Annotated in this window: 221 protein-coding genes, 9 tRNA genes, 3 pseudogenes and 1 riboswitch (1 of these 234 cut by a window edge); of the genes and pseudogenes, 137 read left to right on the forward strand and 96 right to left on the reverse strand. The window is 65.7% G+C overall.

The genetic code is table 11. From position 1 onward, the window contains the following. Together D7325_RS00005 and D7325_RS00010 are read right to left on the reverse strand one after the other, a co-directional pair. Positions 1–175 (reverse strand): leucine zipper domain-containing protein (locus D7325_RS00005; protein ID WP_162987973.1); only part of this gene is annotated, 175 nt, incomplete at its 3' end. An 83-nt stretch (positions 176–258) separates the two neighbouring features. Beyond that, a complete protein-coding gene (locus D7325_RS00010) occupies positions 259–936 on the reverse strand; it encodes a Crp/Fnr family transcriptional regulator (protein ID WP_120992968.1) in 678 nt (225 codons plus the stop codon). A gap of 227 nt (positions 937–1,163) precedes the next feature. On the opposite strand from D7325_RS00010, the gene D7325_RS00015 reads away from it, so the two are divergent. The 3 genes from D7325_RS00015 to D7325_RS00025 all read left to right on the forward strand — a co-directional run bounded on the left by D7325_RS00015 (position 1,164) and on the right by D7325_RS00025 (position 4,119). Next, positions 1,164–3,182: a ribonucleoside triphosphate reductase gene (locus D7325_RS00015; protein WP_120992969.1), complete on the forward strand. Its 2,019-nt coding sequence runs from the start codon at positions 1,164–1,166 to the stop codon at positions 3,180–3,182. Positions 3,183–3,259: 77 nt separating this feature from the next. Next, complete coding sequence (nrdD, locus tag D7325_RS00020; protein ID WP_120992970.1) at positions 3,260–3,427, forward strand: anaerobic ribonucleoside-triphosphate reductase; 168 nt, start codon at positions 3,260–3,262, stop codon at positions 3,425–3,427. Beyond that, a complete protein-coding gene (locus D7325_RS00025; protein ID WP_120992971.1) occupies positions 3,424–4,119 on the forward strand; it encodes an anaerobic ribonucleoside-triphosphate reductase activating protein in 696 nt (231 codons plus the stop codon). Before nrdD ends, D7325_RS00025 begins: the two co-directional genes overlap by 4 nt. Before the next feature lie 101 nt (positions 4,120–4,220). Here the strand turns inward: D7325_RS00025 and D7325_RS00030 are convergent, their stop codons facing one another. The 3 genes from D7325_RS00030 to D7325_RS00040 all read right to left on the reverse strand — a co-directional run bounded on the left by D7325_RS00030 (position 4,221) and on the right by D7325_RS00040 (position 6,626). Continuing rightward, positions 4,221–4,898: an SDR family oxidoreductase gene (locus tag D7325_RS00030; protein ID WP_120992972.1), complete on the reverse strand. Its 678-nt coding sequence runs from the start codon at positions 4,896–4,898 to the stop codon at positions 4,221–4,223. Between the two features lie 125 nt (positions 4,899–5,023). After that, complete coding sequence (locus D7325_RS00035) at positions 5,024–5,692, reverse strand: TetR/AcrR family transcriptional regulator (RefSeq protein WP_120992973.1); 669 nt, start codon at positions 5,690–5,692, stop codon at positions 5,024–5,026. Between the two features lie 139 nt (positions 5,693–5,831). After that, positions 5,832–6,626, reverse strand: coding sequence for an outer membrane protein OmpK (locus D7325_RS00040; protein ID WP_120992974.1), 795 nt, complete (start codon positions 6,624–6,626; stop codon positions 5,832–5,834). 261 nt (positions 6,627–6,887) lie between these two features. On the opposite strand from D7325_RS00040, the gene D7325_RS00045 reads away from it, so the two are divergent. Next, entirely contained in the window at positions 6,888–8,474 is a 1,587-nt protein-coding gene (locus D7325_RS00045; protein ID WP_245961977.1) for a DNA recombination protein RmuC, read from the forward strand. Positions 8,475–9,224: 750 nt separating this feature from the next. On the opposite strand, the gene nfsB is transcribed toward D7325_RS00045, so the two are convergent. Together nfsB and D7325_RS00055 are read right to left on the reverse strand one after the other, a co-directional pair. Further along, complete coding sequence (gene nfsB / locus D7325_RS00050) at positions 9,225–9,878, reverse strand: oxygen-insensitive NAD(P)H nitroreductase (RefSeq protein WP_120992975.1); 654 nt, start codon at positions 9,876–9,878, stop codon at positions 9,225–9,227. Positions 9,879–9,928: 50 nt separating this feature from the next. Next, on the reverse strand, positions 9,929–10,936 hold the full coding sequence (locus D7325_RS00055) for a zinc-binding alcohol dehydrogenase family protein (protein ID WP_120992976.1): 1,008 nt from the start codon (positions 10,934–10,936) through the stop codon (positions 9,929–9,931). Positions 10,937–11,034: 98 nt separating this feature from the next. On the opposite strand from D7325_RS00055, the gene D7325_RS00060 reads away from it, so the two are divergent. From D7325_RS00060 to D7325_RS00070, 3 genes are all read left to right on the forward strand, one after another. Next, complete coding sequence (locus D7325_RS00060; protein ID WP_120992977.1) at positions 11,035–11,952, forward strand: LysR family transcriptional regulator; 918 nt, start codon at positions 11,035–11,037, stop codon at positions 11,950–11,952. Between the two features lie 151 nt (positions 11,953–12,103). Further along, the gene (locus tag D7325_RS00065) at positions 12,104–13,024 is read left to right on the forward strand and encodes an MBL fold metallo-hydrolase (RefSeq protein WP_218565171.1); all 921 of its coding nucleotides are present in this window, start codon (positions 12,104–12,106) and stop codon (positions 13,022–13,024) included. Between the two features lie 130 nt (positions 13,025–13,154). Further along, positions 13,155–15,362, forward strand: coding sequence for an ATP-binding protein (locus D7325_RS00070; RefSeq protein ID WP_120992979.1), 2,208 nt, complete (start codon positions 13,155–13,157; stop codon positions 15,360–15,362). Here the strand turns inward: D7325_RS00070 and D7325_RS00075 are convergent. Further along, complete coding sequence (locus tag D7325_RS00075; protein ID WP_120992980.1) at positions 15,359–16,453, reverse strand: DNA topoisomerase IB; 1,095 nt, start codon at positions 16,451–16,453, stop codon at positions 15,359–15,361. The two genes, D7325_RS00070 and D7325_RS00075, sit on opposite strands and share 4 nt — an antisense overlap. 212 nt (positions 16,454–16,665) lie before the next feature. Between D7325_RS00075 and D7325_RS00080 the strand changes: the two genes are divergently transcribed. After that, complete coding sequence (locus tag D7325_RS00080) at positions 16,666–17,583, forward strand: AraC family transcriptional regulator (protein ID WP_120992981.1); 918 nt, start codon at positions 16,666–16,668, stop codon at positions 17,581–17,583. On the opposite strand, the gene D7325_RS00085 is transcribed toward D7325_RS00080, so the two are convergent. Then, positions 17,584–18,243 carry a TIGR04211 family SH3 domain-containing protein gene (locus D7325_RS00085; protein WP_120992982.1) on the reverse strand — a complete coding sequence of 220 codons (660 nt, stop codon included), beginning with the start codon at positions 18,241–18,243 and terminating at the stop codon, positions 17,584–17,586. A gap of 478 nt (positions 18,244–18,721) precedes the next feature. Between D7325_RS00085 and D7325_RS00090 the strand changes: the two genes are divergently transcribed. After that, positions 18,722–20,311: an ABC-F family ATPase gene (locus D7325_RS00090; RefSeq protein ID WP_120992983.1), complete on the forward strand. Its 1,590-nt coding sequence runs from the start codon at positions 18,722–18,724 to the stop codon at positions 20,309–20,311. A gap of 4 nt (positions 20,312–20,315) precedes the next feature. Here the strand turns inward: D7325_RS00090 and D7325_RS00095 are convergent, their stop codons facing one another. From D7325_RS00095 to D7325_RS19390, 4 genes are all read right to left on the reverse strand, one after another. Next, complete coding sequence (locus tag D7325_RS00095; protein ID WP_120992984.1) at positions 20,316–21,518, reverse strand: MFS transporter; 1,203 nt, start codon at positions 21,516–21,518, stop codon at positions 20,316–20,318. A gap of 214 nt (positions 21,519–21,732) precedes the next feature. Continuing rightward, positions 21,733–21,806, reverse strand: a tRNA-Gly gene (locus D7325_RS00100). A gap of 55 nt (positions 21,807–21,861) precedes the next feature. Continuing rightward, positions 21,862–22,554 carry a pseudouridine synthase gene (locus D7325_RS00105; RefSeq protein WP_120992985.1) on the reverse strand — a complete coding sequence of 231 codons (693 nt, stop codon included), beginning with the start codon at positions 22,552–22,554 and terminating at the stop codon, positions 21,862–21,864. Continuing rightward, the gene (locus D7325_RS19390; protein WP_342769567.1) at positions 22,544–22,909 is read right to left on the reverse strand and encodes a cysteine-rich CWC family protein; all 366 of its coding nucleotides are present in this window, start codon (positions 22,907–22,909) and stop codon (positions 22,544–22,546) included. The genes D7325_RS00105 and D7325_RS19390 overlap by 11 nt, the downstream gene beginning before the upstream one ends. On the opposite strand from D7325_RS19390, the gene D7325_RS00115 reads away from it, so the two are divergent. Then, positions 22,908–23,384 (forward strand): hypothetical protein, encoded by a 477-nt coding sequence (locus tag D7325_RS00115; protein WP_120992987.1) that lies wholly within the window; start codon positions 22,908–22,910, stop codon positions 23,382–23,384. The genes D7325_RS19390 and D7325_RS00115 overlap by 2 nt on opposite strands. Before the next feature lie 5 nt (positions 23,385–23,389). Here the strand turns inward: D7325_RS00115 and D7325_RS00120 are convergent, their stop codons facing one another. Genes D7325_RS00120 through D7325_RS00130 form a run of 3 tightly spaced genes read right to left on the reverse strand, consistent with a single transcriptional unit; the run spans position 23,390 to position 25,709 of the window. Continuing rightward, positions 23,390–24,493 carry an enoyl-CoA hydratase/isomerase family protein gene (locus tag D7325_RS00120; RefSeq protein WP_120992988.1) on the reverse strand — a complete coding sequence of 368 codons (1,104 nt, stop codon included), beginning with the start codon at positions 24,491–24,493 and terminating at the stop codon, positions 23,390–23,392. Between the two features lie 25 nt (positions 24,494–24,518). Further along, a complete protein-coding gene (locus D7325_RS00125) occupies positions 24,519–25,337 on the reverse strand; it encodes an enoyl-CoA hydratase (protein WP_120992989.1) in 819 nt (272 codons plus the stop codon). A 54-nt stretch (positions 25,338–25,391) separates the two neighbouring features. Continuing rightward, the gene (locus D7325_RS00130; RefSeq protein WP_120992990.1) at positions 25,392–25,709 is read right to left on the reverse strand and encodes a hypothetical protein; all 318 of its coding nucleotides are present in this window, start codon (positions 25,707–25,709) and stop codon (positions 25,392–25,394) included. Positions 25,710–25,838: 129 nt separating this feature from the next. Between D7325_RS00130 and D7325_RS00135 the strand changes: the two genes are divergently transcribed. Continuing rightward, positions 25,839–26,468, forward strand: coding sequence for a DsbA family oxidoreductase (locus D7325_RS00135; RefSeq protein WP_120992991.1), 630 nt, complete (start codon positions 25,839–25,841; stop codon positions 26,466–26,468). Between the two features lie 19 nt (positions 26,469–26,487). Here the strand turns inward: D7325_RS00135 and D7325_RS00140 are convergent, their stop codons facing one another. Next, positions 26,488–27,735 (reverse strand): ABC transporter substrate-binding protein, encoded by a 1,248-nt coding sequence (locus D7325_RS00140; RefSeq protein WP_120992992.1) that lies wholly within the window; start codon positions 27,733–27,735, stop codon positions 26,488–26,490. Between the two features lie 195 nt (positions 27,736–27,930). Here D7325_RS00140 and ung point away from each other — a divergent pair, with 195 nt between their 5' ends. Then, complete coding sequence (gene ung, locus D7325_RS00145; RefSeq protein ID WP_120992993.1) at positions 27,931–28,626, forward strand: uracil-DNA glycosylase; 696 nt, start codon at positions 27,931–27,933, stop codon at positions 28,624–28,626. 22 nt (positions 28,627–28,648) lie between these two features. Here ung and D7325_RS00150 read toward each other — a convergent pair whose 3' ends face one another. The 3 genes from D7325_RS00150 to ygfZ all read right to left on the reverse strand — a co-directional run bounded on the left by D7325_RS00150 (position 28,649) and on the right by ygfZ (position 31,110). Next, complete coding sequence (locus tag D7325_RS00150) at positions 28,649–29,161, reverse strand: DUF4142 domain-containing protein (RefSeq protein WP_120992994.1); 513 nt, start codon at positions 29,159–29,161, stop codon at positions 28,649–28,651. A 145-nt stretch (positions 29,162–29,306) separates the two neighbouring features. Continuing rightward, positions 29,307–30,143 carry an HDOD domain-containing protein gene (locus D7325_RS00155; protein WP_120992995.1) on the reverse strand — a complete coding sequence of 279 codons (837 nt, stop codon included), beginning with the start codon at positions 30,141–30,143 and terminating at the stop codon, positions 29,307–29,309. Positions 30,144–30,165: 22 nt separating this feature from the next. Beyond that, positions 30,166–31,110, reverse strand: a complete 945-nt coding sequence (ygfZ, locus tag D7325_RS00160) for a CAF17-like 4Fe-4S cluster assembly/insertion protein YgfZ (RefSeq protein ID WP_120992996.1) — start codon at positions 31,108–31,110, stop codon at positions 30,166–30,168. Positions 31,111–31,247: 137 nt separating this feature from the next. Between ygfZ and D7325_RS00165 the strand changes: the two genes are divergently transcribed. Both D7325_RS00165 and D7325_RS00170 read left to right on the forward strand, forming a co-directional pair. After that, positions 31,248–31,502: an FAD assembly factor SdhE gene (locus tag D7325_RS00165; protein WP_120992997.1), complete on the forward strand. Its 255-nt coding sequence runs from the start codon at positions 31,248–31,250 to the stop codon at positions 31,500–31,502. Beyond that, the gene (locus tag D7325_RS00170) at positions 31,486–31,941 is read left to right on the forward strand and encodes a protein YgfX (RefSeq protein ID WP_120992998.1); all 456 of its coding nucleotides are present in this window, start codon (positions 31,486–31,488) and stop codon (positions 31,939–31,941) included. The genes D7325_RS00165 and D7325_RS00170 overlap by 17 nt, the downstream gene beginning before the upstream one ends. Here the strand turns inward: D7325_RS00170 and nadB are convergent. Continuing rightward, positions 31,910–33,526, reverse strand: a complete 1,617-nt coding sequence (nadB, locus tag D7325_RS00175) for an L-aspartate oxidase (RefSeq protein WP_120992999.1) — start codon at positions 33,524–33,526, stop codon at positions 31,910–31,912. The genes D7325_RS00170 and nadB overlap by 32 nt on opposite strands. A 329-nt stretch (positions 33,527–33,855) precedes the next feature. On the opposite strand from nadB, the gene rpoE reads away from it, so the two are divergent. From rpoE to D7325_RS00195, 4 genes are all read left to right on the forward strand, one after another. After that, on the forward strand, positions 33,856–34,437 hold the full coding sequence (gene rpoE, locus D7325_RS00180) for an RNA polymerase sigma factor RpoE/AlgU (protein ID WP_120993000.1): 582 nt from the start codon (positions 33,856–33,858) through the stop codon (positions 34,435–34,437). Positions 34,438–34,468: 31 nt separating this feature from the next. Then, the gene (locus D7325_RS00185) at positions 34,469–35,071 is read left to right on the forward strand and encodes a sigma-E factor negative regulatory protein (protein WP_120993001.1); all 603 of its coding nucleotides are present in this window, start codon (positions 34,469–34,471) and stop codon (positions 35,069–35,071) included. Positions 35,072–35,079: 8 nt separating this feature from the next. Then, the gene (locus tag D7325_RS00190) at positions 35,080–36,027 is read left to right on the forward strand and encodes a MucB/RseB C-terminal domain-containing protein (RefSeq protein ID WP_120993002.1); all 948 of its coding nucleotides are present in this window, start codon (positions 35,080–35,082) and stop codon (positions 36,025–36,027) included. 471 nt (positions 36,028–36,498) lie between these two features. After that, entirely contained in the window at positions 36,499–36,726 is a 228-nt protein-coding gene (locus D7325_RS00195; RefSeq protein ID WP_245962002.1) for a hypothetical protein, read from the forward strand. A 198-nt stretch (positions 36,727–36,924) separates the two neighbouring features. Here the strand turns inward: D7325_RS00195 and D7325_RS00200 are convergent, their stop codons facing one another. From D7325_RS00200 to D7325_RS00215, 4 genes are all read right to left on the reverse strand, one after another. Beyond that, positions 36,925–38,265 (reverse strand): ATP-binding protein, encoded by a 1,341-nt coding sequence (locus D7325_RS00200; RefSeq protein WP_120993004.1) that lies wholly within the window; start codon positions 38,263–38,265, stop codon positions 36,925–36,927. Then, complete coding sequence (locus D7325_RS00205; protein ID WP_120993005.1) at positions 38,262–38,927, reverse strand: response regulator transcription factor; 666 nt, start codon at positions 38,925–38,927, stop codon at positions 38,262–38,264. Before D7325_RS00205 ends, D7325_RS00200 begins: the two co-directional genes overlap by 4 nt. After that, positions 38,927–39,238 (reverse strand): PepSY domain-containing protein, encoded by a 312-nt coding sequence (locus tag D7325_RS00210; protein WP_120993006.1) that lies wholly within the window; start codon positions 39,236–39,238, stop codon positions 38,927–38,929. Before D7325_RS00210 ends, D7325_RS00205 begins: the two co-directional genes overlap by 1 nt. 97 nt (positions 39,239–39,335) lie before the next feature. After that, positions 39,336–39,644 (reverse strand): PepSY domain-containing protein, encoded by a 309-nt coding sequence (locus D7325_RS00215; protein WP_120993007.1) that lies wholly within the window; start codon positions 39,642–39,644, stop codon positions 39,336–39,338. Between the two features lie 134 nt (positions 39,645–39,778). Here D7325_RS00215 and D7325_RS00220 point away from each other — a divergent pair, with 134 nt between their 5' ends. Continuing rightward, positions 39,779–40,129, forward strand: a complete 351-nt coding sequence (locus D7325_RS00220; protein ID WP_120993008.1) for a copper-binding protein — start codon at positions 39,779–39,781, stop codon at positions 40,127–40,129. Here the strand turns inward: D7325_RS00220 and malE are convergent. Next, positions 40,126–41,553 carry a maltose/maltodextrin ABC transporter substrate-binding protein MalE gene (malE, locus tag D7325_RS00225; protein WP_218565165.1) on the reverse strand — a complete coding sequence of 476 codons (1,428 nt, stop codon included), beginning with the start codon at positions 41,551–41,553 and terminating at the stop codon, positions 40,126–40,128. The two genes, D7325_RS00220 and malE, sit on opposite strands and share 4 nt — an antisense overlap. 12 nt (positions 41,554–41,565) lie before the next feature. Further along, on the reverse strand, positions 41,566–43,182 hold the full coding sequence (locus D7325_RS00230; RefSeq protein ID WP_120993009.1) for a methyl-accepting chemotaxis protein: 1,617 nt from the start codon (positions 43,180–43,182) through the stop codon (positions 41,566–41,568). Between the two features lie 171 nt (positions 43,183–43,353). Between D7325_RS00230 and D7325_RS00235 the strand changes: the two genes are divergently transcribed. The 3 genes from D7325_RS00235 to D7325_RS00245 all read left to right on the forward strand — a co-directional run bounded on the left by D7325_RS00235 (position 43,354) and on the right by D7325_RS00245 (position 46,588). Beyond that, entirely contained in the window at positions 43,354–44,244 is an 891-nt protein-coding gene (locus tag D7325_RS00235) for a pseudouridine synthase (RefSeq protein WP_120993010.1), read from the forward strand. A gap of 290 nt (positions 44,245–44,534) precedes the next feature. Continuing rightward, entirely contained in the window at positions 44,535–45,314 is a 780-nt protein-coding gene (locus D7325_RS00240) for a DNA-formamidopyrimidine glycosylase family protein (protein ID WP_120993011.1), read from the forward strand. A 2-nt stretch (positions 45,315–45,316) separates the two neighbouring features. Continuing rightward, on the forward strand, positions 45,317–46,588 hold the full coding sequence (locus tag D7325_RS00245) for a cation:proton antiporter (RefSeq protein WP_120993012.1): 1,272 nt from the start codon (positions 45,317–45,319) through the stop codon (positions 46,586–46,588). Between the two features lie 3 nt (positions 46,589–46,591). Here D7325_RS00245 and D7325_RS00250 read toward each other — a convergent pair whose 3' ends face one another. The 5 genes from D7325_RS00250 to D7325_RS00270 all read right to left on the reverse strand — a co-directional run bounded on the left by D7325_RS00250 (position 46,592) and on the right by D7325_RS00270 (position 53,889). After that, positions 46,592–47,776 (reverse strand): acetyl-CoA C-acyltransferase, encoded by a 1,185-nt coding sequence (locus D7325_RS00250; protein ID WP_120993013.1) that lies wholly within the window; start codon positions 47,774–47,776, stop codon positions 46,592–46,594. Positions 47,777–47,818: 42 nt separating this feature from the next. Further along, a complete protein-coding gene (locus D7325_RS00255) occupies positions 47,819–49,774 on the reverse strand; it encodes an acetoacetate--CoA ligase (protein ID WP_120993014.1) in 1,956 nt (651 codons plus the stop codon). A gap of 100 nt (positions 49,775–49,874) precedes the next feature. Next, positions 49,875–50,645 (reverse strand): 3-hydroxybutyrate dehydrogenase, encoded by a 771-nt coding sequence (locus tag D7325_RS00260; protein ID WP_120993015.1) that lies wholly within the window; start codon positions 50,643–50,645, stop codon positions 49,875–49,877. A 98-nt stretch (positions 50,646–50,743) separates the two neighbouring features. Next, a complete protein-coding gene (locus tag D7325_RS00265; RefSeq protein ID WP_120993016.1) occupies positions 50,744–52,135 on the reverse strand; it encodes a GntP family permease in 1,392 nt (463 codons plus the stop codon). 329 nt (positions 52,136–52,464) lie between these two features. Next, positions 52,465–53,889, reverse strand: coding sequence for a sigma-54 interaction domain-containing protein (locus D7325_RS00270; RefSeq protein ID WP_120993017.1), 1,425 nt, complete (start codon positions 53,887–53,889; stop codon positions 52,465–52,467). A 131-nt stretch (positions 53,890–54,020) separates the two neighbouring features. Between D7325_RS00270 and D7325_RS00275 the strand changes: the two genes are divergently transcribed. From D7325_RS00275 to D7325_RS00315, 9 genes and pseudogenes are all read left to right on the forward strand, one after another. Further along, on the forward strand, positions 54,021–54,458 hold the full coding sequence (locus D7325_RS00275; protein WP_120993018.1) for a DUF192 domain-containing protein: 438 nt from the start codon (positions 54,021–54,023) through the stop codon (positions 54,456–54,458). A 411-nt stretch (positions 54,459–54,869) separates the two neighbouring features. Further along, positions 54,870–55,136 (forward strand): annotated as a pseudogene (locus tag D7325_RS00280) (carbon-phosphorus lyase complex subunit PhnI); the annotation flags it as partial. 89 nt (positions 55,137–55,225) lie between these two features. Beyond that, a complete protein-coding gene (locus tag D7325_RS00285; protein ID WP_120993019.1) occupies positions 55,226–56,095 on the forward strand; it encodes an alpha-D-ribose 1-methylphosphonate 5-phosphate C-P-lyase PhnJ in 870 nt (289 codons plus the stop codon). Beyond that, positions 56,092–56,904 (forward strand): phosphonate C-P lyase system protein PhnK, encoded by an 813-nt coding sequence (gene phnK, locus D7325_RS00290; RefSeq protein WP_120993020.1) that lies wholly within the window; start codon positions 56,092–56,094, stop codon positions 56,902–56,904. The genes D7325_RS00285 and phnK overlap by 4 nt, the downstream gene beginning before the upstream one ends. A gap of 376 nt (positions 56,905–57,280) precedes the next feature. Then, entirely contained in the window at positions 57,281–57,982 is a 702-nt protein-coding gene (gene phnL, locus D7325_RS00295) for a phosphonate C-P lyase system protein PhnL (protein ID WP_120993021.1), read from the forward strand. After that, positions 57,972–59,117 (forward strand): alpha-D-ribose 1-methylphosphonate 5-triphosphate diphosphatase, encoded by a 1,146-nt coding sequence (locus tag D7325_RS00300; RefSeq protein WP_120993022.1) that lies wholly within the window; start codon positions 57,972–57,974, stop codon positions 59,115–59,117. Before phnL ends, D7325_RS00300 begins: the two co-directional genes overlap by 11 nt. Beyond that, positions 59,117–59,683 (forward strand): phosphonate metabolism protein/1,5-bisphosphokinase (PRPP-forming) PhnN, encoded by a 567-nt coding sequence (gene phnN / locus D7325_RS00305; RefSeq protein WP_120993023.1) that lies wholly within the window; start codon positions 59,117–59,119, stop codon positions 59,681–59,683. Before D7325_RS00300 ends, phnN begins: the two co-directional genes overlap by 1 nt. Continuing rightward, positions 59,674–60,420 carry a phosphonate metabolism protein PhnP gene (gene phnP / locus D7325_RS00310; protein ID WP_120993024.1) on the forward strand — a complete coding sequence of 249 codons (747 nt, stop codon included), beginning with the start codon at positions 59,674–59,676 and terminating at the stop codon, positions 60,418–60,420. The genes phnN and phnP overlap by 10 nt, the downstream gene beginning before the upstream one ends. Then, a complete protein-coding gene (locus D7325_RS00315) occupies positions 60,417–61,628 on the forward strand; it encodes an MFS transporter (protein ID WP_120993025.1) in 1,212 nt (403 codons plus the stop codon). Before phnP ends, D7325_RS00315 begins: the two co-directional genes overlap by 4 nt. Before the next feature lie 63 nt (positions 61,629–61,691). Here D7325_RS00315 and D7325_RS00320 read toward each other — a convergent pair whose 3' ends face one another. Next, entirely contained in the window at positions 61,692–62,159 is a 468-nt protein-coding gene (locus tag D7325_RS00320; RefSeq protein ID WP_120993026.1) for an Lrp/AsnC family transcriptional regulator, read from the reverse strand. A gap of 198 nt (positions 62,160–62,357) precedes the next feature. Here D7325_RS00320 and D7325_RS00325 point away from each other — a divergent pair, with 198 nt between their 5' ends. From D7325_RS00325 to D7325_RS00345, 5 genes are all read left to right on the forward strand, one after another. Further along, positions 62,358–65,834 carry an indolepyruvate ferredoxin oxidoreductase family protein gene (locus D7325_RS00325; RefSeq protein WP_120993027.1) on the forward strand — a complete coding sequence of 1,159 codons (3,477 nt, stop codon included), beginning with the start codon at positions 62,358–62,360 and terminating at the stop codon, positions 65,832–65,834. Positions 65,835–65,998: 164 nt separating this feature from the next. Further along, complete coding sequence (locus tag D7325_RS00330) at positions 65,999–67,063, forward strand: Glu/Leu/Phe/Val dehydrogenase dimerization domain-containing protein (RefSeq protein WP_120993028.1); 1,065 nt, start codon at positions 65,999–66,001, stop codon at positions 67,061–67,063. A 124-nt stretch (positions 67,064–67,187) separates the two neighbouring features. Next, entirely contained in the window at positions 67,188–68,591 is a 1,404-nt protein-coding gene (locus D7325_RS00335) for a sodium-dependent transporter (protein ID WP_120993029.1), read from the forward strand. A 276-nt stretch (positions 68,592–68,867) separates the two neighbouring features. Continuing rightward, positions 68,868–70,328 carry a sodium-dependent transporter gene (locus D7325_RS00340; protein WP_120994078.1) on the forward strand — a complete coding sequence of 487 codons (1,461 nt, stop codon included), beginning with the start codon at positions 68,868–68,870 and terminating at the stop codon, positions 70,326–70,328. A 192-nt stretch (positions 70,329–70,520) separates the two neighbouring features. Further along, positions 70,521–70,829 carry a hypothetical protein gene (locus D7325_RS00345; RefSeq protein ID WP_120993030.1) on the forward strand — a complete coding sequence of 103 codons (309 nt, stop codon included), beginning with the start codon at positions 70,521–70,523 and terminating at the stop codon, positions 70,827–70,829. 4 nt (positions 70,830–70,833) lie between these two features. Here D7325_RS00345 and D7325_RS00350 read toward each other — a convergent pair whose 3' ends face one another. From D7325_RS00350 to D7325_RS00370, 5 genes are all read right to left on the reverse strand, one after another. Beyond that, positions 70,834–72,702 carry a polysaccharide deacetylase family protein gene (locus tag D7325_RS00350; protein ID WP_162987974.1) on the reverse strand — a complete coding sequence of 623 codons (1,869 nt, stop codon included), beginning with the start codon at positions 72,700–72,702 and terminating at the stop codon, positions 70,834–70,836. 122 nt (positions 72,703–72,824) lie between these two features. Beyond that, positions 72,825–73,466: an acetoacetate decarboxylase family protein gene (locus D7325_RS00355; RefSeq protein ID WP_120993032.1), complete on the reverse strand. Its 642-nt coding sequence runs from the start codon at positions 73,464–73,466 to the stop codon at positions 72,825–72,827. A 57-nt stretch (positions 73,467–73,523) separates the two neighbouring features. Continuing rightward, complete coding sequence (locus D7325_RS00360) at positions 73,524–74,501, reverse strand: alpha/beta hydrolase (protein ID WP_245961978.1); 978 nt, start codon at positions 74,499–74,501, stop codon at positions 73,524–73,526. Beyond that, the gene (locus D7325_RS00365; RefSeq protein ID WP_120993033.1) at positions 74,498–74,824 is read right to left on the reverse strand and encodes a DUF2218 domain-containing protein; all 327 of its coding nucleotides are present in this window, start codon (positions 74,822–74,824) and stop codon (positions 74,498–74,500) included. Before D7325_RS00365 ends, D7325_RS00360 begins: the two co-directional genes overlap by 4 nt. A gap of 64 nt (positions 74,825–74,888) precedes the next feature. Continuing rightward, positions 74,889–77,036 carry a TonB-dependent siderophore receptor gene (locus D7325_RS00370; protein ID WP_120993034.1) on the reverse strand — a complete coding sequence of 716 codons (2,148 nt, stop codon included), beginning with the start codon at positions 77,034–77,036 and terminating at the stop codon, positions 74,889–74,891. Positions 77,037–77,209: 173 nt separating this feature from the next. Here D7325_RS00370 and D7325_RS00375 point away from each other — a divergent pair, with 173 nt between their 5' ends. The 7 genes from D7325_RS00375 (at position 77,210) to D7325_RS00405 (ending at position 81,058) form a co-directional block, all read left to right on the forward strand. After that, positions 77,210–78,172, forward strand: coding sequence for a helix-turn-helix transcriptional regulator (locus D7325_RS00375; RefSeq protein ID WP_120993035.1), 963 nt, complete (start codon positions 77,210–77,212; stop codon positions 78,170–78,172). A gap of 177 nt (positions 78,173–78,349) precedes the next feature. After that, positions 78,350–79,831, forward strand: coding sequence for a glutamate--tRNA ligase (gltX, locus tag D7325_RS00380; protein ID WP_120993036.1), 1,482 nt, complete (start codon positions 78,350–78,352; stop codon positions 79,829–79,831). Between the two features lie 130 nt (positions 79,832–79,961). Next, positions 79,962–80,037: transfer RNA gene (locus D7325_RS00385), tRNA-Ala, on the forward strand. Positions 80,038–80,090: 53 nt separating this feature from the next. Next, positions 80,091–80,166, forward strand: a tRNA-Glu gene (locus tag D7325_RS00390). A 49-nt stretch (positions 80,167–80,215) separates the two neighbouring features. Further along, positions 80,216–80,291 (forward strand) — tRNA-Ala (locus D7325_RS00395). A 45-nt stretch (positions 80,292–80,336) separates the two neighbouring features. Further along, positions 80,337–80,412, forward strand: a tRNA-Glu gene (locus D7325_RS00400). Positions 80,413–80,608: 196 nt separating this feature from the next. After that, a complete protein-coding gene (locus D7325_RS00405; protein WP_120993037.1) occupies positions 80,609–81,058 on the forward strand; it encodes an acyl-CoA thioesterase in 450 nt (149 codons plus the stop codon). 4 nt (positions 81,059–81,062) lie between these two features. Here D7325_RS00405 and D7325_RS00410 read toward each other — a convergent pair whose 3' ends face one another. Continuing rightward, positions 81,063–81,320, reverse strand: a complete 258-nt coding sequence (locus tag D7325_RS00410) for a hypothetical protein (protein WP_120993038.1) — start codon at positions 81,318–81,320, stop codon at positions 81,063–81,065. A 98-nt stretch (positions 81,321–81,418) separates the two neighbouring features. On the opposite strand from D7325_RS00410, the gene dinB reads away from it, so the two are divergent. The 18 genes from dinB (at position 81,419) to D7325_RS00500 (ending at position 100,598) form a co-directional block, all read left to right on the forward strand. Then, entirely contained in the window at positions 81,419–82,474 is a 1,056-nt protein-coding gene (gene dinB, locus D7325_RS00415) for a DNA polymerase IV (RefSeq protein ID WP_120993039.1), read from the forward strand. Between the two features lie 311 nt (positions 82,475–82,785). Next, a complete protein-coding gene (locus D7325_RS00420) occupies positions 82,786–83,643 on the forward strand; it encodes a type IV pilus biogenesis protein PilM (RefSeq protein WP_245961979.1) in 858 nt (285 codons plus the stop codon). Next, a complete protein-coding gene (locus D7325_RS00425; RefSeq protein ID WP_120993041.1) occupies positions 83,643–84,251 on the forward strand; it encodes a PilN domain-containing protein in 609 nt (202 codons plus the stop codon). Before D7325_RS00420 ends, D7325_RS00425 begins: the two co-directional genes overlap by 1 nt. After that, a complete protein-coding gene (gspM, locus tag D7325_RS00430; RefSeq protein ID WP_120993042.1) occupies positions 84,244–84,912 on the forward strand; it encodes a type II secretion system protein GspM in 669 nt (222 codons plus the stop codon). The genes D7325_RS00425 and gspM overlap by 8 nt, the downstream gene beginning before the upstream one ends. Positions 84,913–84,922: 10 nt before the next feature. Further along, positions 84,923–85,243 (forward strand): Type II secretory pathway component, encoded by a 321-nt coding sequence (locus D7325_RS00435; RefSeq protein WP_245961980.1) that lies wholly within the window; start codon positions 84,923–84,925, stop codon positions 85,241–85,243. Continuing rightward, the gene (mshL, locus tag D7325_RS00440; protein ID WP_120993043.1) at positions 85,240–86,844 is read left to right on the forward strand and encodes a pilus (MSHA type) biogenesis protein MshL; all 1,605 of its coding nucleotides are present in this window, start codon (positions 85,240–85,242) and stop codon (positions 86,842–86,844) included. The genes D7325_RS00435 and mshL overlap by 4 nt, the downstream gene beginning before the upstream one ends. Before the next feature lies 1 nt (position 86,845). Beyond that, complete coding sequence (locus tag D7325_RS00445; protein WP_120993044.1) at positions 86,846–87,769, forward strand: ExeA family protein; 924 nt, start codon at positions 86,846–86,848, stop codon at positions 87,767–87,769. After that, positions 87,766–89,193, forward strand: coding sequence for a tetratricopeptide repeat protein (locus tag D7325_RS00450; RefSeq protein ID WP_120993045.1), 1,428 nt, complete (start codon positions 87,766–87,768; stop codon positions 89,191–89,193). Before D7325_RS00445 ends, D7325_RS00450 begins: the two co-directional genes overlap by 4 nt. Then, the gene (locus D7325_RS00455) at positions 89,190–90,917 is read left to right on the forward strand and encodes a GspE/PulE family protein (RefSeq protein ID WP_120993046.1); all 1,728 of its coding nucleotides are present in this window, start codon (positions 89,190–89,192) and stop codon (positions 90,915–90,917) included. Before D7325_RS00450 ends, D7325_RS00455 begins: the two co-directional genes overlap by 4 nt. A gap of 160 nt (positions 90,918–91,077) precedes the next feature. Further along, positions 91,078–92,313, forward strand: coding sequence for a type II secretion system F family protein (locus D7325_RS00460; protein ID WP_120993047.1), 1,236 nt, complete (start codon positions 91,078–91,080; stop codon positions 92,311–92,313). Next, complete coding sequence (locus D7325_RS00465; protein WP_120993048.1) at positions 92,310–92,849, forward strand: hypothetical protein; 540 nt, start codon at positions 92,310–92,312, stop codon at positions 92,847–92,849. The genes D7325_RS00460 and D7325_RS00465 overlap by 4 nt, the downstream gene beginning before the upstream one ends. Beyond that, complete coding sequence (locus D7325_RS19335) at positions 92,846–93,331, forward strand: type II secretion system protein (RefSeq protein WP_120993049.1); 486 nt, start codon at positions 92,846–92,848, stop codon at positions 93,329–93,331. The genes D7325_RS00465 and D7325_RS19335 overlap by 4 nt, the downstream gene beginning before the upstream one ends. Before the next feature lie 19 nt (positions 93,332–93,350). Then, complete coding sequence (locus tag D7325_RS00475) at positions 93,351–93,797, forward strand: pilin (RefSeq protein ID WP_120993050.1); 447 nt, start codon at positions 93,351–93,353, stop codon at positions 93,795–93,797. Positions 93,798–93,902: 105 nt separating this feature from the next. After that, the gene (locus D7325_RS00480; RefSeq protein WP_120993051.1) at positions 93,903–94,352 is read left to right on the forward strand and encodes a type II secretion system protein; all 450 of its coding nucleotides are present in this window, start codon (positions 93,903–93,905) and stop codon (positions 94,350–94,352) included. An 88-nt stretch (positions 94,353–94,440) separates the two neighbouring features. Beyond that, positions 94,441–94,935 carry a type II secretion system protein gene (locus D7325_RS00485; protein WP_245961981.1) on the forward strand — a complete coding sequence of 165 codons (495 nt, stop codon included), beginning with the start codon at positions 94,441–94,443 and terminating at the stop codon, positions 94,933–94,935. After that, on the forward strand, positions 94,932–95,813 hold the full coding sequence (locus D7325_RS00490) for a PilW family protein (protein WP_245961982.1): 882 nt from the start codon (positions 94,932–94,934) through the stop codon (positions 95,811–95,813). The genes D7325_RS00485 and D7325_RS00490 overlap by 4 nt, the downstream gene beginning before the upstream one ends. Positions 95,814–95,859: 46 nt before the next feature. Further along, on the forward strand, positions 95,860–96,231 hold the full coding sequence (locus tag D7325_RS00495) for a hypothetical protein (RefSeq protein ID WP_245961983.1): 372 nt from the start codon (positions 95,860–95,862) through the stop codon (positions 96,229–96,231). Continuing rightward, complete coding sequence (locus D7325_RS00500; protein ID WP_120993054.1) at positions 96,231–100,598, forward strand: DUF6701 domain-containing protein; 4,368 nt, start codon at positions 96,231–96,233, stop codon at positions 100,596–100,598. Before D7325_RS00495 ends, D7325_RS00500 begins: the two co-directional genes overlap by 1 nt. 480 nt (positions 100,599–101,078) lie before the next feature. Here the strand turns inward: D7325_RS00500 and D7325_RS00505 are convergent, their stop codons facing one another. The 3 genes from D7325_RS00505 to D7325_RS00515 all read right to left on the reverse strand — a co-directional run bounded on the left by D7325_RS00505 (position 101,079) and on the right by D7325_RS00515 (position 102,939). Next, on the reverse strand, positions 101,079–101,483 hold the full coding sequence (locus D7325_RS00505; protein WP_120993055.1) for an META domain-containing protein: 405 nt from the start codon (positions 101,481–101,483) through the stop codon (positions 101,079–101,081). Beyond that, positions 101,480–101,917, reverse strand: a complete 438-nt coding sequence (locus tag D7325_RS00510; RefSeq protein WP_120993056.1) for a hypothetical protein — start codon at positions 101,915–101,917, stop codon at positions 101,480–101,482. The genes D7325_RS00505 and D7325_RS00510 overlap by 4 nt, the downstream gene beginning before the upstream one ends. 110 nt (positions 101,918–102,027) lie before the next feature. Continuing rightward, on the reverse strand, positions 102,028–102,939 hold the full coding sequence (locus tag D7325_RS00515) for a dienelactone hydrolase family protein (RefSeq protein WP_120993057.1): 912 nt from the start codon (positions 102,937–102,939) through the stop codon (positions 102,028–102,030). Positions 102,940–103,109: 170 nt separating this feature from the next. Here D7325_RS00515 and D7325_RS00520 point away from each other — a divergent pair, with 170 nt between their 5' ends. Then, the gene (locus D7325_RS00520; protein ID WP_120993058.1) at positions 103,110–104,297 is read left to right on the forward strand and encodes an MFS transporter; all 1,188 of its coding nucleotides are present in this window, start codon (positions 103,110–103,112) and stop codon (positions 104,295–104,297) included. Here D7325_RS00520 and D7325_RS00525 read toward each other — a convergent pair whose 3' ends face one another. The 4 genes from D7325_RS00525 to D7325_RS00540 form a co-directional block, all read right to left on the reverse strand. After that, a complete protein-coding gene (locus D7325_RS00525) occupies positions 104,298–104,792 on the reverse strand; it encodes a SprT family zinc-dependent metalloprotease (protein ID WP_120993059.1) in 495 nt (164 codons plus the stop codon). Positions 104,793–104,864: 72 nt separating this feature from the next. Then, the gene (locus D7325_RS00530; RefSeq protein WP_120993060.1) at positions 104,865–105,548 is read right to left on the reverse strand and encodes a Yip1 family protein; all 684 of its coding nucleotides are present in this window, start codon (positions 105,546–105,548) and stop codon (positions 104,865–104,867) included. A gap of 184 nt (positions 105,549–105,732) precedes the next feature. Beyond that, complete coding sequence (locus D7325_RS00535; protein ID WP_120993061.1) at positions 105,733–106,332, reverse strand: Yip1 family protein; 600 nt, start codon at positions 106,330–106,332, stop codon at positions 105,733–105,735. Positions 106,333–106,450: 118 nt separating this feature from the next. Next, entirely contained in the window at positions 106,451–107,122 is a 672-nt protein-coding gene (locus D7325_RS00540) for a DNA-J related domain-containing protein (protein ID WP_120993062.1), read from the reverse strand. A gap of 88 nt (positions 107,123–107,210) precedes the next feature. On the opposite strand from D7325_RS00540, the gene ttcA reads away from it, so the two are divergent. The 4 genes from ttcA (at position 107,211) to D7325_RS00560 (ending at position 110,177) form a co-directional block, all read left to right on the forward strand. After that, positions 107,211–108,035 carry a tRNA 2-thiocytidine(32) synthetase TtcA gene (gene ttcA / locus D7325_RS00545; RefSeq protein WP_120993063.1) on the forward strand — a complete coding sequence of 275 codons (825 nt, stop codon included), beginning with the start codon at positions 107,211–107,213 and terminating at the stop codon, positions 108,033–108,035. 94 nt (positions 108,036–108,129) lie between these two features. Then, the gene (locus D7325_RS00550) at positions 108,130–108,801 is read left to right on the forward strand and encodes a DNA-3-methyladenine glycosylase I (RefSeq protein ID WP_120993064.1); all 672 of its coding nucleotides are present in this window, start codon (positions 108,130–108,132) and stop codon (positions 108,799–108,801) included. Positions 108,802–108,937: 136 nt separating this feature from the next. Next, on the forward strand, positions 108,938–109,561 hold the full coding sequence (locus tag D7325_RS00555; protein ID WP_120993065.1) for a C40 family peptidase: 624 nt from the start codon (positions 108,938–108,940) through the stop codon (positions 109,559–109,561). An 88-nt stretch (positions 109,562–109,649) separates the two neighbouring features. Next, positions 109,650–110,177 carry a C40 family peptidase gene (locus D7325_RS00560; RefSeq protein ID WP_120993066.1) on the forward strand — a complete coding sequence of 176 codons (528 nt, stop codon included), beginning with the start codon at positions 109,650–109,652 and terminating at the stop codon, positions 110,175–110,177. Positions 110,178–110,215: 38 nt separating this feature from the next. On the opposite strand, the gene D7325_RS00565 is transcribed toward D7325_RS00560, so the two are convergent. Further along, positions 110,216–111,613: an alpha/beta hydrolase family protein gene (locus D7325_RS00565; RefSeq protein WP_120993067.1), complete on the reverse strand. Its 1,398-nt coding sequence runs from the start codon at positions 111,611–111,613 to the stop codon at positions 110,216–110,218. Between the two features lie 254 nt (positions 111,614–111,867). Between D7325_RS00565 and D7325_RS00570 the strand changes: the two genes are divergently transcribed. Beyond that, positions 111,868–112,188 (forward strand): hypothetical protein, encoded by a 321-nt coding sequence (locus tag D7325_RS00570; protein WP_120993068.1) that lies wholly within the window; start codon positions 111,868–111,870, stop codon positions 112,186–112,188. An 11-nt stretch (positions 112,189–112,199) separates the two neighbouring features. Here the strand turns inward: D7325_RS00570 and D7325_RS00575 are convergent, their stop codons facing one another. Beyond that, positions 112,200–113,003, reverse strand: coding sequence for a metallophosphoesterase family protein (locus D7325_RS00575; protein WP_120993069.1), 804 nt, complete (start codon positions 113,001–113,003; stop codon positions 112,200–112,202). 141 nt (positions 113,004–113,144) lie between these two features. After that, positions 113,145–113,365: riboswitch (cobalamin riboswitch) on the forward strand. A 106-nt stretch (positions 113,366–113,471) separates the two neighbouring features. Between D7325_RS00575 and btuB the strand changes: the two genes are divergently transcribed. The 14 genes from btuB (at position 113,472) to D7325_RS00645 (ending at position 126,670) form a co-directional block, all read left to right on the forward strand. Beyond that, entirely contained in the window at positions 113,472–115,304 is a 1,833-nt protein-coding gene (gene btuB / locus D7325_RS00580) for a TonB-dependent vitamin B12 receptor (protein ID WP_120993070.1), read from the forward strand. Positions 115,305–115,326: 22 nt separating this feature from the next. After that, on the forward strand, positions 115,327–115,908 hold the full coding sequence (locus D7325_RS00585; protein ID WP_120993071.1) for a hypothetical protein: 582 nt from the start codon (positions 115,327–115,329) through the stop codon (positions 115,906–115,908). Next, a complete protein-coding gene (cobO, locus tag D7325_RS00590; RefSeq protein WP_120993072.1) occupies positions 115,905–116,516 on the forward strand; it encodes a cob(I)yrinic acid a,c-diamide adenosyltransferase in 612 nt (203 codons plus the stop codon). The genes D7325_RS00585 and cobO overlap by 4 nt, the downstream gene beginning before the upstream one ends. Then, entirely contained in the window at positions 116,516–117,823 is a 1,308-nt protein-coding gene (locus D7325_RS00595) for a cobyrinic acid a,c-diamide synthase CobB (protein WP_120993074.1), read from the forward strand. The genes cobO and D7325_RS00595 overlap by 1 nt, the downstream gene beginning before the upstream one ends. After that, on the forward strand, positions 117,820–118,464 hold the full coding sequence (gene bluB / locus D7325_RS00600) for a 5,6-dimethylbenzimidazole synthase (protein ID WP_120993076.1): 645 nt from the start codon (positions 117,820–117,822) through the stop codon (positions 118,462–118,464). Before D7325_RS00595 ends, bluB begins: the two co-directional genes overlap by 4 nt. 16 nt (positions 118,465–118,480) lie before the next feature. Then, complete coding sequence (cbiB, locus tag D7325_RS00605; protein ID WP_120993078.1) at positions 118,481–119,392, forward strand: adenosylcobinamide-phosphate synthase CbiB; 912 nt, start codon at positions 118,481–118,483, stop codon at positions 119,390–119,392. Then, positions 119,385–120,377, forward strand: a complete 993-nt coding sequence (cobD, locus tag D7325_RS00610) for a threonine-phosphate decarboxylase CobD (protein WP_120993080.1) — start codon at positions 119,385–119,387, stop codon at positions 120,375–120,377. The genes cbiB and cobD overlap by 8 nt, the downstream gene beginning before the upstream one ends. Beyond that, a complete protein-coding gene (locus tag D7325_RS00615) occupies positions 120,374–121,852 on the forward strand; it encodes a cobyric acid synthase (RefSeq protein ID WP_120993082.1) in 1,479 nt (492 codons plus the stop codon). Before cobD ends, D7325_RS00615 begins: the two co-directional genes overlap by 4 nt. Next, positions 121,849–122,370, forward strand: coding sequence for a bifunctional adenosylcobinamide kinase/adenosylcobinamide-phosphate guanylyltransferase (gene cobU, locus D7325_RS00620; protein WP_120993083.1), 522 nt, complete (start codon positions 121,849–121,851; stop codon positions 122,368–122,370). Before D7325_RS00615 ends, cobU begins: the two co-directional genes overlap by 4 nt. Continuing rightward, positions 122,367–123,419, forward strand: coding sequence for a nicotinate-nucleotide--dimethylbenzimidazole phosphoribosyltransferase (cobT, locus tag D7325_RS00625; protein ID WP_120993085.1), 1,053 nt, complete (start codon positions 122,367–122,369; stop codon positions 123,417–123,419). The genes cobU and cobT overlap by 4 nt, the downstream gene beginning before the upstream one ends. Then, the gene (cobC, locus tag D7325_RS00630; protein ID WP_120993087.1) at positions 123,416–123,991 is read left to right on the forward strand and encodes an alpha-ribazole phosphatase family protein; all 576 of its coding nucleotides are present in this window, start codon (positions 123,416–123,418) and stop codon (positions 123,989–123,991) included. Before cobT ends, cobC begins: the two co-directional genes overlap by 4 nt. Continuing rightward, positions 123,988–124,719: an adenosylcobinamide-GDP ribazoletransferase gene (locus tag D7325_RS00635; protein ID WP_120993089.1), complete on the forward strand. Its 732-nt coding sequence runs from the start codon at positions 123,988–123,990 to the stop codon at positions 124,717–124,719. Before cobC ends, D7325_RS00635 begins: the two co-directional genes overlap by 4 nt. Positions 124,720–124,786: 67 nt before the next feature. Further along, on the forward strand, positions 124,787–125,992 hold the full coding sequence (locus tag D7325_RS00640; protein ID WP_120993091.1) for an MFS transporter: 1,206 nt from the start codon (positions 124,787–124,789) through the stop codon (positions 125,990–125,992). A 138-nt stretch (positions 125,993–126,130) separates the two neighbouring features. Continuing rightward, positions 126,131–126,670 (forward strand): glutathione peroxidase, encoded by a 540-nt coding sequence (locus tag D7325_RS00645; protein ID WP_120993093.1) that lies wholly within the window; start codon positions 126,131–126,133, stop codon positions 126,668–126,670. A 52-nt stretch (positions 126,671–126,722) separates the two neighbouring features. On the opposite strand, the gene D7325_RS00650 is transcribed toward D7325_RS00645, so the two are convergent. After that, positions 126,723–127,979: an OmpP1/FadL family transporter gene (locus D7325_RS00650; protein ID WP_120993095.1), complete on the reverse strand. Its 1,257-nt coding sequence runs from the start codon at positions 127,977–127,979 to the stop codon at positions 126,723–126,725. A gap of 147 nt (positions 127,980–128,126) precedes the next feature. After that, positions 128,127–128,978: a sulfurtransferase gene (locus tag D7325_RS00655; protein WP_120993096.1), complete on the reverse strand. Its 852-nt coding sequence runs from the start codon at positions 128,976–128,978 to the stop codon at positions 128,127–128,129. Between the two features lie 112 nt (positions 128,979–129,090). On the opposite strand from D7325_RS00655, the gene rnd reads away from it, so the two are divergent. The 10 genes from rnd to D7325_RS00705 all read left to right on the forward strand — a co-directional run bounded on the left by rnd (position 129,091) and on the right by D7325_RS00705 (position 137,410). Further along, positions 129,091–130,209, forward strand: coding sequence for a ribonuclease D (gene rnd, locus D7325_RS00660; protein ID WP_177431763.1), 1,119 nt, complete (start codon positions 129,091–129,093; stop codon positions 130,207–130,209). A gap of 1 nt (position 130,210) precedes the next feature. After that, positions 130,211–130,504, forward strand: coding sequence for a YcgL domain-containing protein (locus D7325_RS00665; RefSeq protein ID WP_120993100.1), 294 nt, complete (start codon positions 130,211–130,213; stop codon positions 130,502–130,504). A gap of 65 nt (positions 130,505–130,569) precedes the next feature. Next, complete coding sequence (locus D7325_RS00670) at positions 130,570–131,019, forward strand: YcgN family cysteine cluster protein (protein WP_120993102.1); 450 nt, start codon at positions 130,570–130,572, stop codon at positions 131,017–131,019. 56 nt (positions 131,020–131,075) lie between these two features. After that, on the forward strand, positions 131,076–132,299 hold the full coding sequence (locus D7325_RS00675) for a M61 metallopeptidase family protein (protein WP_120993104.1): 1,224 nt from the start codon (positions 131,076–131,078) through the stop codon (positions 132,297–132,299). 379 nt (positions 132,300–132,678) lie between these two features. After that, positions 132,679–135,303, forward strand: coding sequence for an alanine--tRNA ligase (gene alaS / locus D7325_RS00680; RefSeq protein ID WP_120993106.1), 2,625 nt, complete (start codon positions 132,679–132,681; stop codon positions 135,301–135,303). A 78-nt stretch (positions 135,304–135,381) separates the two neighbouring features. Then, entirely contained in the window at positions 135,382–136,617 is a 1,236-nt protein-coding gene (locus tag D7325_RS00685; RefSeq protein ID WP_120993108.1) for an aspartate kinase, read from the forward strand. A 171-nt stretch (positions 136,618–136,788) separates the two neighbouring features. Continuing rightward, the gene (gene csrA / locus D7325_RS00690; protein ID WP_095939205.1) at positions 136,789–136,974 is read left to right on the forward strand and encodes a carbon storage regulator CsrA; all 186 of its coding nucleotides are present in this window, start codon (positions 136,789–136,791) and stop codon (positions 136,972–136,974) included. A gap of 62 nt (positions 136,975–137,036) precedes the next feature. Continuing rightward, positions 137,037–137,127, forward strand: a tRNA-Ser gene (locus D7325_RS00695). A gap of 68 nt (positions 137,128–137,195) precedes the next feature. Continuing rightward, positions 137,196–137,272: transfer RNA gene (locus tag D7325_RS00700), tRNA-Arg, on the forward strand. A gap of 61 nt (positions 137,273–137,333) precedes the next feature. Continuing rightward, positions 137,334–137,410: transfer RNA gene (locus D7325_RS00705), tRNA-Arg, on the forward strand. A 41-nt stretch (positions 137,411–137,451) separates the two neighbouring features. On the opposite strand, the gene D7325_RS00710 is transcribed toward D7325_RS00705, so the two are convergent. After that, a complete protein-coding gene (locus D7325_RS00710) occupies positions 137,452–137,955 on the reverse strand; it encodes a DUF4124 domain-containing protein (RefSeq protein ID WP_120993110.1) in 504 nt (167 codons plus the stop codon). 295 nt (positions 137,956–138,250) lie between these two features. Here D7325_RS00710 and mgtE point away from each other — a divergent pair, with 295 nt between their 5' ends. Continuing rightward, positions 138,251–139,693 carry a magnesium transporter gene (gene mgtE / locus D7325_RS00715; RefSeq protein ID WP_120993112.1) on the forward strand — a complete coding sequence of 481 codons (1,443 nt, stop codon included), beginning with the start codon at positions 138,251–138,253 and terminating at the stop codon, positions 139,691–139,693. Between the two features lie 92 nt (positions 139,694–139,785). Here the strand turns inward: mgtE and D7325_RS00720 are convergent, their stop codons facing one another. Beyond that, the gene (locus tag D7325_RS00720) at positions 139,786–140,118 is read right to left on the reverse strand and encodes an Arc family DNA-binding protein (RefSeq protein ID WP_120993114.1); all 333 of its coding nucleotides are present in this window, start codon (positions 140,116–140,118) and stop codon (positions 139,786–139,788) included. 213 nt (positions 140,119–140,331) lie between these two features. Beyond that, positions 140,332–140,511, reverse strand: a complete 180-nt coding sequence (locus D7325_RS00725; protein WP_120993116.1) for a PA3371 family protein — start codon at positions 140,509–140,511, stop codon at positions 140,332–140,334. A gap of 463 nt (positions 140,512–140,974) precedes the next feature. Between D7325_RS00725 and D7325_RS00735 the strand changes: the two genes are divergently transcribed. The 3 genes from D7325_RS00735 to D7325_RS00745 all read left to right on the forward strand — a co-directional run bounded on the left by D7325_RS00735 (position 140,975) and on the right by D7325_RS00745 (position 142,518). Then, positions 140,975–141,051: transfer RNA gene (locus tag D7325_RS00735), tRNA-Arg, on the forward strand. Between the two features lie 340 nt (positions 141,052–141,391). Continuing rightward, positions 141,392–141,655, forward strand: a complete 264-nt coding sequence (locus D7325_RS00740; protein ID WP_218565166.1) for a hypothetical protein — start codon at positions 141,392–141,394, stop codon at positions 141,653–141,655. Between the two features lie 437 nt (positions 141,656–142,092). Next, a complete protein-coding gene (locus D7325_RS00745; RefSeq protein WP_120993120.1) occupies positions 142,093–142,518 on the forward strand; it encodes a type II toxin-antitoxin system HicB family antitoxin in 426 nt (141 codons plus the stop codon). Between the two features lie 250 nt (positions 142,519–142,768). Here the strand turns inward: D7325_RS00745 and D7325_RS18990 are convergent, their stop codons facing one another. The 10 genes from D7325_RS18990 to D7325_RS18995 form a co-directional block, all read right to left on the reverse strand. After that, positions 142,769–143,011, reverse strand: a complete 243-nt coding sequence (locus D7325_RS18990; protein ID WP_162987975.1) for a hypothetical protein — start codon at positions 143,009–143,011, stop codon at positions 142,769–142,771. Between the two features lie 407 nt (positions 143,012–143,418). Next, a complete protein-coding gene (locus D7325_RS00750) occupies positions 143,419–144,120 on the reverse strand; it encodes a hypothetical protein (RefSeq protein WP_120993121.1) in 702 nt (233 codons plus the stop codon). Continuing rightward, positions 144,117–145,034: a S49 family peptidase gene (locus D7325_RS00755; protein ID WP_120993123.1), complete on the reverse strand. Its 918-nt coding sequence runs from the start codon at positions 145,032–145,034 to the stop codon at positions 144,117–144,119. Before D7325_RS00755 ends, D7325_RS00750 begins: the two co-directional genes overlap by 4 nt. Before the next feature lie 2 nt (positions 145,035–145,036). After that, positions 145,037–147,106: a tape measure protein gene (locus D7325_RS00760; protein WP_120993125.1), complete on the reverse strand. Its 2,070-nt coding sequence runs from the start codon at positions 147,104–147,106 to the stop codon at positions 145,037–145,039. After that, positions 147,103–147,441 carry a hypothetical protein gene (locus D7325_RS00765; protein WP_120993127.1) on the reverse strand — a complete coding sequence of 113 codons (339 nt, stop codon included), beginning with the start codon at positions 147,439–147,441 and terminating at the stop codon, positions 147,103–147,105. Before D7325_RS00765 ends, D7325_RS00760 begins: the two co-directional genes overlap by 4 nt. Further along, complete coding sequence (locus D7325_RS00770; protein ID WP_120993129.1) at positions 147,417–147,617, reverse strand: hypothetical protein; 201 nt, start codon at positions 147,615–147,617, stop codon at positions 147,417–147,419. The genes D7325_RS00765 and D7325_RS00770 overlap by 25 nt, the downstream gene beginning before the upstream one ends. A 163-nt stretch (positions 147,618–147,780) precedes the next feature. After that, complete coding sequence (locus tag D7325_RS00775; RefSeq protein WP_120993131.1) at positions 147,781–148,650, reverse strand: hypothetical protein; 870 nt, start codon at positions 148,648–148,650, stop codon at positions 147,781–147,783. 16 nt (positions 148,651–148,666) lie between these two features. Next, positions 148,667–148,876 (reverse strand): hypothetical protein, encoded by a 210-nt coding sequence (locus D7325_RS00780; RefSeq protein ID WP_120993133.1) that lies wholly within the window; start codon positions 148,874–148,876, stop codon positions 148,667–148,669. Further along, complete coding sequence (locus D7325_RS00785; RefSeq protein ID WP_120993135.1) at positions 148,873–149,058, reverse strand: hypothetical protein; 186 nt, start codon at positions 149,056–149,058, stop codon at positions 148,873–148,875. Before D7325_RS00785 ends, D7325_RS00780 begins: the two co-directional genes overlap by 4 nt. After that, positions 149,055–149,231, reverse strand: a complete 177-nt coding sequence (locus D7325_RS18995) for a hypothetical protein (RefSeq protein ID WP_162987976.1) — start codon at positions 149,229–149,231, stop codon at positions 149,055–149,057. The genes D7325_RS00785 and D7325_RS18995 overlap by 4 nt, the downstream gene beginning before the upstream one ends. A gap of 267 nt (positions 149,232–149,498) precedes the next feature. Between D7325_RS18995 and D7325_RS00790 the strand changes: the two genes are divergently transcribed. Further along, entirely contained in the window at positions 149,499–149,855 is a 357-nt protein-coding gene (locus D7325_RS00790; protein ID WP_120993137.1) for a hypothetical protein, read from the forward strand. A 49-nt stretch (positions 149,856–149,904) separates the two neighbouring features. Here the strand turns inward: D7325_RS00790 and D7325_RS00795 are convergent, their stop codons facing one another. After that, on the reverse strand, positions 149,905–150,621 hold the full coding sequence (locus D7325_RS00795) for an SOS response-associated peptidase family protein (protein ID WP_120993140.1): 717 nt from the start codon (positions 150,619–150,621) through the stop codon (positions 149,905–149,907). A 91-nt stretch (positions 150,622–150,712) separates the two neighbouring features. Between D7325_RS00795 and D7325_RS00800 the strand changes: the two genes are divergently transcribed. Both D7325_RS00800 and umuC read left to right on the forward strand, forming a co-directional pair. Next, on the forward strand, positions 150,713–151,138 hold the full coding sequence (locus D7325_RS00800; protein WP_120993142.1) for a LexA family protein: 426 nt from the start codon (positions 150,713–150,715) through the stop codon (positions 151,136–151,138). Further along, positions 151,126–152,382, forward strand: a complete 1,257-nt coding sequence (gene umuC, locus D7325_RS00805; protein ID WP_120993144.1) for a translesion error-prone DNA polymerase V subunit UmuC — start codon at positions 151,126–151,128, stop codon at positions 152,380–152,382. Before D7325_RS00800 ends, umuC begins: the two co-directional genes overlap by 13 nt. Before the next feature lie 38 nt (positions 152,383–152,420). On the opposite strand, the gene D7325_RS19410 is transcribed toward umuC, so the two are convergent. The 10 genes from D7325_RS19410 to D7325_RS00860 all read right to left on the reverse strand — a co-directional run bounded on the left by D7325_RS19410 (position 152,421) and on the right by D7325_RS00860 (position 157,795). Continuing rightward, positions 152,421–152,723: a carbon storage regulator gene (locus tag D7325_RS19410; RefSeq protein WP_120993146.1), complete on the reverse strand. Its 303-nt coding sequence runs from the start codon at positions 152,721–152,723 to the stop codon at positions 152,421–152,423. After that, complete coding sequence (locus D7325_RS00815) at positions 152,680–153,345, reverse strand: thermonuclease family protein (protein WP_245961984.1); 666 nt, start codon at positions 153,343–153,345, stop codon at positions 152,680–152,682. The genes D7325_RS19410 and D7325_RS00815 overlap by 44 nt, the downstream gene beginning before the upstream one ends. Next, positions 153,342–153,608 carry a hypothetical protein gene (locus D7325_RS00820; RefSeq protein ID WP_120993148.1) on the reverse strand — a complete coding sequence of 89 codons (267 nt, stop codon included), beginning with the start codon at positions 153,606–153,608 and terminating at the stop codon, positions 153,342–153,344. The genes D7325_RS00815 and D7325_RS00820 overlap by 4 nt, the downstream gene beginning before the upstream one ends. A gap of 45 nt (positions 153,609–153,653) precedes the next feature. Continuing rightward, positions 153,654–154,169 carry a YecR family lipoprotein gene (gene yecR, locus D7325_RS00825; RefSeq protein ID WP_120993150.1) on the reverse strand — a complete coding sequence of 172 codons (516 nt, stop codon included), beginning with the start codon at positions 154,167–154,169 and terminating at the stop codon, positions 153,654–153,656. 1,628 nt (positions 154,170–155,797) lie between these two features. Continuing rightward, positions 155,798–156,055 carry a hypothetical protein gene (locus tag D7325_RS00835; protein ID WP_120993154.1) on the reverse strand — a complete coding sequence of 86 codons (258 nt, stop codon included), beginning with the start codon at positions 156,053–156,055 and terminating at the stop codon, positions 155,798–155,800. Next, positions 156,052–156,288 carry a hypothetical protein gene (locus D7325_RS00840; protein WP_120993156.1) on the reverse strand — a complete coding sequence of 79 codons (237 nt, stop codon included), beginning with the start codon at positions 156,286–156,288 and terminating at the stop codon, positions 156,052–156,054. The genes D7325_RS00835 and D7325_RS00840 overlap by 4 nt, the downstream gene beginning before the upstream one ends. A 326-nt stretch (positions 156,289–156,614) precedes the next feature. Continuing rightward, the gene (locus D7325_RS00845; RefSeq protein WP_120993158.1) at positions 156,615–157,016 is read right to left on the reverse strand and encodes a MarR family transcriptional regulator; all 402 of its coding nucleotides are present in this window, start codon (positions 157,014–157,016) and stop codon (positions 156,615–156,617) included. Between the two features lie 49 nt (positions 157,017–157,065). Continuing rightward, complete coding sequence (locus tag D7325_RS00850) at positions 157,066–157,320, reverse strand: helix-turn-helix domain-containing protein (protein ID WP_281273478.1); 255 nt, start codon at positions 157,318–157,320, stop codon at positions 157,066–157,068. Continuing rightward, entirely contained in the window at positions 157,317–157,595 is a 279-nt protein-coding gene (locus tag D7325_RS00855; protein ID WP_120993160.1) for a hypothetical protein, read from the reverse strand. The genes D7325_RS00850 and D7325_RS00855 overlap by 4 nt, the downstream gene beginning before the upstream one ends. Further along, positions 157,592–157,795 carry a helix-turn-helix domain-containing protein gene (locus D7325_RS00860; protein ID WP_120993161.1) on the reverse strand — a complete coding sequence of 68 codons (204 nt, stop codon included), beginning with the start codon at positions 157,793–157,795 and terminating at the stop codon, positions 157,592–157,594. Before D7325_RS00860 ends, D7325_RS00855 begins: the two co-directional genes overlap by 4 nt. Positions 157,796–157,930: 135 nt before the next feature. On the opposite strand from D7325_RS00860, the gene D7325_RS00865 reads away from it, so the two are divergent. Next, positions 157,931–158,503, forward strand: coding sequence for a hypothetical protein (locus tag D7325_RS00865; protein WP_120993163.1), 573 nt, complete (start codon positions 157,931–157,933; stop codon positions 158,501–158,503). On the opposite strand, the gene D7325_RS00870 is transcribed toward D7325_RS00865, so the two are convergent. From D7325_RS00870 to flgA, 5 genes are all read right to left on the reverse strand, one after another. Continuing rightward, complete coding sequence (locus tag D7325_RS00870) at positions 158,504–159,715, reverse strand: site-specific integrase (protein ID WP_120993165.1); 1,212 nt, start codon at positions 159,713–159,715, stop codon at positions 158,504–158,506. It lies immediately after the preceding gene. 184 nt (positions 159,716–159,899) lie between these two features. Beyond that, entirely contained in the window at positions 159,900–160,652 is a 753-nt protein-coding gene (locus D7325_RS00875) for a flagellar brake protein (RefSeq protein WP_120993167.1), read from the reverse strand. 65 nt (positions 160,653–160,717) lie between these two features. Then, positions 160,718–161,185: a flagella synthesis protein FlgN gene (locus D7325_RS00880; RefSeq protein WP_120993170.1), complete on the reverse strand. Its 468-nt coding sequence runs from the start codon at positions 161,183–161,185 to the stop codon at positions 160,718–160,720. 22 nt (positions 161,186–161,207) lie between these two features. Then, the gene (gene flgM, locus D7325_RS00885) at positions 161,208–161,540 is read right to left on the reverse strand and encodes a flagellar biosynthesis anti-sigma factor FlgM (protein WP_120993172.1); all 333 of its coding nucleotides are present in this window, start codon (positions 161,538–161,540) and stop codon (positions 161,208–161,210) included. A gap of 121 nt (positions 161,541–161,661) precedes the next feature. Then, a complete protein-coding gene (gene flgA, locus D7325_RS00890; protein ID WP_120993174.1) occupies positions 161,662–162,414 on the reverse strand; it encodes a flagellar basal body P-ring formation chaperone FlgA in 753 nt (250 codons plus the stop codon). An 80-nt stretch (positions 162,415–162,494) separates the two neighbouring features. Here flgA and D7325_RS00895 point away from each other — a divergent pair, with 80 nt between their 5' ends. The 24 genes and pseudogenes from D7325_RS00895 to D7325_RS01010 all read left to right on the forward strand — a co-directional run bounded on the left by D7325_RS00895 (position 162,495) and on the right by D7325_RS01010 (position 184,827). Then, positions 162,495–163,427, forward strand: a complete 933-nt coding sequence (locus tag D7325_RS00895; RefSeq protein WP_120993175.1) for a chemotaxis protein CheV — start codon at positions 162,495–162,497, stop codon at positions 163,425–163,427. Positions 163,428–163,462: 35 nt separating this feature from the next. Beyond that, positions 163,463–164,287, forward strand: coding sequence for a protein-glutamate O-methyltransferase CheR (cheR, locus tag D7325_RS00900; RefSeq protein ID WP_120993177.1), 825 nt, complete (start codon positions 163,463–163,465; stop codon positions 164,285–164,287). A gap of 183 nt (positions 164,288–164,470) precedes the next feature. After that, positions 164,471–164,875, forward strand: a complete 405-nt coding sequence (gene flgB, locus D7325_RS00905) for a flagellar basal body rod protein FlgB (RefSeq protein WP_120993179.1) — start codon at positions 164,471–164,473, stop codon at positions 164,873–164,875. Positions 164,876–164,888: 13 nt separating this feature from the next. Next, positions 164,889–165,332, forward strand: coding sequence for a flagellar basal body rod protein FlgC (flgC, locus tag D7325_RS00910; protein ID WP_120993181.1), 444 nt, complete (start codon positions 164,889–164,891; stop codon positions 165,330–165,332). 12 nt (positions 165,333–165,344) lie between these two features. After that, a complete protein-coding gene (gene flgD, locus D7325_RS00915) occupies positions 165,345–166,025 on the forward strand; it encodes a flagellar hook assembly protein FlgD (protein WP_120993183.1) in 681 nt (226 codons plus the stop codon). Positions 166,026–166,049: 24 nt separating this feature from the next. Beyond that, positions 166,050–167,390: a flagellar hook protein FlgE gene (gene flgE, locus D7325_RS00920; protein ID WP_120993185.1), complete on the forward strand. Its 1,341-nt coding sequence runs from the start codon at positions 166,050–166,052 to the stop codon at positions 167,388–167,390. A 423-nt stretch (positions 167,391–167,813) separates the two neighbouring features. Continuing rightward, a complete protein-coding gene (gene flgF, locus D7325_RS00925) occupies positions 167,814–168,554 on the forward strand; it encodes a flagellar basal-body rod protein FlgF (protein WP_120993187.1) in 741 nt (246 codons plus the stop codon). 43 nt (positions 168,555–168,597) lie between these two features. Next, the gene (gene flgG / locus D7325_RS00930) at positions 168,598–169,383 is read left to right on the forward strand and encodes a flagellar basal-body rod protein FlgG (RefSeq protein ID WP_120993189.1); all 786 of its coding nucleotides are present in this window, start codon (positions 168,598–168,600) and stop codon (positions 169,381–169,383) included. A 39-nt stretch (positions 169,384–169,422) separates the two neighbouring features. Then, complete coding sequence (gene flgH, locus D7325_RS00935) at positions 169,423–170,118, forward strand: flagellar basal body L-ring protein FlgH (protein WP_120993191.1); 696 nt, start codon at positions 169,423–169,425, stop codon at positions 170,116–170,118. Between the two features lie 13 nt (positions 170,119–170,131). After that, complete coding sequence (locus D7325_RS00940; RefSeq protein WP_120993193.1) at positions 170,132–171,232, forward strand: flagellar basal body P-ring protein FlgI; 1,101 nt, start codon at positions 170,132–170,134, stop codon at positions 171,230–171,232. 11 nt (positions 171,233–171,243) lie between these two features. Beyond that, positions 171,244–172,431, forward strand: coding sequence for a flagellar assembly peptidoglycan hydrolase FlgJ (flgJ, locus tag D7325_RS00945; protein ID WP_120993195.1), 1,188 nt, complete (start codon positions 171,244–171,246; stop codon positions 172,429–172,431). Positions 172,432–172,434: 3 nt separating this feature from the next. Next, the gene (flgK, locus tag D7325_RS00950) at positions 172,435–174,585 is read left to right on the forward strand and encodes a flagellar hook-associated protein FlgK (protein ID WP_120993197.1); all 2,151 of its coding nucleotides are present in this window, start codon (positions 172,435–172,437) and stop codon (positions 174,583–174,585) included. Positions 174,586–174,601: 16 nt separating this feature from the next. Then, positions 174,602–176,143: a flagellar hook-associated protein FlgL gene (flgL, locus tag D7325_RS19220; RefSeq protein WP_245961985.1), complete on the forward strand. Its 1,542-nt coding sequence runs from the start codon at positions 174,602–174,604 to the stop codon at positions 176,141–176,143. A 1,405-nt stretch (positions 176,144–177,548) separates the two neighbouring features. Beyond that, a pseudogene (locus tag D7325_RS19415) lies at positions 177,549–178,487 on the forward strand (flagellin N-terminal helical domain-containing protein); the annotation flags it as partial. 636 nt (positions 178,488–179,123) lie between these two features. After that, positions 179,124–179,447: pseudogene (locus D7325_RS19420) on the forward strand (flagellin); the annotation flags it as partial. 72 nt (positions 179,448–179,519) lie between these two features. Then, positions 179,520–179,870 (forward strand): flagellar protein FlaG, encoded by a 351-nt coding sequence (locus tag D7325_RS00970; protein WP_120993200.1) that lies wholly within the window; start codon positions 179,520–179,522, stop codon positions 179,868–179,870. 67 nt (positions 179,871–179,937) lie between these two features. Next, complete coding sequence (gene fliD, locus D7325_RS00975; protein WP_120993202.1) at positions 179,938–181,407, forward strand: flagellar filament capping protein FliD; 1,470 nt, start codon at positions 179,938–179,940, stop codon at positions 181,405–181,407. Positions 181,408–181,484: 77 nt separating this feature from the next. Continuing rightward, the gene (fliS, locus tag D7325_RS00980; protein ID WP_120993204.1) at positions 181,485–181,871 is read left to right on the forward strand and encodes a flagellar export chaperone FliS; all 387 of its coding nucleotides are present in this window, start codon (positions 181,485–181,487) and stop codon (positions 181,869–181,871) included. Positions 181,872–181,881: 10 nt separating this feature from the next. After that, complete coding sequence (gene fliT / locus D7325_RS00985) at positions 181,882–182,175, forward strand: flagellar protein FliT (RefSeq protein WP_120993206.1); 294 nt, start codon at positions 181,882–181,884, stop codon at positions 182,173–182,175. A gap of 90 nt (positions 182,176–182,265) precedes the next feature. Next, on the forward strand, positions 182,266–182,577 hold the full coding sequence (locus tag D7325_RS00990; protein ID WP_120993208.1) for a ComEA family DNA-binding protein: 312 nt from the start codon (positions 182,266–182,268) through the stop codon (positions 182,575–182,577). Between the two features lie 526 nt (positions 182,578–183,103). Continuing rightward, positions 183,104–183,538, forward strand: coding sequence for a YkvA family protein (locus D7325_RS00995; RefSeq protein ID WP_120993210.1), 435 nt, complete (start codon positions 183,104–183,106; stop codon positions 183,536–183,538). Between the two features lie 121 nt (positions 183,539–183,659). Continuing rightward, positions 183,660–183,983 (forward strand): helix-turn-helix domain-containing protein, encoded by a 324-nt coding sequence (locus D7325_RS01000; RefSeq protein ID WP_120993212.1) that lies wholly within the window; start codon positions 183,660–183,662, stop codon positions 183,981–183,983. Further along, a complete protein-coding gene (locus tag D7325_RS01005) occupies positions 183,980–184,360 on the forward strand; it encodes a hypothetical protein (RefSeq protein WP_120993214.1) in 381 nt (126 codons plus the stop codon). The genes D7325_RS01000 and D7325_RS01005 overlap by 4 nt, the downstream gene beginning before the upstream one ends. Beyond that, positions 184,360–184,827 (forward strand): SEL1-like repeat protein, encoded by a 468-nt coding sequence (locus D7325_RS01010; protein ID WP_120994091.1) that lies wholly within the window; start codon positions 184,360–184,362, stop codon positions 184,825–184,827. The genes D7325_RS01005 and D7325_RS01010 overlap by 1 nt, the downstream gene beginning before the upstream one ends. On the opposite strand, the gene D7325_RS01015 is transcribed toward D7325_RS01010, so the two are convergent. Then, positions 184,794–186,563 (reverse strand): bifunctional diguanylate cyclase/phosphodiesterase, encoded by a 1,770-nt coding sequence (locus tag D7325_RS01015; RefSeq protein ID WP_120993216.1) that lies wholly within the window; start codon positions 186,561–186,563, stop codon positions 184,794–184,796. The two genes, D7325_RS01010 and D7325_RS01015, sit on opposite strands and share 34 nt — an antisense overlap. Positions 186,564–186,645: 82 nt before the next feature. Continuing rightward, positions 186,646–188,754 carry a carboxy terminal-processing peptidase gene (locus tag D7325_RS01020; RefSeq protein ID WP_120993218.1) on the reverse strand — a complete coding sequence of 703 codons (2,109 nt, stop codon included), beginning with the start codon at positions 188,752–188,754 and terminating at the stop codon, positions 186,646–186,648. A 235-nt stretch (positions 188,755–188,989) separates the two neighbouring features. Between D7325_RS01020 and D7325_RS01025 the strand changes: the two genes are divergently transcribed. Next, positions 188,990–189,952 carry an NAD(P)H-quinone oxidoreductase gene (locus D7325_RS01025; RefSeq protein WP_120993220.1) on the forward strand — a complete coding sequence of 321 codons (963 nt, stop codon included), beginning with the start codon at positions 188,990–188,992 and terminating at the stop codon, positions 189,950–189,952. Between the two features lie 7 nt (positions 189,953–189,959). Here the strand turns inward: D7325_RS01025 and D7325_RS01030 are convergent, their stop codons facing one another. The 5 genes from D7325_RS01030 to minC form a co-directional block, all read right to left on the reverse strand. Continuing rightward, a complete protein-coding gene (locus D7325_RS01030) occupies positions 189,960–191,249 on the reverse strand; it encodes a M18 family aminopeptidase (RefSeq protein WP_120993222.1) in 1,290 nt (429 codons plus the stop codon). Between the two features lie 72 nt (positions 191,250–191,321). Further along, positions 191,322–191,957: an RluA family pseudouridine synthase gene (locus tag D7325_RS01035; RefSeq protein WP_120993224.1), complete on the reverse strand. Its 636-nt coding sequence runs from the start codon at positions 191,955–191,957 to the stop codon at positions 191,322–191,324. 61 nt (positions 191,958–192,018) lie between these two features. Then, entirely contained in the window at positions 192,019–192,273 is a 255-nt protein-coding gene (minE, locus tag D7325_RS01040; protein WP_120993225.1) for a cell division topological specificity factor MinE, read from the reverse strand. Beyond that, on the reverse strand, positions 192,270–193,085 hold the full coding sequence (minD, locus tag D7325_RS01045; protein ID WP_120993227.1) for a septum site-determining protein MinD: 816 nt from the start codon (positions 193,083–193,085) through the stop codon (positions 192,270–192,272). Before minD ends, minE begins: the two co-directional genes overlap by 4 nt. 95 nt (positions 193,086–193,180) lie before the next feature. Next, positions 193,181–193,915, reverse strand: coding sequence for a septum site-determining protein MinC (gene minC, locus D7325_RS01050; protein WP_120993229.1), 735 nt, complete (start codon positions 193,913–193,915; stop codon positions 193,181–193,183). Positions 193,916–194,054: 139 nt separating this feature from the next. On the opposite strand from minC, the gene D7325_RS01055 reads away from it, so the two are divergent. Beyond that, a complete protein-coding gene (locus D7325_RS01055) occupies positions 194,055–194,978 on the forward strand; it encodes a lipid A biosynthesis lauroyl acyltransferase (protein ID WP_120993231.1) in 924 nt (307 codons plus the stop codon). Here the strand turns inward: D7325_RS01055 and D7325_RS01060 are convergent. The 3 genes from D7325_RS01060 to D7325_RS01070 form a co-directional block, all read right to left on the reverse strand. Continuing rightward, on the reverse strand, positions 194,975–195,838 hold the full coding sequence (locus tag D7325_RS01060; protein WP_120993233.1) for a pirin family protein: 864 nt from the start codon (positions 195,836–195,838) through the stop codon (positions 194,975–194,977). The genes D7325_RS01055 and D7325_RS01060 overlap by 4 nt on opposite strands. A gap of 98 nt (positions 195,839–195,936) precedes the next feature. Then, positions 195,937–196,692, reverse strand: coding sequence for an MlaA family lipoprotein (locus D7325_RS01065; protein WP_120994093.1), 756 nt, complete (start codon positions 196,690–196,692; stop codon positions 195,937–195,939). Between the two features lie 118 nt (positions 196,693–196,810). Beyond that, positions 196,811–198,109 (reverse strand): alpha/beta fold hydrolase family protein, encoded by a 1,299-nt coding sequence (locus D7325_RS01070; RefSeq protein ID WP_120993236.1) that lies wholly within the window; start codon positions 198,107–198,109, stop codon positions 196,811–196,813. 191 nt (positions 198,110–198,300) lie between these two features. Here D7325_RS01070 and D7325_RS01075 point away from each other — a divergent pair, with 191 nt between their 5' ends. From D7325_RS01075 to D7325_RS01085, 3 genes are all read left to right on the forward strand, one after another. Beyond that, on the forward strand, positions 198,301–199,110 hold the full coding sequence (locus D7325_RS01075) for an SDR family oxidoreductase (RefSeq protein WP_120993238.1): 810 nt from the start codon (positions 198,301–198,303) through the stop codon (positions 199,108–199,110). A gap of 106 nt (positions 199,111–199,216) precedes the next feature. Then, complete coding sequence (locus D7325_RS01080) at positions 199,217–200,350, forward strand: MFS transporter (protein WP_425452240.1); 1,134 nt, start codon at positions 199,217–199,219, stop codon at positions 200,348–200,350. Positions 200,351–200,402: 52 nt separating this feature from the next. Further along, the gene (locus D7325_RS01085) at positions 200,403–200,831 is read left to right on the forward strand and encodes a hypothetical protein (protein WP_120993242.1); all 429 of its coding nucleotides are present in this window, start codon (positions 200,403–200,405) and stop codon (positions 200,829–200,831) included. A gap of 3 nt (positions 200,832–200,834) precedes the next feature. On the opposite strand, the gene D7325_RS01090 is transcribed toward D7325_RS01085, so the two are convergent. The 5 genes from D7325_RS01090 to D7325_RS01110 all read right to left on the reverse strand — a co-directional run bounded on the left by D7325_RS01090 (position 200,835) and on the right by D7325_RS01110 (position 208,704). Beyond that, the gene (locus D7325_RS01090) at positions 200,835–201,065 is read right to left on the reverse strand and encodes a YheU family protein (RefSeq protein ID WP_120993243.1); all 231 of its coding nucleotides are present in this window, start codon (positions 201,063–201,065) and stop codon (positions 200,835–200,837) included. Positions 201,066–201,080: 15 nt separating this feature from the next. Then, positions 201,081–203,828, reverse strand: coding sequence for a hybrid sensor histidine kinase/response regulator (locus D7325_RS01095; protein WP_120994095.1), 2,748 nt, complete (start codon positions 203,826–203,828; stop codon positions 201,081–201,083). Between the two features lie 89 nt (positions 203,829–203,917). Continuing rightward, the gene (locus D7325_RS01100) at positions 203,918–205,117 is read right to left on the reverse strand and encodes an osmoprotectant NAGGN system M42 family peptidase (RefSeq protein ID WP_120993245.1); all 1,200 of its coding nucleotides are present in this window, start codon (positions 205,115–205,117) and stop codon (positions 203,918–203,920) included. A gap of 61 nt (positions 205,118–205,178) precedes the next feature. Beyond that, on the reverse strand, positions 205,179–206,921 hold the full coding sequence (ngg, locus tag D7325_RS01105) for an N-acetylglutaminylglutamine synthetase (RefSeq protein WP_120993247.1): 1,743 nt from the start codon (positions 206,919–206,921) through the stop codon (positions 205,179–205,181). Positions 206,922–206,931: 10 nt separating this feature from the next. Further along, on the reverse strand, positions 206,932–208,704 hold the full coding sequence (locus D7325_RS01110) for an N-acetylglutaminylglutamine amidotransferase (RefSeq protein ID WP_120993248.1): 1,773 nt from the start codon (positions 208,702–208,704) through the stop codon (positions 206,932–206,934). 200 nt (positions 208,705–208,904) lie between these two features. On the opposite strand from D7325_RS01110, the gene D7325_RS01115 reads away from it, so the two are divergent. Next, complete coding sequence (locus D7325_RS01115; RefSeq protein WP_120993250.1) at positions 208,905–209,378, forward strand: MarR family winged helix-turn-helix transcriptional regulator; 474 nt, start codon at positions 208,905–208,907, stop codon at positions 209,376–209,378. Between the two features lie 905 nt (positions 209,379–210,283). Further along, complete coding sequence (locus tag D7325_RS01120; RefSeq protein WP_120993252.1) at positions 210,284–211,240, forward strand: DMT family transporter; 957 nt, start codon at positions 210,284–210,286, stop codon at positions 211,238–211,240. 49 nt (positions 211,241–211,289) lie between these two features. Here the strand turns inward: D7325_RS01120 and D7325_RS01125 are convergent, their stop codons facing one another. Then, a complete protein-coding gene (locus D7325_RS01125; protein WP_120993254.1) occupies positions 211,290–212,684 on the reverse strand; it encodes a class II fumarate hydratase in 1,395 nt (464 codons plus the stop codon). Positions 212,685–212,836: 152 nt separating this feature from the next. Here D7325_RS01125 and D7325_RS01130 point away from each other — a divergent pair, with 152 nt between their 5' ends. From D7325_RS01130 to D7325_RS01160, 7 genes are all read left to right on the forward strand, one after another. Continuing rightward, positions 212,837–213,361 (forward strand): DUF2059 domain-containing protein, encoded by a 525-nt coding sequence (locus D7325_RS01130; protein WP_120993256.1) that lies wholly within the window; start codon positions 212,837–212,839, stop codon positions 213,359–213,361. 11 nt (positions 213,362–213,372) lie between these two features. Continuing rightward, on the forward strand, positions 213,373–213,678 hold the full coding sequence (locus D7325_RS01135; RefSeq protein ID WP_120993258.1) for a BolA family protein: 306 nt from the start codon (positions 213,373–213,375) through the stop codon (positions 213,676–213,678). A 259-nt stretch (positions 213,679–213,937) separates the two neighbouring features. After that, complete coding sequence (trhO, locus tag D7325_RS01140; RefSeq protein ID WP_120993260.1) at positions 213,938–214,873, forward strand: oxygen-dependent tRNA uridine(34) hydroxylase TrhO; 936 nt, start codon at positions 213,938–213,940, stop codon at positions 214,871–214,873. Between the two features lie 48 nt (positions 214,874–214,921). Beyond that, on the forward strand, positions 214,922–215,554 hold the full coding sequence (locus D7325_RS01145) for a DsbA family protein (protein WP_120993262.1): 633 nt from the start codon (positions 214,922–214,924) through the stop codon (positions 215,552–215,554). Beyond that, positions 215,547–217,325 (forward strand): ABC transporter ATP-binding protein, encoded by a 1,779-nt coding sequence (locus D7325_RS01150; protein WP_120993264.1) that lies wholly within the window; start codon positions 215,547–215,549, stop codon positions 217,323–217,325. The genes D7325_RS01145 and D7325_RS01150 overlap by 8 nt, the downstream gene beginning before the upstream one ends. A 198-nt stretch (positions 217,326–217,523) precedes the next feature. Then, positions 217,524–219,479, forward strand: coding sequence for a HAMP domain-containing methyl-accepting chemotaxis protein (locus D7325_RS01155; RefSeq protein WP_120993266.1), 1,956 nt, complete (start codon positions 217,524–217,526; stop codon positions 219,477–219,479). Positions 219,480–219,715: 236 nt separating this feature from the next. Then, positions 219,716–221,044 carry an APC family permease gene (locus D7325_RS01160; protein ID WP_120993268.1) on the forward strand — a complete coding sequence of 443 codons (1,329 nt, stop codon included), beginning with the start codon at positions 219,716–219,718 and terminating at the stop codon, positions 221,042–221,044. On the opposite strand, the gene D7325_RS01165 is transcribed toward D7325_RS01160, so the two are convergent. Continuing rightward, a protein-coding gene (locus tag D7325_RS01165; RefSeq protein ID WP_120993271.1) for a metal-dependent hydrolase crosses the window boundary here: on the reverse strand, positions 221,031–221,266 show its end. Its footprint extends 805 nt past the window's final position; 236 of the gene's 1,041 nt are visible here — the last part of the coding sequence; the start codon falls outside the window, past its right edge; it ends in the stop codon at positions 221,031–221,033. The two genes, D7325_RS01160 and D7325_RS01165, sit on opposite strands and share 14 nt — an antisense overlap.

Here is a 221,266-nt window from a genome sequence, read left to right on the forward strand (position 1 = left end):
GATCCATCAGACCGGCCTCGCCCTCCTCACGAAAGCGCCTGAGCCACTTGTAGGCTGTGCGGACACTGACTCCTGCGGCTTGTGCTGCATCCTCGACACGTAGCCCATTGAGCATGCGTTGTACGAGAAGGGCTCGACCTCGCGGGGTAAGACGGGCATGTTTATGCAGGTTCATCCGGGGCTCCTGGAAGGCTGTGTTGGTCGCGCTTCCAGAATTCCGGGAACGCCCCGGATGAACAACCTACTGAGAAATCACAGCTAGTCCTGGAAGCCCACCAGCGCCTTGCGATCCAGGATCTCGATGCGCCGACGCTGTACGGCGATCACGCCCGAATCCATCAGACGATGCAGGATGCGCGAAAACGTCTCGGGCTGGATGCCGAGCTTGGAGGCGATCAGGCGCTTGGGTACGTCCAGCGTCAGCACGCCGGTGGTTTCGTCGCAGGTCTGGGTCAGGAAGCGCACCACCCGATGGCTGGCGTTGGCGAGCGTGAGGGTGTCGATCTCGTTCATGCGCTGGTGCAGCCGCACGCTGACGGTCGCCAGGATGTCCAGGCAGACGCTCGGGTGCTCTTCCAGCAGGCGACGATAGCCGGCGCCGTGCAGGCTCGCGACGAGGCTGGGCTTGAGCGCAGTGGCGCACACCGGGTAGGTGCTGGTGCCGGTGAACAGCAGCGCCTCGGCGAAGGCGTCGCCGGGCCGCATCACCTCCACGAGCTTTTCCTGCCCATCGCTGACCACGCGGTGCAGCTTCACCTGGCCGCTGAACAGGAAGTAGAAGCGGTCGGCCCGGTCGCCCTGGTGGAACAGCGGAGCGCCGGTCGGCAGCTTGCGTACGTTGGCGGCCATGCACACCTCGTGCAGCGCCGCCTCGGGCAGGCGGCCGAACAGGTGGTGACGGCGCAGCTGGGCGACGAGTGAGGGTTCGGTCAGCATGCTGGCCTCCGGGAGTCGATGGATTGCCGGCATCCTAGTGAGGTGGGCGAAGCGTTTTCCTTGACCTCCGACAACTCCGCCGCGGTTAGCGGGGCGGTGCCGCCGATCGTCGGGCTCCATGCCGCCGGACAGCCTTGACGCCCGTCAATTCCGTTTCGCCCATTCGCCACTAGAGTCGCTCCCCATCATCTTGTGTTCATTTATGGGTCAAGGGGCTAGATATGGTGATGGAGCAGGGGGCGGGCATCAGGACAACCGAGTCGCCGGTGTCGATACGCAAGCGTGACGGGCGTCTGCTGGCCTTCGAGCTGGACAAGATTCTCCATGCCATCACGGTTGCCGGGGAAGCCACTGGCGAGTTCGATGCGGCCATCGCCACGACGCTGGCCGACGCCGTCCGGCTGCGTCTGGCCGGTCGTCGGGTGGTCGAGGTCGAGCAGGTGCAGGACAGCGTCGAGCGCGTCCTGATGGAGGCCGGCTACTACGACACGGCGCGCGCCTACATCGTCTACCGCGAGCGCCATGCCCGGTTGCGCCGGGACCACAAGGCCGTGGTCGACGTCGCCGCCTCGATGAACGAATACCTGTCCCGTGAAGACTGGCGCGTGCGTGCCAACGCCAACCAGGGCTATTCGCTGGGCGGCCTGATCCTCAACGTGTCGGGCAAGGTCACCGCCAACTACTGGCTGGACGAGGTCTACAGCCCCGAGATCGGCGCCGCGCACCGCGAGGGCGACCTGCACATCCATGACCTCGACATGCTCGCCGGCTACTGCGCCGGCTGGTCGCTGCGCAGCCTGCTCAACGAGGGCTTCAACGGCATCGCCGGTCGCGTCGAGGCCGGCCCGCCCAAGCACCTGTCCAGCGCGCTGGGGCAGATGGTCAACTTTCTCGGCACGCTGCAGAACGAATGGGCCGGCGCCCAGGCGTTCAGCTCGTTCGATACCTACCTCGCGCCGTTCGTGCGCAAGGACGGCCTGAGCTACGCCCAGATCCGCCAGGCCATGCAGGAATTCATCTACAACCTCAACGTGCCGTCACGCTGGGGTACGCAGACGCCCTTCACCAACCTGACGTTCGACTGGGTGTGCCCGGAAGACCTGCGCGAGCAGATTCCGTACATCGGCGGCGAGGAAATGCCCTTCGCCTACGGCGACCTGCAGGCGGAGATGGAGCTGATCAACCGCGCCTACATCGAGGTGATGCAGGCCGGCGACGGGCATGGCCGGGTGTTCACCTTCCCGATCCCGACCTACAACATCACCCATGATTTCCCGTGGGACAGCGAGAACGCCGACCGGCTGTTCGACATGACGGCCCGCTACGGGCTGCCGTATTTCCAGAACTTCCTCAACTCGGACATGAAGCCCAACCAGGTGCGCTCCATGTGCTGCCGCCTGCAACTGGACGTGCGCGAGCTGCTCAAGCGGGGCGGCGGGTTGTTCGGCTCGGCCGAGCAGACCGGCTCGCTGGGCGTGGTCACCATCAACTGCGCACGGCTCGGCTACCTGCACCAGGGCGACAAGGCGGCGCTGTACGCGCATCTGGATGCGCTGATGGAGCTGGGCCGGCAGAGCCTGGAGGTCAAGCGCAAGGTCATCCAGCACCACATGGACGCCGGCCTGTACCCCTACACCAAGCGTTACCTCGGCACGCTGCGCAATCACTTCTCCACGATCGGCGTGAACGGCCTGCACGAGATGGTGCGCAACTTCACCGACGATCAGGACGGTATCCACACCCCGGCCGGCCGTGCCTTCGCGCTCGAGCTGCTCGACCACGTGCGGGCCACGCTGGTGCGCTTCCAGGAACAGACCGGTCACCTCTACAACCTGGAGGCGACGCCCGCCGAAGGCACCACCTACCGGTTCGCCAAGGAAGACCGCAAGCGCTTCCCGGACATCCTCCAGGCCGGTAGCGACGAGGCGCCGTACTACACCAACTCCTCGCAATTGCCGGTCGGCTTCACCGACGACCCGTTCGAGGCGTTGCAGCTGCAGGACGAGCTGCAATGCAAGTACACCGGCGGCACCGTGCTGCACCTCTACATGGCCGAGCGGATTTCCTCGGCGCAGGCCTGCAAGACGCTGGTCCGCAACGCCCTCGGCCGCTTCCGCCTGCCGTACCTGACCGTGACGCCGACCTTCTCGATCTGCCCGGTGCACGGCTACCTGGCTGGCGAGCACGAGTTCTGTCCGAAGTGCGACGAGGTGCTGCTGGCCAGGCAGGCCGAGTGCTGCGCCTGACCACCAGCGGCCACCGATTTTCGCGAGCAAGCTCGCTCCTACGGTTATCCCTACCCAGCAAGCAAGGAGTAATACCCATGACCCAAGCCACCCAACTGCCCGAAGCCCAGCGCCAGCGTTGCGAAGTCTGGACCCGCGTGATGGGCTACCACCGCCCGGTCACCGCGTTCAACCCGGGCAAGCAGTCCGAGCACCGCGAACGCCGTCACTTCACCGAGCGCGCCGCCGGGCTCGCCTGCGCATGAGCGAAGCGCTTCGGGTCGGGGGGCTGGTCCCCCTGACCACGCTCGATTTCCCCGGCCGGCTGGCGTGTGTGCTGTTTTGCCAGGGCTGCGGCTGGAAGTGCCGCTACTGCCACAACCCGCAGCTCATCCCCAGTCGTGGCGACAGCGAGCTGGCGTGGGCGGACATCCGCGCCTTCCTCGAACAGCGCGTCGGCCTGCTCGAGGCGGTGGTCTTCAGCGGCGGCGAGCCGACCCTGCAAGCGGCGCTGGCCGACGCGATCGACGAGGTTCGCGCGCTGGGTTTCAAGGTCGGCCTGCACAGTGCGGGCATCAAGCCCAAGCTGCTGGCCAAGGTGTTGCCGCGGGTGGATTGGATCGGTTTCGACGTCAAGGCGCTGCCCGAGGACAGCGCGCTGATCACCGGCGTGCAGGGCAGTGGCGAGGCCAACTGGCGTAGCCTCGAGCTGTTGCTCGACAGCGGCGTCGACCACGAATGTCGCACCACCGTGCACTGGCATCTGTTCGATGCCGCCAAGCTCTGGCGCCTGGCCGAACGGCTGCGGGCGACCGGCGTGGAGCGCTTTGCCGTGCAACTGGTGCGTACCGCCCGAATGCTCGACGAGCACCTGCCGGAGGCGCGCGCTCCCTACGACCAGCAGACGCTCTGGGACCGGCTGGATCGACTCTTCCCGTCCTTCGTGCTGCGCGGTTGACGGGCGCACACCTGATCCGCAGACGTGCGCCCGCTCATCACAGCCACCCGCCTGAGGTCGTCTCGGCGCGAGAGAACATCCATGCCTCGACTGCCGCGCGGTTACCAGGGCAGGGTCGAACCTTCGTAGTCGACGTAGCGGATACCGCCCTGGCCGGCAGCGGCGATGACCTGCTTCAGCATGCCCTGGCAACTGGTCTCGATATCCAGCGGCGCCTGCTCGCCGCCCATGTCGGTGCGCACCCAGCCGGGGTGCATCAGCAGCACGGTCGGCGCGCCCGCCTCGAGCCCTAGTGCGAAGCTGCGCACCAGATGATTGAGCGCCGCCTTGCTCGCGCCGTAGAGCGGCATGCCCATGCCGGGCCCGGCTTCGACGCTGCCCATGATCGAACTCATGAACACCAGCACGCCAGCCGGCGCGACGTTGGGCAACAGCCGTTCCGCGAGGCGAACCGGCGCCACCGTGTTGGTCAGGAACAGCTCGGCGACCGCGCTCGGCTCCGCCTCGCCGGCATGATTCACGCGCGGACCGGAGACGCCGGCGTTGACGAACACCACGTCGAACACCCGGCCTTGCAGCCGTTCGGCCAACGCAGCGACGCTGGCGGTATCGGTCATGTCCAGGGTCTCGACCTCTGCCTGCGGCAGGGTGGCCAGCGCAGGGGCATTGTGCTGGTCGCGCACCGTCGCGGTGACGGCCCAGCCCTCGCGGCTGAAAGCATGGGCAAGGCCGAGGCCGAGCCCGCGGGAGGCGCCGATGATCAGGATCGATTGGGTCATGCTGTGGGTTCCTTGAGGTTGGACGTCCGGGAATTGTGCCGGCTGGCCGCGGCCGGGACGAATCGATCGCTTCGAATGGCCTTATCGCCTGCGTCGATGCGTTGCGAGCGGACGGCGCATGGCTGTCAGGTCGCCGCCGGTTGCAGACCGCAGCCCTTGAGGATGACGCGCGTCACGTCCTGCGTGGCGGCGGCGAAGTCGTCGCGTGTCAGGCGCTTGCGACCGGTGATGCGGCGGATCTGGTCGGAGAAGTCGGCGTAGTGCTGGGTGGCGCTCCAGATCAGGAAGATCAGGTGCATCGGCTCGACCGGGTCCATGCGTCCGGCCTCGATCCAGCCCTGGATCACTGCGGCGCGACCGAGAAACCAGCGCCGGTAATCGTCGTTGAAATACGACGACAGGCAGGCGCAGCCACCGATCACTTCCATCGCGAAGATCTTCGAGGCCTGCGGGTGGCGGCGGGAGAACTCCATCTTCTGCCGGATGTAGCCGGCAAGCGCCGTGGCCGGATCGTCATCCACGTCCAGATGATCGAAGGCCTCGTCCCACAAGGCGAGGATGTGTCGGATGACCTCGACATACAGCCCCTGCTTGCTGGCGAAGTAGTAATGCAGGTTGGCCTTGGGCAAGCCGGCGCGCTGGGCGATGGCATTCATGCTGGTGCCCTTGTAGCCGTGACAGGCGAACGCCTGCGCCGCGGCGGCGAGAATCAGCTCCTCGTTGCGCAGGCGGATGCGACCGGCGGGCCGGGCGGTGGCCGTGTCGAGGGCGAGCGTTGCGTCGAAGGTGTTCATGCGTGGGGTCTCTGCCATCGCGGGAGCCGCCCCGCATCGGCGGGACGGTCCATCAGGTCTAGCAGAAGAACCGGGCGGGTGCCGCCGGGCGGCCCGCCGCGCGTCGCCTGGCGGGGCGAGGCGGCGCGCCGTCAAGGGTTCAGAAGTGCGCCTTGACCAACAGGCTGGCGGTGTTCTGGTCGGTGCCGCCGAGGATTTCGTCACCGACGAAGCTATCGTCGTCGACGCCGTACTTGTCCTTCCAGTAGTCGTATTCGATGCCGACGTAAAGCTGCTTCTCGCCCCAGTTCAACGCCTTGCCCAGGTCGTACTTGATCTGTGGGTTGAAGTGCAGGTTGGCGTGGTAGCTGTCGTCGTTGTCGACCACCCAATCCATGAAGCCGTCGATCAGCAGGTCCGAGCGGCCGACCGGAAGAGTGAAGGCCCACACCGGGGTGACCTGCCAGACGCCGTCCCCATCGCGGTCGCCGTCGGCTTCGCGGCGGTAGAGGTTGAGGTTCAGGTAATCGAACCCCGGCACCGCCAGGTCGATGGCCGGGCCGATCAGGTAGGACTCGACGTCGCCTTCGCCGAATTCGTAGGTCGCGGCCAGCAGCACATCCTTGACCGGGCCGACGCCGATGTCGGTGCCGGTCAGCTTGCCCAGCGACAGGCGCGGCGAGAGTTCGCCGTAGAAGCTGCTGTCATCGTGGCCGTCGTCGTTGCCCTTGCCGTTGTAGTGGATGCTGTCGAGGAACAGGAACAGATCGCCCGCCGTCCAGCCGCTGACGTGCTCGAAGGTGAAGGTCTGCTGGATCGGTGCGTCGATCGTGAAGTCCTGGCCGTAGAGGTAGGTCAGGCTGTTGCTGTGCCAGAGCATCGGGCTCTCGGCCAGCGCCGGGCCGGCCAGCAGCAGGCCGGACGCCAGGGCGGCGGTTTTCAGTCGAAGGGTCATCGGAGGCTCCTGTGTGTGGGCTTCACCGTGCGAGGGCGACGGTGACGCGCAGGTCTGTGCCTGCGGCGGGCGGCGATTCTGAGGCATTCGCGGCGGCAAGGGCAGTCGTTTCCTCGGGGGCATGCGGTGCGGCGGACCGGCGCGGCCACCGCATGACCTGTGCGTTTTGTTTACAGACGCATCCAGCCGGCTCTCGACCTGTCGCCTGCGTTTACATAGGGTGGCGGCCATTGGCGAACGGGATTGCCCGAGGAGGTGCGTGTGTTGCTTTCGATGCTGGATTGGCGATGGCTGGCCGGCGCGGTGTCGCTGCTGGTCGCGGGGGCGTTCGTGCTGCTGCGCCAGCATTGGCGGGTCGGCGAGCTGCGAAGCGCGTTGGACATGGCGCTGGCGCAGGTCGAGGCGCAGCGGCAGTCGCTCGAGCGGCACATCGGCGAGAGCCGCGAGCTGCATTCGGCGGTACGCGCCGAGCGGGCGCATGTCGAGCAGCTGGAGCGGCAGCTGGATATCGCACGCGACGAAACCGCCATGCTGCGCCATGACGCGGCCCAGCGCGGCGAGCAGCTCGCCGACACCCGCAGCCAGGCCGAAGCCGCCAAGGCGCAGCGCCTGCAACTGGCCGAGCAGCACGAGCAATTGCGCCAGGCGCATCAACGGCTGGTCGAGCAGCACGAGGCGCTGCAGGATCGCTTCGCCCAGCAGGCCCGCGAGCACGCGACCCTCGCCAGCACGCTGGAGCAGAAGGAGCAGCACTTCGCCGAACAGCAGCAGCTGCTCAAGGAGAGCCGCGACCAGCTCAAACTGGAGTTCGAACAGCTCGCCGGGCAGATCTTCGAGGCCAAGGGGCAGGCTTTTTCGCAGCACAGCCAGCAGTCGCTCGACGCCTTGCTCAAGCCCTTCCGCGAACAGATCGAGGGCTTTCGAAGCAAGGTCGAGGACATTCACCACAAGGATGCCCAGCAGCAGGCCGCGCTGATTAATGAGCTGGCGCATCTGAAGGAACTCAATCGCCAGATCACCCAGGAAGCCCATGACCTCAGCACGGCCTTGCGGGGCCAGAAAAAGGCGCAAGGCAACTGGGGCGAACTCATCCTGGAAAACGTGCTGGAACGCTCCGGGCTGATGGCCGGGCGCGATTTCAAGCGCGAGGTCAGCATCGATACCGACGACGGGCGCAAGCGGCCGGACGCGATCGTCTACCTGCCGCAGGGCAAGCACCTCGTTATCGACGCCAAGGTCTCGCTCAACGCCTACACCCGCTACATCAATGCCGAGGATGACGCCGAGCGCCGCATCGCGCTGGGCGAGCACGTCAGTGCCGTGGCGCAACGCATCCGCGAACTGGCGGACCGGAACTACCACGCGCTGCCTGGCCTGCGGGCGCCGGAGATGGTGTTCATGTTCGTGCCGGTGGAATCGGCCTTCGTCGAAGCGCTCAAGGCCGACGAGACGCTCTTTCAGAAGGCCATCGAGCGCAACGTGCTGGTGGCCACGCCGACCACGCTGCTGACCAGCCTGAACATCGTCCGCCAGCTCTGGCGCTTCGAAGACCAGAACCGCCACACCGCCGAACTGGCCGACCGCGCGACCAAGGTCTACGACAAGCTGCGCACCTTCCTGGGCAGCATGGATGGCGTCGGCAAGAGCCTGGACAAGGCGCAGGAGGCGTATCGCAAGGCCTGCGACCAGCTCGTCAGCGGCAAGGGCAACCTGGTCAAGCAGGTGAACGACTTCCGCCAGCTCGGCGTGGCGGTCAAGGGCGAGATCGGCGAGGCCTGGGTCGACCGCGCCGACCTCGAGCTGGGCCTCGCACCGCAGGCGACGGTCGTGCAGATCGAGCGGGAGTGATGGCCGGGCGCCTGGCGCCGTACCGATCGACCCCGCCGTCCTCGTCGCCCGACATCCCGTCCGGGGTGGCCGTATCGGTAGCCGTAGGAGCGAGCTTGCTCGCGAAGGGCCGGTGAGTCGAAAAGCTTCGCCAGCAAGCTCGCTCCTACAGGTAAGCGCCGCGGTTCGGGCTTTTTCGTAGGAGCGAGCTTGCTCGCGAAGCGGGTGGGATTTCGACCGACGGAACGGCGAATGGCGGAAGGGCGCAATGGCGAACGGCGAATAATGGCGGAACGACGAAACGGCGATCGTAGGGCGCATTCGCGAAGCCATGCATCGGTTTCGCATCGGTGGTGTCGCCGGCGGATTGTTCGCTGCGCTCCTGAATCCGCCCTACGGTGTTGGCGTTACGCCGGGTGATCCGATCGCGAGCAAGCTCGCTCCTACAGGTAAGCGCCGCGGTTCGGGCTTTTTCGTAGGAGCGAGCTTGCTCGCGAAGCGGGTGGGATTTCGGACCGACGGAACGGCGAATGGCGGAAGGGCGCAATGGCGAACGGCGAACGGCGAATAATGGCGGAATGGCGGAATGGCGATCATAGGGTGCATTCGCGAAGCCATGCACCGGTTTCGCATCGGTGGTGTCGCCGGCGGATTGTTCGCTGCGCTTTTGAATCCACCCTACGGTGTCGGGGTTTCGCCGGGTGAGCTGACCGCGAGCAAGCTCGCTCCTACAGGTGGGGCTGTTCCCGTCTTCAGGACAGCCCCGACTCATCACAGGAAGGTAAACAGCGTCTCCTTCGGCAGGCGCGACTTCGGCAGGCCGGCGTTGAAGTCGCTGTCGCTGCGATAGCCCAGCGCGACCATCACTACGCTGGTCAGGCCGCGCTCGCGCAGGCCCAGCGCCTGGTCGAGGGCCTTGGCATCGAAGCCTTCCATCGGCGTGGCGTCGATGCCCGCGGCGGCGGCACCGAGCAGCAGCGTACCCGCCGCGAGGTAGACCTGCTTTTCCATCCAGTGCGGCAGGTCCTTGTGTTCGTAGCGGTGCAGGTCGACATAGCCCGCGCGCGTGGCGTGCTGGGCCGCGCGCGCTTCGGGCTTGGCGAAGCGGCCGTCGCGTTCCTCCTGATCGAGCAAGGCCGTCATGTGTTCGGGCGTGATGTCGGTGCGGGCGCAGAACAGCACCACGTGCGAAGCGTTGAGGACCTTCGGCTCGTTGTAGGCGAAGTTGCCCTGCGTGCCCTTGGCCAGCCGGGCCTTGCCTTCCGCGGTCGAGGCGACCACGAAGTGCCAGGGCTGCGAGTTGACCGACGAGGGGCTGTGGTGCAGCAGCTCGAGCAGTTCGTCGACCGTTTCCTGCGCGATGGTGCGGCTCGGGTCGTAGGCCTTGGTGGCGTAGCGTCGTTTAGCGGCGGCGGTGAGGCTCATGTTTCCGTTCTCCTGTGGTGAATTAGCGATGATCGAGCGCGACCGCCTGATCAAAAACCTGCCAGTACTACCTTGCCCCGCGCCTTGCCGCTTTCGATCAGGGCATGGGCGCGGCGCAGGTTGGCGGCGTTGATAACGCCGAAATGCTCGCCGAGCGTGGTGCGCAGCGTCGAGTCGTCGATCAGCGCGCTGACCCGGTTGAGCAGCTCATGTTGGCGAAGCATATCGTCGGTCTGGAACAGCGAGCGGGTGAACATCAGCTCCCAGTGCAGCGACAGGCTCTTGCGCTTGAGCGGCAGGGCATCGAGCTGCGCCGGGTCGTCGATCAGCGCCAGCTTGCCTTGCGGGCGCAGCACCTCGATCAGCTGCGCGTAGTGCTGGTCGGTGTTGGTGAGGCTGGCGACCTGGCTGACCTCCGGCACGCCCAGCGCCTGCAACTGCGGCGCGAGCGGACGGCTGTGATCGATGACGTGATGCGCGCCGAGCGACTGCACCCAGTCGCGGGTTTCGGCGCGCGAGGCGGTGCCGATCACGGTCAGCCCGGTCAGCTGCCGGGCCAGCTGCGTCAGGATCGAACCCACGCCACCGGCCGCTCCCATGATCAGCAGGCTCTCGCCCTGGCCGGCCCCTTCCCGGTTGCCGAGCCTGTCGAACAGCAATTCCCAGGCGGTGATAGAGGTCAGCGGCAACGCGGCAGCCTGGGCGAAATCCAGGCTGCGCGGCTTGTGGCCGACGATGCGCTCATCCACCAGCTGCCGTTCGCTGTAGCTGCCGGGACGGGTCAAATCGCCGGCATAGAAGACTTCGTCGCCCGGCTGGAACAGCGTCACCTGCGAACCGACCGCACGCACCACGCCGGCCGCGTCCCAGCCGAGCACGCGCGGCGCGTCGGTCGGCGAGCCGCGGCGAACCTTGGTGTCGACCGGATTGACCGAGAGTGCGCGCACCTCGACCAGGAGATCGCGCGGCCCCGGTTGCGGCTCCGGCAGGTCGAGTTCGATCAGGGCCTGTGGATCGTCGATGGGCAGGTCATGCTGGCGATAGGCGATGGCTTTCATGCGGGGCTCCTATGAAAAAGGCAGGGCGCGATGCTGACCTGTCCCGTTTTCAGCAAAAAGAGGCAGAATCGGGCATCACTTTCTCGGCAGGAGGGAAAATGCTCCGATTCGACGACCTCGCGCTGTTCGTCCGCTCGGCGGCTCTGGGCAGCTTTTCCAGCGCGGCGCGCGAGGTGGATCTGCTGCCCGGGCAGGTCAGCGCCGCCATCCAGCGTCTGGAGCGTGAGCTGGACATCCGCCTGTTCGCGCGCTCGACCCGCAGCCTGCGGCTGACCGCCGAGGGCGAGCAGTACCTGCCCTATGCGCGCGAGGTACTGGAGACGCTGCGCGAGGGCCGCGAGCGCCTGCGCCCGGAGAGCGCCGAACTGCACGGGATGCTGCAAGTGGCGGCGCCATCGGATTTCGGCCGCAACCGCCTGCTGCCCTGGCTGGACGACTTCCGTGCGCTGCACCCACGGCTGCAAGTCCGCTTCTTTCTGTCGGATCAGGTGGCCGACATCTTTCGCGATCCGATCGACGTGGCGATTCGCTACGGGCGCATGGAAGACGCAAGCTTCGTCGCGCTGCCCCTCGCGCCGGCCAACCGCCGGGTGCTGGTGGCATCGCCCGAGTACCTGATCCGCAGCGGTCGGCCGTCGACGCTCGACGATCTGGCCGGGCACGCGGGCCTGATCTACATGCTGCATGGGCGGGCGTACGACAAGTGGGCCTTCGAGCTGGAGGGGCGCCGGCGGGTGGTTCCGGTCGCCGGCGCGCTGTTCAGCGATGACGCCGATGTGGTGCGCCGCTGGGCCGTGGCGGGGCAGGGCGTCGCCTACAAGTCCTGGCTCGATGTCAGCGACGACGTTGCCGCCGGACGGCTCGAGGTGCTCTTGGACGGGGTTGGGGCCGCGTTGCCGCTGCATCTGGTCTGCCCGCACCGGCGACAGTACTCGCCGGCGATCCGGCAGCTGCACGGTTTGTTGCGGGCTCGCTGCGAGGCATTGACCGATGCGCTCGCCGCGTGGCCGGCATAGACCTTAGCGGAACGGCTAGCGGCCAGGCGGGTCTCGATGCGGTAACGTTGCCTCTTTGTCCGCCCCGGAGATCGCCATGCCCCGCCTGAACCTCAAACGCTTCGCCCCGCTTGCTGCCACCGCAGCGCTCGCCGCGCTGGTCGGTCCGTTCATGCCTGCTGTGCACGCGGCCGCGCCGGCCCAGCAGACCGTGCAGGTGCCGGGCTTCTATCACTTCTCGCTGGGCGATGCGCAGGTGACGGCGCTCTACGATGGCTACGTCGACCTCAAGCCCGAGCTGCTCAAGGGCGTTTCGGCAGAGGACCTGCAAAGCCTGCTGGCCAAGATGTTCCTCGATTCGAGCAAGGGCGTGCAGACGGCGGTCAACGCCTTCCTGGTCAACACGGGAGGCAACCTGGTCCTGGTCGACACCGGGGCGGCGTCCTGCTTCGGACCGACGCTCGGCGTGATCCAGGCCAACCTGAAAGCGGCCGGCTACCGGGCCGAGCAGGTCGATTCCGTGTTGCTCACCCACCTGCACGCCGATCACGCCTGCGGGTTGCTGGACGCCGCCGGCAAGCCGGCCTTCCCGAACGCGACCGTCTACGTACCTCACGCCGAGGCCGCGCACTGGTTGGATCCGGACGTGGCGGCCAAGGCGCCGAAGGAGGCGCGCGGCTTCTTCGAGATGGCGCAGACCGCGGTCGAGCCTTACCGGGCGGACAGCCGATTGGTGATGTTCGAGCCGGGCGACAGCCTGGTCGGCGGCATCACGGCGGTGCCGCTGATCGGCCACACGCCCGGGCACACCGGTTATCTGGTCGCGTCCGGCGGCAAGAGCCTGCTGCTGTGGGGCGACGTGATCCATAGCCACGCCGTGCAGTTCGCGCGGCCGGAGGTGGCGATCGAGTTCGACGTGGACAGCGCCAAGGCGATCGAATCGCGCAAGAAGGTGCTCGCCGATGCCGCACAGGACAAGCTGCTCATCGGCGGCGCGCACCTGCCCTTTCCGGGGTTGGGCCACGTTCGCCAGGACGGCGAAGGCTATGCCTGGGTGCCGGTCGAGTACGGCCCCCTGCGCACCGATCGCTGATCCCTTGCCGCCGCCCTCTGTCGCGGGCGCGGCGGCTCTGCTAAACCTCACCTGAACGGCAGGCGTTCCAGACGCATCTGGCGCCTGCTCCAGCAGCTCGCATGCTGCCCCGACCCGAGACGCTGCCCACGTGTCGATTCGCTCCCGTCTGATCTGGCTCGTATTGGCGGTCCTGGCACCGACCCTGGTGTTCGCGGCGCTGGCGACCTTCTCGGTCTATCAATCGCAGTGGAAGCGCGTCTCGCAGAGCATGCGGGAGACCACTCACGCGGTGGCGCTGGCGATCGACCGGGACCTGGCTCGCTACGACGCCATTCTGGCGACGATGGCCATGTCGCCGGGACTGACCAACGGTGACCTGTCGACCTTCCACCGGCGGGCCTCGCAGCTCGCGCGACCGCTCTGGACGGGCATCGTGGTGTATGACGCCGAAGGCATCCCGCTGCTCGATACGCGCCGGCCCTACGGCGAACCCCTGCCGATGCCGCCCAGCTTGCCGAGCATCATCGCCCGCTCGCAGATGGACGTCAGTCCGTTGTTCACCGATCCGGTGGACGGCAGCTACGCCTTCGCCCTCCATCGGCCGGTGCTCCGGGACGGCAAGGTGATCAATTACCTTGGCATGGAGTTTCCCGCCTCGCGGATCGCCGCCACGCTGGCCGAGCAGGGAATGCCCAAGCGCTGGCTCGGCGTGGTCATGGACCAGCGCCACGTCGTGGTCGCGCGGACGCGCAATCCCGAGGCGCACATCGGCGAGCGCGCCAGCGAAGATTTTCGCAAGGCGCTCAGCGAGCGGCCGGCGGGGGTGGTCGAGTCCACCACGCTCGACGGCGAGAAGGTCCTGTCGTTCTTCAGCCGCGCGCATGACTCCGGCTGGACGATCGTGATCGCCATTCCGCGAAACGAACTGCTCGCCAGCGCGCTGGCATCGATCGGTACGGTGCTGGCAGGCATTCTCATCGTGCTGGCGATCGCCATCGGGCTGGCCTTCGCCGTTGGGCGGACCATCACGCGCCCGCTGGCCCTGCTCGACGAGGCCGCGAAGGCGCTGGGACGGGGAGAGCCCGTCAGCGCGCCGATCACCGGCATCGACGAGACCGACCGCACCGCCCGGGTGCTGGCCGATGCGAGCCAGAAGATCCATCGCGCCAGCGCCGACATGGCCGAGCAGGTGGCGGCCGCCGTGGCGCAGGCCGAGCGCTCGCACCAGGCGCTGCTGCAAGGCCAGAAGCTCGAGGCGCTGGGCCGGCTGACCGGCGGCATCGCCCATGATTTCAACAACCTTCTGCAAAGCATGACCGTCGGTTTGCAGCTGGCCGACATGCTCTCGACCGATCCACGCGCCAAGCGCGCGCTCGATGCCTGCCAGCGCTCGGTGGGGCGCGGTACCCAGCTGACACGGCAACTGATGACCTTCAGCCGCAACCGCACCGACGAATCCAGGCAGCTTGACCTGCGCGAGCTGGTGCTCGGCATGAGCGATCTGCTCGGAGGCGCCTTGCCGAGCCGCGTGGTGCTGCGGTTCGACCTGCCCGAAGGCGCCTGGGTGACCGTCGCCGACCCGCTGCAATGCGAACTGGCGGTCCTCAACATGGCGCTCAACGCCCGCGATGCGATGCCGCAGGGCGGGCAACTCGTCATCAGCCTGACGGGCACGACGCTCGCCGCCGGCAATCGCTTCAATCTGCCTGACGGCGACTACATCGAGCTGCGCGTTTCCGATACCGGTCACGGCATGAGCGCCGAGGTGGCGGCCAAGGCGTTCGAGCCCTTCTTCACCACCAAGTCGGTGGGCGAGGGCACCGGGCTCGGGCTCGCGCAGGTGTATGGGTTCGCGCGCCAGTCGCAGGGCATGGTGACGCTCGACAGCCGGGTTGGCGAGGGCACTCGCATCGCCCTGTTGCTGCCTCGGGCCGCGCGCGCGGCCATGCCGCAGGTCGCTGAGTCAGCGCAGCGGCCATTGGTGGCGGGTCAGGCACGGGTGCTGCTGGTGGATGACGATGCCGAAGTGCGCGACGTGGTCGCGCCCATGCTCGAGGCGCTCGGTTATCAGGTGGACGTGGCGAGCGATGCCGAGTCTGCGCTCGGCCGCCTCGAGGCGGCGAACGAGCCGGCGATCGATGTGCTGTTCTCCGACATCGTGATGCCCGGCCGGATGGACGGCGTCGGGCTGGCGCAGACGGTCCGCGAGCGCTATCCGGGCGTGCCGATCCTGCTGGCCACCGGCTACACCGAGCGCGCGCCCGCCGAGCATGGCTTTCGCGTGCTGGCCAAGCCGTTCGACATCGACCTGCTCGCCGGCGCCTTGCGCGAGGCGGTCGAGACGCGCGCGGGCTAGGCGGCGGCGCGCTCCAGTTGTTCGAGAAAGTGCAGCAGGGCGACCTCCTCGCGGCGCAGCCACTTACGTTCGCGCGACCGCTTCAGGCGCTGGAGCGCGCCGGCCTGGAAGGCGTCGAAGACCGCCGGATGGATGTAGCACTTGCGGCACACCGCCGGCGTATTGCCGAGCTGCTGCGCCACGGCCTTGACGATCTCGGTCAGCCGGGTGGGCGTTTCGGGATCGGCCTCACCGACGCGCAGGGCCTCGAGCGCCAGCGCGGTGCCGGCCCAGGTGCGGTAGTCCTTGGCGGTGAAGGCGTCGCCGGCGTGCCGCTGCAGGTACTGGTTGATGTCCGACGAGCTGACCGCATGGCGCTCGCCAGCCTCGTCGAGGTACTGGAACAGCTGCTGTCCGGGCAGGTCCTGGCAGCGCTTGACGATGCGAGCCAGGCGCGGGTCGTTCACGCGCAAGGCATGCTCGACGCCGCTCTTGCCGCGAAAGTTGAAACGAATCGAACGGCTGTTCACCTCGACGTGACGGTCGCGCAGGGTGGTCAGGCCGTAGGATTTGTTGTCCCGTGCGTAGCAACTGTTGCCGACGCGAATCAGCGTGGCGTCGAGCAGCGAAACCACGGTGGCGATGACTTTGTCGCGTCCGATGCCCGGTTGCGCCAGGTCCTTCTCGACGCAGGCACGCAGCCGCGGCAGGGCCCGGCCGAAGGCGAGCATGCGCTCGTACTTGTCTTCGTCGCGAACCTCGCGCCAGCGTGGGTGATAGCGGTACTGCTTGCGGCCGCGGGCGTCGCGACCGGTCGCCTGCAAGTGCCCGTTGGGGTCCGGGCAGATCCACACCTGCGTATAGGCCGGTGGAATGGCGAGCCGGTCGATGCGGTCAATTTCCGCGGGATCGCGGATGCGCTCGCCCTGCGCGGTGAAATAGGCAAATCTGCCGCGCAGCCGACGCCGGCTGATGCCGGGTTGCTGGTCGTCGACATAGTGCAGATCGGGCGGCAGCGAGGGGCACAGCGCGGTGCCGAAGTCGGCAGCCGGGTCGCGCCCTTCGGGCCGCTCGCCAACGGCAAGCGGTGGCGCCTCGGTCCGTGTGTTCATGATGTCTCCTGCGGCGGCCGGCCAGGCCTGGGCCGGATACAGGGAAGACCGAAGCGGGGCGCGCGGGGTTCAGTCCGCAGGATCGGGCAAGCGCGCGAGACGATTGGATAACGCACCGCCGCGGGCCTTCTGCTTCAATGTCGAGCAGCAATCACTGCCGAGGCCGGTTCGCCGGCGCGGGCGCCACGTCAGACCTACTGAAGGACTTCGCGATGGACATGAGCACCACCCACGTCCTGCCGGACATCGATGCCTACCGCGCCGAGCTGGTCCGCCTGGTGATGCGTCGGGCAACCGAGCCGGGCGCATTCGAGACCGCGATCGCGCCGCTGCACTTCTTTCGCTGCGACAGTCCGAGCGACCTCATCCACACCCTCTATCAGCCGGCGCTGTGCCTGATCCTGCAGGGACGCAAGGAAGCGCGCCTGTGGGACGAGCGCTATGTCTACGACCCGCTGAATTATCTGGTGGTCTCCGTGACGCTGCCAGTCGCCGGCCAGGTGATCGAAGCCAGCCCGGATGCCCCTTACCTGGGCATCCGGCTCGATATCGACCCGGCCGAGATCGCCCAGCTGATCGCCGATACCGGGCCGGTGGGGCTGTCGAGCGAGTCCTCGCGCGGGCTGTTCGTCGAGCGTATCGACGCCACCCTGCTCGATACCATGCTGCGCCTGGTGCGCTTGCTCGACACGCCACGGGACATCGCCATGCTCGCGCCGCTGGCGCTGCGCGAGCTTCACTACCGCCTACTGAGAGGTCGGCACGGTCGTCGCCTGTACGAGATCGCGGTTGCCGACACGCAGACGCACCGGGTGACGCGCGCCATCGAGTGGCTCAACCGGCACTATGCCAAGCCGTTGCGCATCGAGGAGCTGGCGCGCCTGAGCAACCTCAGCAGCTCGACCCTGCATCACCGCTTCAAGGCCGTGACGGCGATGAGTCCACTGCAGTACCAGAAGCAGCTGCGCCTGCAAGAGGCGCGGCGGCTGCTGATCAACGAAGGCCTGGACGTGGCGGGCGCCGGCTACCGGGTCGGCTACGAGAGCCCGTCGCAGTTCAGCCGCGAATACAGCCGGCAGTTCGGTTGCGCCCCGTCCAAGGATGTCGAGCGCCTGCGCCAGAGCGCCTGATCAGAACCAGCGGTCGTTGCGCTTTCGGCCGCGCGTCATCGCCGGCAGGATCAGCCCGGCGAGCAGGCCGGCGCCGGCGATGCTGCCGCCATAGACCATGTAGCGCATCAGGAGCCGGTTGTTCTCGTCGCCCAGGCGTGCCTGCGCGGTGCGCAGCTCGGACTGCGCCTCGCCGAGCGCACTGTTGAGCGATTCGCTGCGCGCCTGCAGCTCTTCGATCAGCGCCTTGCGGGCTTCGAGCGTTTCTTCCATTCCCTGCACGCGGGTCTGCCAAGTCTCGTCGATGGTGCGCAATTGCTCGGTCAGTTCGGCGACCTGCTGCTCGAGTTGCGGCAGGCGTTCGGCCTGGCCCGGTACGGTCTGTAATTCGGCGCTGGGAATCCACACGGTGTCGCCTGACGCGGTACGCACCTGGCTGTAGTCGCCCTGGCTGCCGAGCAGCTCGACCTTGTCGCCGGAGGTGAGCGTTCCGACGATCCGGTATTCGTCGGTCGGGCCGCTGCGTACGTATGCATTGAGGCTGTCGCTGACCCAGCGATCGCCGTTGTCGGTCTGCGCCTGGGCGGCGTTGTCGAACGCGACGAAGAACAGGCCCAGCAGGGCGGCGCTCAGCACGCGGCGAGACGATTTAATTTTTTTGTAACGAGGTGAGTTGAGCATGGGTGACTTCGATGGAAAGGGAACGAAAAAGGCCCCTGAACAGAACCTGTGAAGGGCCGCTTGGCGACTGGGCATGCGTACGACGGCAGCTCGGTCGGCGGGGCAACGACGCGCTGCGTCGCGGGTTGGAGTGCCCCCGAGGTGTTCGGGCGAGCGATCGGGGCCAGAGGCCATCCCGAGTCGATCTACAGGGCCGCAGACCGTTCTCATTGCGGGAAGTTCAATGCCCTCTCTGTAATTGCCCAGGCGTACCCATTGCGGCTGTGAGCCGCGTCATGCCTGGCTCTGGCGGGGCAGCGCGTGGCCAGTCGGGGTCTGGCGCCCGACGGCATTCGTCAGAAGGCGTGGCCGGCTTGGCGGATGCCTGTGCGCCGCAAGCCCGACGGCGCTGTTGGTCGCTGCCGTGTGCCACTACAATGCGCGGCTCTCTTTTCGAGGCGCGCCTCGCGTGCCTCCCTTCGCTTCGCAGGACGACGCTTTGATCTCCACCGCAAACATCACCATGCAGTTCGGCGCCAAGCCGCTGTTCGAGAACGTTTCCGTCAAATTCGGCAACGGCAACCGTTACGGCCTGATCGGCGCCAACGGCTGCGGCAAGTCCACCTTCATGAAGATCCTCGGCGGCGAGCTCGAGCCGTCGGCCGGGCAGGTGATGCTCGAGCCCAACGTGCGACTGGGCAAGCTGCGCCAGGATCAGTTCGCCTACGAGGATTTCAGCGTCATCGACACGGTGATCATGGGCCACACCGAGCTGTGGGCGGTGAAGGCCGAGCGCGACCGCATCTATTCGCTGCCGGAAATGAGCGAAGAAGACGGCATGAAGGTCGCCGAGCTGGAGGTCGAGTTCGCCGAGTTCGACGGCTACACCGCCGAATCGCGCGCCGGCGAGCTGCTGCTGGGCCTGGGCATTCCGCTGGACCAGCACTTCGGCCCGATGAGCGCGGTGGCGCCCGGCTGGAAACTGCGCGTGCTGCTGGCGCAGGCGCTGTTCTCCGACCCGGAAGTGCTGCTGCTCGACGAGCCGACCAACCACCTGGACATCAACACCATCCGCTGGCTGGAAGGCGTGCTCACCGCGCGCAACAGCACCATGATCATCATTTCCCACGACCGCCACTTCCTGAACAGCGTGTGCACGCACATGGCCGACCTGGATTACGGCGAGCTGCGCCTGTTCCCCGGCAACTACGACGAGTACATGACCGCGGCGACCCAGGCCCGCGAGCGCCTGCTGTCGGACAACGCCAAGAAGAAGGCGCAGATTGCGGAATTGCAGACCTTCGTCAGCCGCTTCTCGGCCAACGCCTCCAAGGCCAAGCAGGCCACCAGCCGGGCCAAGCAGATCGACAAGATCCAGCTCGAGGAGGTCAAGCCCTCGAGCCGCGTCAGCCCGTTCATCCGGTTCGAGCAGACCAAGAAGCTGCACCGCCAGGCAGTGACGCTGGAAAACGTTAGCCAGGGCTACGACGGGGTGCCGCTGTTCAAGCGCCTCGGCCTGCAGATCGAGGCTGGCGAGCGGGTCGCCATCATCGGCCCGAACGGCATCGGCAAGACCACGCTGTTGCGCACGCTGGTCGGTGAGATGCCGACCATGAGCGGCGAGGTGAAGTGGACCGAGAGCGCCGAGGTCGGCTACTTCGCGCAGGATCACGCCGAAGACTTCGAGACCGACATGACCCTGTTCGACTGGATGGGCCAGTGGACCAAGGGCGGCGAACAGCTGGTGCGCGGCACCCTCGGCCGGATGCTGTTCTCCAACGACGACATCGGCAAGTCGGTGAAGGTGATTTCCGGTGGCGAGCAGGGCCGCATGCTGTTCGGCAAGCTGATCCTGCAAAAGCCCAACGTGCTGGTCATGGACGAACCGACCAACCACCTGGACATGGAATCGATCGAAGCGCTGAACCTGGCGCTGGAAAACTACCCGGGCACGCTGGTGTTCGTCAGCCACGACCGCGAGTTCGTCAGCTCGCTGGCCACGCGCATCATCGAACTGTCGGAAAACGGCGTGACCGACTTCTCCGGCACCTACGACGACTACCTGCGCAGCCAGGGCGTGATCGTCTGATGCCCTAGCGCGACGGGGGCGCCTGCTCGAGGCGTCGCTGTGCGCGATCGAGGGTCCAGGCGATCAGCAGGCCGCCGATCGCCATCAGGAGCGCGGCGAGAAAGACGCTGCGCAAGCCCGCCCAGGTGGCCAGCACGCCCATGATGGCGCCGGCCAGACCGAGCGCCAGATCGAAGAACATCGCGAATACGCTCAACCCTGCGCTGCCGTTGGTGCCGCCGACGCGCGATACCACGCCCACGCCGAGCGCCGGGTACAGCAACGACAGCCCGCAGCCGGTCAAGGCCGCGCCCACCAGCGTGACGGTGGGTGTATTGGCGGCCCAGAGCAGGGCCAGTCCGAGGGTTTCCACCGCCAGGCAGGCGATGGCCACCGGGTAGCCGCCGACCCGGTTGATCAGGTTGGGGAACAGCAGCCGGGTGCCGATGAAGGTGCAGGCATAGGTCGTCAGGCACCAGGCGGCGCCATCCCAGCCGCGGGCGGCGTAGTACAACGCGATGAAGGCGCTCAGCGTGCCGTAGCCCATCGTGCCGAGCGCCAGGCTCAGTCCGTGCGGCATCACCTTCCACAGCACCTGCCCGAACGGCAGCCGCTTGCCCGGGTTGAGCGGCGCGGGCCCCTTGCGCGAGGCGAGGTAATAGCCGGTCAGCGACAGCAACAGGGTCAGCGCGCCCAGGCTCCAGAAGCCGAGGGTATCGGCCAGCAGCACGCCCAGCGGCGCGCCGACGCCGACCCCGCCATAGGCGGCGATGCCGTTCCAGGAAATGATGCGCGGCGTATGCGCTGCGCCCAGCGTGTTCAAGCCCCAGCTGATGGCCGAGATGCCGATCAGGCTCTGGGTGAAGCCGAGCAGCACACGACTGACGAGCAGGATCACCAGGCTGGCGACCGGCCAGGCCGTCAGCCACGCGGCGATGAAAAGCAGCACCCCGCTGGCCGCACAACTGAGCATGCCGATCATCACCGTCTTGCGCGCACCCAGCTCGTCGGCCAGGCGACCGGCGAGCGGCCGGCACAACAGCGTCACCAGGTACTGCACGCCGATCACGATGCCCGCGACCGTCGCACTGAACGCGAGGGACTCGTGCACGTAGCCCGGCAGCACCGCCAGCGGAATGCCGATCGAAATGAAGGAAATGAAGTTGAAGATCACCAGCGACAGGATCAGCAGCGTGCTGGCGCTGTCGGCTGTTGGGGTATCGCTCATGGGCTGGCCTGTTCGAAAGATCGGCAAGCCAGGCTCCACCGACCTGAAAGTAATGCGCGCCGAAGGGAGCGCCTGGTCATCAGTCGTATGACCTCAAGAATAGCCGGTCGTCCGGTTCGAGTCGCCGATTGAGCGCCGGAACTTCCGAGGCATGCGTGCTCATGCGACCAAGACAGAAACGAAAAAGCCCTGCGGAGCAGGGCCTTCGGGAAGCTGGAGCGGGCGAAGGGAATCGAACCCTCGTCATGAGCTTGGGAAGCTCAGGTAATGCCATTATACGACGCCCGCGTGGGGTGCCTTTTTACCAGAAGGGCGGCGGCAAATGAAGCGGCTTTTCGTCGACTCACACGGCGGCGATTTCGGCGGCGGTGAGCGGGCGGTGCTTGCCGGGACAGAGGCTGGGATCGAGTGTCAGCGGTCCCATGCGTTCGCGATGGATCGCCAGGACCGGGTTGCGGAACTGGCCGAACATGCGCTTGATCTGGTGATAGCGCCCTTCGTGCAGCGTCAGCCGGGCCTCCCGTGGGCCGAGCAATTCGAGCGCGACCGGCCGTGTCGTCAGATTCTCGAAGCGAAAGTACAGGCCCGCGGCGAAGGCTTCGATACAGGCCTGCGTGATGTCATTGGCGGTTTCGACGCGATAGGTCTTGCCCAGCACGCTGCCGGGCAGGGTGAGCCGCCGGGACCACTGGCCGTCGTTGGTCAGTACCAACAGCCCGGTGGAGTTGCCGTCCAGCCGGCCGGCGATGTGCAGGTCGTTTTTGTCCGCGTGGTCGATAAGGTCGATCACGGTGCGGTGATCGGGGTCGCGGGTGGCGCTCACGCACCCGGCCGGCTTGTTCAACATCAGGTAAAGCGCCGGTTTGCCGGCCTGGATGACGCGTCCGTCGACCGCTACGTGATCGAAGGCGCTGACCTCGGCCTCGCCGCAGACGAGGGTTTGGCCGTTGACGGTGACGTGCCGGGCGGCGAGCAGCTGCCGGACCTGGCGTCGGCTGAAATCCGGCTGGTTGGCCAGGAGGCGGTCAAGTCGCATCGTCGGCTCCGGCGAGTCGCTCGAGGCAGCGCTGGCAGAGACAGGCGCGCCGCCAGTCGTCCGGGTTGGGCGATACGGCCTCGCGAGGGAGCCTCAGGTCGAAGCACCAGCAACGCTCACCGGGCCCGGCGGCTGTCTGGCATCGGTTGGTTTCCCCGCACGCGGGGCAACGGGTCGGGTCGTGGTCATTCATGGCGCAGCCCTCGGGTAGCGCATGCTCCGATGAGTGGCCATCCGACCGCAAGTCGCGACATGGATTGAAACCATCCGTCCGTCCAGTCGGCTGACGACGGCAGCTGGCTGTGGTCTGATCTGGTGGCCGGACAGTCTTTCGACCGGCACGGAGGTGGTGCATGAAGCTCGGTATCTGGATAGCGCTGGTCGGTCTTTCGCTGACCCTCCAGGCACAGGCAGGCGATCGCCGGGACGGCGTATGGATCTACCAGGCGGGCGATGGGTTCACACAGGACCGCCATCCCTATCGCGCAAGTTCCCAGCCACCGCGCCATCGCTACGATCCGCGCAGCCCGTATCCGCATTACCCGCGCCATCGCAACAACCTGCCGCCGGACAACCGGCATTACGTGCCGCCGCAATTCCGCGATCGTTATCCGGCGCAGCGCGACTACCGGCGCCCGCGCTGGGACGACAACCGCCATCGAGGCTGGCGTGCGGCGCCGCGCGACCGTGGCGATTGGCGCCATGACTGGCGCAACGATAGGCGATACGACCGGCGGCCCGACTGGCGAAGCGACCGGCTGCGTCCGCGCCATGACTACCGGCCGCCCCGGCACAGCGTGGGCGGCGGTTTCTATATCCGACGCGATTGAGGCGGTTACACCAGATCGGCGAGCGGGTGCGGTCCGTCCCAGCTGGGCTCGAAGTGCGCATCGACGACGGTGGTCGGCACGCTGTCGATCGTTGGCCAGTGCCAGTGGGGCGGTCGTTTCTCGATCAGGCGCCCGCGAACCCCTTCGGCGAACTCAGGGTGACGGCAGCAGTTGAGGCTCATGCCGTACTCGAGCCGCAGGATCTCGGCGAGCGATCGGTAACGGCAGTGCCGAAATTGCGCCCAGATCAGATGCGCGGTGAGCGGGCAGCCGGCCATGAGCGTCTCTGCCGCCTGCGCGAGCACTGCATCCTGATCGTTGCGCCAGGCCGCGATCGCATGCCAGGCAGCCGGCAGGTCGGCGACGTCGAGGTCGCGGTCGATCACTGCGCGGCGTGAGGCCAGCAGCGCCTCGGGCCGGGCCTCGCGGGCGTCCAGTTCCAGTGCCTTGAGCAGGCTGTTGAGCTGTGCCGGGGCCTGTTCGTCCCAGTTGATTTGCGCAAGGCCGTCGAGCAACGCGGGTTGCTGATCGTCGCGCAGGCACCGGTCGGCCAGGCCGAGATCGAGCGCGTCGGTGGCATTGACGCGGCTGCCGGTCAGCGCGAGGAACAGGCCCATGCGTCCGGGCAGGCGCGGGAGGAACCAGCCGGCGCCAACGTCCGGATAGAGCCCGATGCCGATTTCCGGCATGCCCAGCTGGCTGCCGGGCGTGACGATGCGGATGCCGGCCGCCTGCAGCAGGCCCATGCCGCCGCCGAGCACATAGCCATGGCCCCAGCACAGCAACGGCTTGGGGAATCGGTGAAGGCGAAAGTCGAGCCGGTATTCGTCGGCGAAGAAGCGAGCGGCGAGGGGGGGCACGCGGCCGGGCTGATCCAGGCACGCCAACGCCAGCTGGCGCACGTCACCGCCGGCGCAGAAGGCCTTGTCGCCAGTGGCGCGCAACAGCACGCAGACGATCGTCGGGTCGTGCGCCCAGCGATCGAGGTGATCGAGCAGGGCTTCGATCATCGGCAGGCTGAGCGCATTGAGACTGGCAGGCGAATCGAGCGTGGCGAGGCCGATCTGCTTGCCGTGCTGCGAGGGATGGGTATCGAACCTGACGTTCATCTGAGCTCCTGCGTGTGCGTCGGCCTCAGCGGTTGCGCCAGACCGGATCGCGCTTGGCGAGAAAGGCGGCGATGCCTTCGCGCGTGTCGTCGTATTCGAACAGCTCGAGAAAGGCTTCGCGCTCGGCGGCCGCGAAGGTGTTGGGGCCGCGCGCCCGAACGCCGTCGATCAAGGGCTTGATCTTGCGCACCGCGACCGGGCTCTGCTGCGCCACCCGACTGGCCAGCAGCAGGGCATGGCCGCGCGCTTCGCCGGGCTCGACGATCTGTTCGATCAGCCCGATGCGCAACGCCGTTTCGGCATTCAGGCGTTCGCCGCAGAGCATCATTCGCTTGGCCCAGCCTTCGCCAACCAGCCAGGTCAACGCCTGGGTGCCGCCGGCGCAGGGCAGCAGGCCTACGGCGGCTTCCGGCAAGCCGAGCTGGGCCTGCCGTTCGGCGATGCGCAGGTCGCACGCCAGCGCACATTCCAGGCCGCCGCCGAGGGCGTAGCCATTGATGGCGGCGATGGATACGCCGCGAAAGTCGCGCAGCTTCTCGAAGGCTTCGCCGAAGCGCTTGGCCAGTTCCCGCGCGCGCAGGCGATCGCCGCCGGCAAACTGGTTGAGGTCGGCTCCGGCACTGAAGAAGCGCTCGCCCTGGCCGGTGATGACCAGGGCGTAGACATCGTCGTCCTGGTCGAGGTGTTCGATGATCTGGCGCAGCCCGATCAGCGATTCACGGTCCCAGGTATTGGCCGGCGGGTGATTGATGGTGATCAGCGCGGTGTGCCCGTGCTTCTCCACGGTCAGCTTGTGGGTGAGGTCGAACACGCCGGCCTGATAGGGTTCGAGGGCGGTCGTCATGGCTCGCGGACTCCTTTTGATCAACGCGTCGGGCACCAGAGGCCCGGCGCTCGCTCAATGCAATTCATCGACGAGGCGGCGTCCCCAGGCGACGCCCTGGGTGGCCGCCTCCTGGACGCTGGCGTAGTGGCGATCATGGTCGACCTGCGCGGGAACGACGATCTGCTGGTCCCGAACCACTTCCACGGCCATCGCCCAGAGCGTCTTGCCGAGGCTTTCGTATTCATAGCCGGTCATGTGCACGATCATGTCGTAGCCTTGGTACAGGCACCGGTGGCTATGGGGGATCTGGTGGTCGCTGCCCGGCGGTATGTGCGTCGGCGTCTCGAAATAGGGTCGTTCGGCATCCGGCTTGAATATCCGTCTCGTCATCACTGCACCTCTCTGCCAGACCATAGCCCTTTGGCCCGGACTGGGCGGCCAATGTTCCCGGCGCTGGCCGAAAGGCGGAATTCCACGCCGGTCCGCGAGTCTCTAGCGAGAGCCTGTACGGAGCCCCTCATGAACTCGCCTGCGACCGTTTCAATCGATGTCTGGAGCGACTACGTCTGCCCGTTCTGTTACCTGGAGCTGCCTCTGATCCGGCAGTTGCAGCGCGATTACGGCACGCGGCTGGCGGTGTCCTGGCGGGCGTTCGAATTGCGCCCCGAGCCGCTGCCGACCCTCGAGCCGGAGGGGGATTACCTGCGCGATACCTGGGCGCGCGCCGTCTATCCGATGGCCGAACTGCGGCGCATGGCGCTGCGCTTGCCGGCGGTGCAGCCGCGCAGCCGCATGGCGTTCGAACTGGCCCGGTTCGCCGCGGACAACGGTCGCTTCGATGCGGTGCATGAGGCGCTGTTCCGGGCATTCTTCGAAGAGGGGCTGGATATCGGCGACGAGGCGGTGCTGCTGGAACTGGCTGAACGAGAGGGGCTGGACACCGAGGCGCTGCGGCACGCCATCGAGACCGGTCGCTACCTCGAGGCGATCTTCGCCGATCGCCAGGAAGCAGAGCATTGGGGCATTCGCGGCGTGCCGGCCCTGCTGGTTCGCGGACAGCGCAACCCGGAGCAGGCGCAGGTGATCGCCGGCGCGGTGGACTTTCCCAGGCTTCAGGCGGCGGTCGAGCAGGCGCTGGCCTGGCAATAGGCCAGCCCCTGCGTGGCGGTCATTTCAGCGCAAGCGGTTGGGCGGCGCCGCTGCGTTCGGCCTGCCATTCGGCGAGTGACGGTGCGGCTTCTTCGCCAGACAGGCGATGAACGATCTCGAAGTAGTCCTGCTTGAACTTGTCCTTGAGCACTTCATCGCGCGGCTTTACCCGCACGGCATAGATGGTCTGCACGTTCTGGTGATCGAACGGCCGCCAGAACTGCTCGTCCTTCAACAGGCGATAGCGATGATTTTCCAGGGCGGCCAGGACGGCCTCGCTGTCGAAGCTGCGGGCGCGTTTCACGGCGTCGGCCCATTGATAGACGATGCTGTAGGCCGAGGCGGCGGAACTGGACGGATGGGTCTGGTAGCGGTCATCGAAGGCCTGCACGAACGCCTTGCCGCGCTCGGAACCTTCGATCTCCGGCACGCGCCAGGTCCAGGGCTCGGTCCCGAGGACGCCCTGCATGAGGTTCGGTCCGGCCTGCTCGACCATGCTGAGCGTGAGGTTGGGTACGGCGACCTGCATCTTGCCGGTCAAGCCCATGTCGTCGGCGATCCGCATGGCGCGCACCAGGTCCTCGCCGAACAGTACGAGCACCAGGACCTGCGCCTGGCTGGCGGCGGCCTGGGTGAGGGCGTCGCGGTAGTCGGCCAGCGGAGCGCCAGGAAAGCGCACCCTGACGCCAGGATGCTTGGCAGCGTCCTGGGTGAACGTGGCCTGGCGCAGCGAGCTTTCGCTGGTATGGCCCCAGGTGTAGTCGGACGTGATGTAGAAGTAGTTTCGGTCAGGCAGGTGCTTGTTCAGGTATTGCCCAAGCACGCGTGCGCTCATCCAGGCGCTGTTGCATTCCCGGAACATGTAGCGATGGCCGTCCTTGCCCGTGGTGTCGTTGGAGTAGGTGAGCGTGCCGAAATAGAGCAGGCCACGTTCACGGGCGCGTTTGCCGGCGGCGATCGCCACGGCGCTCGACGCACCACCGAACAGCATGGCGGCGCCTTCGTCGGCCAGCTTGTCGACATTGGCCACGGCCTTTTCCGGGCGCGAGGCGCTGTTGCGGCTCGATAGCCGGAGCGGCCGACCGAGCACGCCGCCGCTGGCGTTGATTTCATCGATGGCGAGCAGGGCGCCGCGCATCTGCGCGAGGCCTTCCTCCTTGTAGCTGCCGGTCCGGGGGTAGTTGAGCCCCAGCGTGACCGGCTCGGCGGCCAGCGCCACGGAGTTGATGCCCAGGTACAGCGCAAGCAGTGGCAGGATCCGTTTCATACGAGTCTCCTTGTTGTTTTTATAAGAGCCCGTCCTTTTTACGCGCTGCACAGGCGAACCGGCAGTACCTTTTGGTATAGGCGAGTGAACCGGTTCACCTTTTCATGCCATGCGGTGGCGGTAATCGAACGAGTCGGGCGGTTGACAGCCTGGTAGCGGCTTTCTAGGGTGCCCGCCTGACCGACGAGGAAACCCATGAGCGCAGACGATCGAATCAAGCTGGAGCCGGGCTGGAAGGCCGCGCTGGCAGAGGAATTCGGGCAGCCGTACATGCAGCAGCTGAGGGCTTTCCTGGTTCAGGAAAAGGCCGCCGGAAAAATCATCTATCCGCCAGGCCCGCTGATATTCAATGCCCTCGATTCGACGCCGCTCGACCAGGTGAAGGTGGTGATCCTCGGGCAGGACCCGTACCACGGGCCTGGCCAGGCGCATGGCCTGTGCTTCTCGGTACAGCCTGGCGTACCCGCGCCGCCCTCGTTGCAGAACGTGTTCAAGGAGCTCAAGCGCGACCTGAACATCGATCCGCCCGGTCATGGGTATCTGCAATCCTGGGCGGAGCAGGGCGTCCTGCTGCTCAACACGTCGCTCACGGTGGAGCAAGGCAAGGCGGGCTCGCATGCGAAAGCCGGCTGGCACCGGTTCACCGACAAGGTCATCCAGGTGGTGAACGCGTGCCGGCCGCACGTGGTGTTTCTGCTGTGGGGCGCCCATGCGCAAAGCAAGGCGCCGCTGCTCGACCCGACACGCCATCTGCTGCTGAAGTCAGCCCATCCGTCGCCGTTGTCGGCCCATCGCGGGTTCCTCGGCAACGGGCACTTCAGCCGCGCCAATCAGTTCCTGCAACAGCATGGTCTGACGCCGATCGATTGGCGCCTGCCCGCCGCGGTCTGACGAGGCGGGCGCCCTGCCGGCGTTATTGCTGCTCGGCGTATTTGGCCTGGAGCGCCTTGGCCATCTGCAGATGCTCTTCGAGCTTAGGCAGCATGGTTTCGGCAAACGTCACGAGGTCGGGGTTCTCGGCGTTCTGCACGTATTCACGATACAACTCGATGGTTTGCTCGTGCGCGACGACCTGGTTGTTAGCGTAGGCAGCATTGAAATCCTCGCCGTCACGCAGTTTGAGAATCATCGCCTTGGCCATGTCCATCAGCGTGGCCTGGTCAGACATCTCCAGGTTTTTCTCCTGGGCCAGCTTCGCCAGCTTCTGATTCGACTGGGTGTGATCGTCGATCATGCGCTGGGCGAAGGTGCGGATATCTTCGGCCTGGCTTTTATCGAGTGCCATCTTGGCCGTCTCGATCTCGGCAATGCCTTTGGCCGATGCCTGGTCCACGAAGCTCTCGGCCTGTGCCAGGGCCAGGTTGGAAAGAAGGGCCAATATCAGGCCGCATGCGCCTGCAAAAAAGGCTTGGGTTTGCTTGTGCATTTGATGCCTCCAAAACAGTGACGCTCGCCCACCAAGGGCTTGCCGTGAATGCAAGGCTTCAGGCCCTACGTTGAACGGAGCGTCAGTAGCGAAGGCAAGTTCCGGGGAGCGGCTGAGCGGTCGGTCAGGTCGGGATGCACGCCTGTTATTGCAGCATCCCCATCGCGGCTTCCATGGCGGCGCTGAGGTCTTCGTCATCCTGGGAGAGCGCATCCGGGTTCAGTCCCAGCTTGTCGAATGCGCGAATCCCATTCCAATCCAGCTTGGTGAAGGGGTGCTCGGTGCCGAGATAACTCTGCAGCGTCGCTACCTGGACGATGTCGACGTAATCGATTTTGGCCGAATCGCGCGTGAAATCGAGGTGCTGCGCCGGGACGCAGGCGATCGCATCCGGAAACTCCCAGGCCCGCAGAATCTTCTCGCCGACGACCGGGTGAATGCGCTCGATGATGCGGTCGAGGCTGATCGAGTCGTTCAACAGCACGCCGTTTTCCTCGGCGTAGGTGAGGATCGGCAGAACGCCGATCTGGTGCACGAGGCCGGCGAGCGTCGCCTGGTCGGGCGCCAGTCGCGTGTAGTGCTTGCACAGCACGTGGCTGATTCCGGCGATCTCGGTGCTCTTGTTCCACACTTCGCGCATCTTGCGGTCGATGACGTCGCTGGTGGCCTGGAACATCTGCTCCATCGCCAGCCCCGTCGCCAGGTTGCAGGTGTAGTTGATGCCCAGGCGGCTCACCGCCATCTGCAGGTCGTTGATCTCTCGGCTGGTGCGCAGCAGCGGGCTGTTCACGACCTTGATGATCCGCGCCGTCAGCGCCGCGTCGTTGCCGATGACCTTGCTGATCGCCGGGATGCTGATATTGGGATCTTCCGCCGCCTCGCGAACGCGTAGCGCCACTTCCGGCAAGGTTGGAAGCACCAGCTGGTCATTCTCGATCGCCTGGATCAATTCCTGCTGGACTTTCTCGACTAGGGTGCTCATTGGGGTTCCTTCGGGCAGCGGATCAGCGCTGGATTTCCAGATCGGGATTCAGCGAATAGGGCAGGGTGGCGGGCGCCAGGGGCGTGCCGTCCGGCGATGCGAGGAAGATGCGTCCATCGGCGAAGGCGTCTTCCTGAACGACCGCCAGCAGCTCGACCCCCTGTTCGGCGGGGGCGGCGAGTACGACTTCTCCCACGCTCGACCCATGCACCGGCGAGAAGAGCTCGACGCCGGGCGCCGGCCGTTCGGTGGCGTCGGTTGCGGTGAATCGATGCAGTCGACGCTTGAGCTTGCCGAGGTACTGCATGCGCGCGACGATCTCCTGCCCCGTGTAGCAACCCTTCTTGAAGCTGACGCCGCCGAGGGCTTGCAGATTGATCATCTGCGGAATGAACAGCTCGCGCGTCGTGCCGAAGACCTGGCCCACGCCAGCCCGAACCTGCGCGAGCAGCCAATGATCGAGCGGCGCTTCCGGCAGCTGTGCAGCCAGGCGCGCCTGGATGCGGTCGGCTTCGGATTGCGGTACCCAGAGCTCGACGCGGCCTTCGGTAAGCCGCACGGCCATGAGCTCGGCGGTTTGCGCCACGCTGTCCGGCTCGGCCGGCAGATCGATTCCCAGCGATAGCAGAACGCCCTCGCCATTCTTGAGGCCGAAACGCACCCAGTCGCCGGAGGCATCGGCCAGCGTCGACTTGGAAAACACCGCGTACTTCTTCAGATCCGCCAGCTGCGGCTCGATGAGCTCGCGCGCCATCGCCAGGAGAAAGCCATCGGCGATGGCCAGAATGCGAAAGCTCGACTGCATGCGGCCCTTGGGTGTACAGCGGGCGCCGAGCGAGGCGCGTTGCGTGGAGAGATAACCCAGGTGGCAGGTGAGCTGGCCTTGCAGGAATTTGCTGGCATCGCTGCCCCGTACGGACAGGACGCCTTCATGCGACAGGACACAGAAGAAAGCAGTATCGGTCATGGTCGGTCGCCGGTGATTCGGTGGGGCGCCATCATAGCAGGGGCATCCCGGCCGAAGGGAGCGCACCGGCACAAACTGCGCTACTGCCGGCGGTGGGCACGCCGCTATAATGCCGCCTCGTTAGCGAGGACAGGCGCATGCCCGATCAGACCGAACTCAACCGATTGTTCTGGCATAGCCGCCGCGGCATGCTCGAGCTGGATGTACTGCTGGTGCCCTTCGTCAAGGAGGTCTACCCCTCTCTGGACGCTGCCGACCAGGCGCGTTATCGCAAGCTGTTGGCGTGCGAAGACCAGGACCTCTTCGGCTGGTTCATGGAGCGCGGCGAGCCCGAGGACGAAGACCTCTACCGCATGGTTCGCATGATCCTCGACCGTGTCCAGCCGAAGTGACCCCTTCGAGTGTCGCTGGCAGCGTTCGAGGCAACTGGTAACGCTCTACGTTTCCTGCGTACTGCTCGTGTGCAGCACGCTATTGTGGGTGTGGCCGCCGGCCTGGGTGAGCTTGACGGTACTCGCCGGGGTGATCGCTCACATGAAATGGGTGCTGCCGCGTGCGGTGCTGCTGGCGCATCCGGCTGCCGTTCGCGGCCTCAGGCATGATGCGTCGGGGTGGGCGGTCTGGAGCGATGCCGTCGGCTGGGCGCCCGTGCAGCTGCGCCCCGATAGCCTGGCGCTGCCATTTCTGATCGTCTTGCGCTACCGCCCGGCCGATCGCCGCTTCGTTACGCGCAGTGTCTGCATCCCGGCGGATGCGCTGCCACGGGCGACGCATCGGCGACTGCGGGTCCGTCTGAAGTTCAGCCGACGTAGGTGGGCGGCACCAGAATAGTGTCGACCGCTTCGGGCTGCATGTCGGGATAGTCCAGCGTGTAGTGCAGCCCGCGGCTCTCCTTGCGTGTCATCGCGGAGCGGATCATCAGTTCGGCGACCAGCGCCAGGTTCCTCAGTTCGATCAGGTCCCGGCTGACGCGGTAGTTGCTGTAGAACTCGTCGATTTCACGCAGCAGCAGCTCGACGCGATGATGCGCGCGGGTCAGGCGCTTGGTGGTGCGGACGATGCCGACGTAGTCCCACATGAAGCGTCGGAGCTCATCCCAGTTATGGGCGATGATTACGTCTTCGTCGGAATCGGTCACCTGGCTGGCGTCCCACGGTGGAAGGTCGAGCGGATAACGCACCGAGGCGGCTTGTGATGCGATGTCCTCGGCCGCCGAGCGCGCATAGACGAAGCATTCCAGCAATGAATTGCTGGCCATGCGGTTGGCCCCGTGTAGCCCGGTGAAGCTGGTTTCGCCGATGGCGTAGAGACCTGGAACATCGGTGCGCCCGTGCTGGTCGATCATCACGCCGCCGCACGTGTAATGCGCGGCGGGGACCACCGGGATGGGTTGAGCCGTGATGTCGATCCCGAAGGCGAGGCAGCGTTCGTACACGGTGGGGAAGTGCGTCGTGATGAAGTCCGCCGGTTTGTGGCTGATGTCCAGGTAGACGCAGTCGATGCCCAGGCGCTTCATTTCATGGTCGATGGCCCGGGCAACGATATCGCGCGGTGCGAGTTCCGCTCGCGGATCGAAGCGTGGCATGAAGCGTTCGCCGGATGGCAGCTTCAGCAAGGCGCCTTCGCCGCGAAGCGCTTCGGTGACCAGAAAACTCTTGGCCTGCGGGTGATACAGGCACGTCGGATGGAACTGGTTGAATTCAAGGTTGCCGACACGGCAACCGGCGCGCCAGGCCATCGCGATACCGTCACCGCAGGCGCCGTCGGGATTGCTGGTATAGAGATAGACCTTGGCAGCACCCCCCGTTGCCAGCACGACGAAGCGTGCGCGAAAGGTGTCCACTTCGCCGGTGTCGCGATCAAGCACGTAGGCGCCAACGCAGCGGTTGCCGGGCAGTCCCAGTTTCGGCTCGGTGATCACATCGACCGCCACGCGATTCTGGAGCAGCTCGATGTTCGGCCGCTGGCGCGCATGTTCGAGCAAAGTACTGAAGATGGCGGCCCCAGTGGCGTCGGCAGCATGAATGATGCGCCGGTGGCTGTGTCCGCCCTCGCGCGTCAGGTGAAATTCGAAACCGCCGTCGGAAAGGTCCGCCTGCTTTTCGCGTGTGAAAGGCACGCCCTGATCGATCAGCCACTGGATAGCTTCACGGCTGTGTTCGACCGTGAACCGCACCGCCTCCTCGCGACACAGACCGCCGCCGGCATCGAGCGTGTCGGCGACATGCATGTCCACCGTGTCGCTGGAGTCCAGTACCGCTGCCACGCCGCCCTGGGCCCAGTAGGTCGAACCATTGGCCAGCTCGCCCTTGCTGAGCACCGTGACGCTCATCTCGGCCGGAAGTGTGAGCGCAAGGGTCAAGCCTGCGGCCCCGCTGCCGATGACAAGTACGTCGCACTGGTTACCGCGGTTCATGGCTAGCCCCTGTGAAAAAGCGCTTTAGTATATTCTCGGCCGCGCCTGGGCAATAGGTGGCTCCGTTCGGGCGCTGGCAAAGTGGAACTTACCTGCCGCACTTCGATCAATAGAGGGATGCCACAAGCGACGTGGCTGGCTACTTCCGGTAGGCGGTCGCGACTGGCTATGGCCTTGGCTTCGATTTTTGTCGAAGCGCCCGCAATTTGGGGTCTAATCGCAGGATTGCTTGCTAGGAGGGGAGAACTTTTGCGCAAAGCCCGGGTCTATTCTGGCAGGTCGGTTCGCTGGGTTCAGCGCCACCCCTTCGGTATTAACGAGGAGTGTGCATGCTAACGCAGGAGCAAGACCAGCAACTGGTCGAACGAGTGCAGCGAGGAGATAAGCGGGCTTTTGATCTGCTGGTCATGAAATACCAGCACAAGATTCTGGGTTTGATCGTGCGCTTCGTACACGATTCGCATGAAGCCCAGGATGTAGCGCAGGAAGCCTTCATCAAAGCGTATCGCGCCTTGAGCAACTTCCGCGGTGACAGCGCCTTCTATACCTGGCTTTACCGGATTGCTATCAACACAGCCAAGAATCACTTGGTCGCTCGCGGCCGACGTCCTCCGGACAACGATGTCAGTTCGGAAGATGCCGAGTTCTATGAGGGTGATCACGCACTCAAGGACATCGAGTCGCCCGAGCGCTCACTGCTGAGGGATGAAATCGAGGGTACCGTTCATCGGACGATCCAGCAGTTACCGGAAGATTTACGAACGGCTCTAACGCTTCGCGAATTTGACGGTCTTAGTTATGAAGACATTGCAAATGTCATGCAGTGTCCGGTGGGAACGGTCAGGTCCCGGATATTCCGGGCGCGTGAAGCCATCGATAAAGCATTGCAACCCTTGTTGCATGAATCCTGAGACAGCGGCGCTAGCCAAGAGAGGAACCGCCATGAGTCGTGAAGCCCTGCATGAATCGCTGTCCGCCGTGATGGATAACGAAGCGGACGAGTTGGAAATACGTCGAGTGCTCGCCGGTTGCAGCGATGCCGAGACCCGCGCTACCTGGGCGCGTTACCAGCTTGCTCGTGCTGCCATGCACAAAGAACCCGTTTTCCCGAAGCTGGATATCGCTTCCGCCGTTTCGGCCGCACTGGCCGACGAGGAAGTGCCGGTCGCGGCGCGCAAGCGCACTGGCTGGCAGGCCGTTGGCCGTCTGGCCGTTGCCGCCTCGGTGACCGTAGCGGTGCTGGCGGGTGTGCGCCTGTACAACCAGAACGAAGCGGTCGGCCCGCAGATGGCGCAGCAGGCTGTTCAGCCGGCACCAGCCTCTATCGCCGTGCCGCAGACGACCCAGGGTCCCGCCATGCTGGCCGGATACAGCGAAGGCAAGGTCGCCGCGCCCGTCGAGCCTGCAGCCCAAGGCGGCGAAGGCTGGCACGAGAAGCGTCTGCCGGAATACGTTCGCAAGCATGCGCAGCAGGCTGCCTTTGGTGGCGGCTCGGAAGGCGCGCTACCGTATGCCCGCGCGGCAAGCATGGATGAAAACAACTAAGGGTAAGCATGCGCGTTAGAACGCTGTGTGTTGGGTTGCTCGGGGGCTGGCTATCGATGCCGGCCCTTGCTGTAGATAGCGCTTACGATTGGTTGCGCCGCCTGGCTGATGCCCAGCGCAGCACCAGTTATGTCGGTGACTTCGTTTATCAGCGCAATGGCGCCTTTTCTACGCACTCGATCTGGCAGCGCGTCGAGGATGGCGCCACTACCGAGCGTGTCCTGCAACTGGATGGTCCGGCTGTCGAAGTGGTACGTGTCGACGGGCGGCTGGTGTGCGCCACCGATGCGCCTGCGGCCAGTGCGCAGAGCGCGAAGACCTGGCGCGACAAGCGACTCGATCCGGAAGACCTGTCCAAGTGGTACGAATTGCGCGTGATCGGCGACTCCCGTGTCGCAGGTCGCGATAGCGTCGCGCTGGCTATCCTGCCGCGCGACCAGCACCGGTACGGCTTCGAACTGCACGTCGATCGCGAAACCGGCTTGCCGCTGAAGTCGCTGATGCTCGACGAGCATGGACAGCTGCTCGAGCGGTTCCAGTACACCCGTCTCGAGCCCGGTCAGGTCGCCGCGTCCGAGCTCAAGGCCAGTGACGATTGCCTGCGCGTGACCGAAGCGAGCGCCGAGCAGAAGGAGGCGACGGGCTGGCATTCCGACTGGCTGCCCGATGGCTTCCGGCTCTTGCAGTCCAGCAGTCGCACGAGCGATGTGTCTGGCCAGCCGGTGACATGGCTGGTGTATGGCGATGGGCTGGCTCGCTTCTCCGTCTTCATCGAGCCGCTGGGTGGCGAAGTCGTTCAGGATGCTCGCAGCCAGATGGGCCCGACCGTCGCTGTGTCCAAACGCATCACGGCGCCGGGTGGCGATGTCATGGTCACGGTCGTTGGCGAAATTCCGCTCGGGACGGCCGAACGTATTGCCTTGTCGATGCGTCCGAAGCAGGACGCGCAGAACTAGTCGCCCGCGAAGTGGACTCCGAATCCGCGAAACGATACGACCGCGATGTGCTGAGAAGCAGCCCATCCGCGGTCGTCGGTGCTGGGCTGAAGCCCAGCTGCGCGCCCAGGTGCCTGCCTCAGTTTCGGTAGGCTGGTCACCGTCTTTGCTCTTGCGCGGTCGGCCATCTGAGTGAGGCCCAGCCGCCTTCCCTGCGAGCCCCGCCCATCCGCGCACACCCGCCTGCGGTGCGCGGATGCCCAGCATTTAGAGATCCGGCGACCAGTTGCCGCCCTAAGCCCAACGTCTTCGCCGCAGCCAAATTGATTGAGCGATCCAGCGCCGCCGGCTTCTGTCCTGCGTTTCGCGGACTCGCTGCGACATGCCTTGCCAGGCCACTGCAGTTCCGACGTCGACGACCGAACCTTGGCCAAGTCTCGCCCACCTAACCGTGTCGGAATCTCTGCGCCTGCCCGGGCTCGAATAAGGTGATTGGCAACCGTCATTTCCTTGGGGGCGAACATGTTCGAGCAGCCACTTTTCTTCTCCACACTCACGCCATCGCCGGCTGTTCTCTATGCCGACGAGTCACCCTTGAATGATCTGGACGAATCGGAACAGGACGTGGAGCAGCAATTACCCGATCCCGATCAGCTCATCGAATCGCTGGAAAATGCCGACGAAGCACTGGAATCGATCAGCGATCCGGCACAGGTTTGAGCCGCATCTTTCGCAAATCCGGCGTTCGAGTGCGCCTTTTCGAACCCGGTCGCAGGGCCTCGGTATGAGCGGAAGCGCTCATGGAGCCGCCCATCTACTCACCGCGCCGAGGCGCGATGGCACATACCGGTCAGTCGCCCATCTCGATGAAGCTTCGGAGCGGTTCGCCGGTACTGCACTGTCCGGTCACCCGGCCAATCACCGGGTCCGCTCCGGAGTGCGCGCCACGCGCTGCGGCAGATGAATATCCACGCGCAACCCGCCGAGCGGGCTGTCTTCCAGCGCCCAGTCGCCCTGCCAGGCGGCGATGATGTCGCGCACGATACCCAGGCCGAGACCGTGGCCATCGCGGCGTTCGTCTAGACGGGTGCCACGCGCCAGCACCTCGTCGCGGCGGCTCGGGGCGATGCCGGGGCCGTCATCATCGATGCACAGCCTGTAACCCTCGTCCGTTCGATCGATCGTCAGGCGGACCCGGGTCTTGGCCCACTTGCAGGCGTTGTCGAGCAGGTTCCCGAGAAGCTCCAGCATGTCTTCGCGATCCCACGGCAAGCGGCACGCTGCCGGTGCCTGCCAATCGAGGGAGACGCCGCGGGCGTGGATCATGGCCAGGGTGTCGAACAGCGCCGGCAGCTCCGTCTCGCAATCGAAGAAGGTGCCCGGCAAGGCCTCGCCCGCCAGCCTGGCCCGGCCCAGCTCGCGGGCCACGCGCTGTTCCATCTGCGTCAGCTGCTCGCGCAGGGCGGTCCGCAGGGATGGGTGTTCGGTCAGCTCGTCGCGCAGCGTCAGGCTGTTGAGCACGGCCAGCGGCGTCTTCAGCGCATGGCCGAGATTGCCAAGCGCGTGGCGCGAGCGCTTGAGGGTTTCCTCGGTTTCGCCCAGCAAGTGATTGATCTCGTCCACCAGCGGCTGCAGCTCGGTCGGCGCATCGGTATCGAGCTGCCGGCGGTGGCCCTCCTGCAATTGCGCGATCTGTTGGCGCGCCTGCTCCAACGGCCTGAGCGCCAGCCTCACCACGTACCGTTGCAGCAGCACCAGCAGAAGAATGGACACCCCGACCAGCACCAGCCCGGTCAGACGGACACGGTCGAAACTTTGAAGAATCGGCGAGTAATCCTGGGCGACCTGGATGAGCACGCGCTGCCCGCCGCGCTGATACTCCGCGCGGTAGGCCAGCAGGCGTTGGTCCTGGGGGCCCTCGATAAGCTCGTCAGCCAGCCCCGGCGAGGACGGCCACTGCGGGCTGGCGTCCCAGAGCGAGCGCGAGCGCCAGGTCCGGCCGGGCAGGTCGATACGGAAGTAATGGCCCGAAAACGGACGCTGGTAGCGCGGGCTGAGGCGGTCGGGATCGAGCTGCACGCCGTCCGGGCCGCGGACGATGGCGACCAGCAGGCCTTCGGTCTCCTCGCGCAGGTTGTCGGCCAGGGTGCGTCGCAGCGCCGATTCGAACAGCCACAGACTGGCCTGCAGCAATACCAGGCTGACCAGCACCAGCACCGCAATCAGGCCCAGCCCCAGGCGGCCCTGGATCGATTTCACACCGAACCGCCGAAGCGGTAGCCCTGTCCGCGTCGGGTTTCGATGACATCGCGACCCAGCTTGCCGCGCAGACGATTGACCAGCACCTCGATGACGTTCGAATCACGCTCGGTCTCGCCGTCGTACAGGTGCTCGGCCAACTGGGATTTGGACAGCATCCGGCCCGGGTGCAGCATGAAATAGCGCAGCAGGCGGAATTCCCCAGCCGTCAGGCTGACCTCGTTGCCATCCTGGCGACAGACGCCGCGCTGCTCGTCGAGAGCCAGCGCGCCGACCTCCAGCAGGGGCTGGTTGGGCACGCCGCTGGCACGCCGCAACAGCGCCTGGATGCGCAGGGCCAGCTCCTCGGGATGGAAGGGCTTGGTCAGGTAGTCATCGGCGCCGGCCTTCAGACCCTCGATGCGTTCGGCCCAGGACCCGCGCGCGGTCAGCACCAGCACCGGTGTCGCCAGGCCACGCCCGCGCCAGTCGCGCAGCACGTCCAGCCCGGGTTTGCCGGGCAGGCCCAGGTCCAGCACGATCAGATCGTAGGGTTCGCTGGTGCCCTGATAGTCGGCGTCGCGCCCGTCGGCGAGCCAATCGACCGCATAGCCCTGGCGGCCCAGACTGGCGATCAGCTCGTCGGCGAGCGGGACGTTGTCTTCCACCAAGAGCAATCGCATCAGTCGTCGACCTCGTCCTTGATCAGCGCACCGGTGCGTGCATCGAGCTCCAGTTCACGCGCCACGCCGTCGGCGGTCAGCAGTTCGATCTCATAGATCAGCACGTCGTCCTCTTCCTCCAGCTCGGCTTCGAGCAGGCGTGCGCCCGGATGACGATCGCGTACGCCGCCGAGCAGCTGTTCGAGCGAGAGGATCAACCCTTCTTCGCGCAGCGCCAGCGCTTCGTCCTGATCCAGATCGCGGGCGATGGCAGGCGTCGCGGCCAGAGCCAGCGAAAGCGTCAGGCGGACGATGGAACGGCGTTTGGGCATGGCGGTACCGCGAATCGGTCTGTTACGGATGCATCGACGCCCCGGCAAGCCGGGGCACGATGGGCGCAGGATACGTCAGCGCAGGACGTGCGACAGCTTAGTCGTCCTGATGATCCTTGAGGACTTCGCCGGTCTTGGCGTCCAGCTCCAGGTCCCACTGCTGGCCTTTCTCGTCACGCAGCTCGACCTGATAGACATAGCGGCCGTATTCCTCTTCCAGTTCGGTTTCCTCGACCTTGGCGCCGGGATGCTTGGCGATGGCGGCTTCGTTCAGCTTCTCGAAGGACTGGATGGTGCCGGCGTCGCGCAGCTTCAGCGCTTCATCCGGGCCGAGATCGCGGGCGAGTGCGACGTTCGCGCCAAGGGCCAGGGTGGAGGCGGTGAACAGGGCGATGAGTGCTTTCATGGTGCAGTTCCTCAGTGGGTTTCGACGGTTGCCACTCTAGGCGGGCTGGCTTAACCGAAACTGAATCCGAGGCATCGATCCAACGGGCAGGCGAGGGGTCCAATGCAGCCCGTGACTCCTTCGGGAGGTGCCGCATGAACGCGTCGATCATTTTCACCATCGGCCTGCTCGCCGTCACACCGGCTGCCGCGCAGGACCTGCTCAAGGCACCGGAAACGGCGCCCGTGGATGGCACGCTCGGCGTCGACGAGGGCTCGGCGCGAACGGTCGGTATCAGCGGCGTGATCACCGCGCTGGACGCCGGAGCCGGCACCCTGACGCTCAGGCACGGCCCGGTTCCGTCGCTGAAGTGGCCGGCGCTGACGCAGACGTTCGCGATCGAGCCAGCCCTGCTGCACGGGTTCAGCGCCGGTGACCAGGTCGCCGTCCAATTGCGTGCCGACGGCGAGGGCGCGCAGGTGGTGTCGATCGAGCGGTCTGATTAGGCGCCGGTCGGAGCGCTGCCGGGTGCGGTTTCCGATACGGGGCCTGTATCGCCCTTCGGTGCGGGCTGCGTTGCTTCGGTCGCCGTTGCGGCTTCGGTGCTCGCGTCCGTCGGCGCGACCGGCGCTTCGGCGATCTCGGCCGGCGCCTGAACCTCTGCCTCCGGTATCGGCGCGATCAGCGGTGCCGCCTCGGTGGTCGCTTCGACCGCCACGTCCGGCGACAGCTCTAGGGATGGTGCGACGACCGGCTCGCCCCGCATCCGCCGGGCAGCATCGCTCAGTGCCTGCTCGGCCTGTGAGCCATTGGCGATCGCTTGCAGGGCCACGGTCATTTGTTCCCAGAACAGACTCATCTGCGGCGCGGATGGCATTGGGCGGCCGAAAGTCACTCCATCCATCGAAATGCGAACGTGCTCGTCGGTGACCATGTCCCAGAACAGTCGCTTGTTCAGCGGAACGCCGATGGGCTTGTCGGCGTTGACCTGGCTGAGTCCTGCGGGTGTCATCAGAAATTGCTCGATGAAGCGCTGCGCCTCGTCCCGGTTGGGGCTTTTCGCGGAAATCATCGCGCCGAGTACACCGACGAAGGGCCGTGCCGGCTTGCCGGCGATCGTCGGTAGTGGCGCCACCCCAAAATCGATACCCGCCCGGCGCAGGCCTTCCCACGACCAGGGTCCGGTAATCCACATCGCTTGCTTGCCGGCCTGCATCGCCAGCTCCGCGGCGTTACCGGCCATGCCGCCGGCCGGCAGCACGCCCTCGGCGACGAAGCGCTGCAGCAGGCGGCCCCCTTCCAGCGCACCGGGATGATCAATCCCCACGTCGGCCGTGTCGTAGCGCCCGTCGGCCTGCCGCTTGAACACGTAGCCACCATTGGCGGCGATGATCGGCCAGGTGAAATAGGCGTTGGTGTAATCCCAGCCGATGGCTTCTACGCCGCGGCTGGACAGCTCGGCATCGAGCGCCGGAATGTCTTCGAACGCGGCCGGTGGGTTCGCGATGAGCGCCTTGTTGTAGACCAGCATGATCGCCTCGGCGCCGACCGGATAACCCCATGTCTGCCCGCCGATGGTGAAGGCATCCCAGCCGACGGATACCAGCTCGTCGCGTAGCGCCTCGGCTGGGCTGACCGGCGCGACCAGCCCCTTGTCGATGAAGTCGCCGAGGCGGTCCTGCGGCCAGAGCACGATGTCAGGGCCGTTGCCTGACGCGCTCGCCGTCTCGAAGCGCTTGGCCAGATCCTCGGGGTGTTCGACCCGTGCCCGGATGCCTGTCTGCTCGGTGAAGCGATCGGCGACCTGCTGAAGGCCGTCGTAACCCTTGTCGGCGTTGATCCAGATGAGCAGCTCCCCGCGCTGAGCGGCGGTGGCGGTCAGGCTGCATGCCAGCAGCGACAGGGCCGAGAAAATTATCTTCATGTGCATGGTGGCGCCTGCTCAATAGCGATAGCGGGAGATGTCGGCCAGCATCCGCTCGGCCAGTGCGTGGAGCTGATCGGCTTCGCGAGCCGTCTGGTTGGCGGTGTCGGTGTTGCTCTCGGTCATCGAGGCGATCGTCTCGACCTGCACGGCGATGAGATTGCTCGCCGCGCTCTGCTCACGAATCGCGTGGGAGATTTCGCTCGCCATGGCGACCGTTTGCGTCGAGGCATCACGAATCGACTGCACCGCCACGCCCGCCTGCTCGGCGCGGGTGGCGCTCTGCTGGACGGTTTCGACGGCCTGGCGCATGCGGTACACAGCGTCGCCGGCGCCGCGTTCGATGGCATCGACGATGCCGGTGATCTCGTCCGCGGATTCGGCGGTACGCGCCGCCAGCTTGCGCACCTCGTCGGCGACCACCGCGAAGCCACGACCCTGCTCGCCGGCCCGTGCCGCCTCGATGGCTGCGTTGAGCGCCAGCAGATTGGTCTGGGCGGCCACTTCGCTGATCACGCCCATGACGGTCGAGATGCGAGTGGTTTCCTGCTGAAGCTTGTCGACGCTGACCGCGGTGCCCTTGACCTCTTCGGCGATGGCGCCCAGGTCTTCGATGGTCGTTTGCATCACGGCAATGCCATCGGCCGCACGCGCACCGGCATCGGTCGAGAGCTGCGCGGCATCTTCGGCGCGCTCGGCGACGTGGCTGATGCTCGCGGTCATTTCCTCCACGCCGGCAGCCATCTGCGTCGCCGCTTCGGCCTGGGTCGTGGACGCCTCCGAGAAGATGCCGGCGTTGGCTCGCAGGCCCTTGGCGGCACCGCCGACCTCGCCCGCGCTCTGCGCCAGCGCGTTGAAGCTGCGCTGCAGCGCATCGACCATGCCGTTGAAGGCACGCACCGTCTGGCCGATTTCATCATTGGAGTTCACTGCCACACGCTCGGTGAGGTCGAGCCGCTCGCCGATGGCGGTCACGGTGCGACGCATCGCCTGCAGCGGCGCCATGATCGAACGTCCGAGCGCGAAACCGAACCCAAGCATCACGATCATGCCGAGCAGCACGATCGCCGACAGCAGGCTGAATGCGGTGTCGTATGCCTCGGCGCTTGCCCGCTGGGTGGCGTCCATTCCGGCTTGGGCGCTGGTGGTCAGCTGTTCGACCAGTTCGGCTGTCAGGACCGCGGCGCCTTCGATGAAGGGGCTGGAGGCCAGCTCCATCGCCGCTTCGGTCTGGTTCTGGCGTGACCGGGCCAGGGCGGTTTCGCAGACGATCAGGTACGCAGTGACGGTTTTGCGAAACTCCTCGAGCGCGACTTTCTGTTCCGGTGTCGCGGCAGCGTCGATTGCCCGGGACAGGTCCGCTTCGAGTTCGCGGCTACGCTGGGTGAGCAGCGCGTCGAGCATGCGTTTGCGAGCCGGGTCCGGGTCGGCGATGTGCCGGAAGATGATTCCACGCAGTTCCTGATAGCGGGCGGCGAATTCCTTCGCATCGACGAGTCGCGGCACCTCCGTTGCCGTGACGTGGGCGACCGCCCGGTCGATCTGCTTGAGCTGATAGAGACCCAGCCCGCCGACGGCGAACAGCGCCAGCAGAGCGATCGAAACGAGCGCCGCCAGGCGCAACTTGATTGTCATAGGGATTCCTTTGCAATGGCGCTACGGCGAAGAAACCGGGCAGGCGATGGCTCGGCTTCTTGAGCGCAGACATCTATCGGCCGATTGACGTCAATATTTAGACCGTCGATCCGCAGGCTGTTATCGAGCCGCCGCTGCTACCATGCGCGTCCGCTTTCACGACAGGCCGCCATGACCCTGCGATCGCCCGATGCGCGCCCCAGCACGCTCCACCTGCCTGCCGGTCCCTGGTCCACGGTGCTCGATTGCCTGTGCGCGCGCTTCCCGGCCATCGACCGCGCCACCTGGCTCGACCGTATGAACCGGGGCCGCGTGCTGACCGCCGAAGGCGTCGCGCTGGCGCCTGACGCCCCCCATCGCGAGGGGCTGCGCATCCACTACTTCCGCGAGGTGCCGGACGAGACGCCGATTCCGTTCGAGGCGCGCGTGCTGCACGTCGACGCGCATCTGGTGGTGGCGGACAAACCGCACTTCCTGCCGGTGCAGCCGTCCGGTCACTACGTGCAACAGACGCTGCTGGCACGCCTGACCGCGCGGCTCGGCAACCCCGACCTGGTGCCGCTGCATCGCATCGACCGGCTGACCGCCGGGCTGGTGCTGTTCTCGGCCAACCCCGCGACCCGCGGCCAGTATCAGGCCCTGTTCCGTGAGCGACGCATGCACAAGGTCTACGAAGCCATCGCCCCGGCCTTGCCGCAGCTCGACTTCCCGCTGACGCGGCGCACGCGGCTGGTGGAGGGTGATCCGTTCATCCTGATGACCGAAACCGACGGCGAGCCGAACAGCGAAACACAGGTCGAGGTGCTCGAGCGTGGCGAACGGTACTGGCGCTATCGGCTATACCCAGTGACCGGCAAACGCCATCAGTTGCGCGTGCACATGGCCGCGCTCGGCGCCGGTCTGTTTAACGATCCGCTGTACCCGATCCTGCAACCGCGCGAGACCCGCGAGCAGGACGATTACAGCCGTCCGTTACAGCTCCTGGCTCGCGAGCTGACCTTCGACGATCCGCTGACCGGCGAGCGCCGGCATTTCGAGAGCGGCCTGACGCTCGGTATCTAGGTCGGATTCGGAAGGCAGCGAACGACCCGTTGTGCACGCGGTGCATTGCTTAGCGAATGCACCCTACGGCGCGCCGTTTCGCCGTTTCGCCTCCGCCATCCTGCCCGCTTCGCGAGCAAGCTCGCTCCTACGAAGAGCCAACACCGCGCTGCTTGTCTGTAGGAGCGAGCTTGCTCGCGATTCAGATCCCGCGGCGAAACGCCGGGCCCGCCGCGCACGGATGGGCGGATCGGGTGGAACCCTTGGCCGGTGGGGTGGGGTCGATATTGGAAAGCAGCCGGAACGCCGTCATGCCTGAAGGTCCATCGATCGTCATTCTTCGTGAGGAAACCGAGCAGTTCGTCGGCCAGCCGGTCGAGCGCGTGGGCGGCAACAGTCGCCTCGATCTGTCCCGGCTGGAGGGTGCCCGGGTGCGTTCGATCCGCAGCTACGGCAAGCAGTACCTGATCGAGTTCGAGGCCTTTTCGCTGCGTGTGCATTTGCTGCTGTTCGGCAGTTACCGGGTCGATGAGCGCAAGGAGAAGAGCACGCCGCGGGTCAGCCTCGGTTTTCCCAACGGCGAGCTGAACCTCTACGCCTGTTCGGTGCGGTTTCTCGATCAGCCGCTCGATGTGCTCTATGACTGGCGCACCGATGTGATGAGCGGCCTCTGGGACCCGGCACTTGCCCGCAAGAAGTTGCGCGCGCAGCCGCACATGCTGGCCTGCGATGCGCTGCTCGATCAGGACGTGTTCGCCGGCTCCGGCAACATCATCAAGAACGAGGTGCTGTTTCGCATCCGCGTGCACCCGCTGTCGCGCATCGGCGCGTTGCCGCCGCGCAAGCTGGCCGAGCTGGTCGAGCAGGTGCGGGTGTACAGCTTCGAATTCCTGGAATGGAAGAAGGCCTTCGTGCTCAAGCAGCACTGGCTGGCCCACACCAAAACGACTTGCCCGCGCTGCCACATTCCGTTGATCAAGGCGCACCTGGGCAAGACCAACCGGCGCAGCTTCTTCTGCGAGCGCTGCCAGAAACGCTACGGTGGCGACGACCCCACCGAGCCGACCCCACCCACCGACGCCACGGAGTGACGATGCTCGACCTCGCCGCCGCGTTCATCGCGCTGACCGCCTTTTTCACCTACCTCAACTACCGGTTCCTGCGCCTGCCGCCGACCATCGGTGTCATGGCCGTGGCGCTGGTGCTGTCGCTGCTCGCTTACGGTCTGGCCTGGCTGGGCTACCCGGTGCTCGAGACGGAAATCGGGCAGATCGTGCGGCAGCTCGATTTCTCGGAAATCCTGATGACCTGGTTCCTGCCGGCACTGCTGTTCGCCGGGGCGCTACATGTCGATCTGGCGGACTTGCGCAGCTACAAGTGGCCTATCGGCCTGATGGCGACCGCTGGCGTGCTGCTGTCGACCTTCATCATCGGCGGGGTGATGTACTACGCGCTGGCCTGGTTCGGCTGGCCGACCGACCTGATCTATTGCCTGCTGCTGGGGGCGCTCATCTCACCGACCGATCCGATCGCGGTGATGGGCATCCTCAAGACCAGCGGGGCGCCGCAACCGCTGCAAACCACCATCGTCGGCGAGTCGCTGTTCAACGACGGCGTGGCGGTGGTGGTGTTCAGCATCATGCTGACGGTGCTGGCCGAGGGGACCGTTCCGACGGCGGGCAAGATCGGGCTGCTGTTCGTCGAGGAAGCCATCGGCGGCGCGCTGCTGGGTCTGGCCCTCGGCTATCTGATGGCGTTCCTGGCCGGTCATGTCGAGGAATACCAGCCGACGGTGATGTTGACGCTGGCGCTTGTGCTCGGCGGTTCGGCGGTGGCCACCCACCTGCACCTGTCGGCACCGATCGCGATGGTGGTGGCCGGTCTAATCGTCGGCAACGTGGCACGCAAGCGCTCGATGACCGAAGAGGAGCGGCGCTACGTCGATGGCTTCTGGGAGTTGATCGACGAAATCCTCAATGCACTGCTGTTCGCGCTGATCGGCCTGGAAATCCTGATCCTGCCGTTCGACTGGTTGCACTTTGCGGCCGGGGTTCTGCTGGCGCTGGTGGTACTGGGGTCGCGCGTGCTGACGCTGGCCCCGCCGGTGCTGCTGTTGCGAAGCCGATCGCGCGGGGCGGAGCAGGTCAGCAAGGGCACGGTGCGCATCCTCACCTGGGGTGGCCTGCGCGGCGGGATATCGGTGGCGCTGGCGCTCTCGCTGCCGGCAGGTGAATCACGCGATCTGCTGCTGACGCTGACCTACGTGGTGGTGCTGACGTCGATCCTGTTGCAGGGCCTGACCATCGGCAAGCTGGTGAAGTCGCTCTACGGCGATTGCCCGGCGGACCAGCCGCCGGGCCACTGAGCCCTACAGCCGCTCGATCGCCACCGCCGTTGCCTCGCCGCCGCCGATGCACACCGCCGCCACGCCGTGGCGCAGGCCGCGGTTGCGCAGCGAGGCGAGCAGCGTCACCAGGATGCGCGCGCCGGACGCGCCGATCGGATGGCCCAGCGCGCAGGCGCCACCTTCCACATTGACCTTCTCGTGCGGCAGCCTCAGCTCGCGCATCGCCGCCAGCGGCACCACGGCGAAGGCCTCGTTGATCTCGAACAGATCCACCTCCGACGCGGCCCAGCCGGTGCGTTCCAGCAGCCGGTTGATGGCGCCCACCGGCGCGGTCGGGAACAGGCTGGGCGCGGCGGCGTAACTCGCATGGCCGTGGATCACCCCCAGCGGCCGGAGCCCCCGGCGCTCGGCTTCCGAGCGGCGCATCAGCAGCAGCGCGGCCGCGCCATCGCTGATCGAACTGGCATTGGCGGCGGTCACGGTGCCGCCTTCGCGGAAGGCCGGCTTGAGCTGGCCGATCTTGTCCGGACGGGCTTTCGGCGGCTGCTCGTCGTGTTCGACGATGCGCGTTTCCTTGCGTACCTGCACCTCGAGCGGGACGATCTCGTCACGGAACCGGCCTTCGGCCATCGCCTGTTGCGCGCGGGTCAGCGAGGCGGCGGCGTAGGCGTCCTGCTGCTCGCGGGTGAAGCCATACTGGCTGGCGCAGTCCTCGGCGAAGGTGCCCATCAGCCGGCCCGGCTCGTAGGCGTCTTCCAGGCCGTCGAAGAACATGTGGTCGATCACCTTGCCGTGGCCCATCCGGTAACCGGCGCGGGCGCGTTCGAGCAGGTAGGGCGCGTTGGACATGCTCTCCATGCCGCCCGCGACGACGGCCGTGGCGCTGCCGGCGAGGAGGCGGTCGTGGCCGAGCATCACCGCCTGCATGCCCGAGCCGCACATCTTGTTGACTGTCGTGCAGGGCACGCCGTCGCCAAGCCCGGCACCCAGCGCCGCCTGGCGCGCCGGCGCCTGGCCGAGGCCGGCCGACAGCACGCAGCCGAACAGCACCTCATCCACCGCCGAGGCGGCCAGGCCGCTGCGCTCGACGACCGCACGAATGGCCGCCGCGCCCAGTTGCGGCGCGCTCAGCGGCGCCAGGTCACCGAGAAAGCCGCCCATCGGGGTGCGGGCGCTGCCGACGATCACGATCGGGTCTTTGTGCATCTGTTCGCTCCTCCTGTTGTTCTGGTGCTGTTCTGGCGCCGATTAGCTCTTGAGTTCGGCGCGGTCGCGGAATTGCTCCAGCGCGGCCGGGTTGGCCAGCGCGTCGGTGTTCTTCACCGGTTGGCCGTGGACGACGTTGCGCACCGCCAGCTCGACGATCTTGCCGCTGATGGTGCGCGGGATGTCCATGACCTGAACGATGCGCGCCGGCACGTGGCGCGGCGTGGTGTTGGCGCGGATGGTCTGGCAGATGCGTGTGCGCAGAGCGTCGTCCAGCGCGATGCCCTCGCGCAGTCGGACGAACAGCACCACGCGCACGTCGCCGTCCCAGTCCTGGCCGATGGCGATGGATTCGAGCACTTCGTCGACCTTCTCCACCTGCCGGTAGATCTCCGCGGTGCCGATGCGCACGCCGCCGGGGTTGAGCACGGCATCCGAACGGCCGTGGATGATCAGCCCGCCATGCGCGGTTTCCTCGGCGTAGTCGCCGTGCGCCCAGACGCCCGGGAAGCGCTCGAAGTAGGCACTGCGAAACTTGGCGCCGTCCGGGTCGTTCCAGAAGCCCACCGGCATCGCCGGGAAGTGGCGGGTGCAGACCAGCTCGCCTTTCTCCCCCTGCACGGGGCGGCCGTCGTCATCCCAGACCTCGACCGCCATGCCCAGGCCCTTGCACTGGAGCTCGCCGCGCCGCACCGGCAGCACCGGGTTGCCGAGGGCGAAGCAGGACACGATGTCGGTGCCGCCCGAGATCGACGACAGGCACAGCTCGGGTTTGATGTCGCGGTAGACGTACTCGAAGCTCTCGTGCGCCAGCGGCGAGCCGGTCGAGAGGATCGCCTTGAGCCGGGCCAGCCGATGGCTTTCGCGCGGGCGCGCACCGGCCTTTTCCAGGGCGGCGAGGTACTTGGCGCTGGTGCCGAAGACGCTGATGTCCTCGGCGTCGATCAGGTCCATCAGCCGCTCGGCGCCGGGGTGGAACGGCGAGCCGTCGAACAGCACGAGCGTGGCGCCGAGGGCCAGGCCCGACACCAGCCAGTTCCACATCATCCAGCCGCAGGTGGTGAAGTAGAACAGGGTGTCATCGGCGCTGAGGTCGGTGTGCAGGCCCAGTTCCTTCACGTGTTGCAGCAGGGTGCCGCCCGTGCCATGCACGATGCACTTGGGCACGCCGGTGGTGCCGCTCGAGTAAAGGATGTACAGCGGCTGCTCGAACGGCACCGGGACGAACTCCGGCTCGCCACCCGGCTGGTAGAAGTCCTGCCAGCAGGCGACCGCGGCACTGGTGCGGTAGTCGCTCGGGCGGGCGTCCGGCTTGGCATAGGGCACCACGACGAGCTGCCCGAGGCTCGGCAGGCGGGCGAGGATCTCGTTGAGCTTGTCGGTCAGGTCGAGCGTCTTGCCGGCGTAGCGATAGCCCGCGCAGGCGATCAGGACCTTGGGTTCGATCTGGCCGAAGCGGTCGATCACGCCCTGGGTGCCGAAGTCCGGCGAGCAGGACGACCAGGTCGCGCCGAGGCTGGTGGTCGCGAGCATGCCGACGACCGTCTGCCAGGTGTTGGGCATGAAGGCCGCGACGCGGTCGCCGACGCCGACACCGGCCGCTTGCAGGCTGCGTTGCAGCCCGGCGACGTGGGCGGCGAGCTCGGCATGGGTGAGCTGCTCGCGGCTGCCGTCTTCGCCGATGGCGACGAGCGCGGGCCGGTCGTCACGCCGACGCAGCAGGTGCTCGGCGAAATTCAGCGTCGCGCCCGGAAACCAGCGGGCGTCCGGCATGGCTGGCCCTTCCTCCAGCACGGCCCGCGGCGTGGCGTGGAAGCGCAGGTCGAAGAACTCGACGATCGCCTGCCAGAAGGCCGGACGCTGGTCGATGCTCCACTGGTGCAGGGCAGGGTAGTCAGCGAGGTCCAGCGTGTGTCGCTCGTTGACGAAGCGGCGGAAGGCGTCCATCCGGGTGTCGGCGATACGGTCGGCCGACGGGGTCCAAAGGGGTTGCTGCATGTCGTTTCGGTCCTCGTGTCGCTGCGCGGCAGCGCGCCTCGTGTGGGATGAAATCAGTCTAGGCGTCGTGCGACGCCCTGGCTCGGCTTGGCGGTTGCGGTCATTGCGCGAGCCAGCCGCCGTCCATGTTCCAGGCGGCGCCACGCACCTCGGCCGCGGCATCGCTGCACAGGAACAGCGCCAGCTCGCCGAGCTGTTCGGGCGTGACGAAGGCGAGCGACGGCTGCTTCTCGCCGAGCAGCTCGCGGCGGGCGCGTTCGGTATCACCGTCGACCTGGGCGCGCGCATCGATCTGCTGCTGCACCAGCGGCGTCAGCACCCAGCCGGGGCAGATGGCGTTACAGGTGATGGGCGTGGTCGCCGTTTCCAGCGCGACGACCTTGGTCAGGCCGACCACGCCGTGCTTGGCGGCGACATAGGCGGCCTTCTGCGCCGACGCCGCGAGCCCGTGCGCCGAGGCGATGTTGACGATGCGTCCCCAGCCGCGCTCGCGCATGCCGGGCAGCACCAGCCGGGTGGCGTGGAACACCGACGACAGGTTGATGGCGATGATCGCGTCCCAGCGCTCGACCGGGAACTGCTCGACCGGCGCCACATGCTGGATGCCGGCGTTGTTGACGAGGATGTCCAGCCGGCCGAACGCCTGTTCGGTGCGCGCGATCATCTCGGCGATCTGGTCGGGCCGGGACACATCGGCATGATGGTGCACCACGCGGCCGCCGTGGCTGCTTACCCGGTTCAGCGCGGCCTCGACGTCGCCGAAGCCGTTGAGCATCACGTCCGCCCCGGCGCGGGCCAGCGCGTCGGCGATGCCGAGGCCGATGCCGCTGGTGGAGCCGGTGACCAGTGCGGTCTTGCCTTTGAGGGTCATTGTTGTTGTCTCCTTTCGACGCATCCGGCGTCGTGTGACGGATTGTTCGACCGAGCTCCAAGCGTAGTGGAGCGGGCGGCCAGTTGCCGTTCGGTCGCTCAGACGATGCCGGTCGCGTAGAACACGCCGATCACCACGAACACGGCGAGCGTCTTGATCAGGGTGATGCCGAAGATGTCCTTGTAGGCCTCGCGGTGGGTCAGGCCGGTCACCGCGAGCAGGGTGATCACCGCCCCGTTGTGCGGCAGCGTGTCCATGCCGCCGCTGGCCATCGAGGCGACGCGGTGCAGCACTTCCAGCGGGATGTTCGCGGCGTTCGCGGCCGCGATGAAGGTGTCGGACATGGCGGCCAACGCGATGCTCATGCCACCCGAGGCCGAGCCGGTGATGCCGGCCAGCAGCGTCACGGTGATGGCTTCGTTGAGCAGCGGGTTGGGGATGTTCTTCAGCGCGTCGGCAAGGACCAGAAAGCCCGGCAGCGAGGCGATCACGGCCCCGAAGCCGTACTCGGACGCGGTGTTCATCGCCGCCAGCAGCGAGCCGCCGACCGCGGTCTTGGTGCCTTCGGCGAGCTTGGCGCGAATCGCCCGGAAGCCCGCGATCAGCACCAGCAGGATGCCGAGCAGCAGCGCGGCTTCGACGGCCCAGATGGCCGTCAGCTTGCCGACGTCGGTCTGCAGCGGCGCCGCCATGCCGGCCAGTTGCAGGCTGTGGGTCGGGCCGTAGAGCGTCGGAATCCAGCGGGTGAGCAGCAGGTTGGCGACGCCGACCAGGATCAGCGGCGACAGCGCGAGCCAGGGATTGGGCAAGTCGATGTCGTCCGGCGTTTCGGGCTCGTTGCGCAGCGCCGTGCCGTAGCCCTCACCGTTGCGCTGTGCCTTGGCGAGCTGGCGGCGCAGGTACAGCATGCCGACGCTGAACACGAACAGCGTGCCGATCACGCCCAGCCAGGGCGCCGCCCAGGAGGTGGTCCCGAAGAAGGTGGTGGGGATGATGTTCTGGATCTGCGGCGTGCCGGGCAGCGCATCCATCGTGAAGGAGAAGGCGCCGAGGGCGATGGTGGCCGGAATCAGGCGCTTGGGAATGTCGCTCTGGCGGAACATCTCGGCGGCGAACGGGTAGACCGCGAACACCACCACGAACAGCGACACGCCGCCGTAGGTCAGCAGCGCGCAGACCAGCACGATCACCAGCATCGCCTGGCGCGTGCCGAGCAGGCGGATGGCCGCGGCGACGATCGAGCGCGAGAAGCCGGACAGCTCGATCAGCTTGCCGAACACGGCGCCGAGCAGGAAGACGGGGAAGTACAGCTTGATGAAGCCGACCATCTTCTCCATGAAGATGCCGGTGAACGCCGGTGCCACGGCCGAGGGGTCGGTCAGCAGGACCGCGCCGAGGGCGGCGATCGGGGCGAACAGGATGACGCTGTAGCCGCGGTAGGCGGCGAGCATCAGAACCGCCAGGGCGGCGAGGGCGATGAATACGCTCATCGTGGGTCTCCAGCCTGCGGCACGGGCGCGCCAGCCGCTGCCGAAGCGTGCTGGTACCTCCGCTGCGTGGTCGCAGGGCGCTGTGTTGTTTTTGTTGTCGGCTGCGGATGATCCGCACGGCAGGGCGTTAGCGAGTTCTATGCCAAAACGCTAAGTGATTGATCTCATTGGAAATAGTCGCTGTGGCGCCAACGGGGTAGGGCGGGACCTGTCTACGTTGAGAGACAATCATCGCGCCGAAGTCGCCGAAGCGGCGCCAAGACACACCTATCCCGGCCTCATGCGTATTGTCTCGGAAAGGAGACACTGTCCAAGAAGCGGGACAGGAATCAGGGCGCCGTCTTCTCCACGATGCCGAGCACGGCCATCTTCTTGTACAGCGTCGAACGCCCCAGCCCCAGCCGGACGGCGGCTTCAGGCACCTTGCCGCCGCAGTCGGCCAGTGCCGTTTCGATCAACTGTCGCTCGAAGGCGGCCCGCGCCTCGTGGAAGGTGCCGCTGAAGGGCGCGGCAGGCAGCGTCATCGGCGTCGTCTGCGGCACCGGTTGCAGCGTGCCGATGGCTTCGCGCAGCGCGGCCTCGCCGAGCACCGGCTCATCAGCCAGCAGCGCCGCCCGTTCCAGCACGTTGCGCAGCTCACGGATGTTGCCGGGCCAGGCGTGCCGGCCGAGCAGGGCGAGCGCCTCGGCAGACAGTTCATGCTGGCCCGGCAGCTCGTCGAGGATGGCTTCGCACAGTGCCGGCAGGTCGGCCAGGCGTTCGCGCAGCGGCGGCACCCGCAGCGGCAGCACGTTCAGGCGGTAGTACAGGTCGGCGCGAAAGCGCCCCTCGCGCACCGCCGCGTCCAGGTCGATCGAGGTGGCGGCGATCAGGCGCACGTCGCTGTGCTGGATTTCGTTGGAGCCGACCGGCTCGAACTCCTTCTCCTGCAATACGCGCAACAGCTTGCTCTGCAAGGCCAGCGGCATGTCGCCGATCTCGTCGAGGAACAGCGTGCCGCCCTGGGCGATCTGCAACTTGCCGGGGCGACCCTTGCGATCGGCGCCGGTGAAGGCGCCCGGTGCCGTGCCGAAGAACTCGGCCTCCAGCAAGGTTTCGGGAATGGCGGCCGTGTTGACGCTGACGAACGGCTTGTTCGCGCGCGGCGAGGCATGGTGGATGGCGTGCGCCAGCAGCTCCTTGCCGGTGCCGGTCTCGCCGAGCAGCAGGATGGGCGAATCGCTGGCCGCCCCGCGTCGCGCCCGGCGCTTGATCTCCAGCGTGGCGGCGCTGGTGCCGATGAAGTTGGCGAAGCTGTACTTGGCCTGGCGCGCGCGCAGCAGCGAGCGGGTCGAGGCCAGCTCGGCCTGCATGCCGAGGTAACGCGTGACCAGCGGCGACAGCGTCTGCAATTCATCGAACAGGGCGAAGCCGATGGCGCCGATCACCTCGCCGTGGTCGTCATGGATCGGCAGGCGCATCACCACCAGCGGGTCGTTCGGCGTGTCGAGCATGTCCAGCAGGATCGGCTGGCCGCTGTGCACCACCTCGCGCAACAGGCTGCCGGGAATGATCCGCTCGCAGGGCTGGCCGATCGCCTCGTCCGCGCTGGCCAGCCCGAAGCGGCGCGCGTAGCGTTCGTTCATCCAGACGATGCGCGCCTGGCGATCGACCACGATGGTGCCCTCGCTCGATTGCTCGATGATCTCGAACAGCGAGCGGATCGCCAGCAGGCGCACATGCTGGTAATCCTTGAGGCGGTCGGCGTTGTCCATGAGGGTTCTCGTTGGGCCACAGGCGCCGCACTCTACTGCAAGCGGGTGGTGTCCTTCACGCACGCATGCGCGCGCGGAACGGGTGGTCGCACGGCCAGCGCCCCGTCGTTTTCACCATTCAGGAGTCCTCCATGCTGCCTTCCGTCTCGTCGTCGACCCTGCTGTCCCTGGCGCTCTGCGTCGCCGCGAGCGCGCCGGCAGTGGCCGAGCCGGAGAGGTTGTCGTTGCAGGTCGGCGACGTCCCGGTGCGCGCGGAATACGCCGCCAGCGACGCCGCCCGCCAGCGCGGCCTGATGCAGCGCGAACGGCTGCCGGACGGCGAGGGCATGCTGCTGCATTTTCCGGCCTCCGCCCGCCAGTGCCTGTGGATGAAGAACACGCCGCTGCCGCTGTCCGCGGCGTTCATCGACGAACACGGGCGCATCGTCGACTTGATCGACCTCGAGCCGCTGAGCCTGGAGATTCGCTGCTCGACCGAGCCTGCACGCTATGCACTGGAAGTGCCGCAGGGCTGGTTCGAGCGCAACGGGGTCAACCCCGCTGCCGAAGTGACCGGGCTGCCGGACTAGCGACCGTGCGGCGGCTGACTGTTCGCTGCGCTCCTGAATTCGCCCTGCGCCGGATTCGCTGCGTGCCTGAATCCGCCTACGGGCTCGGCCTTTCGCCGCGGTGATCTGATCGCGAGCAAGCTCGCTCCTACAGACAAGCACGCGGTGTCGGCTTTCCGTAGGAGGCAAGCACCCCGCTGTTGGCTTTCCGTAGGAGCGAGCTTGCTCGCGAAGCGGGCCGCACGGATCGCGCATCCGCGCACGATCGCTCGCCATGACAGCCCGGTAGGGCGCATTCGCGAAGCAATGCGCCGATTTCGCCCTGGCGCAGCGGAGGCGGATTGTTCGCTGCGCTCCTGAATCCGCCCTGTGCCGGATTCGCTGCGTGCCTGAATTTGCCTACGGGCTCGGCCTTTCGCTGCGGCCGAGGCGCAGTTCACCCGCGGCTACGGCCTGGCGTTCGGTTATGCCGAGCGCAAGGCGATGGGCATGGCGCTGGTCGATCGCGCGCTGCGTGCCGACGAGTACGGCGAGCAGGTGCAGGGCCCGGCGCAGGACGAGGAATTCGTCCTCATGCACTGCGACAACGTCGAGGCGGCCGGTTTCGTCTCGCACCTCAAGCTGCCGCATTACGTCGACTTCCAGGCCGAACTCGAACTGATCCGCACGCTGCGCCGCCCGGCCGAGCCGCAAGCGGCCGATGCCCGCCCGGCCGGGGCCGATTCGCTCGAGGCCAGCCCCCTGGACGCCAGCCCATTGAAGGCCAGCCCCCTGAAGGAAAACCGCGCATGACCGCCTCGCCAACCACCTTCGACGCTCCCGGCTACAACTTCGCCTACCTCGACGAGCAGACCAAGCGCATGATCCGCCGCGCGCTGCTCAAGGCCGTGGCCATTCCCGGCTACCAGGTGCCGTTCGGCGGCCGCGAGATGCCGCTGCCCTACGGCTGGGGCACCGGCGGAATGCAGCTGACCGCCGCCATCCTCGGCACCGACGATGTGCTCAAGGTCATCGACCAGGGCGCCGACGACACCACCAACGCGGTGTCGATCCGCCGCTTCTTCGCCCGCACCGCCGGGGTCGCCACCACCACCCGCACGCCCGAGGCGACGGTCATCCAGACCCGTCACCGCATCCCGGAAACGGCGCTTTCCAACGACCAGATCCTGGTGTTCCAGGTGCCGATCCCCGAGCCGCTGCGCTTCATCGAGCCCTCGGAAAGCGAAACCCGCACCATGCACGCGCTGGGCGACTATGGCGTCATGCACGTCAAGCTCTACGAGGACATCGCCACCTTCGGCCACATCGCCACCGCCTACGCCTACCCGGTGTCGGTGGACGGGCGCTACGTGATGGACCCGTCGCCGATTCCCAAATTCGACAACCCCAAGCTCGACATGAACCCGGCGCTGATGCTGTTCGGCGCCGGCCGCGAGAAGCGCCTGTACGCGGTGCCGCCCTATACGCGGGTCGAGAGCCTGGATTTCGAGGACCACCCCTTCGCCGTGCAAGCCTGGGACGAGCACTGCGCCGTCTGCGGCAGCCGCGACTCCTTCCTCGACGAGCTGATCGTCGACGACGCCGGCGGCAAGCGCTTCGTCTGCTCCGACACCGACTACTGCACCCAGCGCCTCAGCGAACAGGAGACCGGGCGATGAATGCCGCTCAGCCGCTATCCCAACCCCTCGTCGACCTCGACACGCCGTTGCTCAAGGTGAACGGCCTGACCCGCCTGTACGGCCCGGACAAGGGCTGCCAGGCGGTCGACTTCGAACTGCATCCCGGCGAGGTGCTGGGCATCGTCGGCGAATCCGGTTCCGGCAAGTCGACGCTGCTCGGCCTGCTCTCCGGACGCTGTGTGCCGGACCGCGGCGCCGTGGCCTATCGCGCCCGCGGCGGCGCCTGGGTCGATCTCTACGCCGCCAGCGAGGCCGAGCGCCGCACCCTGCTGCGCACCGAATGGGGCTTCGTCGAGCAGAACCCGCGCGATGGCCTGCGCATGGGCGTTTCAGCCGGCGCCAACATCGGCGAACGACTGATGGCCCAGGGCGATCGCCACTACGGCCGTCTCCGCCAGGCGGGGCTCGATTGGCTCCGGCAGGTGGAGATCGACCCGGCGCGCATCGACGACCGGCCGACCACCTTTTCCGGCGGCATGCAGCAGCGCTTGCAGATCGCCCGCAACCTGGTCTCCGGCCCGCGCCTGGTGTTCATGGACGAGCCCACCGGCGGGCTCGACGTCTCGGTCCAGGCGCGCCTGCTCGACCTGCTGCGCGGCCTGGTGCGCGAGCTGAACCTGGCGGTCGTCATCGTCACCCACGACCTCGCCGTGGCGCGCCTCTTGGCCGACCGGCTGATGGTAATGCGCCGCTCGCGCGTGGTGGAAACCGGCCTGACTGACCAGGTCCTGGACGACCCGCAGCACGCCTACACGCAGTTGCTGGTGTCCTCGGTGTTGCAGCCATGAGTCGCTTCTGTCTGCCGTCGAGTGACCCTCATTCCGACACCGCCCACCTCGGCTCCTCTCGTAGGAGCGAGGGGGGCGCCGAGTTCTTGCTCGCGAACTGGCCCACTCCCGAGGCAAGCGGCTTGAGCCAAAAAGCATCGCCAGCAAGCTGGCTCCTACAGGGGCTTGGTGTGGGCTGGGGGCGTGCAGTGAGCTCGGTTCCTTTCGTAGGCGCGAGCGGCGCCGGGTTCTTGCTCGCGAACCGGCTTGCACGCGAGGTGAGCGGCCCTAGGCCAAAAGCTTCGCCAGCAAGCTGGCTCCTACAGGGGGGCGGTGCGGCGTGCGGGCTGGGCGTGGCGAGGTGGTTTCACTCTCTTTTCTGGTTCGGAGGTAACCCATGAATAACCTGATCGAAGTCCGCGACCTCCGTAAACGCTTCACCCTGCATCAGCAGCACGGGGTGGTGCTGAATGTCCTTGAGGGCGTCGGCTTCGCCGTCGGCGCTGGTGAATGCCTGGTGCTGCATGGCCGGTCCGGCGCGGGCAAGTCGACGCTGCTGCGCACCCTCTACGGCAACTACCTGGCCGAGGGCAGCATCCGTGTGCGCCATCGTGGCGAGCCGCTGGAGCTGGTGGGTGCCGCGCCGCGCCAGGTGCTGTCGGTACGGCGCGAAACCATCGGCTATGTCAGCCAGTTCCTGCGTGTGATTCCGCGGGTCTCGTGCCTGGACGTGGTCATGGAGCCGGCGCTGGCGCGCGGCTGGAACCGGACCGAAGCCGAGGCGCGGGCCAAGCGCCTGCTGGCCCGGCTGAACATTCCCGAGCGCCTCTGGACGCTGGCGCCCGGTACCTTTTCCGGCGGCGAGCAGCAGCGGGTCAACCTGGCGCGCGGCTTCATGGTGGAGTGGCCGGTGCTGCTGCTCGACGAGCCCACCGCTTCGCTCGATGAGACCAACCGCCAGGTGGTGCTGGAGCTGATCGGCGAAGCCAAGGCCGCCGGCGCCGCGCTGATCGGCATCTTTCACGACCGCGCGGCCCGCAAGGCCGTCGCCGATCGTTACCTGGACATGACCCCCGAGGAGCTCGCCCATGCCGGCTGAACAGATTTTCACCAACGCCCGGCTGGTCACCGCCGACCGGGTGATCGACGGCACCCTGGTGGTGCGCGACGGCCTCATCGCGGCGGTCGAGGAGGGCCGCAGCCAGCTGCCGCAGGCGCACGACCTGGACGGCGACTACCTGATGCCGGGGCTGATCGAGCTGCACACCGACAACCTGGAAAAGCACATGACCCCGCGCCCGGGCGTCGACTGGCCCTCCGCCTCGGCCGTGCTCACCCACGACGCGCAGATCGTCGCCGCCGGCATCACCACGGTGTTCGATGCGCTGTCGATCGGCGACGTGAACCCCAGGGGCAAGCGCATGCAGCAGCTGCCGATCATGCTCGAGGCGATCGCCAGCGCCGCGCAGGACGGCCACACCCGCGCCGAGCACCGCCTGCATCTGCGCTGCGAGCTGTGCCACCCGGACGTGCTCAGCGTGTTCCGCGATCTGGTCGAGCATCCGCTGGTGCAGCTCGTCTCGGTCATGGATCACTCGCCGGGCCAGCGCCAGTTCGCGCTGGAATCCAAGTACCGCGAGTACTACATGGGCAAGTACCACCTGAGCGCCGCCGAGATGGACGCCTTCACCACCGAGCAGAAGGCCAATTCGCGTCAGTACAGCGACAAGCACCGCCGCGCCGTGGTCGAGGAATGTCAGGCGCGCGGCCTGGCGGTGGCCAGCCACGATGACGCGACCCCCGCGCATGCGCAGGAATCGGCCGGCTTCGGCATGTCCATCGCCGAGTTTCCGACGACCGTGGAGGCGGCGCAGGCCAGCCACGCGCTAGGCTTGAGCGTGCTGATGGGGGCGCCGAACATCGTCCGCGGCGGTTCCCATTCGGGCAATATCGCGGCCGCGGAGCTGGCGCGTCACGGCGTGCTGGACATCCTCTCCAGCGACTACTATCCGGCCAGTCTGTTGCAGGCCGCGTTGCAGCTCGCCGAGCAGGACAACGACTACGACCTGCCGCGTGCCATCGCCACCGTCAGCCATGCGCCGGCAAAGGCGGCCGGGTTGCACGACCGCGGCGAGCTTCGCGTGGGGCTGCGCGCCGACCTGTTGCAGGCGCGGGTGAAACAGGCGCAACCGGTGATCCGCCAGGTCTGGCGGGAGGGGAACAGGGTCTTCTGATGACAGGCACACTCATCTACCTCATGGGGCCCTCGGGCGCCGGGAAGGACAGCGTCCTGCAGGCCGCGCGCCCGATCCTGGAGGCCGAGGGCTGCCGGATCGCCCGGCGGGTCATCACCCGGTCCGCCGAGGCGGCGGGCGAAGATGCGCTGGGTGTCAGCCCCGAGGCGTTCGAGCAGCGGGTGGAGGCGGGCGCCTTCGCCCTGCACTGGCGCGCCAACGGACTGGCCTACGGCATCCCGCGGGACATCGACGACTGGCTGGCGGCCGGCCATTCGGTGCTGGTGAATGGCTCGCGCGCCCATCTACCGGTGGCGCGCCAGCGCTATCCCGACCTGCTGGCCGTGCTGCTGAGCGTCGAGCCGGAGGTGCTGCGCCAGCGCCTGCTGGCGCGCGGCCGGGAGACCGCAGAGCAGATCGAGGCGCGGTTGCGACGCAGCGCCGAACTGACCCGCGACCTGGGCGCCGAGGCCGGTGACTGGGTGCGGATCGACAACTCCGGCCCGCTGGCCCACGCCGTGGGTGCGCTGGTCGAGCTGGTCGGCAGGAGCCGGGCATGCGGCTGACCCTGCTCGGCAGCGGCAATGCCCGGCAGGTCCCGGTGTACGGCTGCGATTGCATGGCCTGCGAACGCGCCCGGCGCCAGCCCGGACACCGCCGTGGCCCCTGCTGCGCGCTGGTCGAATGCGATGGCGAGCGCTGGCTGATCGACGCCGGTCTCACCGACCTGACCGAGCGCTTCCCGCCGCACAGCCTCGCCGGCATCCTGCTCACCCACTACCACGCCGACCACGCCCAGGGCCTGCTGCACCTGCGCTGGGGACTGGGGCTGACGATTCCCGTACACGGGCCGCCCGATCCCGAGGGCCTGGCCGATCTCTACAAGCATCCGGGCATTCTCGATTTCTCGGCGCCGTTCCGGCCGTTCGAGCCTCGCTCGCTGGGTAGTCTGCGGGTCAGCGCCGTGCCGCTGGAGCATTCCAGGCTGACCTTCGGCTACCTGCTCGAAGGCGGCGGCCGGCGGATCGCCTACCTCACCGACACCCTGGGGCTGTCCGACCCCAGCGCCGCGTTTCTCGCCTCGGCACCGCTCAACGTGCTGGTGCTCGACTGCTCCTCGCCGCCGCAGGCCGAACCGCGCAACCACAACGACCTGCCCCGCGCGCTGGACATCGTCGAGCGGCTGCGCCCGGCCGAAACCGTGCTGACCCACATCGGCCACACCCTCGACGCCTGGCTGATGGAGCGTCCCGACGCGCTGCCAGAAGGCGTCAGCCTCGCCCATGACGGGCGCGTGTTGTGAACGCCCGGCGCCTGACGCTGCTGCTGTGCACGGCCGAGACCCTCGGCATGGCCGGCTTCGCCCTGTTCGCGGCGCTGCTGCCGGAATTTCAGACGCTGTGGGGGCTGAGCTACACCGAGGCGGGTTGGATCGGCGGCGGCTTCTTCCTCGGCTACATGCTGGCGGTGCCGCTGCTGACCGGCCTGACCGACCGCCACGATGCCCGCACCATCTACCTCTGGGCGATGCTGCTGACCGCCGTGGCCAGTGCCGGCTTCGCCCTGGCCGACGGTTTCTGGTCAGCGCTGCTCTGGCGCCTGCTGGCGGGTGTCGGGCTGGCCGGGACCTACATGCCGGGGCTCAAGGCGCTCTCGGAGCGGATCGACGGCGCGGCGCAATCGCGGGCGATCGCTTTCTATACCGCCAGTTTCGGCCTGGGCACCGCGCTGTCGTTCATCCTCACCGGCGAGCTGGCGCGACTCGGCGGCTGGCAACTGCCGGCGCTGCTCAGCGCGGTGGGCGCACTGATCGCCTGGGCCCTGGTCTGGCGTGGCCTGCCCAGCAAGCCAGCGACGGTACAGGCGTCGCGGGGGCGATGGGATTTTCGGCCGTTGCTCGACCGGCCCGTGCTCGCCTATTGCCTGGCCTACGCGATGCACAACCTGGAGCTGTTCGCCTTTCGCGCCTGGCTGGTGGCCTTCGTGGTGTTCGCCGCGGACTGGCAGGCCCAGCCGGCATGGCTCTCGGCGACCTGGGTCGCCACCCTGGCGACACTGATCGGCATGCCGGCGAGCATCCTCGGCAACGAACTGGCGCTGCGCTACGGCCGCGGACGCTGGCTGATCGGGGTGATGGCCGCCTCGGCGCTGCTCGCTGCCGTGCTGGGGCTCGGCGCGGCACTGCCGTTCTGGGCCTTGCTGTTGCTGATTGGGCTGTACAGCCTGACCGTCACCGCCGATTCCGCCGCGCTTACCGCGGGCCTGATTGCGGTTGCGCCCGCCAGCCATCGCGGCGCGGCGATGGCGCTGTATTCCTGCACCGGCTTCACCGGCGCCTTCCTGGGTCCGTTGCTGTTCGGCATTACGCTCGATGCCATCGGGGCCCACGCGCTCGCCGGCTGGTGGGCGGCGTTCGGGCTGATGGGCGCATTACTGTTGATCGGCCCGGCGGCGCTCCATTGGGCGCGCAGCAGGGCGTCGCTGTCTGGCCTGGCCCAACCCGCCGCATAGCGGGTGCGGCGGGGAGCTGGTGTGCTGGAAAAGGTTGGCCCCAGGCTCTGCGGGGTCGCGCCCTCAATCCAGCGGCAACTCCGTAGTGCGCTTCACCTCGCTCATGGCGATGTGCGAGTGCGCTTCCTGCACGTGCGGGCGTTGCAACAGGTGGTCGCGCAGGAAGCGTTCGTAATGGTCGATGTCCTTGGCCACCACCTTGAGCAGGTAGTCCGACTCGCCGGCCATGGTGTGGCATTCCAGCACTTCGGCGTAGCCGACGATCGCCGCCTCGAACTCGGCCAGGTTGTTGCGGCCGTGGGCCGAGAGCTTGATGTTGACGAACACCGTCATCCCCAGCCCGAGCTTCTTCGGATTGAGCAGCGCCACCTTGCGCTCGATCACGCCGTCTTCCTGCATGCGGTGGATGCGCCGCCAGCATGGCGATTGCGACAGCTCGACCTTCTCGGCGATCTCGGCGGCCGAGAGGTCGGCGTTGTGTTGCAGCAGCAGGAGGATCTTGCGATCCAGGCTGCTCAGCGGGGTTTGCATGGCCTGTTCTCTTTTCTTGTTCTGGTTGGATTGTTCATGCAGCGCACGCGCTCGCAAGGGCAAAAGTAGAAAGAAAAAGCCTGCGCGTCACGTCCAAGATGTGTGCAACGCGTGCCGACGGGGCGATCCCCCGTCGCACAGGGTGGGCACGGTGATCCCGTCGCCCCGACTCCGGACAAGAAGAAACAGGAGCCACCCATGTCGCAATCCCTGGCCGATATCCGCCTGGACGACAAATACCGTTTAGCCACGGGTCATCTGTACCTCACCGGTACCCAGGCGCTGACCCGCCTTCCCATGTTGCAGCACCAGCGCGACCAGGCTCGCGGCCTGAACACCGGCTGCTTCATCTCCGGCTACCGCGGCTCGCCGCTCGGCGGGCTCGACAAGAGCCTCTGGGAGGCACGCGAATTCCTCAAGGAACACGCCATCCACTTCCAGCCCGGCGTCAACGAAGAGTTGGCGGCCACGGCCGTGTGGGGCAGCCAGCAGACCAACCTGTTTCCCGGCGCCCGGTACGACGGCGTGTTTGCCATGTGGTACGGCAAGGGCCCCGGCGTCGACCGTTGCGGCGACGTGTTCAAGCACGGCAACTCGGCGGGCGTTTCGCCGCATGGCGGCGTGCTGCTGCTGGCCGGCGACGACCACGGCTGCAAGTCCTCGACCATCGCCCACCAGAGCGAACACGCCTTCATCGCCGCATCGATTCCGGTGCTGAACCCGGCCAACGTCCAGGAAATCCTCGACTACGGGATCATCGGCTGGGAGCTGTCGCGCTATTCCGGCTGCTGGGTGGCGCTCAAGACCATCGCCGAGAACGTCGATTCCTCGGCGGTCGTCGAGGTTGATCCGGCGCGCATCCAGACGGTCGTCCCGGCGGATTTCGAGCTGCCCGAGGACGGCGTGCACATCCGCTGGCCCGACCCGCCGCTGGCGCAGGAAAAGCGCCTGAACATGTACAAGATCTACGCCGCGCGCGCCTTCGCCCGCGCCAACCACCTCAACCGGGTGATGATCGACTCGCCCACGCCGCGCCTGGGGATCATCACCACCGGCAAGAGCTACCTGGATGTACGCCAGGCGCTGGATGACCTCGGCCTGGACGAAGCGCTGTGCGCCCAGGTCGGGCTGCGCGTGCTGAAGGTGGGCATGAGCTGGCCGCTGGAACCGGTCTCGGTGCACGAGTTCGCCGAGGGCCTCGACGAGATCCTGGTCGTCGAGGAAAAGCGCAGCGTGATCGAGGACCAGGTCACCGGCCAGCTGTACAACTGGCCGGTCGGCAAGCGCCCGCGGGTGGTCGGCGAGTTCGACGAGCAGGGCTGCTCGTTGCTGCCGAACCTCTCCGAACTGACCCCGGCGCAAATCGCCCGGGTGATCGCCAAGCGGCTTGCGCCGATCTATTCCAGCGACAGCATCCAGGCCCGCCTGGCGTTTCTCGACGCCAAGGAAAAGGCGCTGGCCGCGCGCAGCTACAACACCGTGCGCACGCCGCACTATTGCTCCGGCTGCCCCCACAACACCTCCACCAAGGTGCCCGAAGGCAGCCGCGCCGCGGCCGGCATCGGCTGCCACTACATGGTCCAGTGGATGGATCGGCGCACCGAGACCTTCACCCAGATGGGCGGGGAAGGGGTGAACTGGATCGGCCAGGCGCCGTTCACCGACACGCCGCACATGTTCCAGAACCTCGGCGATGGCACCTACTTCCACTCCGGCCATCTGGCGGTGCGCGCCGCGGTGGCGTCGGGGGTGAATATCACCTTCAAGATCCTCTATAACGACGCCGTCGCCATGACCGGTGGCCAGCCCATCGACGGCGAACTGCGCGTCGACCAGCTCAGCCGGCAGGTCTTCAACGAGGGCGTGCAGCGCATCGCGCTGGTGTCCGACGAGCCGGAAAAGTACCCGACCCGCGAGACCTTCGCGCCGATCACCACCTTCCATCACCGCCGCGAACTGGACGCCGTGCAGCGCGAGCTGCGCGAGTTCAAGGGCGTCTCGGTGATCATCTACGACCAGACCTGCGCCACCGAGAAGCGCCGCCGGCGCAAGCGCGGCAAGCTGGAAGACCCGGCCAAGCGCGCCTTCATCAACGAGGCGGTCTGCGAGGGCTGCGGCGACTGCGGCGAGAAGTCCAACTGCCTGTCGGTACTGCCGAAGGAAACCGAGCTGGGCCGCAAGCGCGAGATCGACCAGAACGCCTGCAACAAGGATTTCTCCTGCGTCGAAGGCTTCTGCCCGAGCTTCGTCACCGTCCACGGCGGCGGGCTGCGCAAGCCCGAGGCGCTGGGCGCCGCAGCGCGCCAGGACGATCTGCCCGTCCCGCGCATGCCGGCCCTCGACCGGCCCTGGAACATTCTGGTGCCGGGCGTCGGCGGCAGCGGCGTGACTACCCTCGGCGCGCTGCTGGGCATGGCCGCGCACCTGGAAGGCAAGGGCAGTACGGTGCTCGACCAGGCCGGGCTGGCGCAGAAGTTCGGCCCGGTGGTGACCCATATCCGCATTGCCGCCAAGCAGGACGACATCTTCGCCGTGCGTATCGCCGCGGGCGAGGCGGACCTGATCCTCGGCTGCGACCTGATCGTCGCCGCCGGTGACGATGCGCTGACCCGCCTGAACGACAAGACCAGCCATGCGGTGATCAACAGCCACGAATCGGCCACCGCCGAATTCACCCGCAACCCCGACGCCCAGGTGCCGGGCGAGGCCATGCGCCAGGCGATCGTCGATGCGGTGGGCGCGGACAAGACCCACTTCATCGACGCCACCCGGCTGGCCACCCGGCTGCTGGGCGACAGCATCGCCACCAACCTCTTCCTGCTCGGCTTCGCCTGGCAGAAAGGGCTGGTGCCGCTGTCGGTGGCGGCGATCGAGCAGGCCATCGAGCTCAACGGCGTCGGCGTCAAGCTCAACCGCGAGGCGTTCCGCTGGGGCCGCCGCGCCGCGCATGAGCGCGAGGCGGTCGAGTCGCTGGCCCGCCCGGTCGAACAGGCCGAGCCGCGCTGCGAAACGGTCGACGAGATCATCGCCTGGCGCGTGGACTTCCTCACTCGCTACCAGAGCGCCCGTTACGCCCGGCGCTACCAGGCGCTGGTCGAGCGGGTGCGGCAGGCTGACCGCGAGCCCGATCAGGCCCTGACCGAGGCGGTGGCGCGCTACTACTTCAAGCTGCTCGCCTACAAGGACGAGTACGAAGTGGCGCGGCTGTACAGCGAGCCGGCCTTCCGCCAGCGCCTCGCGTCGCAGTTCGAAGGCGACTACCGGCTGCAGTTCCACCTGGCGCCGGCCTGGCTGGCCAAGCGCGACCCGGTGACCGGCGAGCCGCGCAAGCGCGAGTTCGGCCCGTGGATGCTCAACGCCTTCGAGGTGCTGGCGAAGTTCCGCTTCCTGCGCGGCACACCGCTCGATCCGTTCGGCTACGGCGCTGACCGCAAGCTCGAGCGCGAGCTGATCGGGGAATACGAGCGCACCGTCGAGTCGCTGCTGAGCCAGCTCAAGCCCGGCAACTACCGCACGGCCGTGGCCATCGCCGCGCTGCCCGAGCAGATCCGTGGCTTCGGCCCGATCAAGGAGCGCAGCGTCGCCGCGGTCCGTCAGCGGCAGAAGCTGCTGACCGAGCAGCTCGCGACCGGCGATGAGGCGCAGCCGGTGCGGTTGTTTCATTCGGCGGCGTAACGACCTGAAGCCGCGTGGCCCCGGTTCGCGACCAAGGTCGCTCCTACAAGGTGCCGTCGTAGGAGCGAGGGGGACAACAGGTTCCTCCCGCGAACCGGCCACGAACCGATTCCAAAACGCGCCCTGACGGCGCGCATCGTTTACAAGAACAAGAGAGGCCCCCCATGTCCGTTTTTGCTCATCCCGATTTCGACGACCACGAACAGGTCGTCTTCTGCCACGACAAGGCCAGCGGCCTGAAGGCCATCATCGCCATCCACGACACCCGGCTCGGCCCGGCGCTCGGCGGCTGCCGCATGTATCCCTACGCCAGCGACGACGACGCGCTGCGCGACGTGCTGCGGCTGTCGCGCGGCATGACCTACAAGTCGGCGCTGGCCGAGCTGCCGCTGGGCGGCGGCAAGGCGGTGATCATCGGCGACCCGCACGGCGGCAAGTCCGATGCGCTCTTCCATGCGATGGGCGATTTCGTCGACAGCCTCGGCGGGCGCTACGTCACCGCCGCGGATTCGGGCACCAGCGTGCCGGAGATGCAGCTGATGGCGCAGCGCACCCGGCATGTATCGGGTGCCACGCCGCGCGAGGCGCTGGATGGCGGCATGCGCAATGGCGATCCGTCGCCCTCGACGGCCTATGGCGTGTTCCTCGGCCTGCGCGAGGCGGTGCGTCATCGCCTGGGGCGCGACGACCTGTCCGGCGTTCGCGTGGCGATCCAGGGCGTCGGTCATGTCGGCTTCGACCTGGCTCAGCAGCTCACCGCCGCCGGTGCCCAGCTGTGGGTGACCGACGTGTACGGGCCGAACGTGCAGCGCGCCGTCGACGAGCTGGGCGCCAGCGCGGTGCGCCCGCAGGACATCTACGGGCTCGACGTCGAGGTCTTCGCGCCCTGCGCCATGGGCGGCATCCTCAATGCCGACACGCTGGAAGCGCTGCGTGCGCCCGTTGTCGCCGGTGCAGCCAACAACCAGCTCGCCACGCCGGAGATCGCCGTCGAGTTGCAGCGCCGCAACTGCCTCTACGCGCCGGATTACGCCATCAACGCCGGCGGCATCATCGACGTCTGCTACGAGCGCACCGGCGGCAGCCCGGCGCAGATCCGCGCGCACGTCGAGCGCATCGCGCCGACCCTGGCGCTGATCTTCGAGCGCGCCGCGGCCGAGGGGCTGCCGACCTCGGTCATCGCCGATCGCCTGGCACGCGAACGCCTGCGCGGCCCGGTTCACGCCTGATTCTCCTGGTTTGCCTCGTCATCCGACGCTCCGGCGCCGGCTGGCGGGGCTTTTTTACATCCCGGCGCAGTTCCAGCCGGACCGGCTTCGGCCGTCCATTCACAACAACAAAAAGGAACCGTTCATGTCGCAAAGCAGCCTTTCCGCTACCGCCACCCTCGAGGCCGGCCGCCAGGCGCGCGCGGGCCAGCGCGGGCTCTGGTCGTCCCGCTGGGTATTCTTCCTCGCCGCCACCGGCTCGGCGGTGGGCCTGGGCAACATCTGGAAATTTCCCTACATCACCGGCGAGAACGGCGGCGGGGCCTTCGTGCTGATGTACCTCGGCTGCATCCTGCTGATCGGCATTCCGTTGCTGATGGCCGAGGTGATGATCGGCCGACGCGGGCGGCACAACCCGGCCGGCTCGATGGCCGCGCTCGCCCGCGAAGCCGGCGCCAGTCGCCATTGGCGCACGCTTGGCTGGGTCGCCGGGCTCACCGGCTTTCTGATCCTGAGCTTCTACTCGGTGATCGCCGGCTGGGCGCTGGCCTATGTGCCGGCGTTGTTCGGCGGGCAGTTCACCGGCATCACGCCGCAGGCGAGCGAGGCGCGCTTTGGCGCGATGCTGGCCGAGCCGGGCATGCTGGTGCTGTACGGCACGCTGATTCTCACCGCCACGCTGGCCATCGTCGGGCTTGGCGTGCGGCGCGGGCTGGAGCAGTCGCTGCGCTTCATGATGCCGGGGCTGTTCGTGCTGCTGCTGGTGCTGGTCGCCTATTCGGCGGTCAGCGGCGAGTTCCTGCGGGCGGTGGAATTTCTCTTCGTCCCCGACTTCAGCAAGCTGACCGCCACCAGCGTGCTGGTCGCGCTGGGCCATGCCTTCTTCACGCTGAGCCTGGCCAGCGGCGCGATGATGACCTACGGCTCCTACCTGCCGGAGGGCACCTCGATCGCGCGGACGGCGCTGATGGTGGCGATCGCCGACACAACGGTGGCCCTGCTGGCGGGGCTGGCGATCTTCCCGCTGGTGTTCGGCAATGGCCTGGAACCGGGCTCCGGGCCGGGGTTGCTGTTCGTCACGCTGCCGATCGCCTTCGGGCAGATGCCGCTGGGCATGCTGGTCGGCGGGTTGTTCTTCGTGATGCTGGTGATCGCCGCGCTGACCTCGACCATCTCCCTGCTGGAACCGGCCATCGCCTGGCTGACCGAGCGCTACCGGACCACGCGCATCAAGGCCACGCTCGGCTGCGGCGCGGTGCTCTGGGTGCTGAGCCTGGGCAGCGTGTTCTCGTTCAACCTGTGGTCGGAGCACACCCTGTTCGGCCGGACCTTCTTCGACCTGCTCGACAAGCTCACCACCAACTGGCTGATGCCGCTGGGCGGGCTGGGGATCGTGCTGTTCGTCGGCTGGGCGCTGAACGAGCGGCTGGTGCGCGAGGCGATGGCGATGCGCTCGCCGGCCCTGTTCCGGGTGTGGTGGTGGCTGATCCGGCTGGTCACGCCGATGTGCATCGTGGCGGTGTTTCTCAACCTGGTCGGTCTGCTCTGAGGCCGTCTCGCGGCCGGGTCCGTCGGGCCGCGTGGAAGAAGTACGTGCCGCACTGTCAGATTTTCCTTACGCTTGCCGGCCGTTGTGACCGGGCTGCGCGGCCGTATCGCCGCTGTAAGGCAAGGCTGACACCGCGTGCGCGGGCCGGGCGGCCAACGCGTCGCCGGGTGGCTTGCCGCCCGACGGCGCAACCCGTGTGATGGGCTCACGGGTCTAGAACCTTGCGCTGCGCGTCGCCTCCTGGCGGCGCTGTCACAACAACAAGAAAGGTGAATGATGAGTAGAGAAAAGCCGAAGAACCTCTGGCTGTCCCGCTGGGGTTTCGTCCTGGCGGCCACCGGCTCCGCGGTGGGGCTGGGCAATATCTGGAAATTCCCCTACATCACCGGCGAGTACGGTGGCGGCGCCTTCGTGCTGATGTACCTGGCGTGCATCCTGGCCATCGGCATCCCGGTGATGATCACCGAGATCGCCCTCGGCCGGCGCGGGCGCGGCAGCCCGCTGGATGCCATCGGCCGGGTGGTTCGCGAGAACAACGGCAACCCGGCCTGGAAGGCGGTCGGCGGCATGGCGATGCTGGCCGGCTTCATGATCCTGTGCTTCTACGTGGTGGTCGCCGGCTGGGCCTTCGCCTACACCTGGAAGATGCTCGACGGCTCGCTCGCCGCGCCCAGCGTCGAGGCGCTCGGCGCGGTGTTCGAGTCGCACAACGCCAACCCCTGGGCGCTCGGTGGCTGGAGCGTGCTGGTCGCCCTGCTGACCCTGCTGATCGTCGGCAAGGGCGTGCAGGCCGGCGTGGAGCGGGCCTTCCGCTGGATGATGCCGGGCCTGGCGGTGATGCTGTTGGTGCTGGTCGGCTACTCGTTCAGCAATGGCAGCTTCGGCGAAGGCGTGGCGTTCCTCTTCACCTTCGATGCGTCCAAGCTGTCCGGCGAGGCGCTGCTGGCGGCGCTCGGCCATGCGTTCTTCACGCTGAGCCTGGCGAGCGGGGCGATCCTGACCTACGGCTCCTACATCCCCGATGGTCAGTCGATCGCGCGAACCACTTTCATCGTCGCAATCGCCGATACCTGCGTCGCACTGCTGGCGGGCCTGGCGATCTTCCCGGTGATCTTCGCCAACGGCATGGACCCGAGCGCCGGTCCCGGCCTGATCTTCATGAGCCTGCCGCTGGCGTTCCAGCAGATGCCGTTCGGCACGGCCTTCGGCGTGCTGTTCTTCGCGATGGTGTCGGTCGCGGCGCTGACCTCGGCGATCTCGATGATCGAGGCGGTGGTCGCCTACCTGAACGAGAAGCACGGCCTGAGCCGCCCACGCGGCGCCGCGTTGGCCGGTGCGGTGCTGCTGGTGATCAGCCTGCTGGCGATGCTCTCGTTCAATGTGGGCGCGGACTGGAAGCTGTTCGGCATGACGCTGTTCGACGGCCTGGACTACCTCACCTCGCGCTGGATGATGCCGCTCGGAGGCATCCTGATGGCGATCCTCGCCGGCTACTGTCTGCGCGACGGCATCATGCGCGACGAGCTGGGCCTGTCAGCCGGCGGTTATGCGCTGTGGCTGTTCATGGTCCGCTACGTGAGCCCGGTGATGATCATGCTGGTGTTCCTCCATGCGCTCGGCTGGCTGGGCTTCGACCCGCTGGTGCGCTGGTACTGGGTGCTCGGCGCTATCGGTACGCTGGCGGTACTTGGCGAGCTGCTGCGCCCCGGCATGCAGCGCGCACGGGTCCGCGCCTGATGCGGTGAATGCCACCGCGCCGTGCAGGGCGTGGTGGGTGGTGATGCGAAAAAAGGCGACGCCCGCGGGTGTCGCCTTTTTTCGTTCTGCGGACCGGCACGAGCGGGGCGGCGGCTCGGCACCGACGGCAGGTTCGAACGCCGCCTGTGCAGGGCCGGTCGAACCGTACAGCCCTTCGCACGGATTCCGCCCATGCACCTGATCCAGCTCCTCCTGCCGCTCTACGACAACCGCGACCAGGCCTTTGCGGGGCGTCTCTATCGCGAGGTCGGCGAGGCCCTGGTGGCCCGCTTCGGCGGCTTGACCGCCTTCACGCGAGCGCCAGCCACCGGCCTCTGGCAGGAAGACGGCGTGCACACCGAGCGTGACGAGGTGGTGGTCTACGAAGTGATGGCCGAGACGCTGGATCGCGACTGGTGGGCCGCCTACCGCGCCCGACTGGAGCAGCGCTTCGGCCAGGAGGAACTGGTGATTCGAGCCTGGCCGATCGAGCGCCTGTAGCGGATCAACGCTGGCGCAGGGTGAGCGTCAGCGTGCCGGCAGGCACCTGATCCAGCAGCCAGCGGCCGTCCGGCAATGGCCCGATGCCCTGAGTCGATGCAGGCTGCCAGCCGCTCGGCAGCGTCAGGGCCAGCCCTTCGATCGACGTGGGGGCGGTCAGCGTCAGGCTGAGCGAATCGCCCTGGCGTCGCACATCGACTGCGATCCGATCCCGCGCCGCCCACCAGGCGCCGTACTGCCCCAGCGTGCCGAACCAGGCGAAGGGCTTGAGGCGCGGCAGGATCTCATCGAGGAAGCGGTACTTGTGGTCGATCTCGTTCGGGTGAATCAGCATCACGTAGCTGGCGCCATAGCGGGCAAGCGATTGGGCCAGGTCGACGGCCTCGTCGACGCGCTGATCCATGATCGGCGGAATCTCATCCTCCACGGCGATCGGAAACTCGTAGATGCCCGTCTCCTGGGCGTACAGCCGCTGCGCATTGGCGCGGAAGGGCAGGTGGGTGGTCAGGTTGCCGGCGGTGGCCGAGCTCGAGAAGCGGTAGCCGGACGCCTGCATCGCTTCCGGCAGGCTCGGCGGCGTCGCCAGATAACCCGGACGGAACGAGGCGACCTGCGCGCGGCTCAGGTGCTCGAGCAGGAAGCGGCTGACCCGCAGCTCACCGAGCACGGTCGCGCCCTGGGTGTCGCCCTGGGCAAGCACGCGCGGCTGGTACTCGGGGTACGCCTCGCGCCCGTCGCCCAGCGGCACCGAGGCGTAGCGGTCGGAGTGGCTCACCGAATGGCTGCCGATCTCCATGCCGGCACCGACCAGCGCGTCGAGCACGTCGAGCGTGCGGTCGTTGAAGAAGCCCTCGTCCTGGAAGTCGCGGTAGTACTTGGTCTGGATGAAGAAGGTCGCCGGCACCTCGTGCCGGACCAGCAGGTCGCGGTAGGCCAGGAGGTTCTCCATCGACTGCACGTAATCGACGTCGAAGGTGACCACGGCGGCCAGGTCCTTGCCGTGCGGCACGGTGCCGAGCGTCACCGCCAGCGGCTCATGCTGCCGGTAGAGCGCTCGCAACCAGCGCAGCCAGACGTCCACCGAGGGCTCGTAGCCGTTGGCGTATGCCCGGTAGCCCTGCTCGTTGCGGTCGTTGTGCGCGCGCAGGATGAAGAAGCCGAGGTCGAACCCCAGCGCATAGGCGCTGCCGCCGCCGGCGGTCGTGCCGCTGACCAGCGCTGGCGAGCCGTCTTCGAAACGCGCCAGCACCCGGTCGGCGCCTTCGTACACCTGGGTGCCGATCCAGCTTTCGGGCTTGTCGGGCTGGCCGAGCAGCACGGTGCGCTCGTGCGGGTGGGCGATCCAGTCCAGGCTCGGTGCCTGCTCGAAGGTAAGGCTGTGATGCGCGCGGGATTCGTTGACCGAGTCGAAGCCGAACAGGTCCTGCAGGCCGCCGCCGAGCACCTGGGTGGCGATCAGCGTGCCGCCCTCTTCGACATGGCGACGCAGCGCCAGCCGGCCGGCGTCGTCCAGCGTCCGCCCGGAGAGCAGCGGGTAGGCGAGTATCACCTGATGGCGCCTGGCCTCGGCGACGTCGCGGGTGAGGGTGAAGGGCACGCCGATGCTCTTGAGGCCGTGGGTCAGGCCGAGCCAGGCGGCGTTTTCGTCGGTCAGCAGGATCGCCAGCCGCGAGGCCTCGCCGTTGGCATACAGCCGCCAGTCCGTAGGCGCCTCCGCGGCGAGGACACTCGGCTCGGCCGGGCCATGCAGCGCATCGAGGCGATCGAAGGTGTTGCGGCCCATGAACGCCATGACGGCAAGGGCGCCCAGCCCGACGGCGAGCAGCGCGAAGCACAGACGTGCCATGAAGGCGGGTTGTTTCCAGAACGGCACGGCAATCTCTTCGAACGCGGAGGGGGACGCCTAGCGTATCCGCAGAAAGCCGATTTTATTGAGCGACTCGGCGCCAGGCATCGCCAACGCTGTGCGCTCAGCGGCCAGCAGGACGCCCCGTGCTAGATGCCGAACGAGGCTTGCAGATCGCGCACGCCGAGGCTGAACAGCGGCGTCCGGCCATGCAGGTAGCCGAGCGGACCGGTGGCGGCGAACTCCCAGTTGGCCCGGCCGGTGACGACGCGCCCCCGGCCCCGGCATCGGGTGCGTTGCAGGCCGCACGGGCCAGGCTGGATCACGAAGCCGCTGGCGGAGGGCTGGCCCGGCAGGCGCATGGTCGGGTCGAAGCGGACCGAGGCGACCGCGCGGCCGTCGGCGTTCAGGCGGCCTCTGAAACCGCGTTCTTCATCGCCGGGTTCGAGCTCAAATTCGCCGAGCGCCTTCGGGATGGACCACAGCTGCCGGCCGCCCGCCACCGAGCGGGGCTCGTCGACCCAGATCTGCGTGACGGTGCCGGCGGGGGCGAGCATGCCGTGGCCGCGCACCGCCACGGCTACGGCAAGCTCGTTGTAGGCCAGCGTCCCGCCCGGCAGGTACGCTGCCCACGCCGTGAATACCAGCGCGTTGTCCGCCAGGGTGGCGTACGCCAGCCCGGTCGGTGCCGGCGGCAGGTCGCGCGTGGGCACACGCCAGGCAGACACGCAGGCGCTGCCGGTCAGGTGCCAGGGCGCTTCGGGAAAGGCGGAGGGTTCGTCGGTATCCATGCAGAGACAGACGCCGCCAACGCCCGGCGGTTCCGGGCGCCTGGCGCCGTCCGACGGCTAGCGTGCCGCGTCGTCGGACCCTGCCTTGCCGACCGCCGCGGCCCACTCCAGCGCACCTACCGAACTGTGTGCGGCGTTGGTGCCGTGGTTGGCGCCCGGATACAGGCGGAACTCGCTGTACAGCCCGGGCGCCTGTTGGGGCTGGAGGCGGGCGACCAGGTCGCGCGCGTGGCCCACCATCCGCCGTTCGGCCATGTGGCGTCGGCGCCCGTCGGTGAGCGGATCGTCCGGCCGCGGTTGCTCGGCGCCGCCGGCCGTCACCAGCAGGCGCGCGCCGATCGGATGCGCCGCCAGGCGGCGTTCGAAGTCGGTCAGCGTGCGGTCGACGTAGCCCTTGTACCACCAGATCGACGGGCTGGCGGCCACGTAGCCCTGGAACGCCTCGGGTCGATTCATCAGCGTGTAGAGCGTGAACAGCCCACCGTAGGAATGGCCGAACAGCGTCTGCCGCTCAGGGTTGACCGGATAGCGCGCGGCGATCGTCGGCTTGAGTTCGGTCTCGATGAAGGCCAGGAAGCGCTCGGCACCGCCAGAGGGCGGCGGCTCGCGCCCGGGCAGGCGCTGGCGATCCTCGGCCTTGGGCGTGTAATCCTCGGCGCGAGCGTTGAAGTGATACAGCGCTTCGCCGGGATAGCCGATGCCCACCACCAGGACCGAGTCGCGCAGCTTGGGGTCGGGACGGGCTTCCAGCGCCTGCGCCTGGATGGCGAGGGCGGGGAACAGGGCGTTGCCGTCGAGCACGTACAGAACCGGATAGCCGCCGGGCGGTGGCGGCTCCTGCGGCTCGGAAACGAAGATGCGGTAGTCGCGGCCGGTGTGCCGGGAATGCAGGTCGCGGTGTTCGGTGTGGGGCAGCACCACGGGCGCCCACTGCGCGTCGCGGCGCGTCATGTCCGACGCCGAGCAGCCGCTCAGCGCGATCAGCAGCGAGGCGAGCAGGGCTTTCGTGTCGAGGGCTTTCTTGCTGCGGGTCATATCGGTCCCTCTGGTGAAGAGGCGGGTGCGTCCGGCAATGGGCCTTCCTGCCAGTCGATCTGCAAGGCTTCCTCGCCGGAGAAGCGCAGCAGATGGTCGTCGAGTACGTAGCGCAGGCGGGCTTCCGCTTCGCCGGCGTCGGCCTCGCAGTCGATCAGCAGGCGATCGGGCAGCGCATACATCCGGCACCGACCGAAGGCGAAGTCGACGTGGGCGCGGTGTTCGTCGACCTGCACCTGGGTCTTGTGGCCGAAATGCTTGCACAGGCGCGTCATGTTGCGTGACGCGCGAGGCGTCGGCACGCAGGCGTGGAACAGGGGCATGACGGTCTCCAGGATGGCGAAGCCGCCGGCGTCACGGAGACGGTCGGTGGCTCGAAGGGTGGGATCAGAATTCGTAGCGGGCGCCGACCATGACGTTGCGCGACGGGCCGTAGAAGTTGAAGGTGCCGACGCTGCCGACCCGCGAGTAGTACGTGCGATCAAGCAGGTTGTTGACGTCGAGCGTGGCGGTGAGCTGATCGCTGACCGGGTAGGACAGCTTGGCGTCGACCACGGCGTAGCCGGGCGCACTGAGCGTGACGTTGCTGCGGGTGATCGAGAAGTCGCTCATCGCCGTCACGCCTGCACCGATGCCCAGGCCGCGCAGGGCGCCGCTTGGCAGCGTGTATTTGCTCCACAGCGAGGCCTGGTGACGCGGCATGAGGGTGAACAGGCTGTTCTCGTCGCCGGACAGGTTTTCGGTCTTCATGTAGGTGTAGCCGGCCAGCAGCTCCCATTCGGGGGTGACGTAGCCGCTGATCTCCAGCTCGCCGCCGCGGATACGGGTCTTGCCGGCGGCCTCGTAGGCGCCGCTGATCGGGATGCCGAATGCGTCGATGGCGGTAGTCGCACGGTTTTCATCGGTCAGCTGGAAGGCGGTGACGCGGGCGTTGAGGTCGCCGCCGTAGTAGCTGCCCTTGACGCCGATTTCGTATTGCTCGCCTTCGCGCGGGTCGATGATGCGGTTATCGACGCCGGCTTCGGTCTGTGGCTTGAAGACCCGCGAATAGCTGGCGTAGAGCGAGTGCTGCTCGTCCAGGTCGTACACCAGGCCGCCGTAGGGCGTGACGTAGCCGGACTCGGTGACATCGCCGGCGGCGCTGTTCTCGCCTTCGTAGGTGCTCACGCGGGCGCCGCCGATCAGCGCCAGCCGCTCGATCGGGCGGAAGGTCAGCTTGGCGTACAGGCCGGCCTCGCGTTCCTCGGTTTCCACCGGCGTGCCGAAGGTGATGCTTGGCTTGGCGGAGTCCGTAGGGTCGTAGGTGCCGACGTCGATCGAGCGGATCACGGTGCCGCGGGCGTCGGCGTATTCGGTGTCGTAGCGCTTGTAGTCCGTGCCGATCACGAATTCGCTGACCTGGCCGAGCAGTTCGAACGGCTGGCTGTAGTTGGCGTCGACGGCGAGGGTGTCCTGCTCGAGATCGCGGGCGGTGTAGGCCAGGCTGGTCGCGCCGGTGGTGGCGTTGCGGCCGGTGAAGGCATACAGGTAATCGGTCGAACGCTTGGAACCGCGCACCGCCACCCGGCCGTAGCCGCCGTTGTCGAAGCGGTGGGTCAGCTCGGCGACGGCATCGGTGGTGCGCCCGTCGAAGTCGCCCCAGTCGGCGCCCAGGTAGGTCGGGCGGCTGAAGTCTTCGAGGCGGCCATCGATCGAGGCCGGGTAGCCGTTGTGCGGGACGATGTCCTTGGTCTGGTGGATCAGCCCGAACGACATGGCGGTGGCGTCGGAGAGGTCGATGTCCAGCGCGCCGTAGAAGCTCTCGCTGGTGTTGGCGTTGTAGTCGACCTCGCCGTTGGTGTCGGCGCGGGAGATCACCGTGCGGCCGCGGATGCGGCCCTGTTCGTCGAGCGGGCCGGAGAGGTCGGCTTCCAGGTAGCTGGTGTCCCAGCTGCCGTAGCGGCCGGTCAGGCTGCCCTGGAATTCCTGCGTCGGGCGCTTGCGCACCATGTTGACGATGCCGCCCATTTCGCTGGTGCTGTTGAACAGCCCGGACGGCCCGCGCATGACTTCGACGCGGTCGAACGGCGACAGCGACGGCAGCGTGCCGTTGATGCTGGCCATCGGCGCGGGCAGGCCGTCGATGTTGAATTCGTCGTACTCGTAGCCGCGGGCATAGATGGAGGAGCGGCCGCTGTCGTTGGTCAGGGTGCGCAGGCCGGTGGAGTACTTGGCAAGGTCGTCGAGGTTCACGAACTGGCGATCGCGGATGTAATCGCTGGTGTAGACGCTGATCGACTGCGGAATGTCGCGCAGCTCGGCCGGGGTCTTGGTGCCGACGGTCGCGGCCGGCACGGTATAGCCGCCGAGCGCTTCGGAGGACGGCATGTCGTACAGGCGGTTGCCCTCGACGGTGATGCTCTCCAGTTCGATCGGCTCGGCCGGCGTCGTCACGCCCTGCGCCAGCGCGCTGAGCGGGAAGGGCGCGAGCAGGCCGACGAGCAGCAGGCGTCCTGAACGGTGCGAGAAGCGATTGGGGCGATTGATTCGGTCCATGCGGCAGCTCCTGTCGCGGGCGGGACAGGTTGGCGGCTGTCCACGTCTGCACAAATGATAACGATTTGCATCAAATGATGACGGCGCGTAGTCTGCCAGCGCAGCGACGGCCGGACCTTTGCGCAATCGAACATTTGCTTTGCGCCCGCGTCGCTTCTCCCGGGGGAGCAGCCATGCACCAGCCAGATCACGTCATCCGTCGCGCCGAATTGCCCGCACCGAGCCAGCCGAACCTACGTCTGCCAAGGCCCGACGACGACCGCCTGCTGTTCGGTCGGGTCAACTGGCTGCAGCTGCGCGACGGGTTGTCGCTGCACTGTTCCGACTGCGAGGAACTGCAGGACTTCGTCACCGAGAACGTGGTCGGCCCGCGTCTGTCTTTCGTGCTCTTCCTCGATGGGCAGAGCGAGGTGAGCTACGACGGCCTCTCGCTCACGCTGGGCCATCCCGCGCGCCGGCGCAGCCCCGAGGGCGTTGCCCTGGCCATGAACGAGCCGGTGCTGTTTCGACGTCATGCGCGGCGGGGCCAGCACATCCGCAAGCTGGTGGTGAGCCTGACGCCCGAGTGGTTCGACCGCTGCGATGGGGGCGCTGGCGGCGGGGCGGTGCGGCAGTTCATGCAGAGCCATCTGGCGCCACGCGTGTGGAAGCCTTCGGCGCGGCTGTTGACGCTTGCCGAGCAGATGCTCAATCCGCCGGACTACGACCCGCTGCTCGAGCGCTTGTACCTGGAGAGCCGCGCCCTCGACATCGCCTGCGAGGCGCTGGGCAGCCTGGGCGATGCGCCCACCGAATCGACCGCGGGCCTGCGGCCGCACGAGCAGCAGCGGGTCCGGCGACTGACCGATCTGCTCGACAGCGGCGCGGCGGATGGCTGGACGCTCGAGTGCATCGCGCGGGAGATGGGCGTCAATGCCAATACGTTGCAGCGCCAGTTCCGGGCCGTGCGCGGCACGACGGTATTCGAGTACCTGCGCGCACGGCGGCTGACCCAGGCGCGCCAGGCGCTGGAGCGCGACGGTGCGAGCGTCACCGAAGCCGCCTGGCTGGCCGGCTACAACAGCCCGGCCAACTTCGCCACGGCGTTCAAGCGGCAGTTCGGCATCAGTCCGCGACAGATCAGGGCGCGCCTCTGATCCACCGGGCAAGGCACAGCGCGCCTGCCGCGCAGCCATGAGTCCGTAAACCGTGGCGATCAGGCATGCCAGGCGCCGTGCTCGGTGGCGGCTGGAGGCGGCCAAGCCACGCCTGCTAACATCGCGCCCTTATTGCATCGCGCCGCGCCTGGCGCCCACCTTTCGCCAGAGAGACCCATGACGACCGTCCGCACCCGCATCGCACCCTCGCCTACGGGCGACCCGCACGTCGGCACCGCCTACATCGCCTTGTTCAATCTGTGCTTCGCGCGCCAGCACGGCGGCCAGTTCATCCTGCGCATCGAAGACACCGACCAGCTGCGTTCCACTCGCGAATCCGAACAGCAGATCTACGACGCGCTGCGCTGGCTCGGCATCGAATGGGATGAAGGTCCGGACGTCGGTGGCCCGCACGGCCCGTACCGGCAGAGCGAGCGCGGCGACATCTATAAGCGCTACTCGGACGAGCTGGTGAGCAAGGGGCGTGCGTTTCCCTGCTTCTGTTCCGCCGAGCGGCTCGACCAGGTGCGCGCCGAGCAGCAGGCCCGCAAGGAAACGCCGCGCTACGACGGCCACTGCATGCACATCCCGGCCGAGCAGGCGCAGGCCCGGATCGCCGCGGGCGAGTCCCATGTGATACGCATGAAGGTGCCGACCGAGGGCACCTGTGTCGTGCCGGACATGCTGCGCGGAGACGTGGAAATCCCGTGGGACCGCATGGACATGCAGGTGCTGATGAAGGCCGATGGACTGCCGACCTACTTCCTCGCCAACGTGGTCGACGACCACCTGATGGGCATCACCCATGTGCTGCGCGGCGAGGAATGGCTGCCCTCGGCGCCGAAGCTGATCAAGCTCTACGAGTACTTCGGCTGGGAGCAACCGGCGCTGTGCTACATGCCGCTGCTGCGTAACCCCGACAAGAGCAAGCTGTCCAAGCGCAAGAACCCCACCTCGGTGACCTTCTACGAGCGCATGGGCTTCCTGCCCGAGGCGATGCTGAACTACCTCGGCCGCATGGGCTGGTCGATGCCGGACGAGCGCGAGAAGTTCACATTGCAGGAGATGATCGAGCACTTCGACATCAACCGCGTCTCGCTCGGCGGGCCGATCTTCGACATCGAGAAGCTGTCCTGGCTGAACGGCCAGTGGATCCGCGAGCTGTCGGTCGAGCGGTTCGCCGCCGAGGTGCAGAAGTGGGCGCTCAACCCCGAGTACCTGATGAGGATCGCGCCGCACGTGCAGGGTCGGGTCGAGACGTTCAGCCAGATCGCGCCGCTGGCCGGCTTCTTCTTCTCGGGTGCGCTGAAACTCGACCCGACGCTGTTCGAGCATAAAAAGCTGAGCCCTGAGCAGGTACGCCAGGTGCTTCAGTTGGTGCTCTGGAAGCTGGAAGCCTTGCGGAAGTGGGAAAAGGACCGCATCACCGACTGCATCCAGGCGGTGGCCGAGTACCTCGAGCTCAAGCTGCGTGACGTCATGCCGCTGATGTTTGCGGCGATCACGGGGCAGGCGAGTTCGGTGTCGGTACTCGACGCGATGGAAATCCTCGGCCCGGATCTGTCTCGCTTCCGCTTGCGGCAGGCGCTGGAGCTGCTCGGCGGCACGTCGAAGAAAGAAGCCAAGGACTGGGAGAAGCAGCTGGCGGCGATTCGCTGATTCGTCCGGACCGGTGTCGCGACAGGTCCGACGAAAGGCCGGCAAGAGGCGCTAAACGCTTGGCGTGACAGGAGAAAATTTTGTTGACACGCCTAGGGGGCCTCCCTAATATGCGCCCCGTCCTTGAGATGGGGCTATAGCTCAGCTGGGAGAGCGCTTGCATGGCATGCAAGAGGTCGACGGTTCGATCCCGTCTAGCTCCACCAAATCTCGCGTTTTGCCGCCGGTTGCCGTAAAGCGATCGACCTGAAGGGTTTGCGTCCCCTTCGTCTAGTGGCCTAGGACACCGCCCTTTCACGGCGGTAACAGGGGTTCGAGTCCCCTAGGGGACGCCACTATTCCAGCGCAGCATGTTCGTGTTGCTCGTCGAGAGACGCTAAATCCGGGGCTATAGCTCAGCTGGGAGAGCGCTTGCATGGCATGCAAGAGGTCGACGGTTCGATCCCGTCTAGCTCCACCAATCCACGACAGGTCGGCAATGCCGTCCTTGTTCTTCGAAGGTTTCGTCCCCTTCGTCTAGTGGCCTAGGACACCGCCCTTTCACGGCGGTAACAGGGGTTCGAGTCCCCTAGGGGACGCCAGTTTTTTTGCCCGTTTTGGGCGTTGAAGGGTCGCTTCTCCGGAAGTGGCCCTTTTGTTTTATGGGCGGTCGAAAAGGTGTCGCGGCCGGCGGAAACTTCTTCGCCATGAATGGTCTGGTATATCTGCGCCAGTAATGCGTGACCTGCGGGCCAGGCGCACCTTCCGATTGCGACAGTGAACAACCGAGGACGCACCATGAGCTGGGACCGCGAGCAACCCTTCGTCATCGACATCGAAGTCACCGCCGAGCACATCGATGGCCTGGGGCATGCCAACAATGCGGTCTATGTCACCTGGCTCGAGCGTTGCGCCTGGGAGCATTCGCAGAGCCTGGGTCTAGGGCTGGACGACTACCGGCGACTCGATCGGGCGATGGCCGTACTGCGTCACGAGATCGACTACCTGGCCAGCGCGTATGCCGGCGACCGGTTGCGCATGGGGACCTGGATCGTCGAGTCCGATCAGCGCCTGAAGATGAACCGGGCCTTCCAGTTGGTGCGTGAGGCGGACGGGGCGACGCTCGTGCGGGCCATGACTACCTTCGTCTGCATCGAGCTTTCGAGCGGCCGGCCGAAACGCATGCCGCCCGAATTCATCGACGGCTACGGCAAGGCGCTGGTGCAGCCGTATCCGCTGGAGCTGTAGGCGGTCAGCCGCCGATCGGAGGCTCGATTTCAGCGTCGCGACGCTCCTTGGCATCCTCGCGCCAGTCATCCTGTACTTCTTCTTCCATCTTGCGGTCCATGTTCGTCGAGCCATCCTTGCCAGCCGTTCCGGCATCCATGTGGTTCTCGTGCATGGCGCTGCCGGGGGTTTCCTCGACGTCGTAGGTGCCGCTGTCTTCGTTGGCCATCGCAGTGGTGGCAAACAGCGCGGCGGCGAGGGCAAGGGGGAGCGGGGTTTTCATCGGCGTTCTCCTTCTTCGGTTGAATGAAGGCATACTTCGCTTCCCTTTTTCCGACCTGTGCGGTGGGGGATTGTTCGTTTTTCATCCGGTCGGTGAGTATGGCGCCGCGCAAGATCATCCACGTCGACTGCGACTGCTTCTTCGCCGCAATCGAGATGCGCGATGACCCGTCGCTGGCGAGCCGGCCAATCGCGGTGGGCGGCTCGGCGGATCGGCGCGGGGTCATTTCCACCTGCAACTATGAAGCGCGCGCTTATGGCATTCGCTCGGCCATGGCGTCGGCGCAGGCGCTGCGCCTGTGCCCGGACCTGCTGATCCTGCGACCCCGCATGGACGCCTATCGCGAGGCCTCGCAGGAAATCCGCGCGATCTTTCGCACCTATACCGACCGCATCGAGCCGCTGTCGCTGGACGAGGCGTACCTGGATGTCAGTGGCTGCGAGCACTTCGCCGGCAGCGCCACGCGGATCGCGCAGGACATTCGTCGACGCGTCTGGCAACAGGTGCGCATCACGGTTTCCGCCGGTGTGGCACCGAACAAGTTTCTCGCCAAGATCGCGTCGGACTGGCGCAAGCCGGACGGGCTCTTCGTCATCACGCCGGACCAGGTCGACGCCTTCGTCGAGGATCTGCCGGTCGACCGCCTGCATGGCGTCGGACGCGTCACCGCTCAGCGGCTCAAGCGACTGGGCATCGACCGTTGTGCCGATCTGAGGGCGTGGGATCGGCTGGCACTGGTTCGCGAGTTCGGTGCGTTCGGCGAGCGGTTGTGGAACCTGGCGCGGGGTATCGACGAACGACCGGTGCAGAGCGACAGCCGACGCCAGTCGGCCAGCGTCGAGCATACGTTCGAGCGCGACCTGCCGGACCTGGCGTCCTGCCTGGCGCAGCTGCCGATGCTGCTCGACGAGCTGGCCGGGCGCATGGCGCGGCTCGATTCGCGCTACCGGGCCGACAAGCCCTTCGTCAAGGTGAAGTTCCACGACTTCACCCAGACCACGCTGGAGCAGACCGGCGTCGGCCGCAGCCGCGAGGACTACGCCGCGTTGCTCACTTCGGCCTACGCCCGCGGCAACAAGCCGGTGCGCCTGCTGGGGGTAGGCGTGCGACTGATCGACCGCCGGTCCGGTTTCGAGCAACTCCACCTCTTCTGATCCCTGGCGGCACGCCTCTTGCTCCCTTGCCTATGCGTGCCGGTAGCCGACGGATGGCTGGCGATCCAGTTCAAGCCCGCGGTGCCTGGGGACGATAACGACACCAAGGAGGCGTCGTTTTTCAGGCACTTACCGCACGCGACAATTTTTAGACAGCTCGGTTTCGTGTTGTTAGAGTTGCCCCTACTTAAATAGTGGCTAATTAATATCAGCGGTGGCACTCGCCACGGTGACAGATCGCGCGCTCGGCGCCGGGAGTTTCGGTGGGTTGGTTCAAGACTAAACGGGCAAAGCCGCTTGGACAGCTGGGCGTGGAAGCGTGCTCTCAGGGTGTCTCGCTGGCACAGGTGCAGCGACAGCCTGCCGGCCTGCCGCGGCTGCTGTGCTGCGACCATCGCGACGGCCGCCTGGCCGATGCGCTGAAAGAACTCGTCCAGGCCCATCGCCTGGAGGGCTTGAGCGTCAATTTTCTGTTGCAACCTGCCGACTACCAGATCTTCCTGCTCGAAGCGCCCGATATTCCAACCGAGGAGCTGGCCGATGCCATGCGCTGGCGCGTCAAGGACGTGATCAGCCAGCCGCTCGAGGAGATGGTGATCGACAGCTTCGCGCTGCCGGTCGATGCCTACCGCGGTCGGACGCGCATGGCCTATTGCGTGGTGCTGCCGAAAGCGCGGATGGCCGCCATCGCCACCGCCGTGGCAGACGCGGGGCTGGTGCTGGCCAGCATCGACATTCCCGAGATGGCGTTCCGCAACCTCGGCCTGCTGGCCGGCGCCGACGGCATCAACATCGCGCTGCTGCAACTGAGCGCCAGCGACGGCCTGATCTGCGTGCAGAACGGCCCGGACATCTACATGGCGCGGCGCATCGAGCAAGGGGTGCGGGCCGGCCAGGACATCGGCGGCGTCGCGTTGGAAATCCAGCGCTCGCTCGACTACTTCGAAAGCCAGCTGGGCAAGGGCTACATCAACCGCATGTTCCTGCTGCCCACCGAAAGCGATGCCGAGGGCACGCACCAGGCCCTGGCCAGCGGCATGGCGATCAACCTGCTGCGACTCGATCTCGGCGAGCTGTTCGACGAACATTCCGAAGCCGACCTGCCGCCGGCGCTTCAGGCTCGCTGCCTCGGCGCGGTCGGCGCGGCGCTCCGGGAGGCGGCGCGGTGATGCAGAACATCAACCTCTACCAGCCGGGCGACAAGCGCCGTGCCGACGGCCCCCGGCCGACGCAGATGCTCGTCGGGCTGCTCGCCCTGGGGCTGGTCATGGCGAGCCATGCCGCCTGGCTCGGCTGGCAATGGCGGGTGGCTGACTCCGCCGCCGCGCAGGCCGAGACGCAGGCGCAGGCCGCCGAACAGACACTTGCCTCGCTGCGTGCCGGCTATCAGGAGCCTCGGCTCGACCCGGCGCTGGTGCAGCGCACCAGCGATCAGCAGGCCGAAAACGGCGAGCTCGCACGACTTTCCGGCTACCTCGATTCGCTCGATGCCCAGCGCTCGCTGGGGTTCGTGCCGCTGCTCGCGGGTCTGGCCGAACGACACCCGCCGACGGGACTCTGGCTGACGCGCATCCGCCTCGATGACGGCGGCGCCGAGCTGGCCCTTCAAGGCCTCGCACAAAAGCAGGACCTGTTGCCCGCCTACCTTCACAGCCTGGGGCGCAGCGCGTCGCTGAGCGGCCGCACCTTCGGTCACTTCGACATCGAGCGCGTGCCGGGCGACCTGTTGCAGTTCCGGCTGGCTTCGCGTGCCGCGCAGGAAAACGACGATGAATGAGCTGATCCGACGCTGGCATGGCATGGCCGCGCGCGAGCGCTGGCTGACTTACGGGGTCGGGCTCGCCGTGCTCGGCATGCTCTATGTGACCCTGCTGGCCGACCCGCTGAGCAGCCGTATCGCGACCCGGGAGAGCGCCCGGCTTGCCGCGCAGACCCGTCTGCTGGAGGCCGACTCGGCGCTGGCCGACATGCAGGCGCGGCTGGCGGCCGACCCCAACCGCGCGCAGCGTGAAGCGCTGGACGCCGCACTCGCCGGCCGCGACGCCTTGCTCGCGCGCATCGACACGCACACCCGCGCGCTGGTCTCGCCGGCGCAGATGAAGTCGCTCCTGCAAGCGCTGTTGCAGGCCGAGCCCGGCCTCACACTGGTTGGCCTGGACAGCTTCAGCGAACCCCTCAGCCTGCCGGGTGCCACGTCCGCGGCGCCGAGCGAGGCATCCAAGGCAGTGCCGGTGGTGCTTTACCGCCACGGCCTGCGGCTGACCCTCGAGGGTGGCTATTTCGATCTGATCGGCTACCTCGATGCGGTGCGCCAGAGCGGCTGGCGGCTGCACTGGGATCGGCTGGACTACCAGGTCGGCGAAGACGGGCATGCCCGCGCGCGGATCGTTCTCGAATTGCACACGCTCAGCCGTGACGCGGGGTGGGTCGGTGTCTAACGCACGTCACTTGCCCATCGCGCTCCTGCTGGGCGTCCTCGCCATGCCGGCGCTGGCGCTCGACCCCACGCGCCCGCCCGTCGCGCTGCAACCCAGCGCGCCGCAGGATGCCGTGCAGGCAGCCGCCCCGCTGCGCCTGCAAGCCATTTTCCATACCCAAGCCGCCGCCAGCGCCGTGATCAACGGCCAGACCCTACGGGTCGGCGATCGGCTGGGCGACGTGCGCGTGCTGGCGATCGACGCCAGCGGCGTGCTGATCGAGCGCCAGGGCCGGCGCGAACACCTGGCCCTGGCCGCTCCCATCCTCACTCCGAGTCGAATCGCCCCATGACGCATTTCCTTCCCTCGCGCCTTGGCCTGCTGGGCCTCGTCGTTCTGCTCGGCGCCTGCCAGACGTTCGAGGACGGCGACCGGCGTCTCTATCGCCAGGGCAACCAGCTGCTCGAAGACAGCCTCGAGCGGAACCGCACCAAGACCGCGCCGCCGCCGAGCATCCAGGCGGCGCTGATGCCGCCGCTGGCGATCGCCGCCGGCGAGACCCGGCCGAGCGGGCCGCGTTTCGATGTGGCGGTCAATGACATGCCGGCGCGCGACTTCTTCCTCAGCCTGATGAACAGCGCTGGCGAGAACCTGCTCGTCCACCCGGACGTGACCGGCACCATTTCCTTCAGCCTGCGTAACGTCACGCTCGAAGAAGTGCTGGCGGCGGTGCGCGACAGCTACGGCTACGACTATCGCCGCACCAGCTACGGCTACCAGATCCAGCCGAACACCGCCGTCACCCGCACCTACAACCTCGACTACCTGAACGTGCAGCGCGAAGGGGCGACCGAGACCCGCGTCAGCTCCGGGCAGGTCACCACCAGCGAAGACACCGGCAGCGACGCCACCGGCACCACCACCAGCACCACGGCCAGCACCGTGCCCGCCAGCCTGCTGGTGACCACCAGCAGCGTGGATTTCTGGAACGAAGTGCGCGAAGTGATCGCCATGATCATCGGCGGGGAAGGGGACAACAGCGTCGTGGTCAATCCGCAGAGCGGCTTGCTGGTGGTGCGCGCCAATAGCCGCGACCAGCAGAACGTCGCCGACTTCCTCGCGCGCGCCCAGCGCAACCTTCAGCGCCAGGTCATTCTCGAAACGAAGATCCTGGAAGTGACGCTGTCCGAAGGCTTCCAGTCGGGCATCAACTGGGCGCAGCTCGCCTCGATGGGCAACGCCGACATTTCCCTCGGTGTCAGCGGCGACACCCTCGACGGGCCGCAGGGCGCCGGCGGCGTGTTCAGCGCGGCGGTCAGCGTCGGCGACTTCAGCGGCGTGCTGCAATTGCTGGAAACCCAGGGCCAGGTGCGCGTGCTGTCCAGCCCGCGGGTCTCGACGCTGAACAACCAGAAGGCGGTGATCAAGGTCGGTACGGATGAGTACTTCGTGACCGACGTGTCGACCACCACCACCTCGTTGGTCGGCGGCACCACCGCGCCGGACCTGGACGTGACGCTGACGCCGTTCTTCTCGGGCATCTCGCTCGACGTCACCCCGCAGATCGACGAGTACGAGCAGGTCACCCTGCACGTGCGCCCGACGGTGAGCCGCGTCGAAGACCAGAACAAGATCATCGAGCTGGGTGGCGAGGACAACGCCTTCAACCTGCCGCTGGCGCTGTCGACCACTCGCCAGTCCGACTCCATCGTGCGCGCGCGCAGCGGCCAGGTCGTGGTGATCGGCGGCCTGCTGGAGAACAGCAGCACCAACAACGACGCCAACGTACCCTGGGCCTCGAAGCTGCCCGTGGTCGGCAACCTGTTCCAGCAGCAGCGCAAGGCCGTCCGGCAATCCGAGCTGGTCATCCTGATGCGGCCGGAAGTGGTCAGCGACCAGGCGTGGCTGGATGACCTGCGCCGCAGTGCCGAATCCTTCCGGGAGCTGCGCTGAGGTGTACGAAGCCTTCTTCGGCCTGCGCGAAAAACCCTTCGCGCTGACGCCCAACACCGGCTTCATGGTCGAGCTCGCGCCTTACCAGGCGTGCCTCAACCTGCTGCGCGTGGCGTTGGCCGAGGGCGAGGGCTTCGTCAAGATCACCGGCGAAGTGGGCACCGGCAAGACGCTGCTGTGTCGCGCGCTGCTCAATGAACTGGCGGCCGAACGCTACCAGGTGGCCTGGCTGCCGGACCCGGCGCTCAGCCCGAGCGCCCTGCGCCAGGCGCTGGCACACGAACTCGGGATCACCGACGCCCAGTGGCTGGACGACCAGGGCGTGCAGGCCGCGCTGCAGCAGCGTCTGGTCCAGATCGCCGGCAGCGGCCGCAGCACCGTCGTGCTGATCGACGAGGCGCAGGCCCTGTCGCGCAACACGCTCGAAGGGCTGCGCCTGCTCACCAACCTCGAAACCGAGCGCAGCAAGCTGTTGCAGGTGGTGCTGTTCGGCCAGCCCGAGCTCGACGCGCTGCTGCACCGGCATGACCTGCGCCAGCTGCGCCAGCGCATCACCTTTTCCTACCGGCTGCGCCCGCTGGATGCGGCCGACACGGCGCGCTACCTGGCACGACGCATGGCGTGCGCGGGCTTTGCCGGCGAGGCGCCCTTCACGCCCGCCGCGGTGCGCCAGCTCACCCGCGGTAGCGGCGGCATTCCGCGACTGATCAACGTGCTCGCCCACAAGGCGCTGATGGCGGCCTTCGGCGAAGGCGCGCAGCGCATCGAGGCCACCCATGTGCGCCGTGCGTTGGCCGATACCGAAGGCGCCCAGCCCTTTTTCCAACCGTCCCGGCGCCTCGGCTGGCTGTTCGCGGCGTGCCTCGCCGGCGCCGCCATCGGCGCCTGGCCCTGGGTCGAACGCCTCTCGACGGTGCTGACATGAGCCTGGTCAACGACATGCTGCGTGATCTCGAAGCGCGCCGCGATTCGGCGGGCGACGCCGCGCCCTTCGCCGGCCTGCGGGCCGCCGACGAGCAGGCCAGCCAGCGCCGGGCACGCCTCGCAGTCGGGCGCAAGGCCCTGATGATGGCGGTGGCGGCCGTGATCGTCGGCGTTCCGGTCGGGCTGTGGTTGCAGCCCGCGCCCATCCCGGAGGCGGCCCCGGTAGCGGTCGCGGAGTCGGTTGCCGCGCCGGCAGCGACCAGTGCATCACCGGCGACAACCGAGGCGCCCATCGTCGAGGCAACCGACATCGTCACGCCGGCCGAGCCCTCGACGGCGCGGCTACTGGCCGTGCTGCCGCAGAACGATGGCCAGCGGTTCGCGCTGCAACTGCTGATCGACCAGCCGGTGAGCTACCAGCGGAGCGACGGCGACGCCCGTGTGACCTTCCGCCTGAACGAGGTAACGCTGGCCGGCGAGGCGATGCAGGGCCAGGTCGAGCGCGAGGGGGTGCAGCTCCGCTGGCAGATCGAGCCGCTGGGCGAGCAGGTCCGGCTGGTGCTTGAAGGGGAGGGCTTGCAGGTCCAGGATCGCCTCGAAGCGGCCGGCGACCGCTGGCAGCTCTGGATCGAGGTGCCGCTGGTGGCGCGAGCGGACGAAGAACCGCTCGATGTGGCGCACTTGCCGGTGGCCGAGTCCGTCGACGAACCCGCCCTGCCAGCCTGGGCGACGCGCGAGGCACCGACCGAGGCGTCGACTTCAACCCCCGAGCAGGCCATCGAACCCGAGGTGGACGCCGAACCCGTTACCGAACGTGGCCCGGCGGACATCCACATCGTCGCCCACCAGCCCGATGCGCTCGCCCGTGCCCGCCAGGCACTGGCGGCGCAGGACTATCCGCGCGCGATCGCCGAGCTGACCGCGTTGCGTGACAGCCAGCCGGACAACCCCGAGGCCGCGCGCTGGCTGGCACGCGCCCACCTGGCGGACGGTCGCGTTGGCGAGCTGCTGACCTGGTTGCCGGCGGCGCTCGCCAGGCGGCCGCATGACCTCGAGCTGCGCGCGCTGCTCGCTCGCGGCCAGCTGCAGGCCGGCGATGCGCAAGGCGCCGTGGCCACCTTGCGCGAACGCGCGCCGCAGGCGTCCGAAGCGCCGGACTACCTCGCCTTGCAGGCGGCCATCCACCAGCAGCTCGGCGAATGGGCCGAGAGCGCCGCGCTGTACCAGCGATTGGTCAGCCTGCGTCCCGGCGAGCCCGTATGGCGACTGGGCCTGGCGATCGCGCTGGAACAGCTCGATCGCCCTGGCGAAGCCGCCTCTCATTACCGCCTCGCCCTACGCGGGCAAGGCCTGGACGGCAGCACCCGGCGCTATGCCGAGGATCGCCTTGCCGCGCTCGCTGCCGTTTCCGGAGAAATGCCATGACTTCGCTCGACCTCCGCCAGCGCAAGGTGCGCATCGGCGACCTGCTGATCCAGGCCGGCCTCATCACCGACACGCAGCTGCAACTGGCGCTGCAAGAGCAGAAGCGCACCGGCTCCAAGCTCGGCCGCACGGTCGTCGATCTCGGCTTCATCGACGAAGGCCGCCTGCTCAAGGCGCTGTCCGAGCAATTGCAGATCCCGTTCATCGAGCTCAAGCATTACAAGCTCGACAACAACCTGACCCAGAGCCTGCCCGAGGCCGTGGCGCGGCGCTTCCGGGTCATCATCCTGTCGCGGCAAGGCGACGGCTTGCTGGTTGGCATGACCGACCCCCTCGACCTGTTCGCCCAGGACGAGATGGAGCGCCTGCTCAAGAAGCGCATTCACCCGGCGGTGGTGCGCGAGAGCGAGCTGCTGGCGATGCTCGACCAGGTCTATCGGCGCACCAGCCAGATCGCCTCGATCGCCGGCGAGCTGGATGGCGAGCTGCAGGAAAGCGACTTCGACCTCTCGCGCCTCGGCGCCGACAGCAACACCGACGCGCCCGTGGTGCGCCTGCTCCAGACCCTGTTCGAAGACGCCGTGCAGATGAAGGCCTCGGACATCCACATCGAGCCGGACGAGGGGCTGGTGCGCATTCGCCAGCGGATCGACGGTGTGCTCAACGAGCAGGTGATGAAGGAGCATCGCATCGCCTCGGCGCTGGTCATGCGCCTGAAGATCATGTCCGGCCTCGACATCTCCGAGAAGCGCCTGCCGCAGGATGGCCGCTTCAACATTCGCGTGCGCAACCGCAACATCGACGTGCGCGTCTCGACCATGCCCGTGCAGTTCGGCGAGTCGGTGGTCATGCGTCTGCTCGACCAGAGCGGGGCCATGTTCAACCTCGAAGGCACCGGCATGCCGCCGGCCATCCTCGAGCGCTTCCGGCGCCTGTTGCAGCGCCCGCACGGCATGGTGCTGGTCACCGGGCCCACCGGCTCGGGCAAGACCACCACGCTGTACGCCGGCCTCACCGAGCTCAACAGCCCGGAGAAAAAGATCATCACCGTGGAAGACCCGGTGGAATACCGCCTGCCGCGCATCAACCAGGTGCAGGTCAACGCCAAGATCGAACTGACCTTCGCCCGCGTGCTGCGCGCCGCCCTGCGTCAGGACCCGGACATCGTGCTGGTCGGTGAGATCCGCGACCAGGAGACCGCCGAGATCGGGCTGCGCGCCGCGCTCACCGGCCACCTGGTGCTCTCGACGCTGCACACCAACGACGCGCTGACTTCGGCCATGCGCCTGATCGACATGGGCGTCGAACCGTTCCTCGTTGCGACCGCACTGAACGCCGTGCTGGCCCAGCGGCTGGTGCGGCGCGTGTGCGAAAGCTGCATGGAGGAACACGAAGCCGACCCCCGCCAGCTCGTCTGGCTGGAAGGGCTGCACCGGGGCTCATTGACGGGGCGCCACTTCAAGCGCGGCGTTGGCTGCCATCACTGCCATAACAGCGGCTACAGCGGCCGGGTCGGCGTTTACGAACTGCTGGAACTGGACGAGCCGATGATCGCCGCGCTGCGCCGGGGCGACCCGCAGGGTTTCGCCGAAGCCGCTCGCCAGCAGCCGCACTACCGCCCCCTGGCCGCCTGTGCACTCGACTACGCATTGGCGGGCGTGACCAGCATCGAAGAAGTGCTGCGGGTCACCGCGACCCTCGCCGAAGACGAGGTGACGGCGTGACCGCACGCAGCCTGGGTCTGCACGCAGCGGGGAGCTTATCCACCGCAGCGGCACCTATTCGCCGGCAAGCCGGCTCCTACAGGTGTGGTTCGCTCGCCGACGGGTTTGGATCGACCACCTCCGCCCGCATCCATCCCCGGCAGCCGGAGGCGCATCGCTGATGCCGACCTTCCACTACACCGGCCGCGACCGCAGCGGGGCGAAGGTCACGGGTACGCTCGAGCACACCAGCGCCGATGCCGCCGCCAGCGACCTGCTGGCCCGGCAGATCACGCCCCTGACGATCGACGTGCTCGCCGAGCGGGTGCAGGTCGACGTCATGGCGCTCGCACGCGAGAAGCTGCGGCGCAAGCGGGTCGACCTCGACGAGCTGATCATTTTCTGCCGGCAGATGTTCAGCCTGAGCAAGGCCGGCGTGCCGATCATCCGTGCCATCGGCGGTCTGGCCGAGTCGCACCGCAACCTGTTTTTTCGCGAGGTTTTGCAGGCGGTACGTGCCGACCTCGAGAGCGGCCAGTCGATGGCGGTCGCCCTATATGCGCACCCGAAGGTCTTCAACAGCCTGTTCGTCAGCATGGTCAGCGTCGGCGAGAACACCGGCCAGCTCGACCAGGCGTTCAAGCAACTGTCGACCTACCTGGAGCTGGAGCGCGAGACCCGCAAGCGCATCAAGCAGGCCACGCGCTATCCGATCTTCGTGATGGTGGCGATGGGCGTGGCGTTGGCGGTGATCAACCTGTTCGTAATCCCCGCCTTCTCCAAGGTCTTCGCCCAGTTTCACGCGCAGTTGCCCTGGGCGACCCGCGTGCTGATCGGCACGTCCGACTTCTTCCGCGACTGGTGGTGGCTGCTCGGCATCGGGCTGGCTGGCGGTCTGTACGGGTTCTTCCGCTGGATCGAGACCGAGCCCGGCGCGCTGCGCTGGGACCGCATCAAGCTGCGCCTGCCCATCGTCGGCCCGATTTTCGAGCGCATCGCGCTGGCCCGCTTCACCCGCACCTTCGCGATGATGTACCGGGCCGGCGTGCCCTTGTTGCAGACCCTCTCGATCAACAGCGCCAGCGTCGGCAACCGCTATATCGGTCAGGCGATCCTCGGCATGCGCGAAGGCATCGAGCGCGGCGAAGCCCTGACGCGTACCGCCTCGGCGAGCGGCCTGTTCACGCCGCTGGTGCTGCAAATGATGGCCGTGGGCGAAGAGACCGGTGCGCTGGACGACCTCTTCGTCGAGGTCGCGGACTTCTACGAGCAGGAGGTCGACTATGACCTCAAGCAACTGGCCGATGCCATCGAGCCGATCCTCATCGTGGCGATGGGCGTGATGGTGCTGGTGCTGGCGTTGGGCGTGTTCCTGCCGATGTGGGAACTGGCGTCGGCCGCGCGAGGCGGTGCATGACGACCGCCCTCGACGTCCACCGCGCCCAGGCGCTCGCCGTCCCGGTTGGCAGACTGCTTGCAGTGATCGCCTTGCTGGCCGTGGGGCTGCCAATCGGTTGGCGCGTGTTGCAGGTCAGCGAGGCGCGCGCGATGGAGGCGACCCGCGAAAACCTGTCGCTTGGGCTCGCCGCCCGAGCGGCCGAGCAAGTGGCCGCGGCGGGGCGCATCGGCTCCGGCTGGCTGGACGCCGATCCGTTCAGCCAACTGCGCTGGCGGCAGGAGAACTACTGCGGCGAGCTGGCCGACGGCCGACTCGCCCGACGGGGCTGCTGGCATTACCTGCCGCAGCGGAACTGGGTGCTCTACCGCAGCCGCTTCAGCGGCCTCGCGGAGACGGACGGAGGCCTTCACGCCTTCGTCCTGCAACCGGTGCCCGACCAGGCAACGACAGGCAAGCGAAGCCGGGGCGGATTCGTAAGCCTGGAATTGAAACCCGTCCCGGCCAGGGAACTGGCAGCGTGGATGACCCCAACCGAGGAGCAAGCGACACGATGAAAAAACAGAACGGATTCACCCTGATCGAGCTGGTGGTGGTCATCGCCATCCTCGGCATCCTGGCGGCGGTGGCGCTGCCGCGGTTCATGAATGCCACGAAGGAGGCTCACGAAGCCGCCGTCGCCGGCACGGCCGGTGCGCTGGGCTCGGCTGTGGCGCTGGTGCGGGCGCAGTGGGAAGTCAACCGCGCCAAGAGCGGCACCAGCCCGAACACGAACATCACCGGCTTCGGTAACAACACCGTCGACGTCAACGCCGCCGGCTGGCCCGTGAATACCGAAGGCACCGACCTGCATTGCACCAACGTTTGGAACAGCGTGCTGCAGGGCTCCATCCCGACGATTACCGGTACGGACCGCGACTACGTGCCGACCAAGAACGCGGCCAACACGATCTGCACCTTTACCTATCAGCGTGACGGCGGCGACGACGTCATCACGTACGACAGCACCACCGGCCAAGTGGCCTACACCTTCAACTAATGCGTTCCGGAGAATGCAAATGAAAAAGCAGCAAAGTGGTTTCACCCTGATCGAGCTGATCATGGTCATCGTGATTCTGGGGATTCTGGCGGCGTTTGCGTTGCCGAAGTTCGCCGACCTCAGCGGCGATGCGCGGCTTTCGGCCATGCAGGGCGCGCTTGGGTCTGTGAAGTCGGCGTCCTCAATCGCCCACTCGTATGCGCTAGCGAAAAGCTCGACGGGGAACATCACGCTCGAAGGCACCGAGATCACCATGGTGAACAAGTACCCGGCTCCGACCGCAGCGGGTATTGGTGCCGCCGCTCAGTTGAGCACGAGTGACTTCGCCTTCGACACGGACACTGCCGACACCCTTATCGTGCAAGCTAAAAATAAGCCGGCGTGCTCGTTCAGCTACAAAATGGCATCGGGCGACACGGCCCCGACCGTTACTTCAACGGCCCTCACCTCGACCAACTGCAATTAATGTTGGCTTGAGCCACGTAGGGGGGGTGGTCCCGACACGGTTGTCCGGCGGGTTTCACCCACCCTACGTTCGCTTGGCAATGGCAGTAGTCCAAGGAGCCATCCGGTGACCATCCAACGCGGCTTCACCCTCGTCGAGCTGGTGATGACCCTCGTCATCATCGGCATCCTCGCCGCTGTGGTGGGGCCGCGGTTTTTCGATCGGCGGGTGTTCGATGAACGCCTGTTTTTCGAAGAGACGGTGTCCGCGGTGCGTTATGCGCAAAAGCTGGCGCTCGCCAGCGGCTGCCTGACCCAGGTCAGCCTCGACGCCGGCGGCTACCGCCTGCGCCGGGCGGCCAGTTGTACTTCCGGCGCTTATAGCGCCGATGTGCAGGGGCCGGATGGCCAGATTCCCTTCGCCAACGCCGTGCCCGCCGGGGTCACGGTGTCGGCGCCCAATTTCCCCGTGGTGTTCGACTCGCTCGGACGCCCCTCGGCCGCGGCGAACGCCACGGTCGGTACCTTTTCCATGCAGGTGAACGGCGGCACCGGGTTGGTGGAGGTGTCGCCATGAGGCAGCGCGGCACCGTTGCCGCGTCGCTCGGCCGCCGCGGCGTCGATCAAGCCGCACCCCCAGCCGGCACCCAGCAGGTGGGCTGCCCATGACGGCGCTGCGCATCGGCCGCCATCAGCAGGGCATGACCCTGGTCGAGCTGATCATCACCCTCGTCATCGTCGGGCTCTGCGCGGCGGCGCTGTACTCGGCGATGGCGTCGATCGCCGGTCGCTCGGTCGACCCCCTGTTGCGCCAGCAGAGTTTGTCCCTTGCCGAGGCTTATCTTGAAGAGATTGAGCTTCAGGCCTTCACGGCCACTGCGCAGCCGGCGTGCAGCCCGGCGCGGGCCTGCTTCAACGATATTCGCGATTACAACGGCCTGTCCGATTCGCCGCCCCGCAATGCCTTCGGCGCGCCCTTGGCCGACCTCGCGAACTACCGGGTGCAGGTCGCCGTGCGTGGGCCCACCCTCTTGAGCGGCCAGCAGGCGCTGCGGATCGAGGTCACGGTGACCGATCCGGCCGGCCAATCGCTGGCACTCAGCGGCCTACGGACCTGCTATGGCGAAACCGATGCCAGCGGCGCGAGTACCTGCCCATGAGTCGGATGCGTGGCTTCACGCTGGTCGAGCTGGTCATGGTCATCGCACTGGCCGGTGTGGTCGCGGTGATGGTCGGCGTCTTGTTCGCACGACCGATGGAAGGCTTCGTGGCGCAGAGTCGCCGCGCCGAACTGGTCGACCTCGGCGCCGGTGCGCTGAACCGGATGGCGCGGGACGTGCGATTGGCTGTGCCCAATTCGCTGCGCGTCTCGGCGGATGGCCAGGCGCTGGAGCTGCTGCTCATCCACAGTGCGGCCCGCTATCGGCCCAATCGCAACGACAGCGATGGCCTGCGATTCGACTCGACGCCGGCCAACACGTGCGGCAGCGTCACGGACGGCGGCCGCTGCGACAGCGTCCAGGTGCTAGACCCCAATCTGGACCCAGCCGGCGCGCGCTGGCTGGTGATGTACAACATCGGCGCGGAATCGGGCGGCAACCCGGTCGCCGGCGCGAATGTCTGGGCGGGCGGCAATCCCGGCGTGATCACGCCGACCGGTACCACGATCAGCCGCCTGGCCAGTCCGCCGGCTGGCGAAACGCACCTGGCCCTTGGCAACCTGCCAACGGGCGGCTTTCGCTTCGCGTTCGCCTCGCCACAGCGGCGGCTGTACCTGGCCGAGCGGGTGGTGGGTTACCGCTGCCAGAACGGCCAGCTGCTGCGCTACAGCTACACCGACATCCTGCCCGCGCTGCCGAGCGAACCGCCGGCGGGTTCCAATCCGCAGCCGCTCGCCGGGTCGGTCAGTGCGTGTAACTTCGCCTACCAACCCGGCACGACGCAGCGTGGCGGGCTGCTGACCCTGACGCTCGGCATCGAGCAGGACGGCGAGCGGCTGGGTCTCCTGCAACAGGTTCACGTCGATAATGCGCCCTGACTTTCGCCGCGCACGCCACGCGCGAGGCTTCGGCCTTGTGGCGGCCATGTTTCTGATGATCGTTGTGACGTTGGTGATCCTGGCGATGTCCCGGCTGTCCATCAACCAGCACGGCACCCTCAGCCTGTCGATCCAGCAGGCCCGCGCCTATCAGGCGGCCAGGGCTGGGTTGGAGTGGGGCATTGCGCAGGCCTTGAATGCCAACGCCTGCGATCCCAGCGCGGCGCCGACGTTGAGCGGTACCGGCCTGGACGAGTTCGCGCTCACGGTGGAATGCGACCGTGACGATTACACCGACGCCGCGGGTGGCGCCCTCACGCTGTATCGCCTGGTTGCCACGGCACAGAACGGCCAGCCCGGTGCCCGCGCCGATTACGCCTACCGCCGGCTCAGTGCCGTCGTCGAAAGGACCCCCTGATGAAACCGGCCCTGATCAAGGTACTGCTCGTCTGCCTGGCGGTGCTGTGGCCCACGCTCGGCTTGCGCGCCGCGGTAGGCGTCTGCAATGACAATTTCCCGGACGGCCTGCAGAGCCATAGCCTTGGGCAGATCGACTTTGGCTATAACGCCCAACTGCAGGGCAGCCCGGATGCCCGGCTACACGCCGGTAGCATCACGTCGAGCTGGTGGTCCTGGCGAGTGCCGACCTGCGCAACGGTTCAATGCTCACGCATCAATGCCAATGGTCCCTCGCAATCGGGCGGGACCTTCCCAGGCATTTCCAGCAATGCGGATGTCACGGTGGGCTACCGCGAGACGGGCACGCTGAACGGCAACGGCACCAACCGCTACCAGACCGTGTCCGTTGGGAGCGAGGCGCAGCTGACCATCAACAGCGGCGCTCAGACCTTCTACATTGCCCAGTTGCAGGTGGGCTACCGAGCCACTCTGCGTCTGTCGCCCGGCGACTACTGGATCGGTGCGCTCAGCACCGGGAGCGAATCGCAGATACAGGTGGTCGGCAACGGGCGGGTGCGTCTGTTCGTTCGCGACGCGCCGAGTCTTGGCTACCGATCCTTGTACAACTCGCCCGCCTTCGAGAGTGCCGGGTCGCCGGGCAAGCTGTTTCTCTACGGCTATGGCAACGTCACCTTTGAGACCGAAACCACCTTCAGCGGCTATGTGTACAGCCAGCAGGACGTTTACGCCGGCTATGCCTCGCGGCTCTACGGCGCCATCACGGCCGACGACATCGAGTTGGCCTCGAATGCGACCGTCCAGTACGTCGCCCCGACCGGCAGCTGCGCCAAGCCAGCCGAGCTGCGGCTGAGCTGGTTGCTGGACGAAGCAAGCTGGAGCGGTGCGGCCGGCGAGGTCAAGGACGCATCAGGCAACGAGCTGGTCGGGCGCGCCATCAATGGCGCCACCACGGCCGCGACGAGCCCGGCGTTGCCGGCGGTGGACTCGCAGGGCACCTGCGGTTACGGCAGCTTCCGCACCGGCTCCAGCCAGTATGTGCAGGCGGCCCACGATGACCTGCTGACGCTGCGTGACAGCTTCACCATCGGCCTGTGGGTCAAGCCGCGCAGCCTGCCGTCCAGCGGTCTGATGAGCATCCTGTCGAAGGACGAAAACTACGAATTCCACCTCAACCCCAACGGGACGGTGAACTGGTGGTGGCAGACCACCGGGCCGGAGGCGACCGTGCAGTTCAACAGCAGCAAGGCGCTGACGGTCGGCCAGTGGAGCCATGTGCTGGTTCGCTACGCGCCGGGGGACCAGCGCATCTACATCAACGGGGTGCAGGCGGGGAGTGCGACCTTCAGCGGCACGCCGCGGGCGAACACCGACCCGTTGCAGCTCGGCTGGGACCAGATTGCCGGCCGCCATTTTGATGGTGAGCTCGATGAGCTGCGCATCTACGACGGCGCACTCAGCGCCAGTGAGATATCGGCGCTGGTCGCAGAGCGGCACGCCTGCGGTCGCCGGCTTCAGTGTTTTGGCGATGACTTCGGCTCATCGCTTAGCAATGACTGGGTGGTATCCAGCCGGGGCAAGACGCCCTTCACCCCCTACGTCCAGAATGGCCGTTTGCGTCTGACAAGCAACCAGACCAATGTCGCCACCGCGACCGCCTTGCAGCGGCTCTTGCCGGCACAGGGAAACTTCATCCAGGTCGAGTTCGACTACTTCGCTTACAACGGCAGCGGGGCAGACGGCATTGCCGTGATCCTGTCCGACGCGACGCAGACACCACAGCCGGGCGGTTTTGGCGGCTCCCTGGGATATGCGCAGTTGAATGACAACAGCAACAGAATCAGTGGGTTTGCGGGCGGCTGGCTGGGGATCGCACTCGACGAGTTCGGTAATTTCTCCAATATGTCGGAGGGGCGTGTAGGGGGCAGTCCGACAAGGCAAACGCCGGATTCGGTCAGCATCCGGGGCTCGGGAAGTGGATTGGATGGCTACCGTTACCTCACGGGAACAGAGCGATCGCTTAGTCCGGGGCTCGACGATGCCCGCAATAGAGACCCTTCACCTGGACATCGCTACCGCCTCACCATCGATGCGCGCCAATCGGGACAGGCGCTCGTAACGGTCGAGCGCAATACCGGTTCCGGCTTCGAAGTGCTGCCCAACCTGAACCGCTACAACGTGCTGGCGACCGGGAACGAGCAGAAGGCGATGCCGAGTCGCTTCTACCTGTCGTTCACCGGCTCGACCGGCGCGTCCACCAACTATCACGACATCGACAATCTCCAGGTCTGCGCCACCCAGATCGAACCGATCGGCCAGCAGATCCATCACTTCGACCTGAGCTATGCCCCGTCTTCGCTGACCTGCAACCCGCAGGACGTGACCATCAAGGCCTGCCTGAACGCCGATTGCTCCAAGCTCTACACGGACGCGGTAACCGTTACGCTCACGTCGGACACGGCCGTGTGGCATGCCAAGGACAACCAAGTGACCTTCAGCGGCGGCATCGGTACGGCGAAGGTACAGGTGACTCAGGTTGGCGAGGCGACCATCGGCGTCGGCGGCTCCACGCCGCCTGCGCTGTCGTTCGGGACCACGACCTGTTCGACTGCCGGCTGCAAGCTGACGGGGGTCACGAGCGGCTTTCTGTTCGATGTGCCGACGGTCATTGCCGACAAACCGGTCGAGGTGGCCTTCCGTGCCGTGGAGGCCGACAAGGCCGAACCGCAGCGATGTGTAGCGGGTTTCGGGGGCGGCACCCGCTCCATCGAATTCAGCTCCAAATACATCGATCCTGATAACGGTACCCGGTCGGTGCGGGTGAACGGCACCGAGGTGACCGCCACGCCTAAATCGCTCCAACTGGCCTTCAATGACCAGGCCGTCGCCACCCTGACCGTGGAATATCGGGATGCCGGGGTTATGCAGCTCAACGCACGGTATGCCCCGACGTCCGGTTACGAAAAAGGACTGGTCATGACAGGTACAGACCAATTCCTCAGCAAACCCTATGGGTTGTGCATCGAGGCCGACGCAGCCTCCGAAGCTGCTTGCACGGCGGATACGGTGGCCGGTTGCGGGCCCTATAAGAGTGGGCCGAGCATCATTCGTGCCGGGGACGTGTTGCCGCTGCGTATCCGAGCGGTCGGCTGGGAAAGCGATTCGGAGTTGCTTACAGCGGACAATCTATGCAACGCCAACCTCACCACGCCGAACTTTGAGCTCGAAAAGATTGCGTTGAAGCATCAGCGCACGGCGCCCACGAATGGGGTGGATGGAACGCTCGGCATCGCCGACTACGCCCACCAGAAAGGTGAGTCCACAGCGATTCAGCCGAAATTTTCTGAAGTTGGCATCTTCACCGTGACGGCTGCGCCTCCGTTATATATGGGCGAGGCCATCAACGGTGGCACTAGCCGGCGTATCGGCCGTATCACGCCCGCTTACCTGGAAGTGACGGGCAGCGCGAGCCTCACGCCAAGTTGCGGTATGGAATACAGCTACCAGGGACAGCCGATCGCCTTCGCTGCTGACAACCCGCCCACGCTCACGGTCACCGGCAAGAATCGCCAGGGCGCACCGACCAAAAACTATGACATCGGCGAGTTCTGGCGCTTGGCGGCACCCTCGGCCGGTGCCTATAGCTCGATCACCGATCGGGCTGGCCTGAATGAACGTCTGGTTACTACCGGAACGGCGACTACCGTGACGGATAACGCCACGATCGGAGACGGTATCCGTGCCTTCCGGTGGGTCGGGCAGACGCTGACCTATACCCAGGCAGCCGTGCCCGGCCCCGATGATTTGCCTATTACCGCGAAGAATCGCCAGACGTTCAGTGCGGCCAGCCTGACCGATGCCGACGGCGCCTGCTATGGCACCGCTGGCTGCCAGGCGTTCAGCTACGACTTCACCGAAGCACCGGGTACCGAGGTTCGGCTGGGCCGGCTCGCCATTGGCAACGCGCATGGCTCGGAGTTGCAAGCGCTGGCATTGCCGGTCCGGGTCCAGACATGGCGCCAGCCGTCCGGCTCGGCCAGTCCGCTGTTTCTCGCCGAAGCGGCTGATAGCTGCACCACGGCTGGCGTGGTGAAGGATCCAGTGCTTGACGGCTTCAGCGGCAATCTCGCCAGCGGCGAAACGGCGGCGAGTGTTGGCAACTTCGCCCAAGGCGCTGCGTTGGCGACGCTCAGCGCACCGGGACGGGGCAACGATGGCTCGGTTCGCTTGAGCTTCCCGGACGTACCGGAATGGCTGAAATACCGGTGGGACGGTGCCGCGACGCCGCAGCCGCCCAGCGGTGTCGCGACCTTCGGCGTCTACCAGGGCTCGCCGCCGCTGATCTTCCGCCGCGAGGTCTACCGCTGAGATTGGTCGGTGCTCGTCGCCGCCCTTGGTGGGCTGAAGCCCACCCTACAGGCGAGGTTCGGCCAACCGTTCGACGCAATGGCCATTGCCCCTGTGAGAGGAAATGGGTATCTCCGAGTCGGTTTTTGATGCCCGAAGCGATCGCCGGCAAGCGGGTTCCAGAGCTGCGCTCAATGGTGCACGGGGTAGGGTGGGCTTCAGCCCACCGCCTGCCACCTTCCTGTCTGCCACCTGCGGATCAAATTCGGCCCACCCTTGGGTGTTCACGAGCGGCTCTTTCGCCTGGCTGTAAAAGAGGGGATCGCCGGCCTGCCTGTACCAACGCCCCCGAAACGGTGCCTGGTCAGGTCGTTGCAGTTCGCGTGCCAGGGGCACCGGCGGTGGCGTGAGCGCCTGCTGGCGCCGGATCGGGCGAGGCGAGGGGTTGGAGCATTGCCCTGCGACAGCGCATCGGCGCGGGGGCTGCGCCGATGCGGAGCACTACTCCTGGGCAGGCCAGAGGCGTAGCGGTGCGCCTTCGGCGGGCCAGAGACGCAACTGGTCGGTGTTGGAAATGTCCCAGCGTTCGACGCGGGACAGGGTGTCCAGGAAGTCGTTTTCCTGCTTCATGATCAGCGGGTCGCATGCCATGCGGGTGCTGCCGACGTCGCTGAAGTCGATCTGCGTGCCGTCCAGCGAGTAGGTCGCGAACCAGTGGTTGCAGCCGGCATTGCCGTAGGCGCGGCCTTCGGTCCCGAGGACGAGCGACAACCGGTTGCGCCCGACGACCGGCTCCTCGCCGACCCACTCGGCGAAGTAGGTGGTTTCTTCCTGCAGGGTGGTCGGTTCGACGGCGCAGCCGCCCAGCGATAGCGCCGTCAGCAATGCAACGAGTGGCTTGTTCACAGGCGGCCTCCCTGGCACGTGGGGCACAGATGCGCGCCGCTGCGGTTCACCCAGCCGAGCTCGGCGATTCGGGCCTCGGCGGCGGGCGTGCGGGCGTTCGGGCCCAGCGCGCCATCGACGGCGAATTCGAAGTCCAACCGGGCGTCGCAGCCGTCGCAATCGACCTGCCACTTGAGGATTTCCAGCTCGCGGAACACCGGGCCGCTGCACACGGCTACCCATTGCCCTGGCGGATTGATCAGGTGCCGAACCTTGTCCACCGTCAGCGTCTGCGACAGCTCGCGGCTGCCTTTGAGGGTGACCAGCAGACGATCGCCGACACGAATCGAGCCGCCGTTTCCGGTGACCTGGTAGCGGCCGGGTGTCAGCGCGCGGCATTCGGTGAGGGTGTGGGTCGGATCGAGGAGCGAGTAGCGGTAATCGTGGACGGTCATGGCCTGGCGGAGTCGGTATGCGAGGAGGGCGCAATGCTAGCACGGCCCTCTTGTCCGGCTTCGGCTCGGGGCGACCGTCAGGCGGAACCCGACGGTCGCCAGGGGCGTTGTCAGATGACCGGCTCGCCGGCGGGCGGTACTTCGGCGGGGATCGGCCCGGGCGTCGGCGCGGTGGGAGGGGCCTCGGTCGGTGCGGGTGTCCTGGCCGGTGGCGGGGCTGGCGCGGCGGGGATCTGCTGGCGGGCGAAGGTTTCCTCGAAGAAACGGGTCATGTCTTCCCAGGAGCGCTGATCGGCGCGTGCGTCGTAGGCGACGTCCACGCCCTTGGCCTGGAAGGCATCGGCGCCGGGGTTGGTGAAGCCGTGCTTGGCGCCGGGATGGCTGACGAACCGATAGTCGGCCCTGGCGGCCACCATTTCGGCGGTGAGGTTGCCGGCGTCTTCGGCGCTGACCATGCTGTCGGCGGCGCCATGCTCGACCAGCACGCGCGCCGCGACGCTGCCGGGAACGGCCCGTGTGTCGGTCGCCAATGCGCCATGAAAGCTCACCACGCCCAGCAGTGGAACGCCCTGTCGCGCCATGTCCAGCACCACCTTGCCGCCGAAGCAGTAGCCGATGGCGCCGACCAGGCTGGCGTCGGTCTGCGGTTGCGCCTGGAGCAGGTCGAGGCCGGCGGTGAACCGCGCGCGGGCGGTGTCGGCATCGGCCAGCGCGGCCTGCATGAAGGCCTTGGCGTCCTTGGGATGGTCGGTGTGCTTGCCTTCGCCGTACATGTCGATCGCCAGGGCGCTGTAGCCCAGCTCGGCCAGGTCGCGGGCACGGCGCTTGGCGTAATCGTTCAGGCCCCACCATTCGTGGACGACGACGATCCCGGGTCGTTTGGCCGGCAGGGCGTCGTCGTAGGCGTAGTAGCCGACCAGGCGCGTGCCGTCCGGCGCGGTATAGGGAATCTCCCGCGTCTGGATTTCGGCACTGGCCGACGCGGCAAGGGTCATCAACAGGGTGAACAGGGCGGGGCGCATCGAGGCTCTCCTGGGGCGCAGGTAACGGGGCAATTGGCCAAGCTTAGATCGACGGCGACGCCGGGGTTCCGCAAGACGGCTCAAAGAGGGTTGCGCGGATGGCGGCGGTTGGCCGAAAGGCCCGGCGCTGCTAGCCTGCGCGGCTTTTTACAGACGGGTGCAGTGTGGGCATGGCGACATCCGGGCGGGTTCACATCAGGCGCGGCACGGCGGAATACCGCCGGGCGACGTTCGCGCTGTTCTGCGCGGGGTTCGCGACCTTCGCGTTGCTGTATTGCGTGCAACCGCTGCTGCCGCTGCTGGCGGCGCATTTCTCGGTCTCGGCGGCGACCAGCGCGCTGGCGCTCTCCTTCACGACCTTGAGCCTGGCGCTGTGCCTGCTGGTTTCCGGCGCGTTGGCGGAAAGCTGGGGACGCAAGCCCGTGATGGCCGCCGCGCTGGGTGTCGCCAGCCTGCTCGGATTGGCGTGCGCGGCGGTCGACAGCTGGGAGCCGCTGCTCGTCCTGCGGGCGCTGTTGGGCCTGGCCCTGAGCGGGTTGCCGGCGCTGGCGATGGCCTATGTGGGCGAGGAGTTCGACCCCGAGTCGCTGCCGGCGGCGATGGGGTTGTACATCGGTGGCACGGCGCTGGGCGGGTTGCTCGGTCGCCTGCTGGCCGGCCTGCTGGGGGATCTGGGCGGCTGGCCGCTGGCCCTGGGCGGCGTGGCCTCGCTGGGGTTGCTGGCGCTGGTCCTGTTCGTCTGGCTGCTGCCGCCGTCACGGCATTTCCGTGCGCAGCGGTTGTCGTTCGGCGGGGTGCTGGGCAATTTCGCGACGCACCTCGGCAATCCCCGGCTGCGGGTGTTGTTCCTGCTCGGTTTCCTGCTGATGGGCAGCTTCGTGGCGCTGTTCAACTACATCGGTTTCCGGCTGGCCGGCGAGCCGTTCGGCCTGTCGTCGACGGTGATCGGATCGCTGTTCATGGTCTATCTGGCCGGTATTTTCAGCGCCGGCTGGGCCGGCAGGCTGGTGCCGCGCTTTGGCGCACGGCGCGTGCTGCTTGGCGGGGTGGGGTTGATGCTGGCGGGCATCGCGCTTTGCGCCACGGCCTGGCTGGCCAGCATCACGCTGGGGCTGGGCGTCTTCACCCTGGGGTTCTTCGCGGCCCATGCGGTGGCGAGCGGGCAGGTCGGCCATTACGCTCAGGGCGCCAAGGCGCAGGCCTCGGCGCTTTATCTGTGCGCGTATTACCTGGGGTCGAGCCTGGTGGGGTATGTCGGCGGCTATGTGTGGGAGCATGCCGGCTGGTGGCCGCTGGTGGCGGTACTGGCGGGGCTGCTGGTTATTGCCGGCGTGGCGGCCCGCCGGCTGCCGGGCTGATCACTCGACGCGCTGCTGGCCGGTATAGACGAGCGTGGCCCGGCAGCGTCGGCAGAAATAGCGTCGTCCGCGCGCTACCAACGCATGACGCTGAGCGGTGAAGGGGAACGCCTGGTCCTCGCAGTCGCAGCGGTAGAGGTACCGCGTGCTGCGGCGCGGCGCGATCGCATAGCTATGGCAGCGGCTCGGCGGCAAGCCGTAGACGCCGCGCATGATCGCCTGCCATTCCTCGCCATGCGGACGGATGCCGCCGCCGAACATCTGGTGGGCGACCAGGTGCGCGACTTCGTGCGGGACGGTCTGGCGCAGGAAGTGCTCACGGTTCTCGGCGTAGAGCTGCGCGTTGAACCGCAGCAGGTTGTCGTGCAGGTGGGCGACCCCGGCCTTCTGGCCGCGCAATCGCAGGCTGACCTCGGGACGGGTGAAGCGACGCTGGAAGAAGGCCTCGGCCTGCTGGTAGCAGGTCTCGACGCGGGCGTGAAGCTGTTCGGGCATGGGGACTCCATCTGGGCCGGCCGGCATTATGCCAAGCCGGCCGCAGGGCGCCCACGATGCCCGACGAAGCGATCACTCGGGGTTTTCGGAATCCAGCCCGCCGGGCGTCTGCTGCGGACGGGTCTGCTCGGTGCCGTAGGCCTGGTCCTGGATGACGGTGCGCTCGTATCGCGGTTCGAGCGCCAGCCGCCAGATCAGGATCATGAAGACCAATGTGGTCACCAGCGTCAGCAAGGCGACCCCCCAGATCGATGCCGCGAACAGGAAGCTCTGCGAGCTGCGCTGGCGCATGAAGGCCGGCAGGCCGATGAACAGCAGGTAGGTCGAATAGACGCCTGCCGCCAGCAGGACCGCGACGGCCAGCCAGCGATCGGGATACAGCCCGGCGATACCGGCGATGAAGAACGGCGTGATGGTGTAGGCGACGAAGCCCACGCACTCGTTGAACGAGGGGCGCACCTCGAAGGAGCGCGACATCCAGCGGACGAAGAAGCCTTGCAGGAAGGTCCCGCCGATGATGGCGATGTAGAGCATCACGCACAGTTGCACGGCGCCGCCGATGTCGAGCCGCACGCGCTCCTCCTCGACCAGGCTCCAGCCGGTCATGGTGGTGCCGATGAACAGGCAGACGCAGGGAATCAGCGCGAGCAGCAGCAGGTGGGCGAGGTAGTGGCGGCTGTTGTCGTCTTCCTGGCGACGAACGCCTTCCCAGGCACGGTCTGGCCGGGTGAAGAAGGTAATCAAGGTCGAGCTCATGCGCGTCTCCCAATGGCCGGTATGTGTGGCCGCCCTGATCTAGAGCGGCTACCTGCGATTTAGACGCGCGGGTGCGGCAGGGATTCCTTCGCGGTGCGGCGATCCGGACATGCGGGTACGAAACGAAAGCGGCGGACGGGGTCAGGCCGTCCGCCGTTCGAGGTGGCGATCCGCAGGTGAGTGGCTAGCGCACGTACACCGGCCCCATGCCCATGCCCCACATGATGACCGAGAGGGCGATGATCGCGACCAGCACCACCAGGCCGACCGCCAGGACCGAGCTGGAGAACAGGAAGCCCTCGTCCGAGGGGATGTTCATGAAGGTCGGCAGGCCCACGTAGAGCAGGTAGGTCGTGCAGCAGACCGCCGCGGTGCCGACGATCATCCCCAGCCACAGGTGCGGATAGAGCGCCGCCAGGCCACCGATGAACAGCGGCGTCGCGGTGTATGCGGCAAAGACGATGCATTGGGTGAGGGTGGGGTTGGCGTCGTAGGTCCTCGCCATCCAGTGGATGAAGCCGCCCATCACGGCGACCCCGGCGAGCATCGCGAGGTAGGACATGAAGGTCAGCTGCGCCGCGCTGCCTTCGGTGAGTTTGACCGGTGTGCCGCCGCCGATGCTCCAGCCCAGCTGCGTGGTGCCAATGTAGGCCGAGATCGCCGGAATGGCAGCCAGCAGCAGAACGTGGGTGAGGTACATGTGGCTGACGGTTTCTTCTTCGCCACGGATTTCGTTCCACTCCTGGCCCGGATGAGCGAACAGCCCCCAAACGTGATGGATCATGCCAGCGTCTCCTCTGTGGTGGAGGCCGCCAGGCTGCGGGCACGGCTGTCGCCCGTCAGCATTGGTGCGACCTTATGCCGCAGTATAGGGAGTGGCTGGAGCCCGCGCTTCGCCTGGGTTAGAGCGTTTTGGCGCTATCGGTCTGTCCGTAATAGCGTTGCAGTATTTCCATCGCCTGATTGATCGCCTGGAGCCGCTCGGTACTGCCGCCCCGGTCCGGGTGATGCTCGGCCACCAGTTGGCGATAGCGGTGCTTGATCAGGGGCATCGTCAGCGGCAGCCCCGGATCGTCCAGCCCGAGCAGCGCCAGTGCCTCGCGCTTCTCGGAACCGCCTTCGTTGCGCAGCCAGAAGTTGGTGAGCAGGTTTTCCACGTCCTGCTCGGTGGTTTCCTCGAGCTGGGTCAGGTCGAGGTAGTACTCGCGCAGCGGGTCCTGCCGGCTGATGCCCGACTCATCGCTCGGCGCGTAGGGTTGCAGCAGGATGCACAGCGGGTTGATCAGCAGCTCGTGCCGGCGCTCGTCACGCAAGCGGTCGCGCAGCCGGTACAGCGCGTTGAAGATCTTGAAGTGCGTCCGAAACAGCACCAGCTTGTCGGTCAGCGGGGCGGGCGAAAGGTGCTCGCACCCCTGGGCCTTGAGCGTCTGGATGAGCTGGTACTCGCTGATGCCGTCCGGGTGCGCCGTGAGGACTTCCAGGGTTTGGTCGGCAAGATCGTCGGACAGCGCGACCGCGCCGACCGGGCGATTTGCGACAAGGTTGCCAGCGCGCTGGCGTTCATACAGTTCCATCTGGCCCTCAACGACTGACGGGGTGGGGTGGATGAGGCTTTGCGCGTAAAATGCCGGGCTTTTCGTCCTGCTCCGGGTCTCGCGCATCATGGCTAACCTCTCGGTCAACCAGAACAAGCTGCAAAAACGTCTGCGGCGCCTCGTCGGCGAAGCCGTCGCCGACTTCAACATGATCGAGGACGGCGACAAGGTGATGGTCTGCCTGTCCGGCGGCAAGGACAGCTACACCCTGCTCGATGTCCTGCTGTACCTGCGCAAGGTCGCGCCCATCTCCTTCGAGATCGTCGCCGTCAACATGGACCAGAAACAGCCCGGCTTTCCCGAGCATGTGCTGCCCACGTACCTGCAATCGATCGGCGTCGACTATCACATCATCGAGAAGGACACCTACTCGGTGGTCAAGGAAAAGATCCCCGAGGGCAAGACGACCTGCTCGCTCTGCTCACGCCTGCGCCGTGGCACGCTCTACACCTTCGCCGACGAGATCGGCGCCACCAAAATGGCGCTCGGCCATCACCGCGACGATATCTTGGAGACCTTTTTCCTCAATATGTTCTATGGCGGCACATTAAAAGCCATGCCGCCCAAGCTGCTGTCCGACGACGGGCGCAACGTGGTCATCCGCCCGCTGGCCTATTGCAACGAAACGGACATCGAGGCGTACGCGAAGCTGAAGGAGTTCCCGATCATTCCGTGCAACCTGTGTGGCTCGCAGGAGAACCTCCAGCGCCAGGTGGTCAAGGAAATGCTCCAGGAATGGGAGCGCAAGTCGCCGGGCCGCACCGAGATCATGTTCCGTGCCTTGCAGAACGTCGTGCCGTCGCAGCTGGCCGACCGCAACCTGTTCGACTTCGCCAGCCTGCGCATCGACGAGGCGGCCACGCCGCGTTTCGTCGAGGTAATGAGCGTTTAAGCAGCCGCGAGCGGAAGCTCGGAGGAGGGCTGCCGGCTTCTGCCCGCGCCTCCTGCTTCCCGCTTATCAGTTCTCCGCTTCGGCCCGGATGACCATGAAAGACTACCGCTGGATCCACGAGTACTGCCTCAATCGCTTCGGCTCGGCCGAGGCGCTGGAAGCGCGCCTGCCGCAGCCGCGCGAGGCGGTCGAGCTGAAGGCGCTGGGGGATGATCGATACCTGTCGGTCATGTCGCTGCGCATTTTTCGCGCCGGGCTCAAGCACAGCCTGGTCGACGCCAAGTGGCCGGCCTTCGAGCAGGCCTTCTTCGGCTTCGATCCGCAGAAGGTCGTGCTGATGGGCGGCGAACACATCGAGCGCCTGATGCAGGACGCTCGCCTGATCCGTCACCTGGGCAAGCTCAAGAGCGTGCCGCGCAATGCGCAGTTCATCCTCGATGTCGCCCATGAGCGCGGTGCGTTCGGGAACCTCGTCGCCGACTGGCCCGCCACCGATATCGTCGGGCTGTGGCGCTACCTCACCAAGCATGGCTGCCAGCTCGGCGGGCTTTCGGCGCCGCGCTACCTGCGCATGCTGGGCAAGGACACCTTCGTGCCGTCCAACGACGTCGTGGCGGCGCTCGCGGCGCAGGGCATCGTCGATCGCGTCCCGTCATCCCAGCGGGACCAGGCGACCGTGCAGGCCGCCTTCAACGAATGGCACGGGCAAAGCGGCCGGCCGTTCTGCCAGCTGTCGATGATGTTGGCGTACACCGTCAACCATTGATGAGGCCGGCCCGACCAGCGGGCGGCCTGACGATTTGTCGCGGGTCTTGAGTCACATTCCAGACGATTGAATTTGCCGATCGGTGCGATAGCCGGCATAGTCCCGGCCATCCTTTCCAACCGACACGGCCGTGCCCATGCGCCCACGCTTAGCACCTCTCGTGCCTCTCGCACTTTCCATCCTGCTTGCCGCCTGCGCCACCGGCCCGCAGCCGATCGACGACACAGTCGCCACGACGCCGCCGGTGATCGAGCAGCCGACCCCGGCGGCGGCCTCGCCCGAAGAGCCCAGCGAAGAATCGCTCGCCGCGCTGACGGACGCGGAGGCATATGCGCTTCCGCCGCTGGCCGACAGCATCATCGAACTGGGTTACCAACTGGTCGGCACGCCGTATCGCTATGGTGGCCGTTCGGCCAAGACCGGTTTCGATTGCAGCGGTTTCGTCGGCTTCCTGTTTCGCAAGGAAGCCGGCATCGAATTGCCGCGCTCGACCCGCGAGATGATCAAGGTCGACGCACCGCTGGTGTCGATGGACGAACTCGAACCGGGCGATGTGCTGTTCTTCAACAACCGGGGCCGCGGGCGGGTCAGCCATGCGGGCATCTACATCGGCAACGACCAGTTCATCCATTCCTCCAGCAGCCGCAGTGGTGGCGTGCGGGTCGACAGCCTGCACGATCGCTACTGGCGCAGCAGTTTCATGGAGGCCAAGCGCGTCTTGGCCCAGGTCAGCCCCGAGGCGCTGAGCCCCGCGAACTGAGCCGGCGGTCGGACGCCATCCCGTTCGACCGTTGCCATCGGCCGACCATGCCGGCAGAGTGACACCTTCTCAAGGAGACCGCTCTGCCATGCCCCTTACGGCCCGCCTAGTCCTCGTCACGCTTGTCGCATTGCTCGCCGCCTGTGCCGGCCAGCCGCCTGCTCCTTCCGTCGCGCCAAAAGTCGTTGCTCCGTCCGGCCCCTTTCCGCGTGCAGCCGAAGACGTATTGTTCAGTGCGCTCGGGCTGGTTGGCACGCCGTACCGTTACGGTGGCAACACGCCGGAATCGGGGTTCGATTGCAGCGGCCTGATCGGCTACGTCTACCGTAACGCTGCGGGCATCGCGCTGCCGCGTACGACCGGTGAGTTGCTGCGCATGCCGACCGAGCGCGTCGAGGTCGACGAGCTTCGATCGGGCGATCTGGTGTTCTTCGCGACCAGCGGCGGGCGTCGGGTGAGCCATGCCGGCATCTACGTCGGGGAAGGCCGCTTCGTGCATGCGCCCTCATCGGGCGGCACGGTGCGGCTCGATCACTTGTCCAGCCGCTATTGGCAGAAGAGCTACCTGGCTGCCAAGCGGGTGCTGGGCGATGGGGCCATCGCCCGCAACCCTTGATCGGAGGCGGGACCCGGCTATCGTCAGGTCCCGCTGTTTCACGGGGCTTCCGGGCAATCCGGCAGCGACGCCCGTGTCGGTAGTCCCGCATCGCGGGTGAAGCGACAGCCGTAGGCCGGGTCGGCCACGACTTGCGGATCGAGCACCTCGTCGCCTTCCGGTTTCACGCCCTGCTGCTCCCAGCGCAGCATCGCCGCCATCGCCTCGACCTGTTCCTGGTAGCTGAAGTCGCAATGGCTCGGCGCGCGGATGGCGCGCTGTACCAGCCAGTCGCCGTTTCCGTTCGCTTCGGCGCGCTGGCGATGGATCTGCATGTGCTTGAACGGCACGTACAGGTCGCCGAGCGTGTGGATGCTCACCACCGGAACGTTGAAATTGCCGTTGACCTTCGGAATCCAGCGCAGCCCATCCGGCCGCAGGTTGTTGGCCGAGGGATGGCCGACTACACGGATGATCGAATTGTTGAAGGTGCGCTCTTCCGGCGAGGTACGACGTTCGCCATCGAGTTGGTAGCGGGTCGACAGGTTGCCCGCCAGGGAGTCGGCGAGGATGCCGTTGACCGTGCCGTCGCGGCCGCCGGTACCGAGCAGCACGCTTTGCAGCCCGGTGCGGAAGCCCTCGGCGAAAATCGGCCGCTCGCCGCCGGACAGGTCCCGCGTGATCGCTTCGAGCTTCAATCCGAGCGGGGACGGCCGGACCGGGTACTGCTCCCACAGCGCCGCGATGATCTGCGGCAGCTTCTGCTGGAAATCGGTCGCCGGAAAGGTCGTCGGCCCGAGCCCCGCCAGGTGCTGCGCCGCCAGCGTGTAGTTGAGCAGGTACTCGAATTCATAGACGTCGCCCGTCACGCCGCACATGGGCACCGAGCCCTCGTAGCGCACCGGATTGTTCGCCGTGGCCAGGGTTTCCGATTCCACGGCGGCTGCGGCGATGTGCCCGCCCATCGAGTGTCCGGTGATGTATCGCTTGGTTGGCTCCGGCAGGCCGGTGAGTTCGCTGAACGCGAGCGCCAGGGCATTGGTGTCTTCGATGCCGGCCCGCACATCGTAGTAGTTGGCACTGTAGCTCGAAGCCGCCCAGGCATAGCCCTGCTGCAACAGCCAGGCGCGGATGGAGGGTGGGCCGACGATCAGCTCGGCGCCTTCGCCCCGGTAGCCGTGGGCATACATCACGAGCATGCCGTTCCAGTTCTCGGGCACTTCGATCTGGTACGACGAGCCCTGGTACTCGCCGACCCAGCGCTGGCTCGGCAGGCCTGGGAGGGCGTCCAGCGACGAGACGACCGGCACGAAGGTGCGGCTGTCCTGTTCGCGCGTATCGCTGGACGCGTAGGGTGGGTTGATGGGGGTCTGCCGGGCATGCGCCTGGATCGAGACGCCGAGCGTACCGATCAGGAGCGCGCCAGCACAGGCGGCGGCCAGCTTGGAGGGATTCATCGGGTATCTCCTTCTTGTTGTTATGGATGCGATCGCTCGGACACCATGGCGATTGCGATGCCGATCCGGTGGTCCAACGTTCGCCGAGGTGAGATCGCAGTCCGGGTCGCCGGTTCGCCTGTCGGGCAGGCGGCGGGTCGAATATCGCTCTTTCGGCCGACGCCGTCCGTCGTCCGGTCAAGGCGGCGATACGGGCCTTGCCGGCGATCGCGCTTTGGAGCGACGCATGAGCATCCACAGGGGAGAGAGCCCGCATGGGCGAGGCCATTCGATTGCCATCCGCACCTGACGCCTGCGAGCTGTGCGGACGGGCGGCGCCGTTGACGCGGCATCACCTCATTCCGAAGGCGTTGCACGACAAGCGCTACGTGCAGAAGCGCTTCGACCGGCTGGCGCGCATCACCGCCACGCTCTGGGTCTGCCGGCCCTGCCATGACGAGATCCACCGCGTCTTCAGCGAAAAGGAGCTGGCGCTGACCTACAACACGCGCGATGCGCTGTTGGGCGACGCGCGCATCCGGGCCTTCGTCGATTGGTTGGCGAGCAAGCCGGCCGGGTTCGTTCCGCGGCGCTAGTTCTGCCGCGTCTACCAGTGCAGGTTGAAATGCGAGCCGGGGACGAAACGTCCGTCGAGCAGGTCCCAGCGTTCGACGCAGACCTGTTTGTCGCCTTCGCGCTTCAACCTGAGCCGGTTGAACGAATTCGGCGAGGTGCCGCGCAGCCGCGACGACAGCGTGGTGCCCGATTGCACCATCCAGATTTCGCGCGACAGGCCGGGGTACTGCTTGGACAGCGGCAGCACGTAGGGCAGGTGGATATGCCCGCCCATGACCAGGTCCAGGCCGGCATCGGCCCAGCGGTGCAGTGCCGCGTCGGCGCCGTGCTGCAGGTTGCTCAGATCGCTCAGCACCATCGCACCGAACGGCTGGTGGGCCACCACGATGCGCACTTTTCCAGCATCGCTGCGCGCCAGTCGTTCGCACACGGTATCGACCTGCTTCGCCGTGACCAGGCCATCCTTGTGGCGGCGCGGGTGAGTGGTGTTGAGGCCGATCACCAGCATGTGCTCGTTCTCGAAAGTCGGCTCGAGGTCATCGCCGAAATGCCGGCGGTAGTTGCGGTAGGGCGTGAGGAACCGGGCGAAGAGGTTGTACAGCGGGATGTCGTGATTGCCGGGAATCACGAGCGTTCGCGGCACGCCCAGCCCTTCGAGCCGCCGGACGAACGCCTGGGCATCGGCAAATTGGCCGCGGCGGGCCCGCTGGGTGATGTCGCCCGAGAACACCAGCAGGTCGGCGCCATGCTCGCGTACATGCTCTTCCATCGCGCGGACCACCTCGGGCAGTTCGGTACCGAAGTGGGTGTCGGAAATCTGCAACAGCGTGGTCATCGGGCGGGCATCCTCGGGCCGTCGGGTTCCGTGTCGTGTCTTATCTGACGTCTTCCATTCGAAGCCAAGAACGCCCATGCGTTCCGGTCAATCCGGGCGCAGGCGCCGCGCGTCGTGTTGCGTGGCCGTCGACCTTGCTCTACCCTTCGCGGCGCCTCAGGTGCCCCCTGGCCACGTGCCAGAGGGGTGAAACAGGGAAGCCGGTCCAGTCCCAGACGATTCCGGCGCTGCCCCCGCAACGGTAGGCGAGTTCGGTGAAGCCGCGTGACACCACTGTGCAACTGCATGGGAAGGTGCGGCTCTCCGGCGGGTCGATCCCGCCACTCGCAAGCCCGGAGACCGGCCTGTCGCAGAAACTGGCAGTGCGGAGGGCGCTGCGGGTCGGCGCCTTTTCCGTGCGCCTGCCTGCCTCATTCCGTCTGCCCACCCTGACCATTGTCGTGCGGGTGGCACGACGGAGACCTGAGTTTGATCCGCAAGCCCTTTCTGCCGGCCGCCTGTGCGCTGCTCGGCGCCGTTCCCTTTTGTTCCCTGCAGGCTGCCGAGCCGGCCCTGGCGCTCGGCGAGCAGGTCGTGACCGCCACGCGGACGAGCGTCCCGGTGGCGGCTGCCATCGCCGCGACGACCGTCATCACCCGCGAAGAAATCGAGCGCACCCAGGCCGCCAGCGTGCCGGACCTGCTCGCGCGCGTGCCGGGCATCAACATCGCCCGCAACGGCGGGACGGGCAAGAACGTCTCGCTCTACCTGCGCGGCACCAACGCCAACCATGTGCTGGTCCTGATCGATGGCGTGCGCGTCGGCTCGGCGACCAGTGGCGACATGCCGTTCCAGCATCTCCCGGTCGAGCTGATCGAGCGCATCGAGGTCGTGCGCGGGCCGCGCGCCAGCCTGTACGGGTCCGAGGCGATTGGCGGCGTCATTCAGATCTTCACGCGGCGCGGGGAAAAGGACGGCGTGCGGCCGTTCCTCTCGGCCGGCTACGGCACCCATGACAGCTCCCGCGGCAGCGCGGGCCTGTCCGGCGGCAACGGGGCGAGCTGGTACAACCTGGGCGTCAGCGGGCAGTCCACCGAGGGCATCAGCGCCCGCTTGCCCAGCGCAGGCTACGAAGCGGACGACGACGGCTATCACGGCCAATCGGCCCTGGCCAGCGGCGGGCACCGGTTCGCCAACGGGCTGGCGGTGTCCGGCACGCTGCTGCGCATCGATGCCGACAACCAGTACGACACGGGCTACGAAGCCAACGCCGACAGTCGCCAGAACGTCTACGGCGCCCGCGCCAGCTATGCACCGCTCGCGGGCTGGACCACCCGTCTCCAGGCGGGCCGCAGCGAAGACAAGCTCGACACCTTCCAAGGCTCGGCTTTCGACACCCGCATCGACACCCGCCGCGACAGCCTCGCCTGGCTGAACGAAATCGCCCTGGCCGACGACCATCTGCTGCTGCTCGGCGCCGACTACCTGCATGACGAGGTCAACGGCACCACCGCGTTCAGCGAGGACTCGCGCGACAATCACGGCGTCTTCGTCCAGTACCTCGGCGGGCATGAACGCCACGACTGGCAGCTCAGCCTGCGCCGTGACTGGAACGAGCGCTTCGGCGACCACACCACCGGCGGCGCCGGCTGGGGCTATGCCCTGACGGACACGCTGCGGCTGACCGCCAGCTACGGCACGGCTTTCAAGGCGCCGACCTTCAATCAGTTCTATCACCCGCGCAACGGCAACCCGCTGCTCGAGGCCGAGCAGTCGCGCAGTTACGAGGTTGGCCTCGAAGGTCGGCCGGGCTGGGGCCACTGGTCGCTGAACCTGTTCCACAACGAGGTCGATGACCTCATCGCCTACTTCAACGCCGGCGACGGGCTGCGCGCCTACAACCTCGATCGCGCGTCGATTCGAGGCCTCGAGCTGGTCGTCGACAGCCGATGGCTGGGCTGGGACTGGCGCGCCAACGCCACGCTGCAGGACCCGCGCAACGCGTCGGACCGCAGCGGGCAGGGCGATCTGCTGCCGCGCCGTGCCGAGCAGCTGCTGAACCTCGACATGGACCGTCGCTTCGGCCGTATCGGCGTGGGCGCGAGCCTGCATGCGGAGGGGCGGCGCTGGGACAACGCCGGCAATACCGTCGAGCTTCCTGGCTACGCCACGCTCGATCTGCGCGCGGCGTACTGGATCAGCGAGGCGCTGCGGCTACAGGCGCGGGTCGCCAACCTGTTCGATGCCGATTACGAGACCGCCGCCACCTACGAACAACCCGGCCAGGCGCTGTACCTCAGCGTGCACTACCAGGCCCTCTGACCACCCACGCAGGAGACATCCCATGCGCTCGATTCGATTGACCGGCAAGGCACAACTGGCGATCGGCCTGGCGTTGGCCGCGCTGATGGCCATCACCCGCGGCCAGCACGCCATCAGCGTCGACAGCCTGCCCAGCGCCTCCTGGGCGGTGTTCTTCCTGGCGGGGTTGTTCCTCAGGCCGCGCTGGAGCTTCGCCGGCTTCTTCGTGCTGGCATCGCTGCTGGATTTCGGCTCGATGGCGGCCGGCACCGTCAGCGACTGGTGCCTGTCGCCGGCCTACTGGGCGCTGGTGCCGGCCTATGGTTCTCTGTGGTTCGCAGGCCGCCTGTTTGCCGCGCAGCAGCTGGAGGGTCTGGTCGCTATCGCCGGGTTGGCGGTAACGCTGGCGGTGGTGGCGATGGTCGCCTATGTGTTTTCGGGCGGTGGGTTCTACTTCTTCTCGGGGCACTACCCAGGCGCCGATCTGGCCGGTTTCCTGCCGCGCATCGCCGAGTACTACCCGCGCTACCTGAGCGTGATGGCGATGTACGTGGCCTTGGCCGCGGTGCTCTACAGCGCAGCCGCCGCCTGGGCTGACGCACGCACGGGCGCGCTGCGGTCATGAGCGAATCGGCCGACCGCGACGCCCGCCATCTCGCGCGGATGCAGCGCAAGAAGGCGGTGATCGACGAGAAGATCGCCCAGGCGACGATCGAGAAGGGCCTGTTGCTGGTGCATACCGGCATCGGCAAGGGCAAGAGCAGCGCCGCCTTCGGCATGGCGGCCCGCGCCTTGGGGCACGGCATGAAGGTCGGTGTCGTGCAGTTCATCAAGGGCGCGGCGAGCACCGGCGAGCAGGCGTTCTTCCGCCGCTTCCCCGATGAGGTCAGCTACCACGTGATGGGCGAGGGCTTCACTTGGGAAACGCAGGACCGCCAGCGCGACATCGCCATGGCCGAGTCGGCCTGGCGGGTCGCCGAAGGCCTGTTCGCCGATGAACGAGTCGCGCTGGTGATCCTCGACGAGCTCAATATCGCGCTGAAGTACGGCTACCTGTCGCTCGACAAGGTGCTCGCCGACATCGCGGGCCGCCATTCGATGCAGCATGTGGTCGTCACCGGACGTGGCGCGCAGGCCGGGCTGATCGAGGCGGCCGACACCGTCACCGACATGGGGCTGATCAAGCACGCCTTCAAATCGGGTGTGAAGGCGCAGCCGGGCGTGGAGTTCTGATGGACAGGCTGGCCGACAACCGCGCGCTGTGCCCGGCGCTGCTGATCGCCGCGCCCGCGTCGGGGCAGGGCAAGACCACCGTCACCGCCGCCCTCGCGCGCCTGCATGTCCGGCTTGGCCGGCGGGTGCGGGTGTTCAAGTGCGGGCCGGATTTCATCGACCCCGGCATCCTCGCCCATGCCAGCGGCCAGCCGGTCTACCAGATCGATCTGTGGATGGTGGGCGAGGCCCAGAGCCGGGCACTGCTGCACGCGGCGGCGCAGGAAGCCGACCTGATCCTCATCGAAGGCGCGATGGGGCTGTTCGACGGCGCCCCCTCGGCGGCCGATCTGGCGCGGCGCTTCGGCGTGCCGGTGCTGGCGGTGATCGACGGCTCGGCGATGGCGCAGACTTTCGGTGCGCTGGCGCATGGGTTGGCGAGCTTCCAGCCGGACCTGCCGTTCGCTGGCGTGCTGGCCAATCGGGTCGGCAGCGAGCGGCACGGCGACATCCTGCGCGAGGCGACGCCCGCGGCCCTGCGTTGGTTCGGTGCGCTGCCGCGCGCGGCGGACATCGAACTGCCGAGCCGCCACCTGGGCTTGGTGCAGGCGCAGGAGCTGGCGGACCTCGATCGCCGGCTCGATCATGCCGCCGATGCCTTGGCCCGCACGGCCGATACCGCGCTGCCGGCACCGGTGGCATTCCAGCCGCCCGCCGTCGAGCCCGTGCCACCGCTGCTGGCCGGGGTGCGCATCGGCGTGGCGAGGGACGCGGCGTTCGCCTTTCTCTATCAGGCCAACCTGGACCTGCTCGCGGCGATGGGCGCCGAGCTGGCGTTCTTCTCGCCGCTGACCGACGACCGGCTGCCGGCGGTGGACAGCCTCTACCTGCCGGGCGGCTATCCCGAGCTGCACCTTGAGACGCTCGCGGCCAACCGGTCGCTGGCCGAGGCTATTCGCGCACACCACGCGGCCGGCAAGCCGATCCTCGCCGAGTGCGGCGGCATGCTCTATCTGCTGGAGCAGCTCGCCGACCGGAATGGCGAGGCTGCGGAACTGGTCGGCCTGGTGCCGGGGCGGGCGGCGCTGCAAGCGCGGCTCGTGGCGCTGGCGCTGCAGACGGTCGAATGGCCAGAAGGGCAGTTGCGAGGGCACACGTTCCACTATTCACGGCTGGACACCGCCCTCGAACCGGCCGCGCACGGCGCCTGCCCGAACGGTCGGGGCACCGCCGAGGCGGTCTTTCGTCTCGGCCGGCTGACGGCCTCGTACATCCATTTCTACCTGCCGTCCGATCCCCGTGCGGCGGCGGCATTGCTGCACCCGTGACCCGGCACGCCTACAGCGACGCCGAGCGTGCGGCCCTCTATCGGGCGGTGGCCGAGCGGCGCGACATGCGGCATTTCATCGGAGGCGAGGTGCCAGCCGACACCCTGGCGCGGTTGCTGGAGGCCGCCCATGCCGCGCCGAGCGTGGGCCTGATGCAGCCGTGGCGTTTCATCCGCATTACCCGTCCTTCGTTGCGCCACGGCATCCGCCAACTGGTCGAGCGCGAGCGGCTGCGCACCGCCGAGGCGCTGGGCGAGCGCGGGGCGGCGTTCATGAAGCTCAAGGTCGAGGGCATCGACCAATGCGCCGAGCTGCTGGTCGCCGCGCTGATGGACGACCGTGAGCCGCATGTGTTCGGTCGTCGTACCTTGCCGGAAATGGACCTGGCCTCGGTAGCCTGCGCCATTCAGAATCTCTGGCTTTGCGCGCGCGCCGAAGGGCTCGGCATGGGCTGGGTGTCGTTGTTCGATCCGCTCGAACTGGCCTCGCTGCTGAACATGCCGGCCGGAGCCAAGCCGGTCGCCATCCTGTGCCTGGGCCCGGTGGCGGCGTTCTACCCCGCGCCGATGCTGGCGTTGGAAGGCTGGACGCAGCCGCGCGCGCTCGGCGAACTGATCTACGAGGACGGATGGAAACCATGACGCAAGGACAGGCCCCGTGGCACTGGTAACGAGTGTGCTGGCCGGGCTGGCGCTGGATCAGGCGTTCGGCGAGCCGCGCCGCGGTCATCCGCTGGTGGCGTTCGGGCGCTACGCCGATCGGCTCGAGGCGCGCCTCAACGGTACCGATGGGCGCGGCTGGCGTAGCCACGGGGTCACGGCCTGGTGCCTGGCCGTGCTGCCCGCCGTGCTGATCGCCTGGCTGCTGTGCAGCCTGCCGGGCATCGGTTGGCTGGTCGAGATCGCGCTGCTGTACCTCGCGCTGGGGTTGCGCAGCCTTGGCGAGCATGCAACGCCGGTGATTGCCGCGCTGCGGGCCGGCGATCTGCCGCGGGCGCGCGACGCGGTCGGGCGGATCGTCAGTCGCGACACGCGGGCGCTCGACTCTGACGGCGTGGCGCGCGCGGCGACCGAATCGGTGCTGGAGAACGGCAGCGACGCGGTGTTCGGCGCGTTGTTCTGGTTTGCGGTGGCCGGCGGGCCGGGCGTGGTGCTCTATCGCCTGGCCAACACGCTCGACGCTATGTGGGGGTATCGCAATGAGCGCTTCGAGCGCTTCGGCTGGGCGGCGGCCCGCATCGACGACGGCCTCAACCTCGTCCCGGCCCAACTGACCGCGCTGACCTACGCGCTGCTCGGCAACACCGGCCGGGCGCTCGGCTGCTGGCGGCGCCAGGCGCCTGCCTGGGACAGCCCCAACGCCGGCCCGGTGATGGCGGCTGGCGCCGGCGCGCTGGGCGTGTCGCTGGGCGGGCCGGCGGTCTATCACGGCGTATCGCACGATCGACCGCCGCTCGGCGAGGGCGCGGCGCCGGTCGCGCGCGACATCGAGCGAGCGCTGGATCTGGTGTGGATGGGCGCTGGCCTGTGGTGCGTGGCGATCCTGCTGGTGGGGTGGCTCGATGCTTGAACATGGCGGACGCCTGCGTGCGGCGGCGCGACGCCACGGCATTCCGCTGTCCGACTGGCTGGATCTTTCGACGGGCATCGCGCCCTGCACGCCGCCGCTGCCGACGATCCCGCCGAGCGCCTGGATGCGGCTACCCGAGCCCGATGACGTGCTGATCGGCGCCGCGCAGCGTTATTACGGTACCGACGCCCTGCTGCCGGTGGCCGGCTCCCAGGCGGCCATCCAGTGCCTGCCGAGGCTGCGCGGCGTGGCCGATGTCGGCGTCGTGTCGCCCTGTTACGGCGAGCATGCGCAGGCCTGGACACGGGCGGGCCATCGGGTCCTGGAGTTCGGTGAGGGTGCGGTACGCCGGGCGATTCCCCGGCTGGACGTGCTGGTGGTGGTCAACCCGAACAACCCCACGGGCCGCCGCCTGCCGGTCGAGCTGCTGCTTCAGTGGCACGCGGAGCTGGCCGAGCACGGCGGCTGGCTGGTGGTGGACGAGGCCTTCGTCGACTGCACCCCGGCCGACAGCCTGGTGCCGCATCTGCCCCGGCCGGGGCTGATCGTGCTGCGTTCGTTCGGCAAGTTCTTCGGCCTGGCCGGCGCTCGGCTGGGCTTCGTGATGGCGGACCCTGCGCTGCTGCGCTCGCTCGACGTCCAGCTCGGCCCCTGGGCGGTCGCCGGCCCGGCGCGCCACCTGGCGGCCTGTCTGCTGGCCGACGCGCCGGCACAGGTGCGCCAGCGCGAGCGTCTGATGGCGGACGGTGCGCGGCTGGCCGGGCTGCTGCGCCGCCATGACCTGACGCCGACCGGCGGGACGGCGCTGTTCCAGTGGGTGGCGTGTGAGCACGCCGCCACGTTGGCTGGGTGGCTGGCGGAGCGGGCGATCCTGGTGCGGTCGTTCAGGCATCCGGCCAGCGTGCGCTTCGGGCTGCCCGGCGACGAACAGGGCTGGGCGCGGCTCGATCATGCGCTTGGCCAATACCGACAGGCTCATCCATGACGACCTTGATGGTGCAGGGCACCACCTCCGACGCAGGCAAGAGCACCCTGGTCGCCGGGCTGTGCCGCTGGCTGGCCCGGCGCGGGGTCGACGTGGCACCGTTCAAGCCGCAGAACATGGCGCTCAATGCCGCCGTGACCGCCGATGGCGGCGAAATCGGTCGTGCCCAGGCCGTGCAGGCGCAGGCCTGCGGGCTGGCGCCCCACACGGACATGAACCCGGTGCTGCTCAAGCCCAACTCGGATACCGGCGCGCAGGTCATCATCCACGGCCGCGCCGTCGGCAACATGGATGCGAAGTCCTACCAGACCTACAAACGCACCGCGCGCGAGGCGGTGCTGGCGTCGCACCGGCGGCTTCGCGCGCGTCACCGGGTCGTGCTGGTCGAAGGCGCGGGCTCGCCGGCGGAAATCAACCTGCGTGCCGACGACATCGCCAACATGGGCTTCGCCGAGGCGGTCGATTGCCCGGTGATCCTGGTGGCCGACATCGATCGCGGCGGCGTCTTCGCCCACCTGGTCGGCACGCTCGCGCTGCTGTCCGAGACCGAGCGGGGGCGCGTCGCGGGTTTCGTCATCAACCGCTTCCGCGGCGATCTCGCGCTGCTGAAGCCCGGCCTCGACTGGCTCGAAGCCCATACCGGCAAGCCGGTGCTGGGCGTGCTGCCGTACCTCATGGATTTCCACCTCGAGGCCGAGGACGCCATCGACACGCGCCAGGCGCGCAAGGCCGACCATCTGCTGCGGGTGGTGGTGCCGGTGCTGCCGCGCATCAGCAACCACACCGACTTCGATCCGCTGCGCCTGCATCCGCAGGTCGACTTGCGCTTCGTGCGGCCCGGCGCTGCGCTGCCGCCCGCCGACCTGATCGTGCTGCCGGGCTCGAAAAGCGTGCGAGCCGATCTCGCCCAGTTGCGCGCGGCCGGCTGGGACGTCGCGATCGCCCGGCACCTGCGTTATGGCGGCAAGCTGCTCGGCATTTGCGGCGGCTTCCAGATGCTCGGCCAGCGCATCGCCGATCCGCTCGGTCTGGAAGGCGAGCCGGGTGCCTGCGATGGGCTCGGCTGGTTGCCGATGAGCACCGAACTGCGCGCCGACAAGCAACTGCGCACCGTCGCCGGACGGCTGGCATGGGGTGACGCGGCGATCGAGGGCTATGAAATTCATGCCGGGGTGAGCGAAGGGCCGGCGCTGGATCGGCCGCTGGCGAGATTGGCGAACGGGCGCTGCGACGGTGCGCTGAGCGAGGACGGCCAGGTGATCGGCACCTACCTGCATGGCCTGTTCGAGGCGCCGAGTGCCTGCGCCGCGCTGCTGCGCTGGGCCGGTCTGCACGCGGACGAGCCTTTCGACTACCGGGCACTGCGCGAGCGTGACCTTGAGCGGCTGGCCGATGCGGTCGCCAATCACCTCGATGTCGCCCGGCTCGATGCGCTGTGCGGACTCGAATCGGACAAGAGGCCTGCCGACGCATGATCGACCTCATTCTGGGCGGCGCCCGTTCCGGCAAGAGCCGGTTGGCCGAGCGCCTAGCCAGTGAATCGGGCCTGGCGGTGACCTACGTCGCCACCAGCCAGCCACTCGATACGGAAATGGCGCGGCGCATGGAGCAGCACCGCGCCCGCCGGCCGGCTGCCTGGCAACTCGTCGAGGAGCCTTTGGCCCTGGCGGAAACGCTGCTTTCCCATGCGGCTGAAGACCGCTGTCTGCTGGTCGATTGCCTGACGCTTTGGCTGACCAACCTGCTGCTCGCCGAAAATCCGGCGCGGTTGTCGCGCGAGCGCGAGGCGCTGCTCGAGGCCCTTGTCACGGTGCCCGGCCGGGTGCTGCTGGTCAGCAACGAGACCGGCCTGGGCGTAGTGCCGATGGGCGAGCTCAGCCGCCGTTATGTCGATGAAGCCGGTTGGCTTCACCAGGCGATTGCCGAACGCGCCGACCGGGTGGTGTTCACCGTCGCCGGCCTGCCGATGGTGCTCAAGGGAGAACCGCTATGACGACCTTCTGGCGCGCGCCGTGCGCCGTCCCGGACGAACCGGCGCGGCGCGCCGCGGCCGAGCGGCAGGCCCAGTTGACCAAGCCGCGCGGATCGCTCGGCCGGCTCGAACGCCTCGCGGTGGATTTCGCCGGCTGGCAGGGGCGGGTGCGGCCCGAGCTCGAGCGCGTCGCCATCGGCCTGTTCGCGGCGGATCACGGGGTGGCGAGCGAGGGCGTGTCCGCCTACCCGCAGGCGGTCACCGGCCAGATGCTGGCGAATTTCGCCCGCGGCGGTGCGGCGATCAACGTACTCGCCAAGACGCTCGACGCGTCGCTCGAGCTGATCGACCTCGGGACCGTCGAACCCATGCCGGCGCTGGCCGGTGTCCGTCAGTTAAACCTCGGCCGGGGGACGGCGAACATCGCCGAAGGCCCGGCCATGACGACCGAGCAGTGCGGCGCAGCCCTCGTGGCGGGCGCGGCATCGGTCGAGCGGGCGGTAGCCGCCGGCGCGCAGCTGTACATCGGCGGCGAGATGGGCATCGGCAATACCACGGCCGCCTGTGCGCTGGCCTGCGCCGTGCTGGACATGCCGGCCGCGGCGCTGGTCGGTCCGGGTACCGGGCTCGATGACGCCGGCATGGCGCGCAAGCGTGACGTCATCGAAGCCGCCCTGGCGCGGCATCGCCCCGCCTGCACCGATGCCCTCGAAACGCTGAGGCGCCTGGGCGGGTTCGAGATCGCCGCGCTCACCGGCGCCTGCGTGGCGGCGGCGCAGCAGGGCCTGCCGATACTGATCGACGGCTATATCGTGACCGTCGCGGCGCTGCTGGCCGAGCGACTGAGCCCTGGCTGCCGCGCCTGGATGCTGTTCGGTCATCGATCGGCCGAGCCCGGCCATCGGGCGGTGCTCGAGGCGTTGCGGGCCGAGCCGCTGCTGGACCTCGGCCTGCGGTTGGGCGAAGGCAGCGGGGCGGCGCTGGCGGTGCCGCTGGTGCGTCAGGCGCTGGCGCTGCATGCCGGGATGGCGACGTTCGCCGAGGCGGCGGTTTCGGACCGCCCAGCATGAAAGCTGCGCTGGATCTCCTGCGCCACGGTGAAACCACGGGCGGCAGCGGCTTTCGAGGTTGGCTGGATGACCCGCTGAGCGAAACGGGGTGGCGCCAGATGCGCGAGGCGGTCGGTGCTGCGCCACGCTGGCAGCGAATTCTCAGCTCGCCGCTGCGGCGGTGCGCCGATTTCGCCGCCGTCTGCGCCGAGGCCTGGGGCGTGCCGCTTCGCCTTGACCCTCGGTTGATGGAGCTGGACTTCGGCGCCTGGGAAGGCCGCACCGCCGCTGAACTGATGGAGACCGACGCCGAGGCGCTGGGTCGGTTCTGGCGCGATCCCTATGCCTTCACGCCGCCGCAGGGTGAGCCCATGGTCGATTTCGAGCGCCGGGTGACGGCGGCGATGGAGGATGCACGCGCCGGGGAGGGTGACGTCCTGGTCGTCACCCATGCGGGCGTCATGCGCCTTCTGCTGGCACGGGCACAGGGCTTGCCGCGTGCGCGGTTGCTCGAGGTCGAGGTGCGCCATGCGGCCTTGATCCGCCTGGCGATGGCTCGGACGTCAGAGCCGGGAAGGGAGCGGGCGCTGTGAAGGGCCTGCAGATCGCGCTCGGCTTCCTGACGCTGATCCCCGTGCGGCTGGCCGAGCCGCCGCGTCCTGCGGAGGTCGGTGCATCGCTGGCTTGGTACCCGGTGGTCGGCGTGTTGCTGGGGCTGCTGTTGCTCGGGGCCGGCGCCGTGCTGAACGGCGCGCCAGCGGTCCTCCAGGCGGCCCTGCTGCTGGCCATCTGGGTGGCCCTTACCGGTGCGCTGCACCTCGACGGTCTTGCCGATAGCGCCGATGCCTGGCTCGGTGGGCTGGGCAGTGCCGAGCGCACGCTGGCGATCATGAAGGACCCACGCAGTGGGCCGATTGCGGTCGTCACGCTCGTGGTCGTGTTGCTGCTCAAGTTCTCGGCACTGCTGGTGCTGGTCGACGAGGCGCGGCTGGCTCCGTTGCTGCTCGCGCCGTTGATTGCGCGCTCGGCGCTGGCCGGCCTGTTTCTCTGCACGCCCTATGTCCGCCAAGGCGGCCTGGGCCAGGCGCTCGCCGACCACCTGCCTGCACGCCGCTTGAAAGCGGTGCTCGCTGCGGCCGCCACGGGTTGCCTGCTGCTCTCAGGTGGCGCGGGACTGCTGGCGTTGGTGGCTGGCGTTGGCTGTGCGGCGGTGCTGCGCCAACGCATGGTGGTTCGGCTCGGCGGCACGACCGGCGACACTGCGGGCGCGCTGGTTGAATTGGTCGAGTGTGCGGTGCTGGTCGCCCTGGCCCTCGCCTAATCGGGACTTGCCAAGCCCCCGGGGCGGCGGACTATAAAGGCCGATCGCCGCCCGAACGGATCCTTCGATGACTGCCTTTTCCCGTGCTGCCACCTTAACGCTTGCCGTCGCGGCGGTGATCCTGGCGCTGTCGCTCGGCATTCGCCACGGCTTCGGCCTGTTCCTGGCGCCGATGAGCGCCGACTTCGGCTGGGGCCGCGAGGTGTTCGCCTTCGCCATCGCGTTGCAGAACCTGATCTGGGGGATCGCCCAGCCCTTCACCGGCGCACTGGCCGATCGCTTCGGCGCGGCTCGCGCAATCGCGGTAGGCGGCGTGCTGTATGCGCTGGGACTGGCGCTGATGGCGGGCGCCGACTCCTCGGCATCGCTGTCGCTCAGCGCGGGATTGCTGATCGGCATCGGTTTGTCCGGTACCTCGTTCTCCGTCCTGCTGGGCGTCGTCGGCCGGGCGGTGCCGGAAGACAAGCGCAGCATGGCGATGGGCATCGCGAGCGCGGCCGGGTCGTTCGGCCAGTTCGCCATGCTGCCGGGCACCCTCGGCCTGATCGGCTGGCTGGGCTGGTCGTCCGCATTGCTGGCGCTCGGTCTGCTGGTCGCGCTGATCGTGCCGCTGGCCGGGTTGGTGCGCGATCGCCCGGTGGCCGCCAAGGGGACCGACCAGACGCTCGGCGAGGCGCTGCGCGAAGCCTCGCGGCATTCGGGTTTCTGGCTGCTGGGCCTGGGGTTCTTCGTCTGCGGCTTTCAGGTCGTGTTCGTGGGCGTGCACCTGCCGGCCTATCTGGTCGATGAGGGCCTGCCCGCAACCGTTGGCACCACGGTGCTGGCGCTGGTCGGGCTGTTCAACATCGTCGGCACCTACACGGCGGGCTGGCTGGGCGGGCGGATGTCCAAGCCGCGGCTGCTGACGGCGCTGTACCTCCTGCGCGGCGTGGTGATCGCGGTGTTCCTCTGGCTGCCGGTCACCACGGCCAGCGCCTGCGCGTTCGGGATCGCGATGGGGTTGCTGTGGCTGTCCACGGTGCCGTTGACCAACGGCACTATCGCCACGTTGTTCGGCGTACGCAACCTGTCGATGCTCGGTGGCATCGCCTTCCTGTTCCATCAGATCGGTGCGTTCCTCGGTGGCTGGCTCGGCGGTTACCTGTACGACAGCACCGGCAGCTACGATCTGGTGTGGCAGCTGTCTATCCTGCTCAGCCTGCTGGCCGGTGCCCTGAACTGGCCGGTGCGCGAGCAGCCGGTCGCACGGCTGCGTGCCGCGGTGCCTGCCTGATGGGCCGCCGGCTGTGGAGAGGGGTCGCGGCGGCAGCTTTGCTGGCCTTGCTGGCGCTGGCCTGGTGGGGCTGGCAGCGTGGCGGGTTGGCGCTGCTGCAGCCCGGGTTGGGTATCTGTTGAACGAGAGGACCGCGCCATGCGCACGTCGCTTCTGATCGGCCTGACCTTGCTGCTACCGGTGGGCGCCTTCGCCCAATGCCCGGCGGTGCTGCAACACGAGCTGCCGGCGCTTCGCTCCAAGCAGACGCTGGACCTGTGCCAGGCCTATTCGGGCAAGGCGCTGGTCGTGGTGAACACGGCCAGTCACTGTGGGTTCACGGGGCAGTTCGAAGGGCTGGAGGCGCTCTACCAGCGCTACAAGGATCGCGGGCTGGCGGTGCTGGGCGTGCCCTCCGACGACTTCTTTCAGGAGTCGGACGATGCGGCCGAAACGGCCAAGGTGTGCTTCGTCAATTACGGCGTCACGTTCGACATGGCCGCCACCCAACCGGTACGCGGCGACGATGCCACGCCACTGTTCCGCGAGCTGGCCCGGCAGGCGGGGAGGGCGCCGTTATGGAATTTCTACAAGTATGTCGTCGACCGGCAGGGTCGGGTCGTGGCGTCCTTTTCCAGCAAGGTCCGGCCAGATGACCCCGAGCTGATCGCCGCGGTGGAGAAGGCGCTGGCGGAATGAAAAAAGGCCGGAGCGGCGAACCGCTCCGGCCTTCTCAGGTGCTGCGCTCCGGTCAGAAGCGATAGCTGACCTGGGCGCCCAGGCCGTGGGCGCTGTTTTCGTAGGTGGCGGAGTAGGTGTCCTGCTCGACCGAGGCGTCATCCTCTTTCAGGTAGGAGTAGGCCAGGTCGACAGTGATGTCATCGGTCGGGCTGTATCCCAGGCCCAGGCTGAAGGCCTTGCGGTCGTCACTGGGGATGCGCGGCGAGCGATGGGTGTTGTTGGTCGGCGTCTGATCCAGCGCCAGGCCGGCACGCAGCACCAGCTGCGGGTTCAGCTTGTAGGCTGCACCGATGGCGTAGGACCAGCTGTCGTGCCAATCCTGCTCCTCGGCGATGCTGGCAAAGCTGGCGGAAGCCGGACCTGCCGGAACGCCGGAGTTGTTGACCCGAATCTCCTCGAGGCGGCTCCAGCGGGTGAAGGCGGCGCCCGCATACAGCGTCCATTGATCGTTCAGCTCGTGCGTCACGGACATGTCGATCATTTCAGGCAGGGTCAGGTCGAGCGAGGCATCGTATTCGCCATACGCGCCGATAGCGGTCAGGACCGGGTTGTTGCCGCGAACCTTGGTCTCGCCTTCCAGCTCGTATTCGACCTTGGAATGGTAAGTCAGGCCGACACGGGTGCTGGGCGTGAATTCATACAGCACGCCGATGTTGAAGCCGGCGGCGACGTCGTCGCCCTTGATCTTGACGCGGCTATCCGACAACCCGGGAATAGGGCTCGGCACGGCGCTTTCCAGCTCCCCATCGATCCGGTTGATCGTGGCGCCCATGCCGACCGACAGGTGCTCGTTGAAGCGGTAGCTCAGGGTCGGCTGGATGGTGATCACGCGCACTTCGCTGTAATCGCCTTCGTAACGGCCCTGGAAGCCGCTCTCGTAATCGGTCACGAGACCGAAGGGAACGTATACGCCGAGGCCGAAGGTGACTTTCTCGTCCAGCGGCTTGACCCAGTAGCCCATGGGGACGCCCACCAGCGGCACCATGTCGCCGTCGTTGGTGCCGGCCGGACCGCTGGCATCCTCGATATCGGTCTTGGCGATGATCGCGGCGGCACCGAGGCTGATTTCCTCGCGCTTGAGGCGCGACATGGCAGCAGGGTTGCCGAAGACGGTGGTGGCATCTTCACCGGACGAGGAGCGGCCGGCGAACGAGGTGCCCATGCTGCTGACGCTCTGCTCGTTGATGGCGAACCCGGCCGCCAAGCTGTAGGTGGAGCAGGCGGCGACGGCCAGGGCCAGGGAGGATTTAAGCCAGGCGTGTTTCATGGGTACTCCTTTGGAATTATTTGGCGGGCGGGAAGCTAGCAACTTTTGCTGACAGGCGCCAGCCAGCTAGGTTCACATTTTCGTGTTACGCGAGCGAAGCGGCAGGCAACGTGACGCTATGTGCGACGAAATGACCGGCTGGTCATTTCAGTCTCCTCTGGCGACCGGTCGCGACGGGTCGGTGATCCACTCGCTCCACGACCCGGCATGCAGCCTGGCCAGCGGCAGGCCGGCGAGGGCCATCGCGAACAGGTTGTGGCAGGCGGTGACGCCCGAGCCGCAATAAGCGATGGCGTCGCTCGCGCGCTGCCCCTCCAACAGGGCGGTGAATCGCTGCGCCAGGCGCTCCGGCGACAGGAAGCGGCCGCTGTCATCGAGGTTGTCGGTGAACGGGGCGCAGCGGGCGCCTGGAATATGGCCCGCGACCGGGTCGATCGGTTCCTGGTCGCCACGAAAACGCGGCAATGCGCGGGCATCCAGCAGCGGCGCCGGTGCGTCCAGGCGCGTCGCCAGTTGCTCGCTGGAAATCACCAGGCGCTCGTCCGGTGCACCCTGGAAGCCGCCACGCCGCGCGGCCGGGCGTTCGGTGGTCAGCGGCATGGCGGCCTCTCGCCAGGCACGCAGGCCGCCGTCCAGCAGATAAGGACCATCGCGCTTGCCGAGCCAGACGAGCAGCCACCAGGCGCGGGCGGCGAAGGCACCGGGACCGTCGTCGTAGAGCACGACCTGGCTGTGCTCCTCCAGGCCCCATTCGCGAAGGCGCGAGAGCAGGCGCTCGGCGTCCGGCAATGGGTGGCGGCCGGTCCTGCCGGCGATCACGGGGCCGGAAAGGTCCTGTTCCAGGTCGGCGAAGCGTGCGCCGGGGAGGTGGCCTTCTTCGTAGGCGCGGCGCCCATAGGTCGGGTCATCCAGGGAAAATCGACAATCGATCACGAGCCAGTCGGGCGCTTCGAGCTGGTTGGCGAGTTGCTGGGGGCTGATCACTTGCGCGAGGGGCATCGGGTGACTCCGGTCGGTCGATGGCGGCACCTTAACCGAAAGCCGGCGAGCGGACGTATATACTGCCGGGCTTTGACGGCGCTGGCCGATGGATAGCCTGAAGGAGAGACACGTGGCGATCGATATCCAATGGGTGCGTGACGATGCGAGCCTCGCCGAGCGATGCGACCAATGGCGTCGGCTGCCCTTCGTCGCGGTGGATACCGAGTTCATGCGGGTCGACACCTTTTATCCGGCGGCAGGCCTGGTGCAGGTCGGTGACGGCCAGACGGCCTACCTGCTCGATCCGCTGGCAATCGGCGACTGGAGCCCGTTCGCCGCGCTGCTCGAGGACCCGGCCGTGATCAAGGTGCTGCATGCCTGCAGCGAAGACCTCGAGGTGCTGCTGCGGCTGACCGGCAGCCTGCCGGCGCCGCTATTCGATACCCAATTGGCGGCCGCTTACCTGAACCTCGGCTTCTCGATGGGCTATTCGCGACTGGTCCAGGCGGTGCTTGGCGTCGAGCTGCCGAAGGGCGAGACCCGCTCGGACTGGTTGCAGCGTCCGCTGACCGACACGCAGGTGCAGTACGCCGCCGAGGATGCCCAGCACCTGGCCGAGCTGTATGTCGCGCTGGCTGAAAAGCTGTCGCCGCAGCGGCATGGCTGGGTACTCGAAGACGGTGGCGAGCTGGTCGGCAATCTTCAGCGCGCGGTCGACCCGGATGAGGCCTATCGCGACGTCAAGCAGGCCTGGCGCCTGAATCGCCAGCAACTGGCCGTCCTGCGCGCCTTGACCGCGTGGCGCGAGCGCGAGGCGCGCCGGCGCAACCAGCCGCGCAATCGGGTCCTGCGCGAGGCCAGCCTCTGGCCGTTGGCGCGTTATCAGCCGCAGGATCTGACGGCACTGGCCAAGATCGACGAGATGCAGCCGCGTACCGTGCGCCAGGACGGTCAGCAACTTCTCGAGCTGATCCAGGCGGCCGCCGCTCTGCCTGAATCGCAACGCCCCGAGCGCTTGCCCGAGCCGCTGCCGCTGGATGCCGCGCCACTGCTGAAGACGCTGCGGCAGGTGGGCCATCGCGAGGGCGAGCGGCTTGGCATTGCGCCGGAACTCATGCTGCGCAAGAAGACCCTGGAAGCGCTGATCAAGAGCGGCTACCCCGACGGGCCTTACCAACTACCTGAATCGCTGCGCGGCTGGCGTCGCGAACTGATGGGTGCGGCACTGCTGCAAGCCCTGGAAGACTGAGATGAAACGTATCTGCTCCATCTACAAAAGCCCGCGCAAGAACGAGATGTACCTCTACGTGGACAAGCGGGACGCGCTCACGCGTGTGCCTGAGGGCCTGCTCGCCGCCTTCGGCGCGCCCCAGCACCGCTTCGATCTGGTATTGACGCCGGAGCGCACGCTGGCGCGCGAGGATGTGGTCAAGGTGTTGGAGAACATCGAAAAGCAGGGCTATCACCTGCAGATGCCTGCGCCGGAAGAGGAATACATCGAGCACCTGCCGGACGAACTGCTGCGGATGAACGACCCGGTGTGACCCTTGGAGAGGCGCGGCACTCCGGCTAGACTGCGCGCCCTCTCCAATGCCCCGTTGTCACGCCGATGGCCGCTAAAGTCGAACCCTTCTGGAAGCGAAAGTCGCTCGCCCAGCTCGATGCGCACGAGTGGGAATCCCTGTGCGATGGCTGCGGCCTGTGCTGCCTGCAAAAGCTCGAGGACGACGAGGATGGTAGCGTCTATTACACGCGCGTGGCGTGCCGGCTGCTCGATCTGAAGAGCTGCCGCTGCAGTGACTACGCCAATCGTCGCGCGACCGTGCCGGACTGCATTCAGCTGACCGCCGCCGACGCGCCGAGCTTCACCTGGTTGCCGCCCACCTGCGGCTATCGTCTGGTGGCCGAGGGCAAGGACCTGCCGCCTTGGCACCACCTGGTATGTGGCGACCCCGATGCGGTGCATGCCGCACGCATTTCGCAGGCCGGACGGATGCTCAGCGAGACCGAGGTCTCCGAAGACGACTGGGAAGCTCACCTGATTTTTCGCGCCGGTTGAATCAACCCGCGCGTGTCGCCGTCTTAGCTTGATCCGCTCATCGTCAGGAGCCTTCCATGCCGTCACGTCCGTTTTCGCTGCTATCGCTCGCGTGCCTGCTCGCCTTGCCGGGGACGGCGATGGCGGTCGAGCGTGTCGACCTCGACTACCACGTCCGGCTGATCCCACAGGACGACCAGGCCGAAGTGACCCTGACCCTGGAAGATGGCGATGCGGTGCGCAGCCTGGATTTCAACCTGGGGGACGAGGGCGATTATTCCGATTTCCAGGCCGATGGCGATTGGTCGCAGACCGGGAGCCGGGGCATCTGGAAGCCGGCCGACGGCAAGGCGCAGCTGAGCTACCGGGTGAAGATCAGCAACCAGCGCGACAGCGGCCGCTACGATGCCCGAATGACCGATACCTGGGCGCTGTTTCGCGGCGATGACCTCGTCCCGGCGGCTCGGCTGGATCAGAAGGACGAGGTGCGGTTGGTGTCGCGCCTGACCTTCGATTTGCCCGAGGGTTGGCGCAGCGTCGAGACAGGCTGGCCACGTATCGGCAAGAACCGGTTCCGCATCGACAACGCCGAGCGCCTGTTCGACCGCCCGACCGGCTGGATGTTGGCGGGCAAGCTCGGCAGTCGTCGCGACAAGCTCGGCGAGACGGACGTGACCGTCTCCGCGCCGGTGGGGCAGGGCGTGCACCGGATGGACATCATGACCCTGGTCACCTTCGTCTGGCCCGAGCTGCAGAACGTGTTCCCCCGCGATCCGGGCAAGCTCTTGATAGTCAGCGCCGGCGAGCCGATGTGGCGCGGCGGCCTGTCCGGGCCGAATTCGCTGTACATGCACGCCGATCGCCCGCTGGTCAGCGAGAACGGCACCAGCTCTCTGGTGCACGAACTGGTGCATGTCTTCAGTCGTATCCGCGATACCGATCGCAGCGACTGGATCACCGAAGGGCTGGCCGAGTACTACGCCATCGAACTGCTCCGTCGTGCCGGCGGGCTGAGCGAATCGCGCTACCAGAAGGTGCGCGAGGAGCTGGCGGAGTGGAGTCGTGACGTCGACAGCCTGCGCACGACCCGTTCCTCGGGCGAGGTCACCGCGCGCGCGGTGCTGCTGCTACAGGAGCTCGACAAGGAAATTCGCAAGGAGAGCAAGGGGCGTCATTCGTTGGACGATGTCGCGCGCGGCCTGATGCGGCTGGACGAAGTCAGCACCGATGACCTCGTCGAAATTACCGAGGCGCTGCTGGGCGAGCCGTCCGACGTGCTCGATACACGCTTGCTGCGCTGATCGCCACGGCATCGCCCGCGGCGGGGTGATGCCTGGTTCTGCTTTCTTCCAATCGCCGGGCTTGCTGCCGGCGATGATCGGAGCCGTGCCGCCGGCCCTTCAGCGGGCGCTTGCCGGGCGGTCAGGCAGAAGGCAGGGTTGTTCGAACCTGGCTGGCGCCATGCCGCCCCGCGTACATCGGTTCGACCACCATGGCGTTCGATGGCTGCCCGCCTTTCGCTCCGGTGCGCAACCTGCGAAAGTCATGCCTTGACCCCTATGCCCTGGGCTTAAGGCCGATATAATGCGGCTCTTTTGCCGGTCATCACCGTGGCCGTGAACTGCTGCCGCCCGCACGGTTTCATCCCGTCCGCCGCTGGCGTCGTCACTGGAAGAATCTATGAAAAGTGCAGAAATCCGTGAAGCCTTCCTCCGCTTCTTCGAAGAGAAGGGGCATACCCGCGTCGCTTCCAGCTCGTTGATACCGGCGAACGACCCAACCCTGCTCTTCACCAACGCCGGGATGAACCAGTTCAAGGACTGCTTCCTGGGCCTTGAAAAACGTGCCTACACCCGTGCGACCAGCAGCCAGAAGTGCGTGCGTGCCGGCGGCAAGCACAACGATCTGGAAAACGTCGGCTATACCGCGCGCCACCACACGTTCTTCGAAATGCTCGGCAATTTCAGCTTCGGCGATTACTTCAAGCGCGATGCCATCGCCTACGCCTGGGAGTTTCTCACCTCGCCGGCGTGGTTGAACCTGCCCAAGGAGCGGCTGTGGGTCACCGTCTATGCCAGCGACGACGAGGCCTATGACATCTGGACACGGGACGTTGGCGTGCCGGCCGAACGGATGGTCCGCATCGGCGACAACAAGGGCGCGCCCTATGCGTCGGACAATTTCTGGGCGATGGGCGACACCGGCCCCTGCGGCCCCTGCACCGAGATCTTCTACGATCACGGCGCCGATATCTGGGGCGGTCCGCCCGGCTCGCCCGAGGAAGATGGCGACCGGTACATCGAGATCTGGAACAACGTCTTCATGCAGTTCAATCGTACGGCTGACGGTGTGCTGCATCCGCTGCCGGCGCCGAGCGTCGACACGGGCATGGGCCTGGAGCGCATCAGCGCGGTGCTGCAACACGTGCATTCCAACTACGAGATCGATCTGTTCCAGCACCTGCTCGCCGCCTCAGCCGAGGCGATCGGCTGTGCGAACGAGGAGCAGCCCTCGCTGAAAGTCGTCGCCGACCACATTCGCTCGTGCAGCTTCCTGGTCGCCGACGGCGTGCTGCCTTCCAACGAAGGTCGTGGCTATGTCCTCCGGCGCATCGTTCGCCGCGCCTGCCGCCATGGCAACAAGCTGGGTGCCAAAGGTGCGTTCTTCCACCGGATCGTAGCGGCCCTGGTCGAGGAAATGGGGCAGGCGTTTCCCGAGCTGGTTCAGCAGCAGGCGCATATCGAGCGCGTCCTCAAGACCGAGGAAGAGCAGTTCGCCAAGACGCTCGATCAGGGCCTGCGCATCCTCGAACAGGATCTGGCCCAGCTGCAGGGCGAGCAGATTCCCGGCGAGGTCGTTTTCAAGCTGTACGACACCTACGGCTTCCCGGTCGACCTGACCAACGACATCGCCCGCGAGCGTGGGCTGACGCTCGACGAGGCGGGTTTCGAGCGCGAGATGGAAGCCCAGCGCGAGCGTGCCCGCGCCGCAAGCGCCTTCGGCATGGACTACAACGCGCTGGTCAAGGTGGAAGGCCAGACGCAATTCACCGGCTACCTCGGTACGCAAGGCAACGGCAAGGTCTTGGCCTTGTTCCGCGAAGGGCTCGCAGTCGAGCAGCTCAAGGCTGGCGAGGAGGGTGTCGTGGTCCTGGATCAGACGCCGTTCTACGCCGAGTCCGGCGGTCAGATCGGCGATTGCGGTTATCTGCAGGCGGAGGGGCTGCGCTTCGATGTGCGCGATACCAGCAAGGCCGGCGGCGCCGTCCTGCATCACGGCGTGCTCGATGGTGGCGTGCTCCGGGTCGGTGACACGATCGAGGCGGTGGTCGATGCGTCGGTCCGGCAGGCGACCGCGCTGAACCACTCCGCCACGCACCTGCTGCATGCTGCGCTGCGCCAGATCCTCGGCGACCACGTGCAGCAGAAGGGTTCGCTGGTCGATAGCCAGCGTCTGCGCTTCGATTTCAGTCACTACGAGGCCATCCGTCCCGAGCAGATCAAGGCGCTCGAAGACGCGGTGAACGAGCAGGTGCGGTTGAACACGGCCGTCGAGATCGAAGAGACCGATATCGACACGGCGAAAGCCAAGGGTGCCATGGCGCTATTTGGTGAGAAGTACGGCGAGCGCGTGCGCGTGCTGAGCATGGGCGACGGCTTCTCCGTCGAGCTGTGCGGAGGCACGCACGTCAAGCGTACGGGCGACATCGGCTTGTTCAAGATTGTCAGCGAGGCGGGCGTGGCCTCCGGTGTGCGACGTATCGAGGCGGTGACCGGCGCGGCGGCGTTGGGCTATCTCAACCAGGCCGATGAGCAACTCAAGACGGCAGCGCAACTGGTCAAGTCGACGCGTGACAACCTCATCGACAAGCTGACTGGGCTGCTCGAGCGCAATCGCCAGTTGGAGAAGGAGCTGGAACAGGTCAAGGCCAAGGCTGCGAGTGCTGCCGGCAGCGATCTGGCGGGCTCCGCGGTCGAGGTTGGCGGCGTCAAGGTTCTCTCGGCCCGGATCGAAGGTGCCGACGGCAAGGCGCTGCTGGCACTGGTCGATCAGCTCAAGAACAAGCTCGGCGAGGCCATCATCCTGCTGGGTAGCGCGCTCGATGGAAAGGTCGTGCTGGTCGCTGGCGTGACGGCCGGGCTGAGTGCGCGATTCAAGGCCGGCGACCTCATGAGGCAGGCGGCAGCGGTGGTTGGCGGCAAGGGCGGCGGTCGCCCCGATATGGCGCAGGGTGGCGGCGTCGACGTCGCCCGATTGGACGAGGCGCTGGCGCTGGCGCGTACCTTCGCAGAACAGCAGGCGTGAGTGAGCGCGCACTGGATGCGCGCGCTCGTGCCTATACGGACGGATCAGGACAGCCCTTGGGGCGCAGGCGATAGATAAATGGCATTGATCGTACAGAAATTCGGTGGGACATCGGTCGGGACCGTCGAGCGAATCGAGCAGGTGGCCGAGAAGATCAAGCGGTTTCGGGAGAAGGGCGACGATATCGTGGTCGTGGTCTCCGCCATGAGCGGCGAGACCAACCGTCTCATCGATCTGGCCAAGCAGATCAGCGCAGAGCCGGTCGGCCGCGAGCTCGACGTCATGGTTTCGACCGGCGAGCAGGTCACGATCGCCCTGTTGGCGATGGCCCTCATCAAGCGGGGTGTGCCGGCGGTTTCCTACACCGGCGCCCAGGTTCGTATCCTGACCGATAGCGCGCACACCAAGGCGAGAATCCTGCAGATCGATGGGCACCGGATCCAGGCTGACCTGAAGGAAGGGCGCGTCGTGGTGGTCGCGGGCTTCCAGGGCGTAGACGCACAGGGCAACATCACGACGCTTGGACGTGGCGGCTCCGATACCACCGGTGTGGCGTTGGCCGCGGCGCTCAAGGCCGACGAGTGCCAGATCTATACGGATGTGGACGGCGTTTACACCACCGATCCGCGGGTCGTCGCCAAGGCGCGCCGGCTCGAGAAGATCACCTTTGAAGAAATGCTCGAAATGGCCAGCCTGGGATCGAAGGTCCTGCAGATCCGGTCAGTCGAATTCGCCGGCAAGTACAATGTGCCGCTACGCGTACTTCACAGCTTTCAAGAGGGTCCGGGTACCCTCATTACCCTTGATGAAGAGGAATCCATGGAACAGCCAATCATCTCCGGCATCGCTTTCAATCGTGACGAAGCGAAGTTGACGATTCGTGGCGTTCCGGATACGCCCGGTATCGCCTTCAAGATCCTCGGTCCGGTCAGCGCCGCCAACATCGAAGTCGACATGATTGTGCAGAACGTTGCGCACGACAAAACGACCGATTTCACCTTTACTGTTCACCGCAACGACTACGCCAGCGCCTTCAAGGTGCTGGAGGCAACGGCTGCCGAAATGGGCGCGCGCGAGGTCAGTGGCGACACCGATATCGCCAAGGTGTCGATCGTTGGCGTTGGCATGCGCTCGCACGCCGGGGTCGCCAGCCGTATGTTCGAGGCGCTCGCCAAGGAAAGCATCAACATCCAGATGATCTCGACGTCGGAAATCAAGGTGTCGGTAGTGATCGAAGAGAAGTACCTCGAGCTCGCCGTACGGGCATTGCATACGGCATTCGAGCTGGACAGCCCGAGCGGCAAAGGCGAGTAAGACCAAGGCGCTAAGCCTTCTGTCGCGCTAAAACGCATCGGAAGGAACTTTATGTTCTATGCCATTGGTCAATAGCTGAGCGAGCCGTTTTACGGCTCCCAGCTCACGGAGCTTTATCCGCTTTTTATTTTGCAGACTGTGGTTCTGACTGAATCCGTTAAGGAGAAAGGAATGCTGATTCTGACTCGCCGGGTCGGAGAGACTCTGATGGTGGGTGACGATGTCACTGTCACCGTGCTAGGCGTCAAGGGTAATCAAGTTCGAATCGGTGTTAACGCGCCCAAGGAGGTAGCCGTGCATCGTGAGGAGATTTACCAGCGGATCCAGAAAGAAAAGGATCACGAACCAAACCACTAATTTTTCTCTGATTTTTACCTTTGCAAGCGGGGCAAACACCAGTATTATGCGCCCCGTGTTGCGGAGAGGTGGCCGAGAGGCCGAAGGCGCTCCCCTGCTAAGGGAGTACACCTCAAAAGGGTGTCGGGGGTTCGAATCCCCCCCTCTCCGCCATTGCATGCAAGGATTCAGGTTCGATCGAATTGACCGAAACGATTCTGTCTCTATAATGCAGCCCCCACGCACTCGTAGCTCAGCTGGATAGAGTACCCGGCTACGAACCGGGCGGTCAGAGGTTCGAATCCTCTCGAGTGCGCCATATAAGCGATCGATAAGATCGTTTTGCAAGAAGCCAGTGGTGGCTGGTCAATAAACACCATGCACTCGTAGCTCAGCTGGATAGAGTACCCGGCTACGAACCGGGCGGTCAGAGGTTCGAATCCTCTCGAGTGCGCCATTTCCGAAAGAGCCCGCTTCGCGCGGGCTTTTTCATGTCCGCTATTTGCGTTTCCCTTTCACGCAACCGTATTGATCGAAGCTGACCGAACGGCTGCGACCGCGCTCGTCTTCGTAGCGGTATCGAGCGGCGCCATTGTTCAGCGTAGTGGTATCTGGCTTGCCGAGCATGCTCTCGATGTCGTCCAGGCTCAGCCCGGGTCGGACCTGCTTGCGAATGATTGCCTGCCTGCGCTCGCGACGGCTGAGAATGTTTCCGCAACCATCGTCGCTCGTCCCGACTACGACCAGTTCGTCAGGTGCGTCCGTGGTTGCGCTTTCTTCGTCGTGATCGATCCGGGCCATCGGCGTTGGTTTGCCTGAGCCCGGGGTAGGGCTGTAAGCCCTCCGTCGCTCGCCTTGCTGCCCGCTCGGGCAGCCTTGCTGGGTAAAGGTGATGGCGCCGCCTGGGCTTACGCAGCGGTAGACCATCTCGGCGGCTACCGAACCGCTATAGGCGGTGAACAGCAAAAGCAGGCCAGCAGCCTGCGAAGCGCCTCTGCACATGTGTCGTCCTCCATGACGTGAGCGGCATAGCCTAGCGAAACAAAGTTGGCGGCCAATCGGTGTCTTTGGAGTCTGTGAGCGCGTCGACACAAAGGAGCTGGACGATCGGTGGCTCGCCTGTGCCGGGCATGTAGGTCCGTTTCGCTCGTGGGTGTATCATTGCGAACTCTGCCCGGCGGGCTTGTGGAAACCTTTCCCATGGACTTACCCAGTAGTCGCTCAAGACTCCTGAAGACCAATCACGCATCGACTGATTGAAAGCCCCTGCGCATCCGCTGCCGGGGCGGAGCGCGTCATGATTGAAGCAGAAGCGAAGAAACCGCAAGAAAGCCTCCAGGATCGCCTGGCGCAGGTGGTCGAACTCCTCCAGCGGCACAAGCTCGTCGAGGATCTGACCCATCGTCAGGAGGGGCCTCATCAGGATCTGGTCGAGAACCTCGTCCATCGGCAGAACCTGGCCGAACTCCAGCGTCGCCTCGATGAGCTGCATCCGGCCGACGTGGCTCACATTCTGGAAGCACTTCCGCTCGACGACCGCCTGACGGTCTGGCAGCTCGTCAAGGTCGAGCGCGACGGCGATATCCTGCTCGAAGTCTCCGATGCGGTGCGTGAAACGCTCATCGCCGACATGGACGACCACGAGCTGCTCGCCGCGGCCCGCGAAATGGATGCGGACGAACTCGCTGACCTCGCGCCCGAGTTGCCAAGGGACGTAGTCCACGAACTCATGGAGTCGCTCGATGCGCAGCAGCGCGAGCGGGTGAGATCAGCGCTCTCCTATGAAGAGGACCAAGTCGGTGCCCTGATGGACTTCGAGATGGTCACCATTCGTGACGATGTCAGCCTCGAGGTCGTGCTCCGTTATCTGCGTCGGTTGAAAGAGCTGCCCGGCCACACGGACAAGTTGTTCGTCGTCGATTACGACGGCGTACTCAAGGGCGTTCTGCCGATCAAGCGCCTGCTCGTCAATGACCCTGAAAAGCATGTCGCAGAGGTGATGGCCAACGATCCGGTGGCGTTTCATCCTGATGAGAACGCCTATGACGCTGCCCAGGCATTCGAGCGCTATGACCTCGTGTCGTCGCCGGTCGTGGACAAGAACGGCAAGCTCATAGGCCGCCTGACGATCGACGAGATGGTCGACCTGATTCGGGAAGAGAGCGAAAGCGAAGTGCTGAGCATGGCCGGTCTGCGCGAGGAGGAGGATATCTTCGCGTCGGTCTGGAAATCCGTACGCAACCGCTGGGCCTGGCTGGCGATCAACCTGATCACGGCGTTTGTGGCATCCCGGGTGATCGGCCTGTTCGAGGGCTCTATCGAGCGCCTGGTCGCCCTGGCGGCCCTGATGCCAATCGTTGCCGGTATTGGGGGCAATTCCGGCAACCAGACCATCACCATGATCGTGCGGGCAATGGCGCTGGATCAGGTGGGGACTGGCAACACCTCAAGACTGCTTCGCAAGGAACTGGGCGTTTCGCTTATCAACGGCCTGCTCTGGGGCGGGGTGATCGGTGTCGTCGCTTATCTGCTGTACGACAGTTGGTCCCTAGGCGTCGTGATGACGGCGGCGATGACGCTGAACCTGTTATTGGCTGCGCTGATGGGCGTGCTCATTCCGATGACGCTGGTCAAGCTGGGGCGTGATCCGGCCATGGGCGCCAGTGTCATGATCACGGCGATGACGGACAGTGGCGGATTTCTGATCTTTCTTGGATTGGCTTCGATTTTCCTGCTCTAGGGCAGGGGGCGGGGCCAGCCGGCGCAAGAAAAAGGTGATTGTTCGCGCTCGCGGCAATCACCTTCTTTTTTTCAGACGATGTCCATGCTGACTTAGCTAGCTTCGGCCTCGGCGGCAAGCTCGGCATCTGCAGCGATCAGGGCGATCAGGGCATTCTGCTGGCGGCGGCTCAGCTGACGAAAGCGCTGAAGAAGCTCGCGCTCATGGAGCGAAAGCTCCGGGCTGTCCAGTCGCATGCTCAGTTCATCGTCGAGAGCACCTTCCTGGAAAAGGCTTTGCTCCAGACGGGCGATGATCTCGGAATTCATGCTGCGATGATGGCTTCTGGCAACATCGGCGATGCGCTCGCGCATCCCTTCCGGAAGTCGGACAACGAACTTGTCAGCCGTACGGCTGGAATAAACTGCCTGCTTCATAGGGCGCATATATAAACCGGTTAGTCAGAGGGGCGATGCTGGCACAGCTGCAATTGTCACCGGTCTGACAATGGGCAGCACTAACTGTTCCCGGAAAGCAAAAAAAGCGCCGGCAGCAAAAGGCTGGCGCCAATTATGCGACTTAAGCGTAAAGAGTAAAGGCATTTCGCTATCAGTCGCGGCTGTTTCGAGACGAAACGCACGTCTCTTTGGTTTCGGTGATCAGCGCAATACCGGATCGAACTTGATGCGCCGTCCCGCGATGAGCGCCAGCAGCGAAAGCGCGCCAAAAATGCCCGCTCCCACACCACCGATCGCTGTCCAGCCATCGCTAGGCTGAGCCAAGACCAGAAGTACGCAGGCGGTGGTAAGGGTAAGAAAGCAAATCGCCATTTTAGACATAGGGTTCTCCGTGCTCTCGGTCGGACTCCGGTGTTAGAACACCCAGCGCTGCGGCTGTGCCGGCAAGATTGTCTGCGTTTCGCTGGCCGTTACGATCGGCGCCGTCGGGCGTTGATCATGTTGAATGACCTGGACGTTTGAATCGCTCGATGGGGCGTCGTCCATCTGGACTTGCATTGCTGCAGTAGCGGCTAATAGAGCTGCGGTGATGATGAATGCTGTGTTCGGCATTTGAATGTCCCCGACGCTCAGTTGCTTTGAGCGTAAGGGAATGCAGAGCGCATGCCAGCCTGATGGGTTAAATAATCCTTTTTAAATCAAGCAGTTATGCGGAGTGTTTGGTGTGGATTAATTGCGGTTTGCACGGTGATGCCCTTCTGGTCGTGCATTTTGCAATTCCGTCTGCATGGATGTCGTTGCATGACAAAGCGAAGGGCTGCCGTTAAGATGCGCGGCGCGCCATGTCCCAGTAGCTCAATTGGATAGAGCGTCCCCCTCCTAAGGGGAAGGTTGCAGGTTCAATTCCTGCCTGGGACACCAGCATTTTCGCGGTATGCAGCGACTATGCTCTGAAGGCGTAAAAAAGCATGACAGCATAGTGACAGCGAACGAAACAGCCTCGACGTGCCTGACTACCTAACCCTCTTCCGGTCAGTAGCCAGTCCATCCTTCTTTCAGGCTGACGCTTAGTCCCGTCGTATAGGGTAAAAAGCCGGAGATTTTCCCCAGGCCTCTCGCTGAAGGTTGAGCCCGATATTACTCAGCCGCAGGTGTCACCGTGTCGTCAGCCCCGCAATTTCAGGCTCGACAGGCTGGCCCTGCTCTAACTGAGAGACCATGGCCACGCTGGCTTCGATCAACCAGGATAAGGAGGTGACGTATGGCAGAAGTTTCAGAGGGGTCCGGTCGGCCGCTTATGAAGCGCTACGAACTAATGGGATCGCACGACTTAACAGATGAGCTATATGCAATTGCATATAGCATTGAGCAAACCTTGCTCAATGCAGGGGCTGTGTCGGGAAGAGACTACACCTACCTCGACTTGATGAAATTGGCTCAGCCCTTTGTGCTTGAGTTGTTCAAAATTGACGGGCGGCTCTCTTATGAATATCCGGCCAACAAGGTGTGTGGGCCTAGGGGCTAGTATTCATCTCTCCCGGCTGAATCTGTTGTGCCTTCTTCCAAATTGTTGCTTTCGAAGAGGGCCGCTGTTCTCAGCTGTCTGGCATCCTGGCGGCTAGGGGGCTACTGCTAGCCGCTATGGTTCGCAAGCTCGTACTCTACAGTCTTACCGTTGGCATGATCAGGTCCAGGTTTCTAAACCCGACGTAGCTGCCGCGTGCTTGCAGGCTTTTCTGGCTGCTGGCTGTTTTCGCCATACGAACCGCGTACCCCGTCTGGGATCGCAGCATTTTGGTGAAAAGCGAGAATACCGGCGCCTCAGAACCCAGCTAGATCCGTCCCGATTTTTTTCGGAAAACTCGGATGGCGAACCTACAAGGCCGTCCAGGTTAAAGCTAGCGCGATAGGCTAACGGGCCTCCGGTAATGGAGCCCGGGCAAACTGATCAGGGAGCGGCCTATGTACGACTACGCCGTACGATTCGAAACCCACGACAGCCCGGGCATTGCGGTGTTCTGCCGCGACCTGCCGGAGCTGAACAGCTATGGCGACGACGAGGCGCACGCGCTCAGTGAAGCGGTTGACGCGATCGAGACCACCCTATCGCTCTACGTCGACCAGCGCCGGGCCATTCCGGCCGCGACACCGGCCGAGCCAGGCGAACACGTGGTCGCCCTGCCAACCGTCACTGTGGCCAAGATTCACCTCTGGAACGAGATGATGGCGCGCGGTATGCGCAAGGCTGATCTGTGCCGCCTGCTCGACCTGAAGCCGGTAACCGCTGACCGCCTCGTCGACTTCCTGCACGCCTCGAAAATAGAGCAGATCGAGAAAGCCCTGGCCGCCCTGGGCAAGCGTCTTCGCGTCTCAATTGAGACTCTGTAATGCAGGTGAGTGCTTCTACGCCGTCATTGCTCAGTGGGCGGGCCTGGCGCTTAGGTGAGCGGCGGCGGGCTGCGTCACTCACTTGGTTACGCAGCTACCTGGCGACACGCAAAGCAGGGCGGCCGAGCACCCCTGGGTCATTACCGAGTTGGTACATGCGAAGCGTGTTTCCGGAAGGTGGCGTTCGGTAGGTGGCTTCGCCCAAGGGTTAGCAACACGGCTAGGATCCGGCCGAATTAGCAGATGGCAATCAATCGGGAACTCGCTCGACGAAAGCTGTCTTTTTGGAGTGTGCACCCTTGGCCGCGAATCGATGCCAAAAGCTGGTAGCGGTACCTTTGCCAAGCTGGCCCAAAACTTCAAGTTCCGCCAGAGCTTGCTTCGCGCTGCTTTCGCTAAAGGTCGGGCCTAGCGCCTCTAGAGCTATCCGCGCGTTGCGCCGAAAGCCTCTGTTTCGCTCCCGCCCTGCCTCGGTGAGACGATAAAGGGTCATCGTGGATCTCTCCATCCCAGTTCGGATTGCTGGGTCGAATGTGACAGATGCTGGCGAGCGAGCCAAGCGGTGACTCCCTGTCCTGCTGACCTGCATAGCTGAGCCCCGATGGACTGCCCAACCTCCTGCTGGGTCCTTCCCCAGGGGCCGGCTAGGGCGGGTCAATTCGCGCGCGAGGCTTCGCTTCATATGAGCTATTCGGCGCCGGCCGTTTCCGGTTCCGGTTGCTGCTTCGGGCCGCGACTGGCCTACCTTTAAGCCCTGCTGTAATGCGGAAGCGGGGCAGATCCAGCGGCTCACGACTAAACAACAACCGACCCCTGACAAAAGTTGGTGAATAGCGAAAGGTCGGGCGCGAATAGACCCGCGACAGGGGGGTGGGTCCGGAAGGACCCGTAGGGGGTGGGCTACCTGGCTGTCCGTAGCGCGTGCGCGAGCGCCTTCTTCATCTCTCGATCCAGGTTCACGGCTATCGCCTTGTCGGCGATGCGGTGGAAGTCGAGACGGCGCTTGTAGGTGGGGCGTCGGCCGAAGGCGAGGATGACACTCATCTTGTTGTCGCCTTTACCGGTGCGCTCGGCAATGCCGATAGCCTGCCTGCCCCGTCGAATCACGAAGACGCTGCGACGGTTCTTCGGCTTCCCTTCCTCTTGCGGTGGCTTTAGCCCGATACGTTCGAGGATGCGTTTCATCCGCGGCCCGCTGACGTTCCCGAACGAATCGAGCTTCATCCCCTTGCCCGGCAGCAAATACTTGCCGACCGGTAGGAAGCCCCGCTGTCGCAGTGCCCGCTCGCTGGGCTTCGGAGTTCGGGTCCCGCCATGAACCTCGGGGGTCAGCCACTTGGTAGGCGGATCGCCTCGGGTGGTGTCTCCCTTCACACCTATCCGGGCTTGGAGCTTGTCCTTACGGGCGGCCTCGAGATAGAGGCTGTTGAGCGTCCAACGGGTAGGGCGATCGAACACGGAACGCATCTCGCCTTCGATGTCCTCCTTAGCCGCTTTGGCTGTGAAGGTAAGCGCCCGGGCGGTGGCATAGGGGATTTGCTTCTGGATCTTGGCCAGCTCTTTCTTGGCCTCTTTGAACCCCTTGGCAACGATGCGGATCATCGGCGGTTCCTCTGCTTCCAGATGCTGGCCGTGGTCACTTCTGGGTGGCTTTGCGGTTCAGTGGGCACAGGCGTGGCCGGTGCAACCAACGGAGCGGCTATTGCTATGCCTGCTGCCTTGGACGGCTGGGTGCTCTTCTGCGTCGGCGGCAGCATTGCCGGCTTACCTGCAAGCACGCTCTGCAGCGATCCGAGGCCATGAGCCAGGCCAGCCCTTACCGCATCAGCGCCCATACGTAGGCCGCCTTGCTTGCCCATCTCTGCGATTCGCTCAGGCTTTACGCCGAGGTTGCGGGCGACCCGCTTGGCGAAGAACTCACCGATCGCGTCAACCGACTCGGCTACCTTGGCCCGGCCTTGCTCGGTGGAAAGGTCTGGCCGCTTGTTCGGAGCATTGCGGCTGACGATCTCGACGATGCCCGAGCGATTAGCGTATTCGGCTACGGCGCCAATGCCTCCGACCAGTGCCGTTTCGTCGATCACGATCCGGTGTGCTGCGCTGGCGATCCAGTAGGCAGCGCTCGCAGCCGTGCCTCCAACGTACGCCGTGATGCGCTTCTTGGGGCGCGCCCGGTAGATCAGTTCGGCTAGCTCATTGATCCCTGCCACTTGGCCACCAGGGCTGTCGACATTGAGCACGATCGAACGCACAGTCGGGCTATCGAGCGCCGCCCTGATGTCGAGAGCGAGCTGTTCGGTGCTCACATAGCGCCGGTTCGCATAGCGAAGGATTGGGCCAATCACGTGCACGATGGCGATGCCGCTACCTACCATCGTCACCAGCGTTCCGGGGAGGCGCTGGCTTTGGTCGGACTGGAAAGTACGGATTGCCTCGAGAGGGTTGGAGTTCAGGTCGCAAAGCTCGGGAGCAAGGAGCCAGCGGTTGTCAGTCACGGTGGACAACATATCCATCATGATCAGCCCCTCAGGTGGGTGCGGCCGAACTTGGTAGCAGCTTTGCGCACAGAATCAAAAGCTTTCTGTTGCATGATCACCTCCGCTCTGTCGCTTCCCGAGCCGAGCGTTGCAAAGCCCCAGTCTTTGAGCTGGTCTCTCAGCGATCCGCCAGGCACCGATGCCGCAGCTTCAACAAGGCCGCCGTCAGCGAAACGAGGGATTGCAATGCCGCGGTTGATGAGGTCCAGCGCACTGCTGCCCCACTTGCGCACGGCAGCGGCACGGATGACGTACTCACCGTTCGAAAGGTAGGCCGGGATGCTGTCGCTCGTGCCAGAACCAGGCCCCCGAATCATCCCGCCAGCCGCAAACTTGGGTACCTCAGGTACGTCTGTATCGATTACAGGCGCACCGCCAGCGGTAATCTTGAGCGGGATCGTTAGCTTTTGGCGGAAGCCCTCGGCCATTTGGTCTACCAGCTTGGTTAGCTCCTGGACGTCTTCGGCTGAGTATTCGAAGCCAACCTTTACCTTGGGTACATCCTCGATCTTCTGCTTTAGGGTGTCGACGCTGGTGCCGATCTGATCGATCTGCTGCTGGGCCTGTTGCTGCTGTAGGTCATTCCCAGCGAGAGCGATCGCCTTGAGTTCTTCTTTGATGCCCTTGAAGCCATAAGTATTTACCCCGGCAGATTCGAGCTGCTCGAGGACGGACAGTGCCTCTCTGGCTTGCTCAACCGCGCGCTCGCCATCCTTGTCGCCGAGCAGGGCTTCGCGGGCGCCGGCTTTGAGATCCATCACGCCGTTGAAGGTCGGCTCGCCATTCGCGCCGGCCTGGGTCTTGCTGATCGATTCGGTAAATTCTTTTTCGATCCGGAGGCGCTCGGCCTTCAAGCCAGCCATCTTCTTGTTGGCCGCTTCCTGGGCCTTTTCCTCCGCGGCCAGATTCGCCTTGAGAGCCTCGAGACGCTGTTCCTTGATCTGGCCCACCTTGTCGTTGTGCGCCTGTTCTTCGGCTGACACTTCCTCATTCACGCCTGTCATGGCTTTGAGGCGATCCCTCAGCGCCTGAATCCGGCGTTTAGTATCCATCTCCTCAGCTCGAATAGACTCTTCGGTGACGCCACGCATGGACATCGCCATACGCTCGAACCAGTTTCCTCTCTTCAGGTTGCCTCGTTGATCGTTGAGATCACGAAGCTTGGCGAGCAAAACGCTGATCTCGGTATTGATCCCACCGACGGTTTGCTTCTCGTCCCGAAAGCTATCTAGGAACTCGCCGCTTGAAACCTTGTTCATGGCTTGCGCTAGGTCGTTCATGGCCTTGGTGGCAAGCGATGAGGCTCCGGTCATCTTGTCGAAGGCGCCGGCCATATCGATCGCTGCGTTCTCGAGCCGCTGGCCTGCGCTACCGAACGTCTCGCCCATCGCTTCGGCTTCTGCCGTCAGCTTGGGGAGCTGAGATAGCAGGGCGTTTGTTACGACCTCTGCCGTCAGCTTGCCAGCAGCAGCCATCTCACGGAGCTTGCCCACGGGCACGCCCATCCCGTCCGCCAGCGCCTGCATGAGACGCGGCGCCGCCTCCGCAATGCTGTTGAATTCATCACCGCGGAGAACGGCCGATCCGAGGGCCTGAGCGAACTGCTGGATGCCAGCCGCAGATTCGGAAGCTGACGCGCCGGAAATTCGCATTGCCTTGGTCACTGCCTCGGTCACTCTTGCGACGTCTGTCTGGCTCCGGCCGGCTTCGCGTAGAGCGGGGGTGAGACGCGCGTACAACTGGGTGACGGAAGTGATTGAGGCGCCGTTCTCGTTCGCTATTCGGCGCACATCGCCGAGCGCTCGGTTGAATTCCTCCTGCGATCTTGAAGCCAGCTTCAGTCGCGACTCCATTTGCGTGCTTTGGTCAGCGAGCGTCGAATAGCTTCGTGACGCCGCGGCTACAGCGGCGACGGAGAAAGCTGCTTTGAATGCTTTACCTGCCACTGCCAAGCGCTGATTGGTCTGGTCGATTTGCCGGTTAAGGTCAGCGAAGGCACCGCGGGTGTTGTTCTTCCCATCAATGATGACTTGCGTTGCGACGTTGCTCATTGGACGGTGCCTCCGGCTTCGACATGAAGCTCTTTCAGTACTTGGGCCGCGATCAGGCGTTGCTCTCGATCACCGGCCAGGGCTGCCACCAGGTGCGCCCGCTGCATCTCCACGTCAGCCGGGGCCATCTCCGGAGCCCGTGCGTTCAGTTCTTCGAGGGCCACCAGCAGGATTTCGTCGAGCGTGCGGCTTTCCGTCGGGTCCAGGTAAGGCGCGGTTGCCAACGTCTGGGTAACTTCGCGCACAGGCTGCTTGCGTCGTTCAGGAAGCATCTCGATGACCTCGTCGCAAAGGTCCAGAGTGAAGTCAATCAACGCGCCGAGGTAGCGAGGCATTGCGGCTCCTCCTCAACAAACGGGAGCACGTTCGCTAGCACGCCGCGGACACACTGGCGGTCAATTTCACTGCCGGCAAGTGCCCGCATAAGGCAGGCCCGCTGTTTATCCATCCCATCCAGGGCGTGCCGGATAGCTTCGTCGAGCAGGAAGTCGTTTTCGAAATCAAAGGTCATGTGCGGGTCCTCTGGTGGTCTGCCCCGGCGGATGAGGGGAGGGCCCGGCAGGTATCGGCCGGCCCGGGCCTAGTGCCAGCCACCGCCCGCAAACGAGGGTCCCGGGCGCGCTGGCTGTCTGGGTTACGAAGCCACTCGCAGACTTGGCTTTGCAGGTGAAGACTTAAGGGCGCAGCTCGTCGACGTTGATTGAGCTGCTGGCGTCCCGTACGCGGCTGCCGGTGACCGGAGCGCCATCCTTCGCTGTGTTCGGGATATGCAGCGAGTCCATCGAGCGGGAATAGCCGCTCACGGCCCAATCGACCGCCACGAGCTGAGTGGCGAGTTCTGCCATCTCTGCGGCCATCGCATCCCACTTGGTCCCCAGCTTGTGGCGGACCGCGATAAGGCGGCGCTCCCGGGCTTTTTCGAAACGTTCACGCTCTGAGGCCCGTTTCTCATCGATCGCGTCCACCTGGCCTTGCAGGGCCTGGATGATGACGTTCTGCCTGGCTGCTTTGCGCTCCGTCTGCTCGAGTGCTTCCGAAAAGCGGTTGAGCTTTTCGAGAGCGGCCGCTTCCTCGGTCTCGCTGCCCTGTGCCAGGGCGGCTGCGTACGCCTCCGCGGCCTGGCTCTCGCCTTGTTTGGCTTCGGCTAGCTCCGCGTCGGTGGCGGTCTGCAGCTTGGCCAGCTTGGCGCTCGCCTTCTCGAAGTCCGCGTCCAGCACAGCTAGGGCTTTGCCCGAGGCGTCCATTTCTTTCTTGGCGGCCTTCATTTCGGCATCGGCGTTTTCGCGCGCGGCATTCCAGCTCAGCAGGTTGTCGCGCTGCTCGATCTCCCTCCCGATTCGGCTGATGTCGCCTTCCACTCCGCGGAGCTCATCCCACATTCCGCTAACCGGTCTGCGGTTATCCCCGGCCGCATAGGTGCGGTTTGGGTCGGTCTCGGCTGCTGCGATTTCGTGGCGTAGCGCTTCGGCGCGTGCCTGGGCATCTGCGAGCTGTATCTCGAGGCTTGGCTCTTGCGGCTCGCTGAGAAGTTTAAGTCCGAACATGGTGTGTCTCCTTGGGTCAGGCGTCTTCGATCGAGACGCCGCTGCGATTGAGGAAGAGCGCTTCGGCCAGCCGCTCGGCGCGGCTCGTCGCTTCTTCCTGGGTGTCGCCCTGGAGCACTGCCAATGTTCGGCCGTCGTGCTTGAGGCGAGCGTGATACTTCGGCGGGAGGCCCTTGTGGCAGCGGTACAGCTGCTCGGCCTGGGTGATACCGGTAAGGGCTGTCATCGCGTCGCCGGGAGCAGGTCGTAGCTGCTCAAGTAGGCCAGGTCGACGACGCGCATATCGACGCCAGGACCAAAGACGCGGATGCGGCCGGAAGGCAGCGTCTCTATTTTCAAGCCTCGTGCCTCAACCAGTCGCAGGGCCTCGGCGCGCTTGTGCGCCAGTTGCGCAGCCTGGGTGCTCATACGAAGAACTCCCGGCAGCTTACGAACGGCTTGTTCTCGCTTAGGGCGATCAGAAGGGCGCTCGCCGGAATGCTGCCCTTGTCCGCGGCATCACGGATGCGCGACCAGGCGGCGATCAGTTCGGTGCGGTTCGGGCGCTGCTGGCGACCTCTCGGCTTCTCGGTAGTGCTCATAAGCACCTCATGTAATAAAACCCGACATGTAGCTAATGAGGGCATATTATCCTTAATAAGGCTCGATGCAAGCTTTTTTACTGGTCGGGCATCCAGTATTTTTGAGGTGGCCACTCCCTACAGGCTGGGCGGGACACCCAAGGATTTGGCTCAGCTATCCAGGGCGGCAGGTCCTGTCCGAAAAGTAGGCATATGGCTTTTACGGCGGGCAGACAGGCGCCCGAAGGGGAGGTAGGGTTCGGTTCCCACTAACAAGGAGGTTTGTAAATGGAGCTCAACATCACGGCGATCGAAAGATCTTGGCGGCTCTTTGCGCTGCCGCTGGCCATCATGCTGCTAGGGCTGGTGCTGCTCGGGGTTACGGGTGGGGAAGTGGAAAATCAGAGTTTGCTTCTGCGGCCGATACTTGAGGCAGTGATTGTTCCGGTACGGTGGGGGCTCGTAGGTCTGTCAGCCTGGGGCGCGCTCTTGCTAGCCTGGCGATGGATCCTGCTTTGCCGCTGGGTAAACGGCGCAGATGGCGGGTGCCATCACTGCGGCGGCTTCGTCAGGCATTTGGAGGGCCGCTGGGGCGACTACAGCAAGTGCCTGATGTGTGGCGGGACGCAGTCAGGGCATCATTGACGCCGGCTACTGATACAAAGTGAGACGGTTCCACCTTGAATGGATCTGGTCACCGGTCGGGCTGGAGCGAGGGAACTGCTGATTCCGTAAGTAGGTAGGCGCCTTCGTTCCTGACGTTTCCCACCGCCCGATCCACCGCATACCACTCAAACGCCTCAACCGGCAGGGCTAGATCCCGGACGATCTCCTCGGCGCGCTCGAGTGACAGATCGGGCTCCATCCATTCGCGCGCCAGGTCTGGCGGGAGCACTACTGGTCGGCGATCGTGAATGTCGACCATCCCTTCATCGCTGTCGGCCGTGATGATTACGAAGCCGTCACCTTCCCGTTCCGCCATTCCTGCCCGATCGAACTGTCCGAGTGCAGCAAACCACATGGGCTCGCCTGATCGAAGCCTAATGTAATAGGGCTGCTTCTTCTTAGGGTCAGCAGGATCCTTCACCCACTCGTACCAGCCATCGGCCGCGACGAGTGTCCGCCCGGTTCGCCAGATGTCCCGGAAAAACTTGCTGGTCGCAGCCGTTTCTACCCGAGCGTTGATGGCTGGCGGCCGCTTGCCCGCAGCCCACCACGGCTGATAGCCCCAGGGTAATTTGGCCATGCGTAGGCCGGCGGCATTCTCGTAGAACACCAGTACGCGAGAGCGGGGAGGGACGTTGTAGCGGCCGACGGGCTCCGGGTCGATGCCGCTTTCGATCGGTTTGTCGTACCGCAGCGCCTCGAGGTATTCGATTGCTGTTCGGTACTGGGTGAATCGTCCGCACATGAAACCCTCCGGTCATCGCTCGCCCAATTGACCGCACGGCTGGATAACAGGCAACCTGTATAAATATACAGTTGCCATGAGCAGTACGAGAATGGGAGCCATCATCCTCGGGCCACTTCGGCCCTCAACCTCTCTCTGTCAATACGTGGACACCAGGGTGCCAGCTGGTTTCCCGTCGCCCGCCGCTGACTATGAGGACGCCGCGCTTTCGATTGATGAGCTGATCGATCTGCGGGCGCCACATGTCTACCTGGTGAGGGTAGAGGGCCACAGCATGATCGGTGCCGGCGTTTACGATGGCGATGTGCTCGTGGTGAACCGCGCCATCGAGGCTCGCTCGGGCGACATCATCGTGGCCTATGTGGATGGCGGCATGACGGTCAAGCGGCTGCATGTGACTGAAGACGCTGTCTGGCTTCGTGCCGAGAACGCCGAGTACCGGCCGATCCAGGTGACTGAATCCCTCCACGTCTGGGCGGTGGCCACGCATAACCTGCACACCCTATGTTCGCGCTGATCGACTGCAACTCCTTCTACTGCTCGTGTGAGCGGGTATACCGCCCCTGGCTGGATGACGTGCCGGTCGTCGTGCTGAGCAACAACGACGGCTGCGTGATAGCGAGGACGAGGGAAGCTAAGCGCTTAGGCATTCCAATGGGCGCGCCGTACTTCCAGTGGCGCGACCAGCTGCGAGAGTGGGGCGTGGTGTGCTTCTCGTCCAACTATGAACTCTACGGCGAGATGAGCGCCCGGGTGATGGCTACGCTCGAGGACATGTTCCCGCGGGTGGAGGTGTACAGCATTGACGAGGCATTCGCCGATCTGACCGGTATGCAGGGCGACTTGGTTGATCTGGGCCGGGAAGCGCGGGAGCGTGTACTGCGCTGGACTGGGATTCCCGTCGGTGTGGGTATTGGCCCGACGAAGACGCTGGCCAAGCTCGCCAACTGGGCGGCAAAGACGTGGAGAAAGTCGGGCGGGGTGATCGACCTCCGCGACCCGGCCAGGCGCGACAAGCTGCTGCAAATGACCGAGGTTTCCGAGGTTTGGGGTGTCGGCCGACGGCTCACTGCCAAGCTCGCCCCGCTCGGTATTCGCACGGCCTGGGATTTGGCGACCTACGACCCGGCCTCGCTGCGCCGGCAGTTCTCGGTGGTGTTGGAGAAAACGGCGCGGGAGTTGCGCGGCATCTCCTGCCTCGAGCTGGAGGAGGCTACCCCTCCGAAACAAATGATCTGCTCGTCGAAGATGTTCGGATCACGGGTGCGAGAGTTGCCGCCGATCCGGGAGGCCGTGGCGAGCTACGTAACGAAGGCGGCGGAGAAGCTCCGATCCCAGAACAGCCTCGCGGGGGCTTTGCAGGTGGCCATCCGCACCGGGATGCACAACCCTGATCAGCCACGATACGCCAACGCCATCAATTGCCCGCTGCCATACCCGACCGACGATACCCGCGTGCTCGCCGCTGCTGCGGTGCGTGGACTGGATGCGATCTATCGGCCTGGCTATGCCTACAGCAAGGCCGAGGTGCTGCTGATGGACTTGCGCCAGCGCGGCGAATTCACCGGTGACCTGTTCGCCGATGCGCCCCGCCCAGGCGCCGACCGGCTGATGGCTGTCGTCGACCGGATCAACGCGCGAGAGGGCAGGGGAACGGTACGGCTGGGCAGGATTCCCGCCTCGCCGGAGTGGGCCATGAAGCGGGAGATGATGTCGCCGCGGTATACGACGCGCTGGGACGAACTGATGGTGGTGAGGTGATCGCTTTCCAGTTCCGGCCGCTAAGCGGCTCGTCTGGCTTACCTTTCCAACTCACTCCGTAGAATTTTCATTTCTAATGGCGCGTCGAAGCTCAGCTTGACCTGGCTCCCGCCAATGTCGGTCACCATCAACCTGATCCCATTCACCAGCAGCTCTGCCAGTAGGTCGTGTGGATCGGTGCCAGGCACCGCGCGGATAGTGATGAGCTCGCCCTCTCGGCGAGTGAGTACTAGGTGTCCCATGGCGCGTCCTTGCGTGGGGTATTTGGATTGAGTTGCAATGATGGCAATTAGCGCGCTATCTGCAAATAGCTTCGCATGGTATTCCGTCACCATCTCCATCAATACGAGGGTTTCCGCACCGTTGGAGTTGGAATTTTGCCTCGGCGCACCCGCTCATTTCGCGGCAGAACTTGGTGGCAAAGCAAGTAAAGCCAGCCGGGGATGCCTTGGTCGAGGCTGAGGCCGCTTGGCTGGCGATTCCGCTGCGCCTGTCTTTCCGCCATTCCCATGGCGGCATCCGCTCCGCTTCGGGCAGCGCCCATAGTCCGCGCTTACCTGCTTTGGCCTGCGCCTCGGCCTGTAGCAGTGACTTGTCACGGTTATAGGCCCGATAAACCCAGGCTGCCCCCTGGCTGACCATCTCGCGGTTAACGTCTGTGCTTCCTACCTTTATCCGCGCGACCGTGCGCCCATATCGGTCCCGGTCTTGAACGAGCAGGGTGACGTCTTTACCGAAGACAAGATCGGATAGCGCCTGACGAGAACGTGTGCCATAGGGCTGCGCTTTCTCGGGCGTGTCGATCTCGGCCAAGCGGACCTTGATCTGCTTCTTGCCGGCCGTCAGGCAGGTGAGGGTGTCACCGTCTGCGATGCCGATGACCCGGCAGTCGATCGTCTCGGCCGACGCGGCAAGGGAAACGAAAAGCAGGCCGAGAACGGCGAAGGTGTTGGGGAAATTCAAAACGGCATCCGCCAAGGGGCCAGGTTGAAGCCTCGGTCAATCAGCCGCTCACGTACAGCGGTGAGGCGAATGCCTAGGCTAGAGGGATCAGAAAACACGCTCCGCTTGGTGTCGGCCACCGTGACGAGGATTTCCCCATCCGGCCCATAGACCCGGAAGCCGATCTCATTTTCGTAGTCGTGCGGCTCAGCAACGCATCTAAGCGGAGCGAAAGCGCTCCGGATTGCAAAGATCGCTTGATCAACGGTCAGAATGTCTTGCATAGCGCCTCCGTGCGCCCGAACTCATCCGAGGAAGCAAGCCTTGGCTTATTGCCCCATGATTTGCTTGTACCGCTGCTGGTATTCGTCGTAGCTAAGGCCCGTTTGGCTCTGAAGCTGCAGTAGCTGTTGCTGTTTCCACTGCTCAGGGGTCAGCAGCGCTGGGCCTGAAGCCCCCGCGCTGGTGGCCGAAGGGGCTTTGGCGGTAGCGACCGCTGGCCGAGGGGCATCGATGTCACCCACGCACTGATATTTCACGATGACTTGGCCGGCGATACAGGTGCCGAATCCGTTACGTTGATAGCAATTCGTTGTCTGGCCCCCGAACGGCTCCGCTTTGTCGTAGCCCCACACGGCGCATTTCTGCTTTGCAATCGTTTGCGCTTGTTGATGGTTTATAACTGGCTGCTCGAACTGCGCGAAGTCATACGCCATATCGACTGTACCGTCAGCTCGGCTGCCACCCATAGCGTAGAAGTCCTTCTTAACAGCGCAGCCGGCCAGGGTAATGCCGGCGATGGCTGCTACGGCAGCGCGGGTGACTAAGCGGTGAGTCCGGTTCATCTCGGATACCTCCATGTAGGTATGTTGGCAGGGTAGAACTGAAGCGATGTGATCTTGCCACCATGGCCCGGTTAGCTCCAGTCCCTAAGACAGCGATTACTCTGGCCGGCAATGCCATGACTGCGCATAGAACACACCATCGACACACTCGATCCCAGAGATGACTAAACCCCCGGTCGACATCCATAGCAACTGAGCGTCGAGCAGATCCGGGAATGCGGGCGCATCGAGCGGCAGACCTGTCCTTAGCGTTGCGATCGCAGCCGCCCGGCCGAGGGCGGGGCAGCTGTCGTGGAGAAGGTGAACGTCGCCGCGGATGGGCTGAACGTTGCGCATAGCAGCCGGCTAGAGCGCCTTGCCGCGGTAGCGCATACGGGTGACGTGAAGGTACATAGTGCTCTTCGGGTGCTGTATGGATAAACAGTATTCTGCCGGGCCAAATCGGCTCCGTCGATTGCCTTCTGGTCGACAGCACGAAGCAGCCAGGGACGGTTTTGTAGGTTTTGGGGTGTCAGTACCGGCCCCCTCTGGCTTTTCCGCCGCTGGCGTAGAAGTACGCTGGTGCGCGGAAATTCGTCGACAGTTCGGGACGCTGGAGGACCGATCAAGGCAAGCGCTAAAGCAATCTCAGGGACGAGGCAAATTGTGGGATTTTCCCGCATTTTGCCGGACAGCCGTAGAGGCTACCGGCATGGTCCAAATTCGGACCACGAAAGATGGCTCACCTCTGAGCCATCAGGATGAGCTGTACAAGTGACCCGAGGTCACCTGTAGGCGGGTGTGGCTTAAATACCCCCGGAAGGTGGGATTTAGCATCAGCTGGCGGGGCTGTAAGGACTGCCCGGAGTTCCGGGTACCAGATCGGTACTGCTTGTCGAAACCGACCCTTCAAACCGGGGCAGAAACCCGACCTAAACCAGCAACGGCGCGAGTGGATGACCGATTTCTGCTGGCGGATCTTGTCGGCCAAACTAGCCAGCTTCTCTTGAAAGCCCATGTGCCCCTCCTTGCCGCGTTGTTGGTAGTCCTTTGATTCGATTCTGCCATCAAGGGCGAGCAGTTGCGATAGGCAAGAAGCCGCGGTATCACCGTTCCGGCCCGCTGGTAAAGGTGACTAAATCCCACATTTAAATCCCTCCGATTCGAGGGCTTTAGACGCCGGGGGCCGGCCTGCGGAAATCACCGGGATTACGGGGATTTAGCTGGAGCTGAGGGCAAACCGGAAATGTCACCAAACGGTGGGATTTGATCGCCGGCCACCTCGAAGCGAAATAGGCTTTGCCACCGGTGGCGGGAAAGTGGGATGGCTCAGATCCGATCCATCCACCAATGGTGGCGAGTGAGACGATTTGGTCTCACTGAGCAGACTTTCACGCCGCTGGCGGTAAAGCACGTTGAGCCGTCGAGCTGGATTTGGCACTTAGTGCCATATTCGACACAGTGTGTAGGTTTCTACACGGTGGAAGAGGGAAACCCACGGTCTTGTCTGGGGAAAACCCGCTAACTAGCCCGTGGTTTTCGATTTGGCGGTGTTGGTCCGACTCGGACCTGTTGGTCTGTCTCGCTGGTTAAAAAGAAAACCCAGCCGGTTAGGGCTGGGTTTCGGTGGCGGGAGAGGGCCGTATTGGCTATGAATTGATCGGCGTATACCCCGCCAGCTCGGCTCGTTCAGTGAGTGATTGCCCTGCGTCGAGCACCATCGCCCCCAGCGCCACGACGGCGTGCTGCAGGCCGCTTAGATCCCCCGGCCCGAGGGAGTGCTCGCTACCATCAGCGCCGAGCAGATCGCCGATGACCATCAAGCCATAGCCGGCAGACATGAGATGGTTGCCGCGCTCCCAGGCGGCACTCATGAGCGATTGCACTTGCTGGGCGTCGGCGCTCATTGGGCTGCCTCCTGCTCCACCCTGGTTTCCTGAGCTGCCCGGCCGAAGTGGTCCGCCCAGTCGAGCGCAAGGTACTGAGCGAGGCCGGCTAGCGCTTTAGCTCGCCCGTGGTGACCCGCGGCCACCGCTTGATGGATGCCCGCGCTGATTCCCTCCATCCATTCCAAGACTTCCTTGGCCTGGGTGGCGTTATCGTACATATCGACTGCGCTATAGGTGGTTGCATCGCTCATTGTGATACTCCTGTCCGTTGGACTTCGCTATCCGAGCCCTCCCCAGGCACTCGGCATAGCCTCAAGTTGTGTTGGTTATCTGTCGGTCGCGAACTTTCTTAATGCAGTTCGTCGGCTTGCTTCACTGCGGCTAATTCCCCGGTAGTGGGTGGTAAACTTATAAGGGTGTTCAGTTTTTGAACCTACAAAGTCCCCAAAATAGCGATTAGCAGTTCAGTTTTTGAACCGCTGAGTTCCTTCCGAAACGTTAACCGGACAAAACCGGAAAACAGCGGTTCAATTATTGAACTAGTGCTGTTCAATTTCTGAACTAGAAGTTCTGCAAGTCAGAGCCTCAAACTTCTGGCTGAAACGACGGTTGCCGAAACCTCTAGGCCTTTGCCGGGGCACTCGTCGATTGGCAGCCAGGTGAAAGCGAACAAGGCCGGCCGGGCACCGTCCCGACTCCGGTTGTGCTGTCGTGTTCTGGCAATCAAGTTGCGCTCCTGTAGCTCTCTGAGAGCCGCTGCTAGCGTCGCCTTAGCCATCCCGCCCCAGGCGCCCATCATCGTGTGCGTAGCTGCTAGATCTCCGTTGTTGTGCCCGTTGTACTGGCTGCCGAGCAGCATCAGCACTTTGAGCGCAGAACCAGACAGCTCGCGAAAGTCAGGGTGTGCCATGAGGGCTTTTGGCAGGACGAACGCGCCCATCGGCCCCCAATCAAGCTTGGGGGTGTTCCTCTTAGCCATTAGGGTTCTCGACGAAAGCCGGCAGGGCAGACCCCACCGGCAGGCTCGGCTATGCCGCTTCCTTTACCAGGACGTACCGGCCGACCCGGTGAGGCTTGCGGCCCGGCCCGGTGGCTTCGTGCGCCCACTCAGTAACGATTCCCCAGCCTTTGCGGCGGAGGTATCGCACGGTGCTCGGTGGATGCACGATGTCCAGCCCGAGCGCGGCGTCGATCGTTGTCACTGGCCCGACGCGTAGCGCTTGAATCAATCGCAGCGCCTGGGCCTCGGTGGAGTGGTTGTCAGGGGAGGGGTGATCTGTCACGATGCAGTCCTCATGTTGGTGGCTACCAATGTGTTGTCGCCCTGGCGGAGTTGCCGCTCCGCTTCGGGCATCCTTTCGAGCTCCTTGCTCATTTGCTCGCCGACTTCATCGATCTGATTGATGACGGCTCGCCATCTCACCATATCTATCAGTCCGAGCTGCTTAAGCGTCCAAGCGGCGCCTAATGCTGCGTCCCATGCACAGTCCAGTCCGGTGCGGGTGCTGCTGCGCCGGATCCTGTCCAGGTTGTACTTCGCGATCTCGTCAGGGGTCATCGCGCGTTTCCTTTCGCCAGCCGACGAATCCACGCCTGCAGTTCCTCAATGAGGATCAGGCGGCGCTTGCCAGACTTGAAGGAATGCAGGTCGCCGCGGGCGATCGCTTCGTAAATGGCGGAACGGGTGTGCCCAGTCATCCGGCCGGCCTCATCAGGGCCAACGGCGAGCGGGGCGAGAGTTGCTGCTGCTTGGGTCATGCGCGTCTTCTCCACCTGACCGGTTGGGTTTGGTTGTCAGGTGTAGGCACGATAAATGTAAGTAACATAAGAAGCAAGCGTTTCTTGATGCTTCGGAACGCGTACCTTACAGTGGGCTGCAGGTGAGGAGGCCATATGGCGAACCGATCGAAAAAAACAGTTCTATCTGCGCGGGTGTCTGCCTACGCCAAATCGTGTCTTGACGTCTTATCGGCCATCCAGCAGCAGAGCCAGCCCGAGCTAATCGAAGAGCTGCTCGACGAAGCCCTTTACGCTAAGCACATCTCTCCGCCGGCCTTTATCCAGCCGGGCAAGTTGAGAATGGGAGAGGGGGGGAACTTTGTCGTATTGCTTGGCGAGCTGATGCAAGCGCTTTGGACGGAAAGACAGGAGCTTTTTAAGCTAAGGCTGCACTTGGTCGAGCCTACCGCTCTCAGTGAGAGAGACCAGGTGATTACGGGTACGGTCTTCCAAAACTTGGACATGTTCGGTGGGCGGGACGAGCTGTTCGATAAGAAAGCTAGGGAGATGATTGTTGATAGCCCAGCGATACCGCGCGTTGACCTGGCCTTGGTTACTCTTTATTGGCCGCTATTGACTGACTACGCACGGTTTCTTGCGAACAATTCGATAAAACTTAGCTTTCCTGATTTTGTCGATATGCTCCGCAAAAGCGGCGAGTTGGACGAAATATATGACGTGCTTTAATCAGATCAGCTCGACCGCCGCCGCCTTGCTGTCAGGCGCCAGGTGGGCATAACGCAGCGTCATCTTGATGTCCGCGTGCCCCAGCAGATCCCGCACTGTGTTGAGCGGTACCCCGGCCATCACCAGCCGTGACGCGAAGTCGTGGCGCATGTCGTGCCAGCGGAACCCCTCGATGCCGGCCAGCTCGAGCAGATTGAGCCAGGCGGTTTTTATGTCATCCATCCGACCGCCGTCTTGGTTCGGGAAGACGTAGCTGGACTTCCCGCTTTGCTTCTTCCATTCGGTGAGCACCTGCACCGCCTCGGCATTTAGCGGGATGTGTCGGGTCTCCTGAGTCTTGGCCGTGTCGCCAATGACGGTGATCGTCTTTCTATCTAAGCTGACGGCAGGCCAGGTAAGGTCGAGCAGTTCGCCGCGACGCATCCCGGTGTTGAGGGAAAGCAACACCATTGGCTTGAGGTGGTCGGCGAAGGCAACCGTTCGCAGGTCCGCCAGAGGCTCTTTACGCCTCGCTGTGCGCCACGCGTTCGCCCGGTCACGCTCGGCTCGAATTCGCTCCTCGCGGGATTCTAGGGCGCTCCTAAGCGCCTTGGCTTCGTCACTGGAGAGATAGCGGATGCGCCCCCGTGTGTCGACCTTCAGTTGCTTGACCTTCTCCAGCGGGTGGGCGCTGATGAACTCCCAGTCGAGCGCCCGACTGAAAACACCACTGATCGAGCCCATCTTCCTGTTAGCGGTCGCCGGCTTGTTTCCGGCTTTAAGCCAGTCAGTACGGATGGCCTCCAGGTCGCGGCCGGTGATCTCCTCGATGCGCAGATCCATGATGGGCTCAAAGTTGTTTTCGAGGGTATGCAGGGTCTTCTCGTGGCCCTTGTGATGCGTCTTGAACCACGGCATATAGTGGTCCGAGATGAAGGCCCGTAGAGTAGGGGAGACGGCCCCCTTCCGGCCTTGCGTGACCGCCAGAGGGGTTCCGTGCTCGTGGGCTTCGGCGAGGTATTGGGCGGCTTCCTTACGGGCCTGCTCAAGCGTCAGCATTCCGACCCGGCCGAGCGTGACGGCCTTGTTTCGCGCCCAGGTGACCATGTACGAGGCGTGCCCGCTCGGCAGCACGCGAATCGAAAGACCGGGCTGGGCGGTGTCGTGGATGCGGTAGGTCTTTGCCTGGGGTGCGAGGGAGGCGAGTATTTTCGCCGTGATCTTGGTTTTCATCGCCTGTCCTCCTGACAGCGTGCTGACAGCAAAAACAACTATACGGACAGGTAAAACCAGACGCAACGAGACGCTAAGTGCTTGATTTAACTGGTAAGTGCTTGAAGTAGAAGGGTCTAAATTGGCCCTCCTAAGGGGAAGGTTGCAGGTTCAATTCCTGCCTGGGACACCACCTCTTGCTCGCTCAGCGCGAGAAGCGTCCCTCATCGCCGCCCTGGTACCGTCGAGCTTCCCGTTGCAGTTGGAAGACGAACCGTTCGACCTGCCGTTGCAGCAGACCGTTCATTCCATGAAAGCGAATCCCGCAATGGGTCAGATCGCTTCGCTCGTCATGGTGTGCATGCCGCAGCTCGATCTTCGTCTCGATTCTTCCGATGGGTAGCATGGCGACGAAATCATAGACTTCGCCTGGTTGCAGGCCGTTTCGTTGGTCGCCCCCTAGCACCAGTTTGCAACCCGTTGCAGAGATGTCTGCCAGGCGGCCTTTGAGTTCGACGGCCAGGCGCTTGCCAGAGAGCGTTCCAGAGATTTCTCCACCACTCTTGAGTAGCGCTCGGTAGGCATTTCTGCGCTGATGGTAGGTCAGCTCCGCCGGCAACGCGGCCCGATAACAGGGCACGCCATCCAGCTCGGTCGCGCCGACCGGATCGTCTGTTTCCCAGCTGAGACGAACGCCTTCGTAGTAGGCCTCGATCGCGAACGGCTCGCCATTACTCAGGAAGCGTTCGCCGTCGTTGGGCACCAGTTCGTCCAGAAGCAGCGTGGCATTGTCGAGCTGCAGGAGGAAGGTCTGATAGCGCTGTGCGCGCTCATGGAAGCGAAGGGTGAGCGGAATGTGGTTATCCACGAGTGGCCGAAGATTGGCCAGGATTTCCAGAGCGGCCTTCAACTGCCTTGGTGGCTGGGGGCCGTCTGCTTCTTGGAAGGGATGCGACACGAAAACTCTCCGGCGATACGAGCATGCCAGGATACTGGCTAAATGCCTCTATTTCGATCCCGTGTCTACGCCTGGCTAAGCGGTTTGTTGCTGTAGCTGCGGGTGGTTCCACCCTTGCGGTCGTACAGGCTGGGTGTTTCCGGTGCGCCTTTGAGAAGGCCGATCATTTTTCCGACGACCGCCTGGTTGGCACCGATGAGGCGACCGTTACGCTGATTGGCTGTCCGGCATCGTTCCAGGAGCGCTTGCAGATCATCCGCTCTGGACAGCACCTCCTCGGCGTCGTCGCTTCCCTTCAGCAGCTGGACGAGACCCTCGCGGCTGGCAGGCAGGCGATTGCCCGTGAGCAGGCTGGTTCGCTCCTTGCCATGCTGTCCGAGCAGCGCGAGCAGCGGTTGCTTGCGCGCGAGCAAGTCCTCGAGTGCTTGAAGGTCTCGTTGTGCCAGCGCCTCGAACTCCTCGTCGGCAAGCGCGATGAGTTGCTGCGCGAGCTGTATGTCTTCGTCGAGTTGCTTGATCAGCGCCTGTTGCATGGCGACCTTCTTGCCCGAAGGCTCAGCGTTGTGCTTCGAACGCCAGCAGTTTGGAGGCCAGGCGTTTGCTGTCGACTTGATAGCTGCCATCGGCGATGGCTTGCTTCAGCTTGGCGACACGCTCCTGATCCACTTCCGGCATGCTGCGCATCTTTTCCGATACCTGTTGGAGTTGCTGCGCTTCGTCGCTGAGCTTGACGGGTTCGCCACCCGGTGTCGCTGCCGCGTTGAGCGCCTTGTCGGCCTCGTTGGTCGGCTGGCTGGCGGTCGTACGCTCGGCTGACTGGACACTCGTCGCCCGTCCGCCGGTCGTTGCCGGAGCAGAACCGTTGGGTCGGTTGAAGTCGATGACCATGCTGAAAAACCTCGTGATTCCTTGTGCTTGCCATTTTTTCGGCAGGCCAGGAGGAAACTTTAGCGTTTTCTGACGCAGTTGCTGGCGGCGTCAGTCGAGGTGCATTTTGCCAGCCTCGGTCTCACATGGCGACTTCAACCTGGCCAGGGCCCGCCACCCTGGCTTTGACCACGCGTCCCGAGCTGAGGTTGCGTACACGAATCTGTTGACCGGGCGCCCCGCTTCCAAGCGCTTCGCCTGGCATCTTGACGCTGATGGCCCCGGCCTGGGCCGTGATGACGACTTGCTCGCCCTTGTTTATGGCATCGGCAAGTTCGAGATGCGCGGGTGTCAGCACCTGATGGGGGAGGGTGGCGCGGGTCACCTTCTTGCCTTCTATATGGGCAATGTCGGTGAGGTAGCCTTGCGTCAGCAGGCCGACGTCATGCTCGACGAGCGCCACGTCCGCCGCCGATAGCGCAACCCCGCGCTTGAGCGGCCGGCTGGCGACGATGACGTCGCGGTACAGCCGCACCTGGCCGGGCACGAAAACGGTCCAGAGGCTTTGGCCGTTGCAACTGACCCGCACGGTGACCCGACCGACGGGTTGCGCCGGGCTCTCCAGTTCCGCCTGCAAGGGGACGTCACAGTCCGCCAGGCGCAGCCGGGGGTCCAGTCGGTTGACCGACACCTCATGGCGTGCCGGGATTTCCGATCGCTGCAGATAATCGCTCGTCGCCTGCTCAAGAAACCCCTGGGTCACGTCGATAAGCTCCTGAGGCAACGTGGCGGCCACCAAGGGCGGGCCATAACCCGACAGCAGAAGCGCAGGCAGCAGAGCCCGCGTGCTCAGGGCACGGACGATGTGACGGAAAACGGTCGCATATCTAGTCATGGGACTTTCAAAGCAAGGGGCGTGCCGCCTGCTAGGCTCTGGGTGTGGCGCGCGTCGATGGCAAAACGTGAGGTACTGGCATGGCCGGTGTATTGGATTCGGTAAATCAGCGAACGCAACTGGTCGGGCAGAACCGCCTCGAGTTGCTGTTGTTCAGGCTCAACGGCAACCAGCTGTATGGCATCAACGTATTCAAGGTCAAGGAGGTGCTGCAGTGCCCTCGGCTGACCATCATGCCCAAGTCCAATCCGGTGGTGCGCGGCGTTGCCAACATCCGTGGCGGCACCTTGCCAATCCTCGATCTGGCGATGGCGACCGGTAAGTCCGGCATTCACGACCTGCAGAACAGCTTCGTGATCATCACCGAGTACAACACCAAGGTGATCGGCTTTCTCGTTCGCTCGGTCGAGCGGATCGTCAACATGAACTGGGAAGAAATCCTGCCGCCGCCCAAAGGCACCGGGCGTGACCATTACCTGACGGCCGTTACGCACCTCGACAATCAGCTCGTCGAAATCATCGATGTGGAGAAGGTCCTGGCCGAGGTGTCGCCGGTCTCCGAGAAGATTTCCGATGGCATCGTCAAAGAAGAGATCAAGAGCAAGGCGGTCGCCAGTCGCGTTCTGATCGTCGATGACTCGTCGGTTGCACGAAAGCAGGTTTCTCGCTGTCTGCAGAACATCGGGGTCGAGGTGGTCGCGCTGGAAGATGGTCGTCAGGCCCTCGACTACCTCAAGCGCCTGGCCGACGAAGGCAAGCGGCCTGCGCAGGAGCTTTTGATGATGATTTCCGACATCGAAATGCCGGAAATGGACGGTTACACGCTGACCGCCGAGGTCCGCCAGGATTCACGCATGCAGGACATGCATATCCTCCTGCATACTTCGCTTTCCGGCGTATTCAACCAGGCGATGGTAAAGCGGGTTGGCGCAAACGATTTCCTGGCTAAGTTTCAGCCGGATGACCTTGCCTCGCGCGTTGTCGAACGGATCGGCTCCGCGGGTACTAAATGATGCCTGCATGCAGGCAAGCGGACGGGGCGTAATCAGTGTCGGCAAACCTTGAGTTCGAGCAGTTCCGGACCTTCCTGGAAAAGTCCTGCGGCATCCTGTTGGGCAGCAACAAGCAGTACCTCGTTTCGAGCCGCCTCAACAAGCTGATGGAGCAGAACGGCATCAAGTCGCTGGGCGAACTGGTGAACCGTATCCAGACCCTGCCGCGCAGCGGCCTGCGCGAGCAGGTGGTCGACGCCATGACGACCAACGAGACCCTGTGGTTTCGCGACTCCTACCCCTTCGAGGTGCTCAAGCAGCGGGTGCTGCCGGAGCTGATCAAGTCGTCCGGTGGCCAGCGGTTGCGGATCTGGTCCGCAGCCTGTTCCTCAGGGCAGGAGCCGTTCTCGTTGTCGATGACCATCGACGAGTTCGAGCGCAGCAATCCCGGGCAGCTCAAGGGTGGGGCACAGATCGTGGCGACCGACCTCTCCGGCTCGATGCTGACGGCGTGCAAGAACGCCGAGTACGACAGCCTGGCCATAGGTCGTGGGCTGTCGCCCGATCGGTTGCAGCGGTATTTCGAGCCGCGCGGCACCGGGCGCTGGGGCGTCAAGGCGCCGATCAAGAGCCGCGTCGAGTTCCGCGCGCTCAACCTGCTGGACAGCTACGCGGCGCTCGGCAAGTTCGATGTGGTGTTCTGCCGCAACGTGCTCATCTACTTCTCTGCCGAGATGAAGAAGGACATCCTCAAGCGCATCCACGCCACCCTCAAGCCGGGCGGCTACCTCTTCCTCGGTGCGTCCGAGGCGCTCAATGGGTTGCCGGAGCTGTATCAGATGGTCCAGTGCAGCCCTGGCATCATCTACAAGGTGAAGTAGCGACTGCCGACGGCAGAAAACCGTCACCGGCGCGGCAAACGGATCGGCAAACCCGGTAAAGCGTTGCCGCCTCTGACGCCACATCGGGCGCTCAGGTGATCGAATCCCTTCCAAAACAGATGGTTAGCGAAATGGCACGGGCTTTGCTGTAACTCGGCAAAGCGATTCGCAGAGGCCTGCGCCATGACCATCAACTTCGATAAAGCCCTTGGCATCCATGAAAAGGCGCTGGGATTCCGTTCCCAGCGCGCCGAGGTGCTGGCCAACAACATCGCCAACGCCGATACGCCCAACTACAAGGCCCGCGATCTGGAGTTCTCGACCGTGCTGGCCGAGCAGGCCAAGGCGCAGGAGGGCGGCTTCGCGATCGCGCGAACGAACGGCAAGCACATCCCCGTCGAAGGGCTCGAACTGGCCGATCCCGGCCTGCGCTTCCGCACGCCTGCACATCCCTCGCTGGACCAGAACACCGTCGACGTGCAGGTGGAACAGGCCGAATACGCGAAGAACGCGATCGACTTCCAGGCGAGCTTCACCCTGCTCAACAGCAAATTCAAAGGGCTGATGAATGCCCTGCGCGGCGAATAAAGGAGCCTAAGACATGTCCCTCACCGGCGTATTCAACATCGCAGGTTCCGGCATGAGCGCCCAGAGCACTCGCCTGAACACCATTTCCAGCAACATCGCCAACGCCGAGACGGTGTCGTCGAGCGTCGACGAAACCTACCGCGCGCGCCATCCGGTATTCGCCACCGTGCTGCAGCAGGCATCGGGCGCGCCGAGCCAGTCGCTGTTCGCCGAGCAGGACCAGGCCGGCGCCGGTGTGCAGGTGCTCGGTATCGTCGAAGACAACGCCGAACTCATGCCGCGGTACGAGCCCAACCACCCGGCGGCGGACGAGAACGGCTACGTCTATTACCCCAACGTCAACGTGGTGGAAGAAATGGCCGACATGATTTCCGCCAGCCGCTCGTTCCAGACCAACGCCGAGTTGATGAACACGGCCAAGACCATGCTGCAGAAGGTGCTGACCCTCGGTCAGTAAAAGGATGCCTGAATGAGCACGACGATCGATTCGAGCGCGGTACTGGACCAGTACGCGATCAAGAACAACACCTCCGCCACCAGCGGCAAGAGCGAGCTCGGCAAGGACGAGTTCCTCAAGCTGCTGGTCGCGCAGCTGAATAACCAGGATCCGCTCTCCCCGCAGGAGAACGGCGAGTTCATCGCCCAGATGGCGCAGTTCAGTACCGTCGAAGGCATCGGCAACCTCAACACCAGCATGGAAGAGATACTGTCGAGCAGCCAGTCGACCCAGGCATTGCAGGCGTCCTCGCTGGTGGGTCGCAAGGTCATCGCCACCACCGACAAGTCCGTCGTGGATACCACCCAAACGATGAAGGGCAGCGTCAACCTGACGTCGTCCACCTCCAACCTGGCGGTGAATGTCTACAACGCCTCGGGCGAGAAGGTCGGGCGCGTCGAGCTCGGCCAGCAGAGCGCCGGCCAGGTGAGCTTCATGTGGGACGGCAAGGATGCGAGCGGCAATGTCCTGCCGCCCGGCACCTACAAGTTCGAGGCACAGGCGAGCGTCGACGGCACCAATATCGCCATGAGCACCAACCTGCCGGCCAACGTGGACAGCGTCACCCTCGGCCAGAACGGCGGAGAAATGACGCTGAATCTCGCGGGTATCGGCGCCATGCCGCTGTCCAGCGTCAAAGTCATCGGTCAATAACCTGATCACCTAGAGGATCGAGCAATGTCATTCAACATCGGTTTGAGCGGTATCAGGGCGGCCAACAGCGACCTGAACGTCACCGGCAACAACATCGCCAACGCCGGCACCGTCGGCTTCAAGCAGTCGCGCGCCGAATTCCAGGATATCTATGCGGCCTCGGTGCTGGGTACCGGCAGCAACCCGCAGGGCAGCGGCGTGCTGCTCGGTGCGGTCTCGCAGCTGCACAACCAGGGCACCATCGACTACACCGAGAACGCGCTGGACATGGCCATCAACGGCAATGGCTTCTTCGTCACCAGCAACAACGGTGCGATTTCCTACACCCGTGCCGGTTATTTCGGGACGGACAAGGACGGCTTCGTGGTCGACAACAACGGCTATCGCCTGCAGGGTTACTCGGTCGACGAGAACGGCCAGCTGCAAGCCGGCGTGATGAGTGACCTGCGTATCGAAAGCGCCAGCCAGGCGCCGCAGGCGACGTCCAAGATCACCCAGCCGTTCAACCTGAACTCGACGTTGAAGCTGTCGGCTACGTGGGAAGAGGCTTATAAAACATCACGGGACGGCGGAGGTGATGTGGACGCGGCTGAAGCGGCAGCGGCTGCTGCTGTGCGGGATGCCTTCGACCCGACAGATCCAACCACTTACCATTCGGGCACGTCGTTGGATGTCTACGATAGCCAAGGTAATCCGCATGTTCTTTCCCAGTACTTTGTTAAAACGGGCGATAACAAATGGGACATGCACATCCTAGTGGATGGACGGAATCCGACTGACACTCCCGCAGGTTCGACGGCTTCTGCCGTATATGAGCTGGAATTCGATGGTGCCGGCCAGCTGTTCTCTAGTGCCCAAGGAGTCCCAACTGACGGTCTCGGCATTATCTCGATGGATTGGGCGCCCGTTAATGGCGCTGACAATGGCAGCTTCGAATTCGACCTCCGCGGCTCAACCCAATTCGCTTCGACGTTCTCAGTAACCAGCCGCGCCCAGGACGGTTACACCACGGGCCAGCTGTCCGGCCTGGAAATCGATGACACCGGCAACGTCTTCGCGCGCTACACCAACGGCCAGTCGCGCGTGCAGGGCCAGGTCGTGCTCGCCAACTTCGCCAATACACAGGGGCTGACGCCGATCGGCAAGACCTCCTGGGTGCAGTCGTCCGACTCGGGCGAGCCGGTGATCGGCACGCCGCGTTCCGGCACGCTGGGCGCCCTGCAGGCCGGTGCGCTGGAGGCGTCGAACGTCGACCTGTCGACCCAGCTCGTCAACCTGATCGTCGCGCAGCGCAACTACCAGGCGAATGCGAAAACCATCGAGACCGAGAACGCGGTCACCCAGACCATCATCAACCTGCGTTAATACTGACCGACCCTGGCGGCAAGGTGGTTGCCGCCGGCGGCAGTATCCCGCCACCACACTCTCCTTTAAGGCCCTTCGGGGCCTTTCTTTTACCGGTTGAGCGACGTCTTGCCAGGCCTCGTCGAGCCACGCAGGCAAGTCAATCCGCCTTTTTTGTTCGTGGAAGGCCCGCCCTCGGGGCGATGCTTTGTGCCGCGGCGAGGGCGCGCACAGGAGGTAGGCAGACGCCAGAGGTAGGAGCGACCTTGGTCGCGAATGGGATCAACGCCGGGGTTGCCGTCTTCGCGAGCGAGCTCCTACGAAGCGGGGCATCACGCCAGCCCCACCGTCGCGTTCCTTCCGCCTATTCTGGCCAGCTGGCATGGACCTTGCTGGATAGCCCTTACCTCACGGACAGCGTCAATCCCGTGGACAGGAGGACTGATGGACAAAATGCTCTACGTGGCCATGACCGGCGCCAGCCAGAACACCCTGGCCCAGCGTGCGCATGCCAACAACCTGGCGAACATTTCCACCACTGGCTTTCGTCGTGACTTCGAGCAGGCTCGCTCGATGCAGGTATTCGGCGACAGTTTTCCGGCTCGGGTGTACGCCATGTCGGAGCGTCCGGGAACCGACTTCACCCCCGGCACCTTGCAGGAAACCGGGCGTGACCTGGACGTCGCCATCGATGGCGACGGCTGGATCGCCGTGCAGGCGCCCGACGGTGGCGAGGCCTATGTCCGGACCGGCAGCCTGAAGATCGATGCGCTCGGCATGTTGCGTACCGCCGAAGGCATGCCGGTGCTCGGCAACGGCGGGCCGATCGCCATCCCGCCGGAAGAAAAGATCGAAGTCGGCGCCGACGGCACCCTTAGCATTCGCGCGCTGGGCGAAGACCCCAACGTGGTCGTCACGGTCGACCGGCTCAAGCTGGTCAACCCCGACCCGGCGCAGCTGGAGAAGGGCACCGACGGCCTCATCCGCATGAAGGACGGCCAGCCGGTCGAGGCCGATGCGCTGGTGCGCGTCACCTCCGGCTTCCTCGAGACCAGCAACGTCAATGCGGTTGCGGAGATGACGTCGATCCTGGCGCTGTCCCGCCAGTTCGAGCTGCACGTGAAGATGATGCGCACCGCCGAAGAAGATGCCGCGGCGGTGGCCCGCGTATTGCAGATGAGCTAACGACTAGCCCGTAGCGCCTGAGAAATGGCGCGAGGAGATAACCATGCTTCCAGCCCTTTGGGTCAGCAAGACCGGTCTGTCCGCCCAGGACATGAACCTCACGACCATTTCCAACAACCTGGCCAACGTCTCGACCACTGGCTTCAAGCGCGATCGTGCCGAGTTCCAGGACCTGCTCTACCAGGTGCGTCGCCAGCCCGGTGCCAACTCGACCCAGGACAGCGAACTGCCGTCCGGCCTGCAGCTCGGTACCGGTGTGCGTATTGCCGGCACGCAGAAGATCTTCACCGCCGGCAGCCTGCAGACCACCGAGCAGCCGCTCGACATGGCCATCAACGGACGCGGCTTTTTCCAGGTGCTGATGCCCGACGGCACGGTTTCCTATACCCGCGACGGCAGCTTCCACATGAATGCCGACGGCCAGATCGTCACCTCCAACGGTTATGCGCTGGAGCCTGCGATCGTCGTGCCGCCGGAGACGCAATCCTTCACCGTGGGCGAGGACGGCACCGTCTCGGTCGTCACTCTCGGCCAGCCGGCGCCGCAGATCATCGGCAACCTGCAGACCGCCGACTTCATCAACCCGGCGGGCCTCCAGGCCATCGGCAACAACCTGTTCCTGGAAACCGCCGCCAGCGGCGCGCCCCAGGTCAGTACGCCCGGTCTGAATGGCCTGGGCACGGTGCTGCAAAACACCCTGGAGAATTCCAACGTCAGCGTCGTCGAGGAACTGGTGAACATGATCACCACCCAGCGCGCCTACGAGATGAACTCCAAGGTGATTTCCACCGCCGACCAGATGCTGTCGTTCGTTACCCAGAATCTTTGATCCATCCCGCGCTTGATTGCTGTGCGGCTTGAGGTGCTCATGAACCGGTTGCTGTGTGTTTTCTCCCTGTTGTCCGCCGCGACCCTGGCCGGTTGCATGGCGCCCGCGCCCAAGCAGAACGATCCGTACTACGCGCCCGTTCTGCCGCGCACGCCGTTGCCGGCCACCCAGACCAACGGAGCCATCTACCAGGAAGGCTTCGGCATGACGCTGTACGACGATCGCAAGGCCTTCCGCGTCGGCGACATCATCACCATCACGCTGAACGAGCGCACCCAGGCGAGCAAGAACGCCAACTCGCAGATATCCAAGGACAGCGAAGTGAACATGGGCCTGACCTCGTTGCTCGGCGGCGGCGTGTCGGCGGCCAACCCGCTGACCGGCGGCGAGCTGAACCTGGGCGCCCAGTTCGGCGGCAATCGGGAGTCCAGCGGCTCGGGGCAGGCAGGGCAGAGCAACAGCCTGTCCGGTTCGATCACCGTCACCGTCTCGGAAGTGCTGCCCAACGGCATCCTCGCCGTACGGGGCGAGAAGTGGCTGACGCTCAACACCGGCGACGAGCTGGTGCGCATTGCCGGCCTCGTGCGTTCCGACGACATCAGCACCGAGAACACCGTCTCCTCGACCCGCGTGGCCGACGCGCGCATCACCTATTCGGGCACCGGTGCCTTCGCCGACGCCAGCCAGCCGGGTTGGCTGAGCCGGTTCTTCGTCAGCCCGCTGTGGCCGTTCTAAGGGAGCGCACGCCATGCTGAAGCACATCCTCGCCGCGCTTGGCCTGCTCATGCTGGCCGCGACCGCCCAGGCCGAACGCCTGAAGGACATCGCGACCATCAACGGCGTGCGCAGCAACCAGCTGATCGGCTACGGCCTGGTCGTCGGCCTCAACGGTACCGGCGACCAGACGACCCAGACGCCATTCACCGTGCAGACCTTCAAGAACATGATGGCGCAGTTCGGCATCAAGGTGCCGGAGGGCGGCAACATGCAGCTCAAGAACGTCGCGGCCGTGTCCATCCATGCCGAGCTCCCGCCGTTCGCCAAGCCGGGCCAGACCATCGACATCACCATCTCGTCGATCGGTAACGCCAAGAGCCTGCGCGGCGGCAGCCTGCTGATGTCGCCGCTGCGTGGCATCGACGGCAACGTCTACGCGATCGCCCAGGGCAACCTCGTGGTCGGCGGCTTCGACGCCGGTGGCGCCGATGGTTCGCGCATCACCGTCAACGTTCCGTCGGCCGGCCGCATTCCCAATGGCGCGACGGTCGAGCGCGCGGTGCCGACGGGCCTGAACCAGGGCAACACCCTGACGCTGAACCTCAACCGCCCGGACTTCACCACCGCCAAGAACATCGTCGACCAGATCAACGAACTGCTCGGCCCGCAGGTGGCCCAGGCGCTCGACGGCGGCTCGATCAGCGTCGCCGCGCCGCTGGACCCCAACCAGCGTGTCGACTACCTGTCGATCTTGGAGAACCTGGAAGTGGAAGTGGGTCAGGCCGTGGCCAAGGTCATCATCAATTCGCGCACCGGCACTATCGTCATCGGACAGAACGTCCGCGTGCAGCCGGCCGCCGTCACCCACGGCAGCCTGACCGTGACCATCTCCGAAGACCCGATCGTCAGCCAGCCCAACCCGCTGTCCGACGGCGAGACCGTGGTCGTGCCCAACTCCAAGGTGAAGGCCGAAGAAGAGGCCAAGCCGATGTTCAAGTTCGGCCCCGGCACCACGCTCGATGAGATCGTGCGGGCCGTCAACCAGGTCGGCGCCGCACCCAGCGACCTCATGGCCATCCTCGAAGCCCTCAAGCAGGCCGGCGCGCTCCAGGCCGACCTGATCGTCATCTAAGGGACAGACCGATGAACAGCGCACTCGGAACCGCAAGCCGCGCCCTCGATTCGGGCAGCTACAGCGACCTCAACCGCCTCAACCAGCTGAAGGTGGGGCCGGACCGTGACGGTGAGGAAAACGTCCGCAAGGTCGCGCAGGAATTCGAGTCGCTGTTCATGAACGAGATGCTCAAGTCGATGCGGGCGGCCACCGACGTCATCGCCAAGGACAACCCGTTCAACAGCCAGGCCAGCAAGCAATACCAGGACATGTACGACCAGCAGCTGTCGGTCAGCCTGTCGAAGGAAGGCGGCGGCATCGGCCTGGCCGACGTGCTGGTGCGTCAGCTCAGCAAGCAGCAGGAAGCCGAGAGCCGGCCGAACCCCTTCGCACAGGTGCAGGACACTCAGGCCGCTGCCTGGCCGAAGAAGCCGCAGGCCGCGCTCGACGCACCGGTGCGTGACGACTCCAAGCTGCTCAACCAGCGGCGCCTGGCGCTGCCTGGCAAGCTGGCCGAGCGGCAGGTCGCCAACGTCGACGGGACCCGTCAGGCCGACGCCGCCGGTACGCCCGCCACGCCCGGCCAGCCGCTGGTCAACCTGGACTGGAAACCGGCGCAAGCCTTCCCCGCGCCCGTCGAGAAGCAGCTCGTGGTCAATGGCATCGACCCGACCGCACCGTCCGCGCCGGCCAAGACGCGCTTCGAATCGCCTGCCGAATTCATCGCCACCATGCTGCCGATGGCCGAGAAAGCCGCCAAGCGCCTGGGGGTCGAGGCTCGTTATCTGGTCGCCCAGGCCGCGCTCGAGACCGGCTGGGGCAAGTCCATGATCCGTCAGAAGGACGGCAGCAACAGCCACAACCTGTTCGGCATCAAGTCGACCGGCTGGAGCGGCGAATCGGCGCAGGTGATGACCACCGAGTACGTCAACGGCCAGGCACGCAAGGAGCGGGCGGGCTTCCGCGCCTACGACTCCTTCGAGCAGAGCTTCAACGATTTCGTGAATCTTCTGGAAAACAACGACCGCTATCGCGGCGCGCTGCAAGTGGCAAGCAACGGCGGCGATTCGGCGCAATTCGTGCGTGAATTGCAGCGCGCCGGCTACGCGACCGACCCGCAGTACGCCAACAAGATCAACCAGATCGCTCGCAAGGTGCAGGCCTACGAGACGATCGCCGCGGCCGATACCGCGCCTACCACTCGCGCCAGGGGCTAAGAAATGGGTGACTTACTCTCCATTGGCCTGTCCGGCCTGCGTACCACCCAGACGTCGCTGACCGTCACCGGCCACAACATCGCCAACGTCAACACGGCGGGGTTTTCCCGCCAGCAGGCCGTGCAGGCGACCAACGTGCCGCAGTACAGCGGTGCGGGGTTCATCGGCTCGGGCAGCCAGACGGTCGATGTGCGGCGGCTGGCCAGCGAATTCCTGACCGGCCAGCTGCGCACCGCCACGAGCGAGAACAGCGAGCTGCAGGCGTACAAGAGTCAGATATCCCAGCTCGACTCGTTGCTGTCGAACAGCACGACGGGGATTTCGCCAGCGATGCAGTCCTTCTTCGCCGCCTTGCAGACCGCCACGCAGGACCCGGCTTCGGTGCCGGCGCGCGAGGCCGTGCTGTCGCAGGCCGAAGGCCTGGCCAAGTCGTTCAACACGCTCTACGACCAGCTCGACCAGCAGAACACCCTGATCAACCAGCAGCTCGGCGCCCTGAGCGGCGAGATCAACTCGCTCGCCGCCAGCGTGGCCGGCTACAACGAGGCGATCGCCAAGGCCAAGTCCAGCGGTGCCGAGCCGAACGACCTGATCGACGCTCGCGAAGAAGTCATCCGCAAGATGTCTGAGATGGTCGGCGTTCAGGTCGTGCCGCAGAACGACAGCTCGGTGAGCCTGTTCATCGGCACCGGCCAGCCGCTGGTCGTCGGTACCACCGCCTCGCGGCTCGAAGTCGCACCCGGCATCGACGACCCGTCGCGCTTCCAGGTGCAGCTCGCCTCCGGCAATACCACGCAGGTCATCACCAACTTCGTCTCGGGCGGAGAAATGGGCGGCCTGCTGGCCTACCGCGACACGGCGCTGGACAAGTCGTACAACACGCTCGGCCAGCTGGCGCTGACCATCAGCGACACGGTCAACCAGCAACTCGGGCAGGGCCTGGACCTCGCCGGTCGTGCCGGCAGCCGCCTGTTCGAGAACATCAACGAGGCGCAGGCGGCCGCGCTTCGCGTGTTGCCGCAACAGGGCAACAGTGGTTCGGCGAGCCCGGTGCTGAACATCACCGACACCAGCCAGCTTGGGACGAGTGATTACCGGCTGGACTATGTGGGGGTGGATAGCTCAGGGAATCAAACCTTTACTGCGCGCCGGCTGAGCGATAACGCCCCGATAAATGTAAAGGCAGTAGAGAGCGGCGGGGCTTGGTCACTTAGTTTTTCTCAAGAGGTACCGAACGAAAAAACAGACGCTGTTGATCTTGTGGATCAAGGCTTCAAGGTAGTGCTCGATAAGCTGCCGAATCAGGGTGACCGCTTCATGCTGCAGCCGACTCGACGGGGCGCAGCCGAAATAGAGAGCACCCTCGAACAGCCCGATCAGTTGGCCTTCGCTGGATCTGCGCGTGCCACAACCGGAGCGAATAACCGGGGCACCGGTGCGATTAGCCAGCCGGCCTTGGTGGGTGGTCCTTCGCCGATAAATACGACTTCGTTGAAAACCGCCTTTGGCAGTGGTGTGGCACTGAGTCCGGTATTCAGTGCGGACGGCAAGACCTATTCGCTCAACGTGCCTACAGGCTGGAAGTACGTTGATGACGAGGGGAAAATCGTGGGGACGCCAGCCGTGACCACTCCCCCAAAAGATGCAGTCTTCTCGAGCCCACAGTTCGCCTCGGGCAACAGCAACTCGGTCCGGCTGATTTACGATCCATCCGGTACATACGTTCCAGAGCAAGTTGTATTAGACACCGATTCGTACCAATACGAATTCACCCTAAGCGGCATCCCGCAAACCGGCGATACATTCACTCTCGGCTTTAACAACGACGCCGTCTCGGACAACCGCAACGCCCTGAACCTGACAGCGCTGCAAACCGCCCAGACCATCGGCGGCGGTGCCACCAAGGCCACCTACAACCAGGCGTACGGCGGCCTGGTCGAGCGAGTCGGCTCCCTGACGGCCCAGGTTCGCGTCAACAGCCAGGCCAGCGAGACGGTGCTCAAGCAATCGCAGGACAGCCGCGACTCCCTGGCGGGCGTCAACCTCGATGAAGAGGCGGCCAACCTGGTCAAGTTCCAGCAGTACTACAGCGCCTCGGCCCAGGTCATTCAAGTTGCCCGCACGCTGTTCGATACCCTGATCAACGCCTTTTAAACAGAGAGCCTGAATCATGCGGATTTCTACCCTCCAGGCCTTCAATAACGGAGTCAGCGGCCTACAGCGCAACTACTCCGACGTGACCCGCACCCAGGAGCAGATCAGCACCGGCAAGCGCCTGCTCACCCCGGCGGACGACCCGGTCGCCTCCGTGCGCCTGCTGCAGCTCGGGCAGGAAGAGGCGATGAACGCCCAGTACAAGACCGGCATCACCGCGGCGAAGAACAGCCTCACCGCTGAGGAAACGGTGCTGACGTCCGTCGGCAACGTCATGCAGCGCATTCGAGAGCTGGCGGTGCAGGCTGGCAACGGCGCGCTCGATGCTTCCGACAAGGACGCGATCGCCACCGAACTGGCGCAGCGCGAAACCGAATTGCTGAACCTGATGAACAGTCGCGATGCCAGCGGCAAATACCTGTTCGCTGGGAGCATGGCCGACACCCAGCCCTTCGTTCGCAATGAAGACGGCACCTACACCTATAAGGGTGATGAAAGCCAGCGCCAGGTGCAGATCGCGAGTAGCACCTACCTGGCGCTAAACGACAACGGCAAGGCGCTGTTTGACAACATGTTCGACGCCAACCGCGTTACTACGAGTAAGGTGCCTGGGCTTACGGATACGGGCAGCCGAATCTCCTTGGGACTGGTTCAGAACACGGCGGAGTATGACCAGGAGTTTCCGCACTTCGAACTGCCGGTTGATGGGGTGACGATTAGCGTTGCAGCTGATGGTACTTATCAGGTGTTTGATTCGGCCGGTGACCTAATACCTTCGGACAGCGAAGAGGATCGAACCCTGAAAGACGATGCCGTAATGTTTGGGGGCGTGAGAGTAGAAGTAGCCGGCACGGGAAGTTTTAAGCTGCAGCCGGACCCGCAGAACCATGACAAAGCAACAGCGGTAGGAGACTTGAGTACTACCGTTTCCCCGGAAAAGCCTGGCATTGGCATCAAATTTCTATCGGAAAAAGACTACGTTCTATACGACCTTTCGAAGCCGCCAACCGATGAAGAATTCGATGCCCTGACATTACCGTTAACCGCGAAACCGGAATGGGCTCTTGGTACTGGCAAATTCGACGAAAACAGCCAGACGCCCGACTTCATCCTTCACGCCGGTGTGAAGTTGCAGATCGATGGCACGCCCGAGGCAGGGGATAGCTTCGAGGTGCACAAGAACACGACCCAGGAAAAGACCAGCCTGCTCAACGTCGTGTCCGACCTGCGCAAAGCGCTCGAAACGGCCGAGGACACGCCCGAGGGCAGCCTGAAGATTCGGGATGCGACCGCCGTTGCCATCGCCAACCTCGACACGGCCAACGCGCAGGTATTGAGCGTGCAGGGCAAGATCGGCGCGCGCCTCAATGTCATCGAATCGACCGAAACCTTCGTGACGGACGTCAGCCTGGTCAACAAGTCCGTCCAGTCCGAGCTGGAAGACCTGGACTACGCCGAGGCGTTGTCTCGGCTGTCGATGCAATCGACGATCCTCCAGGCCGCCCAGCAAAGCTACGTGAAGATCAGCAGCCTGAACCTCTTCAGCTTCCTCAACTGACGGCGCCACCACCACGCGAAACCGTGCACAACCAGCGGCCCGTAGGGTGCATTCGCGAAGCAATGCACCGGTTTCACATCGGCGGCATCCTGTTGTGCCTTGCACGGCGCGAAATGTTTTTGTAGGAGCCTGGGGGACGCCTAGTCCTTGCGGGCGATGCTCTTGTCTTTTGGCTTCGTGATCTGGTGTTTCGGACGCCGCGCTTTCCTCGGCCCGAACTACCGATTGCGCCTTGCACGGCGCGTCACTTTTGCCAATCGCGGCAAAAGTAACCAAAACCGCTTGCCCCTGCATCCGGCCCCGGCTTTGCCGGGGTCCCCTCGCTCCGGCGCCGTTCCAGGGGCACGCCACGAAGGGCCATCCATGGCCTTCGCGGCTCTCGCGGCATCCATGCCGCTCAACCCCCTCCACGACACCTGCGCTCGGCCTGCTGACGGGGCGAGGGGTGTGGCCTGATGGTTTGGGTGGGAAAAGCCAGAAAGCGAAGCAGAAAAGCAGAAGCCGAGCTGCTGTGGTCTCGAGCGGAAGACAACCGTAGGGTGCATTCGCGAAGCAATGCACCGGTGGTTTCGTCGTGGCGCGGCCCCGGCGGATTGTTCGCTGCGCGCCTGAATCCGCCCTACGGACTCGGCGTTTCGCCGCGGCGATCTGATCGCGAGCAAGCTCGCTCCTACAGACAAGCGCCGCAGTTTGTTGTGGCTCAGCGATTCTCGCGCCGGCGGACAGCACGGTGTTTGGCCTTTCGTAGGAGCGAGCTTGCTCGCGAAGCGGGCGCGACCGGCACCCCGTAGGGTGCATTCGCGCAGCAATGCACCGGTGACCTCGCCGTGGCGTGGCCCCGGCGGATTGTTCGCTGCGCGCCTGAATCCGCCCTACGGATTCGGCGTTTCGCCGCGGCGATCTGATCGCGAGCAAGCTCGCTCCTACAGACAAAGTGCCGCAGTTTGTTGTGGCTCAGCGATTCCCCCGCCGACCGACAGCACGGTGGTTTCGGCTCTTCGTAGGAGCGAGCTTGCTCGCGAAGCGGGCATGACCGCGGCTCGTAGGGAGCATTCGCGAAGCAATGCACCGGTGACCTCGCCGTGGCGCGGCCCCTGGCGGATTGCTCGCTGAGCGCCTGAATCCGCCCTACGGCGTGCAATCACCCTCGCGCGAGGCGTTCAACTTTGCGGTTCGGTGGCCGATACCTGACGTAGCGCCTGCACGGTTCGCCGTCTGGCGTTCAGCTGTGAATCGGAAAATGCAAGGGCTGGCGAAAAATTTTCGCTGAATGGCTAAAGGTCACGAAGCAAGCGCCGATAAACCTTTCGAATGCGAACTCAATGGGTGCCTGGGCAACGCCGGCCCTGAGGATCGCAAGCTCAGGCAACCAACGAAATACCTAGCGCCTTTGGAGGCAAACACCATGGCTCTTACCGTCAATACCAACATCCCGTCGCTGAACACTCAGCGCAACATCAACAACACGTCCAACGCCCTGAATACCTCCATGCAGCGCCTGTCCACCGGTAGCCGCATCAACAGCGCGAAAGACGACGCCGCCGGCCTGCAGATCTCCAACCGTCTGACCAACCAGATCAGCGGCCTGAACGTTGCCGTCCGCAACGCCAACGACGGTATCTCCCTGGCGCAGACCGCTGAAGGCGCCCTGCAGCAGTCGACCAACATCCTGCAGCGTATGCGCGACCTGTCCATCCAGTCGGCCAACGGCTCGAACAGCGACGCTGACCGCTCCGCCCTGCAAAAAGAAGTCTCTGCTCTGCAGAGCGAACTGACCCGTATTGCCGAAACCACCACCTTCGGTGGCCGTAAGTTGATGGACGGTTCGTTTGGCACTTCGAGCTTCCAAGTGGGTTCGAATGCCTATGAAACCATCGATGTAACTGTTAAGAGTGCTTCGGCTAGCGCAATCGGCTCTTACCAAGTAGGGAGCGCTGCTGGCACGCAGACTTCAAAAGTGATCGATAACACCACCCTATTTGCCGCCTCGGGTGATCAAGACGCAGTGGTTGTAACTCCCCCACTGTTCGAGGCCGGTCAAGTCCAAGTTGTCGGCGGCGGCGAAAGTAAGACCATCGATATTGCGGCGAATGACAGCGCTAAGTCCCTTGCAGCCAAGTTCGAAGGAGCGGTCCCTGGTCTGACGGCAACTGCTAGAACAGTGATGACTGCGAAAGTAGATGTCGCTAGCGGTGAAAGCATTAACTTTGAAATGACGGTTGGTGACAAGACCGTAAGCATGGTTGGTGTTGCTTCTACCCAGGACTTGGCAGACCAGATCAATTCGAACTCCTCGAAGCTGAATCTTACGGCCAACGTAGACAAGGATGGCGTCCTCACTATCGAATCCAAGACCGGTGAGAACATTTCCTTCGGAGCACAGACCGACGCCTCCGGTGACCCGGTTGCGGCTGCGGGCGCGTTGAAGATCAACGTACAAGATGCTGATGGCACTCTTACTGGCGAGCAGAGCCTATCTGTTAATGGCGGTACGGTAGTTGGCTCCCTACAGCTGAATTCGCCAACTGGCTATACGGTTGCTGCGCTGGATGCGGAAGCTGCTGATCCGAAAAATAAAATTGCTGTAAACGTGACGGGTGGTACCGACGGTATTTCGCTCGCATCGCTAACAGTAGGTACTGATACACCTACCGTAATCGATCTTTCTACAACCGATATTTCTAGCAATAAGGATCTGTACGAAGCACTTAAGAACGAGACGACGCTAAATGTTGCGTTTGATGAAGCCAAAAATCTTCTGACAATCGAGTCGAAAAACGGAGAAAGCCTTCAGTTTGCTGCCGTTGGTCAGGGCGATGTGGATGGCAACGGAACTCCCGGTACAGGCGGCGCCATGCAAGTTTCTAAGCTGCAGGCGGATGGTACCTATACGACGGGAGCCCCTGCTAATACCACCGCTATTAACGCAGTGACGCCTGAAACGGGTGCGGACGTAGGGGATCTGTTCAGCAGTGGCAAAGCAGAGAAGTCAAGCGTCGCTGAGATTGATATTTCGACCGCCGCTGGCGCACAGAGCGCCCTGGCCGTAATCGACAACGCCCTCGCCGGCATCGATTCTCAGCGCGCCGACCTCGGTGCGGTGCAGAACCGCTTCGACAACACCATCAACAACCTGCAGAACATCTCGGAAAATGCCTCGGCTGCTCGCAGCCGGATCATGGACACCGACTACGCTGCGGAAACCGCCAACCTGTCGAAGAACCAGGTGCTGCAACAGGCCGGTACTGCGATCCTGGCCCAGGCCAAGCAGCTGCCGCAGTCTGTTCTGTCCCTGCTTCAGTAAGCAGCGCTTAGCGGGTAAATCAGGAGGAAAGGGGCGACCCTTCCTCCTTTTTCGCGTTGTGAGGTAGCAATCATGGAAACGGTTAATTTGCTTGCTGTTCCCGCTACGACCCAGGCCATCAAGCGCGAAACGCCGCGCGAGACGGTGGCGAGCGCTGCCGTGGAGCCGGGTAAAGGTTCCTTGAAGGAGCGGACACCGTCCGGCGAGCAGGTCGATTCCGCGTTGGCGGAAATGAAGGCCTTCGCCCAGCGAATCGAGCGCAACCTCGATTTCAGCGTGGACGACTCCAGCGGCCAAGTGGTGGTGAAGGTCATCGATGGGGATTCCGGCGATGTGATTCGCCAGATTCCGTCGGAAGAAATCTTGCGTCTGTCCGAGCGGTTGGAGGACATGCGCAGTTTGTTATTCCAGGCCAAGGCCTGACGGCACGTTTCTTGACTGTGTTTCGTCAAGACAGGTGATCGACGAATTTCTGGCGTGAGGAAGTGACATGGCGGGCATTACTACCGGCATCGGCATCGGTTCGGGCATGGACATCAAGAGCATGGTGGACGCGATGGTGTCGGCCGAGGCCGCGCCGAAGACCAGCCAGCTCTCCAAGCTCGAATCGCGGGCCACGACGCAGCTGACCTCCCTTGGGCAGCTCAAGGGGGCGATCAGCAATTTCCAGTCGGCGCTGGCGACGCTCAACAGCCCGTCCTCCTTCCTGGCCCGCACGGCTTCGTCATCCGACACCAAGGTTGTGACCGCGACGGCGAGCCAGAGCGCGGGCGCCGGCAGCTACAAGCTCGATGTCACGCAGTTGGCGAGTTCCAGCAAGGTGGCGCTGGCAGCGGTCGCGAGCGATGCCAAGCTGGCCAGCGGAACGGTATCGATCAAGGTCGGCAGCACGGCGCTCGCCGATATCACGGTCGATGCGTCGAACAACACGCTCAGCGGTCTGCGCGATGCCATCAACAAGGCCGGCGCCAGTGCGGGCATCAATGCGACGGTGGTCAGTGATGACTTCGGCTCGCGCCTGGTCCTGACCAGCAGCAAGACGGGCGATGGAAACGACATCACCGTTGCCACCACCCAGACCGCGCTCGAAGCCGGACAGACGTCGCTCGATACGCTGGCGTACGCCGGCCCGACCACGGCGCCCGACGTGGCGAACTATGCGGGCGAAACCGACCCGGCCTATGTCGCGGCGAAGGAGGCGTACGACCGGGGCGGCAAGACGGTCGCCGAAGCCAAGAGTGCCAAGCTGACGATCGATGGGCTGTCGGTCACGCGTGACAGCAACAGCATCAGCGATGTCGTCGAAGGGCTGAGCATCGAGCTGAAAGGGACGGGTGCCAGCACCCTGACCATCGCGAAGGACGAGGCGGGCGTGTCCGGCAACGTGAAGAAATTCGTCGATGCGTACAACACGCTGATGAATTTCATCAACACCGAGACCAAGGTGACCACGGTCAGCGAGTCCGATGCGCCGGTGACGGGGGCGCTGGTTGGCGATAGCTCCGTGCGATCGCTGGTCAACATGATTCGCACCGAGCTGGTGGCGCCTCAGGGCGAAGGCGCCATCCGTGCGCTGGCCGACCTCGGCGTGACGACTCAGCGGGACGGTACGCTGGCGCTGGACAGCGACAAGCTGTCGGACGCGATCAAGGCTGACTTCACGGGCGTCGCCAGCTATTTCACGGGCGACACCGGCCTCGCGGTCCGTCTGTCCGACAGGCTCAAGCCCTACACCGATGCCGGCGGCATTCTCGAAAGCCGCACCGATGCCCTGACCGAGACGATCGAGAAGGTCGACAAGCAGAAGGAGGCGCTCGATCGGCGTCTGACGGCGTTGGAGGAGCGGCTCTACAAGCAGTTCAACGCGATGGACGCCCTCTATGCGCAGCTCTCGAGTACCAGCGATCAGCTGACGCAGCTGTTCGACAGCATGCCGGGCTTTGTCGCGTCGAAGGAGTGATAAGGGCTTAAAGATCGGCCATCCGGTGCCGATAGCCTGGGCATTCAGAGAACGCTGGTTTGTTCGGGGGCCAGGCAATGAACGCAATGAGAGCAATGAAGCAGTACCAGCAGGTTGGTGTCCAGGCGAGCGTATTCGAAGCGTCGCCGCATCGCTTGATTCAGATGTTGATGCAAGGTGGGCTGGATCGTATAGCCCAGGCGAAGGGGGCATTGGAGCGGGGCGCGTTCGCCGAAAAGGGCGAGCTGGTCGGCAAGGCGCTCTCGATTATCGGCGGTCTGCGCGAAGTGCTCGATAAGGAGGTCGGCGGTGAGTTAGCCGACAATCTGGACCGCCTGTACGACTACATGATCCGAACCTTGCTCGAAGCCAATCGCAGCAATGACGCCGACAAGCTCGATGAAGTCGCACGCCTGCTGGGCGAGGTCAAGGAAGGCTGGGACGGTATCGCGTCGGCTGCTTGAGGAGAGGCGGATGAGCCTGGCAATACGTATCGATGAGTGGATGGCAGCAGTAGAGTCGGCGCTTGCCGACGGGGATTGGACTGCTATCGCCGACCTCGATGTGCAGTGCCGCCGGCTGCTGAGCGACCTCGCCGCTGGGCTGGCGTCGAAGGACGAACCCGCGCTTCAGCGGCTACCCGGCTTGGTAGGCACCTATCGTAGCCTGGTGGCACGCAGCCGCGAGGAGCGCGATGCGGTACGGAATCAACTGAGCCAGTTCCAGCGAGGCAAGACAGCCGCGCGCGCCTACCAGCAGCTTCTATGAACTGTGATCCGCATCAGAGAGTGCGATCAACAGCCGGGTAAACTCCCGCAGCGACCACGGAGGTCGCCTAGCCATTACAAGGAGTTACCCATGCGTAAGCGTTTGCTTTCCCTGCTGTTCGTTTCGGCTCTGTTCGGTGGAGCGCTCGCTCCGGTTTACGCCGCCGATGTCGAGACCAATCCCGCCATTGCCGAAGTTGCCACTGCACCACTCGCCCTGAATAGCGCCGATGCCGAAGCGCTGAGCCGAGAGCTCGTGGGCATCGGCCCGGCCAAGGCTCAGGCGATCGTTGACTACCGTACCGAACACGGCCCATTCACCTCGGTGGATGAGCTGCTGGAGGTGAAGGGCATCGGTGCCGCCACGTTGGAAAAGAATCGCGCACGGCTGGTCCTGAATTAATCGTTACGCCGTTTGCCGAAGAAGCCCTGACCCTGGTCGGGGCTTTTTGCTTTTTGTCGTTCGTGCACGGGCCGGAGTGGTCGCTGACAAGCGCGTTCACGGCGAATGGCGCGACGGCCTTACATGACGCCGGTGTTCCTCGCGACGGGGCGCTCCAACCGGCTGACATCCTCGTCGCTTCGCTCCGACTTAATACCTTCTGCTGATTGGGTTCGCTGGACGGCGAACCTGAGGGTGTCCTATTAGTCTGAAAAGAACGAAAAGGCGTTGACAGCGTTACGGTTATACACATAAGGCGATAGCGTGATGCTTCTGTGCCATCACTGCTGGCGCCGTAGTCCCGGTTGTTATTTAACTCATTGAAAAATAACGACTTATTTTGTGGCTAAATTTTGGCCGATCTAAGCTTAAGCCGCACGGGGCGGGCGATTGCGCAAAGAATCCAAGTTTTGCTCACAGACTTATCCACAGCTTTTGTGGATAACAGCCTGCACCCCAGTCGGCATGCGCCCGGAGGAGAATTCCGATGAAAGTCCCCTGGAGTTTCATGCGTTATCTGCCCATCGCACGAACGATTCTTGCGAAGGGCCGCCTTCCTTTCCTGTTGCTGGACGTGGCGCGCAAGCGCCAATCGAGCAAAGGCTTGTTGGCCGGCTTTCGCGACGACCTGAAGCTTCTGATGGAGCTGTGCGTCGCCTGGTGGAAGGGCGAGTACCGCGCGATCAGCACCAGCGCGCTGGTCGCGGTCGTTGCGGCATTGCTGTACTTCGTCTCGCCGCTCGATGCGATTCCGGATTGGCTGCCCGGTATGGGGTTCCTCGACGATGCCGCGGTACTCACCTGGCTGATGCGCAAATGGTCGACCGAGCTGGAGGCGTTCCGGCGCTGGCGTGCGGCTCAGTCGCCGCAGACGATCGCCGAGCTCGATCGGTTGCCGCCGCCCGATGAGCCCGCACCCTGAGCAACGGCTTTCTGGCCAGTCATCGCCTGGTTGCCAATAACCTGACGGAAGCAGGCTGCTTTTCAAATTTTTTGTCGATCACCGCTGGTACCATCGTGCCGTTGCCAGAGGGGAGAGACAGGTGGGCACCCAAATCATCATGCGCGACGGCGAACCCGAGTACGCCGTCATACCCTGGGCGGATTATCAGGCGCTCCTCGAGCAGGCCGGGCGCACGCCGGTCATCGAGTCGCCCGATGAGCGGCGCCCTGTACGCCCCGCGTTGGCCGCCTTGCGCGGCCTGCGAGAGGAACAAGGGCATTCGGTGCAGGCGCTGGCTCGCGTGGTCGGCATCAGCCCCAGTTACCTGGACATGATCGAGCGGGGCGAGCGCGAGCCGGATGACGCCATCAAGCGGGCACTGGCCCATGCGCTCGGCCTCGATGGCTGGGAGGCGGGGGCATGAGCGGCCAGGCAACGTCGATCAGGATCAGCCGGCAGATCTGGGATGGATTGCTCGGCGAGCTGGCTGAAGCCAGGCAGCAACGGCAACTGGTGACCTACCGTGCACTCATCGAGCGCTTGCAGCTGCCGGCACCGGCCATGCAAACGCTTGTGGCCGCCCTCGAACACTTGGCGATGCTAGATGCTCGAGCAGGCCGTCCGTTGCGCAGCGCGTTGGTCATCAGTCAGGGGGCCGAGCGCTTGCCTCGTACCGGTTTTTTCGAATGCGCTGGCCGCCTGGGGCGATTCAACGGGCCGATCGATGGGACGGCCGCCGCCTCATGGCATGCAGGTGAGGTGGCTCGCGTGTTCGATTACGACTTCCCGGAGGTGCCGTGATTCTGGCCCGGCTTCGCGCTCGCGTGGGCTATGGAGTCGCGCGCAAGCTCATGGCGTGGCGCTGGGCCGTCGGACAGCCCCGGCTCTGGCGATGGATGGAGGGGCAGTTCGCGCGGATGGCCAACCTCGGCGATGTCGGCGCGCTGAGCTTTTACGGTCACATGCTGCTGTTTCGTGGGCGCGGCTTCGGCGCGCGGGAGGAGGGCATCCGCTTGTTGCGCCGTGCCGCTGAAGCGGGCGATGCCAAGGCTGCCTATCAGATGGGAGCGGTCAGCCTGAGCGAGGATGCGTCGCATGGGCCGGATGCATCCGGCGCCGCCCATTGGTGGGAAATGGCCGCCAAGGCGGGGCATCCGCTGGCGGCAACGCGTCTGGCGCAGCTGTATCGGGCCGGCGGTCATGGTCTTGCAGCCGACAGCGAGCGCGCCAAACACTACGAGGCGCAAGCGGCCCGGCTGGGACTCTGAGCCTCGATGACATGCTGGCTGTCGCCCGGGATTCGCTTGGCGTGACGCTTGGCCTCGGAGGCCAACGCCGCGAGTTGCGCCGCATCCAGTCCATCGGCCGAGGCGTCCGTCAGCACCACGCCGATGGACAGCGACAGCAGTTCGAAGTGCTCGCTGACGCCCTGCCGGCTTTGACTGACGAAATAGCCGCGCGCCAGGTCTTCTGAGCGATAGATCGGACGGCAGCGCTTGCGGAATTCCACGAACAGCCGGTCGAGCCGTTCCCGCCAGTCGGTCGAGCCGAGCACCAGCATGAAATCATCGCCGCCGATATGGCCGACGAAATCGCAGGTCGGGTCTGCCCGTTCATTCAGGCACTGTGCGAGGCAGAGCAATGCCTCGTCGCCCTTGGCATAGCCGTAGGCGTCGTTGAATGGCTTGAAGTGATCGATATCGACATAGCACACCGCCGCCTGCCGACCCTGTTCGAGCACCCGCGCGAGGCATTGCCGAATAGGGACGTTTCCCGGCAGAAGCGTCAGTGGGTTGGCGTGGCGCGCTTGCTGGATCTTCATCTCGGTGATGAGTTTGAGCACGTCGATCACACGGCCCAGGCCACGGTAGCGGCCATTCTCGGTCACGATGAAGTCTTCTTCGATGCGTTGCCGGGCGCGGCTGGTCAATAGCCGGCTCACCTGCTGCAGCGAATGCGATATTTCCACCGCCAGGTAGTCCTCGCTCATCAGCCGGCTGATGGGCTTGCGGGCCAGCAGGTCCGTCGCGTATGGCTTGAGCAAGGCTTCGGACAGCAGGTGGCGGTGGATGATACCGACCGGTCGCTCCTCGGCATCGAGCACCGCGATGGAGTTGAGGCTGGCTTGCAGGCGGAAGGTCTCGAGCACTTCCCCGATCGGGCGGTCGGCATTCACCGCCGGCTGCACGAGCAACAATGCGCCCAGGTCGCCGCCTTCATCGGCGAGCGTCTGCGCCTGCTCGGAGCGGGTGAAGAAGCCGCTGAGGTCGGCGGGCGGGCGCTCCTGGGGCCGGCCGATCAGGTAGCCCTGGACGAGGTCGACGCCCATTTCGGTCAGAACCTGAAGTTCCTGGGGCAGCTCGATACCTTCGGCGATCACCTCGGCACGCGAGGCGCGGGCGATCTTGAGGATGGAGTCGACGAACTCTCGCTTGATCGCGTCCTGATGGATGCCATCGATGAAGTAGCGGTCGATCTTCACATAGTCGGGGCGTAGCTCGGACCACAGCCGCAGGCTGGAATAGCCGGCGCCGAGGTCGTCCAGCGCGATCGAGAACCCCATGGCCCGGTAGTGGTGCAGGGCGTTGTCGAGCAGCGCGAAATCTTCGGTCGGCGTCTGTTCCGTCAGCTCGATGACCACGTCGGCCGGATCGAGCCCAGCGTCGCTAACCAGCTCAAGGGTGCGGCCCGGCTTGTGGCTGGGGTCGAGCAGCGACTCGGGGGTGATATTCAGGAACAGCTTGCCTTGCAGGGCCGAATGGCTGAACTGGCTGCAGGCGCTGCGCCGGCAAACCATCTCGAGGTCGTTGAGGCGCCCACCGTGCCGCGCGGCGGCGAACAGTGTGACGGGTGAGTGCAGCGAGCTGTTGGAAGGCCCGCGTGACAAGGCTTCGTAGCCCAGGACACGGCGTTCGGACAGCGAGACGATCGGCTGGAAGAGGGTGTTGATGCCGCCGTGAGCAAGAATGTGGTCAAGCCTGCTCAACTGCTCTGTGACGGTCATTCGAACCTCGACTGCTGACCAAAAAGAAGGGGCCGCTTGGCGGCCCCGACATTCCACGACAGCTTGATGTCAATTTGATGACTCAGTCCGCGGTTGTGGACTCCTTGGCGTTGTGTTGCGCCACGGCGGACGTCAGGCCGAGGTAGTCCAGCAGGATATGTCCGGTTTCCGACAGGTAGGCGTCGTCCTCGGGAGCGATGTCCTCGTCTTCCGGCAGCGTGTTCTCCTCGTCATGCTCCAGCTTGGCCAGCGGCTCTTCGCCCTTGGCCACGCGACGGGCATTCTCGAGCTCGAGCTGGCGCTTCTCGATGGCGGCCTGCTCGGCGCGGCGTTTTTGCTCGTTGAGGCTGACGGTGGTGTCGTCCATCAGGTCCTGCGCCAGTTCCAGTCGTTCGCGGGTGAATACGAAGTCCGGGTTGTGCTCGGTGCGGGCCGCATGGCGTGCCGCCAGTTCGTCGAGGAATGGCTTGAACGGGTTGCGCTCGGGATCGATCGCCGCGCGGATGCTGTCCCACGGCAACGCTTCGGGCAGGGCGCTCTCGCCGATCTCGTTGATATCGACATCGGCCGGGTAGGCGATATCGGGCAGCACGCCCTGATGCTGGGTGCTCTGGCCGGAGACCCGGTAGAACTTGGCCAGGGTCAGTTTCAGCTCGCCATGGTTGAGCGGTTGAATGGTCTGCACCGTTCCCTTGCCGAACGTCTGTCCGCCAATGATCAGCGCGCGGTGATAGTCCTGCATGGCGCCGGCGAAAATCTCCGACGCGGACGCCGAAAGCCGGTTGACCAGGACGGCCATCGGGCCGGAATAGAAACTGCCTTCGCTGTCGTCGGCGAGCACATCGACCCGGCCGTCGCTATTGCGCACGAGCACCGTCGGCCCTTCGTCGATGAACAGCCCGGTCAGCTCGGTCGCTTCCTGCAGAGAACCGCCGCCATTGTTGCGAAGGTCGATGACGACCCCATCGACGTTCTCTTCCTTCAGTTCGGCGAGCAGTTTCTTCACGTCGCGCGTGGTGCTCTTGTAGTTCGGGTCGCCTGCACGCAGCGCCTTGAAGTCCAGGTAGAAGGCCGGGATTTCGATCACGCCGATCTTGTAGTCGTGGCCGCGGTGCTCGAGCTTGAGAATCGACTTTTGCGCCGCCTGCTCTTCGAGCTTCACGGCTTCGCGCGTGATGGCGACGGTCTTGGTGCTCTGATCGTTCGGTGCATTGCTCGCGGGAATCACTTCCAGGCGAACGACCGATCCCTTCGGTCCGCGGATCAGCTTGACGACTTCGTCCAGCCGCCAGCCCACCACATCGACCATCTCGTCATCGCCCTGCGCGACGCCGATGATCTTATCCGCCGGCTGGATCTGCTTGCTTTTCTCGGCCGGGCCGGCCGGTACCAGCCGCACGACCTTGACGTGCTCGTTGTCGCTCTGCAGCACCGCGCCGATACCCTCCAGCGACAGGCTCATGTTGATGTCGAAGTTCTCGGCGTTCTCCGGCGACAGGTATTGGGTGTGCGGGTCGTAGGTCTGTGCGAAGGCGTTGATATAGGTCTGGAAGACGTCTTCGCTGCGGGTCTGCTCGAGACGCGACAGCTGATTCCGGTAGCGCTTGGTGAGCAGTTCGGCGATGGCCTGCGGTTCCTTGCCGGCGATTTTCAGGCGCAGGATTTCGTCCTTCACGCGCTTGCGCCAGAGATCGTCCAGGGCTGCCCGGTCGGCGGGCCAGGGTGCGTTTTCACGGTCGATCAGCAATTGCTCGTCGCGCGTGAAATCGAAGTCATCGATGCCGTTTTCCACCAGCGACAGGGCGTATTCGAGGCGCTGTTGCAGGCGCTCGAGATGAAGGCGGTAGATCGCGAAGCCCGGCTCGAGGTTGCCGCTCTTGAGCAGGTCGTCGAACTCGGTCCGCCATTTTTCGAACTGCGCGATGTCGGACGCTGTGAAGTAGCTGCGCGCCGGGTCGAGCATTTTCAGGTAGCTGTCGAAGATCTTGGCCGAGCGGGCATCGTTGAGTGGCGGCTTGTTGTAGTGATGCCGCTTGAGCAATTCCACGACATTCAGGCTGGCGATCACCTGGTCGCGATCGGGCTGAAGGTAGTCCCAGGCGTCCGCCGCGCTGGTAGCCTTGGCCGAGGCAGCGGTGGCCTGGAGGCCGATCAGCAGGGCGAGCAGGGTGCAGGTCAGCGAGCGTTTCATGGGTACCAGGGGGCGTGTAGCTGAGAAGGTGCGCATATTAGGCCGTCGGCGAAGCGGCCGGAGCGGCGATCGGTCCGGCGGCGCAAAGTGGGGCTCCGATGGTCGGAAGCAGATAAGGTCGGAACGAGTGGCCGTCGCGAAGCGGACGGGTCGGACCGGAGCGGAAATCGAATGGGGCCATCGTTCGGTGGTTTCAACGCCGCGCAGGCGGCGGGCGATTCACTATGGAGGCAGCATGAAAGCATTGCAAGGCATCGAAGGACGGGTGGAGTGGGCCGAGCGGCCCGCGCCCGAACCCAAGGACGGCGAACTGCGTATCCGGGTTGCGGCCGCCGGCATCAACCGCGCCGACTACCTTCAGCGCTCCGGGCATTACCCGCCGCCCCCCGGAGTGACCGATACCATCGGCCTGGAGTGCGCCGGTGTCGTGGAGCGGGCCGATTCGACCGGACGCTACCGCGAAGGCGATCGGGTCTGCGCCTTGCTCGCCGGCGGCGGTATCGCCGAGTACGCGACGGTCGATGCCCGACACGTGCTGCCGGTGCCCAAGGGCCTGAGCCTGGCCGAGGCCGCGGCCATTCCGGAGGTCTATGCCACCGCTTGGCTGAACCTGTTCCGCCTGGGTCGCCTCCAGCCGGGCGAAAAGGTGCTCCTGCATGCCGGCGCCAGTGGCGTCGGGTCGGCGGCGATCCAGTTGTGCAAGGCGTTCGGGAATCCATGCTGGGTGAGCGTCGGTTCGGCCGAGCGGCTGGCCTATTGCGAATCGCTCGGCGCCGCAGGCGGTGCCTTGCGCAATGCGGACCTCGATAGCCTGCGCGATTTCGGACCGTTCGACGTGGTGCTCGATCCGGTCGGGGCCAGCTATGCGGCGCTGAATGCCGAACTGCTGGCTGTCGATGGTCGCTGGGTCCTGATCGGATTGATGGGCGGACGCGAGGCGAACGTCGATCTGGCCAAGGTGCTGCGCAAGCGCATCCAACTGACCGGATCGGTGTTACGCACCCGTAGCGCCGATTTCAAGGCCGAACTGCTCGAGAGCCTTCATCAGGCGGTCTGGCCGCTGTTCGAAGACGGGCGCCTTTCGCCGCGCCTGGAACGCACCTTTCCGATCGACGAGGCGGAGACGGCATTCCAGACGCTCGGCAGCAATGCGGTCAACGGCAAGATCGCGCTGGTGATCGACCCGTCGCTGGACTAGCCGGGGCTTACGGCAGCTCGGCGCTGCCGTAGAACGCGGTCAGGACCTTGACCAGGTGGGCGAGGTCATGACTGCCCGCCAGTTCGCGGATCGAATGCATGGCGAAGGTCGGCAGGCCGATGTCGACTGTGCGCACGCCGAGCTGGCTGGCCGTGATGGGGCCGATCGTCGAGCCGCAGCCCATGTCGCTGCGGGTGACGAAGCTTTGCACCGGTACTTCCTCGGTGACGCACAGATGGCGGAAGAAGCCGGCCGTTTCGCTGTTGGTAGCGTAGCGCTGGTTGCTGTTGACCTTGATCACCGGGCCGGCGTTGAGCTTGGGGCCGTGGTTGCCGTCGTGCCTGTCGGCGTAGTTGGGATGGACCGCGTGGGCGTTGTCCGCCGAGATCAGCAGCGAGCGGTTGATGATCCGCACGAAGTCGTCGCCCTCCGGCAGCAGGCGCCGCAGTACCTGTTCGAGGAAGGGGCCGTCTGCGCCGCACATCGAGGTCGAGCCGACTTCCTCGTGGTCGTTGCAGACCAACACGCACGTTTGCGCCGGGTCGGTGGCCAGCAGGGCTTCGAGGCCGGCATAGCAGGAGAGCAGGTTGTCGAGGCGGGCGCCGGCGATGAAATCCTGGTTCAGGCCGATGACGGCGGCCTGCTGGGTGTCGTAGAAGCTCAGCTCGTAATCGAGAACCGCATCGGCGACCAGGTCATGCTCCTTGTTCAGCTGCTCGGCCAGCAAGGCGCGGAAGTCCGGCGTCTGCGCACCGGCTACCTGCGCGAGGATCGGCGGCAGCTCGTTCTGCGCGTTGATGGCCCAGCCCTGGTTCGCCTCGCGATTGAGGTGGATGGCCAGGTTAGGGATCACCGCAATGGGCTGGCGGAAGTCGATCAACCGGCTTTCGATGCGGCCGTCGCGGCTGAAGGTGACGCGCCCGGCGAGCGACAGGTCGCGATCGAACCACGGCGCCAGCAGTGCGCCGCCGTAGACCTCCACGCCCAGCTGCCAGAACCCCTGGCGCTGCAATTCAGGATGCGGCTTGACGCGCAGGCAGGGGCTGTCGGTGTGCGCGCCGACCAGACGGATGCCCCGCTCGAGCGCTGGCTGCGCACCCAGCTGCACGGCCACGATCGCCGAATCGTTGCGGGTCACGTAATAGCGCCCACCCGCCTGGATATGCCAGGACTCGCGTTCGTCGAGCGGCTTGTAGCCGGCGGCCTGGAGGCGCTGGGCGATAGAGGCGGTGGCGTGGAACGGCGTGGGTGAAGCCTCGAGGAAGTCGATCAGGCCCTGGTTGAGTGTGTCGCGCATGGGGAACTCCGTACTGCTGTCGCGGCAGTCTAGCCGATTGTGACGCCCTGGCGCCGCGCCGGTCAGCGCTGACTAGAACGGAGCCGGGCTTTCGAAGCGCAGCCGTTCGCCGGTCCGCGGATGCGTCAGTGTCAGCATGCTGGCATGCAGGCACAGGCGCTCATGAGCATGGAGCGCCTGGTCGTGGGCATACAGCCGGTCGCCGAGCAGCGGGTGACCGATGGCGAGCATGTGCACGCGCAACTGATGCGAGCGACCGGTGATGGGCGTCAGCTCGACGCGGCTGTGCTGCGCGTGCCGCTCGACGACGCGCCAGAAGGTCAGCGCATGCTTGCCGAGTTCGTGATCGACGACATGCCGCGGCTTGGTCGGCGGGTCGTAGCGCAGCGGCAGTTCGATGCGGCCGCTGTCCTGCGCGGGCGAGCCCCAGCAGAGCGCGGTGTAGGCCTTCTCGGTCTCTCGGTCATGGAACTGGCGCGACAGCTCGCGATGGCTGTCCGGGTCGCGCGCGAGAACGATCACGCCGGAGGTCTCCCAGTCGAGGCGGTGCACGATCAGGGCTTCCGGATAACCGTTCTGCTGGAGCCGGGTCACCAGGCAATCGCGATTGTCTTCCGCGCGTCCCGGCACGGAAAGCAGCAGGGTCGGTTTGTCGATCACCAGCAGCGCGTCGTCCTGGTGGAGAATCTGGATGTTGCTCAGCGGCATCGGCGTTTCCGTAAACGAAGACGGCGACCCGTGGGCCGCCGTCGTTGTGCAACCGATTCGCTCAGCGATCCGGCAGCGTGATGTTCAGCTCGAGGATCGAGCAGCTGCCCTGATTCTCCAGCGCGACCTGGACCTGGTCCTGGTCGATGTTCACGTACTTGCGGATCACCTCGACTAGCTCCTTTTGCAGGGCGGGCAGGTAGTCCGGTTCGTTCCGCTGGCCGCGCTCGTGGGCGACGATGATCTGCAGGCGCTCCTTCGCGACCGATGCCGTGTTCTGCTTCTTGCGTTCACGGAAGAAGTCGAAAAGGTTCATTCACGACCTCCGAAAAGGCGTTGCAGGAAGCCGGGCTTCTTGACGTCGAGGAAGCGGTGCGCGACCTCCTTGCCGAGCAGGCGGTCGACCGCGTCGCTGTAGGCCTGACCGGCGTCGCTCTGATCGTCGAGAATGACCGGCACACCCTGGTTGGAGGCCTTCAGCACGGCCTGGGATTCGGGGATGACACCGAGCAGGCGGATGGAGAGGATTTCCTCGACGTCCTCGACGCCGAGCATCTCGCCCTTGGTCACGCGCTCGGGGTTGTAGCGGGTCAGCAGCAGGTGTTCCTTGATCGGCGCCTCGCCGCTTTCGGCGCGGCGCGACTTGCTCGCCAGCAGTCCGAGCATGCGGTCGGAGTCGCGTACCGAGGACACTTCCGGGTTGGTGACGACGATCGCTTCGTCGGCGAAATACATCGCCAGGTGCGCACCCTTCTCGATGCCGGCAGGCGAGTCGCAGATGACGTACTCGAAGTTGGCCTTCAGCTCGTTGATGACCTTCTCGACGCCTTCGATGTTGAGCGCGTCCTTGTCGCGGGTCTGGCTGGCGGCCAGCACGTAGAGGTTCTCGAGGCGCTTGTCCTTGATCAGGGCCTGGGTCAGGGTGGCGTCGCCGTTGATCACGTTGATGAAGTCATACACCACGCGGCGCTCGCAGCCCATGATCAGGTCCAGGTTGCGCAGGCCGACGTCGAAGTCGACGATCGCGGTCTTGTGCCCACGCAGGGCGAGGCCGGTACCGATGGCAGCGCTGGTGGTGGTCTTGCCGACGCCACCCTTTCCGGAAGTGACTACGAGAATCTTGGCCAAGGTGCTTCACCCCAAAAAGAAAAATAGGCCGCAAGCCCCGCCATTCGGGCGGTTGAGCTGCGGTCGGGTCCTGAAAAAATTCGCGGCAGTATCCGTTAAAGGCGGGTGATGTTCAACACATCGCCGGAGAGCGCGATCTGCACGGGCTGGCCCCACAACGGCTCGCGTCGCAGGTCTTCGGCGACCTTGTATTGGCCGGCGATGGAGATCATTTCCGCCCCCAGTTGCTGGCAGAAAATCCGCGCTTCTGGGTTGCCCTTGATGCCCGCCAAGGCGCGACCGCGCAACGGGCCGTACACATGGATGTGCCCATCGGCGAGAAGTTCCGCGCCGGGACTGACGGCCGCCATGACGATCAGGTCGGCGCCCTGTGCGTAGACCTGCTGACCGCCGCGGATCGGGGTGGTGATCAGACGGGTCGGGCGGTGTGCCGGCTCGGCCGGGCGTGCGGGCTCGGCTGCCGGTCGGGCGGCGGGTTCGAGCGGACGCTCGCGTGCGCCCGAGGGCGGCAGGACGGGCAAGTCCAGCGCACCGGCCGCGGCGATGTGGTCGTCCCGTCCGGCGCGAATGGCCAGCGTTCGCAGGCCATGCTTGCGGCACAGCGCCATGAGCGCCGGCAGGTCGAGGTCCGAGCCGGTGGCGGGGAGCTTGTCCAGCGCCAGTACCAGGGGGGCGTTGGCGAAGAACTGCGGTGCCTGCTCGACCTTGCTGGCGAGCTGGCGGTCCAGCCGTTCGAGGTCGTTGCCGGTGAGCTCGAGGATAGTGATCGCGAGCATGCTGCCCTTGAGCTGGAACACGGGATCTTGGTCGAGTAGGTCGGCTTGGCTCATGGTCTGCCCGTCGCTGTGAATGGCGGGGACTTATAACGGCGCAGTCGACCGGCTGCAAGCCGCGACCGGCCGGGCGGGAAGTTCGGCGCCTTGCGGGAATACCGCTAGAATGCCGGGTTTTCCGCTGCCGAGTCTGTCAATGGATCGCCCCCGCTTCCGCGCCTCCTTCCTGCATCCACGCTTCTGGCCGCTGTGGCTGGGGCTCGGGCTGTTATGGCTGGCCGTGCAGCTGCCCTATCCGATTCTGCTGGCGCTCGGACGCGGGCTCGGCGCGCTGATGTTCTGCGTCGCCGGTGCGCGGCGGGGGGTGGCGCGGCGCAACCTGGAGCTGTGTTTTCCCGACTGGTCGGCGGCGCAGCGAGAGCAGGTGCTGCGCGAGAATTTCGCCTCCACCGGTATCGCCTTCTTTGAAATGGCGATGAGCTGGTGGTGGCCGCAGGCGCGCCTGCAACGCCTCGCCCGCATCGAGGGGCTGGAGCACTTGCAGCAGGCGAAGGACGAGGGGCAGGGCGTGATCCTGATGGCCTTGCATTTCACGACGCTGGAGATCGGTGCCGCGCTGCTGGGCCAGCGACACACCATCGACGGCATGTACCGCGAGCACAAGAACCCGGTGTTCGACTACGTCCAGCGGCGGGGCCGCGAGCGTCATAACCGCGACGCCACGGCCATCGAGCGCGAGGACGTGCGGGCGATGCTGAAGGTCTTGCGCGCGGGCCGCGCCATCTGGTACGCACCGGACCAGGACTACGGGCGCAAGCAGAGCCTGTTCGTGCCGCTGTTCGGCGTCACCGCCGCGACGGTCACGGCGACCACCAAGTTCGCGCGGCTGGGCAGGGCGCGGGTGGTGCCGTTCACGCAGGAGCGCCTGGCGGATGGGCAGGGCTATCGCCTGGTCATCCACCCGCCGCTGGCCGACTTTCCCGGCGAAAGCGAAGAGGCTGACTGCCTGCGCATCAATCGCTGGATCGAGGAGGCGGTCAGCCGGCTGCCGACCCAGTATCTCTGGGCCCATCGGCGCTTCAAGACCCGCCCCGTGGGTGAGCCCAGTCTCTACCGCTAGGCGCGCGGCGCGTCGACCGCGGCGAATGTGCCGTCGCGGTAGTCCCGCAGGGCCTGTTCGATCTGCTCGCGGCTGTTCATGACGAAGGGGCCGTATTGCACGATCGGTTCGCCGAGCGGCCTGCCTGCCAGCAGCAGTACGCGAACGCCTTCGGCGCTGACCAGCGTCAGCTCGCCCTCGTCCGACAGGCGCACCAGCCGGCTTGCGGCGACAGGCGCGTCGGCCCCGGCCAGCTGCAGGCTGCCGTCGTAGACATAGAGCAGGACGCGGTGCCCGTCCGGCAGACGGGGAGACAGCCTGGTACCGGCCGGCAGGTGGAGGTCGAACAGCTGCGGCTGTGTGCCGGCCCGCTCGACCGCCCCCGCGAGATCGAATCCCTCGGCCTGCAAATGACCTGCGATCACCCTGGCGCTAACGCCGTCAGCCCGCTCGGCCGTGGGTATCTCGTCGGGATGGAAATCCCGATAGCCCGGCGCACCGAGCTTGTCGCGTGCCGGCAGGTTGAGCCAGATCTGGAAGCCGCGCATCGTGCCCTGTTCCTGCTGCGGCATTTCGCTGTGAATGACGCCGCGTGCCGCGGTCATCCACTGCACGCCGCCGCTTTCGAGCAGGCCGACATTGCCGAGATGGTCTTCATGGCGCATACGGCCTTCGAGCATGTAGGTGATGGTCTCGAAGCCGCGATGCGGGTGCGGCGGAAAGCCGGCGATGTAATCGTCCGGGTTCTGCGAGCCGAACTCGTCGAGCATCAGGAAGGGGTCGTACCGTTCGGCATCCTGGCCGCCGAACACGCGGGTCAGGCGGACCCCGGCGCCATCGGACGCCGGTTTGCCGGTAGTGATCGAAAGAATCTGGCGCATCTGCGGTTCCTCGGTTGGAAAGCCGCAGCATAGTGCCGGCGCCTCGATGGATTGGCTGAAAAAACCGCTCGATCCGATCGGCTCTCTCGATCTATCGGCTACTCCTCGACTTGCAGCTGCCGCGCGCGGGTGTAGACGTAGCGTACCTTGGAATACTCGAACGGCGAGTTGAGCTGGCCATAGCGGAACGGCGTGGTGTAGCGCGTGTCGATCGCGCGCAGCACGGGCAGCGCCCAGTAATCGCTGCTGGCGTCGGCGTAATTGAGGAAGTTGATCTCCTGGCGGATGGCGTTGTCGGTGAGCAGGCCGGTGGCATCGCGCAGGTTGGACGGGCCGAGCGCCGGGATCACCAGGTAGGGGCCGGGCGGAACGCCCCAGTAGCCGAGCGTCTGGCCGAAGTCTTCGGGCTGGCGCGGCAGGCCCATGCGCGTGGCCGGGTCCCACAGGCCGCCGACCCCGAGCACGGTGTTGAACAGCAGCCGGGCGGTCGTCTGCATGGCGCGCTTGGGCTTGAGTTGCAGAACGCTGTTGACCAGGTTGGGCACGTCGCCGAGGTTTTCGAAGAAGTTGCTTACGCCGCGACGCACGAAGCGCGGCGTCACGTACTGGTAGCCCCGAACGACGGGCAGCATGACCCACTGATCCAGCTGGTAGTTGAAGTGATAGATGTGCCGGTTCACCGTCTCCAGCGGGTCGTAGACGTCCAGCGCCTCGAAGGTCGCCTGCTCGAAGACCTGCTGGTCGAGGCCGGCATTGAATTCCAGGCGGTCCAGCGGATGCGTGAAGCCATCGTCGATGGGCGGCTGCTGGGCCAGCGCCTGGCCGGTGCCGAGGGCCAGGCATGCGGCGGCCAGCGCGGCCAGGCGGCGCGCATGGCGGGTGGGCGCAGTGGTGGGTCGGTCGCTCGGAAGGCTCACACGGTTCTCCTCGTTCCCTGCTTCTGTCCCGGCATGCCGGGTTCCTCGGATGGGGTCAGCCACGCAACAGCTCCAGCATGCGGCGCGCGTTGACGTGGTAGCTCATGTTGCCGCAGTGGCCGCCGGACGGATAAAGCGTCAGCCGGTCGCCGAAGGTGCGCCGCAGGAAGCCGATGTCGCCCTCGCCGAGGATGAGGTCATCGGCGTTGTGCATCACCGTGATCTTGTCGCTCTCGCGCAGATAGTCCTCGAGCGCATAGAGGCTCACCTGGTCGACCAGCTGATTGAGGCCGCCGCCGTCATACAGCGCGCGCCACATCGGGATCAGCTGCTGCGTGATGTAGCAATCGAAGTCGCACAGCAGCGACCGCTTGAAGAAGGGTTCGAGGCTGGTGCCGACTTCGATCTCGGTACCCGGCGGAATGATCAGCCCGCGCTTGTTGATCAGGTCGGAGGTGAAGGAGATATCGGCGACCGAGAAGCGGAAGGACGCGCCGATCAGCATCGCCAGCTGCTCGTCGGTCAGCGCGTAGGCCGATTCCTGGAAGTCGTAGAGCAGCGCCTGGTCGAGGTTGATGAAGCCTTGCTCGTGAAAGTAGCGGCTCAGCTTCTCCATCACCAGTTCGTAGAAGGTGGTGTTGTGGTCGACGCCCTCGATCTTGGCCTGCACGAGCTTGTCCAGGTTGGAGACCGAGGTGTAGAGGTTCACCGGCGGGTTGATCATCAGCACGCGCTTGAAGTTGAACGACTGGCGCGTCTCGTCCAGGTGGCTGACGAACGCCGCCTCCAGTGCGCCGAGGCTGTAGCCGGTGAGGTAGTAGTCGGTCACCGGCAGGTCGTGGTGCTCGGCGCGAACGGCCTGCATCACGCGGTACAGGTCCTTGGCGTCCTGCTCGCTGAGGCCGGGCGTGGCGAAGCGCGAGGCGGCGGCGATGAAGTCGTAGCTGGTCGGCGACGACAGCTGCACCACGTGGTAGCCCGCGCCATAGAACAGGCGCTTGAGCCATTCGGATTTGCCGGTCGAGTAGTGCGCGCCGGTGCCGGCGATGATGAACACCAGCGGGGCCGCCTGCGGCTGGCGGGCCAGTCGATAGCCGAGTTTGCGCACGGCCCAGAAGTTGTCCGGCAGGACGAACTCGCGCTGCGGATTGAGCGAGAGCCGGTAGTCCGCCTGGTCGATGTCCTCGTCGCTCGGGACTTCGGGACGCAGGTAGGCCGGCGTGCCGGCGACGGTGGCTTCGAACGCGTTGGTCAGCGGAAAGTGGTAGCGCTCGGCCGGGATGTCCTGGGCGAAGGCCAGGCTGCCGCACAGTAGCGTGGCGATCAGCGCCGCGGTCCGTAGAAAGCTGGGCATGCGATGTCCCTGTTGTGAGTGGTAGCTCCAGACGCGAAGCATATGACAGGCGGCTCGGCGCGGAGTGCCCGCCGCGCCACCGCGCGATGGTTTGCGAGGCATTCATCAAGCTGATGAAACGCAGGGCGTACGATCGCCTTGGCTACACTCGCCGGGACTCAGGGCACTCCCGGTAAGGAAGGCGAAATACGATGCAAAACCGCATGATGATCACAGGCGCGGGTTCAGGCCTCGGCCGCGAAATTGCGCTGCGCTGGGCGCGCGAAGGCTGGAACCTGGCGCTGTCGGACGTCAACGAGGCCGGCCTCGCCGAGACGCTGAAAATGGTGCGCGCCGCCGGTGGCGACGGCTTCACGCTGCGTTGCGACGTGCGTGATTACAGCCAGCTCACCGCCTTTGCCCAGGCCTGCGAGGAGAAGTTCGGCGGCATCGACATCGTGGTCAACAATGCGGGCGTGGCGTCCGGCGGGTTTTTCGACGAGCTGACGCTGGAAGACTGGGACTGGCAGATCGCGATCAACCTGATGGGCGTGGTCAAGGGCTGCAAGGCCTTCCTGCCGCTGGTGCAAAAGAGCAAGGGCAAGATCGTCAACATCGCCTCGATGGCCGCCCTGATGCAGGCGCCGGGCATGAGCAACTACAACGTCGCCAAGGCGGGCGTGGTTGCCCTGTCGGAAAGCCTGCTGGTCGAACTCAAGCCCGAGGGCGTCGATGTGCACGTCGTCTGCCCCTCGTTTTTCCAGACCAACCTGATGGATTCCTACCGCGGCCCGACGCCGAACATGAAGGCACAGATCGCCAAGCTGCTGGAGGCCTCGCCGATCACCGCGGCGGATATCGCCAACCTCATCCACGAGGGCATCGCCAAGGGCACCTTCATGATCCTGCCGCACGACGAAGGCCGCATGGCCTGGCAGATCAAGCAGCAGAATCCGCAGGCCATCTACGACGAAATGACCAACCTGACGGTGAAGAAACGCAGCAAAGCCAAGGCGATCTGACCGGCCGGTCAAATGTCTTGCTCGTGACGGAAGCGCGGGGTAGGGTGGCCGGCTTCCGTTGCAACCGCTTGGTAAATCAGTGAAAACCCACTCGCGCTGGCTGTTCGTGCTGGCCCTCGTGTTGGCCGCGATCAATCTGCGGCCCGGCTTGACCTCCTTCGCACCGCTGATCGAACGCATTGCCCAGGAGCTCGATCTCAGCCGCAGTGTCATCAGTCTCACGACCGCGTTGCCCGTCTTGCTGATGGGCCTGCTTGCGCCACTGGCGCCGCGGTTGGCGGTGCGCATCGGGCTCGAGCGCGCCATCACCCTCTGCATGGCGCTGATCGCGGTGGCGCTGGCGCTGCGCGCGATCGGCCATATCGCGCCGCTGCTGATCGCCACCGCCGGCCTGCTCGGTGCCGGCATCGCCGTCGCCGGGCCGTTGCTGTCGGGCTTCATCAAGCGCTATTTCAGTGACCGGATGGGCACGGCCGGAGCCTGGTATTCGCTGTGCATGACCATCGGCGGTACCGCCGGCGTGGTGCTCACCGTGCCGGCCACGCAGCTGCTGGGCGACGACTGGGGGCTGGGGCTGGCTGTCTGGTTCGTGCCGGCGGCGATCGCCCTGGCGGTCTGGCTGAAGGTGCCGGCCGCCGGCGAGCCGGCCGGGCAACAGCAGGGCGGGTTGCCGTGGCGACAGCCGCGAGCCTGGCTGATCAGCCTTTATTTCGCGCTCCAGGCCGGGCTGTTCTACGGCCTGGCGACCTGGCTGGTGGCGCGCTATCACGAGGCCGGTTTCAGCCTGCTGGAGAGCAACGCGTTCTTCAGCGGCTTCATGCTGGTCGGGCTGCCGGCGTCGTTCCTGATGCCCTGGCTGGCGCAGCGTTTCGGCCGCCGGCACTGGCTGATGGTCGCCTGTGGCGTCGTAGCGACCCTCTGCCTGGCGGTCATCACCTGGCTGCCGGCGTTCTCGCCGGTCGCGATCTGCATGCTGCTGGGCGTGGCGCTCAACGGCACCTTCTCGTTGTCGCTGATCCTGCCGATGTACGAAGCGGCCACGCCGCTGGATGTCAGCCGACTGACCGCCATGATGCTTTGCACCGGCTATTGCCTGGCGTGCTTCTCCCCGGTGCTGACCGGTTTCGGTCGCGACCTGGGTGGTGACTATCGCCTGCCGTTCACGGCACTGACGCTCGCCTCGGCGACGATGATCGTTCTGGCTTCGCGCCTCGGGCCGCGCCGGACCGCCGTCCGATGAGGCTGCCGCTCCGCCGCGGTACGCCGATGCCTGGCCTCGGCGGAGCGCTCGCTTGAGCGCCGAATCGATCGTCTACGGCTGCATTCACGACTGGCCGAGCGCCGAGCCGGGCGAGTCGGCGCGCCGCCGGACGAGCAACCGGCGTGTGATCGAAGCACTGCCACAAGCCGATGGCTGGACCTTCATCGGACGGGACATGTTCGGTTGCGCAGGCGCGCCGGACGCGGGGATGTACCAGACGCAGATCATTCACTTCGGCGCGAGCTACCGGCAGGTCGAATACGAATGGAGCCTGTGGGTCGCCGAATTCGAGCAGCTCCTGCGCCGGCTCTACTGGACCCGCGCGGTGGTGCATCTGCAGACCGAACTCAGCGGCACCCACACGTTCCGCTGGGAAGCCGAAGAGGGCGCCCATGGGCCGGGCGAGCGTCCGCTGCGGTTGCGTTGTGCGTGGGAGCGTGAAAGCGACCTGCTCGGCTGAGCTTCAGCTCTCCAGCCATTCCCGCGGGACGTCGCGCCGGAGCGCGAGCTGGCACTGCTGGCTGTCGGGGTCGAAGACGATCACCGCTTCACCCTTGCCTAATGCACGACGGACACGTTCGACGCGCCGCTCCAGCGGCGTTTCGTCGCCATTGTCGGTGCCGTCGCGGGTGACGAAATCCTCGATCAGACGGGTGAGGGTGTCGGCTTCGAGCTGGTCGTGCGGAATGATCATGGGGCTCCGTGAGGGTCACGTCGGTTTGGCATCGGGCGCGAGGGCGAGGTAGCGATCGAGGCAGGCTTGCAGCTGCTGACTGTCGACCGGCTTGCCGAGGAACTCGTCCATGCCGGCCTCCAGGCCCTGGCGCCGGTGGGCGTCGAGTATATGGGCGGTCAGCGCGACGATGGGCACGCGCCGCCCGCCGGTCTGCGCTTCATGGTGGCGAATCCGGCGGCAGGCCTCGAAGCCATCCACTTCCGGCATTTCGCAATCCATCAGGATCAGGTCCACCGCGTCGGGGGCGCCCAGGTACCACTCGAGCGCTTCGCGGCCGTTGTTGGCCAGCAGCACCCGGTAGCCGCGCTTGCCCAGCAGGCCCTTGACCACCAGCTGGTTCACCGGGTTGTCTTCGGCGACCAGGATGCAGGGCTCGGCGTGGCGAGCAGGCTGGGGTTCGGTGGTCGACGGCGACGTGGCGGCCGGCGCGCTGGCATACAAGCCGTGCAGGGCCTGGCGCAGCGCGGCGACGACGATCGGCTGGCTCAGGCTCGCCAGGCGCAGCCCCTGGGCATTGACCGGCGGTTCGGTATCGGGCGAGTGGAGCAAGAGCACGCGCTGGTTGGGCTTGAGATGGGGCTGGAGCTGCGTCAGCCATTGCGCCGGTTCGCCCGTCCAGGGCGCCACCAGCACCAGCAGCGGCGGGGTCTTGTAGTCGTCGAGGTAGGCGATGACCCGTTGCGGGTGGCGGCAGCGTTCGGCGCGCAGGCCCCAGCGCGTCAGCAGCCGGGCGACCGCCTCCAGCGCGAAGCCGTCCAGCGAGGCGACGAGCGCGGTGCGGTTGTGCAGCAACTCGGCCAGCGGATCGGCTTCGGCGACCGGCATTAGCGGCAGGTCGACCGTGAAGCGCGTGCCCTGGCCATAGCGGCTGCTGACATCGACCGTGCCGCCCATCAGCTCCGCCAGCTCCTTGCAGATGGCCAGCCCCAGGCCGCTGCCGCCGTAGCGTCGCGTCGTGCTGGAATCCCCCTGGGCGAAGGAGTCGAACAACCGTGCCAGGGCCTGCTCGCGGATACCGATGCCGCTGTCGTTGACGGTGAACACCAGCCGTGCGGCGTCGCCTTCATGCCGTTGCGTCACGTTGAGCCAGACGTAGCCCTGTTCGGTGAACTTCAGGCCGTTGCCGAGCAGGTTCATCAGGATCTGCTTGACCCGCGTCGGGTCGCCGCGCACCAGGCGCGGCACGCCGGGCTCCAGGCTCAGGTGCAGGCTGAGGTGCTTTTCCCGTGCCTGCGCCGTGAACAGCGCGAGGGTTTCGCTGACCAGCACCTCGAGGTCGTAGTCGATGTGCTCGAGCTCCAGCTTGCCGGACTCGATACGCGCGTAGTCGAGGATGTCGTTGATCACTGTCATCAGCGAATTGCCCGAGCTGGCGATGGTGTCGACGTACACGCGTTGGCTGCGGTCCAGGGTTGTCTCCCGCAGCAGCTCGAGCATGCCCAGCACACCGTTGAGCGGCGTGCGGATCTCGTGGCTCATCTTGGCCAGGAAGCGGCTCTTGGCCTCGCTTTCGATATGCGCCTGCTCGGCGGCCTGGCGCGAGCGAAAGCCTTCTTCCTTGAGCAGGTTGATGCGGTCGGCCAGGCCGATGGACAGGATGATCAGCTCGATGGTGACGCTGGCCTTGACCACCGACGAGCCGTAGATGCCCAGCAGTTCCACGCCCAGCGAGCCGGCCGTGACGATGATGAACGAGGCCAGCAGCGCGCCCCAGGCCAGGATGTAGTACAGCCCGTAGCGCACGCCCCTGCGCCAGGCGTAGATGCCCACCAGCAGCAGGCCGATCGAGGTGCCGAGCACCGCCACGCTGGCCAGGATGCTCCAGGTCTGTAGCCGCACCAGCAGGCCCGAGGCCAGGCAGGCGAGGGAGATCCAGAGCGAGAGCCGCAGGATGAGGTCGAGTCGCGGAAAGTGCAGGCGGGTATGCAGGAAGTGCCGGCTGAACTGAATGGCGCTCAGGCAGTGGGTCAGCATCAGCAGGTAGATGCCTTCGTTCTGCACGGTGCCAATGTCCGGGAACAGGCGGATCAGCATCCCGTCGAAGCAGGCGGCGAACAGCCCGACGTTCAGGTTGTAGACCAGGTACCAGAAGTACGCCGGCTCGCGCAGCGACACGAACAGGAACAGGTTGTAGCAGAACATCGCGAACATCACGCCGTAGAAGGCGCCGTTCAAGGCCGAAAACGCCTCGAGGACCGACGCGCTGGTCGCGTGCGTGGCGAAGTACAGCGGCATGTACAGCGTGCTGGTCGAATGCACCCGCACCAGCAGCGTCGAGACGCCGGGCTCGAGTTCGACCGGAAACCAGAAGTTGCTGACCTTGACCGGCCGTTCGGCGAAGGGAAAGGCATCGCCGGTGAGCTGCCGGCTGACCGTCCCGTCGGGCGAGACCAAGTGCATCTCGACGAAGTCGAGCAGCGGGTAGTTGACCTCGACGAAGCCACGCAGCGTCTCGGCCAGGCGGTTGTCCAGGCGCACCCGGAACCACCAGGTCGAGGTGTTCTTGCCCTTGTTCGCGTGGGTCCGGGCGAGCGGGCGAAAGGCGTCCGCCTCCAGCGCGAGCACCTGCTCGACGGTCAGCGTGCCGTCAGGGTCCTCGAGGAAGCGCGTCCAGGGCCCGAGGGCGATGCGGGTCTGCTCGTCGACCAGCGGCAACGGCGCGCCGAAGCTCGGCAGCATCAGGCACAGCAGAACGAGGGCCAGGCAGAGACGGGGCATGATCGATCCTTGGGGAGGCCCGGCTATCCTAGCCCTGCGCCATGCCCGCACATAGGGGCAGCTGCGTCATTCGGCGGAGCGCGGCGGCGCCGTCAGTCGCCCTCGGCATTGCGGCCGAGCAGGCTGTCGACCGCCGGCACGCGGGTGTCGCTCTCGAGCTGGGTGTCGTGTTCGAGCTGGTGGCTGAAGCGATCCAGCGCGCCCGCGCCGGCATGCGTGTCGGCATCGCTGGCGAACACCGGCGGGCTCATCACGTACAGCGCGATCAGCTGGCTCATGGCGGCCAGGCTGTCGAGGTGGGTGCGCTCGTAGCCGTGCGTCGCATCGCAGCCGAAGGCGAGCAGGGCGGTGCGGATGTCGTGGCCCGCGGTGATCGCCGACTGCGCGTCGCTGTGGTAGTAGCGGAACAGGTCGCGCCGGGCCGGTACCTCATGCTCGGCGGCGAGCCGCAGCAGATGGCGCGACAGGTGGTAGTCGTAGGGTCCGCCGGAGTCCTGCAGGGCGATGGTCACCGCATGTTCGGTCGATTCCTGTCCCTTGGCCGAGGGCGCGATGTCGATGCCGACGAACTCGCTGACATCCCACGGCAGCGCCGCCGCGGCGCCGGAGCCGGTTTCCTCGGTAATGGTGAACAGCGGGTGGCAGTCGATCGGCGGCAGCTGCCCGCTGTCGATCACCGCCTTGAGCCCCGCCAGCAGCGCGGCGACGCCGGCCTTGTCGTCCAGGTGGCGCGCGCTGATGTAGCCGCTTTCGGTGAATTCCGGCATCGGGTCGAAGGCGACGAAGTCGCCGACGTTCACCCCCAGGGCGCAGGTTTCCGCGCGGCTGTAGGTGTAGGCGTCCAGGCGCAGCTCGACGTGGTCCCAGCTGATCGGCAGTTCGTCGACCGCCGTGTTGAAGGCATGCCCTGACGCCATCAGCGGCAGCACGCTGCCCCGGATCACGCCGTAGTCGGTGAAGACGCTGACGCGACTGCCCTCGGCGAAGCGGCTCGACCAGCAGCCCACCGGCGCCAGGCCGAGGCGGCCGGTCGGGTGGATCTCGCGGACGATCGCGCCGATGGTGTCCAGGTGCGCCGAGACCGCCCGGTCGGGGCTGTCTTGCCGGCCCTTGAGCGTCCCGCGGATGGTGCCGCGGCGCGTCAGCTCGTAGGGGATGCCGAGTTCGGCGAGACGCTCGGCCACGTAGCGCACGATGGTGTCGGTGAAGCCGGTGGGGCTGGGAATCGCCAGCATCTCCAGCAGCACGCGTTGCAGGTAGTTGAGGTCGGGTTCGGGGCGGAAGTCGTTCATTCGGGCTCCAACGTCGTCGGCGCCCGGCCCGAGGTGTGGGTCGAGCCGGGCTGCCGGGTCGTCAGTGGGTGTTCTGGCTGAGCGGGAAGAGCAGGTCGATGAAGCGCTGGGCGGTGGGCTGCGGCTCATGGTTCGCCAGGCCGACGCGCTCGTTCGCTTCGATGAGGACGTAGTCAGGCTGGTCGGCGTCGGGCACCAGCAGATCGAGGCCGACGACCGGAATGTCCAGCGCCCGCGCCGCACGCACGGCGGCTTCGGCCAGCTCCGGGTGCAGGCGGTCGGTCACGTCGTCCAGCGTGCCGCCGGTATGCAGGTTGGCGGTGCGCCGGACGGCCAGCCGTTGACCTTCGGGCAGCACGGTATCGAAGTCGACGTTCGCCTCGCGCAGGCAGCGGTTGGTCTCTTCGTCGAGCGGGATGCGGCTCTCGCCGCCGGTCGCCGCCTGGCGTCGCCGGCTCTGCGCCTCGATCAGCGCACCGATGCTGTGCCGTCCATCGCCGATGACCTCGGCGGGCCGACGAATGGCCGCGGCGACCACCTCGAAACCGATCACCACGATGCGCAGATCCTGGCCGGCGTGGAAGCTTTCGAGCAGCACGCGGCTGTCGAACGCCCGCGCGCGCTCGATGGCTTCCTGCATCGCCTCGGCGTCGCGCAGGTCCACTGCCACGCCCTGGCCCTGTTCGCCGTCCACTGGCTTGACCACCACGCTGCCGTGCCGTTCGAGAAAGGCCAGGTTGTCCGCCGGCGCACCGGCCAGCTGCTGTGCCGGCAGCTTGAGGCCGGCGCGACGCAGCGTGCTGTGCGTGAGCTGCTTGTCTTGGCAGAGCGTCATGCTGACCGACGAGGTCAAATCCGACAGCGACTCGCGGCAGCGAATCCGCCGCCCGCCGTAGGTCAGCGTGAACAGCCCGGCGTGCGCGTCGTCCACCGTGACCTCGATGCCGCGCCGACGTGCTTCGTCGACGATGATGCGCGCGTAGGGGTTGAGGTCGTCTTCGGGCGCCGGGCCGATGAACAGCGGCTGGTTGAAGCTGTTCTTGCGCTTGACCGTGAAGGTCGGCAGGTCGCGAAAGCCGAGCTTGGCGTACAGCGCCTTGGCCTGAAGGTTGTCGTGCATCACCGACAGGTCGAGGTAGGCCAGCCCGCGCCCCATGTAGTGCTCGACCAGATGGCGCACCAGGGCCTCGCCGACACCCGGCCGCGGGCAGTTCGGCGAGACCGCCAGGCACCAGAGGCTCGAGCCCTTCTCCGGGTCGCCGAAGGCTTTCTCGTGATTGACGCCCATCACGCTGCCCAGCACCTGGCCGGTGTCTTCGTCCTCGGCCAGCCAGTAGACCGGTCCGCCTTCGTCGCGCGGTGTGCAGCGCTGCGGGTCGACCGGCAGCATGTGGCGGCTCTGGTACAGGCAGTTGATCGCCTCCCAGTCGGCCTCGCTCTGCGCGCGACGTACCGAGAAGCCGCGAAAGCTGCGCGGCGCCTGGCGATAGTCGGTGAACCACAGGCGCAGGGTGTCGGAGGGGTCGAGAAAGAGCTGCTGCGGCGCCTGCGCCAGCACCTGCTGCGGGGCGGCGACATACAGCGCGATGTCGCGATCGCCCGGCTGCTCGGCCAACAGGTCGGCCGCCAGGGCCGCCGGATCGGCGTAGGTATGGCCGACGAGGATGCGGCCCCAGCCGCAGTCCAAGGCGACCGGACCGTCGTGCTCGTCCTTGCCGTCTTCGGCGAGCCGCGCCTGCAGGCGCTGGTAGGTCGGGATCTGTCCGCGCAGCAGGCGCTGGCCGTAGGCTTGTGACTTCTGCATGTGCTGCCCTCTAGAGACCCTGTTCGCTCAGCCACAGGTTGACCGCCGCCAGTTGCCACAGCTTCGAGCCGCGCAGTGGCGTCAGTTGCCCGTGCGGATCGGAAAGCAGGGCATCGAGCATGGTCGGGTTGTACAGGCCGCGGTCCTGGCTCGGATCGAGCAGCAGCTCGCGGACCCACTCGAGTGTGGCGCCCTGCAAGTGCTTGAGGCCGGGTACCGGGAAATAGCCCTTCGGCCGGTCGATGACCTCGGCCGGGATGACCTGCCGTGCCGTCTCCTTGAGCACGTACTTGCCGCCCTCGGGCAGCTTGTACTGCGCCGGGATGCGTGCCGAGAGCTCTGCCACGCGGTAGTCGAGGAAGGGCACGCGCGCTTCCAGCCCCCAGGCCATGGTCATGTTGTCCACACGCTTGACCGGGTCGTCGACCAGCATGACCGTGCTGTCGAGACGCAGCGCCTTGTCCACCGCGGCCTCGGCGCCCGGCTGGGCGAAATGACGGCGGACGAAGTCGCCGGAGAAGTCGCCCTGGACCCACTTGTCCTGCATCAGCTCGCGGTATTCCTCGTAGCTGCGGTCGCGGAAGGCCTTGAGGTAGGCCGCGACCGGATCGTCCGCGCCATCGACCTGCGGGTACCAGTGATAGCCGGCGAAAAGTTCGTCCGCGCCCTGGCCGCTCTGCACCACCTTGCAGTGTTTCGAGACCTCTCGGGACAGCAGATAGAAGGCGATGCAGTCGTGGCTGACCATCGGCTCGCTCATGGCGCGGAAGGCCGCCGGCAGCTGCTCGAGGATTTCCTTCTCCTGGATGCGCAGCTGGTGATGCCGCGTGCCGAAATGCCTGGCAATGATGTCCGAGTACTTGAACTCGTCGCCGCGCTCGCCGCCGGCATCCTCGAAGCCGATCGAGAAGGTCAGCAGATTCTCGCCGACGCCCGCTTCACGCAGCAGGCCGACCAGCAGGCTCGAATCCACGCCACCCGACAGCAGCACGCCGACGTCCACCGCCGCGCGCTGACGGATCGCCACCGCATCGCGGAGCGAGTCGAGCACGCGGTCCTTCCAGTCATCGAAGCTGTACTGGCGCTCGTCCTCGTTCGGGCCGTAGTCGAGCTGCCACCACTGTTTGCGCGTCACCTGGCCATTGGCGTCGACGCGCATCCAGGTGGCCGGCGGCAGCTTCTCGATGCCGGCGATCAGCGTATCCGGCGCCGGCACCACGGCATGGAAGCTCATGTACATGTTCAGGGCGACCGGGTTCAGCACGCCCGCGATGTCGCCGCCCTTGAGCAGCGCCGGCAGGGTCGAGGCGAAGCGCAGGCGCTCGCCGGTCTGCGAGAAATACAGCGGCTTGATGCCCAGGCGGTCGCGGGCGATGAACATCTGCTGGCGGTCGCGCTCCCAGATGGCGAACACGAACATGCCGTTCAGGCGCGGCAGCAGCGACTCGCCCCAGGCGTGGTAGCCCTTGAGCAGCACTTCGGTGTCGCCTTCGGAAAAGAAGCGATAGCCAAGGCCCTCGAGCTCGGCGCGCAGCTCCGGGTAGTTGTAGATGGCGCCGTTGAAGACCATCGACAGGCCCAGTGCCGAGTCGATCATCGGCTGCCCGGACGCCTCGCACAGGTCCATGATCTTCAGCCGGCGATGGCCGAAGGCGACCGGGCCGCTGCTATGAAAGCCGCTGGCATCGGGGCCGCGGGCGGTGAGGTGATGGGTAATGCGTTCGACCGCAGCCAGATCGGCGGGGCGGTTATCGAAGCGAAGTTCTCCAGCTATGCCGCACATATTGTCCTTACCGGGTTGTCCGTTGGGGATGTTGACTGAGCCGGGAGCGCCTTGGTTCAGGCCGTCGGTCCAGCGTGCCAGAGGCCCGCGCTGAGCCGATGTGCCGACGCACGGGCGCGGTCGCCCGGCTCCGTCGTGGTTGAACACCAAAACAAAATAATGCTTTGATGTCAAAGTTTAATGACAGATGAAGCGCGGAGATGAATCAGGAAATAGTTTCAGATCAAACGAAAAATGCAGCCGACCGCCTGTTCGACCTGCCGTTGTTCCAGGCCATGCGACGCCTGCAGCAGGATGGCGAAGTGCACGCCAAGCGACTGGCGCGCTTCGGCGACCTGACGCCGGTGCAACTGATGATCCTGCATGTGCTCGAGCGGGAAGGGCGCAGCACGGCCAGCGCCCTGAGCGGCCGCGTGAGCCTGACGGCGGCGACGCTCTCCGGCGTGCTCGACCGGCTGGCGGAGCGGGGGCTGCTGCAACGTCAGCGCGACGATCAGGACCGGCGGCGGCAATGGCTGCAGCTCAGCGACACCGGCCGCGCGCTGCTGCGCGATGCACCGCCGCTGCTGCCGCCGGAGTTTCGCGCGCGCTTCCAGGCATTGCCCGAATGGGAGCGCCACGCGCTGACGGCCGCGCTCTTGCGCGCGGCGGAACTGTGCGGAGCGGTGGAGTAGGGCGCTGCCAGTCGATGGCGCGCCGATCGACCGCCATCGAGGACTTCGAAGGCAACGCTTTCCTCGGTTCTGATTACAGGTTGCGCCTTGCACGGCGCGTCACTTTCTCTTGTCTCGCCAAGAGAAAGTAACCAAAGAGAAGGCGACCCCATCATCCGGGTCTGCCTGCTACGCAGCCAGACTGCCCTCACTCCGGCGTTGCTCCGGGGGCACGTCACGACGGGACATCCCTGTCCCGCCGCGCCTCGCTCGGCGTCCTGCCTCGCGTCCCCCTGCGCAACGCCTGCGTTCGGCCGGATGAAAGGGGGATTGGTCCGAGTGGCTTGATGGTTGCGTGCAAGCGGTGGCTGATGGTTCGGCGATTGCTGGATCAGCCTGCGGGATGCAAGACGTAGGGCGGATTCAGGAGCGCAGCGAACAATCCGCCGGGGCCGCCCTTGGTGCCGGGCCACCTGTGCATTGCTTCGCGAATGCACCCTACGTTTCGCGAGCGAGCTCGCTCCTACGAAGAAGCCAAAGCACCGCGCTGCCTGTAGGCGCCAGGGCCTGCCTGTAGGAGCAAGGGGGACGCCTAGTTCTTGCTCGCGATTCGCGCCCCGCAGCGGCGCCACGTCTATTCGCCCGCCTGCGGCCACCGCCGGCCTGACTCCCTTCAACGGCATGAAACGACCCCCCGGACGGTTCCGCGCAGGCCGCGCCCGCGCCGGCCTACTGGTGCATTGCTTCGCGAATGCACCCCTACGGATTCACCATCGCGGCGAAACGCCGTGGTGGCGGTCAGGCAGCAGTACAGTTGCCGGCAGGATCGGCGGCTAGCTGTTCCTGTGCCGGGTGTGCGTGGACTGCCTAGAATGCCTCGATCCACGCCCGTGGCCGTTCGGCCGGGCGCTCGTTGCGAGGCCTTCATGCACGTTTCTTCCGGCCGCTGGCTCAAGGGCTTCGGCCTGGCGATTACCACCGCTCTGCTGTGGGGCATTCTTCCGGTCAAGCTCAAGCAGGTGTTGCAGACGATGGACCCGGTAACGGTGACCTGGTACCGGTTGTCGGTCGCCGGCAGCCTGCTGTTGGTATACCTGGCCGTGACCCGGCGATTGCCGCGCTTCAGCGCGCTCGGGCGTAGCGGGCGCTGGCTGTTGGCGGTCGCGGTGCTCGGGCTATCGACCAACTACGTGCTCTACCTCATGGGCCTCAACCTGCTGAGTCCGGGCACCACCCAGCTGGTGTTGCAGGTCGCGCCCATCATGCTGTTGATCAGCAGCCTGTTCGTGTTCCGCGAGTCGTTCACGCCATTGCAGGGCGTGGGCTTGGTGGTCTTGCTGCTCGGCTTCGCGCTGTTCTTCAACGAACGGCTGGTCGAGCTGTTTTCCTCGCTGACGCAGTACACCGCCGGGGTGCTGACCATCCTGGCGGCCGCGACGTGCTGGATGTTCTACGGGCTGGCGCAGAAGCAGCTGCTCAGCAATTGGAACTCCCTGCAGGTGATGATGGTGATCTACCTGGCGTGCGCTGCGCTGCTCACGCCCTGGGCGCAGCCGGTGACGGTGACTGCGTTGAGCCCGCTCCAGGGCTGGCTGCTGCTGGCCTGCTGCCTGAACACGCTGGTCGCCTATGGCGCGTTCGCCGAGGCGCTGGCGCACTGGGAGGCGTCGAAGGTCAGCGCCACGCTCTCGATGACGCCGCTGTTCACCTTCGTGGCCGTCGCGCTGGCGGCCTGGTGGTGGCCGTCCTACGTGAAGGCCGAGCAGATCAACGGGATCGGCTATTTCGGCGCCTGCCTGGTGGTCGGGGGCTCGGCGCTGACCGCGCTGGGCCCGTCGCTGATGGCCGGTTGGCGCGGTCGCCGGCCGAAGCCGGTGGTCTAGTCCGACGCCGCTGCGACCCTCTGGCGATCGCAGCGCTCTCGGGCCCGCGTCAGCCCTTCTTGCCCGGTTCGAGCATGGTTTCGGGCCGCACCCACTGGTCGAATTCGTCGTCGGTCAGGTAGCCGAGCTCGAGCGCCGCTTCGCGCAGCGTCCGGTTCTCGGCGTAGGCCTTCTTGGCGATTTCGGCGGCCTTGTCGTACCCGATGTGCGGGTTCAGCGCGGTGACCAGCATCAGGCCGCGCTCCAGATGCTCGGCCATGCGCGTGGCGTCCGGCTCCATGCCCACCACGCAATGCTTGTTGAAGTTGCGGCACCCGTCGGCCAGCAGCCGGATCGATTGCAGCACGTTGTGGACGATCACCGGCTTGAACACGTTGAGCTGAAGGTGGCCCTGGCTGGCGGCGAAGGTGACGGCCGTGTCGTTACCCATGACCTGGCAGGCGAGCATCGACAGGGCCTCCGGCTGGGTCGGGTTGACCTTGCCGGGCATGATCGAGCTGCCCGGCTCGTTCGCCGGCAGGCGCACTTCGGCCAGGCCGCCGCGCGGCCCGGAACCCAGCAGGCGAAGGTCATTGGCGATCTTCATCAGCGTGACGGCCAGCGTCTTCAATGCGCCGTGCATCGCCACCAGCGGCTCATGGCCGGCGAGGGCGGCGAATTTGTTCGGCGCCGAGACGAACGGCAAGCCCGAAAGCGCGGCGAGCTCGGCGGCGATCGCGTCGGCGAACCCCAGTGGCGCGTTGAGCCCGGTGCCCACCGCCGTGCCGCCCTGAGCCAGCTCGTAGACGGCCGGCAGGCTGCGGCGGATGGCCTGCTCGGCGATGTCGAGCTGGGCGACGAAGGCGGACAGCTCCTGGCCGAACGTGACCGGCGTGGCATCCATCATGTGGGTGCGGCCGGTCTTGACCAGCTGTCCATGACGCGCGGCCTGCTCGGCCAGCCCGCCGGACAGCTCGGCGATCGCCGGCAGCAACTGGTCATGCACCGCACGCGCGGTGGCGATGTGCATCGCGGTGGGGAAGCAGTCGTTGGAACTCTGGGCGCGGTTGACGTGATCGTTCGGGTGCACCGGGCTCTTGCCGCCGCGCGTGCCGCCGGCCAGCTCGTTGGCGCGGCCGGCGATCACTTCGTTGACGTTCATGTTGCTCTGGGTGCCGCTGCCGGTCTGCCACACCACGAGCGGGAACTGATCGTCGTGCTTGCCGTCGAGCACCTCGTCGGCGGCCTGTTCGATCAGGCGCGCGATGTCCGGTGGCAGATCGCCGACGCGGTCGTTGACCCGGGCCGCGGCCTTCTTGATCAGTGCCAGGCCATGCAGCACGGCGAGCGGCATGCGCTGGTCGCCGATCTCGAAGTTGCCCAGCGAGCGCTGCGTCTGCGCGCCCCAATACGCCTCGTCGGGCACCTCGACCGGGCCCAGGCTGTCGGTTTCTGTACGTGTCATGGCGGTACTCCGCATGGATGATTGGATTAGGCCCGAGGCCCCGCCGGCGGTTCCATCGCGCCGCCGCTCGCCTTGAGCGCAGGGAACTCCGCGCGCAGAATGGGTCCCACCTTGGGCTCCCTTCCACTAGCCCACTTCACAGGAATCGTCCCATGCCCCGTTTGAACGCTTTCTGCGGCAGCGCCGTGCTGCTGTTCGCGCTCGGCTCGCCCGCGTTCGCCGACACCGCCAGCCACACGGCCGATGCCGAGCGCTTTCTGGAACTGACCAACGCCAACCGCCTGGCCGTGCCGGTCTATGCCCAGGTGCAACAAATGTTCGCCCAGCGTTTCGCCGAAGCCGGCGGCGCCGAGGGCAAGCAGGCGACGCTCGAGCGTTACCAGGCGCAGGCCAACGCCGCGCTGGACAAGGCGATCGGCTGGGAGAAGCTCAAGCCCGAACTCGTCAAGCTCTACACCCAGCATTTCACCGAGCAGGAGCTCGAAGGCCTGATCGAGTTCTACGAGTCGGCGCTCGGCAAGAAGATGCTCGCCGAACTGCCCGAGCTCAACGCCCAGTCGGCGCAGCTCGCCCAGGCCCGGTTGCAGAGCGCCGCGCCGGAGGTGAACAAGCTGCTCGCGGCGATGACCGCCGAGCTGCAACCCGAGCCATCCCAACAACCCAAGCAGCAGCCGTGACGGAGCCACGCATGACCACCCGCGACGCCATCATCGACGCCTTGCAGGCCCTGCAACCCCAGCACCTCGAAGTGCTGGACGAGAGCCACATGCACAGCCGCGGACAGGAAACCCACTACAAGGCGACCGTCGTCAGCCCCGTGTTCGACGGGCTCTCGGCGGTCAAGCGGCACCAGAAGGTGTACGGCGCGATGGGCGAGCTGATGGGCCGCATCCACGCGCTGGCCGTCCACACCTACACGCCGGACGAGTGGTCCGCACAGGGCGTCGCGCCGGACTCGCCGACCTGCCGCGGTGGCAGCAAGCTCGGAGGCTAGCCGGAGGCCTAAAGCCCAAAGCCTGGCCATCGACCGGGCTTCAATCCTAAGCCGACCCGTAGGCGCCCGCTTGCTGGCGATCCGGTAAAAACCGGCCGGTCGGCTGTTCCCCGTCGACAACACCCCGCGCAGCTGGTCGGCCTTTTCCGGCGGACGACGCCCCGGAATCGCTTTGTTAGAATCCGCGCCCACGCCGGCCCCGAGCCGGCGCCTTTCGTTACCGGTCCGCCCTTTGCGCGGGCGACCACTGGAGGCTGTCATGACCCGACCCATCGTCGTGGCGGCGCTGTACAAGTTCGTCTCCCTGCCGGACTACGTCGCGCTGCGCCAACCCCTGCTCGAAACCCTGGAAGCCAACGGCATCAAGGGCACCCTGCTGCTCGCCGAGGAAGGCATCAACGGCACCGTGTCCGGCACGCGCGAGGCGATCGATGCGCTGCTCGCCTGGCTCAGGCAGGACCCTCGCCTGGCCGATGTCGACCACAAGGAGTCCTACTGCGACGAGCAGCCGTTCTACCGCACCAAGGTCAAGCTGAAGAAGGAAATCGTCACCCTCGGCGTGCCGGGCGTCGACCCGAACCGCCGGGTCGGCACCTATGTCGAGCCGAAGGACTGGAACGCGCTGATCAGCGACCCGGAAGTGCTGCTGATCGACACCCGCAACGACTACGAGGTGGCGATCGGCACCTTCGAGGGGGCGGTCGACCCGAAGACCACGTCGTTCCGCGAGTTCCCTGCATACGTCAAGGCGCACTACGACCCGGCCCGGCACAAGAAGGTGGCGATGTTCTGCACCGGCGGCATCCGCTGCGAGAAGGCTTCGAGCTACATGCTCGGCGAAGGGTTCGAGGCGGTCTATCACCTCAAGGGCGGCATCCTCAAATACCTGGAAGAGGTGCCGCAGGACGAGTCGAAGTGGCAGGGCGACTGCTTCGTCTTCGACAACCGGGTGACCGTGCGCCACGACCTCAGCGAGGGCGACTACGATCAGTGTCATGCCTGTCGCAATCCGATCTCGGTCGAGGATCGCGCCTCCGATCATTACGCGCCGGGCATCAGCTGTCCGCATTGCTGGGATTCGCTGCCGGAGAAGACCCGCGCCAGCGCCCGCGAACGGCAGAAGCAGATCGAGCTGGCCCGACAGCGCAACCAGCCGCACCCCATCGGCCGCGATCCCCGGCACGCGGGCGACTGATACCCCGGCCCGCGCGGCCTGACTGAACGAACGGATCGAGGAGTACCGATGAGCGCCCGTCTGCTGTACGTGATGGACCCGATGTGTTCCTGGTGCTGGGGCTTCGCCCCGGTGATCGAGGCGCTGGCCGAGCGGGCAGCGCGCGCCGGCGTTGCGGCCGTGCCGGTGGTCGGTGGTCTGCGTAGCGAACACCAGCCGCTGGATCCGGCCGGGCGCGTTCGCATCCTCGGCCATTGGCAGGCGGTCAACGCCGCCACGGGCCAGCTGTTCGACTTCAATGCCGCCATGCCGGAGGGCTTCGTTTACGACACCGAGCCGGCCTGTCGGGCGATCGTCGCGGCACGCGATCTCGATACGTCGCCGGTGTGGCGATTCATGGGCCTGGTCCAGCGCGCCTTCTACCTCGAGGGCGCCGATACCACGCGCGCCTCCGTGCTGGTCGGGCTGGCCGAGGAGGCCGGTTACGCGCGCGAGGCGTTCGCACAGCGCTTCGACAGTCCCGAGGCGCATCAGGACACCGCCGCGGACTTCGACTGGGTGCGCAACCTCGGCATCAGCGGCTTTCCGACAGTCCTGGCCGAGCGTGATGGGCGCCTGGCTTTGCTGACCAACGGCTACCAGCCTCTCGAAACGCTGCTGCCGCTGCTCGATCGCTGGCTGGATCAGGGCGCGCATGCCTGATCGCCTGACCTGGGCGGAGATCCGCCGGCTCGCGTTGCGCCATCGCAAGGGGCTGGTGCTGGCCAATCTGTTCGCGGTGCTGGCGACGCTCTGCTCGGTGCCCATCCCGCTGCTGCTGCCGCTGCTGGTCGACGAGGTGCTGCTGGAGCATGGCGGCCAGGCGCTGGCCGTCATGGATCGCTTCCTGCCGGCGGAATGGCAAACCGCGGTCGGCTACATCGGCCTGATGCTGGCGCTGACGCTGTGCCTGCGCAGCGCGTCGCTGGTGCTCAACGTCTTGCAGGCGCGGATGTTCGCGCAGCTGTCGAAAGACATCGTCTACCGGCTGCGCGTGCGCCTGATCGAGCGGCTCAAGCGCATCGCCCTGGTCGAGTACGAAAGCCTCGGCGGCGGCACGGTCGCGGCGTACCTGGTGACCGACCTGGAGACGCTGGACAAATTCATCGGCGAAACCCTGAGCCGTCTGCTCGTCGCCGTGCTGTCGATCACCGGCACCGCGGCCATCCTGGTGTGGATGCACTGGAAGCTGGCGTTGCTGATCCTGCTGTTCAACCCGCTGGTGATCTACGCCACGGTGCAGCTCGGCAAGCGCGTCAAGCACCTCAAGAAGCTGGAGAACGACAGCACCTCGCGCTTCACCCAGGCGCTGACCGAGACGCTGGAGGCCATTCAGGAAGTGCGCGCCGGCAACCGGCAAGGCTTCTTCCTCGGCCGGCTCGGTCTGCATGCGAAGGAGGTGCGCGACCACGCGGTGGCCTCGCAATGGAAGACCGATGCCTCGAACCGCGCCAGCGGCCTGCTGTTCCAGTTCGGCATCGATGTGTTCCGCGCCGCGGCCATGCTGACCGTGCTGTTCTCCGACCTGACCATCGGCCAGATGCTCGCGGTGTTCAGCTACCTGTGGTTCATGATCGGCCCGGTCGAACAGTTGCTCAGCCTGCAATACGCCTTTTACGCGGCCGCTGGCGCGCTCGGCCGGATCAACGGGTTGCTGGCGCGGGCCGACGAGCCCAGTCCGGTCGGCCTGGCCGATCCCTTCGCGGGGCACCGGACGGTCGGCATCGAGGTGCGCGAGCTGAGCTTTGCCTACCGTGACGAACCCGTGCTGGAGGGCCTCAACCTGCACATCGCTCCGGGCGAGAAGGTCGCGCTGGTCGGCGCCAGCGGCGGCGGCAAAAGCACCCTGGTGCAGTTGCTGCTCGGTCTGTACGAACCCGGGGCCGGCAGCATCCGCTTCGGCGGCGTGCCGCTCGAGCAGATCGCCCGCGACCGGCTGCGCGACAACGTGGCGGTGGTGCTCCAGCATCCGGCGCTGTTCAACGACACGGTGCGCGCCAACCTCACCATGGGCCGCGAGCGCGACGACGCGGCCTGCTGGCAGGCGCTGGAAATCGCCCAGCTCGCCACGGCCATCCGTCAGCTGCCCGAGGGGCTGGACAGCATCGTCGGCCGCTCGGGCGTACGGCTGTCCGGTGGGCAGCGCCAGCGGCTGGCGGTGGCTCGGATGGTGCTGGCCGAGCCGAAGGTTGTCATCCTCGACGAAGCGACCTCGGCGCTCGATGCCGCCACCGAATACGCCCTGCACCAGGGCCTGGCGCGCTTCCTCGACGGCCGAACCACGCTAATCATCGCGCATCGCCTGTCGGCGGTTAAACAGGCCGATCGGGTGCTGGTGTTCGATGGCGGGCGCATCGCCGAAGAGGGCGAGCACGGCCAGTTGATCGCCGAGGGCGGGCTCTATGCGCGGCTCTATGGCCACCTGCAGCACTGAGCCGTCATGCCGCAGTAACCTTCTGGCGCCAGAATTTTGAGGATTAATCCGTAGCGGTTTACAGTGCGCGCCCTGCTCGGATCGTAGCCGGGCGATAGCGCTATCAGGCGTTGGGCGCGCGATAGCGACAGAACGACGCTCAACTTCTCGCACACACGGCCGATGCCCTCGCATCGTTGCACCTGTCTGGATGCCTATATGGACGTAATCTCGGGTTTCTTCACCAATCTGCCGGTCGGCCGCAAGCTGCTCGTCGGCTTCGGCGGCGTGCTGGCGCTGACCGTCATGGTGGCCGGCACCGGCTTCTATGCGGTCGAGACGACCGTCGAACGCTCGCAGCAAATGAACCGCCTGGCCCGGATCAACGCCGGCATTCTCGAGGCGCGCACCCAGGAGCGCGACTTCGCCCTGACCCGCGCGGAAACCTCCGCCGACGCGCTGAACCGGACGCTTTCCGATCTCGGCCCGGCGCTGGAAGAACTGGCGGCCCGCTCCAGCGAGGCGGAAAAACAGGAGCTCGCCCGCATTCGCGTGGCGCTCGACAGCTACGCTCGGCATTTCCAGGGATACCGTGCGCAGCTCGCCGAGGTCGCCAAGGCGCGCGTCGAGATGGCCGAGGCGGCGCAGCTCAGTCGTGAGGAATTCACCTCCGTCGAGCTCGAAATGTACGACGCCGTCCGCGCCCTGCGCCTGGGCGGCGATCTGCTCAAGGGCAGCGACCCGCTGACGCTGGCCGAGGCCACCTCCACCCTGACCAAGAGCATCCTCGATCTGCGGACCTACGAGGGCCAGTTCATCAGCGACAGCTCGCAGCAGGCGGTCGACGACTGGCAGGGCGTCTACGAGGACATCACCCGTTCGGCCGAAGGCCTCAAGCAATGGCTGAACGAGGACCAGAAGGCCGCGATGGACCTCGCGCTCAAGGAGCTGGCGCACTACAAGGAAGCCTTCGGTCGCTTCCAGCAGTTGCGCACCACCCGCATCGCCAGCGAACAATCGATGGCGCAGCAGGCGGACGGCGTGGCCGTGATTGCCGGACGCGCGCTCGAACAGGCGACCGAGCAGATGCGCGCCGAGCGCAGCCAGGCCTTCCTGCTGCTGGCCGTCATCGGCGGGCTGGCGGTGTTGGTTGGCCTCATGGCGGCCTTCGTCACGACGCGGCTGATCGTCGGCCCGCTGCGGCGTACCGTGGAGATCGCCGAACGCGTCGCTTCGGGCGATCTCAGCCACACCGAGGCAAGGGCCGTGCGGCGCGACGAAATCGGCAAGCTGCAACAGGCCATGCAGACCATGACGCAGAGCCTGCGCACCCTGATCGGCAGCATCGGCGGTGGCGTCAGCCAGATCGCCACCGCGGCGGACCAGCTCTCGGCGATCACCGCACAGACCAGCGAAGGCGTGCAGGCGCAGCGTTCGGAAACCGAACAGACCGCCACCGCCATGCATGAAATGGCCGCCACCGTGCAGGAGGTCGCCCGCAATGCCGAGCAGGCCTCCGAAGCGGCGCGCCAGGCCGACCGTGAAGCCCGCCAGGGCGATCGGGTGGTGAAGGAAGCGGTAGGCCAGATCGATTCGCTGGCACAGGAAGTCGACAAGACAGCCGAGGCCATCACGGCACTGAACGCGGAAAGCGGCCGCATCGGCAGCGTGCTGGAAGTGATCCGCAGCGTCGCCGAGCAGACCAACCTGCTGGCCCTCAACGCGGCCATCGAAGCGGCCCGTGCCGGCGAGCAGGGGCGCGGGTTCGCCGTGGTGGCCGACGAGGTGCGCGCGCTGGCCATGCGCACGCACAGCTCCACCGAAGAAATCGAGGGCCTGATCGCCAACCTGCAACGGGTCGCGCAGAAGGCCGTCGAGCAGATGGACAGCAGCCGCAGCCTGACCCAGCGCACCGTGACGCTGGCGGGTGAGGCCGGCTCGGCGCTGGGTCGCATCACCGATGCGGTGTCGACCATCGAGCAGATGAACCAGCAGATCGCCGCTGCGGCCGAAGAGCAGACCGCCGTGGCCGAGGCCATCAACCTCAGCGTCACGCGCGTGCACGACATCGGCGAGCAGAGCGCCACCGCCAGCGAACAGATCGCCGGCGCCAGCGCCGAACTCGCCCGCCTGGGCGGCGAACTGCAAGGCCTGATGGGGCGCTTCCGCACCTGATGCGAGCCCCGAGCTGCCCCCTGCGGTGGCTGCTCGGGGCGTGCTCGATCCAGCCTGTTCATGCCGGCCAACGGCCTTTCAGCCGTAGGGTGCGCTTCAGCGCACCACAGACGGTTGGCCTACCCCACGCGCTGCGCTCGAACCCGCCTTCGAGCCACCGGCTGAACTTCCCCGCCCACCCGTCGCTCTAGGTTGAAGAGGCCATGCAGGCCCTTCTTCCGTGAATAGAGCGATCCATGACCAATACCTCTGGAGAACCCAGCACGCGACTCAAGCGCGCCATCGGCGGGCCGGCGCTGTTCCTGTTCATTCTCGGCGACGTGCTGGGCGCGGGTGTCTATGCGCTGGCCGGCAAGGTCGCAGGCGAGGTCGGGGGTGCCATCTGGGTGCCGCTGTTGGTGGCGCTGGGCTTCGCGATGCTGACGGCAGCGTCCTATGCCGAGCTGGTCACCAAGTACCCGAAGGCGGGCGGCGCCGCGGTGTTCGCCGAACGGGCGTTCGGGCTGCCGGTGGTGTCATTCCTGATCGGTTTCTCGATGCTGGCGGCCGGCGTCACCAGCGCGGCGGGCCTGTCGCTGGCGTTCGCCGGCGATTACCTGGGCGCGCTCATCGATACGCCCACGGTGCCGACCGCGCTGGCGTTCCTCGTTCTGGTGGCGATGCTCAACGCCCGCGGCATTCGCGAATCGCTCGGCGCCAATACGGTGATGACGCTGATCGAAGTCAGCGGCCTGCTGGTGGTAGTGGTGCTCGGTGCGCGCTTCGTACTGGCCGGCGAGGGCGAGCCGGGACGGGTGCTGACCTTCACGCCCGGCGTGTCGCCGACGATCGCCGTGCTCGGTGCGGCGCTGATCGCCTTCTACTCCTTCGTCGGTTTCGAGGTGTCGGCCAACGTCGCCGAGGAGGTGCGTGACGTGCGGCGCAACTACCCGCGCGCGCTGTTCGGCGCCTTGCTGGTGGCGGGGCTGGTGTACGTCGGCGTGGCGCTCGCGGCCTCGGCGGTGCTGGCGCCGGATGCGCTGGGCGCCTCGTCCGCGCCGTTGCTCGATGTGGTGCGCGAGACCGGTTATGCGGTGCCGGATGAGCTGTTCGCGCTGATTGCGCTTATCGCGGTGGCCAACGGCGCGCTGCTGACGATGATCATGTCGAGTCGCCTGACCTTCGGCATGGCCGAGCAGGGGCTGCTGCCGGCCGTGCTCGGCAAGGTGCTGCCCAACCGACGCACGCCCTGGGTGGCCATCATCGCCACCACCTTGCTGGCCATGCTGCTGACCGTCACCGGCACGCTCGCGGCGCTGGCCGAGACGGTGGTGCTGCTGTTGCTGTTCGTGTTCATCAGCACCAACGTGGCGGTGCTGGTGTTGCGCCGCGACAAGGTCGAGGCCGAGCATTTCCGCGCGCCGACCCTGGTGCCGGTGTTGGCGATCCTGTCGTGCCTGGTGCTGTTGTCGCAGCAGAGCGCCGGCACCTGGCTACGCGCCGGGCTGCTGCTGGGTCTTGGCGTGATCCTGCACCTGCTGAGCAGCTGGCATGCGCGGCGCAGCGCGGCGGCTAGCGCCGGCTGAGCTCCGCGGCCCAGCGTTCCAGCGGTACCCGGGCGTCCTGGTTCCAGATGCGCCTCCACAGCGCCAGCAGGCGGTCGGCATCGCCACGGGCGGTCACTTCCCGGTCGACGTCCTCGATCAATCGCCAGCGGTCGCCGACCTGTTCGGCAAGCGCGAAGCGGAAGGGGTGGAAGCCCGGCACGCCCATGCGCAGGTCGGTGACCGCCAGGCGGCCGCCATTCA

This window comes from Stutzerimonas urumqiensis (assembly GCF_003640395.1).
Classification (GTDB): domain Bacteria; phylum Pseudomonadota; class Gammaproteobacteria; order Pseudomonadales; family Pseudomonadaceae; genus Stutzerimonas; species Stutzerimonas urumqiensis.

Excerpts from the sequence above, each read along its gene's own strand:
- D7325_RS00010 (WP_120992968.1), bottom strand. The coding sequence starts at position 936 with ATGCTGACCGAACCCTCACTCGTCGCCCAGCTGCGCCGTCACCACCTG.
- D7325_RS00015 (WP_120992969.1), top strand. The coding sequence starts at position 1,164 with ATGGAGCAGGGGGCGGGCATCAGGACAACCGAGTCGCCGGTGTCGATA.
- nrdD (WP_120992970.1), top strand. The coding sequence starts at position 3,260 with ATGACCCAAGCCACCCAACTGCCCGAAGCCCAGCGCCAGCGTTGCGAA.
- D7325_RS00025 (WP_120992971.1), top strand. The coding sequence starts at position 3,424 with ATGAGCGAAGCGCTTCGGGTCGGGGGGCTGGTCCCCCTGACCACGCTC.
- D7325_RS00030 (WP_120992972.1), bottom strand. The coding sequence starts at position 4,898 with ATGACCCAATCGATCCTGATCATCGGCGCCTCCCGCGGGCTCGGCCTC.
- D7325_RS00035 (WP_120992973.1), bottom strand. The coding sequence starts at position 5,692 with ATGAACACCTTCGACGCAACGCTCGCCCTCGACACGGCCACCGCCCGG.
- D7325_RS00040 (WP_120992974.1), bottom strand. The coding sequence starts at position 6,626 with ATGACCCTTCGACTGAAAACCGCCGCCCTGGCGTCCGGCCTGCTGCTG.
- nfsB (WP_120992975.1), bottom strand. The coding sequence starts at position 9,878 with ATGAGCCTCACCGCCGCCGCTAAACGACGCTACGCCACCAAGGCCTAC.
- D7325_RS00055 (WP_120992976.1), bottom strand. The coding sequence starts at position 10,936 with ATGAAAGCCATCGCCTATCGCCAGCATGACCTGCCCATCGACGATCCA.
- D7325_RS00060 (WP_120992977.1), top strand. The coding sequence starts at position 11,035 with ATGCTCCGATTCGACGACCTCGCGCTGTTCGTCCGCTCGGCGGCTCTG.
- D7325_RS00065 (WP_218565171.1), top strand. The coding sequence starts at position 12,104 with ATGCCTGCTGTGCACGCGGCCGCGCCGGCCCAGCAGACCGTGCAGGTG.
- D7325_RS00075 (WP_120992980.1), bottom strand. The coding sequence starts at position 16,453 with ATGAACACACGGACCGAGGCGCCACCGCTTGCCGTTGGCGAGCGGCCC.
- D7325_RS00080 (WP_120992981.1), top strand. The coding sequence starts at position 16,666 with ATGGACATGAGCACCACCCACGTCCTGCCGGACATCGATGCCTACCGC.
- D7325_RS00085 (WP_120992982.1), bottom strand. The coding sequence starts at position 18,243 with ATGCTCAACTCACCTCGTTACAAAAAAATTAAATCGTCTCGCCGCGTG.
- D7325_RS00095 (WP_120992984.1), bottom strand. The coding sequence starts at position 21,518 with ATGAGCGATACCCCAACAGCCGACAGCGCCAGCACGCTGCTGATCCTG.
- D7325_RS00105 (WP_120992985.1), bottom strand. The coding sequence starts at position 22,554 with ATGCGACTTGACCGCCTCCTGGCCAACCAGCCGGATTTCAGCCGACGC.
- D7325_RS00115 (WP_120992987.1), top strand. The coding sequence starts at position 22,908 with ATGAAGCTCGGTATCTGGATAGCGCTGGTCGGTCTTTCGCTGACCCTC.
- D7325_RS19390 (WP_342769567.1), bottom strand. The coding sequence starts at position 22,909 with ATGCACCACCTCCGTGCCGGTCGAAAGACTGTCCGGCCACCAGATCAG.
- D7325_RS00120 (WP_120992988.1), bottom strand. The coding sequence starts at position 24,493 with ATGAACGTCAGGTTCGATACCCATCCCTCGCAGCACGGCAAGCAGATC.
- D7325_RS00125 (WP_120992989.1), bottom strand. The coding sequence starts at position 25,337 with ATGACGACCGCCCTCGAACCCTATCAGGCCGGCGTGTTCGACCTCACC.
- D7325_RS00130 (WP_120992990.1), bottom strand. The coding sequence starts at position 25,709 with ATGACGAGACGGATATTCAAGCCGGATGCCGAACGACCCTATTTCGAG.
- D7325_RS00135 (WP_120992991.1), top strand. The coding sequence starts at position 25,839 with ATGAACTCGCCTGCGACCGTTTCAATCGATGTCTGGAGCGACTACGTC.
- D7325_RS00140 (WP_120992992.1), bottom strand. The coding sequence starts at position 27,735 with ATGAAACGGATCCTGCCACTGCTTGCGCTGTACCTGGGCATCAACTCC.
- ung (WP_120992993.1), top strand. The coding sequence starts at position 27,931 with ATGAGCGCAGACGATCGAATCAAGCTGGAGCCGGGCTGGAAGGCCGCG.
- D7325_RS00150 (WP_120992994.1), bottom strand. The coding sequence starts at position 29,161 with ATGCACAAGCAAACCCAAGCCTTTTTTGCAGGCGCATGCGGCCTGATA.
- D7325_RS00155 (WP_120992995.1), bottom strand. The coding sequence starts at position 30,143 with ATGAGCACCCTAGTCGAGAAAGTCCAGCAGGAATTGATCCAGGCGATC.
- ygfZ (WP_120992996.1), bottom strand. The coding sequence starts at position 31,110 with ATGACCGATACTGCTTTCTTCTGTGTCCTGTCGCATGAAGGCGTCCTG.
- D7325_RS00165 (WP_120992997.1), top strand. The coding sequence starts at position 31,248 with ATGCCCGATCAGACCGAACTCAACCGATTGTTCTGGCATAGCCGCCGC.
- nadB (WP_120992999.1), bottom strand. The coding sequence starts at position 33,526 with ATGAACCGCGGTAACCAGTGCGACGTACTTGTCATCGGCAGCGGGGCC.
- rpoE (WP_120993000.1), top strand. The coding sequence starts at position 33,856 with ATGCTAACGCAGGAGCAAGACCAGCAACTGGTCGAACGAGTGCAGCGA.
- D7325_RS00185 (WP_120993001.1), top strand. The coding sequence starts at position 34,469 with ATGAGTCGTGAAGCCCTGCATGAATCGCTGTCCGCCGTGATGGATAAC.
- D7325_RS00190 (WP_120993002.1), top strand. The coding sequence starts at position 35,080 with ATGCGCGTTAGAACGCTGTGTGTTGGGTTGCTCGGGGGCTGGCTATCG.
- D7325_RS00205 (WP_120993005.1), bottom strand. The coding sequence starts at position 38,927 with ATGCGATTGCTCTTGGTGGAAGACAACGTCCCGCTCGCCGACGAGCTG.
- D7325_RS00210 (WP_120993006.1), bottom strand. The coding sequence starts at position 39,238 with ATGCCCAAACGCCGTTCCATCGTCCGCCTGACGCTTTCGCTGGCTCTG.
- D7325_RS00215 (WP_120993007.1), bottom strand. The coding sequence starts at position 39,644 with ATGAAAGCACTCATCGCCCTGTTCACCGCCTCCACCCTGGCCCTTGGC.
- D7325_RS00220 (WP_120993008.1), top strand. The coding sequence starts at position 39,779 with ATGAACGCGTCGATCATTTTCACCATCGGCCTGCTCGCCGTCACACCG.
- malE (WP_218565165.1), bottom strand. The coding sequence starts at position 41,553 with ATGCACATGAAGATAATTTTCTCGGCCCTGTCGCTGCTGGCATGCAGC.
- D7325_RS00230 (WP_120993009.1), bottom strand. The coding sequence starts at position 43,182 with ATGACAATCAAGTTGCGCCTGGCGGCGCTCGTTTCGATCGCTCTGCTG.
- D7325_RS00235 (WP_120993010.1), top strand. The coding sequence starts at position 43,354 with ATGACCCTGCGATCGCCCGATGCGCGCCCCAGCACGCTCCACCTGCCT.
- D7325_RS00240 (WP_120993011.1), top strand. The coding sequence starts at position 44,535 with ATGCCTGAAGGTCCATCGATCGTCATTCTTCGTGAGGAAACCGAGCAG.
- D7325_RS00245 (WP_120993012.1), top strand. The coding sequence starts at position 45,317 with ATGCTCGACCTCGCCGCCGCGTTCATCGCGCTGACCGCCTTTTTCACC.
- D7325_RS00250 (WP_120993013.1), bottom strand. The coding sequence starts at position 47,776 with ATGCACAAAGACCCGATCGTGATCGTCGGCAGCGCCCGCACCCCGATG.
- D7325_RS00255 (WP_120993014.1), bottom strand. The coding sequence starts at position 49,774 with ATGCAGCAACCCCTTTGGACCCCGTCGGCCGACCGTATCGCCGACACC.
- D7325_RS00260 (WP_120993015.1), bottom strand. The coding sequence starts at position 50,645 with ATGACCCTCAAAGGCAAGACCGCACTGGTCACCGGCTCCACCAGCGGC.
- D7325_RS00265 (WP_120993016.1), bottom strand. The coding sequence starts at position 52,135 with ATGAGCGTATTCATCGCCCTCGCCGCCCTGGCGGTTCTGATGCTCGCC.
- D7325_RS00270 (WP_120993017.1), bottom strand. The coding sequence starts at position 53,889 with ATGGACAACGCCGACCGCCTCAAGGATTACCAGCATGTGCGCCTGCTG.
- D7325_RS00275 (WP_120993018.1), top strand. The coding sequence starts at position 54,021 with ATGCTGCCTTCCGTCTCGTCGTCGACCCTGCTGTCCCTGGCGCTCTGC.
- D7325_RS00285 (WP_120993019.1), top strand. The coding sequence starts at position 55,226 with ATGACCGCCTCGCCAACCACCTTCGACGCTCCCGGCTACAACTTCGCC.
- phnK (WP_120993020.1), top strand. The coding sequence starts at position 56,092 with ATGAATGCCGCTCAGCCGCTATCCCAACCCCTCGTCGACCTCGACACG.
- phnL (WP_120993021.1), top strand. The coding sequence starts at position 57,281 with ATGAATAACCTGATCGAAGTCCGCGACCTCCGTAAACGCTTCACCCTG.
- D7325_RS00300 (WP_120993022.1), top strand. The coding sequence starts at position 57,972 with ATGCCGGCTGAACAGATTTTCACCAACGCCCGGCTGGTCACCGCCGAC.
- phnN (WP_120993023.1), top strand. The coding sequence starts at position 59,117 with ATGACAGGCACACTCATCTACCTCATGGGGCCCTCGGGCGCCGGGAAG.
- phnP (WP_120993024.1), top strand. The coding sequence starts at position 59,674 with ATGCGGCTGACCCTGCTCGGCAGCGGCAATGCCCGGCAGGTCCCGGTG.
- D7325_RS00320 (WP_120993026.1), bottom strand. The coding sequence starts at position 62,159 with ATGCAAACCCCGCTGAGCAGCCTGGATCGCAAGATCCTCCTGCTGCTG.
- D7325_RS00325 (WP_120993027.1), top strand. The coding sequence starts at position 62,358 with ATGTCGCAATCCCTGGCCGATATCCGCCTGGACGACAAATACCGTTTA.
- D7325_RS00330 (WP_120993028.1), top strand. The coding sequence starts at position 65,999 with ATGTCCGTTTTTGCTCATCCCGATTTCGACGACCACGAACAGGTCGTC.
- D7325_RS00335 (WP_120993029.1), top strand. The coding sequence starts at position 67,188 with ATGTCGCAAAGCAGCCTTTCCGCTACCGCCACCCTCGAGGCCGGCCGC.
- D7325_RS00340 (WP_120994078.1), top strand. The coding sequence starts at position 68,868 with ATGAGTAGAGAAAAGCCGAAGAACCTCTGGCTGTCCCGCTGGGGTTTC.
- D7325_RS00345 (WP_120993030.1), top strand. The coding sequence starts at position 70,521 with ATGCACCTGATCCAGCTCCTCCTGCCGCTCTACGACAACCGCGACCAG.
- D7325_RS00355 (WP_120993032.1), bottom strand. The coding sequence starts at position 73,466 with ATGGATACCGACGAACCCTCCGCCTTTCCCGAAGCGCCCTGGCACCTG.
- D7325_RS00360 (WP_245961978.1), bottom strand. The coding sequence starts at position 74,501 with ATGACCCGCAGCAAGAAAGCCCTCGACACGAAAGCCCTGCTCGCCTCG.
- D7325_RS00365 (WP_120993033.1), bottom strand. The coding sequence starts at position 74,824 with ATGCCCCTGTTCCACGCCTGCGTGCCGACGCCTCGCGCGTCACGCAAC.
- D7325_RS00370 (WP_120993034.1), bottom strand. The coding sequence starts at position 77,036 with ATGGACCGAATCAATCGCCCCAATCGCTTCTCGCACCGTTCAGGACGC.
- D7325_RS00375 (WP_120993035.1), top strand. The coding sequence starts at position 77,210 with ATGCACCAGCCAGATCACGTCATCCGTCGCGCCGAATTGCCCGCACCG.
- gltX (WP_120993036.1), top strand. The coding sequence starts at position 78,350 with ATGACGACCGTCCGCACCCGCATCGCACCCTCGCCTACGGGCGACCCG.
- D7325_RS00405 (WP_120993037.1), top strand. The coding sequence starts at position 80,609 with ATGAGCTGGGACCGCGAGCAACCCTTCGTCATCGACATCGAAGTCACC.
- D7325_RS00410 (WP_120993038.1), bottom strand. The coding sequence starts at position 81,320 with ATGAAAACCCCGCTCCCCCTTGCCCTCGCCGCCGCGCTGTTTGCCACC.
- dinB (WP_120993039.1), top strand. The coding sequence starts at position 81,419 with ATGGCGCCGCGCAAGATCATCCACGTCGACTGCGACTGCTTCTTCGCC.
- D7325_RS00425 (WP_120993041.1), top strand. The coding sequence starts at position 83,643 with ATGCAGAACATCAACCTCTACCAGCCGGGCGACAAGCGCCGTGCCGAC.
- gspM (WP_120993042.1), top strand. The coding sequence starts at position 84,244 with ATGAATGAGCTGATCCGACGCTGGCATGGCATGGCCGCGCGCGAGCGC.
- mshL (WP_120993043.1), top strand. The coding sequence starts at position 85,240 with ATGACGCATTTCCTTCCCTCGCGCCTTGGCCTGCTGGGCCTCGTCGTT.
- D7325_RS00450 (WP_120993045.1), top strand. The coding sequence starts at position 87,766 with ATGAGCCTGGTCAACGACATGCTGCGTGATCTCGAAGCGCGCCGCGAT.
- D7325_RS00455 (WP_120993046.1), top strand. The coding sequence starts at position 89,190 with ATGACTTCGCTCGACCTCCGCCAGCGCAAGGTGCGCATCGGCGACCTG.
- D7325_RS00460 (WP_120993047.1), top strand. The coding sequence starts at position 91,078 with ATGCCGACCTTCCACTACACCGGCCGCGACCGCAGCGGGGCGAAGGTC.
- D7325_RS00465 (WP_120993048.1), top strand. The coding sequence starts at position 92,310 with ATGACGACCGCCCTCGACGTCCACCGCGCCCAGGCGCTCGCCGTCCCG.
- D7325_RS19335 (WP_120993049.1), top strand. The coding sequence starts at position 92,846 with ATGAAAAAACAGAACGGATTCACCCTGATCGAGCTGGTGGTGGTCATC.
- D7325_RS00475 (WP_120993050.1), top strand. The coding sequence starts at position 93,351 with ATGAAAAAGCAGCAAAGTGGTTTCACCCTGATCGAGCTGATCATGGTC.
- D7325_RS00485 (WP_245961981.1), top strand. The coding sequence starts at position 94,441 with ATGACGGCGCTGCGCATCGGCCGCCATCAGCAGGGCATGACCCTGGTC.
- D7325_RS00490 (WP_245961982.1), top strand. The coding sequence starts at position 94,932 with ATGAGTCGGATGCGTGGCTTCACGCTGGTCGAGCTGGTCATGGTCATC.
- D7325_RS00495 (WP_245961983.1), top strand. The coding sequence starts at position 95,860 with ATGTTTCTGATGATCGTTGTGACGTTGGTGATCCTGGCGATGTCCCGG.
- D7325_RS00500 (WP_120993054.1), top strand. The coding sequence starts at position 96,231 with ATGAAACCGGCCCTGATCAAGGTACTGCTCGTCTGCCTGGCGGTGCTG.
- D7325_RS00510 (WP_120993056.1), bottom strand. The coding sequence starts at position 101,917 with ATGACCGTCCACGATTACCGCTACTCGCTCCTCGATCCGACCCACACC.
- D7325_RS00515 (WP_120993057.1), bottom strand. The coding sequence starts at position 102,939 with ATGCGCCCCGCCCTGTTCACCCTGTTGATGACCCTTGCCGCGTCGGCC.
- D7325_RS00520 (WP_120993058.1), top strand. The coding sequence starts at position 103,110 with ATGGCGACATCCGGGCGGGTTCACATCAGGCGCGGCACGGCGGAATAC.
- D7325_RS00525 (WP_120993059.1), bottom strand. The coding sequence starts at position 104,792 with ATGCCCGAACAGCTTCACGCCCGCGTCGAGACCTGCTACCAGCAGGCC.
- D7325_RS00530 (WP_120993060.1), bottom strand. The coding sequence starts at position 105,548 with ATGAGCTCGACCTTGATTACCTTCTTCACCCGGCCAGACCGTGCCTGG.
- D7325_RS00535 (WP_120993061.1), bottom strand. The coding sequence starts at position 106,332 with ATGATCCATCACGTTTGGGGGCTGTTCGCTCATCCGGGCCAGGAGTGG.
- D7325_RS00540 (WP_120993062.1), bottom strand. The coding sequence starts at position 107,122 with ATGGAACTGTATGAACGCCAGCGCGCTGGCAACCTTGTCGCAAATCGC.
- ttcA (WP_120993063.1), top strand. The coding sequence starts at position 107,211 with ATGGCTAACCTCTCGGTCAACCAGAACAAGCTGCAAAAACGTCTGCGG.
- D7325_RS00550 (WP_120993064.1), top strand. The coding sequence starts at position 108,130 with ATGAAAGACTACCGCTGGATCCACGAGTACTGCCTCAATCGCTTCGGC.
- D7325_RS00555 (WP_120993065.1), top strand. The coding sequence starts at position 108,938 with ATGCGCCCACGCTTAGCACCTCTCGTGCCTCTCGCACTTTCCATCCTG.
- D7325_RS00560 (WP_120993066.1), top strand. The coding sequence starts at position 109,650 with ATGCCCCTTACGGCCCGCCTAGTCCTCGTCACGCTTGTCGCATTGCTC.
- D7325_RS00565 (WP_120993067.1), bottom strand. The coding sequence starts at position 111,613 with ATGAATCCCTCCAAGCTGGCCGCCGCCTGTGCTGGCGCGCTCCTGATC.
- D7325_RS00570 (WP_120993068.1), top strand. The coding sequence starts at position 111,868 with ATGGGCGAGGCCATTCGATTGCCATCCGCACCTGACGCCTGCGAGCTG.
- D7325_RS00575 (WP_120993069.1), bottom strand. The coding sequence starts at position 113,003 with ATGACCACGCTGTTGCAGATTTCCGACACCCACTTCGGTACCGAACTG.
- D7325_RS00585 (WP_120993071.1), top strand. The coding sequence starts at position 115,327 with ATGCGCTCGATTCGATTGACCGGCAAGGCACAACTGGCGATCGGCCTG.
- cobO (WP_120993072.1), top strand. The coding sequence starts at position 115,905 with ATGAGCGAATCGGCCGACCGCGACGCCCGCCATCTCGCGCGGATGCAG.
- D7325_RS00595 (WP_120993074.1), top strand. The coding sequence starts at position 116,516 with ATGGACAGGCTGGCCGACAACCGCGCGCTGTGCCCGGCGCTGCTGATC.
- cobD (WP_120993080.1), top strand. The coding sequence starts at position 119,385 with ATGCTTGAACATGGCGGACGCCTGCGTGCGGCGGCGCGACGCCACGGC.
- D7325_RS00615 (WP_120993082.1), top strand. The coding sequence starts at position 120,374 with ATGACGACCTTGATGGTGCAGGGCACCACCTCCGACGCAGGCAAGAGC.
- cobU (WP_120993083.1), top strand. The coding sequence starts at position 121,849 with ATGATCGACCTCATTCTGGGCGGCGCCCGTTCCGGCAAGAGCCGGTTG.
- cobT (WP_120993085.1), top strand. The coding sequence starts at position 122,367 with ATGACGACCTTCTGGCGCGCGCCGTGCGCCGTCCCGGACGAACCGGCG.
- cobC (WP_120993087.1), top strand. The coding sequence starts at position 123,416 with ATGAAAGCTGCGCTGGATCTCCTGCGCCACGGTGAAACCACGGGCGGC.
- D7325_RS00640 (WP_120993091.1), top strand. The coding sequence starts at position 124,787 with ATGACTGCCTTTTCCCGTGCTGCCACCTTAACGCTTGCCGTCGCGGCG.
- D7325_RS00645 (WP_120993093.1), top strand. The coding sequence starts at position 126,131 with ATGCGCACGTCGCTTCTGATCGGCCTGACCTTGCTGCTACCGGTGGGC.
- D7325_RS00650 (WP_120993095.1), bottom strand. The coding sequence starts at position 127,979 with ATGAAACACGCCTGGCTTAAATCCTCCCTGGCCCTGGCCGTCGCCGCC.
- D7325_RS00655 (WP_120993096.1), bottom strand. The coding sequence starts at position 128,978 with ATGCCCCTCGCGCAAGTGATCAGCCCCCAGCAACTCGCCAACCAGCTC.
- D7325_RS00665 (WP_120993100.1), top strand. The coding sequence starts at position 130,211 with ATGAAACGTATCTGCTCCATCTACAAAAGCCCGCGCAAGAACGAGATG.
- D7325_RS00670 (WP_120993102.1), top strand. The coding sequence starts at position 130,570 with ATGGCCGCTAAAGTCGAACCCTTCTGGAAGCGAAAGTCGCTCGCCCAG.
- D7325_RS00675 (WP_120993104.1), top strand. The coding sequence starts at position 131,076 with ATGCCGTCACGTCCGTTTTCGCTGCTATCGCTCGCGTGCCTGCTCGCC.
- alaS (WP_120993106.1), top strand. The coding sequence starts at position 132,679 with ATGAAAAGTGCAGAAATCCGTGAAGCCTTCCTCCGCTTCTTCGAAGAG.
- D7325_RS00685 (WP_120993108.1), top strand. The coding sequence starts at position 135,382 with ATGGCATTGATCGTACAGAAATTCGGTGGGACATCGGTCGGGACCGTC.
- csrA (WP_095939205.1), top strand. The coding sequence starts at position 136,789 with ATGCTGATTCTGACTCGCCGGGTCGGAGAGACTCTGATGGTGGGTGAC.
- D7325_RS00710 (WP_120993110.1), bottom strand. The coding sequence starts at position 137,955 with ATGTGCAGAGGCGCTTCGCAGGCTGCTGGCCTGCTTTTGCTGTTCACC.
- mgtE (WP_120993112.1), top strand. The coding sequence starts at position 138,251 with ATGATTGAAGCAGAAGCGAAGAAACCGCAAGAAAGCCTCCAGGATCGC.
- D7325_RS00720 (WP_120993114.1), bottom strand. The coding sequence starts at position 140,118 with ATGCGCCCTATGAAGCAGGCAGTTTATTCCAGCCGTACGGCTGACAAG.
- D7325_RS00725 (WP_120993116.1), bottom strand. The coding sequence starts at position 140,511 with ATGTCTAAAATGGCGATTTGCTTTCTTACCCTTACCACCGCCTGCGTA.
- D7325_RS00740 (WP_218565166.1), top strand. The coding sequence starts at position 141,392 with ATGGCAGAAGTTTCAGAGGGGTCCGGTCGGCCGCTTATGAAGCGCTAC.
- D7325_RS00745 (WP_120993120.1), top strand. The coding sequence starts at position 142,093 with ATGTACGACTACGCCGTACGATTCGAAACCCACGACAGCCCGGGCATT.
- D7325_RS18990 (WP_162987975.1), bottom strand. The coding sequence starts at position 143,011 with ATGACCCTTTATCGTCTCACCGAGGCAGGGCGGGAGCGAAACAGAGGC.
- D7325_RS00750 (WP_120993121.1), bottom strand. The coding sequence starts at position 144,120 with ATGATCCGCATCGTTGCCAAGGGGTTCAAAGAGGCCAAGAAAGAGCTG.
- D7325_RS00755 (WP_120993123.1), bottom strand. The coding sequence starts at position 145,034 with ATGATGGATATGTTGTCCACCGTGACTGACAACCGCTGGCTCCTTGCT.
- D7325_RS00760 (WP_120993125.1), bottom strand. The coding sequence starts at position 147,106 with ATGAGCAACGTCGCAACGCAAGTCATCATTGATGGGAAGAACAACACC.
- D7325_RS00765 (WP_120993127.1), bottom strand. The coding sequence starts at position 147,441 with ATGCCTCGCTACCTCGGCGCGTTGATTGACTTCACTCTGGACCTTTGC.
- D7325_RS00770 (WP_120993129.1), bottom strand. The coding sequence starts at position 147,617 with ATGACCTTTGATTTCGAAAACGACTTCCTGCTCGACGAAGCTATCCGG.
- D7325_RS00775 (WP_120993131.1), bottom strand. The coding sequence starts at position 148,650 with ATGTTCGGACTTAAACTTCTCAGCGAGCCGCAAGAGCCAAGCCTCGAG.
- D7325_RS00780 (WP_120993133.1), bottom strand. The coding sequence starts at position 148,876 with ATGACAGCCCTTACCGGTATCACCCAGGCCGAGCAGCTGTACCGCTGC.
- D7325_RS00785 (WP_120993135.1), bottom strand. The coding sequence starts at position 149,058 with ATGAGCACCCAGGCTGCGCAACTGGCGCACAAGCGCGCCGAGGCCCTG.
- D7325_RS18995 (WP_162987976.1), bottom strand. The coding sequence starts at position 149,231 with ATGAGCACTACCGAGAAGCCGAGAGGTCGCCAGCAGCGCCCGAACCGC.
- D7325_RS00790 (WP_120993137.1), top strand. The coding sequence starts at position 149,499 with ATGGAGCTCAACATCACGGCGATCGAAAGATCTTGGCGGCTCTTTGCG.
- D7325_RS00795 (WP_120993140.1), bottom strand. The coding sequence starts at position 150,621 with ATGTGCGGACGATTCACCCAGTACCGAACAGCAATCGAATACCTCGAG.
- D7325_RS00800 (WP_120993142.1), top strand. The coding sequence starts at position 150,713 with ATGGGAGCCATCATCCTCGGGCCACTTCGGCCCTCAACCTCTCTCTGT.
- umuC (WP_120993144.1), top strand. The coding sequence starts at position 151,126 with ATGTTCGCGCTGATCGACTGCAACTCCTTCTACTGCTCGTGTGAGCGG.
- D7325_RS19410 (WP_120993146.1), bottom strand. The coding sequence starts at position 152,723 with ATGGAGATGGTGACGGAATACCATGCGAAGCTATTTGCAGATAGCGCG.
- D7325_RS00820 (WP_120993148.1), bottom strand. The coding sequence starts at position 153,608 with ATGCAAGACATTCTGACCGTTGATCAAGCGATCTTTGCAATCCGGAGC.
- yecR (WP_120993150.1), bottom strand. The coding sequence starts at position 154,169 with ATGAACCGGACTCACCGCTTAGTCACCCGCGCTGCCGTAGCAGCCATC.
- D7325_RS00835 (WP_120993154.1), bottom strand. The coding sequence starts at position 156,055 with ATGAGCGCCGACGCCCAGCAAGTGCAATCGCTCATGAGTGCCGCCTGG.
- D7325_RS00840 (WP_120993156.1), bottom strand. The coding sequence starts at position 156,288 with ATGAGCGATGCAACCACCTATAGCGCAGTCGATATGTACGATAACGCC.
- D7325_RS00845 (WP_120993158.1), bottom strand. The coding sequence starts at position 157,016 with ATGGCTAAGAGGAACACCCCCAAGCTTGATTGGGGGCCGATGGGCGCG.
- D7325_RS00855 (WP_120993160.1), bottom strand. The coding sequence starts at position 157,595 with ATGACCCCTGACGAGATCGCGAAGTACAACCTGGACAGGATCCGGCGC.
- D7325_RS00860 (WP_120993161.1), bottom strand. The coding sequence starts at position 157,795 with ATGACCCAAGCAGCAGCAACTCTCGCCCCGCTCGCCGTTGGCCCTGAT.
- D7325_RS00865 (WP_120993163.1), top strand. The coding sequence starts at position 157,931 with ATGGCGAACCGATCGAAAAAAACAGTTCTATCTGCGCGGGTGTCTGCC.
- D7325_RS00870 (WP_120993165.1), bottom strand. The coding sequence starts at position 159,715 with ATGAAAACCAAGATCACGGCGAAAATACTCGCCTCCCTCGCACCCCAG.
- D7325_RS00880 (WP_120993170.1), bottom strand. The coding sequence starts at position 161,185 with ATGCAACAGGCGCTGATCAAGCAACTCGACGAAGACATACAGCTCGCG.
- flgM (WP_120993172.1), bottom strand. The coding sequence starts at position 161,540 with ATGGTCATCGACTTCAACCGACCCAACGGTTCTGCTCCGGCAACGACC.
- flgA (WP_120993174.1), bottom strand. The coding sequence starts at position 162,414 with ATGACTAGATATGCGACCGTTTTCCGTCACATCGTCCGTGCCCTGAGC.
- D7325_RS00895 (WP_120993175.1), top strand. The coding sequence starts at position 162,495 with ATGGCCGGTGTATTGGATTCGGTAAATCAGCGAACGCAACTGGTCGGG.
- flgB (WP_120993179.1), top strand. The coding sequence starts at position 164,471 with ATGACCATCAACTTCGATAAAGCCCTTGGCATCCATGAAAAGGCGCTG.
- flgC (WP_120993181.1), top strand. The coding sequence starts at position 164,889 with ATGTCCCTCACCGGCGTATTCAACATCGCAGGTTCCGGCATGAGCGCC.
- flgD (WP_120993183.1), top strand. The coding sequence starts at position 165,345 with ATGAGCACGACGATCGATTCGAGCGCGGTACTGGACCAGTACGCGATC.
- flgE (WP_120993185.1), top strand. The coding sequence starts at position 166,050 with ATGTCATTCAACATCGGTTTGAGCGGTATCAGGGCGGCCAACAGCGAC.
- flgF (WP_120993187.1), top strand. The coding sequence starts at position 167,814 with ATGGACAAAATGCTCTACGTGGCCATGACCGGCGCCAGCCAGAACACC.
- flgG (WP_120993189.1), top strand. The coding sequence starts at position 168,598 with ATGCTTCCAGCCCTTTGGGTCAGCAAGACCGGTCTGTCCGCCCAGGAC.
- flgH (WP_120993191.1), top strand. The coding sequence starts at position 169,423 with ATGAACCGGTTGCTGTGTGTTTTCTCCCTGTTGTCCGCCGCGACCCTG.
- D7325_RS00940 (WP_120993193.1), top strand. The coding sequence starts at position 170,132 with ATGCTGAAGCACATCCTCGCCGCGCTTGGCCTGCTCATGCTGGCCGCG.
- flgJ (WP_120993195.1), top strand. The coding sequence starts at position 171,244 with ATGAACAGCGCACTCGGAACCGCAAGCCGCGCCCTCGATTCGGGCAGC.
- flgK (WP_120993197.1), top strand. The coding sequence starts at position 172,435 with ATGGGTGACTTACTCTCCATTGGCCTGTCCGGCCTGCGTACCACCCAG.
- flgL (WP_245961985.1), top strand. The coding sequence starts at position 174,602 with ATGCGGATTTCTACCCTCCAGGCCTTCAATAACGGAGTCAGCGGCCTA.
- D7325_RS00970 (WP_120993200.1), top strand. The coding sequence starts at position 179,520 with ATGGAAACGGTTAATTTGCTTGCTGTTCCCGCTACGACCCAGGCCATC.
- fliD (WP_120993202.1), top strand. The coding sequence starts at position 179,938 with ATGGCGGGCATTACTACCGGCATCGGCATCGGTTCGGGCATGGACATC.
- fliS (WP_120993204.1), top strand. The coding sequence starts at position 181,485 with ATGAACGCAATGAGAGCAATGAAGCAGTACCAGCAGGTTGGTGTCCAG.
- fliT (WP_120993206.1), top strand. The coding sequence starts at position 181,882 with ATGAGCCTGGCAATACGTATCGATGAGTGGATGGCAGCAGTAGAGTCG.
- D7325_RS00990 (WP_120993208.1), top strand. The coding sequence starts at position 182,266 with ATGCGTAAGCGTTTGCTTTCCCTGCTGTTCGTTTCGGCTCTGTTCGGT.
- D7325_RS00995 (WP_120993210.1), top strand. The coding sequence starts at position 183,104 with ATGAAAGTCCCCTGGAGTTTCATGCGTTATCTGCCCATCGCACGAACG.
- D7325_RS01005 (WP_120993214.1), top strand. The coding sequence starts at position 183,980 with ATGAGCGGCCAGGCAACGTCGATCAGGATCAGCCGGCAGATCTGGGAT.
- D7325_RS01015 (WP_120993216.1), bottom strand. The coding sequence starts at position 186,563 with ATGACCGTCACAGAGCAGTTGAGCAGGCTTGACCACATTCTTGCTCAC.
- D7325_RS01020 (WP_120993218.1), bottom strand. The coding sequence starts at position 188,754 with ATGAAACGCTCGCTGACCTGCACCCTGCTCGCCCTGCTGATCGGCCTC.
- D7325_RS01025 (WP_120993220.1), top strand. The coding sequence starts at position 188,990 with ATGAAAGCATTGCAAGGCATCGAAGGACGGGTGGAGTGGGCCGAGCGG.
- D7325_RS01030 (WP_120993222.1), bottom strand. The coding sequence starts at position 191,249 with ATGCGCGACACACTCAACCAGGGCCTGATCGACTTCCTCGAGGCTTCA.
- D7325_RS01035 (WP_120993224.1), bottom strand. The coding sequence starts at position 191,957 with ATGCCGCTGAGCAACATCCAGATTCTCCACCAGGACGACGCGCTGCTG.
- minE (WP_120993225.1), bottom strand. The coding sequence starts at position 192,273 with ATGAACCTTTTCGACTTCTTCCGTGAACGCAAGAAGCAGAACACGGCA.
- minC (WP_120993229.1), bottom strand. The coding sequence starts at position 193,915 with ATGAGCCAAGCCGACCTACTCGACCAAGATCCCGTGTTCCAGCTCAAG.
- D7325_RS01055 (WP_120993231.1), top strand. The coding sequence starts at position 194,055 with ATGGATCGCCCCCGCTTCCGCGCCTCCTTCCTGCATCCACGCTTCTGG.
- D7325_RS01060 (WP_120993233.1), bottom strand. The coding sequence starts at position 195,838 with ATGCGCCAGATTCTTTCGATCACTACCGGCAAACCGGCGTCCGATGGC.
- D7325_RS01070 (WP_120993236.1), bottom strand. The coding sequence starts at position 198,109 with ATGCCCAGCTTTCTACGGACCGCGGCGCTGATCGCCACGCTACTGTGC.
- D7325_RS01075 (WP_120993238.1), top strand. The coding sequence starts at position 198,301 with ATGCAAAACCGCATGATGATCACAGGCGCGGGTTCAGGCCTCGGCCGC.
- D7325_RS01090 (WP_120993243.1), bottom strand. The coding sequence starts at position 201,065 with ATGATCATTCCGCACGACCAGCTCGAAGCCGACACCCTCACCCGTCTG.
- D7325_RS01100 (WP_120993245.1), bottom strand. The coding sequence starts at position 205,117 with ATGAACGACTTCCGCCCCGAACCCGACCTCAACTACCTGCAACGCGTG.
- ngg (WP_120993247.1), bottom strand. The coding sequence starts at position 206,921 with ATGCAGAAGTCACAAGCCTACGGCCAGCGCCTGCTGCGCGGACAGATC.
- D7325_RS01110 (WP_120993248.1), bottom strand. The coding sequence starts at position 208,704 with ATGTGCGGCATAGCTGGAGAACTTCGCTTCGATAACCGCCCCGCCGAT.
- D7325_RS01115 (WP_120993250.1), top strand. The coding sequence starts at position 208,905 with ATGAATCAGGAAATAGTTTCAGATCAAACGAAAAATGCAGCCGACCGC.
- D7325_RS01120 (WP_120993252.1), top strand. The coding sequence starts at position 210,284 with ATGCACGTTTCTTCCGGCCGCTGGCTCAAGGGCTTCGGCCTGGCGATT.
- D7325_RS01125 (WP_120993254.1), bottom strand. The coding sequence starts at position 212,684 with ATGACACGTACAGAAACCGACAGCCTGGGCCCGGTCGAGGTGCCCGAC.
- D7325_RS01130 (WP_120993256.1), top strand. The coding sequence starts at position 212,837 with ATGCCCCGTTTGAACGCTTTCTGCGGCAGCGCCGTGCTGCTGTTCGCG.
- D7325_RS01135 (WP_120993258.1), top strand. The coding sequence starts at position 213,373 with ATGACCACCCGCGACGCCATCATCGACGCCTTGCAGGCCCTGCAACCC.
- trhO (WP_120993260.1), top strand. The coding sequence starts at position 213,938 with ATGACCCGACCCATCGTCGTGGCGGCGCTGTACAAGTTCGTCTCCCTG.
- D7325_RS01145 (WP_120993262.1), top strand. The coding sequence starts at position 214,922 with ATGAGCGCCCGTCTGCTGTACGTGATGGACCCGATGTGTTCCTGGTGC.
- D7325_RS01150 (WP_120993264.1), top strand. The coding sequence starts at position 215,547 with ATGCCTGATCGCCTGACCTGGGCGGAGATCCGCCGGCTCGCGTTGCGC.
- D7325_RS01155 (WP_120993266.1), top strand. The coding sequence starts at position 217,524 with ATGGACGTAATCTCGGGTTTCTTCACCAATCTGCCGGTCGGCCGCAAG.
- D7325_RS01160 (WP_120993268.1), top strand. The coding sequence starts at position 219,716 with ATGACCAATACCTCTGGAGAACCCAGCACGCGACTCAAGCGCGCCATC.